222 protein-coding genes, 1 other RNA gene and 1 pseudogene (2 of these 224 cut by a window edge) are annotated in these 230,686 nt (G+C 51.8%); 113 read left to right on the top strand and 111 right to left on the bottom strand.

Translation table 11 applies throughout. From position 1 onward, the window contains the following. From kdsB to Hfont_RS05120, 6 genes are all read right to left on the bottom strand, one after another. Nucleotides 1-546, bottom strand: the 5' portion of a protein-coding gene (gene kdsB / locus Hfont_RS05145) for a 3-deoxy-manno-octulosonate cytidylyltransferase (RefSeq protein ID WP_112991194.1). It extends 207 nt beyond the left edge of the window; only the first 546 of its 753 coding nucleotides appear in the window; its start codon is at nt 544-546; its stop codon lies off the left edge, out of view. Nucleotides 547-575: 29 nt separating this feature from the next. Beyond that, nucleotides 576-758, bottom strand: coding sequence for a Trm112 family protein (locus Hfont_RS05140; RefSeq protein WP_112991192.1), 183 nt, complete (start codon nt 756-758; stop codon nt 576-578). Beyond that, nucleotides 739-1,803 (bottom strand): tetraacyldisaccharide 4'-kinase, encoded by a 1,065-nt coding sequence (gene lpxK / locus Hfont_RS05135; protein WP_112991190.1) that lies wholly within the window; start codon nt 1,801-1,803, stop codon nt 739-741. The genes Hfont_RS05140 and lpxK overlap by 20 nt, the downstream gene beginning before the upstream one ends. A gap of 85 nt (nt 1,804-1,888) precedes the next feature. Further along, complete coding sequence (locus Hfont_RS05130; RefSeq protein WP_112991189.1) at nt 1,889-2,323, bottom strand: ExbD/TolR family protein; 435 nt, start codon at nt 2,321-2,323, stop codon at nt 1,889-1,891. 28 nt (nt 2,324-2,351) lie between these two features. Next, entirely contained in the window at nt 2,352-2,963 is a 612-nt protein-coding gene (locus tag Hfont_RS05125) for a MotA/TolQ/ExbB proton channel family protein (RefSeq protein WP_112991187.1), read from the bottom strand. 364 nt (nt 2,964-3,327) lie between these two features. Continuing rightward, a complete protein-coding gene (locus tag Hfont_RS05120) occupies nt 3,328-4,953 on the bottom strand; it encodes an AAA family ATPase (RefSeq protein ID WP_112991185.1) in 1,626 nt (541 codons plus the stop codon). Between the two features lie 401 nt (nt 4,954-5,354). Between Hfont_RS05120 and rarD the strand changes: the two genes are divergently transcribed. After that, nucleotides 5,355-6,242, top strand: coding sequence for an EamA family transporter RarD (gene rarD / locus Hfont_RS05115; RefSeq protein ID WP_112991183.1), 888 nt, complete (start codon nt 5,355-5,357; stop codon nt 6,240-6,242). Nucleotides 6,243-6,357: 115 nt separating this feature from the next. On the opposite strand, the gene Hfont_RS05110 is transcribed toward rarD, so the two are convergent. Beyond that, complete coding sequence (locus tag Hfont_RS05110) at nt 6,358-8,061, bottom strand: methyl-accepting chemotaxis protein (RefSeq protein ID WP_112991181.1); 1,704 nt, start codon at nt 8,059-8,061, stop codon at nt 6,358-6,360. A gap of 280 nt (nt 8,062-8,341) precedes the next feature. Here Hfont_RS05110 and xseA point away from each other — a divergent pair, with 280 nt between their 5' ends. From xseA to Hfont_RS05075, 7 genes are all read left to right on the top strand, one after another. Then, nucleotides 8,342-9,703, top strand: coding sequence for an exodeoxyribonuclease VII large subunit (gene xseA / locus Hfont_RS05105; RefSeq protein ID WP_112991179.1), 1,362 nt, complete (start codon nt 8,342-8,344; stop codon nt 9,701-9,703). Nucleotides 9,704-9,929: 226 nt separating this feature from the next. Beyond that, on the top strand, nt 9,930-10,508 hold the full coding sequence (gene sodB, locus Hfont_RS05100) for a superoxide dismutase [Fe] (protein WP_112991178.1): 579 nt from the start codon (nt 9,930-9,932) through the stop codon (nt 10,506-10,508). 259 nt (nt 10,509-10,767) lie between these two features. Next, nucleotides 10,768-11,778 carry a thiosulfate ABC transporter substrate-binding protein CysP gene (gene cysP / locus Hfont_RS05095; protein WP_112991176.1) on the top strand — a complete coding sequence of 337 codons (1,011 nt, stop codon included), beginning with the start codon at nt 10,768-10,770 and terminating at the stop codon, nt 11,776-11,778. Between the two features lie 215 nt (nt 11,779-11,993). Next, a complete protein-coding gene (gene cysT, locus Hfont_RS05090) occupies nt 11,994-12,830 on the top strand; it encodes a sulfate ABC transporter permease subunit CysT (RefSeq protein ID WP_112991174.1) in 837 nt (278 codons plus the stop codon). Between the two features lie 10 nt (nt 12,831-12,840). Then, a complete protein-coding gene (cysW, locus tag Hfont_RS05085) occupies nt 12,841-13,692 on the top strand; it encodes a sulfate ABC transporter permease subunit CysW (protein ID WP_112991172.1) in 852 nt (283 codons plus the stop codon). 369 nt (nt 13,693-14,061) lie between these two features. Continuing rightward, nucleotides 14,062-14,256 (top strand): hypothetical protein, encoded by a 195-nt coding sequence (locus tag Hfont_RS05080; protein ID WP_133467267.1) that lies wholly within the window; start codon nt 14,062-14,064, stop codon nt 14,254-14,256. A 210-nt stretch (nt 14,257-14,466) separates the two neighbouring features. Beyond that, nucleotides 14,467-15,741 (top strand): FAD-dependent oxidoreductase, encoded by a 1,275-nt coding sequence (locus Hfont_RS05075; RefSeq protein ID WP_112991169.1) that lies wholly within the window; start codon nt 14,467-14,469, stop codon nt 15,739-15,741. Nucleotides 15,742-15,777: 36 nt separating this feature from the next. Here the strand turns inward: Hfont_RS05075 and Hfont_RS05070 are convergent, their stop codons facing one another. Then, nucleotides 15,778-16,536 (bottom strand): SDR family NAD(P)-dependent oxidoreductase, encoded by a 759-nt coding sequence (locus tag Hfont_RS05070; protein ID WP_112991167.1) that lies wholly within the window; start codon nt 16,534-16,536, stop codon nt 15,778-15,780. Between the two features lie 101 nt (nt 16,537-16,637). Here Hfont_RS05070 and Hfont_RS05065 point away from each other — a divergent pair, with 101 nt between their 5' ends. After that, complete coding sequence (locus Hfont_RS05065; protein WP_206604459.1) at nt 16,638-17,561, top strand: LysR family transcriptional regulator; 924 nt, start codon at nt 16,638-16,640, stop codon at nt 17,559-17,561. A 116-nt stretch (nt 17,562-17,677) separates the two neighbouring features. Here the strand turns inward: Hfont_RS05065 and nhaR are convergent, their stop codons facing one another. Then, a complete protein-coding gene (gene nhaR / locus Hfont_RS05060; protein WP_112991166.1) occupies nt 17,678-18,577 on the bottom strand; it encodes a transcriptional activator NhaR in 900 nt (299 codons plus the stop codon). A gap of 202 nt (nt 18,578-18,779) precedes the next feature. On the opposite strand from nhaR, the gene Hfont_RS05055 reads away from it, so the two are divergent. The 4 genes from Hfont_RS05055 to Hfont_RS05040 all read left to right on the top strand — a co-directional run bounded on the left by Hfont_RS05055 (nt 18,780) and on the right by Hfont_RS05040 (nt 21,568). Continuing rightward, entirely contained in the window at nt 18,780-19,463 is a 684-nt protein-coding gene (locus Hfont_RS05055) for a Bax inhibitor-1/YccA family protein (RefSeq protein WP_112991164.1), read from the top strand. 78 nt (nt 19,464-19,541) lie between these two features. Beyond that, nucleotides 19,542-19,805, top strand: a complete 264-nt coding sequence (locus Hfont_RS05050; RefSeq protein WP_112991162.1) for a TFIIB-type zinc ribbon-containing protein — start codon at nt 19,542-19,544, stop codon at nt 19,803-19,805. 325 nt (nt 19,806-20,130) lie between these two features. After that, nucleotides 20,131-20,757 carry a carbonic anhydrase gene (locus tag Hfont_RS05045; RefSeq protein ID WP_112991160.1) on the top strand — a complete coding sequence of 209 codons (627 nt, stop codon included), beginning with the start codon at nt 20,131-20,133 and terminating at the stop codon, nt 20,755-20,757. A 121-nt stretch (nt 20,758-20,878) separates the two neighbouring features. Beyond that, complete coding sequence (locus Hfont_RS05040; RefSeq protein WP_112991159.1) at nt 20,879-21,568, top strand: YbaY family lipoprotein; 690 nt, start codon at nt 20,879-20,881, stop codon at nt 21,566-21,568. 14 nt (nt 21,569-21,582) lie between these two features. On the opposite strand, the gene Hfont_RS05035 is transcribed toward Hfont_RS05040, so the two are convergent. Together Hfont_RS05035 and Hfont_RS05030 are read right to left on the bottom strand one after the other, a co-directional pair. Next, on the bottom strand, nt 21,583-22,188 hold the full coding sequence (locus tag Hfont_RS05035) for a DUF938 domain-containing protein (protein ID WP_112991719.1): 606 nt from the start codon (nt 22,186-22,188) through the stop codon (nt 21,583-21,585). Nucleotides 22,189-22,231: 43 nt separating this feature from the next. Then, nucleotides 22,232-22,522, bottom strand: a complete 291-nt coding sequence (locus Hfont_RS05030; RefSeq protein WP_112991157.1) for a GIY-YIG nuclease family protein — start codon at nt 22,520-22,522, stop codon at nt 22,232-22,234. Between the two features lie 98 nt (nt 22,523-22,620). Between Hfont_RS05030 and Hfont_RS05025 the strand changes: the two genes are divergently transcribed. Next, on the top strand, nt 22,621-23,496 hold the full coding sequence (locus tag Hfont_RS05025) for a c-type cytochrome (protein ID WP_206604458.1): 876 nt from the start codon (nt 22,621-22,623) through the stop codon (nt 23,494-23,496). Here Hfont_RS05025 and Hfont_RS05020 read toward each other — a convergent pair whose 3' ends face one another. Continuing rightward, on the bottom strand, nt 23,497-24,393 hold the full coding sequence (locus Hfont_RS05020) for a class I SAM-dependent methyltransferase (protein WP_112991155.1): 897 nt from the start codon (nt 24,391-24,393) through the stop codon (nt 23,497-23,499). 273 nt (nt 24,394-24,666) lie between these two features. Between Hfont_RS05020 and Hfont_RS05015 the strand changes: the two genes are divergently transcribed. The 8 genes from Hfont_RS05015 (at nt 24,667) to Hfont_RS04980 (ending at nt 37,013) form a co-directional block, all read left to right on the top strand. Beyond that, nucleotides 24,667-26,388 carry an autotransporter assembly complex protein TamA gene (locus Hfont_RS05015; protein WP_112991717.1) on the top strand — a complete coding sequence of 574 codons (1,722 nt, stop codon included), beginning with the start codon at nt 24,667-24,669 and terminating at the stop codon, nt 26,386-26,388. Next, on the top strand, nt 26,339-30,370 hold the full coding sequence (locus Hfont_RS05010; RefSeq protein ID WP_241523013.1) for a translocation/assembly module TamB domain-containing protein: 4,032 nt from the start codon (nt 26,339-26,341) through the stop codon (nt 30,368-30,370). The genes Hfont_RS05015 and Hfont_RS05010 overlap by 50 nt, the downstream gene beginning before the upstream one ends. Nucleotides 30,371-30,551: 181 nt before the next feature. Further along, on the top strand, nt 30,552-31,907 hold the full coding sequence (locus Hfont_RS05005) for an NAD(P)/FAD-dependent oxidoreductase (RefSeq protein ID WP_112991715.1): 1,356 nt from the start codon (nt 30,552-30,554) through the stop codon (nt 31,905-31,907). Nucleotides 31,908-32,247: 340 nt separating this feature from the next. Then, nucleotides 32,248-33,450 (top strand): cation:proton antiporter, encoded by a 1,203-nt coding sequence (locus tag Hfont_RS05000; protein ID WP_112991153.1) that lies wholly within the window; start codon nt 32,248-32,250, stop codon nt 33,448-33,450. A 14-nt stretch (nt 33,451-33,464) separates the two neighbouring features. Then, nucleotides 33,465-34,577: a YbdK family carboxylate-amine ligase gene (locus tag Hfont_RS04995; RefSeq protein WP_112991151.1), complete on the top strand. Its 1,113-nt coding sequence runs from the start codon at nt 33,465-33,467 to the stop codon at nt 34,575-34,577. Nucleotides 34,578-34,752: 175 nt separating this feature from the next. Next, nucleotides 34,753-35,856, top strand: a complete 1,104-nt coding sequence (locus tag Hfont_RS04990) for a sigma-54 interaction domain-containing protein (RefSeq protein WP_112991150.1) — start codon at nt 34,753-34,755, stop codon at nt 35,854-35,856. Nucleotides 35,857-35,883: 27 nt separating this feature from the next. Continuing rightward, nucleotides 35,884-36,516, top strand: a complete 633-nt coding sequence (locus Hfont_RS04985) for a response regulator (RefSeq protein ID WP_112991148.1) — start codon at nt 35,884-35,886, stop codon at nt 36,514-36,516. Between the two features lie 17 nt (nt 36,517-36,533). Continuing rightward, nucleotides 36,534-37,013 carry a response regulator gene (locus Hfont_RS04980; protein ID WP_338322768.1) on the top strand — a complete coding sequence of 160 codons (480 nt, stop codon included), beginning with the start codon at nt 36,534-36,536 and terminating at the stop codon, nt 37,011-37,013. 85 nt (nt 37,014-37,098) lie between these two features. On the opposite strand, the gene Hfont_RS04975 is transcribed toward Hfont_RS04980, so the two are convergent. Then, nucleotides 37,099-39,114 (bottom strand): PAS domain-containing sensor histidine kinase, encoded by a 2,016-nt coding sequence (locus Hfont_RS04975; RefSeq protein ID WP_112991146.1) that lies wholly within the window; start codon nt 39,112-39,114, stop codon nt 37,099-37,101. 601 nt (nt 39,115-39,715) lie between these two features. Here Hfont_RS04975 and Hfont_RS04970 point away from each other — a divergent pair. After that, complete coding sequence (locus Hfont_RS04970; protein WP_112991145.1) at nt 39,716-39,934, top strand: CsbD family protein; 219 nt, start codon at nt 39,716-39,718, stop codon at nt 39,932-39,934. A gap of 97 nt (nt 39,935-40,031) precedes the next feature. Further along, nucleotides 40,032-40,568: a hypothetical protein gene (locus Hfont_RS04965; protein WP_112991143.1), complete on the top strand. Its 537-nt coding sequence runs from the start codon at nt 40,032-40,034 to the stop codon at nt 40,566-40,568. Between the two features lie 166 nt (nt 40,569-40,734). Here the strand turns inward: Hfont_RS04965 and fumC are convergent, their stop codons facing one another. Then, on the bottom strand, nt 40,735-42,123 hold the full coding sequence (fumC, locus tag Hfont_RS04960; RefSeq protein WP_112991141.1) for a class II fumarate hydratase: 1,389 nt from the start codon (nt 42,121-42,123) through the stop codon (nt 40,735-40,737). A gap of 263 nt (nt 42,124-42,386) precedes the next feature. Between fumC and Hfont_RS04955 the strand changes: the two are divergent. Beyond that, nucleotides 42,387-42,530: pseudogene (locus Hfont_RS04955) on the top strand (acyl-CoA dehydrogenase family protein); the annotation flags it as partial. Nucleotides 42,531-42,545: 15 nt separating this feature from the next. Here the strand turns inward: Hfont_RS04955 and Hfont_RS04950 are convergent. After that, on the bottom strand, nt 42,546-43,442 hold the full coding sequence (locus Hfont_RS04950) for a LysR family transcriptional regulator (protein ID WP_112991140.1): 897 nt from the start codon (nt 43,440-43,442) through the stop codon (nt 42,546-42,548). 117 nt (nt 43,443-43,559) lie between these two features. Here Hfont_RS04950 and Hfont_RS04945 point away from each other — a divergent pair, with 117 nt between their 5' ends. Together Hfont_RS04945 and Hfont_RS04940 are read left to right on the top strand one after the other, a co-directional pair. Continuing rightward, nucleotides 43,560-44,180 carry a glutathione S-transferase gene (locus Hfont_RS04945; protein ID WP_112991138.1) on the top strand — a complete coding sequence of 207 codons (621 nt, stop codon included), beginning with the start codon at nt 43,560-43,562 and terminating at the stop codon, nt 44,178-44,180. Beyond that, nucleotides 44,177-45,118, top strand: coding sequence for a pyridoxamine 5'-phosphate oxidase family protein (locus Hfont_RS04940; RefSeq protein WP_241523012.1), 942 nt, complete (start codon nt 44,177-44,179; stop codon nt 45,116-45,118). The genes Hfont_RS04945 and Hfont_RS04940 overlap by 4 nt, the downstream gene beginning before the upstream one ends. 103 nt (nt 45,119-45,221) lie before the next feature. Here the strand turns inward: Hfont_RS04940 and Hfont_RS04935 are convergent, their stop codons facing one another. After that, nucleotides 45,222-45,626, bottom strand: coding sequence for a VOC family protein (locus tag Hfont_RS04935; protein ID WP_112991135.1), 405 nt, complete (start codon nt 45,624-45,626; stop codon nt 45,222-45,224). A gap of 17 nt (nt 45,627-45,643) precedes the next feature. After that, complete coding sequence (locus Hfont_RS04930) at nt 45,644-45,895, bottom strand: SDR family oxidoreductase (RefSeq protein ID WP_338322772.1); 252 nt, start codon at nt 45,893-45,895, stop codon at nt 45,644-45,646. A 271-nt stretch (nt 45,896-46,166) separates the two neighbouring features. Here Hfont_RS04930 and groES point away from each other — a divergent pair, with 271 nt between their 5' ends. From groES to Hfont_RS04910, 4 genes are all read left to right on the top strand, one after another. Beyond that, on the top strand, nt 46,167-46,457 hold the full coding sequence (gene groES, locus Hfont_RS04925; RefSeq protein ID WP_112991133.1) for a co-chaperone GroES: 291 nt from the start codon (nt 46,167-46,169) through the stop codon (nt 46,455-46,457). Nucleotides 46,458-46,567: 110 nt separating this feature from the next. Next, nucleotides 46,568-48,208, top strand: coding sequence for a chaperonin GroEL (gene groL, locus Hfont_RS04920; RefSeq protein ID WP_112991132.1), 1,641 nt, complete (start codon nt 46,568-46,570; stop codon nt 48,206-48,208). A 290-nt stretch (nt 48,209-48,498) separates the two neighbouring features. Next, nucleotides 48,499-49,413, top strand: a complete 915-nt coding sequence (locus Hfont_RS04915; RefSeq protein ID WP_112991130.1) for a sulfurtransferase — start codon at nt 48,499-48,501, stop codon at nt 49,411-49,413. Next, entirely contained in the window at nt 49,414-50,595 is a 1,182-nt protein-coding gene (locus tag Hfont_RS04910) for a YeeE/YedE family protein (RefSeq protein WP_112991128.1), read from the top strand. Between the two features lie 79 nt (nt 50,596-50,674). Here the strand turns inward: Hfont_RS04910 and ylqF are convergent, their stop codons facing one another. Then, a complete protein-coding gene (gene ylqF / locus Hfont_RS04905) occupies nt 50,675-51,622 on the bottom strand; it encodes a ribosome biogenesis GTPase YlqF (RefSeq protein WP_112991127.1) in 948 nt (315 codons plus the stop codon). A 326-nt stretch (nt 51,623-51,948) separates the two neighbouring features. Between ylqF and Hfont_RS04900 the strand changes: the two genes are divergently transcribed. The 5 genes from Hfont_RS04900 to mltB all read left to right on the top strand — a co-directional run bounded on the left by Hfont_RS04900 (nt 51,949) and on the right by mltB (nt 58,208). Continuing rightward, nucleotides 51,949-52,971 (top strand): transporter, encoded by a 1,023-nt coding sequence (locus tag Hfont_RS04900; RefSeq protein ID WP_181666414.1) that lies wholly within the window; start codon nt 51,949-51,951, stop codon nt 52,969-52,971. Nucleotides 52,972-53,147: 176 nt separating this feature from the next. Further along, nucleotides 53,148-54,068 carry an AAA family ATPase gene (locus tag Hfont_RS04895; protein ID WP_112991125.1) on the top strand — a complete coding sequence of 307 codons (921 nt, stop codon included), beginning with the start codon at nt 53,148-53,150 and terminating at the stop codon, nt 54,066-54,068. 23 nt (nt 54,069-54,091) lie between these two features. Continuing rightward, nucleotides 54,092-55,090, top strand: coding sequence for a DUF58 domain-containing protein (locus Hfont_RS04890; RefSeq protein WP_112991123.1), 999 nt, complete (start codon nt 54,092-54,094; stop codon nt 55,088-55,090). Further along, nucleotides 55,087-57,114: a transglutaminase TgpA family protein gene (locus Hfont_RS04885; protein ID WP_112991121.1), complete on the top strand. Its 2,028-nt coding sequence runs from the start codon at nt 55,087-55,089 to the stop codon at nt 57,112-57,114. Before Hfont_RS04890 ends, Hfont_RS04885 begins: the two co-directional genes overlap by 4 nt. Beyond that, nucleotides 57,111-58,208, top strand: a complete 1,098-nt coding sequence (gene mltB, locus Hfont_RS04880; RefSeq protein ID WP_162845862.1) for a lytic murein transglycosylase B — start codon at nt 57,111-57,113, stop codon at nt 58,206-58,208. Before Hfont_RS04885 ends, mltB begins: the two co-directional genes overlap by 4 nt. A gap of 29 nt (nt 58,209-58,237) precedes the next feature. Here the strand turns inward: mltB and Hfont_RS04875 are convergent, their stop codons facing one another. Beyond that, complete coding sequence (locus Hfont_RS04875) at nt 58,238-58,792, bottom strand: YaeQ family protein (protein ID WP_112991118.1); 555 nt, start codon at nt 58,790-58,792, stop codon at nt 58,238-58,240. 252 nt (nt 58,793-59,044) lie between these two features. Between Hfont_RS04875 and Hfont_RS04870 the strand changes: the two genes are divergently transcribed. Further along, complete coding sequence (locus Hfont_RS04870) at nt 59,045-59,617, top strand: DUF1415 domain-containing protein (protein ID WP_112991116.1); 573 nt, start codon at nt 59,045-59,047, stop codon at nt 59,615-59,617. A 414-nt stretch (nt 59,618-60,031) separates the two neighbouring features. Continuing rightward, nucleotides 60,032-60,343, top strand: coding sequence for a hypothetical protein (locus tag Hfont_RS04865; RefSeq protein ID WP_421800978.1), 312 nt, complete (start codon nt 60,032-60,034; stop codon nt 60,341-60,343). Nucleotides 60,344-60,376: 33 nt separating this feature from the next. On the opposite strand, the gene cysM is transcribed toward Hfont_RS04865, so the two are convergent. The 13 genes from cysM to gyrA form a co-directional block, all read right to left on the bottom strand. Further along, nucleotides 60,377-61,279 carry a cysteine synthase CysM gene (gene cysM / locus Hfont_RS04860; RefSeq protein WP_112991112.1) on the bottom strand — a complete coding sequence of 301 codons (903 nt, stop codon included), beginning with the start codon at nt 61,277-61,279 and terminating at the stop codon, nt 60,377-60,379. A 163-nt stretch (nt 61,280-61,442) separates the two neighbouring features. Next, nucleotides 61,443-61,808 (bottom strand): ComEA family DNA-binding protein, encoded by a 366-nt coding sequence (locus Hfont_RS04855; protein WP_112991110.1) that lies wholly within the window; start codon nt 61,806-61,808, stop codon nt 61,443-61,445. A gap of 201 nt (nt 61,809-62,009) precedes the next feature. Further along, nucleotides 62,010-63,185 (bottom strand): lipopolysaccharide assembly protein LapB, encoded by a 1,176-nt coding sequence (gene lapB, locus Hfont_RS04850; RefSeq protein ID WP_112991108.1) that lies wholly within the window; start codon nt 63,183-63,185, stop codon nt 62,010-62,012. 110 nt (nt 63,186-63,295) lie between these two features. Then, on the bottom strand, nt 63,296-63,610 hold the full coding sequence (locus Hfont_RS04845; protein WP_112991107.1) for a lipopolysaccharide assembly protein LapA domain-containing protein: 315 nt from the start codon (nt 63,608-63,610) through the stop codon (nt 63,296-63,298). A 134-nt stretch (nt 63,611-63,744) separates the two neighbouring features. Then, a complete protein-coding gene (locus Hfont_RS04840; protein ID WP_011871954.1) occupies nt 63,745-64,050 on the bottom strand; it encodes an integration host factor subunit beta in 306 nt (101 codons plus the stop codon). 10 nt (nt 64,051-64,060) lie between these two features. Then, entirely contained in the window at nt 64,061-65,746 is a 1,686-nt protein-coding gene (gene rpsA / locus Hfont_RS04835) for a 30S ribosomal protein S1 (protein WP_112991105.1), read from the bottom strand. Between the two features lie 201 nt (nt 65,747-65,947). Further along, on the bottom strand, nt 65,948-66,625 hold the full coding sequence (gene cmk / locus Hfont_RS04830; protein ID WP_112991104.1) for a (d)CMP kinase: 678 nt from the start codon (nt 66,623-66,625) through the stop codon (nt 65,948-65,950). 78 nt (nt 66,626-66,703) lie between these two features. Further along, nucleotides 66,704-68,029, bottom strand: a complete 1,326-nt coding sequence (gene aroA / locus Hfont_RS04825; RefSeq protein WP_112991102.1) for a 3-phosphoshikimate 1-carboxyvinyltransferase — start codon at nt 68,027-68,029, stop codon at nt 66,704-66,706. Continuing rightward, nucleotides 68,026-68,928 carry a prephenate dehydrogenase gene (locus Hfont_RS04820; RefSeq protein ID WP_112991100.1) on the bottom strand — a complete coding sequence of 301 codons (903 nt, stop codon included), beginning with the start codon at nt 68,926-68,928 and terminating at the stop codon, nt 68,026-68,028. Before Hfont_RS04820 ends, aroA begins: the two co-directional genes overlap by 4 nt. 65 nt (nt 68,929-68,993) lie before the next feature. Beyond that, nucleotides 68,994-70,100, bottom strand: a complete 1,107-nt coding sequence (gene hisC, locus Hfont_RS04815; RefSeq protein ID WP_112991098.1) for a histidinol-phosphate transaminase — start codon at nt 70,098-70,100, stop codon at nt 68,994-68,996. An 86-nt stretch (nt 70,101-70,186) separates the two neighbouring features. Next, complete coding sequence (gene pheA, locus Hfont_RS04810) at nt 70,187-71,263, bottom strand: prephenate dehydratase (protein WP_112991097.1); 1,077 nt, start codon at nt 71,261-71,263, stop codon at nt 70,187-70,189. Between the two features lie 40 nt (nt 71,264-71,303). Beyond that, nucleotides 71,304-72,395: a 3-phosphoserine/phosphohydroxythreonine transaminase gene (gene serC, locus Hfont_RS04805; protein WP_112991095.1), complete on the bottom strand. Its 1,092-nt coding sequence runs from the start codon at nt 72,393-72,395 to the stop codon at nt 71,304-71,306. Continuing rightward, nucleotides 72,395-75,007: a DNA gyrase subunit A gene (gyrA, locus tag Hfont_RS04800; RefSeq protein WP_112991093.1), complete on the bottom strand. Its 2,613-nt coding sequence runs from the start codon at nt 75,005-75,007 to the stop codon at nt 72,395-72,397. Before gyrA ends, serC begins: the two co-directional genes overlap by 1 nt. 280 nt (nt 75,008-75,287) lie before the next feature. Here gyrA and Hfont_RS04795 point away from each other — a divergent pair, with 280 nt between their 5' ends. From Hfont_RS04795 to ssrA, 5 genes are all read left to right on the top strand, one after another. Continuing rightward, nucleotides 75,288-75,953: an OmpA family protein gene (locus tag Hfont_RS04795; protein WP_112991091.1), complete on the top strand. Its 666-nt coding sequence runs from the start codon at nt 75,288-75,290 to the stop codon at nt 75,951-75,953. A gap of 316 nt (nt 75,954-76,269) precedes the next feature. After that, nucleotides 76,270-76,887, top strand: coding sequence for an outer membrane protein OmpA (gene ompA / locus Hfont_RS04790; protein ID WP_112991089.1), 618 nt, complete (start codon nt 76,270-76,272; stop codon nt 76,885-76,887). A gap of 121 nt (nt 76,888-77,008) precedes the next feature. Next, nucleotides 77,009-77,704: a bifunctional 2-polyprenyl-6-hydroxyphenol methylase/3-demethylubiquinol 3-O-methyltransferase UbiG gene (ubiG, locus tag Hfont_RS04785; RefSeq protein ID WP_112991087.1), complete on the top strand. Its 696-nt coding sequence runs from the start codon at nt 77,009-77,011 to the stop codon at nt 77,702-77,704. Between the two features lie 72 nt (nt 77,705-77,776). After that, nucleotides 77,777-78,442: an HAD family hydrolase gene (locus Hfont_RS04780; RefSeq protein WP_112991085.1), complete on the top strand. Its 666-nt coding sequence runs from the start codon at nt 77,777-77,779 to the stop codon at nt 78,440-78,442. An 87-nt stretch (nt 78,443-78,529) separates the two neighbouring features. Beyond that, nucleotides 78,530-78,890: a transfer-messenger RNA gene (gene ssrA / locus Hfont_RS04775) on the top strand. A 55-nt stretch (nt 78,891-78,945) separates the two neighbouring features. On the opposite strand, the gene Hfont_RS04770 is transcribed toward ssrA, so the two are convergent. The 3 genes from Hfont_RS04770 to Hfont_RS04760 are packed head-to-tail and all read right to left on the bottom strand — an operon-like array spanning nt 78,946 to nt 81,179. Then, nucleotides 78,946-79,737 (bottom strand): ChbG/HpnK family deacetylase, encoded by a 792-nt coding sequence (locus Hfont_RS04770; protein WP_112991712.1) that lies wholly within the window; start codon nt 79,735-79,737, stop codon nt 78,946-78,948. Nucleotides 79,738-79,750: 13 nt separating this feature from the next. Next, on the bottom strand, nt 79,751-80,158 hold the full coding sequence (locus Hfont_RS04765; RefSeq protein ID WP_112991083.1) for a GtrA family protein: 408 nt from the start codon (nt 80,156-80,158) through the stop codon (nt 79,751-79,753). Then, nucleotides 80,145-81,179 carry a glycosyltransferase family 2 protein gene (locus tag Hfont_RS04760; protein WP_241523011.1) on the bottom strand — a complete coding sequence of 345 codons (1,035 nt, stop codon included), beginning with the start codon at nt 81,177-81,179 and terminating at the stop codon, nt 80,145-80,147. Before Hfont_RS04760 ends, Hfont_RS04765 begins: the two co-directional genes overlap by 14 nt. Before the next feature lie 98 nt (nt 81,180-81,277). Between Hfont_RS04760 and Hfont_RS04755 the strand changes: the two genes are divergently transcribed. Then, complete coding sequence (locus tag Hfont_RS04755; protein WP_241523010.1) at nt 81,278-82,969, top strand: glycosyltransferase family 39 protein; 1,692 nt, start codon at nt 81,278-81,280, stop codon at nt 82,967-82,969. Nucleotides 82,970-83,043: 74 nt separating this feature from the next. Here Hfont_RS04755 and pdxH read toward each other — a convergent pair whose 3' ends face one another. Then, nucleotides 83,044-83,679 (bottom strand): pyridoxamine 5'-phosphate oxidase, encoded by a 636-nt coding sequence (gene pdxH, locus Hfont_RS04750; RefSeq protein ID WP_112991081.1) that lies wholly within the window; start codon nt 83,677-83,679, stop codon nt 83,044-83,046. A 297-nt stretch (nt 83,680-83,976) separates the two neighbouring features. Here pdxH and tcdA point away from each other — a divergent pair, with 297 nt between their 5' ends. After that, entirely contained in the window at nt 83,977-84,834 is an 858-nt protein-coding gene (tcdA, locus tag Hfont_RS04745) for a tRNA cyclic N6-threonylcarbamoyladenosine(37) synthase TcdA (protein WP_112991080.1), read from the top strand. A gap of 31 nt (nt 84,835-84,865) precedes the next feature. Here the strand turns inward: tcdA and Hfont_RS04740 are convergent, their stop codons facing one another. From Hfont_RS04740 to Hfont_RS04730, 3 genes are all read right to left on the bottom strand, one after another. Further along, nucleotides 84,866-85,918, bottom strand: a complete 1,053-nt coding sequence (locus tag Hfont_RS04740) for a GMP reductase (RefSeq protein ID WP_112991078.1) — start codon at nt 85,916-85,918, stop codon at nt 84,866-84,868. A 40-nt stretch (nt 85,919-85,958) separates the two neighbouring features. Next, nucleotides 85,959-86,498: a peptide-methionine (S)-S-oxide reductase MsrA gene (gene msrA, locus Hfont_RS04735; RefSeq protein ID WP_112991076.1), complete on the bottom strand. Its 540-nt coding sequence runs from the start codon at nt 86,496-86,498 to the stop codon at nt 85,959-85,961. Nucleotides 86,499-86,646: 148 nt separating this feature from the next. Continuing rightward, nucleotides 86,647-87,285, bottom strand: a complete 639-nt coding sequence (locus tag Hfont_RS04730) for an AMP-binding protein (RefSeq protein WP_112991075.1) — start codon at nt 87,283-87,285, stop codon at nt 86,647-86,649. A 112-nt stretch (nt 87,286-87,397) separates the two neighbouring features. Here Hfont_RS04730 and Hfont_RS04725 point away from each other — a divergent pair, with 112 nt between their 5' ends. Then, on the top strand, nt 87,398-87,898 hold the full coding sequence (locus Hfont_RS04725) for a flavin reductase family protein (protein WP_112991710.1): 501 nt from the start codon (nt 87,398-87,400) through the stop codon (nt 87,896-87,898). A 36-nt stretch (nt 87,899-87,934) separates the two neighbouring features. Here the strand turns inward: Hfont_RS04725 and Hfont_RS04720 are convergent, their stop codons facing one another. The 6 genes from Hfont_RS04720 to Hfont_RS04695 form a co-directional block, all read right to left on the bottom strand. Continuing rightward, nucleotides 87,935-88,954, bottom strand: a complete 1,020-nt coding sequence (locus tag Hfont_RS04720; RefSeq protein WP_112991073.1) for an L-threonylcarbamoyladenylate synthase — start codon at nt 88,952-88,954, stop codon at nt 87,935-87,937. 17 nt (nt 88,955-88,971) lie between these two features. Next, entirely contained in the window at nt 88,972-90,165 is a 1,194-nt protein-coding gene (locus Hfont_RS04715; RefSeq protein WP_112991072.1) for a 5-(carboxyamino)imidazole ribonucleotide synthase, read from the bottom strand. Then, complete coding sequence (gene purE, locus Hfont_RS04710; protein WP_112991070.1) at nt 90,162-90,662, bottom strand: 5-(carboxyamino)imidazole ribonucleotide mutase; 501 nt, start codon at nt 90,660-90,662, stop codon at nt 90,162-90,164. The genes Hfont_RS04715 and purE overlap by 4 nt, the downstream gene beginning before the upstream one ends. Before the next feature lies 1 nt (nt 90,663). Then, nucleotides 90,664-91,560 carry a phosphoribosylaminoimidazolesuccinocarboxamide synthase gene (locus Hfont_RS04705; protein ID WP_112991068.1) on the bottom strand — a complete coding sequence of 299 codons (897 nt, stop codon included), beginning with the start codon at nt 91,558-91,560 and terminating at the stop codon, nt 90,664-90,666. A gap of 108 nt (nt 91,561-91,668) precedes the next feature. Further along, complete coding sequence (fba, locus tag Hfont_RS04700; RefSeq protein WP_112991066.1) at nt 91,669-92,733, bottom strand: class II fructose-bisphosphate aldolase; 1,065 nt, start codon at nt 92,731-92,733, stop codon at nt 91,669-91,671. 190 nt (nt 92,734-92,923) lie between these two features. Next, entirely contained in the window at nt 92,924-94,117 is a 1,194-nt protein-coding gene (locus Hfont_RS04695; protein WP_112991064.1) for a phosphoglycerate kinase, read from the bottom strand. 387 nt (nt 94,118-94,504) lie between these two features. Between Hfont_RS04695 and Hfont_RS04685 the strand changes: the two genes are divergently transcribed. From Hfont_RS04685 to Hfont_RS04665, 5 genes are all read left to right on the top strand, one after another. Further along, complete coding sequence (locus tag Hfont_RS04685) at nt 94,505-95,425, top strand: branched-chain amino acid transaminase (RefSeq protein ID WP_112991060.1); 921 nt, start codon at nt 94,505-94,507, stop codon at nt 95,423-95,425. Between the two features lie 146 nt (nt 95,426-95,571). Beyond that, nucleotides 95,572-95,772, top strand: a complete 201-nt coding sequence (locus Hfont_RS04680; protein ID WP_112991059.1) for a zinc-finger domain-containing protein — start codon at nt 95,572-95,574, stop codon at nt 95,770-95,772. A gap of 9 nt (nt 95,773-95,781) precedes the next feature. Then, nucleotides 95,782-96,213, top strand: a complete 432-nt coding sequence (locus Hfont_RS04675; protein WP_112991057.1) for a YybH family protein — start codon at nt 95,782-95,784, stop codon at nt 96,211-96,213. Between the two features lie 135 nt (nt 96,214-96,348). Further along, entirely contained in the window at nt 96,349-97,302 is a 954-nt protein-coding gene (locus Hfont_RS04670; protein WP_112991056.1) for a YheT family hydrolase, read from the top strand. A gap of 14 nt (nt 97,303-97,316) precedes the next feature. Continuing rightward, nucleotides 97,317-97,916 carry a DUF2946 family protein gene (locus Hfont_RS04665; protein ID WP_112991054.1) on the top strand — a complete coding sequence of 200 codons (600 nt, stop codon included), beginning with the start codon at nt 97,317-97,319 and terminating at the stop codon, nt 97,914-97,916. Between the two features lie 27 nt (nt 97,917-97,943). Here the strand turns inward: Hfont_RS04665 and Hfont_RS04660 are convergent, their stop codons facing one another. Then, entirely contained in the window at nt 97,944-99,458 is a 1,515-nt protein-coding gene (locus tag Hfont_RS04660; protein ID WP_112991709.1) for a beta-barrel assembly-enhancing protease, read from the bottom strand. Nucleotides 99,459-99,559: 101 nt separating this feature from the next. On the opposite strand from Hfont_RS04660, the gene moaC reads away from it, so the two are divergent. Beyond that, the gene (gene moaC / locus Hfont_RS04655; protein WP_112991052.1) at nt 99,560-100,081 is read left to right on the top strand and encodes a cyclic pyranopterin monophosphate synthase MoaC; all 522 of its coding nucleotides are present in this window, start codon (nt 99,560-99,562) and stop codon (nt 100,079-100,081) included. 22 nt (nt 100,082-100,103) lie between these two features. Here moaC and Hfont_RS04650 read toward each other — a convergent pair whose 3' ends face one another. The 4 genes from Hfont_RS04650 to Hfont_RS04635 all read right to left on the bottom strand — a co-directional run bounded on the left by Hfont_RS04650 (nt 100,104) and on the right by Hfont_RS04635 (nt 104,354). Beyond that, nucleotides 100,104-101,789, bottom strand: a complete 1,686-nt coding sequence (locus Hfont_RS04650; protein WP_112991051.1) for a tetratricopeptide repeat protein — start codon at nt 101,787-101,789, stop codon at nt 100,104-100,106. A gap of 175 nt (nt 101,790-101,964) precedes the next feature. Continuing rightward, entirely contained in the window at nt 101,965-102,471 is a 507-nt protein-coding gene (locus tag Hfont_RS15255; protein ID WP_421800988.1) for a pilin, read from the bottom strand. A gap of 241 nt (nt 102,472-102,712) precedes the next feature. Next, nucleotides 102,713-103,378 (bottom strand): FHA domain-containing protein, encoded by a 666-nt coding sequence (locus Hfont_RS04640; protein ID WP_112991049.1) that lies wholly within the window; start codon nt 103,376-103,378, stop codon nt 102,713-102,715. A 151-nt stretch (nt 103,379-103,529) separates the two neighbouring features. Next, a complete protein-coding gene (locus Hfont_RS04635) occupies nt 103,530-104,354 on the bottom strand; it encodes a Stp1/IreP family PP2C-type Ser/Thr phosphatase (RefSeq protein WP_112991048.1) in 825 nt (274 codons plus the stop codon). A gap of 483 nt (nt 104,355-104,837) precedes the next feature. Between Hfont_RS04635 and Hfont_RS04630 the strand changes: the two genes are divergently transcribed. Further along, nucleotides 104,838-105,770, top strand: a complete 933-nt coding sequence (locus Hfont_RS04630) for a histone deacetylase family protein (protein WP_421800977.1) — start codon at nt 104,838-104,840, stop codon at nt 105,768-105,770. Between the two features lie 129 nt (nt 105,771-105,899). On the opposite strand, the gene recX is transcribed toward Hfont_RS04630, so the two are convergent. Both recX and recA read right to left on the bottom strand, forming a co-directional pair. Beyond that, nucleotides 105,900-106,361: a recombination regulator RecX gene (recX, locus tag Hfont_RS04625; RefSeq protein WP_112991046.1), complete on the bottom strand. Its 462-nt coding sequence runs from the start codon at nt 106,359-106,361 to the stop codon at nt 105,900-105,902. 82 nt (nt 106,362-106,443) lie between these two features. Next, the gene (recA, locus tag Hfont_RS04620) at nt 106,444-107,547 is read right to left on the bottom strand and encodes a recombinase RecA (protein ID WP_112991044.1); all 1,104 of its coding nucleotides are present in this window, start codon (nt 107,545-107,547) and stop codon (nt 106,444-106,446) included. Nucleotides 107,548-107,804: 257 nt separating this feature from the next. On the opposite strand from recA, the gene Hfont_RS04615 reads away from it, so the two are divergent. The 9 genes from Hfont_RS04615 to Hfont_RS04575 all read left to right on the top strand — a co-directional run bounded on the left by Hfont_RS04615 (nt 107,805) and on the right by Hfont_RS04575 (nt 117,509). Beyond that, nucleotides 107,805-108,458, top strand: coding sequence for a ribonuclease HI family protein (locus Hfont_RS04615; RefSeq protein ID WP_241523009.1), 654 nt, complete (start codon nt 107,805-107,807; stop codon nt 108,456-108,458). A 127-nt stretch (nt 108,459-108,585) separates the two neighbouring features. Continuing rightward, on the top strand, nt 108,586-109,299 hold the full coding sequence (locus Hfont_RS04610) for a response regulator (RefSeq protein ID WP_112991040.1): 714 nt from the start codon (nt 108,586-108,588) through the stop codon (nt 109,297-109,299). Between the two features lie 6 nt (nt 109,300-109,305). Beyond that, complete coding sequence (locus Hfont_RS04605) at nt 109,306-110,853, top strand: sensor histidine kinase (RefSeq protein WP_112991039.1); 1,548 nt, start codon at nt 109,306-109,308, stop codon at nt 110,851-110,853. A 1-nt stretch (nt 110,854) separates the two neighbouring features. Further along, nucleotides 110,855-111,163, top strand: coding sequence for a DUF4212 domain-containing protein (locus Hfont_RS04600; protein ID WP_112991037.1), 309 nt, complete (start codon nt 110,855-110,857; stop codon nt 111,161-111,163). Continuing rightward, a complete protein-coding gene (locus Hfont_RS04595) occupies nt 111,153-113,189 on the top strand; it encodes a sodium:solute symporter family protein (protein WP_421800976.1) in 2,037 nt (678 codons plus the stop codon). The genes Hfont_RS04600 and Hfont_RS04595 overlap by 11 nt, the downstream gene beginning before the upstream one ends. A 94-nt stretch (nt 113,190-113,283) precedes the next feature. After that, nucleotides 113,284-114,699: a circularly permuted type 2 ATP-grasp protein gene (locus Hfont_RS04590; protein WP_112991034.1), complete on the top strand. Its 1,416-nt coding sequence runs from the start codon at nt 113,284-113,286 to the stop codon at nt 114,697-114,699. A gap of 1 nt (nt 114,700) precedes the next feature. After that, nucleotides 114,701-115,663 (top strand): alpha-E domain-containing protein, encoded by a 963-nt coding sequence (locus Hfont_RS04585; protein WP_112991032.1) that lies wholly within the window; start codon nt 114,701-114,703, stop codon nt 115,661-115,663. Further along, nucleotides 115,664-116,467, top strand: coding sequence for a transglutaminase family protein (locus Hfont_RS04580; RefSeq protein ID WP_112991030.1), 804 nt, complete (start codon nt 115,664-115,666; stop codon nt 116,465-116,467). It abuts the gene before it with no gap. Nucleotides 116,468-116,630: 163 nt separating this feature from the next. Then, the gene (locus Hfont_RS04575; protein ID WP_112991028.1) at nt 116,631-117,509 is read left to right on the top strand and encodes a proteasome-type protease; all 879 of its coding nucleotides are present in this window, start codon (nt 116,631-116,633) and stop codon (nt 117,507-117,509) included. A gap of 124 nt (nt 117,510-117,633) precedes the next feature. On the opposite strand, the gene purM is transcribed toward Hfont_RS04575, so the two are convergent. Next, nucleotides 117,634-118,677 (bottom strand): phosphoribosylformylglycinamidine cyclo-ligase, encoded by a 1,044-nt coding sequence (purM, locus tag Hfont_RS04570; protein WP_112991026.1) that lies wholly within the window; start codon nt 118,675-118,677, stop codon nt 117,634-117,636. 311 nt (nt 118,678-118,988) lie between these two features. Between purM and hda the strand changes: the two genes are divergently transcribed. The 7 genes from hda (at nt 118,989) to panB (ending at nt 124,228) form a co-directional block, all read left to right on the top strand. After that, nucleotides 118,989-119,660: a DnaA regulatory inactivator Hda gene (gene hda / locus Hfont_RS04565; protein ID WP_112991024.1), complete on the top strand. Its 672-nt coding sequence runs from the start codon at nt 118,989-118,991 to the stop codon at nt 119,658-119,660. 90 nt (nt 119,661-119,750) lie between these two features. Next, nucleotides 119,751-120,422, top strand: coding sequence for a histidinol-phosphatase (locus Hfont_RS04560; RefSeq protein WP_112991023.1), 672 nt, complete (start codon nt 119,751-119,753; stop codon nt 120,420-120,422). Beyond that, nucleotides 120,415-121,767, top strand: a complete 1,353-nt coding sequence (pcnB, locus tag Hfont_RS04555) for a polynucleotide adenylyltransferase PcnB (RefSeq protein WP_112991021.1) — start codon at nt 120,415-120,417, stop codon at nt 121,765-121,767. Before Hfont_RS04560 ends, pcnB begins: the two co-directional genes overlap by 8 nt. After that, nucleotides 121,764-122,252: a 2-amino-4-hydroxy-6-hydroxymethyldihydropteridine diphosphokinase gene (gene folK, locus Hfont_RS04550; RefSeq protein WP_112991019.1), complete on the top strand. Its 489-nt coding sequence runs from the start codon at nt 121,764-121,766 to the stop codon at nt 122,250-122,252. The genes pcnB and folK overlap by 4 nt, the downstream gene beginning before the upstream one ends. Before the next feature lie 99 nt (nt 122,253-122,351). Next, nucleotides 122,352-122,699 (top strand): DMT family protein, encoded by a 348-nt coding sequence (locus Hfont_RS04545; RefSeq protein ID WP_112991018.1) that lies wholly within the window; start codon nt 122,352-122,354, stop codon nt 122,697-122,699. A 60-nt stretch (nt 122,700-122,759) separates the two neighbouring features. Next, nucleotides 122,760-123,401 carry a deoxynucleoside kinase gene (locus Hfont_RS04540; RefSeq protein ID WP_112991016.1) on the top strand — a complete coding sequence of 214 codons (642 nt, stop codon included), beginning with the start codon at nt 122,760-122,762 and terminating at the stop codon, nt 123,399-123,401. 2 nt (nt 123,402-123,403) lie between these two features. Further along, nucleotides 123,404-124,228, top strand: coding sequence for a 3-methyl-2-oxobutanoate hydroxymethyltransferase (panB, locus tag Hfont_RS04535; RefSeq protein ID WP_112991015.1), 825 nt, complete (start codon nt 123,404-123,406; stop codon nt 124,226-124,228). Between the two features lie 111 nt (nt 124,229-124,339). Here the strand turns inward: panB and Hfont_RS04530 are convergent, their stop codons facing one another. The 10 genes from Hfont_RS04530 to Hfont_RS04485 form a co-directional block, all read right to left on the bottom strand. Continuing rightward, a complete protein-coding gene (locus tag Hfont_RS04530; protein WP_112991013.1) occupies nt 124,340-124,633 on the bottom strand; it encodes a chorismate mutase in 294 nt (97 codons plus the stop codon). A 100-nt stretch (nt 124,634-124,733) separates the two neighbouring features. Then, complete coding sequence (gene ypfJ, locus Hfont_RS04525; protein WP_112991011.1) at nt 124,734-125,588, bottom strand: KPN_02809 family neutral zinc metallopeptidase; 855 nt, start codon at nt 125,586-125,588, stop codon at nt 124,734-124,736. A 46-nt stretch (nt 125,589-125,634) separates the two neighbouring features. Next, the gene (can, locus tag Hfont_RS04520; protein WP_112991010.1) at nt 125,635-126,327 is read right to left on the bottom strand and encodes a carbonate dehydratase; all 693 of its coding nucleotides are present in this window, start codon (nt 126,325-126,327) and stop codon (nt 125,635-125,637) included. Between the two features lie 210 nt (nt 126,328-126,537). Further along, the gene (locus Hfont_RS04515) at nt 126,538-127,125 is read right to left on the bottom strand and encodes a chalcone isomerase family protein (protein ID WP_241523008.1); all 588 of its coding nucleotides are present in this window, start codon (nt 127,123-127,125) and stop codon (nt 126,538-126,540) included. Nucleotides 127,126-127,237: 112 nt separating this feature from the next. Then, complete coding sequence (gene dnaJ / locus Hfont_RS04510) at nt 127,238-128,368, bottom strand: molecular chaperone DnaJ (RefSeq protein ID WP_112991007.1); 1,131 nt, start codon at nt 128,366-128,368, stop codon at nt 127,238-127,240. A 178-nt stretch (nt 128,369-128,546) separates the two neighbouring features. Next, on the bottom strand, nt 128,547-130,490 hold the full coding sequence (gene dnaK, locus Hfont_RS04505; protein WP_112991005.1) for a molecular chaperone DnaK: 1,944 nt from the start codon (nt 130,488-130,490) through the stop codon (nt 128,547-128,549). A 94-nt stretch (nt 130,491-130,584) separates the two neighbouring features. Then, on the bottom strand, nt 130,585-131,121 hold the full coding sequence (gene grpE, locus Hfont_RS04500; protein WP_112991004.1) for a nucleotide exchange factor GrpE: 537 nt from the start codon (nt 131,119-131,121) through the stop codon (nt 130,585-130,587). Nucleotides 131,122-131,626: 505 nt separating this feature from the next. Next, complete coding sequence (gene hemH / locus Hfont_RS04495; protein WP_112991003.1) at nt 131,627-132,733, bottom strand: ferrochelatase; 1,107 nt, start codon at nt 132,731-132,733, stop codon at nt 131,627-131,629. A 93-nt stretch (nt 132,734-132,826) separates the two neighbouring features. Continuing rightward, nucleotides 132,827-134,476 (bottom strand): DNA repair protein RecN, encoded by a 1,650-nt coding sequence (gene recN, locus Hfont_RS04490; RefSeq protein WP_112991001.1) that lies wholly within the window; start codon nt 134,474-134,476, stop codon nt 132,827-132,829. A gap of 162 nt (nt 134,477-134,638) precedes the next feature. After that, complete coding sequence (locus Hfont_RS04485; protein WP_112990999.1) at nt 134,639-135,577, bottom strand: NAD kinase; 939 nt, start codon at nt 135,575-135,577, stop codon at nt 134,639-134,641. A gap of 113 nt (nt 135,578-135,690) precedes the next feature. Here Hfont_RS04485 and Hfont_RS04480 point away from each other — a divergent pair, with 113 nt between their 5' ends. Then, nucleotides 135,691-136,383, top strand: coding sequence for an HAD family hydrolase (locus tag Hfont_RS04480; RefSeq protein WP_112990997.1), 693 nt, complete (start codon nt 135,691-135,693; stop codon nt 136,381-136,383). Between the two features lie 136 nt (nt 136,384-136,519). Beyond that, complete coding sequence (gene hrcA / locus Hfont_RS04475; RefSeq protein ID WP_112990995.1) at nt 136,520-137,548, top strand: heat-inducible transcriptional repressor HrcA; 1,029 nt, start codon at nt 136,520-136,522, stop codon at nt 137,546-137,548. A 76-nt stretch (nt 137,549-137,624) separates the two neighbouring features. On the opposite strand, the gene fur is transcribed toward hrcA, so the two are convergent. Then, complete coding sequence (gene fur / locus Hfont_RS04470; protein ID WP_112991706.1) at nt 137,625-138,050, bottom strand: ferric iron uptake transcriptional regulator; 426 nt, start codon at nt 138,048-138,050, stop codon at nt 137,625-137,627. Nucleotides 138,051-138,126: 76 nt separating this feature from the next. On the opposite strand from fur, the gene Hfont_RS04465 reads away from it, so the two are divergent. From Hfont_RS04465 to Hfont_RS04385, 17 genes are all read left to right on the top strand, one after another. After that, entirely contained in the window at nt 138,127-138,807 is a 681-nt protein-coding gene (locus Hfont_RS04465; protein ID WP_112990993.1) for an outer membrane protein assembly factor BamE, read from the top strand. A 30-nt stretch (nt 138,808-138,837) separates the two neighbouring features. Continuing rightward, a complete protein-coding gene (dapB, locus tag Hfont_RS04460; protein WP_112990991.1) occupies nt 138,838-139,644 on the top strand; it encodes a 4-hydroxy-tetrahydrodipicolinate reductase in 807 nt (268 codons plus the stop codon). Nucleotides 139,645-139,717: 73 nt separating this feature from the next. After that, the gene (locus tag Hfont_RS04455) at nt 139,718-140,407 is read left to right on the top strand and encodes a MotA/TolQ/ExbB proton channel family protein (protein ID WP_112990989.1); all 690 of its coding nucleotides are present in this window, start codon (nt 139,718-139,720) and stop codon (nt 140,405-140,407) included. A gap of 46 nt (nt 140,408-140,453) precedes the next feature. Continuing rightward, the gene (locus tag Hfont_RS04450) at nt 140,454-140,900 is read left to right on the top strand and encodes an ExbD/TolR family protein (RefSeq protein WP_112990988.1); all 447 of its coding nucleotides are present in this window, start codon (nt 140,454-140,456) and stop codon (nt 140,898-140,900) included. Between the two features lie 4 nt (nt 140,901-140,904). Then, the gene (locus Hfont_RS04445; RefSeq protein WP_112990986.1) at nt 140,905-141,231 is read left to right on the top strand and encodes a barstar family protein; all 327 of its coding nucleotides are present in this window, start codon (nt 140,905-140,907) and stop codon (nt 141,229-141,231) included. 115 nt (nt 141,232-141,346) lie between these two features. Further along, nucleotides 141,347-143,992: a leucine--tRNA ligase gene (gene leuS, locus Hfont_RS04440; RefSeq protein ID WP_112990985.1), complete on the top strand. Its 2,646-nt coding sequence runs from the start codon at nt 141,347-141,349 to the stop codon at nt 143,990-143,992. A gap of 79 nt (nt 143,993-144,071) precedes the next feature. Further along, nucleotides 144,072-144,608, top strand: a complete 537-nt coding sequence (locus Hfont_RS04435; RefSeq protein WP_112990984.1) for an LPS-assembly lipoprotein LptE — start codon at nt 144,072-144,074, stop codon at nt 144,606-144,608. Between the two features lie 11 nt (nt 144,609-144,619). Further along, entirely contained in the window at nt 144,620-145,636 is a 1,017-nt protein-coding gene (gene holA / locus Hfont_RS04430; RefSeq protein WP_112990983.1) for a DNA polymerase III subunit delta, read from the top strand. Nucleotides 145,637-145,828: 192 nt separating this feature from the next. After that, nucleotides 145,829-147,094 (top strand): glutamate-5-semialdehyde dehydrogenase, encoded by a 1,266-nt coding sequence (locus Hfont_RS04425; RefSeq protein WP_112990982.1) that lies wholly within the window; start codon nt 145,829-145,831, stop codon nt 147,092-147,094. Nucleotides 147,095-147,129: 35 nt separating this feature from the next. Then, nucleotides 147,130-147,549, top strand: coding sequence for a CopD family protein (locus tag Hfont_RS04420; RefSeq protein WP_112990981.1), 420 nt, complete (start codon nt 147,130-147,132; stop codon nt 147,547-147,549). Between the two features lie 14 nt (nt 147,550-147,563). Continuing rightward, entirely contained in the window at nt 147,564-148,169 is a 606-nt protein-coding gene (locus Hfont_RS04415) for a 2-hydroxychromene-2-carboxylate isomerase (protein WP_112990980.1), read from the top strand. Between the two features lie 152 nt (nt 148,170-148,321). Further along, on the top strand, nt 148,322-149,551 hold the full coding sequence (locus tag Hfont_RS04410) for a THUMP domain-containing class I SAM-dependent RNA methyltransferase (protein WP_112990979.1): 1,230 nt from the start codon (nt 148,322-148,324) through the stop codon (nt 149,549-149,551). 99 nt (nt 149,552-149,650) lie between these two features. Then, nucleotides 149,651-150,025, top strand: coding sequence for a VOC family protein (locus Hfont_RS04405; protein ID WP_112990978.1), 375 nt, complete (start codon nt 149,651-149,653; stop codon nt 150,023-150,025). A gap of 197 nt (nt 150,026-150,222) precedes the next feature. Next, nucleotides 150,223-150,912, top strand: a complete 690-nt coding sequence (locus Hfont_RS04400) for a helix-turn-helix transcriptional regulator (RefSeq protein WP_112991705.1) — start codon at nt 150,223-150,225, stop codon at nt 150,910-150,912. A gap of 225 nt (nt 150,913-151,137) precedes the next feature. Further along, entirely contained in the window at nt 151,138-151,701 is a 564-nt protein-coding gene (locus tag Hfont_RS04395; RefSeq protein WP_112991704.1) for a TetR/AcrR family transcriptional regulator, read from the top strand. A gap of 60 nt (nt 151,702-151,761) precedes the next feature. Beyond that, entirely contained in the window at nt 151,762-152,241 is a 480-nt protein-coding gene (locus Hfont_RS04390; protein ID WP_112990977.1) for a nuclear transport factor 2 family protein, read from the top strand. A gap of 261 nt (nt 152,242-152,502) precedes the next feature. Then, nucleotides 152,503-153,774, top strand: a complete 1,272-nt coding sequence (locus Hfont_RS04385; protein WP_112990976.1) for a multidrug effflux MFS transporter — start codon at nt 152,503-152,505, stop codon at nt 153,772-153,774. A gap of 48 nt (nt 153,775-153,822) precedes the next feature. On the opposite strand, the gene Hfont_RS04380 is transcribed toward Hfont_RS04385, so the two are convergent. Then, the gene (locus tag Hfont_RS04380) at nt 153,823-155,949 is read right to left on the bottom strand and encodes a diguanylate cyclase domain-containing protein (RefSeq protein ID WP_112990975.1); all 2,127 of its coding nucleotides are present in this window, start codon (nt 155,947-155,949) and stop codon (nt 153,823-153,825) included. 285 nt (nt 155,950-156,234) lie between these two features. On the opposite strand from Hfont_RS04380, the gene Hfont_RS04375 reads away from it, so the two are divergent. Next, nucleotides 156,235-156,450 (top strand): hypothetical protein, encoded by a 216-nt coding sequence (locus tag Hfont_RS04375; protein ID WP_112990974.1) that lies wholly within the window; start codon nt 156,235-156,237, stop codon nt 156,448-156,450. A 27-nt stretch (nt 156,451-156,477) separates the two neighbouring features. Here Hfont_RS04375 and Hfont_RS04370 read toward each other — a convergent pair whose 3' ends face one another. Next, nucleotides 156,478-158,253: an ATP-binding response regulator gene (locus Hfont_RS04370; protein ID WP_241523007.1), complete on the bottom strand. Its 1,776-nt coding sequence runs from the start codon at nt 158,251-158,253 to the stop codon at nt 156,478-156,480. Nucleotides 158,254-158,378: 125 nt separating this feature from the next. On the opposite strand from Hfont_RS04370, the gene Hfont_RS04365 reads away from it, so the two are divergent. Then, a complete protein-coding gene (locus Hfont_RS04365; protein WP_112990973.1) occupies nt 158,379-158,990 on the top strand; it encodes a response regulator in 612 nt (203 codons plus the stop codon). Between the two features lie 57 nt (nt 158,991-159,047). Here Hfont_RS04365 and Hfont_RS04360 read toward each other — a convergent pair whose 3' ends face one another. Next, nucleotides 159,048-160,424 carry a surface lipoprotein assembly modifier gene (locus Hfont_RS04360; RefSeq protein WP_112990972.1) on the bottom strand — a complete coding sequence of 459 codons (1,377 nt, stop codon included), beginning with the start codon at nt 160,422-160,424 and terminating at the stop codon, nt 159,048-159,050. Between the two features lie 37 nt (nt 160,425-160,461). Then, the gene (locus tag Hfont_RS04355; RefSeq protein ID WP_112990971.1) at nt 160,462-161,643 is read right to left on the bottom strand and encodes a hypothetical protein; all 1,182 of its coding nucleotides are present in this window, start codon (nt 161,641-161,643) and stop codon (nt 160,462-160,464) included. A gap of 305 nt (nt 161,644-161,948) precedes the next feature. On the opposite strand from Hfont_RS04355, the gene Hfont_RS04350 reads away from it, so the two are divergent. Next, entirely contained in the window at nt 161,949-162,173 is a 225-nt protein-coding gene (locus Hfont_RS04350) for a hypothetical protein (RefSeq protein ID WP_112990970.1), read from the top strand. Nucleotides 162,174-162,264: 91 nt separating this feature from the next. Here Hfont_RS04350 and ggt (Hfont_RS04345) read toward each other — a convergent pair whose 3' ends face one another. The 11 genes from ggt (Hfont_RS04345) to Hfont_RS04295 form a co-directional block, all read right to left on the bottom strand. Beyond that, nucleotides 162,265-163,959, bottom strand: coding sequence for a gamma-glutamyltransferase (gene ggt, locus Hfont_RS04345; protein WP_112990969.1), 1,695 nt, complete (start codon nt 163,957-163,959; stop codon nt 162,265-162,267). 133 nt (nt 163,960-164,092) lie between these two features. Next, nucleotides 164,093-164,644: a DUF1097 domain-containing protein gene (locus Hfont_RS04340; protein WP_112990968.1), complete on the bottom strand. Its 552-nt coding sequence runs from the start codon at nt 164,642-164,644 to the stop codon at nt 164,093-164,095. A 38-nt stretch (nt 164,645-164,682) separates the two neighbouring features. Then, nucleotides 164,683-165,993, bottom strand: coding sequence for an amidohydrolase family protein (locus Hfont_RS04335; protein WP_241523006.1), 1,311 nt, complete (start codon nt 165,991-165,993; stop codon nt 164,683-164,685). Between the two features lie 30 nt (nt 165,994-166,023). Next, a complete protein-coding gene (ggt, locus tag Hfont_RS04330) occupies nt 166,024-167,619 on the bottom strand; it encodes a gamma-glutamyltransferase (RefSeq protein ID WP_241523005.1) in 1,596 nt (531 codons plus the stop codon). 126 nt (nt 167,620-167,745) lie between these two features. After that, the gene (locus tag Hfont_RS04325) at nt 167,746-168,390 is read right to left on the bottom strand and encodes a response regulator (protein WP_112990965.1); all 645 of its coding nucleotides are present in this window, start codon (nt 168,388-168,390) and stop codon (nt 167,746-167,748) included. Continuing rightward, nucleotides 168,387-169,493, bottom strand: coding sequence for a PAS domain-containing sensor histidine kinase (locus Hfont_RS04320; protein WP_112990964.1), 1,107 nt, complete (start codon nt 169,491-169,493; stop codon nt 168,387-168,389). Before Hfont_RS04320 ends, Hfont_RS04325 begins: the two co-directional genes overlap by 4 nt. A 10-nt stretch (nt 169,494-169,503) precedes the next feature. Further along, nucleotides 169,504-170,961 carry a patatin-like phospholipase family protein gene (locus Hfont_RS04315; RefSeq protein WP_112990963.1) on the bottom strand — a complete coding sequence of 486 codons (1,458 nt, stop codon included), beginning with the start codon at nt 170,959-170,961 and terminating at the stop codon, nt 169,504-169,506. A 237-nt stretch (nt 170,962-171,198) separates the two neighbouring features. Beyond that, nucleotides 171,199-171,627, bottom strand: a complete 429-nt coding sequence (locus Hfont_RS04310) for a universal stress protein (protein ID WP_112990962.1) — start codon at nt 171,625-171,627, stop codon at nt 171,199-171,201. Nucleotides 171,628-171,683: 56 nt separating this feature from the next. Continuing rightward, nucleotides 171,684-172,376: a TerC family protein gene (locus Hfont_RS04305; protein ID WP_112990961.1), complete on the bottom strand. Its 693-nt coding sequence runs from the start codon at nt 172,374-172,376 to the stop codon at nt 171,684-171,686. A gap of 144 nt (nt 172,377-172,520) precedes the next feature. Then, on the bottom strand, nt 172,521-173,933 hold the full coding sequence (locus tag Hfont_RS04300) for a sensor histidine kinase (protein ID WP_162845861.1): 1,413 nt from the start codon (nt 173,931-173,933) through the stop codon (nt 172,521-172,523). Further along, nucleotides 173,914-174,603 carry a response regulator gene (locus tag Hfont_RS04295; protein WP_112990960.1) on the bottom strand — a complete coding sequence of 230 codons (690 nt, stop codon included), beginning with the start codon at nt 174,601-174,603 and terminating at the stop codon, nt 173,914-173,916. Before Hfont_RS04295 ends, Hfont_RS04300 begins: the two co-directional genes overlap by 20 nt. A gap of 179 nt (nt 174,604-174,782) precedes the next feature. Between Hfont_RS04295 and Hfont_RS04290 the strand changes: the two genes are divergently transcribed. Beyond that, nucleotides 174,783-175,259 (top strand): hypothetical protein, encoded by a 477-nt coding sequence (locus Hfont_RS04290; RefSeq protein ID WP_338322766.1) that lies wholly within the window; start codon nt 174,783-174,785, stop codon nt 175,257-175,259. Between the two features lie 250 nt (nt 175,260-175,509). Continuing rightward, the gene (locus Hfont_RS04285; RefSeq protein WP_112990958.1) at nt 175,510-176,451 is read left to right on the top strand and encodes a sensor domain-containing diguanylate cyclase; all 942 of its coding nucleotides are present in this window, start codon (nt 175,510-175,512) and stop codon (nt 176,449-176,451) included. Between the two features lie 15 nt (nt 176,452-176,466). Here the strand turns inward: Hfont_RS04285 and Hfont_RS04280 are convergent, their stop codons facing one another. Further along, nucleotides 176,467-177,195 (bottom strand): YceI family protein, encoded by a 729-nt coding sequence (locus Hfont_RS04280; RefSeq protein WP_112990957.1) that lies wholly within the window; start codon nt 177,193-177,195, stop codon nt 176,467-176,469. A gap of 151 nt (nt 177,196-177,346) precedes the next feature. Here Hfont_RS04280 and Hfont_RS04275 point away from each other — a divergent pair, with 151 nt between their 5' ends. After that, nucleotides 177,347-177,982, top strand: coding sequence for an SRPBCC family protein (locus Hfont_RS04275; protein ID WP_112990956.1), 636 nt, complete (start codon nt 177,347-177,349; stop codon nt 177,980-177,982). A gap of 121 nt (nt 177,983-178,103) precedes the next feature. Beyond that, on the top strand, nt 178,104-179,171 hold the full coding sequence (locus Hfont_RS04270) for a M29 family metallopeptidase (RefSeq protein ID WP_112990955.1): 1,068 nt from the start codon (nt 178,104-178,106) through the stop codon (nt 179,169-179,171). Nucleotides 179,172-179,266: 95 nt separating this feature from the next. Here the strand turns inward: Hfont_RS04270 and Hfont_RS04265 are convergent, their stop codons facing one another. Both Hfont_RS04265 and Hfont_RS04260 read right to left on the bottom strand, forming a co-directional pair. Next, nucleotides 179,267-179,692, bottom strand: coding sequence for an organic hydroperoxide resistance protein (locus Hfont_RS04265; RefSeq protein ID WP_112990954.1), 426 nt, complete (start codon nt 179,690-179,692; stop codon nt 179,267-179,269). Nucleotides 179,693-179,847: 155 nt separating this feature from the next. Continuing rightward, nucleotides 179,848-180,303 (bottom strand): MarR family winged helix-turn-helix transcriptional regulator, encoded by a 456-nt coding sequence (locus Hfont_RS04260; RefSeq protein WP_112990953.1) that lies wholly within the window; start codon nt 180,301-180,303, stop codon nt 179,848-179,850. 210 nt (nt 180,304-180,513) lie between these two features. Between Hfont_RS04260 and trmB the strand changes: the two genes are divergently transcribed. Next, nucleotides 180,514-181,230, top strand: a complete 717-nt coding sequence (trmB, locus tag Hfont_RS04255) for a tRNA (guanosine(46)-N7)-methyltransferase TrmB (RefSeq protein WP_112990952.1) — start codon at nt 180,514-180,516, stop codon at nt 181,228-181,230. A gap of 100 nt (nt 181,231-181,330) precedes the next feature. Here trmB and recQ read toward each other — a convergent pair whose 3' ends face one another. The 3 genes from recQ to Hfont_RS04240 all read right to left on the bottom strand — a co-directional run bounded on the left by recQ (nt 181,331) and on the right by Hfont_RS04240 (nt 184,529). Next, complete coding sequence (gene recQ / locus Hfont_RS04250) at nt 181,331-183,154, bottom strand: DNA helicase RecQ (protein ID WP_181666433.1); 1,824 nt, start codon at nt 183,152-183,154, stop codon at nt 181,331-181,333. A gap of 12 nt (nt 183,155-183,166) precedes the next feature. Further along, nucleotides 183,167-184,000, bottom strand: a complete 834-nt coding sequence (locus tag Hfont_RS04245) for an undecaprenyl-diphosphate phosphatase (protein ID WP_112990950.1) — start codon at nt 183,998-184,000, stop codon at nt 183,167-183,169. 265 nt (nt 184,001-184,265) lie between these two features. Beyond that, nucleotides 184,266-184,529: a YkgJ family cysteine cluster protein gene (locus Hfont_RS04240; RefSeq protein WP_112990949.1), complete on the bottom strand. Its 264-nt coding sequence runs from the start codon at nt 184,527-184,529 to the stop codon at nt 184,266-184,268. A 342-nt stretch (nt 184,530-184,871) separates the two neighbouring features. Between Hfont_RS04240 and Hfont_RS04235 the strand changes: the two genes are divergently transcribed. From Hfont_RS04235 to Hfont_RS04225, 3 genes are all read left to right on the top strand, one after another. After that, nucleotides 184,872-185,537, top strand: coding sequence for a protein-L-isoaspartate O-methyltransferase family protein (locus Hfont_RS04235; RefSeq protein WP_112990948.1), 666 nt, complete (start codon nt 184,872-184,874; stop codon nt 185,535-185,537). Between the two features lie 7 nt (nt 185,538-185,544). Next, nucleotides 185,545-185,868 (top strand): rhodanese-like domain-containing protein, encoded by a 324-nt coding sequence (locus tag Hfont_RS04230; RefSeq protein ID WP_112990947.1) that lies wholly within the window; start codon nt 185,545-185,547, stop codon nt 185,866-185,868. 64 nt (nt 185,869-185,932) lie between these two features. Next, nucleotides 185,933-187,240 (top strand): TolC family outer membrane protein, encoded by a 1,308-nt coding sequence (locus Hfont_RS04225; RefSeq protein ID WP_112990946.1) that lies wholly within the window; start codon nt 185,933-185,935, stop codon nt 187,238-187,240. Nucleotides 187,241-187,354: 114 nt separating this feature from the next. Here Hfont_RS04225 and Hfont_RS04220 read toward each other — a convergent pair whose 3' ends face one another. Next, nucleotides 187,355-188,005: a TetR family transcriptional regulator gene (locus tag Hfont_RS04220; RefSeq protein WP_112990945.1), complete on the bottom strand. Its 651-nt coding sequence runs from the start codon at nt 188,003-188,005 to the stop codon at nt 187,355-187,357. 250 nt (nt 188,006-188,255) lie between these two features. Here Hfont_RS04220 and Hfont_RS04215 point away from each other — a divergent pair, with 250 nt between their 5' ends. The 3 genes from Hfont_RS04215 to Hfont_RS04205 are packed head-to-tail and all read left to right on the top strand — an operon-like array spanning nt 188,256 to nt 194,077. Continuing rightward, nucleotides 188,256-189,494, top strand: coding sequence for an efflux RND transporter periplasmic adaptor subunit (locus tag Hfont_RS04215; protein ID WP_112990944.1), 1,239 nt, complete (start codon nt 188,256-188,258; stop codon nt 189,492-189,494). 12 nt (nt 189,495-189,506) lie between these two features. Beyond that, nucleotides 189,507-192,656 (top strand): efflux RND transporter permease subunit, encoded by a 3,150-nt coding sequence (locus tag Hfont_RS04210; RefSeq protein WP_112990943.1) that lies wholly within the window; start codon nt 189,507-189,509, stop codon nt 192,654-192,656. Further along, a complete protein-coding gene (locus Hfont_RS04205) occupies nt 192,653-194,077 on the top strand; it encodes an efflux transporter outer membrane subunit (RefSeq protein ID WP_112990942.1) in 1,425 nt (474 codons plus the stop codon). Before Hfont_RS04210 ends, Hfont_RS04205 begins: the two co-directional genes overlap by 4 nt. 109 nt (nt 194,078-194,186) lie before the next feature. On the opposite strand, the gene Hfont_RS04200 is transcribed toward Hfont_RS04205, so the two are convergent. Next, nucleotides 194,187-194,483, bottom strand: coding sequence for a hypothetical protein (locus tag Hfont_RS04200; protein ID WP_112990941.1), 297 nt, complete (start codon nt 194,481-194,483; stop codon nt 194,187-194,189). Between the two features lie 156 nt (nt 194,484-194,639). Here Hfont_RS04200 and Hfont_RS04195 point away from each other — a divergent pair, with 156 nt between their 5' ends. Further along, nucleotides 194,640-195,161 carry a DUF3617 domain-containing protein gene (locus Hfont_RS04195; RefSeq protein ID WP_112990940.1) on the top strand — a complete coding sequence of 174 codons (522 nt, stop codon included), beginning with the start codon at nt 194,640-194,642 and terminating at the stop codon, nt 195,159-195,161. A 124-nt stretch (nt 195,162-195,285) separates the two neighbouring features. Continuing rightward, entirely contained in the window at nt 195,286-195,600 is a 315-nt protein-coding gene (locus Hfont_RS04190; RefSeq protein ID WP_112990939.1) for a hypothetical protein, read from the top strand. A 12-nt stretch (nt 195,601-195,612) separates the two neighbouring features. Here Hfont_RS04190 and Hfont_RS04185 read toward each other — a convergent pair whose 3' ends face one another. From Hfont_RS04185 to Hfont_RS04170, 4 genes are all read right to left on the bottom strand, one after another. Then, on the bottom strand, nt 195,613-196,140 hold the full coding sequence (locus Hfont_RS04185) for a GNAT family N-acetyltransferase (RefSeq protein WP_112990938.1): 528 nt from the start codon (nt 196,138-196,140) through the stop codon (nt 195,613-195,615). Nucleotides 196,141-196,169: 29 nt separating this feature from the next. Next, entirely contained in the window at nt 196,170-196,373 is a 204-nt protein-coding gene (locus Hfont_RS04180) for a hypothetical protein (protein ID WP_133467266.1), read from the bottom strand. Nucleotides 196,374-196,406: 33 nt separating this feature from the next. Further along, nucleotides 196,407-197,675 (bottom strand): lipid IV(A) 3-deoxy-D-manno-octulosonic acid transferase, encoded by a 1,269-nt coding sequence (waaA, locus tag Hfont_RS04175; RefSeq protein WP_112990936.1) that lies wholly within the window; start codon nt 197,673-197,675, stop codon nt 196,407-196,409. 183 nt (nt 197,676-197,858) lie between these two features. Then, on the bottom strand, nt 197,859-199,235 hold the full coding sequence (locus tag Hfont_RS04170; protein ID WP_112990935.1) for a phosphomannomutase/phosphoglucomutase: 1,377 nt from the start codon (nt 199,233-199,235) through the stop codon (nt 197,859-197,861). 332 nt (nt 199,236-199,567) lie between these two features. On the opposite strand from Hfont_RS04170, the gene Hfont_RS04165 reads away from it, so the two are divergent. Beyond that, a complete protein-coding gene (locus Hfont_RS04165) occupies nt 199,568-200,395 on the top strand; it encodes a symmetrical bis(5'-nucleosyl)-tetraphosphatase (RefSeq protein ID WP_112990934.1) in 828 nt (275 codons plus the stop codon). Here Hfont_RS04165 and Hfont_RS04160 read toward each other — a convergent pair. From Hfont_RS04160 to Hfont_RS04135, 6 genes are all read right to left on the bottom strand, one after another. Beyond that, nucleotides 200,392-201,144: a lysophospholipid acyltransferase family protein gene (locus Hfont_RS04160; protein WP_112990933.1), complete on the bottom strand. Its 753-nt coding sequence runs from the start codon at nt 201,142-201,144 to the stop codon at nt 200,392-200,394. The genes Hfont_RS04165 and Hfont_RS04160 overlap by 4 nt on opposite strands. A gap of 63 nt (nt 201,145-201,207) precedes the next feature. After that, a complete protein-coding gene (locus Hfont_RS04155) occupies nt 201,208-202,494 on the bottom strand; it encodes a dihydroorotase (RefSeq protein ID WP_112990932.1) in 1,287 nt (428 codons plus the stop codon). A gap of 3 nt (nt 202,495-202,497) precedes the next feature. After that, complete coding sequence (locus Hfont_RS04150) at nt 202,498-203,457, bottom strand: aspartate carbamoyltransferase catalytic subunit (RefSeq protein ID WP_112990931.1); 960 nt, start codon at nt 203,455-203,457, stop codon at nt 202,498-202,500. Then, nucleotides 203,450-203,968: a bifunctional pyr operon transcriptional regulator/uracil phosphoribosyltransferase PyrR gene (gene pyrR / locus Hfont_RS04145; RefSeq protein WP_112990930.1), complete on the bottom strand. Its 519-nt coding sequence runs from the start codon at nt 203,966-203,968 to the stop codon at nt 203,450-203,452. Before pyrR ends, Hfont_RS04150 begins: the two co-directional genes overlap by 8 nt. Beyond that, entirely contained in the window at nt 203,943-204,338 is a 396-nt protein-coding gene (gene ruvX, locus Hfont_RS04140; protein ID WP_112990929.1) for a Holliday junction resolvase RuvX, read from the bottom strand. The genes pyrR and ruvX overlap by 26 nt, the downstream gene beginning before the upstream one ends. Nucleotides 204,339-204,362: 24 nt before the next feature. Continuing rightward, nucleotides 204,363-205,028 (bottom strand): YqgE/AlgH family protein, encoded by a 666-nt coding sequence (locus Hfont_RS04135; RefSeq protein ID WP_112990928.1) that lies wholly within the window; start codon nt 205,026-205,028, stop codon nt 204,363-204,365. 108 nt (nt 205,029-205,136) lie between these two features. Between Hfont_RS04135 and Hfont_RS04130 the strand changes: the two genes are divergently transcribed. Continuing rightward, a complete protein-coding gene (locus tag Hfont_RS04130) occupies nt 205,137-206,618 on the top strand; it encodes a cryptochrome/photolyase family protein (protein ID WP_112990927.1) in 1,482 nt (493 codons plus the stop codon). A 77-nt stretch (nt 206,619-206,695) separates the two neighbouring features. On the opposite strand, the gene Hfont_RS04125 is transcribed toward Hfont_RS04130, so the two are convergent. From Hfont_RS04125 to Hfont_RS04100, 6 genes are all read right to left on the bottom strand, one after another. Then, entirely contained in the window at nt 206,696-212,626 is a 5,931-nt protein-coding gene (locus Hfont_RS04125; protein ID WP_112990926.1) for a hybrid sensor histidine kinase/response regulator, read from the bottom strand. Between the two features lie 137 nt (nt 212,627-212,763). Next, nucleotides 212,764-215,034, bottom strand: a complete 2,271-nt coding sequence (locus Hfont_RS04120; protein WP_112990925.1) for a methyl-accepting chemotaxis protein — start codon at nt 215,032-215,034, stop codon at nt 212,764-212,766. A 54-nt stretch (nt 215,035-215,088) separates the two neighbouring features. Next, nucleotides 215,089-215,667, bottom strand: a complete 579-nt coding sequence (locus Hfont_RS04115; RefSeq protein ID WP_162845860.1) for a chemotaxis protein CheW — start codon at nt 215,665-215,667, stop codon at nt 215,089-215,091. A 10-nt stretch (nt 215,668-215,677) separates the two neighbouring features. Continuing rightward, on the bottom strand, nt 215,678-216,043 hold the full coding sequence (locus Hfont_RS04110; RefSeq protein WP_112990924.1) for a response regulator transcription factor: 366 nt from the start codon (nt 216,041-216,043) through the stop codon (nt 215,678-215,680). Between the two features lie 21 nt (nt 216,044-216,064). Further along, nucleotides 216,065-216,466 (bottom strand): response regulator, encoded by a 402-nt coding sequence (locus Hfont_RS04105; RefSeq protein WP_112990923.1) that lies wholly within the window; start codon nt 216,464-216,466, stop codon nt 216,065-216,067. Between the two features lie 147 nt (nt 216,467-216,613). Further along, nucleotides 216,614-216,766 carry a rubredoxin gene (locus tag Hfont_RS04100; protein ID WP_112990922.1) on the bottom strand — a complete coding sequence of 51 codons (153 nt, stop codon included), beginning with the start codon at nt 216,764-216,766 and terminating at the stop codon, nt 216,614-216,616. Nucleotides 216,767-216,864: 98 nt separating this feature from the next. Between Hfont_RS04100 and thiD the strand changes: the two genes are divergently transcribed. After that, on the top strand, nt 216,865-217,710 hold the full coding sequence (gene thiD, locus Hfont_RS04095; protein ID WP_112990921.1) for a bifunctional hydroxymethylpyrimidine kinase/phosphomethylpyrimidine kinase: 846 nt from the start codon (nt 216,865-216,867) through the stop codon (nt 217,708-217,710). Between the two features lie 39 nt (nt 217,711-217,749). After that, on the top strand, nt 217,750-219,030 hold the full coding sequence (gene hemL / locus Hfont_RS04090) for a glutamate-1-semialdehyde 2,1-aminomutase (RefSeq protein ID WP_112990920.1): 1,281 nt from the start codon (nt 217,750-217,752) through the stop codon (nt 219,028-219,030). Between the two features lie 84 nt (nt 219,031-219,114). Here the strand turns inward: hemL and corA are convergent, their stop codons facing one another. The 8 genes from corA to mpl form a co-directional block, all read right to left on the bottom strand. Next, nucleotides 219,115-220,086: a magnesium/cobalt transporter CorA gene (gene corA, locus Hfont_RS04085; RefSeq protein WP_112990919.1), complete on the bottom strand. Its 972-nt coding sequence runs from the start codon at nt 220,084-220,086 to the stop codon at nt 219,115-219,117. A gap of 451 nt (nt 220,087-220,537) precedes the next feature. Further along, the gene (gene mtgA, locus Hfont_RS04080) at nt 220,538-221,233 is read right to left on the bottom strand and encodes a monofunctional biosynthetic peptidoglycan transglycosylase (protein ID WP_112990918.1); all 696 of its coding nucleotides are present in this window, start codon (nt 221,231-221,233) and stop codon (nt 220,538-220,540) included. 60 nt (nt 221,234-221,293) lie between these two features. Next, nucleotides 221,294-222,136, bottom strand: coding sequence for a shikimate dehydrogenase (gene aroE, locus Hfont_RS04075; RefSeq protein WP_241523004.1), 843 nt, complete (start codon nt 222,134-222,136; stop codon nt 221,294-221,296). Then, a complete protein-coding gene (locus Hfont_RS04070) occupies nt 222,137-223,027 on the bottom strand; it encodes a TonB C-terminal domain-containing protein (protein ID WP_112991699.1) in 891 nt (296 codons plus the stop codon). 77 nt (nt 223,028-223,104) lie between these two features. Beyond that, nucleotides 223,105-225,198, bottom strand: coding sequence for a ribonuclease catalytic domain-containing protein (locus tag Hfont_RS04065; protein WP_112990917.1), 2,094 nt, complete (start codon nt 225,196-225,198; stop codon nt 223,105-223,107). Nucleotides 225,199-225,291: 93 nt separating this feature from the next. After that, entirely contained in the window at nt 225,292-225,894 is a 603-nt protein-coding gene (locus Hfont_RS04060; protein ID WP_277739831.1) for a chorismate--pyruvate lyase family protein, read from the bottom strand. Next, nucleotides 225,891-226,475, bottom strand: a complete 585-nt coding sequence (locus tag Hfont_RS04055) for a YqiA/YcfP family alpha/beta fold hydrolase (protein WP_112990916.1) — start codon at nt 226,473-226,475, stop codon at nt 225,891-225,893. Before Hfont_RS04055 ends, Hfont_RS04060 begins: the two co-directional genes overlap by 4 nt. Further along, a complete protein-coding gene (gene mpl, locus Hfont_RS04050) occupies nt 226,472-227,851 on the bottom strand; it encodes a UDP-N-acetylmuramate:L-alanyl-gamma-D-glutamyl-meso-diaminopimelate ligase (protein WP_112990915.1) in 1,380 nt (459 codons plus the stop codon). The genes Hfont_RS04055 and mpl overlap by 4 nt, the downstream gene beginning before the upstream one ends. Before the next feature lie 73 nt (nt 227,852-227,924). Between mpl and Hfont_RS04045 the strand changes: the two genes are divergently transcribed. The 5 genes from Hfont_RS04045 to accC all read left to right on the top strand — a co-directional run. Continuing rightward, nucleotides 227,925-228,542: a hypothetical protein gene (locus Hfont_RS04045; RefSeq protein WP_112990914.1), complete on the top strand. Its 618-nt coding sequence runs from the start codon at nt 227,925-227,927 to the stop codon at nt 228,540-228,542. Next, a complete protein-coding gene (locus tag Hfont_RS04040; RefSeq protein ID WP_112990913.1) occupies nt 228,539-229,060 on the top strand; it encodes a TlpA disulfide reductase family protein in 522 nt (173 codons plus the stop codon). The genes Hfont_RS04045 and Hfont_RS04040 overlap by 4 nt, the downstream gene beginning before the upstream one ends. A gap of 83 nt (nt 229,061-229,143) precedes the next feature. Beyond that, nucleotides 229,144-229,581, top strand: a complete 438-nt coding sequence (gene aroQ / locus Hfont_RS04035; RefSeq protein WP_112990912.1) for a type II 3-dehydroquinate dehydratase — start codon at nt 229,144-229,146, stop codon at nt 229,579-229,581. A 78-nt stretch (nt 229,582-229,659) separates the two neighbouring features. Next, nucleotides 229,660-230,121, top strand: coding sequence for an acetyl-CoA carboxylase biotin carboxyl carrier protein (gene accB / locus Hfont_RS04030; RefSeq protein WP_112990911.1), 462 nt, complete (start codon nt 229,660-229,662; stop codon nt 230,119-230,121). 94 nt (nt 230,122-230,215) lie between these two features. Then, nucleotides 230,216-230,686 carry the start of an acetyl-CoA carboxylase biotin carboxylase subunit gene (accC, locus tag Hfont_RS04025; RefSeq protein ID WP_112990910.1) on the top strand. It continues 894 nt past the right edge of the window, so 471 of the gene's 1,365 nt are visible here — the first part of the coding sequence; it begins with the start codon at nt 230,216-230,218; its stop codon lies beyond the right edge, outside the window.

The following is a 230,686-nucleotide window of genomic DNA, read 5'->3' as shown; positions in this document are numbered from 1 at the left end:
ATGACGTAACGGCGCGTAAGCAGCCGGCATAACTTCCTTGCTCTGCGCAAAACCATCGCGATGCCATGGAATCGTCGCCCGCGAAAAATAAAGTGCGCGCCCCGATTTATCCAACACTACTTTCACCACATTCGGATTAAATGCTTCAGCCATGTCGGCTATTGCATGCGCCGCAGTCGCCATCGGCACATCATGCGCAATCAAACGCGCAGTCGCTGCAATCAGCGATGGATCTATCAGTGGCTCATCGCCCTGTACATTGACCACCACCGTATCGTCAGACAAACCAAGTGCAGCTGCCACTTCCGCAATGCGGTCGGTACCGGACGGATGATCCGCACGTGTCATTTGCACCGCGATATTGTTGTGCGTACATGCCGCAAAAATATCGGCGTGATCGGTCGCCACAATGACTTGTGCGGCACCGGATTGCATCGCGCGCTCAGCCACGCGTACGATCATCGGCTTGCCGCCCAGATCCGCCAGCGGTTTATTCGGTAAGCGTGTGGAAGCGAGACGGGCAGGAATAATGACGGTGAAGGACATCAGCGGATTCCGGAATAGCGCAACCGGCCTTAGCCGGCTGAAGGTGCGGCTTGCAAATCGCGCGCTTGGTCAGCCCACATGATAGGGATGCCATCACGTATCGGGTAAGCGAGTTTATCGGCCTTGCAAATCAGTTCTTGCGCTTTTTTATCGTGCTCCAGCGGCCCTTTGCAAATCGGGCAAACCAGAATATCAAGCAGGCGAGTGTCCACGGAGTTTCTCCACAATTCTTTGGGCAAACGGGCGATCGAGATGCGCCGTTACGGGTACGACCCAGATACGCGGGTCGTTTCTTATTGCATCATTCTGCCGACATTTTACTGCATCCTTTTCCGTGATCAGGATCACGTCGGCAGCAGCATCGGCAAACGGGTTATCAAAGTAGTCGTAATGATCCGGCAAAGGCATCTCGTCGAACTGCAAGCCGGCATCGCTCAACTGCGTAAAAAATCGACCAGGATTACCTATCCCGGCTGCCGCCAGAATGCGCGCCGGAGAAAAACCGGTAGTCGTCGCCGAAAACGAACGCAGTGCACGCGACAAGGCGTGGCCTTCCTCGGTGCTGGACGACGCCAGTGGTTCGGCCATCACACCCGACAAATGCATTTGAAAAACTTCTTCCTGCATCGGCGTTTTTTCAGCAGAACCGTTCAGTACGGTGAAGTCACGACGGCGCGAGGCCGGTTCGCGCAAAGGGCCGGCCGGCAACAACCAGCCATTACCCACGCCACGCGCATCAAACAGGACGATCTCGATATCGCGCGCCAAACGGTAATGCTGCAAACCATCGTCGGAAACAATCACATCGACTTGCGGATGCGCAGCCAGCAAGGCAGTCGCAGCAGCGATGCGGTCACGCCCCACCACCACCGGGCACTGCGCTCTGTACATAATCAGCAAGGGTTCGTCGCCGACATCTTTTGCCAGCGACGAAGCCGTCACTTCCTGCGGCAATGAATTCTTGCCACCATAACCGCGCGAAATCACGCCTGGCGTATAACCAGCCTGCCGCAAGGTTTGTACCAGCCAGATCGTCAACGGTGTTTTACCGGTTCCGCCAACAAAGATATTGCCGACCACAATCACCGGCACAGGAATGCGCTGCGCTTTGAAAAAGCCAGCGCGATACGACCATCGGCGCAAACCAGCCAACGCGCCAAACAAGCCCGAGATAGGCAACAGCATGCGCGCAGACCAGCCGCGGTGCGTCCAAGTTCGCGTCAGGAAATCTTCTAGAGTGGAACGTTCCAGGGCCAAGGGCTAGTTTCCGTGTATGAAAGAAGTTGCAGGAAAAACGCTGCCGTCAAAGACTCAGCGCCGGGAATCTATTTTGGAATAAAACTTATTTTTTACCGCTGGTTTGTGCTGCGAATGTGACTTTGGAATAACCCGCAATACGTGCCGCTTCCAATACATTGATCACGGCTTGGTGCGTGGCGGTAGCTTCTGCTGCAATGATCACGACAGGATCAACATTGGCTTTACCTGAAGCTGCCGCGGCCGCAGTCAATTCGGCTGCCAGCGCTTCCGGGTTTTGTACTGCAACACGCGTGTTATTAACCGCGTAACGATTTTGTGCATCAACGATGACGCTGATTTCAAACGGCCGCTCCATCGCTTTTTCCGCATCGGCGGTAGGCAAGGTGATTTGCAGCGCGGTGAACTTGCTGTAGCTGGTCGAGACCATCAGAAAAATCAGGATCACCAACAAGACGTCGATGAAGGCGATCAGATTGATTTCGGGATCTTCGCGACCCTGCCCTTTGCGAAAATTCATGAGGCGTTTCTTTCAGGTCGTTATTTGCTTACTTGCGTGCGCTGTGCACGATGTCGACAAACTTCACAGCTTGCTGCTCCATATCGATGATGAAACTATCGACCAGCGCGCGGAAGTGTCTATAGAACACCAACGATGGCATCGCAATCGCCAGACCGAAACCTGTGTTGTACAGCGCAATCGAAATACCGTGCGCCAGTTGCGTAGGATTGGCACCAGTGCCGGTCGCATTTTGCGAACCGAAAATTTCAATCATGCCGACCACGGTGCCGAACAAACCCATCAACGGTGCCAGCGTGGCTATCGTACCGAGCGTAGTCAGGAAGCGCTCCAGTTCATGCGCCGTACCACGCCCTGCTTCTTCTATCGATTCCTTCATCACGTCACGCGGCGCATCGACGTTACGCAAGCCTGAAGCCAGCACGCGACCGAGTGGCGAATTCTGTTCCAGTGTCGCGACCACATTCGCATCGACTTTGCCGTTGTGATAAACGCGAACGACTTCATCCAGCAGCTTGGGCGGCAAAATACGGACGCGACGCAAGTAGATCGAACGTTCAATAATCAGGGTCAGGGCAATAACGGAAGCGATCAGCAACAGCCAGATCGGCCAGCCTGCTGCTTGAATAATGGCGAGCAAAGTAAGCTCCTTCTTTGGTTCAATGTGATGGATGGAGAATGTAACGGTTTGGCGCAGGGAGAGCAAGTTATAGCTAAACAAGCTTCAGCATCAGCCTAGCCTTCATGTTAACCGGCATCGGTTCAGCTCTCGCAAAATCTTTCGCCTATACGCAATGCGTGGCATGCAGCTTGTGCACATTTTCTGTGGATAACATTGTGCGCAACTTTGTTTAAGCGATCAAAGCGCTTGATTTCAAAGAAGTTTTTTGAACTGCCTCGAAATGAGGCGCTACGGATAAGTACGCTCGCCTTGTTATTCTTCAAACGAAATCAAGGCCAGGATCGCAACAGTCTTGCATCGGCCGGGCCGATGCAAGACATGTTCAATTAATGCCACGGAACATCGCGCACTGTCTGAAGGTTTCTTCAGAAAACGGGATCTTTTTGCTCTTGCAGAATTTTGAAGTGAGCTTCAGCAATTCCTTGATGTCACGACCGCTCGAGTTTGAATAAGTGTTGCTCAGTGAATCAATCAATTCATCGGACAGATCAATGTTGAATTGCGTTGCCAGTGATTTCCACAAGCGCATCGCATCTTCTTTCGATGGCGTCTCATACTGTATCGTCGCAATACAGCGCGACAGGATTGCATCGTCGACATCCTGAATACGGTTGGTCGTCATGAACAGCAAACCGTTGAAGTATTCCAGCGTACGCAGGAATTCAGCGACGATTGCATTGTGCTGCAAGTCGTTGTCGCGGCAACGGATGTAGACGTCGGCTTCATCCAGCAACAGGATCGCATCCCAGCGCGCAGCACGGCGCAAGATCTGCGACAGGTTTTGTTCCACCGATGCGGCAGTAATCCCTAGCTGACCTGAATGCACGCGATACAAGGGCTTGCCGACCACTTCCGAATACACTTCTGCCGTCAGCGTCTTGCCCAGACCAGGCGCACCCTTGCACAGAATCGTGGTGCCGCCGGACTTGCCTTCTACGATATCTTCCATCAAGACCGTCATATCGGCAGTCAGGATGTCGATCAGATCGCGATGATGGTCGGGCAGAATCAATTTGTCGCGCAGTTCAGGCTTGTATTGATATTCCGTCAGATTCTGTACGTGCACCCAGATGTCCTGATGCAGTTCCAGATGGAACATATACAGATAGCAGTGCAGCGGGATTTTCTCGAATCCGACTTCAAAACCGCTCTCGCGCCAGAATTCCGGATCGGCGCTCATTTCAAAACGTCTATCCAGATTTTCTTCGTCATTGACACATTTCGCAGTGACGCCATCCTTGAAGCGCATCAAATGGAAACGGGATTTTTCGTCATTGTAAAAAGCTGAATTGCGCGCAACAAACTGCGCGCCAAATTGCGCCTGATACTTGAGGAAGCGCTTGGATTGCTCTTCGTATTCCTGCTTGAACTCGGCGCACTCCTTGAAGTAGCCCTGATCGATCAGCAGTTCGGGAATCGTGCGATTGGCAATATCGTTGGCGTTGATGACGATCGCATTGGTCATGCCGGAGCGACGCATGCGGTGATCGGGCGACGCTTCCTTGCTGGCAGCCTGCATGGTGTTTGCCAGCAGATCGATGACGACATACGGCGCGCCTTGATCGGGCACGATGTGGCGCAGTCTATGTATCAGCCACGGCAATAACACGCCGTCTTTATTGCGTTTATAGAGCCAACCGTCGATTACATCACGCGAGAAATAGGCCGCCAGACCTGGCACCAGCTTATCCAGGCTAGGAATCTTGCGCGCTTGCGGCGCACCGCGAATATTGTCTTGCGCCAGCATCTGAAACATCAGCGCGCGCTCATCCTGCGCCTTGCACAAATCGTATAAGGTATTCAGGGCTGCAGCATCGAACAGGTGGCTGGGCACCACCATTTTGCCGTGACAAACGCCATGCTCATTGAGCCGTTTCGCCAGTGGCGAGTTGACTTCTATCATACCGAGCAATACGGTTACCAATGATTCAGGTATTTCAAAATCCATCACAACTCCATGCTAATTTCGTGCCGTCGCAAATGAAAACGGCCTCCATCTCTGGAAGCCGCATATCTATTGGTGACCACGGCCGGAATCGATACTTGGCGGCCAATTCCTACATGCATCTTCGTCAAAAACAGTTCTCCGCTTTTTGCCGAGATCGTCTCCTGGTTCTCCGGTCATCATAAAGCAATAGTCTGCTTATGTGAAGCCGAGGCCGGACCGTTACTCGGCCACCTTGCGCGCATATCCGGCCATGGATAGTGTAAATCCGGCCATCATCCCGAAATGCGCGTTTTTTACCATGTCTTTGCTGCTAGCTTGTAGTTGTTCTTGCTGAAAATCTCGCAATCGCAGAGAAGTCCTTATACTGGCCGCCACGCAAAATCATTCATGACGGAGTCACGGTGTCCAAAGGTGTTTTATTTTCAGTCTTCAGCTCCGTGCTGTTTGCGACCCTCTACTTCTATTCCACGCTGCTGTCGCCACTCAATGGCGAAGAGATATTCGGCTGGCGCACCTTGTTGACGATCCCCTTTCTGACGATATTCATTTGGCGCAGCGGCCAATGGACTCACATACAAGTGTGGGCGCAGAGAATGCGCCAACGCCCCTTATTGATAGCTGGTGCGCTAGCGACCTCGGCATTCCTCGGCATTCAGTTGTGGCTCTTCATGTGGGCACCTTTGCATGGCCGCGCATTGCAGGTTTCGCTAGGTTATTTTCTGCTGCCTTTGACCATGTTGCTGACCGGCCGCTTCGTTTACAAAGAACGTCTTTCGCGACTGCAAAATCTGGCCGCGATCTGTGCCGCAGTCGGCGTGGCTAACGAGCTGATTCAGGTCGGCAGCTTTTCATGGGAAACAATGGTGGTAGCTTTTGGCTACCCGGGATATTTCGTTTTGCGGCAAAAAATGAGCAGCAATAATCTGGGCGGACTGTGGTTCGACATGGCCTTGCTGTTGCCGGCAGGATTATGGTTTGTGCACGCAGGTGCGGTCGGCTTTGCTGGCATCGCTGACCATACTGCGCTGTATGTGCTGATCCCTTTGCTGGGCGTCCTCAGTGCGGCCGCCTTGATTTTCTACATGGTGGCGAGCCAGACGCTCAGCTTGAGTTTGTTTGGTTTGCTGGGATATGTGGAACCGGTATTACTGGTGTTCGTTGCGCTGCTGCTGGGCGAACAAATCAAGAGCCACGAATGGCTGACCTATATTCCCATCTGGATGGCAGTACTGTTGCTGATCATAGAAGGATCACTGTCTGTCTATTCCAGAACTGATCGCAGATCGTAAGGAGTTGCATCGCGCCACTAGTGAGCGATCTGTGACTTGCAAAAATAAGAGGCCGTACCCGTTTGCTCAAGCAATGATTCGATCCATCACTTGAACAAACCGGTACGGCTGAAACCTAGAACTGTTCCCACTCCGCTCCTACGTCTGCCTGTGCAACATTTTTTTCACTCGGCATCACTGGTTTGTTCGCCAATTGCTTGGTAGTGGACGACGCGAGTGCCGGCTTCTTGTCATTTGTTAATGCATTCGATGCAACACGCTGCAAGCTAGGCGCGCCATCGAGTTTGAATACGCTGACCACTTGCACCAGATTACGCGCTTGATCCTGCAGTGATTCGGCAGCGGCTGCGGCTTCTTCTACCAGCGCCGCATTTTGCTGTGTCACCTGATCCATCTGCATTACCGCTTGATGAATCTGTTCGATGCCGGCTGTTTGTTCATGGCCTGCAGCAGTGATTTCACCCATGATGTCGGTGACGCGACGCACGCTGGCTACCACTTCCTGCATAGTCGCACCGGCATCATCCACCAGACGCGCGCCGTCGTTGACCTTGCTGACTGAATCGCCAATCAGGTTCTTGATCTCCTTCGCTGCCGCAGCCGAACGTTGCGCCAACGTGCGCACCTCTGCCGCGACGACTGCAAAACCTCGACCCTGCTCACCGGCACGCGCCGCTTCGACAGCTGCGTTCAATGCGAGGATGTTGGTCTGGAATGCAATGCCATCGATCACGCCGATGATGTCTACAATCTTTTTCGACGATTCATTGATCGAGCCCATCGTCTCCACCACTTGCGTGACAACATTGCCACCTTTCATCGCCACTTCCGACGCAGTCAGCGCCAATTGATTGGCTTGGCGTGCGTTATCTGCATTTTGTTTTACCGTACTGCTCAACTCTTCCATCGACGACGCCGTTTCTTCCAGCGAACTGGCCTGCTCTTCGGTACGCGATGACAAATCCAGGTTGCCGCTGGCGATCTGCGTAGATGCGGTGGCGATTGCATCTGTACTGAAGCGCACTTCGCCGACGATGCGCACCAGACTCTTGTTCATGTCTTTTAATGCTTGCAGTAACTGACCGGTTTCATCTTTCGATTTGATATCAATAACGCTACTCAAGTCGCCACTGGCAACGGTTTGTGCAATCTTGACTGCCTCGTTCATCGGCTTGGTGATCGAACGCGTAATCCACCATGCAAAGCTGACGCCCAGAATAACTGCCGCAATACCCAGACCTATCATCATGGCTGTCGCGGAATCAATATGTGCCTTCGCAGCAGCGCCACTTTGTTCGACTATTTTCTTTTGCAGCGCCGCCAGTTCGGCGACAGTTTTTTGCACGTTATCCAGCGCAGGCAAGGTCTCATTCAACATGAGTTTGATTGCTTCTTCGCGTTCATTGGCGGCGACCAGTTTCCCAACTTTTCCAAACGAAACGACATATTTGCCGCGCACATCCTTGAACTCCACCATCAGGGCTTTGCCTGCATCGCTCTTGATCAATTGATCCAGCACCACGACCGCATCATCGATGATCTTTTTATTCTTTTTGATTTCTTCAAACAGGTTTGCCACTTTGGCTGGATCGCTTTCAATGAACAGTTCCATATTGCGACGTGCATTGGCGCGTATGGTTGCGCCTATGGTGGACACCGCTTCAGCCTTGACCCAATCGGTGTCTATCATTTCGCTATTGATCTTGCCGATTCCGGCAAAGCGTGCCAATGCCAGCACAATTAAAATCGCCATCAATACAAATACCAGTCCGAAACCGATACCAAGACGTGTGCCAATTTTTAGATTTTTGATATTCATTTTTATATTCCTCAACAAAATTCTGATGCTTTAATTCTGACGAAAGGCTTGATGTTATTTCTCTTAAGATTTCACCGAGCACTGCATTTCAAACCGCATTTCCATTACCATCTGTTCTTTGCCACTTGAATTACTGCGCACTCCTTGTGTGCAAGACAAAAGCCCTACGTTTAAATATCGGCAATACGCACCACTTTCTCGCATGCAACAAAGTGATTGCACTACTTTTGTACGACCCTTGTGCGCGCTTGCACCATTCACAGCTTCAGAAAACTTAACGATGCCCTCTGATCGCCCACTACCGAGTTCTTCATCTGCAACCACCGTGCTCAGCGTTTCGGCCTTGAATCAGGCGGTATCGCGCATGCTGGAGCGCAGCTTCCCCTTGTCCTGGATATCCGGTGAGATCTCCAACTTCACGCGTGCAGCCTCGGGACATTGGTACTTCACACTGAAAGATGATGCGGCCCAGGTACGCGCCGTAATGTTCCGTGGTCGTGCTCAATACGCAGATTTCATGCCACGCGAAGGTGACAAGGTAGAAGTGCGCGCATTGGTCACGCTGTACGCACCGCGCGGTGACTATCAGCTGAGTGTGGAAGCGATACGTCGCGCCGGCGTCGGCAATCTGTATGAAGCGTTTTTGCAATTGAAGGAAAAGCTTGCAGCCGAAGGTTTGTTCGATCCCGACCGTAAGCGCCCGCTACCAGCTTTTGTGCGCACGATCGGTATCGTCACCAGCCCGCAGGCAGCAGCCTTGCGTGACATTTTGACTACATTAAAACGACGCGCGCCGCATGTGCGCGTCATCCTGTATCCAACCCCGGTACAAGGCGAAGGTTCGGCGATGAAAATTGCGCAGGCAATTGCCACCGCATCGGCACGCGCCGAATGCGATGTGCTGCTGGTCTGCCGCGGTGGCGGCAGTATCGAAGATTTGTGGTCTTTCAATCATGAGCTGGTGGCACGCACGATAGTCGGTTGCGATATGCCGGTCATCGTCGGTGTCGGCCATGAAACCGATTTCACGATTGCCGATTTTGCGGCTGACTTGCGTGCGCCTACACCGACCGCTGCCGCAGAACTCGCAACCTTGCCGCGCGCAGACTGGCTATCACAACTGAATACGCAAGCTGAAGACATGCGGCGCGCGATGAAGCGCCAGTTATCCGATACGGCGCAGACGCTCGACTGGTTATCTCGCCGTTTGATCAGCCCGGCGGCGTATATCGCGCATGAAAGAATGAAATTGCAGGCGCTGCAAACCCGGCTTGGCCACGCCACGCGTATTCCATTGAGCAAGGCGCAATTTGCGCTCGCACATTTGCGCAATCGCTGGCTCACGCAATTGCCGGATACGCGCGTCCAGCGCTCCAACGTCGCCAATCATGCGCGTCGCCTGACAAATCAAATGAATACGCGCATCGCCACGCAACGTCAAAACCTGCATGCGCTTTCCGCGCAGCTGGAAATGCTGAATCCGCAACGCACGCTGGAACGCGGTTATGCCATCGTGACCAATGAAAAAGGTGAAATCGTGCGTGCGCCGCAAGAGTTGCATCCACGCCAGAATGTGACGATCAAGCTGGCCGAAGGTAGCGCACAAATTGGTATTGCGACTGTGCAGCAGACGCTGGATTAAACCAGCAAGCACTTTGCATCACCAGTAATAATGAGAATAATTCGTATTGAAATGGAATCAAGTAAATTATCGAAAGGCCCGTAAACACTCGCTCTCCGGCCTGTCATTAGTTTTGAATTTACGCGCACATAAATTGACCTGCGTCGTGTGCAATGATTGCTTAACCGCTTTACAATAGCCCCTTTCAAAAAGAACATCTTTATTTTTAACCCTACCAAGGACGACCATGGAACATACCCTGCCGGCACTGCCCTATGCGTTGGATGCACTTGCTCCACACATCTCCAAAGAGACTCTTGAATTCCATTACGGCAAGCATCACCAAACCTATGTGACGAATTTGAACAACCTGATCAAAGGTACAGAATTCGAAAACGCATCGCTCGAAGAAATCATCAAAAAATCTTCCGGTGGCGTTTTCAACAATGCAGCACAAGTCTGGAACCACACTTTCTACTGGAACGGCCTGAAACCAAACGGCGGCGGCGCACCAACTGGTGCAGTGGCTGACGCGATCAACGCCAAGTGGGGTTCGTTCGACAAGTTCAAGGAAGAATTCACCAAATCGTGCGTAACCAATTTCGGCTCAGGCTGGACATGGTTGGTTAAAAAAGCTGACGGCTCGCTCGATCTGGTTAACACATCGAATGCAGGCTGCCCATTGACCGGCACCGACAAACCATTGTTGACCTGCGACGTTTGGGAACACGCTTACTACATCGACTACCGCAATGCGCGTCCTAAGTATGTTGAGTCGTTCTGGGCGTTGGTGAACTGGGATTTCGTTGCGAAAAACCTGGCTTAATTTATTTTAAGCAGCACCAAGCACTCAATACAAAACGCCCCGGTTAATTCGGGGCGTTTTTATTTGCAGGAAGTGATATAAATTGCCATCCTGGCACTGAATGTTTACTTATTCGTTTTTTGCATGAATACATGTGAAAAGTATCGTTTGAACGCATAAGGAATTTTGATATATTCCTTTCCATTCGGTAAGTTGCTCAATTGCATGAGTCACGCACTGCGCCGTATCCTCGAATTTTTACGAAAACATGGAGTAGGTTATGTTTAAAAAAGTTGTATTACTCACAGCCGCTGCTGCCACCCTATTCTCAGGCGTCGCACAAGCACAAGACAAACCGATCCTGAATGCGTCCTACGACGTTGCGCGCGAAGTATTTGCTGCCATTAACCCGAAATTCCAGGCCAAATGGAAAGCTGAAACCGGTCAGGACTTGAAGATCGATCAATCGTTTGCCGGCACTTCGCGTCAGGCACAAGACATTATCCAGGGCAAAAAAGTTGATACCGTTACCTTCAATCAAGTGACCGACATCGACATCCTTGCGCAACGCGGTCTGGTGCGTAAAGATTGGCAAAAAGCCTTCCCTAACAATAGCTCGCCTTACTACAGCACCATCTCTTTCCTGGTACGTAAAGGCAATCCAAAGAACATCAAAACCTGGGATGACCTGGTACGTGACGACGTAAAAGTTGTGTTCCCGAATCCAAAAACATCGGGCAATGCACGCTACACCTACCTCGGCGCATGGTTGTATGCGAACGAAAAATTCAAGGGTGACCAAGTACAAACCAAGGCATTCGTCGGCAAACTGCTGCGTAATGTTGTGAACTTCCCTACCGGCGGTCGAGGTGCAACAGTTGCATTTGCCCAGAACAATCAAGGCGATGCATTACTGACCTTTGAATCCGAAGTCATCAACATTGCCAAGAGCGATGAATTCAAATCCGGCGCATATGAAATCGTTACTCCACCAGTTTCAGTATTGGCTGAGTTCCCGGTTGCTGTTGTCGATAAAGTGGTTGATGAAAAAGGCACACGCAAAGTCGCTACCGCTTATTTGAACTACGAATATTCACGCGAAATCCAATTGCTGCTGACCACCTTCAACTATCGTGTTCATCACCCAGATATCGCGAAAGTCGTAGCTGACCGTTATCCTAAAGTTCGTTTGATCGATCCAACCAAAGTACTCGGTACATGGGATCAGATTCAGGCTGCTCACTTTGCCAGCGGTGCGACACTGGATCAATTGCTGGGTCAACGCAACTAATCCAAAATTTAATCAGAACATCATCAGATAGCGTACAAAGTCTGCTGGCGATCCGGAATTTAGATTTCACCTTCACCAGCATCATCTTTGTCATTCTGTATGAGGGTGGTTTACAATGCCGCCATCCATGCGACCATCTGTAACTGGGTGGTCGTTTGCTTTTGTGGCATAACGTTTTGCAGTGACATCGCACTGCCCCTGAATCCGCACCTATTGTGAATCTGTCTCTCCGCTTCTTTCGCAGTACACCGATCCTGCCGGGCTTTTCATTAAGCTTCGGTTTTTCGACGCTGTACATCAGTCTGGTTATCCTGCTGCCGATTTCGGCCTTGCTGGTTTATGTCAGCGGCATGTCGTTTCAGCAGTACTGGTTTGCGATTACCGATGCGCGCGTGCTACAGAGTTACAAAGTGACGGCGATGGGTGCGTTTTATTCCACCGTCATCGTGACCTTCATCGGCTTTCTGCTGGCGTGGGTCATTACGCGTTACGACTTTCCTGGCCGTCGCCTGATTGATTCTCTGGTCGATCTGCCGTTTGCACTACCAACCTCGGTCGCCGGCGTAACCTTGTCCGTCTTGTTCATGCCAACCGGCTGGCTTGGTCAGTGGTTTGAAATTTTCGGTATCAAAATCTCTTATGCCTTCCCCGGCATAGTCGTGGCGATGATCTTTACCAGCCTGCCCTTCATCGTGCGTTCAGTACAACCTGTACTGGAAGACATGGAAAGCGAACTGGAAGAGGCGGCCCTGATGTTGGGTGCGAATAAATGGCAAATCTTCTGGCGCGTGATTTTGCCGACGTTGGTGCCTGCATTGATCACCGGCTCTTCACAAGCCTTCATTCGCAGCCTAGGGGAGTTCGGTGCAGTCATCATGATCGCCGGGAATATCCCGTTCCAGACGGAAGTTACATCACTGATGTTGTTCGTCCGCCTGCAGGAATATAACTACCCCGCCGCTGCCGCGATTGCATCTGTCGTTCTGCTGGCATCGCTGACGCTGCTGTTCCTGCTGCAAGTTGTGCAGAGCCGTTTCTTCAAGAAAGGCTGAGGACATCATCATGGCAAAAGCAGTCAAACGTCCTTCTCAAACCCATCAATGGATCTTGATCGGCCTCGGCATCGTGATGACGATACTGCTGCTGATTGTGCCGTTGGTTCTGATTTTTACGCAGGCATTCAGCGGTGGTTTGTCCCTGCTGTGGCAAAACCTGAATGAAGATTACATGAAGCATGCGTTCGGCCTGACGCTGCTGGCCGCGGTACTGACCGTGCCTATCAATCTGGTATTCGGCATCCTCCTCGCATGGTGCGTCACGCATTACGACTTCTTCGGACGACGTTTATTGGTGACATTGGTAGAAATTCCTTATGCCACCTCGCCTGTGGTTGCCGGCTTCTGCTATCTGGTCGTGTATGGACTCGAAGGAGCTATCGGCAAGTGGTTGTATGCGCATGACGTGCAACTGATGTTTGCATGGCCGGGCATCATCATGGTCACATTGTTTATAACCGCGCCGTATATCGCGCGCATCCTGATGCCCCTGATGCAAAAACAGGGCACAGAAGAAGAAATCGCAGCGCTGTCTTTAGGCGCGACCGGCTGGCAAATTTTCCGAGATGTGACATTACCGAATATCAAATGGGCATTGCTGTACGGTGCAGTCATTACCAACGCACGCGCAGTCGGCGAATTCGGCGCGGTGGCGGTAGTCTCAGGCACCATCATGAATCAAACCCTGACGCTGCCATTGCTGGTTGAACAACTGAATAACGATTACAAAACTGCTGCTGCATTCACTGCCGCAGCCTTGCTTGCCTGCATGGCCTTGCTGACCCTGATTCTGAAAACTGCGATGGAGTGGCGCCAGGAAAGGCGTGAAGCAGAATCAGAAGATAGTCGTATTAGTTAAGCAACTTTCAGGGTGTGCACAATTGCGAATTAATTTCGCACTGCCGCCCTTCCCCACCAAAAATCCACTATCATCGCGCTGCGCTGCAGAACAGCTTGCGGCCCAATTTCCGTTTGATCGAAACTCTCGGTTTCGACATCGTTCGCAAAACAGTCAACGCGTCCATTGCTATCGGTAGCAAAAAAATCATCAGAGAGTCAGTCGATTCCTACAAGGTTTTAGGATGATTTCTGATCGCCATTCCCGAATGGTTAATCTATTCTCGCAACTCAGGTCGCGAACAGCATTCACCAAAGAGTAGATACGCGAAATGCGATATCAACAAGCAGCTTGGCAATTTTGCAAGTTGCCTTCAATAAGGAAAACGATATGTACAGCAATCACGATGAGATCAACAATCCAAATTTCCTGACGCACGTTAGACGCATTCCAGATGCCAGCAAAATGCAGGCTGGCGAACAAGACAGTAACGATGATGTATCCACAGAGTTGGCAGAGGATGCCGATCCTGCGCATATCACTACCATTCCTTTCAGCACCACCAAGGTCGGTTCTTTCCAATAAAATTTTCTGAAGCTGGATCAGCTTTCTACGCGTGACAGCCTGGCTATAAAACTTGCTGCATCACCTAAAGCTGATCCTAACTCTGCAGTCTTCCATTCCCGCAATTCTGTTTTCCAGCGTTTTTTCGCATAGCTTCTATACTTATCCTTAGTTAGTCCATTTAGCACTACTCAACTCTTGTATTGGTCGTACCATTTCCTAGAGGAATGTATGCCTAACGAAATTCATACACGTTGTTGTATTGCAGGTGGTGGTCCAGCCGGCATGATGCTGGGCTTGCTGCTGGCGCGCGCCGGTGTCGATGTACTGGTGCTGGAAAAACATGGTGATTTCCTGCGCGATTTTCGCGGCGACACCGTCCATCCATCCACACTGGAATTGATGCAGGAACTCGGTTTGCTGCAAGCCTTTCTGCAAAGACCGCACGACAAGGCTTACCAAATAAGCATCAATGTGGCCGGTCAGGAATTGATGATTGCCGATTTCTCGCGCCTGCGTACAGCATGCAATTTCATCGCCTTGATGCCGCAATGGGATTTTCTGGATTTCCTGCGCGATGAGGCCATCACCTATCCCAATTTCCGTCTGATACAAAATGCCGAAGTCATCGGCTTGCTTGAATCCGATGAGCGCATAAACGGAGTCCGCACCAACACCAATGAAGGTTCATTAAACGTCTACGCAGATCTTGTCATAGGAGCCGATGGCCGTCATTCGACTGTACGCAAGGCGGCAGGGTTGACCGTGCGCGATTTGGGCGCGCCTATCGATGTGTTGTGGATGCGATTGCCGATTGCTGTCGGCGATCCGCCCACTACAGGAGCGCGCTTGAGAGCAGGGAAATTCTTTGTGATGCTCAATCGCGGAAGCTATTGGCAATGCGCGTATGTGATTGCCAAGGGCGGCATCGCGGCCATCCATGCACGCGGACTGAAGGCCTTTCATGCGGAATTAGCCGCAGCTGCACCACTCTTTGCGGACCGGGTTCAATCGCTGCAAAGCTGGGACGACATCAAATTATTGAGCGTCACGGTCGACCGTTTGGAGCGCTGGTGGAAACCAGGTTTGCTGTGCATAGGCGATGCCGCGCATGCGATGTCGCCTGTAGGCGGTGTTGGTATCAACCTGGCGATTCAGGATGCGGTCGCGACTGCCAATATTTTATCCAAATCACTTACCAATCCACACACGCAGGCACAGGCATTGACGCCATTGCTCAAGCAGGTTCAGAGCCGCCGCCTGTTTCCCGCAAGGATCACGCAAGCGGTACAAGTCGCGATCCAGAATCGCGTGCTGGTTCCAGTAATTAGCGCGCAGAACAGGCAGGCACTCACGATTCCATGGCCATTAAAACTATTGAATCGCTGGCCGGTATTACGCAAAATTCCAGCTTATGCAATCGGTATCGGTGTTCAGCCCGAACATATCCTGGATAGACCGGAACATGCCAAACTGCATGCGCCTGAATTACCAGTTTCAAAATAATATTTCGGCTGCCAGAACGGCAGCCGAAGACCTGCCTTAGATCAGCATCCCGCCGGAAACTTCTATGCGCTGTGCATTGACCCAACGGTTACCGTCAGACAGCAAGGCGGCAATTGCACCACCGATATCGTCAGGTTGACCGACACGCCCCAAGGCTGTCATCGACGCCACCATTTGGTTGAGTTCCGCGTTATCACGCACTGCACCGCCGCCGAAATCGGTTTCAATCGCGCCTGGTGCGATCGTATTGACGGTAATGCCGCGTGCGCCAAATTCTTTCGCCATGTAACGCGTCATCACTTCGATGCCGCCCTTCATCATTGCATATGCGGCATAACCGGGAAAACTGAAACGTGCGAGGCCACTCGATACATTGACGATGCGACCACCATCAACGATCGACGGCAACAGTTTCTGCGTCAGGAAGAACGGGCCTTTCAAATGCACAGACATCAATTCATCGAACTGCTGCTCTGTCATATCGGCAATGGCGGCATGTATGCCCATACCGGCATTATTGACCAGGTAATCGAGTTGATCTGCACCGAACTTGGCACGCAACAATTCTTTTACTGATTCCACAAACGCGATAAACGATGCGCTATCGCCGACGTCAAGTTGCAGCATGGCCGCGCTGCCGCCATCGCCTTCGATCTGCTGCACCAGCGCTGCGGCTTCCGCAGCGTTGCTGCGATAGGTGCCGATAATGGCAACGCCTTGCGCAGCCAGATGCAATGCAGTGTTTTTCCCCAAGCCACGGTTGGCGCCGGTAATCAATGCGATTTTGCGAGTCATGATGTACTCCTTGTTAAGTTGGCAAATTGCAGTATATTGTTCGGATATACCAAGATAAATATCAGTGATATGAATGCACTGTTCGGATAAAACAAACCAATATGTCAATCAATAAGCTCGACTTACTGCACACTTTCGTCCGTGTCGCCGAGGTTGGCAGCTTCACCAAAGCGGCCTCTGATCTAGGCCTGCAAAAAGCCAGCGTGTCTGAGCATGTGCGCTCGCTGGAAGATTTACTCGGTACGCGTCTGCTACATCGAACCACACGCAAGGTGCAACCGACGCACGATGGCACAGCGCTGCTGGAACGCTGCAAGGATTTGCTGTCCGATATGGACGAACTGGAAGGCATGTTCCGACAAGCCGGCGCAGATTTAAGTGGTCGGCTGCGGGTCGACATGCCGACATCGATTGCCCGCAACATCGTGATGCCGCGTCTTGGAGAATTTCTGGCGCAGTACCCGAATATTCATATCGAGGTCAGCAGCACTGATCGCTTCGTCGATGTCGTACGCGAAGGATTTGATTGCGTGCTGCGGGTTGGCAGCACGATTGACAACTCGCTGATCGCGCGTCGAATTGGTTTGCTCGAATTGGTGAACTGCGCGAGCGTCAGCTATCTCGAAAAATACGGCGTGCCGCAAACGCTGGAAGATTTATCCTCGCATTACCTGATCCATTATTCGACGGTGCTTGGCATGCGCAGTAGCGGATTCGAATATGCAGTTGATGGGAAAAACATGTCGTTGACTATGCAAGGCTTCGTCACCGTCAATAACGTCGATGCAGGCGAAGCTGCATATCTAGGTGGCCTGGGTATTGCGCAGGTACCGCTTGCAGGTGTGCAGCACCATGTTCATTCAGGTCGACTGGCGCTGCTGCTGCCGCAATATGTGCCAAATCCATTACCGTTTTCTTTGCTCTACGCGCATCGCAGACATTTGCCGCATCGTGTGCGCGTGTACATGGAATGGTTGACGAAAGTGTTGCAGGAAACGACCTGGCTCAATTTTCCGGCTGAATAATTTGAAAAGACAATACCAGACGTCATACGTAAATTTTTCCCGTGAACAGCACTGACAAAAATAAAAAAGGCGATGATGATCGCCTTTTTTATTTGTGTTTAATTTCGATACTGCGATCAGCGAATCAAACTTTCCCGCGCAGCCGAGCTGATTGCCACCACCGCAGGATGCGTCAACTGCCGCTCTACTGAGATTGCATAGAACTGCTCGGTCACCACATTTGTACGACCAATCTCAGTCACACCATATTGCTTCTTGATTTGCTCGGCAACCGCAGATGGCGCCGCGAAAATACCTTTACCGGCGGCACCGAATGCCTGCAGCAAAGCGCCATCGTCAAATTCGCCTATGATGCGCGGCCGCACTTTTTCTTTTTCAAACCAGCGTATCAGGCGCGGCCGAACTGCAGCATCTTCACCCGGCATCAGGAAGGGGGCGCCATCCAGACTTTTCGGAAAACCCTTCTCGTATTCTTTCGCCAGTTCATCGGTCGCAAAGAAGGTCACGCCGCACTCGCCCAGCAAATGGTTATAGCCGCGCACGTCGATATTCGCCGGCATCGGACTATCGGCGATCACGATATCCAGCCTGTGCACAGCCAGATCGGCCAGCAGGCTGGTCAACTTGCCTTCACGACAAACGATACGCAAGGATTCCGGCAACTCCATCGCCGGCTCCAGCAACAGATAGGCAATCGCCTTCGGCACCGCATCGGCGACGCCGACTCTGAATTGCAAAGGCCATCCGCCCGGACGGAAGCGCAAGACTTCCTGCAACTCTTCGCCCAGCGTAAAAATTTCATCCGCATAACCGAGTACTACACGCCCAGCATCATTGAGCTCAAGACGTCGGCCGACGCGGTTGAATAATTTGTAACCGAGCACATCTTCAAACAAGGTGATCTGGCCGCTGATGGTTTGCGGCGTCAAGTGCAGACGCTCGCTGGCGCGACCTATGCCGCCCGCTTTGGCGACGACCCAGAAATAATGCAAATGCTTGTAATTCATTGTGCTCATCGCGTCTCTATGCTCAGTTTTTACGAATCAAAAATTAATTATATTCGAATTTTCAATAGAATAAAAAGCGAGTAAATTTAGAGTGCTTCATACTGGAACGTATAAACAAAATCAAGCAAAGCAGAACTGCAGGCAGGAAAATGCGTCTTACTTTGCGTGACCAGCATGATGGAAGTACACACACACTTGAGGAGTAGCTAACATGAATCCAGTTGACCAACTGCGCAGTTCCCCACAGACGACGAGTTTCTCGACATCTGTCCTGTCGACCAACAAAGTCATCCGCAATACGTATTTATTGCTATCCATGACTTTGCTGTTCAGCGCGATCACCGCAGGCGCAACAATGGCTTTGAATTTGCCACGCCCTGGTCTGATCGTCACGATGGTCGGTTATTTCGGCTTGCTGTTCCTGACCAATAAATTCCGTAATCAAGGTCTGGGCATTGCCTTCGTATTCGCGCTGACCGGCTTCATGGGTTACACCATCGGACCTCTGCTGAACATGTACCTCGGCTTGCCGAACGGTGGACAAACCGTGATGATGGCGTTCGGTGCAACCGCTGCAATCTTTGTTGCACTGTCGGCTTACGCACTCACCAGTCGCAAGAATTTCAGCTACATGGGCGGCTTTTTGACAGCTGGTATTCTGGTGGCCTTCCTGGCTTCGCTAGGCGCTTACTTCTTTGAAATCCAGGCATTGTCGCTGGCAGTATCCGCAGCCTTCGTCTTGCTGATGTCAGGTCTGATCCTGTATGAAACCAGCGAGATCATTCACGGCGGCGAAACCAACTATGTGATGGCGACTGTCACCTTGTTCGTCGCGATCTTCAATCTGTTCATCAGCCTGTTGCAATTGCTTGGCTTCGTGAATAGCAACGACTAATCGTTTTCCTGTTTTTACGATGTTCTGAGCAAGCTGCGCGCCATCTACGGATGGCGCGTCTACATCAAAGGCATAAACATGAAATGTCCAATTTGCACTGATATGCAGCTGATCATGTCCGATCGGCATGGCATTGAAATCGATTACTGCCCGCAATGCCGCGGCGTATGGCTTGATCGCGGCGAACTCGACAAACTGATCGATCGTTCTGCAACAGCATTGGTAGGCGATATACCGCCTCGCCAGAGCGGCGAGCGCAAACAAAAACTACACGGCTACAGCAAGGAAGGTTACGGCCAGAAAAGTAAAAAAGACTTGATAGGCGAGCTATTTGATTTTTGATGAGCAGGTTTTGATACAAGAGTTCTCATGCAAGAAATGCAAGCCGGCCGCAATATTTATATATTGCGGCCGTTTCTTTTTCCTCCCGGTTTTTCATTTTCCCCTGCCTTCCACCCCGTTTTTTCACTCTGATTAATCCCCAAACCGCACTGAAAGACTCTGGATAACAGCTTGTTGCTCGGCTTACAGCACCGAATTGACTTGAAAACTTTAGAAAGCAAACACGGAGCGAATGCTTTAAAGTAGCGAACGTCTGGCCGCAAGTGCCGCTTGCTCTGCCTTGGAAAGGCAAGCAAAAAAAATGGAAAAGTAAGGAAAAAACAAAATGAATACTGCAAAAGATGCACTGGAACGTCTGCGCGAAGGGAACCGCCGTTTCGTCGCAGATATCCGTAACGACGACAATACATCGACACGCGCACGCCGCAAAGAAGTAGTGAATGGGCAAAACCCGTTTGCAATTATTCTCGGCTGCTCGGACTCACGAGTACCCGCCGAAATGGTGTTCGACCAAGGGCTGGGCGATTTATTCGTGATCCGCGTCGCTGGCAACATCGTGGCGCCTTCGCAAGTCGGCAGCGTCGAATTCGCGGCAGCGCTTTACAAGACAAAACTGGTAGTAGTACTCGGACATTCGCAATGTGGCGCGATTCTGGCAACGCTGGAAGAATTGAAGCGCCCGAATGAAAATCAGTCGCGCAATCTGAAGTCCATCGTCGACCGCATACGCCCTTCGGTAGAAACGTTGCTCGAAACAGATTTGAAACATGATCACGATGCGCTGGTACATCAATCGGTACGTGCCAATATCCGTGCGTCGGTCAATCATTTACGTCACGGTTCCGAGTTGCTCGAAAACCTGATTCAAAATGAAGGTTTGCTGGTGGTCGGTGCCGAGTATTCACTGGAGACCGGTGCAGTAGAATTTTTTGACGGCATCCCTAAGAACTGATGTAACAAGCTGGCCTTGATCAAGGTCAGCGCTTCATACCTGCTCTTTGCATTGCGATCACAATCCTGCCATTGGTAAACCACACGTTCAACCAGCCATCAATCATTTTCAGGATAGCCAGATGAAATCTCGTCATTCATTGATCGCACTGCTTGCTGTATGCGTACTCGCCAGCGGCTGTGCAAAAAAACTCAAGCCTGACAACTTGCCTGCCCTGTCCGGCAATGTCAGCGGCACCGTCGCCTATCGCGAACGGATAGCCTTGCCACCAGATGCAAAAGTCATTGTCAGCCTGGAAGACGTCACACGCACCGGCAAAAGCGGCAGCTTCATCGCCCAGCAAACTATACGGCCGACCACGCAAGTACCTATTCCATTCAACTTGCGCTACATTCCCGCAGCAATCGATCGCAGCCACCGCTATGCGGTCACTGCATCTATTCTGGATAGCCAGGACGGCGTGATATGGACATCGGAAGAAGCGACCGCGATCTCGTTCCATGAGCCGGAAAAACCGGTAGCTCTTCTGCTGCAACGTGCTCTTAATCCAAATGCGCTTGCTACACCATCTGCGAATACCGGCATGGCGTTCAAATGTGCCGATATCGAATTCATCGCGAAGTTCAGCGCCGACAAAGTACAGATTCTGCTGGCGGGTAGAACCCTGATATTGCCGCATGTAGTATCAGCTTCGGGCGCACGTTACAGCGATGGCAGCAATACATTCTGGAACAAGGGAAATGACGCGCTGCTGGAAATCAATGGCGTCAGCTACAAAGGCTGCAAAACCGATCCCTTGCCTGCAAAGTAAAATTTATAGATTGTTCATGTGCGCTGCCATACGAGCAAGCGATTATTCGCCGGCATCGCATGGTCAGCCTGCATGATAAATCCATGCGCGTTCGCCAATTCCTGCATTGCTTCGATGTCGCGTATCCCCATATGTGCAGCTTGTGTGCGCAGGCTTGCATCAAATTGCGCATTGCCCACACTCGTAAATTGTCCCTTGTAATTGAACGGCCCATACACGCATAGTTTGCCGCCGGCTTGCAAGACGTGCGCCGCACCGGCAAACATTTTCTCGACTTCACTCCACGCCATGATGTGACAGGTATTCGCTGTGAATACTGCGTCCATATCTTTATCAAGCAAATCAACGGCCCACTCTGCATTCGACATATCCAGAGCGATAGGCGGCAATACATTCTTCAATGCCGCTTCCTGCAACCAGGCTTGAATACTCGAATGGTTTTGCGGCAGGTCGCTGGTTTGCCAAATCAATTGCGGCAAACCAGCGCCAAAGAAGACGGCATGCTGACCGGTACCACTACCGATTTCGAGTACATGTTTCCGATCAGCGAATTCTTTATCCAAGATAGCGAGTATCGGTTCACGATTACGCTCGCATGCTGAGGAAAATTGTTTGTTCATTGCTGCATCCTTATCAGTTTGCTCGATTAGTTGCATCAGGTTTTTAACTATCTATCTCTGCATGCGACAAGCCTATTTGCCAAACGCCATTGCGCTGAAGACAAAAACTTCGCTTCTCGAATGCGCTCAAACGCTTCATTGCATACTCGGCTTTGGATGCAGTCGAGCGATCGGGATATTCAACGATGGCCAATAAGCGCCGTGGCGGACGCGAACGCGTATAGCGCGCGCCCTTGCCTTTTTGATGTGCGGCATAGCGCGCATGTACATCAACGGCAATGCCGGTATAGATGCTGCCGTCCTTGCATTCAATCAAATAAAGAAACCACGTCATGCTTAATCAACTTTCAGGCTGAAGCTTTTTCCTGCATTCATTCGAATACCAAGTTTCGCTATACTGCAGCGACATCAGCTTAACTGAATGCGCCGCATATGAAAAACTTGATAGCTTCCGATATCCGCAATAGTCATTCTGTCCGCGGGCTTTTCGCATGCGTCATCGTACTGATGCTGATTACTACCGGCAATCTCGCGACTGCGGCAGAACCTGTGCTTGAACTCGCATTCGCCAAACAACGCCAGAAGCTGGCACGCTCCGATCTGCTGCGACACCCTGACGTGCGCACCATCAGCATTCCTGCCGATGTCAGTTACAAACGAAAAATGGAATATCGTGCGCTGCCGCTGAAATCAATCTTGCGCACTCTGCATGGCATCAGCACCGTGCAATTCAAATCTGACGATGGCTTCGTCGCCAACATCCCGGCCGAACTCTTGTCGGGTGCATCTGAACCATGGCTGGCGATAGAAGCTGCCAACGCGCCATGGCCGGAATTGAAGCCAGGCGGTCGCAGTGCAGGCGCATTTTATCTGGTCTGGATCTCGCCGGAGAAAAGCAATATCACACCGGAATTCTGGCCATATCAAATTGCTGTCATCAGCGAAATTTCTGCGTTGACTGAGCGTTATCCGCAAATTCTGCCTGATGCATCCTTGAAAAAAGACAGTGCGGAATATCGCGGCATGCAAGCCTACATCACGCATTGTTCGAGTTGCCATCAGATCAATGGCGGTGGCGATGCGAAGTTGGGGCCGGACTTGAATCTGCCGTTCAATCCGACTGAATATTTTCAGGCAGATTTCTTGCGCAAGTACATGCGCGATCCGGCGGCCGTACGGAACTGGCCACAATTAACGATGCCAGGATTTTCGCCCAGCGTGATGAATGATGCACAGCTGGATGACTTGCTCGCGTATTTACATCACATGACGCAACGCAAGCAGTTACCGGCTGACGCGAAGAATTAATTAACTTGCTTCAGCCGATGTTGTTGACGACTCGTTAGTAAAGAAGCGCGATTGCATTTCTTCCAGCCCCAGCGTTTGCAATACTTCCTGCAAACGCTCGGTCGGGCGCTTGCGCGGCAGATCCTTGTAAGTGGCGATGATCAATTCATTCTTCATCGAATGTTCCCAACCCACCAGTTCCGTCACATTGACTTGATAGCCATGCGCTTCGAGTTGCAGGCAACGCAAGACGTTAGTCACTTGACTGCCAAACTCACGCGTATGCAAGGGATGACGCCAGATTTCTGTCAGCGCGTTCTTCGCCAGCGTCTTGCCCTTGTTCTTTTTCAAAACCGATGCCACTTCCGCCTGGCAACAAGGTACCAGTACGATGAACTTGGCCTGCTTCTCCAGCGCAAAATGAATCGCGTCGTCAGTTGCGGTATTGCAGGCGTGCAGCGCCGTGACAACGTCGATTTTCTTAGGCAACAGATCGGAGGTAATCGAATCGGCAACCGACAGATTCAAGAAGGTCATGCCGGGAAAATCCAGTTTTTTTGCGAGCGCTTCCGATTTTTGTACCAGCTCGTCGCGCGTTTCTATGCCGTAGATGCGTGACTGATCCTTGCGTTCCTTGAAAAACAAGTCGTACAGGATGAAGCCCAGATAGGATTTGCCGGCACCGTGATCGGCCAGCGTAATGTCAGGATGATCGTTTTGAATTTCCTGCAGCAAGGGTTCGATGAACTGATACAGGTGATAAACCTGCTTGAGCTTGCGGCGGCTATCCTGATTCAATTTGCCGTCGCGCGTCAGGATATGCAGTTCTTTCAACAACTCGATGGACTGCCCCGGACGTATCTCGTGCGCGTCCTTGGCTTCATTGCCGCTTTCCTTGCCTGCTTGCTTTTTACTCATCTGCTGCTTCCGTGATTCTGGGGTGCGCCCACTATAGGGATTTTGCCGCTAACCGGCAACCTCTGCTCCCTGCAAATTCTGCAATGCGGCCAAATAAAGCAGCGCATTGTTAAATCATTGGCAAATACTGATAAGCTTGCAACACTAATCAAGTGGTCGTCGATCTCGCGAAATCGCCGCGCTTACCTCGTCTTGCCGCCCTTGCAATCAATTCCTTCGCTTAACATTGTGCAGAAAAAAGTCATCTTTTTCAGGATCAATGCGTGGCGTCTCATGCTTTGTTCCATCCTGGTTTCATTGTGCCTGCCCTTTGGTGCACACGCTGCGCCGCTATACACCGTCTCTATCAGCGGTGCGGGTAGTCTTACCTCGCTACTTACCGAACACTTGGAAATAAACCGACGCCGTACCGCAGATGCAATGAGCGAAGATGAAATTCGCCGTTTGGTCGCCACTACGCCGAGCCAGATTCGCTCGCTGCTGGCAACCGAAGGATATTTCTCACCGACCGTCAGCAGCGATCTGGATCAGCAATCAACGCCATGGGTTGCGCGCTTCACCGTCACGCTGGGACCATCGACCAGGATCGAATCCGTCAATATCGAATTCACCGGCGACATCACGGAAAAACATCCGCAACGCATCACCGAACTGCGCAATGCATGGGAATTAAAAGTTGGTGACCCTTTTCAGCAAGGCAAGTGGGACAAGGCAAAAAACTCTTTACTTAAAGACTTGCTGAACCGTGACTACCCCGCAGCAAGCATCACGCAAAGCGAAGCACGCATAGAACCATCGACCAATAGTGCCGCGTTAACCGTCGTGGTCGATTCCGGTCCTGCCTTTACCTTCGGCGAAATGCAAATCGATGGCTTGAAACGCTATTCGCGCGACATGGTGGAAAAACTCAATCCGATCAAACCCGGTGAACCGTATTCGCAGGAAAAACTCAATGAGCTGCAGGCACGTGTGCAAGAGACCGGTTATTTCCGCTCCGCCTTTGCCACCATCGATGCCAATCCTGAACACCCGAACAATGTCGTGATCAAACTGGATCTGACGGAAAATGAACGCCGACGCTTGTCGCTGGGTATAGGCTTCTCAACCGATTCCGGTGCGCGCGGACAAATCAAATGGATGGACAGACATTTCCTCGGTCGCGACTGGCGCCTCGAATCAGAACTGCGCGGCGACCGCGATACGCGTGTCTTGGGCGGCGATGTATATTTCCCAACCCTGCGCAACGACTGGCGCCCTAGCGTAGGTGCACATTACGAATACACCGACAGCGCGGGCGAGATCAATAATAAATTCCGCACTGGTGTGCGCCTGAGCAGCCCCGACAAGAGCGATGAAAAAGTTTGGGCACTCGGCTTCCTCGCCGATCGCCAACGCATAGGCGAGGACTTTGCCAATGATCGCGAAGCATTCATTGCATCCTTCATTTATACCCGCAGACGCGTCGACAACCTGCTTACCCCGACGCGTGGACATTACGCTTCACTCGAAATTAACGGCGGCCCGGCCGGTATCATCAACAAGGAAAACTTCATCCGCGTAGTGGGTCGCGGCACCTGGTTGTCACCAACCTATAAACGCTTTCAGGCAGTACTGCGTGCTCAAGTCGGGCAAGTATTCGGTGCCAACTCCGATACGGTTCCGGGCGATTTATTATTCCGCACCGGTGGCGATCAAACGGTACGTGGCTATGCCTACAACACCCTCGGCGTGCCACTGGATGGCGCCATCGTCGGCGGCACCAACACGGCAGTTGTCAGCGCAGAATTGGTTTACAAGATCACACCGGAATGGGGTGCTGCCATTTTCACCGATGCAGGCAACGCGGCAAACTCTTGGGATGGCTTCCGCTTGAAGCAAGGTAGCGGTGTCGGTGCGCGCTGGCTCAGTCCGATAGGCGCGGTCAATCTGGACCTGGCATATGGCCATGAAACAAAAGAAACGCGTCTTCACTTCTCGGTTGGCTATGGCTTCTGATAATCAAGAAAATAAGCCTGCATCAAAATCAACGCAGAAACGAAAATGGCGTGCATTGGGATGGTTCGCCATCGCGCTGTGCATCACACTATTTGTCGGCAGCACATGGTTGTTGAATAGCGAACGCGGCGCACAGTTCGCTTTCTCTGCGGTCGGCAAACTATCGGCCGGTATGGTCGAGAGCAATGGCATCACAGGCCAATTGAGTGGCCCGCTGAATATCAAGCAACTCAAGATCAATCTGGAAAATCAAAACATCGTCGTCGACGATATCGCAGCCGACCTGCAACTCTCCGCACTTTTTGGCCGCAGCCTGCATGTGACATCGCTGCAGATAGGCAAGCTGAGCATCGTCAGCAAGATAGATCAAAGCAAAGAACCGTCGAAACTGCCAGACAGCATCGCGCTGCCCATCAAATTGAAAATCGACAAGGTCCAGGTTAACGCCGGCACGATTGCATGGGGGCCGGTAGATGTCGTCACGCTAGGTGCATTTGCTTTCAATCTGGATTTCGATGGCGCGCGCTATGCATTGAATCTGGATCAATTCAGCGCGCGTTCCACGTCAGGCGGCAATGCCTACAGTGGAAAATTCAAGGGACAAGCCACGCTGTCCACCGTGACACCCTATCCATTGCAGGCCACCGTTGCCAGCGATAGCGCAGCGGTATTCGATGATCGCAACATCGGTGCCACAGGCAATATCGTTCTGGATGGTTCGCTTGCCGATCTTAAAACGGCAATTGATCTGCGAATCAACAAAGCATCGTTGAAAGGGAATGCAGTACTGCGACCTTTTTCCGAAAAGATACTTGGCTCGGCCTATGTCTCGGCACAGGCCATCGATCTTGCCGAACTGTTTGCAGATTTACCTAAGACGAATTTGAATATCAAGCTGGATGCGGCAGAGGATGGCAAGGGCAAACTGGCGATCAGAAATGCAGCTGCTGACACTTACGATGAAAACCGTATCCCGCTTACCGACCTGAGCCTGAACTTTGCGCAACAGGACAAGCAATTCATTTTCAATCAGATAGTTGCCAAACTAGGCAGCGTAAAAAACCCTGCCGGCAGCATCAGCGGCAACGGTCGATATGCAGACGGCGCGCTGGCCTTGTCGCTGAAAACCGATGCCCTCGATTTGAAAAAGCTGGATCAACGCATGCGCAATACCAAGCTGATGGCAAGTCTGGATATTCGTCATGCATCGGGCAAACAGACTCTCACGCTTTCCGCAACAGAAGCGCTGAAACGCGGCAAGCTGCCGAATGGAAAAATCGCCGAAAGCAAGCTGACGCTGAACGCACATGCCGTCATTGCAGATGAAGCGATCACCGTCGACAAAGCAGAACTGCGCGTCGATGAAAGCGCAATCGATGCGACCGCGCACTTTGCCTTCAACAACAAACAGGAATTCAATGCAAAAGGCACGCTAAGCAAATTCAATCCGCGCGCGCTCGGCAATTTTTCGCAATTGCCAGCGATGCTCATCAACGCTGAATTTGCTGCCAAGGGAATGCGTCTACCGAGCTTGCAAGCTGATCTTTCCTTCCGCATGAGCAATAGCCAGCTCGCTGGCAATCCGCTAACCGGCGAAGGCCAGGCACGTCTGACTGCAAACTCCTTGCATGTACCGAAGCTGTTACTGGTAGCAGGAAAAAATCGGATCAACGCCGAAGGCAAACTGGAAAAAAGCGATGCCCGCATTAGCTTCGCGGTGCAAGCACCAGCGCTGGAACAACTCGGTTCAGGCTTTGCCGGCGTTCTGCAAATCAATGGCGAAATTCGTGGCGACGTGCAGCAACCGCGCATCGTCGCCAACTGGCAGGGCAATCGTCTGCGCATACCGGGTCAGACGATAATCAATGCTACACAAGGCAAGACCGACATCAGCCTCAATCGGAACAGCAATGCTTTCCTGATCAACAGTGTCACGTTCGCTGCGACAGCTCAGGGATTCAACACCAGTGCGCAGCAGATTGCCAAATTGAGTGCGCAGGCACAGTTCTCGTCGCAAGCGAATGCGCCGCTATCGCTAGTGGTCAGTGCCGATGGCATCGGCGGTAATCAATTGCGCGCAGATACATTCAATCTCGATGTCAGCGGCACCACCGCACAACACACATTAAACGCAACGCTGGCCGAGCGTGAACAGAACTGGAAGATTAGCGCAGCCGGTGGCTTGAAAGATTTGACACGCGCACCACGCTGGGAAGGTGCGATCAACGCTTTCGATGCTGTCGGCCATTTGAATGCCAGGTTGAATGCACCGGCCAAGCTGCTGATTTCGCAAAAACAGGTTCAGCTCGATCAATTCAAGGTGGCAGGTCCAAACGCGAGTATCGCAATTGAACAGTTTTTGCGTAATGAACGCGGCGTCACGACACGCGGAAAATTTGAGCACGTCAAAATCGGCGAACTAATGCAGTCGCTTAATCCTGCCGCACCGATAGGCGGCGATCTGGCACTCGCCGGCGAATGGAATCTAAGCCTGATCGACAAACTGGATGGCACCGTCAACGTGCGTCGCGAAAGCGGCGATGTCGTCATGCGCGGCAACGCATCCGCCGCTCTGGGCTTGAATACACTGAATGCCAGCGCGACTGCGACCAAAGGACGTCTGGCGCTTAATCTTCTCGCAGAAGGCAAACAAACCGGCCGCATCGATATCAATCTGAATACCACCATAGGTGGTGACAGCCGCTTTTCAATTTCGCCGAATGCACCGGTCTCCGGCAGTGCACGCATGAGTATCCCCACGCTGGGTTGGCTAGGCCCCTTGATTTCGCCGGCACTGATCATGGAAGGCAGTTTGCAAAGCAATGTCGCACTGAATGGCACCTTCGGCCAACCGCGTATGGTGGGCCCGGTAACGGCAGATGGATTGCGTTTGTTGTTCACCGATACGGGTGTCGATCTGAAGCAAGGCGTATTGCGCAGCGCTTTCGATGGCAATCAGCTTGTCATCAGCAATCTGAGTTTTCAAAACGAAGGCAGCCTCGTCATTTCCGGCCCGCTCAGTCTTGTACGCGAACAACTTGCACTGGAGCTGACACTCAAGGCAACACGTTACAAACTGATAGACAGATCGGATAGAAAGTTCGTGATTAGTGGCGATGCTTTAGTCGGCTGGCGCGATGCCAAGGCGACAGCCAAGGGACAGTTTGAAGTCGATTCCGGCTACTTCGATATCGGCACGACAGATACGCCCGAACTTTCCGACGACGTCGTCATTGTCGGCAAAAATGACAAGCCGGGAACCAAGGCCACCATCGCTCTGGATGTCGGCATCAGCCTGGGCGAAAAAGGCATTCATCTATACGGTCGTGGACTCGATGCAATGCTGGTTGGAAAAATTCAATTGCTCGCCAATGCCGGCGGTGCCTTGCGTGCGCTGGGTACTTTGCGCGTTGCATCCGGAACGTTCAAGGCATATCAACGTGAGCTTGCCATCGAACAGGGATCGGTGCGCTTCAGCGGCCCTTTAGATAATCCTGCCCTCGACATTCTGGCCATGCGTCGTGGTCAGGAAGTAGAAGCCGGTGTGTCGGTGCGCGGCACGGTACTGGCACCACGCATTACGCTGGTATCAGAGCCTACTGTTTCCGATGCTGAAAAATTATCGTGGCTGGTGCTCGGACGCGGTTTGGCTGGCGCTGGTGATAGCGAGCGCGATGTGCTGCAAAGTGCTGCTGGCTCACTGCTCGCCAGCGGCGGTGGCGCAGGATTGCAATCAAAAATCGCCGGTGCATTTGGCCTTGACGACGTCAGCATCGGCAAAGGCGGCACCGATTTGCAAGAACGTATCGTCAAGCTGGGCAAGCGGATTTCGTCGAAGCTGTATGTCGGTTTTCAACAAAGCATGGACAGCGCGAGCAGTGTTTTGCTGGTGCGCTACACGCTCACTTCGCGTATCACGCTGGAAGGCGAAGCCGGTACCAATAGTGCCATATCCTTATTCTACAATTTCGCCTTTGATTAAATTTGCAGCTGCATTTATTGTATGCAGCTCATGAGCTATTCCCTGGCCATATAGCGAACAAAGCTCGCAAACAACTACGGCATGCTGATAAGGCACTGCTAGAATGTAAAACTAAGGCGCATCGGTTCTATTCGCTTTTCAAACCGCCATAACAAGATTGGAGAAGCTCATGCCGATTCACATGAACAACCTTGATAACAAATCGTCTGCGTCATCTCCTAGCAAATCGCATCGCATCGTTGTAGTAGGTGGCGGTGCAGGCGGGCTGGAACTGGTGACAGCGCTCGGTAACAAACTAGGCAAAAACGGCAAGGTCAGCGTCACTCTGGTCGACCGCTCATCAACCCATATCTGGAAGCCTCTGCTGCATGAAGTCGCAGCCGGCAGCATGGATGCCAATACCCATCAGCTTGAATATGCAGCGCAGGCACGCTGGCATCGCTTCGTCTTTCAGCAAGGCGAACTGCGCGGCCTGGATCGCACGCGCAAAGTCATTACAGTTGCCAGCCTGCTGGACGATGATGGACTGGAGCTCTTGCCGCAACGCGAGATTGCCTACGACACCTTGATACTGGCTATAGGCAGTATTACTAATTTCTTTAATGTACCGGGCGCAGAACAAAACGCGATCGCGGTCGACACCTTGAGTCAGGCTGAACACTTCCGTCGGCGCATGATCGGTCTGTGCATGCGCGCCGAACACGCGATCGATACGCATGCAGATCAGTCTCATCCAAAACTCAATGTCGCGATCATCGGTGCCGGCGCGACCGGTGTCGAGTTATCCGCCGAATTGCGGAATACGGCCGAAGTGCTGGGTGCTTATGGATTGCATCACCTTGATCCATTGCGCGATATTCGCATCACCGTGATTGAAGCCGGGTCGCGCATCCTGTCGGGCTTGCCGGAACCTATATCGATCAAGACCACAGGTCTGTTGCATAAACTGGGCATAGATGTAATGACGGATGCGAAAGTATCCGAAGTGCAAGCGCATTCCGTCGTGTTCGCAAATGGCAACAGCATCCCGGCCGATCTGACCGTCTGGGCAGCAGGTATACGCGCACCAACAATTCTGGCCGAACTTGGCTTGCCGGTTAATCGTCTGGGACAGATCATTGTGCAGCGGACTTTGCAAACGGAAATCGATGCAAATATTTTTGCATTCGGCGATTGTGCTGCCTGCCCTTGGCCAGAGAAAAACAGCACGGTGCCACCGCGTGCGCAAGCAGCACATCAGCAGGCAAGTTTTCTATTCAATGCATTGAAGAAACGCCTTGATGGCCAGGCCTTGTCAGAATTTGAATATCGCGATCTGGGTTCGCTGGTATCACTGGGCCGCTTCGATGCCGTCGGTAATCTGATGGGGCCTTTGATAGGCAGCACACTCTTTATTGAAGGCATCATGGCGCGCCTGCTGTATGTATCGCTGTATCGCATGCATCTGGTCGCCTTGCACGGTTATATACGCACTGCTGCCGATACGCTGGGACATTGGCTGCAACGCAAGACTTCACCGCGTGTCAAACTTCATTGAAAATATTGCATGAAACAGTTTCAGAAAAAAGTGCGCGACTTTTTTCTGAAACTGCTGCTACACTTTCCCCAGTCAAATTTATAAAACGGTATCTCCGTTAAGTATCTTCTTTATTAGCAAAGTCTTTTCGCTGCAATGCTCTAATGCATCGAAACATTACAAAACCGGATAACACTTGCAATACGGCACGTGAATTGCCCGGAAAAATCCGCGAACGAAGTTGCTAGAACAATCCGGGCATCGTGCTGAAGTGTCGCCAAAAGTGGCCATACAGCCTGCATCAACAATATGCGTTCTCAATTTACTTGAAGCGCTTTATTTTTAAATTGCCGGAAACAATATGACATCACATAGTTTTTTTCCGAATATGCCGCACGCACTGAATGTGCTGACAGCAACCGGCCTGCTGCTGATAGCCGGTGTGTTGGGCGCACATTTGTTGCGCCGACTATTTCCACAAGTGCCTGCCATCACCGCATATGTACTGACCGGATTATTGATAGGTCCATCCGTATTTAATCTGATCGACGTCGCATTATTGAGTGAAATCAGCCTGCTGGTCGATCTCGCACTCGGACTCGTACTGTTTGAACTGGGACGGCGCGTCGATTACAAATGGTTGCTGCGTGAAAAAGGTTTGCTGATTACAGGTGTCGCACTGAGCACCCTGACTTTTCTTGCTCTCTTCATCCTGCTCACACAATTCGGCGTGAGCAAACTGGTTGCCAGCATGGTCGCGGCACTCGGCATGGCAACCTCGCCTGCAGTGATTTTGAATGTAGTGCGCGAGGTCAAGGCAGAAGGCCAGCTCACCGAACGCATGCTGAATATCGTCGTCATCGGCAACGCCCTCGCCTTCATCGTCTTCTCCATGGGTCTGGCAGCGGTACATGTCGAATACGAAGCCGGCTGGGAAAGTTACATCCTGCATCCTTTATATCTGTTGCTTGGTTCTGCAGTGCTGGGCTGGATCATCAGCCGCCTGCTGGTATGGATAGGTCAATGGCTGGGTCGTGATAGTCAGGCGCAGTTGATCCTCGTACTGGCACTGATTGCGAGCACAGTGGGTATCGCCGTCATGCTGAATCTGTCTGCGTTGATTGCACTGCTGGTATTCGGCATCGCCAGCCGCAGCTATGACGCGCGTCACGCGATTGTAGAACCCGACCTCAGCCAGTTCAGCGGCTTGTTCTACGTTGCCCTTTTTGTCTTCGCCGGTGCCAAACTCGAACTCTCACATTTAATGGATCTGTGGCCGGTCGTACTCGCCTTCATCGCATTGCGCCTGTTGATCGCTATCGGCATGACGACCGGACTGGCGCGCCTCAACGGCATTACGATGCGCAAAGGCGCATTGCTGGGCTTGGGCCTGGTACCGCTGTCCGGCTTCAACATCATCATGGTGCAACACGCGGTTGGCTACTATCCGCAATTCGGCGCGCAGCTCTCTGCACTCGTCGTTTCCATACTCGTGATTCTCGAATTGCTGGGCCCGATTTGCACACGCTATGCGCTGGTCGCATCCGGCGAAGCCAAGAACTGATTAAGGAAATTTTCATGCTGGAATTTAATAACTCAACACCGCTGACCATGGGTGTGGAACTCGAACTGCAGATCGTCAATCGACGCGACTACAATCTGACGCGCGGCTCCGACGACCTGCTGCAGATCATTAACAAGACCGAGCACGGCTACGACATCAAGCCGGAAATCACAGAAAGCATGATCGAGATCGCGACCTCGGTGCACATCGATCATCATGAAATGCTGACCGAGCTGACTGCGATGCGCAGCTTGCTGGTCGCTGCAGCCGACAAGCTCAACCTCGGCCTCGCCGGCGGTGGTGCACATCCATTCCAGCACTGGGAAGATCAACGCATTTATCCGACCGATAGATACCGTCTGGTGTCAGAGCTGTACGGTTATCTGGCCAAGCAATTTACTGTCTATGGTCAGCACATCCACATCGGCTGCCCGAGTGGCGATGAAGCGATCCGCCTTGCCCACCTGCTGGCGCGCACGATGCCGCACTTCATTACGCTGTCGGCGTCGTCACCTTTTTATCAAGGTGTGGACACCACCTTCCAGTCGTCGCGACTGACCAGCATCAATGCATTTCCATTGAGCGGCACCATGCCATTTGTCAGCGACTGGGATGAATTCAACGCCTACTTCATCAAGATGTCGAATCTGGGCATCGTTGCCAGCATGAAGGATTTTTACTGGGATATACGTCCCAAGCCGGAATACGGCACGGTCGAGATCCGCGTCTGCGATACGCCGCTGGCGATAGAAACAGCCGTGGCACTGGGAGCGTATGCGCAAACCCTGAGCAAGTATTTCTTCGCGCAGCGTGAATTGCAACCGACTGCAGATACGGCCTTGACCTATTCGTACAATCGCTTCCAGGCTTGCCGCTTCGGCTTGAACGGTGCCTTGATCAATCCACTGACAGGCACGCAATCGTCAATCAAGGACGACATCCTGCAAACTTTTGACATGCTGAAGGACGTCGCCGAAGAAATGGGCACAGACGATGCAATTGAGTTGCTGCGTCAGCGAGTGTTATCCGGCCAGTCTGATGCCGACTGGTTGCGCGTCTGTTACGAGAAAAGCGGCTCGCTAAGCGATGTCGTACGTCAGCAAAGCGCTGTGTGGATGGCGCGATAAACACTCTTTCAACTGAAACAACCCGTTTCCTGCCGTTCTTGCTAAACGGCTTCCCTGTCGTTTTGTAAGCGGATTCCCACAAGCGAATCGGACACTCACTGCTTCTGCAAAGTTTTCCCTTGCTGCACAATCGACTCTGTAAAACTTGCAAGATGTTTTCACAGAGGAGAAACCAATGTCAAACGGATTGAGTACAGACGGTAACGTGGTCGGGATGCCGGCACAAAATACAAAAGAATTCACCGTCATACCCACTGGTACACAAGAATTGGGCGCGTCCTGCAACACAGAGCATCGTTGCGGTGATCTGTACGGCGCATCGGAAAACATGCTGCATCTGTTCAATATGATAGGCAAGGTCGCACCGACCAACGCGAATGTATTGATCGTGGGCGAAAGCGGTACAGGTAAAGAACTGGTCGCCAGCGTCATCCATCAAAAAAGCAAGGAAAGCAATCAGCCTTTTATCGCATTGAATTGCGGTGCTGTATCGCCCCAACTGATAGAAGCAGAACTGTTCGGCTCCGAGCGCGGCAGTTTTACCGGTTCCGTCCGTATGCAAAAAGGCTGCTTTGAACGCGCCGACGGCGGCACCCTGTTTCTGGATGAAGTGACAGAAATGTCGCTAGACATGCAAGTCAAATTACTGCGCGTGCTGGAAACCAATCGCTTCTATCGGATAGGCGCAGACGAAGAAACTGAAGTCAAAGTGCGCGTCGTTGCCGCCACCAATCGCGATCCGCTGGAAGCAGTTGCAAACGGCACCTTGCGCAACGATCTCTTCTATCGTCTGGCTGTCTTCCCTATTCATGTGCCGACGCTGCGTGAGCGCGGTGAAGACATACACTTGCTTGCCAACCTCTTCCTCGCACAATTGAATGAAGAAGAGGGCAATAACAAACATTTTTCAAAAGCCTCTTATCGCCTTTTGAATGAGTACAGCTGGCCGGGCAATGTGCGTGAACTGAAAAATATTGTGCACCGCAGCTATATCCTGGCGGATCAGGAACTCAACATCAAACTGAGCATCAACCCTGTCAAAACAAACGCCAGTATTCAGGCGGAAGATTGCGTCACCGTACAGCTCGGGAGCAAGCTGGCTGACGCTGAACAAAGACTGATTTGTGCGACGCTGGGCCACTGTGGCGGAAATAAAACCCTGACCGCAGAGGTGCTAGGTGTGAGTCTTAAAACACTTTACAATCGTCTCAATGAATACCAAACAAAGCTGTTTTTACCTGATGCCATCAAGCACTACGGTATGCAGGCGCGCAACTAGCACTCAATTGAAAAACGCATATTTATTATGGTAAAAATTCTGGTAGTTGACGATCATGCAGTGGTACGCGCAGGCGTACAGTATTTCATTGCACAAGTGCCGGAGATGAGTATCGAAGGCGAGGCAGCCACTGCTCAGGAAGCCATACGCCTGGTGCGTGCTCAGGATTGGGACATCGTTTTACTCGACATCAATATGCCGGATAAAAGCGGCGTTGAAGTATTGAAGCAGATCAAACGTGAGAAACCGGAACTGCCGGTGCTGATTCTAAGCATGCATCCGGAAAGCCGTTATGCCGTACAGATTCTGCGTAGCGGTGCCAGCGGTTATGTACAGAAAGAAGCGCTGGCCGAAGAACTGGTCGCCGCTATTCAAACAATTTTGCGCGGCCACAAATACATCAGCCATACAGTCGCAGAACTACTGACGACAGAAGTCGATAGCAATGCGGAAAAGCCGCTGCACGAAACCTTGTCGAAACGCGAATACGAAATTTTCTACAAACTATGCCAGGGTCATGGCGTCACCAAGATTGCTGACGAACTTTGCTTGAGTGTAAAAACAGTGAGTACTTATCGGGCGCGTGTTTTGCAGAAAATGAATATGGAAAACAACGCCGGCATTATTTATTACGCCATCAAGCAAAATTTGATCGATTAATACAGATTTAGAACGACATGTCTTTCGATACCGTAATTAACAGTAGTGAATGCGATTCCGATATGAATGAAGCGAAAAATACTGCCGGCAATGGCACTTTCCCACCATTGCGCATATTCCTGATCGAGGATTCTATCGACGTACGCGATCTGATGATAGAAAATCTCGCGATGATCCCTGGTGTAGTGGTTGCCGGCGTATCCGAATCAGAGGCCGATGCATTGCATCAGTTGAATACCCTGGACATCGATATTTTGATCGTCGACATTCAACTCAAAAAAGGAAATGGCATCAATCTGCTGCGTCAAATATTAGGAAAACAGGATTACGATCCGCTGAAAATCATTTGCAGCAATAATGCGACCGAAGTATTCCGGCGTGTTGGACGCCAATATGGCGTCCATCACTTTTTCGACAAGACTTCAGAATTTCCGCAGTTATTTGAATTGGTGAAAGAGTTGGGCCACACTCACATAGGCTGCCTCAGTCGAGGCTGAGCTTTTAAAAAACTTTATTGCCCAACTTCGTAGTTGATCTGAAAATCGAAACTCATCAGCAATAAGCTCCAACCCACTTATCGCATCAACCGTTTTCTTCCATCGCATTATCATCCGACACTGCCGTATTTTCCGGTGTTTTTGGAATCGTAATTACTATCGCCGTCCCCTTGCCTTCTGCACCGCTTACTCTGACAGTACCGCCAAGATAAGCTACCCGTTCACGCATGCCGCGCAAACCATGGGTAGTCATGCCACCAGGATTGACAGCAGGAATACCGATACCGTTATCGCGTACGGTCAAGACGATTTCATCATCGATGTCATCCAACACGATATCAACATGCGTCGCTTTTGCATGCTTGGCGATATTGTTCAAGGCTTCCTGCACAATACGGAACAAGGCAATATCCACGCGTGGCGCATAGCATAATTGGTCATCAGGCAGATTGACGTTGCAAACGACGCCGGTGTATTTCTCAAACTCTGCCGCCTGCTCGGCGATTGCGATCTTGACGCCGAACACATCCAGCTTGTCCGGCCGCAAGCCATTTTGAATTCGGCGGGTCGCATCGGTAATGGAACTGAGCAAGGCCTTGATCTTGACCGAACGTTCAGTAAATTTCGGTTCCGGTGGCATCTGCTGAAAGATCAACGACAGATGCATGTTCAGTGCAGTCAAGGCCGCACCCAGATCGTCATGTAATTCTCTTGCGATAGAACGCTTCTCTTCTTCGCGAGTAGTTTCCAGATGGCCGATCAACTCACTGACTTCAAAGGTACGCGCAGCAACCAATGCTTCCAGTTGTGTTTCATGTGCCTTCAACGCGTCTTCCATACGTTTGCGTTCTGTGATGTCGGTACTGATACCAACCAAACCCACCACCTGTCCCTTGGCATCCAGCCACGGCGCTTTGGTCGAATGCATGGTGCGTGTACCGTGCGCATATCGAGTAGTGGTTTCAAAAGTCTTGGGCTTGCCGCCCAAAATCACACTTTGATCTTCTTCCTTCACGCGCGCCGCATCCTCTTTTTCCAGATACAACTCTTCGCTCCGCAAGCCGATCACCTGTTCTCGTTTTTTTCCCAGCAAACGCAACTTGGCAGGGTTGGCAAAAATCATCCGTCCATTGCGATCTTTTACAAAAATTGCATCCGGCGTGTTATCACTGACCGCACGCAACAGTGCATTGCTTTCAGCCAAGGCGGCCTCACCGATCTGACGCCCTTCGTACTCCCGATTCAAAAGTGCCGCCGTACGACAGAACATGATGAACAACAGCGTACCGCTAAGCATGATCAATAGAGGCGATGCCTTGTCTGCATCGTAGAAGCGATTTTGTACGCCCCACTTGATCGCGAAATCCAGAATAATCAGCATCAGCAGGCTATTCGGTAACAGCCTGCGCAGAATCGGCCCACCCGGCGACTGACTGTTCCAGAGACGCATCAGGCGATGCGAAGGACGTGCAGCCAGGATGCCGAGCCCAAGTATCAAGAAGGTCAGCGACATGAAAGGCAGCATGGTACGAGCCGCATCGACGACACCAACCGACATCACGTTGTACAGATGGCCCACAAGCGGGATGCCCATCATGCCGATCAGGATGAAGGCTATATATTCAGACGGGTAATGACCACCTGACGTACGATAATCCAGTAGCAGAAGACAGAAACCCACCAGCACAAAACCCAGTGCTGTAAGTGGTGATTCGTACAGCCAGAATTTGCCCTGCACCCCTAGCTTTACAAACAGAGTTTCAAGACCCAGCTCGATACCGAAGAAATATCGCAGCAATGCCGACGCACCAGCCACAAGAACACATAAGGCAAACACCGACGCCAGTGCTTTCGCAATCGTTCTGCTTATCGCATGCGCAATATGAAATGAGTGGAACGCGAGAGCCAATGCGGCCAGGATAAAAACGGTACCAGTCTTGGTCCTGATCGGCGCGATATCTTCCAGCCGATAACCCAGCACCCAGAAGTCTTGCGATACGTTGTAAATGGCAACAATACCGACAGTCAGAATGAACGTCGCCGCAATGAGAGGTGCAAGCAGAAAAGTAAAGGATTTGCGATGTCCCGCTGATTGAAACATGGGCTAGCTCCGCTACAAATAGAAAAACCGGATGAGGCTGGAAATTACATTCCTGCTCCGAATAACAAATGCGCCGAACTGTATTTATTCAGCCCCGGCGACTTTTTGACGATTGTTCTTGAGGAATTTTTTGCGGCTTCTGAATACTGCAATCTGCAGATCTTTCAGAACAAATCTATACAAGCTGCTCTGAAATATTGTTGCCTTTTTAGAGAAGCATAGCAGCATCCTTCCCGACTGCAAACGCCTTCTCAGATATTAATTCAGTGAAATAGTTCCTGCTCGGCCATGGCTGTATGCAGCGCAAATAATCAAACACCACCAAGGTCTGTTTCTTGATTATACGAAACGCTCAAAAACAAGCAGCACTTCTCGCTTCCATTTTCTATCGTTTTCTTTCTCTGTCCTTCGTGTTGGCCTGCAAGCTCTTCCTCGTTTCTCACATGTAGGCTTTGCAACTTACCCTGCGCCATTTACACATTAGCGATAACGATTTTTATAAGCGCTTGATTTTTATAAGTAAAAAATCTGGCCCACGTTTTGCGTAGTGATGTGCAGGCACTGTCGCCGTAACGTATGAAATTCGTTTAAGGAGAATGTTATGAATTGGGACGTTATCGAAGGTAACTGGAAGCAACTCAAGGGCAATGTCAAAGAACAGTGGGGGAAACTTACCGACGATCATCTGGACACGATTGCAGGTAAGCGCGATCAACTCTCCGGCAAGCTTCAAGAAGCTTATGGCGTGAGCAAAGATGAAGCTGAAAAGCAAATCAAGGCGTTCGAGGAACGTAACCGCAACGACAAACGTTTTCTGTAAGAGCGGAAGGCAAGAAAGCGTGGGCTGGAAGCTATCGATTGCAATCCACGCCTGATTGCCTGCTACTACATCAATTAAAAAACAAAAAGGACACATCATGAAAAAAACACTCTCAATGATCGTACTCGCAAGCGCCAGCTTTGGCTTTATCGCGGCTTCACATGCTGCACCAACTGAAGCAAAAGCCTCTTACGATGCAACCAAGAAAAAAGCGGATGCTGATTACAAATCTGCAAAAGAAGCGTGTGACAGCCACAAAGGTAACGCCAAGGATATCTGCGTAAAAGAAGCGAAAGCTGCTCAGGTAAAAACCACGGCAGAAGCTGAAGCAGCTTACAAAGGAACAGACGCTGCGCGCAAAAAAGCACGCACAGACATCGCTGATGCCAACTATGAACTCGCAAAAGAAAAATGCGATGACATGACTGGCAACAACAAGGATGTATGTGTGAAGGAAGCGAAAGCTGCAAAAACTGCAGAAGTAGCTGATGCCAAAGCAGGCAAGGAAGTTTCTGAAGCGCGCAAAGATGCAAGTGCTGACAAACACGATGCAAACGTCGCTGTGCAAAAAGAAAAGTGTGATGCTTTGACCGGCGCTGAAAAATCGCGTTGTATTGCTGCCACTAATAAATAAGCACGCAACACCAGCCTTCTCCGCCTGTCACCATGTTTGACCGATAGATGGGCTAATAAAAAGGTCTCGCCAACCAAGTTGGCGAGACCTTTTTTCATTCAATATCATTCAACCGGCAGTATCGATTTGCAGCAAGACTATACAAAAGCCAAACATATACGACTTATCATTTTGGATAAATCATGTCTTGTGGTTGCACCCAAAGATCGAACTCATCGCTACTCACAAAGCCCAATGCGAGCGCCGTTTCCTTCAGGGTCGTGCCATCGTGATGCGCCTGTTTGGCAATCTGCGCCGCCTTGTCGTAACCGATATGCGGTGCCAAGGCAGTTACCAACATCAGTGACCGTCCCATCAACTCCTCTATTCGATCACGATTTGCTTTTATGCCGTGGGCGCAGTGTTCATCGAAACTATTGATACCGTCGGCCAGCAGACGCACGCTTTGCAAAAAATTATGTGCAAGCAGCGGCTTGAAGACGTTCAGTTCAAAGTTACCGGATGCACCTCCAAAATTGATTGCGACATCATTGCCGAATACCTGGCAACACAACATCGTGATTGCCTCGCTCTGTGTAGGATTCACCTTGCCCGGCATGATGGAACTACCCGGTTCGTTCTCTGGAATGCTGAGCTCGCCCAGGCCGGAGCGTGGCCCGGAAGCCAGCCAGCGCACATCGTTGGCGATTTTCATCATGCTGGCAGCCAGCGTTTTCAAGCCGCCGTGCACGCTGACCAGCGCATCGTGCGCTGCCAGCGCCGCAAACTTGTTGGCCGCGCTTTTGAAATGCACACCGCTGCGCTGCGCCAGCTCGGTTGCAACGCGTACGCCGAATTCCGGATGCGTGTTCAAACCGGTACCAACCGCCGTACCGCCGACCGCCAGTTCGTGCAAGGGTGGCAGCAACACTACAATCCCGAATTCGGCATGATGCAACTGTGCGACGTAACCGGAAAATTCCTGCCCCAGGGTCAACGGCGTCGCATCCTGCAAATGCGTGCGTCCGATTTTGACGATATCGGTAAACTCTTCCGCCTTGCGTTGCAGCGTCACGCGCAAGGCATGTATCGCCGGCAGCAATTTCTGCGCGATGCTGACACTAGCCGCTACATACATCGCAGTGGGAAAAATATCGTTGGATGATTGGCCGAGATTAACGTCGTCATTCGGATGTACCAGACGTTGTTCGCCGCGTTCGCCACCAAGCAATTCCGAAGCGCGATTGGCCAGCACCTCATTCATGTTCATATTGGTTTGCGTACCGGAACCGGTCTGCCATACTGCAAGCGGGAATTCGCCCGGATGCTCGCCGGCGATCACCTCTTCTGCCGCACTGACTATCGCATCCGCTTTTTGCTGATCCAGCTTGCCCAGATCGCAATTGACAATAGCTGCCGCGCGTTTGACTTCGGCAAGCGCCACGATCACTTCCTGCGGCATGCGCTCAGTCGATATCTTGAAATGCTCAAGCGAGCGCTGCGTTTGTGCGCCCCACAAGCGTTCACTGTCTACCTCGATCACGCCAAAGGTATCGCGTTCCATTCTTGTTTTCATGATTTGTCCTTTAAGCATGTGCAGAGCGTGTATTTCTGACGGCTCCATCATGCACCAAAAACATTTCAAAGATATTCAAACTCTGACTTGAATATGCCGGCAGATCCCGATAACAGTCATCTTATTTCTTCTACACGATATCAGACAGCGCAAATCGCCACTCACATTCAGCATATCCATATGCGGAAAAATTCGACTGATTCCAATTTTAATTACCTTAAAATCTTATTGCATTACATCAACATTAATTGCTCCGGCCTTGTGCGACGGCGGCCAAATATGGCTTCGATCGCTTCTGGCGCAATGTACGCGTGCATACCTTGCATGACTCGCTCGATTACAAACTGAAAGATATTGGACTGTGGGTATTGACGGGCGAAGTACCTGCACCATCTATTTATTCGTAAGGCTGGCCAACAGCATTACTTCTGAATCACGCGTAATTCACTAAACCTTGCAACTGCATGATCTATGAATGCGCGTGACTTCGGTGCCATCAGACGCGCACTTGGAAGTACCAGGTGCACTGGAAGAACTGCTGTTTCCATTTTTGGAAAAATTCTTACCAACGTCCCATTCGCCAGCTCGTCAGCTACCTGATACGACAACAGGCGTGCCACACCCCGCCCTGCTTTTGCGGAAAGCAACACCGCATCGATTTCATTCACCGTCAAACGCGGTGTCAACGGCACCACCTGGTCGCGGCCATTTACCCTGAAGCGCCACTCCGACGTACTACTGAATCCCGAATTAAAAATGACGTCGTGCGAAGACAGGTCTGCCAGTGTGCGTGGCTTGCCGCGACGCTTGATGTAATCCGGACTGGCAACCAGAACTGAGTGCACTTGCCCGACGCGTCGTGCCACCAGGCTGGTATCCGCCAAAGCCCCGATGCGCACTGCAATGTCTATCCCTTGATCGATCAAATCGATGTTGCGATCATTGATCACCAGCTCGACCCGCATTTCCGGATACAGATCGAGATAGCTATTCACAATCGGCGCCACGTGACGTCGACCGAATACCACCGGCGCCGTCACGCGCAAGGTGCCGCGCATGGGTGCGGATGGATCTTCCTGTACCGCCTGTTCATATTCACTCAACACTTGCCGCGCATGTTGCAGCAATCGTGTACCAGCTTCGGTAGCCGCCAGATGTCGCGTCGTGCGTTCAAACAGGCGTGTGCCTATGCGTTGCTCTAGCGAACCAAGCAGGCGCGTGATCGCAGGCGCAGAGCGGCGCAACTTTCGACTGGCACCGATCAGGCTACCGGTATCCATAATCGCAATGAAGACTTCAAGCTCGTCTAATCTGTCCATCAAATACTCCCGCCGTATTATTTTAATATTTGAAATAGTAAATTGCAATTTTAGGTAATTTACACTATTTATCGCAATGACTAAGATGAAGCCTCAATCAACTCAAAGGGCCTCATCATGACTACCATCAAACTTTACGGAACCCCGCTATCTGGACATAGCCATCGTGTTGAAGTGCTGCTGCGGATGTTGGGTATTCCACACGAATACATAGAATCGGCATCGCAGCGTATGACCGAAGAATTCGGCAAGCTCAATCCCTTGCGCCAGATTCCGGTATTGGTAGATGGCGACCTGGTGCTAGCTGATAGCAATGCCATCATGGTTTATCTGGTCAAGCGTTATGGCGCAAAAACCTCGTGGCTGTCAGACGATGCGGTGGAAGCCGCACAGATACAACGCTGGTTGTCGATTGCTGCTGGTGAAGTAAGACATGGCCCGGCCAGCGCACGGATGTCAACCTTATGGAACATGAAAGGCGAAATCGATCCGGTACGCGCACATGAAATCGCAGAGAAATTATTGACTATGATGGAGGCTCATCTTGCCGGGCGCGATTACCTTGCCACATCCAATCCCACCATCGCAGACCTCGCTTGTTATTCCTACATAGCGCATGCTCCGGAAGGCCGTATTTCATTGGCGCCGTATCCGGCAGTAAGGCTATGGCTGACGCGGATCGAAGCCTTACCCAACTTCCATCCGATGCCACAATCGCTTGTTCCGGTGGCAGCATGAACCCGCCTCTCAACCCGCGCCCTTTCCATGAAGGAGAACTGCGCGCGCATGTTGCGGCTGGTACCAGTACACCCGGTTCCGCGATACGCGAATTGATGCCGGATCAACATAGGCAATTTTTTTCTTCACTTCGTTTTGCGATGCTCGCGACTACCGATAATGAAGGCTGGCCAGTTGCAACGATAGTCACCGGTCCACAAGGCTTTATCAGCAGCGACGATCCGGGCAGTTTAAGAATAGACACCACTGCGCACTGGCAGGAATCATTCACGCCTCTACTTGCCACTGACAAGGCGATCGGCATGCTCGGCATTGAATTCAGTACGCGCAGGCGCAATCGTGCGAATGGCTACGTCACAGCGTTCAGTGACGATGGCTTGCATGTACATGTCGAACAATCATTTGGCAACTGTCCGAAATACATACAGGCGCGCGATGTCAGCAACGAAAACAATGATGGACACGTATCTTCCCGAGAGTTTTTTACCGACCTGAATGATGAAGCCAAAAAGATCATCAGCAATGCCGATACTTTTTTTGTCGCCACTGCATCAGGCAATGAAACGACGAACGGCAGCGGCGTCGACATCTCGCACCGCGGTGGCATGCCGGGATTCATACGCATTGATGGCAATACGCTGACCATCCCCGACTTCGTCGGCAATCGCTATTTCAATACGCTGGGGAATATGCTGGTGGAACCGCGCGCGGCCCTGTTGTTCATCGATTTCATCAGCGGCGATTTACTGCATCTGCAAGGCACGACAGAAGTGTTGTGGCAATCGGATGAAACCGGCCATCTTGCCGGAGCCGAACGCCTATGGCGTTTTCACATCGCATCCGGCTGGAAGAAATCGCATGCGATTTCCTTGCAATGGACCTTGAGAGAAGTCGCACCTACAACCGAAGCGACCGGCATCTGGGACAAAGAGGATTAGACATGTTTGCTCTAATGATCATCTCGCAGCTATAAAGCCGGATCGCTCAGCTCGTGAGCGCTCACGGAAATTGAAATACGGCGTTTTAGTTGAACGTCGTGATTCAATCCCGAGGATGCTGCCAACTTTTGTAGACAATCTCGATGCTGTAACCGTCGGGATCCAGGAAATTAGCAGCGTAGTAACGAGGGTCGTAATACAGTCGTGCACTCGGCGCACCTTTGTCGGTAGCGCCGGCAGCAATGGCTGCGTTGTAAGCTGCATCGACCTCGTCTGCATTTTTCGCAACAATGCCGACGTGCGCCGCTCTTCCTTCAACCGTGCCTTCTCGCAGCCAAAAAAAGATGCGACCGTCTGCACCAAATCCTTTGAGATCGGGATGACCCGGTGGTCCATCTTTGCCGTCATAGTCAACGCGATTGACTATCCTCAGGGGCTTGAATACCTCGGTGTAAAACGCAATGGAGCGATTGAGATCGCTAACTGCAATGAAAACGTGATCCAGCATCGTTATTCCTCTTTCGTTTAAATGTTGTAGCCGCCGCCGGCTTCAATCGTCTGCGCATTCACCCAGCCGTTGTCTTCTGACAGGAGGCTGGCGATGACACGACCTACATCGTCGGCTTCGCCGATTCTGCCAAGTGCAGTTTGGCCGGCAAGCATGGTGGCGAACTCGGGACTTTGATCGAACGCTTCGCTCGTCATATCGGTGCGGATGTCGCCTGTGCAGAAGGCCGTGCAAGAAGCAGCTAGAGAACGATGATCATTGCCGGGTATACACCTCTCATCTTATGAACTGTCGTCAGTTTGAAGAACCTAACAGTTGCAAGACATCTTTCCGAATTTGCATTTCTTTTTTCCACGGACACGCTCATCACTTGAAATATCAGACAACCGTCCTTATACTTAGCACTCGCCGGAAGAGAGTGCTAACAGCTTTCCCCCGACCGACCAACTTTCTGGTGCGGCACGTATGCACTGTTAAGCATGCTTTGCAGCAGCAGTGCCGCAAAAATTATCCTAACTTATTGAAAACTAAGGAGTTTGTATGAACCTTCGTCCTTTGCACGATCGCGTCATCGTCAAGCGCCTCGACCAGGAAACAAAAACTGCGTCCGGCCTCATCATTCCTGAAGCAGCTGCTGAAAAGCCTGATCAAGGTGAAGTTCTGGCTATCGGCAACGGCAAAATCCTCGACGACGGCAAAGTTCGCCCACTCGACGTTAAAGTCGGTGACCGCGTTTTGTTCGGCAAATATGCTGGCCAAGCAGTCAAGGTCGACGGCAACGAAGTCCTCGTGATGCGCGAAGAAGACATCATGGCAATCGTACAAAAGTGATGCCGATTTTTCGAAGCGCGGCCATGCTGCAGCGATCGAAACCGGTTTCATCCCACAGTGATCAAACTCGCTCAACGCGAATCACTTAACGAATATCAGGAGCATTAAACATGGCAGCTAAAGAAGTTATTTTCGGCGACGCAGCCCGTGCAAAGATGGTCGAAGGCGTCAACGTCTTGGCCAACGCAGTTAAAGTTACCTTGGGCCCTAAAGGCCGTAACGTGGTGTTGGAACGCTCGTTCGGCGCGCCTACCGTTACCAAGGATGGTGTTTCGGTTGCGAAAGAAATCGAACTCAAAGACAAATTGCAAAACATGGGCGCACAGCTCGTGAAAGAAGTGGCTTCCCGCACCAGCGATAACGCAGGCGACGGCACCACTACTGCAACCGTTTTGGCACAAGCGATCGTTCGCGAAGGCATGAAATACGTTGCAGCCGGCATGAACCCTATGGATCTGAAACGCGGTATCGACAAAGCTGTTGCAGCTACTGTTGAACAACTGGCATTGATCTCAAAACCTTGTACAACGACCAAAGAAATCGCTCAAGTCGGTTCGATCTCGGCTAACAGCGATGCATCGATCGGCGAGCGTATCGCTGAAGCGATGGAAAAAGTCGGCAAGGAAGGCGTCATCACTGTTGAAGACGGCAAATCCCTGAACGACGAACTCGACATCGTTGAAGGTATGCAGTTCGACCGCGGCTACCTGTCGCCATACTTCATCAACAGCCCGGAAAAGCAAACTGCAATCCTGGAAAATCCGTTCATCCTGTTGTGCGACAAAAAAATCTCCAACATCCGTGATCTGCTCCCGGTACTGGAACAAGTCGCTAAAGCCGGTCGTCCACTGCTGATCATCGCAGAAGACATCGAAGGCGAAGCACTGGCAACTCTGGTTGTGAACAACATCCGCGGCATTCTGAAAACTTGCGCAGTTAAAGCGCCAGGCTTCGGTGATCGTCGTAAAGCAATGCTGGAAGACATCGCTATCTTGAGCGGCGGCCAAGTCGTTGCTGAAGAAGTCGGTCTGACACTGGAAAAAATCACGCTGGAAGAATTGGGCCAGGCTAAACGTATCGAAATCGGCAAAGAAAACACCACGCTGATCGACGGTAACGGCCAAGCTATCAACATCGAAGCACGCGTCAAACAAATCCGCGCGCAAATCGAAGAAGCAACATCGGACTACGACCGTGAAAAACTGCAAGAACGCGTTGCCAAATTGGCAGGCGGCGTTGCAGTCATCAAAGTCGGTGCAGCTACCGAAGTTGAAATGAAAGAGAAAAAAGCACGCGTTGAAGATGCATTGCACGCTACTCGCGCTGCAGTCGAAGAAGGCATTGTTCCTGGCGGCGGCGTTGCATTGTTGCGCGCACGTGCCAACATCAACATCAAAGGCGACAACTCGGATCAAGAAGCTGGCATCCGTATCGTTCTGCGTGCGATGGAAGAACCACTGCGCATGATCGTGCAAAACGCCGGTGAAGAAGCATCCGTCGTTGTGGCTAAAGTACTCGAAGGCAAAGGTAACTTCGGTTACAACGCAGCCAACGGTACCTATGGCGACATGGTTGAAATGGGTGTTCTCGATCCAGCTAAAGTAACTCGTTCGGCATTGCAAAATGCTGCTTCGATCGCTGCACTGTTGTTGACCACTGACTGCATGGTTGCTGAAATCGCTGAAGACAAACCAGCTGGCGGCGACATGGGTGGTATGGGCGGCATGGGTGGTATGGGCGGCATGATGTAATTGCTGTTCTGCATCGGCATCGTGCAAACGATGTCGATGCACATGCACTTTTCAGTAATGGAAAACGCATATTAAAAAGCCTGCAAGGTTCACGCCTTGCAGGCTTTTTTGTTTTTCTCATCAGCAATACATGCCATTTCCACCATACATTTTAAGAATATCGATATAGAAAATACTTCGTTGTTCATCGGTAATACCTTCGGTAATGTGATTACTTAACAGTTTTTTAACAGCAGATTTCATCCACAAAATCTGTCATAGCGAATCACTTAACCACCGGAGGAGAGCAAATGAAAATCATCAAGTCCCTGCTGATCGCAGGCAGTTTATTACTGGGAACAGTACATGCTGCGCCTAACGATTTCCTCGTTAGCACAGACTGGCTGGAAAAAAACATCAGCAACCCAAAAGTAAAACTGATTGAAGTCAGCGTCAATCCGGGTGTATTCGAACGCGCGCATATTCCAGGCGCAATCAATTTTGAATGGCACACCGATCTGGTCGACACCGTACGTCGCGACATCGTCAGCCAACAGAATTTTGAAACTTTGCTACGCAAAGCCGGCATCAACAATGACAGCACCATCATCCTGTACGGCGACACCAACAACTGGTTCGCAGCGTGGGGCGCATGGGTATTCGACATCTATGGCGTGAAAGACGTCAAGCTGCTGGATGGCGGCCGCAAAAAATGGGAAACAGAAAATCGCCCCTTAGTCGCTGTCACCAAAATCCCTAACGTCGGCAACATCAAAGTCAGCGTAGCCAACACTGCCCTGCGCGCGCGTCTGTCGGACGTGGTTGCAGTCGCAGAGAAGAAAAGCAATATCGCATTGGTCGACATCCGCTCTGCTGATGAATACAGCGGCAAAGTCTTCGCACCTGCCGGCGTACAAGAATTGGCAGTGCGTGCCGGTCACGTACCAGGCGCCACCAATGTCCCTTGGGGCCAAGCAGTTGCCGCTGACGGCACATTCAAATCAGTCGATGAACTGAAAAAAATCTACGCCGCAGCTGGCGTCGATGGCAGTAAACCAGTCATCACTTACTGCCGCATTGGCGAACGTTCCAGCCACACATGGTTCGCACTGAAAAAATTGCTGGGCTATGACGTTCGCAACTACGACGGTTCGTGGACGGAATACGGTAACGCAGTTGGCGTGCCAGTTTCCAACCCGGCCGGTACGGTGTGGGGCGGAAAATAATTGGCTGAACTTGCATTGCCGCCAGCACGGCGGCTGGTGCCTGCTGCAATCGTTATTGCAGCGGCACTATTGTTTGTCCACACCCTAGGCGGCATCGCCGAGGGTGGTCGCGAGCTGGCCCTTTCTGCATTGATCGGGCTGGCTTTCGGCATTGTGTTGCAGCGTTCGCGCTTCTGCTTTTTCTGCGTGAGTCGCGACTTCATTGAACGACGCGATGCACGCGGTTTGCTCGGCATACTGGTTGCACTGGCGGTCGGGCTGATCGGCTATCACATTGTGTTTGGGGCGTTCATGCCGGTACCAACTATCGGTCGTTTGCCACCGCAAGCGCATATCGGTCCCTTAAGTTGGGTATTGGCGGCGGGTGCGTTCAGCTTCGGCATCGGCACGGCAATCTCCGGCTCATGCATCAGCGCGCATCTGTATCGCTTGGGCGAAGGCGCTACCGCTTCACCATTTGCATTGCTGGGCGTGCTGTTCGGTTTTGGACTTGGTTTCTTGAGCTGGAATTATTTGTACTTGTCCGGCATCCAGGAAGCGCCTGTCGTCTGGTTGCCGCATCATCTTGGTTATGCAGGATCGCTGGCCTTGCAGTTAGCTGCATTGGCATTGATCGCTGTTCTACTTTGGCGCGGTCATCGTTCACAACTACCGTCAGACCTTTCTACGGAAAATACCGGCAGTATCTGGACCCGTCGTTGGCCCGTATATGCCGGTGGCTTGCTGATTGCCTTCATCGCGGTGTTGTCCTATTTCCGTATCGGGCCTTTGGGTGTGACGGCGGAACTGGGGAGCGTCGCGCGTACCAGCGGTAATGCACTCGGCTGGTTGCCAACACGTCTCGAAGGGCTGGATACGTTTTCTGGTTGCGCCACTGCGATCAAGGAAACACTATGGTCGCAAAACGGCGTGTTTGTCGTCAGCCTGATTTTGGGATCGCTGGCGGCAGCTTTGTCGGCAGGTGACTTCAAACCGCGCGTGCCACGCCTGCAAGAAGTTGTCCGCGCCTTCTTTGGCGGCATCTTGATGGGTTGGGGCTCTATGGTCGCACTAGGTTGCACAGTCGGTACCCTGCTGTCGGGCATCATGGCTGGCGCAGCATCGGGTTGGGTGTTTGCCTTGTTCCTGGCGGGCGGGCTGTATCTGGGCTGGCGCGTGCGGACACGATTCAACTGGTTTTGATCGACGCTTAATTTGAATCAGTCAAAGCATTCGTGAAGCAGAAACAAAAAAGGAATCGATTTTTCGATTCCTTTTTTTATTAGCGGCGTCGACCAAATGGTTCGTCGGGACTCTCTTCTTCCACTTCCTCAGGCTCACCTTCCACATCACTCAAGGATGGCGGCGGCTGGAAAGTCGCCAGCAACTCGACACGACTTTCCGGCGTCTCCAGGCTGATACGCCCGAGCAGGCCGGTACGATAATCCTGCAAGAAAATATGCGCAGCTTTTTCCAGATCGAGGTCGCCGCCCTTGATGCGCAGGCCGCGACGTACTGCCACGCCTTCGATCACGCTGACGCCGTCAATACCTTCGACGTTCATACCGTAACGTGCGGCCACCAGCGCCGGATAACGCGCCAGAATGATATCGGCCAGAAAGGTTGCGACTTCTTCTTCAATCAATGCATTGCTACCGATTGCATGGCTGGCCGCCAGCATCAAGCCATCGCTCGGATACGCGATCTTTGGCCACATCATGCCCGGCGTGTCTGTCAGCACAATGTTATTGCCGAGATACAGACGCTGCTGCATCTTGGTCACCGCAGGTTCATCACCCACCTTGGCGACGCGCTTCTTCAGCAACGCATTCATCAAAGTCGATTTACCGACGTTGGGAATACCCATGATCATGATGCGCAAAGGCTTCAAGGCCGTACCGCGATGCGGCGCGATCTTCATGCTGAGCGCAGGAATCTTGGCGACGTCGGATGGCTTCTTGCAACTGAGCGCGACCGCATGCACGTTCTTTTGCTTGTTGTAAAAATCCAGCCACTGCTGGGTCGCAGCAGGATCGGCCAGATCACTCTTGTTGAGTATCTTGAGGCAAGGCCGCTGACGGAAAGTACGCAATTCTTCGATCATCGGATTGCAACTGGCCTGCGGCACGCGCGCGTCCAGTACTTCGATGATCATATCGACCTTTTCCATGGCTTCCGCCGCCTTTTTGCGGGCGGCGTTCATGTGGCCTGGGTACCATTGTATGGACATGCGTAACTTTATCTGTGGGAAGCAAGGCGCTATTTTACCCGCTCACGGCCCTGCCAGAGACAGCCGATTGCGTTATCACCCTGATTTTGCTGTCAATTCCTCCACTTTGTCACACGCGCGTCATATCCCGGGCGCAGCATTTGCATCCAGCGCCATCGGGGCCTGGCGCGAAAACGGCCCCGACCAATTTTTATGCGGCTTTTTGATTCCATGAAAGCCGTAGTTCAAGCAAACTTGTCTATCGTGCATCGTCCTCACCTCATTTTCTCTTCCTGCACATACCATTCTCTGAATGGGCCAACGCTTGCACACTTACGGCTCACGCAATGATCGCGTCATCCAATCTTAGCTATGGCTCCGATCAATCCGGCCTGATCTGGGGTTTTATATTTGGTCGTGATGAGCGTGCGACCTTGATCAATTCTGCCGAAGCCTTGGCATGGCTGAAAAATCACGAGCAACAGTCTGCGCATGCGTTCATTTGGTTGCATTTCAATCTGAGTAATACCGCCAGTGAAAAATGGATTACTGAACACGCTGGCGTCGCTGACGAATTCAATGAAGCCTTGCATGACGGCTCACGTTCAACGCGCATCGAGCTGGCCGACAACACCTTGATCGCTGTGGTGAATGATGTGCTGCACAACTTTTCACTGGATTCGGCCGATATCGCGACTTTGTGGCTCAGCGTGACAAAGCGCGTCGTCATCAGCGCACGACGCACACCTTTGAAATCGATCGAACGCCTGCGACAAGCGGTAGAGCACGGCGATCCCATACGCTCATCGGTGGAATTATTGGTTCATCTATTACGCGATCAGGCAGACGTATTGGTGAAGATCGTGCGCGATGCGGTGGCGCGCGTCGATAAAGTAGAAGACAACTTGCTCGCCGGCCGTCTGAATCGGCAGCGCGGTGATTTGGGCGCATTACGACGCATACTGGTTCGCTTGCAGCGCTTGCTCGCGCCGGAGCCTGCAGCACTATTCCGCCTGCTGCAAAAACCGCCGGTCTGGGTCGCAGAACTGGATACGCAAGAGTTGCGACAATCGACAGAAGAATTCTCCGTGGTGCTCAGCGACATGAGCTCGCTGCAGGAACGCATCAAACTGTTGCAGGAAGAAATCGCCGCACAGGTCAATGAAGAAAATAGTCGCAGCCTGTACGTGCTGACCATCGTCACGGTACTGGCGCTACCAATCAACATCATCGCCGGCCTGCTTGGCATGAATGTAGGCGGCGTGCCACTGGCAGATCATGCATACGGCTTCTGGATAGTTGCCGGCATTGTTGCCACCTTCACTGTCGTGGCGGGATGGTTTGTCGTGCGCAAGCAGAATCAGGACTGACGCCCGACTAAACGTCTTTCATCTGCACCCATGGCGCATGACAAATTGCTCACCTTCGCTGCAAGACAAAGCACATTCTCCGATGCAAGCTAATCTCGCTTAGAATCTGACTCGAAGTCAAAATTCTGAACGTGCATGAATCGCGCGTTGTCACTCCCTCTTCCACGGAAAATAGAATGTTCGCTAAAGTGCATGCAGTCGCGAAACAAGTCAGTGAAATCGTTGTTGGCAAGGATCTGCAAATACGTCAGGCGCTGGTTTGCCTTCTGGCCGGCGGTCATCTATTGATTGAAGATGTACCCGGCGTCGGTAAAACCACCTTGGCGCATGCACTCGCCATTTCGCTCGGACTGCAATTCAATCGTCAGCAATTCACCAGCGATTTGCTACCGGCAGACGTGGTCGGTATTTCGATTTTCGATAGAGAAAAAAACGGTTTTGTATTTCATCCTGGCCCTATTTTTACGCAAGTCTTGCTCGCGGATGAAATCAATCGCGCGACACCGAAGGCACAATCCGCTTTACTGGAAGCGATGGAAGAACGTCAGGTCACATCCGACGGCGTAACGCGCAGTTTGCCGCAACCCTTCTTTGTCATCGCCACACAAAACCCTACGCATCAAATCGGTACCTTCCCTCTGCCTGAATCGCAGATGGATAGGTTCCTGATGTGCCTGTCGCTGGGTTATCCGGATGCAGCTTCCGAACGCGCACTATTGATGGGTGAAGATCGACGTATTTTATTAAAGTCGATGAAGATGGCGATGCAACCAGCTGATCTGATCGCAGCGCAAGCAGAGTTGAAAAAAATCCATGTCTCGGCGACCTTGATCGATTACATCCAGGCGCTAGCGCTAGCATCACGCCAGAACGGCATGTTCGCAGAAGGCTTGAGCCCGCGCGCCACTATCGCCTTGCTGCAAGCGGCACGCGCATGGGCCGCAATGGAAGGACGTAACCACGTCATTCCGGAAGATGTGCAAGCGGTATTGGTGCCAGTTGCTGCGCATCGTTTGCGCGCCTTGAAGTCGATCGCCGGCAGTGCCTTGAGCAGTCGCGATATGGTCCTGCAATTGATGAAATCGGTCAGCGTTTAAAGCAAGGCCAGCGTCTGCGCGCCATGAGACATTCCTTGCGAACGATATTTCATCAGTGGACAGGCCGCTGGCTGTTCAGGCTGCGCGATGCGGAAGTCGGCGAAGTGTTCTTGAATCAGCGTCGCGTTTTCATCTTGCCAACCCGTGCCGGCCTCACTTTCGGTGTAATGCTGATCGTACTCTTTCTCTGCTCGGTAAACTACAGCCTCAGCCTCGGTTTTGCATTGACGTTCTTGCTGGGTGGATGTGCAGTGATAGACATGCATTTGACCTTCCGCAATCTGGCACATCTGCATTTACGACCAGGGAATACGCAAGCCGTGTTCGCCGGCGAAGATGCACAATTCGAACTGCATTTGAGCAATCGCCGCAAGCATGATCGCTATGCAATCTGGCTAAATTTCATCAGCGACAACGTGACTGCAGTTGAACATGTGACAGATATCGCGGCAGACAGCAGTCGTAGCGTCACGCTCAGTACGCTAACAAAGGAACGCGGCTGGTGTAGCGCTCCACGCATACGATTACAGACGCGTTTTCCACTCGGCTTATTGCGCGCATGGAGCTATTGGCAACCGGCGATGCAGGTGCTGGTCTATCCGCAACCGGAAGAAAACGGTCCACCGCTGCCCATGCATGCAGGAGAAAAAGCCGATAGCCACGGCCAGGCAGGTCACGACGATTTCGCCGGCATACGCGCCTATCAGGCGGGCGATTCGATACGTCAACTGGCATGGCGACAAATCGCGCGCATTGATGACGGCGCACTGGTGACCAAACAATTTGAAGGCGGCGCCAGTGGCGAACTCTCCATCGATTTTGACCGACTTCCACGTGCAATGAATACCGAATTAAAGCTGTCGCGCATGACGCACTGGGTGCTGGCAGCAGAAATACGCGGCCTGCCTTATGCGTTCCATCTCGGTCATACACATTTCACACCGGCGGTCGGACCAGAGCACCAAGCTGCCTGTCTGAGTGCGCTCGCCCTCTTCGAACGAACCTCCGAGCGTGCCGCGTGAGTTTCTTGCATAAGCTATGGCCGGCGATGGCAACGCCGTCCACACGTCCGATGTCACGGGCCAAAGCCGACACTTTGCTTTTATTGTTTGCCTGCGGATTGGTATTGGCACCGCATGCATTACACCTGCCACTGTGGATCACAGGCATCTGCCTCGCGTTGATGGTGTGGCGCGGCTGGATCACGTTTCGCGGTAATCGCATGCCGCCGCGCTGGCTGCTGTTACCGATTGCCGTTTTGGCGATGGGCGGCGTGTACCTCACGTTCAAAACTTTTTTCGGACAAGAAGCTGGCGTGGCGATGCTGGTGTTGCTACTTACGTTTAAATTACTGGAAATGCATGCCGCTCGCGATTTGTTTGTAGTTGTGTTCCTGAGCTTTTTTATGTTGCTCACGACATTTTTCTACTCGCAGACCATTGCCACTGCGCTGTTGATGATAGCCGCCGTGATTGCCATGCTGACAGCGCAACTGTCTTTTCAATACGTCGATACTGCACCGCCTTTGCGTAAGCGTCTGCGATTGGGTGCAAGCATTTTTGCACTGGCGGTTCCGCTAACCGTCGTTCTGTTTGTATTATTTCCGCGAATACAAGGCCCGTTGTGGGGCATGCCTGCCGATGCAAATGCAGCTCGTAGCGGTTTGTCTGACAATATGACGCCGGGGAATATTTCCAAACTGGCGTTGTCGGGGGACGTTGCATTTCGTGTCAAGTTCATCGATCCGGCACCACCAAGTTCTAAACTCTATTGGCGCGCCATCGTACTGGATCGTTACGATGGCCGTACCTGGAGCAAGTATCCGCGACAGCCTGCCAAGGACTCCGGCACATTGCTGTTCAGCGGCAATCCCTTGCGATATCAAATCACGCAAGAGCCAACATCCAAACCATGGCTGTTCGCGCTTGAATTTCCAACGACGGACCCGCAGCTTGCTGGAAAATACGTCATCGGTTCGCCCGACAAGGAGTTGCTTGTAACTCGCCCCATTACCGAGCGTATCCGTTACGACGTGACGTCGCATCTGGATTTCAATTTTCTGCAGAATGTGGACAAAACGACGATGAGCCAATGGCTGTCCTTACCATCGGGTTTCAACCCACAAACTATCGTCTTTGCCGATAGCATGCGCAGCAAATCGAACGATGACTTGACTGTCGTCAACAATGTATTGAACTTCTTCCGCACCGAAAAATTCAGCTACACCTTGCAACCTCCGCTACTGGGTCGCAACGGCGTGGATGAATTTCTCTTTTCGACACGTGCAGGTTTTTGCGAACATTACGCAGGTGCTTTTGTTGTGATGATGCGCGCAATGAATATCCCCGCACGCGTAGTGACCGGTTATCAAGGCGGGCAAATGAATCCTGTCGATGGCTTCATGACGGTGAAACAATCCGATGCACATGCATGGGCAGAAGTCTGGATAGAAAACCGTGGCTGGATACGTGTTGATCCGACAGCTGCCGTCGCACCAGAGCGCATAGAACGTAATAACACTTCAGCGACCACACCTGCATTCGGTGGCTTGATCAATATGAATATTGGTGCAGATTCATGGTTGAGAAAAATCCGATTTAGTTGGGATGCCGTTAACAACGGCTGGAATCAATGGGTATTGAATTACACGCCGGACAGACAAAAAAGTTTGCTACAGTCGCTGGGCTTCGGTAACATCGACTGGCGCACAATGACGGCATTGATGTTTGCAATCGGTGGCGCGTTGACGCTGCTGATCACTCTTCCATTACTTGCGAATCGCAAGAAAATAGATCCTCTCGATGCCGCTTATGCCAAGCTCAGCAAGCAAATGGCGCAACACGGATATCCGCGCCAAGCGCATGAAGGGCCGCGCTCCTATTCCGTACGATTGCTGACTTCTGCTTCCGGGCTTACCCAGGAACAGAAGCGCGCAATCAAGAATTTCCTGATTATTTATGAAGCAGCACGCTATCGTCCGCTTGAAAAATCCGCACTGCCCGACGTGCTGTCAAAACTCACATCATTATTAAAAAAATCTCGATGAAATCTTTCTCCAAACGTGTATCCCTCGTTGCACTCTCCTCCGTATTGGCTCTGACTGGTTGCGCTTTTGCAAATGACAACGGCAAGAAAACCACCACGCATGTAAAAGCAAAGAAGGTCGTCCAACCAGTACAAGGCAATGAATTCGCCAACTTCAATCAATGGAGCGATGTCGCTGCCTTTATCGACCAGATGGCGGAAAAGAACGGCTTCGACAAGAAAGAGCTGCAAGCCACATTGAATAAAACGCACTATGTCGATAGCGCAATCCAGTTGATGAAACCTGCACCTCCCGGCAAGCCGAAGAACTGGGCGGCTTATCGCAGCCGCTTCGTCGAACCTGTGCGTATCGACGCCGGCGTTGCCTTCTGGAATACCTATGCCGATGCCTTGGCCCGCGCCGAAGCGCAATATGGCGTACCGGCAGAAATCATCGTCGCCATCATAGGCGTGGAAACCGTGTACGGCCGCAACACCGGCAACTTCCGCGTGATGGACGCCATCACAACCTTGGCCTTTGCCTATCCCGACACGCCGAATCGCACTGCGCGCATGAACTACTTCCGCGGCGAACTGGAAAACACTTTATTGTTTGCACGCGATGAGCGCATCGATCCATTCTCATTGCTGGGTTCGTATGCCGGCGCAATCGGCTGGCCACAATTCATGCCTGGCAGCATACGCAAATTCGCCGTCGATTTCGACGGTAATGGCCATATCGATTTACGCAATTCACCGGTAGATGCAATCGGCAGCGTCGCCAGCTTTTTGGTTCAGCATGGCTGGCGCAAAGGCGAGCCGACTGTATTCCCGACCAAAGTAGACATGACAGAAAACTGGCAACGCTTTATCGGCCAAGGTCTGGAAGCAAAATACTCTTTAGCTGAAATGAAGGCGGCAGGTGTCACTCCCGTGATAGAACCACCTGAGAATATGTTGTTCGGTCTGGTTGATTTACAGAATGGTGCAGAAGCCAGCGAGTATTGGCTGGGCGCGCCAAACTTCTTTGCGATCACTCAGTACAATCGCAGCTTCTTCTATGCGATGTCTGTAATCGATCTAAGCCGCGCCGTACGGGCTTCGCGTAATTATTAAGTGAACGATGCTGGCACAATCGGCCAATATTATTTAGCCGCAGTTGCCGGCACTTTCAATGTCTGCAAATCGATCTGCAATGATTCCCCATCACCATTGATCCAGACTTGTCCATCCTGAATCGTGCATTGCAATTGCATATTGCGTTGCGCGAGTTTGGCGAGCGATTGGCTGGTCGCTGCAGGCAGATTGAACACACTCAGATTCTTCGCCCTATCCACCTTGTTCGCGATCTGATTCCACCAGATATTACTCATGCTGCTGTAGCTGTAAATGATGACATGGTTTGAACGACCGCAGGCTTTCAAAATACGTTTTTCATCAGGCTGGCCGACTTCTATCCACAGATCGATCGCACCGGTTAAGTCCTTCAGCCACACATCAGGCTCGTCATCGGCGCTGATGCCTTTACCAAATGTCAGCGCCTCACTGGCGTGCAAGACAAACGCCAATATCCTGACCATCATGCGCTCATCGGTTTCGGACGGATGCCGCGCAATGGTCAGCATATGTCCGTCGTAATACTGCCTGTCCATGTCGGCAATTTGCAGATCTGCTTTGAAGATGGTGGATTTGAGGGCCATGAATATACTTGCGTAGAAAACGTGTGAATTAATTAAAAAGCTCGAATAGAGATTCGATTGGCGATGAGGTAATGCTTCAGTCGCAGTTCGGTAGCGAGCGCGCTCGCAAGAATAGCCGATTCGCCAGCATGACGATGATTTTTTTACACGTGCATCATCAATTCGTAGCAAGCACACTGATCAATAGCTAGCGTTCAAAAATCATACATGTATGCAAACGTTTAAAATGAGCGCTTACAGAGAACAAAACGCATGCAAACTTCTTCCTCCAGCACTACCGATCATTCGATTATTGCAGCGACACAGGCATGGATAGAAAAAGCCGTCATCGGCCTCAATCTGTGCCCCTTCGCCAAAGCAGTGTATGTCAAACAACAAATTCGTTATGTGGTCAGCGCGGCCCAAGAAGTCGAAGCACTGGTGACAGAGCTGGAAGCAGAATTGCTGGCTTTACAAGCTGCCGATCCGGTAAAGACAGACACGACGCTGATCATCATTCCCGATGCGTTGAACGACTTCCTCGATTACAACGACTTTTTGACAGTGGCCGACAATCTACTCGAAGAGCTGGAACTGGATGGCGAAATCCAGATTGCGAGCTTTCATCCGGACTATCAGTTTGCAGACACTGCAGCGGACGATATTGAAAACTACACCAACCGCTCGCCGTATCCGATACTGCATTTGCTACGCGAAGCGAGTATTGAGCGCGCAGTAGACGCATTCCCGGAAGCTGAAATGATCTTTGAGAAAAATATGCAAACCTTGCGCAAGCTCGGTCATGAAGGATGGCAAAAACTGGATGTGACGCCGAAGCAAAGATAATTCGCGGCACCTATCCCAGCAATTCTGGCCAAAAAATATTCGAGTTATCTCTTTCGCAATCCAAATCCATCCCTATATAAGAAGCTCATGTTTTACCAGATGCATGGATCAATTTATTTCCTTTTTGAAATTTTTTAAAAAGAAAGCTTGTTTTGAGGAACTCTATGCATTCTCTGTGGCCGAATAAGGTATAAAAAGTACATTGTTTTCCAATTGCTTTTTTGGAATTTTTTGCTATATTGGTTGCCTATGGTTAATTTTTTCATATGGAAGATTGTAAAGAATCATTGTCTTTTGCAACTTTACCAATGTGGCAACACTCCAAGAAGTAGCTGATGAATTTGCATATTGTGCATTTCCCATTCCACCTTTGACTTTTGAATCGAAGATATTATGACTACTCAGGATAGCCCAATGACTAGTAACCGACTCGCAGATCAAGTTGCTTATGATCCTAATCACTTGCTGGACTCACTGATTGAAAAACTGCACCTGAAAAACGATGCAGCTCTTTCACGCGCGCTGGAAGTTGCACCGCCGGTGATCAGCAAAATCCGCCATCGCCGTTTGCCGGTAGGTGCTTCGTTGCTGATCCGCATGCACGAAGTCAGCGACTTGAGCATTCGCGATCTGCGCATTCTGATGGGTGATCGTCGCGATAAATTCCGTATCAGCGACAAGCAATTCAAACCTAAAGACGGCGTAACTGTCGATCAGGCCGAATAAAACAGCCGGCTATTCTCGGCTGAGTCGAAAGACTTATGCCGGGAATACACCTGTTGAAAGATAACGGTCACCTCGGTCACACACGATAAATACTATCGTTGCATTTTCTGTTGTTTGAGAAATTCGCAAGGCAATTTCGCATGCACCAGCCGCTGAAATCCCGCAAAAAATCCCCTCCTCAATCGCTAAACGTCGTGCAGTTTGTTCTGCAACGGCTTGGCTGACATATTCCAACTGATCGACCTTGCTGGCGTCATAGATCTTCGGCAGATAAGCTTCCGGCCATTTGCGGATGCCAGGAATCTGCGAACCTTCCTCAGGTTGCACGCCGATGATTTTGATGTCGGGATTTTGCTCTTTGAGATATTGCGATACGCCGATGATGGTACCCGTCGTCCCCATCGCGCTGATGAAATGCGTAATCTTGCCGCCAGTGTCGCGCCAGATTTCAGGACCAGTACCCTCGTAGTGCGCACGTGGATTATCCGGATTTGCAAACTGATCAAGAATCAGGCCTTCACCGTTTTTCTGCATCTGCTCTGCCAGATCGCGTGCATATTCCATACCGCCCGTTTTAGGCGTTAACACAATTTTCGCGCCATAAGCGGCCATTGCCTGGCGGCGTTCTTCGCTTAAATTTTCAGGCATCAACAAGATCATCTTGTAGCCGCGCATCGCAGCCACCATCGCCAATGCGATGCCGGTATTGCCACTAGTTGCCTCAATCAGCGTATCGCCCGGCTTGATCGTGCCGCGCGCTTCTGCATGCTTGATCATCGACAATGCTGGCCTGTCCTTCACCGAGCCGGCCGGATTGTTACCTTCCAGCTTGCCGAGAATGATGTTGTTACGACGCGCAGTGTCTTCACCATCCAGTCGCTTGATTTGCACCAGAGGGGTATTGCCGATGGTGTCTTCGATAGTCAAATAGTGCATAGGGATTGAATTATTTCCTGAGGAACGTCATTTTAATCGACAGCGCCGGAGCGCGTGCAAACCTGATTGTAAACCTTGCGGACAAAAAAAAGCCTCGGCGATTTTCATCGTCAAGGCTTTGGCAATCATACGTCTGGTTCAGACCTGCCATTTATTCAAGCCATCAAGGCTTTGCAGGCTTTTTGACTTCTGCCGTTTTGTCAGTGGCTGCGACCTTCGCTTTATCTGCTTTCGCAGCTGCAGGTTTTTCTCCCCCCGGTTTGGCCTTGCCATTCACGGTCAAACCTGCTTGCGAAAATTTATCCGAACTCTTTTCACCGACACCTTTGACACGCGTTTGCAGATCGTTCCAGTCCTTAAAATTTCCACCTTTTTTACGTGCGTCCAGAATTGCCTTCGATGTTGTCGGCCCTATGCCTTTGATACCATCAAGCGCGGCTTGATCGGCTTGATTGACTTCAACATTTGCAAACGCAAAACCGATAGAAGCAATCAGTGCAGCTAAAGCCAACAATAATTTTCTCAACATGGGATGTCTCCAGTGTATTGGTGAAAAAGCTCAGAACAGCAGACCATAAAGTCTGGACTTATTGCGTTATTAACAATAAATCTGTTTGAACTTTAGCAGCAATAAGATGGGATGACATTCCCATAAACAGGTGAGTTTTCATCGCTCTCGCGATGAAAATCATGGTTGAAGGTGATTAAGTGCTTGATGCGCTCCAAACACTCAATTCATTACATTTAATTCTTCGGTACGACGTGGCGGATAGCTTTCCCATTTACTGCAGCCAGGACATTGCCAGTAGTACTGCCGCGCCTTGAAGCCGCAATTGCTGCACTGATAGCGCGCGAGCTTCTGCGTGTAGCCATGCACCAGGTTCTTCACCATTGACAGTTCGGAACGCATCTCTGGCGGCGCATCCAATAAACGCGCTTCGAGCAATTTATCCAAACCTAACAGGGTTGGTGTGCGGCGCAATTCATCGCTGACCATTTGCGTCGCAGCATCTACACCTTCCAATTCCAGTACGGCTTGAAAGACGACTTCCAGCAAATCGATGGAAGAAGCTTCGGTCAAATAAAACTTCAACAGGTTCACGCCCTCTTGCGCGCGCCCCACAGCGCGATAACCATCCATCAAACGTTGTGCAACCAAGGCCACATGCGGCACGCTCTGATGCTCAACACGACGCCATGCAAGCAAGGCGGCTTCGGTGTCACCTTGCGCCAGGAAGGCATCGCCCATCAACATCGTTGCACGCACGTTTTTACGATCTGCGGCCAGTGCTTTTTCCAGCAAGGTAATTGCAGCATCCGGATGGGTGTGTACCAGCTCGTCCTGCGCCAACTCGCAATAAAATTGTGCGACTTCTTTTTGACGTCCACCGGCACCTGAGTCTTGCAGCGCCTCTGCAGCTTCGATGGCGCGTTCCCATTCTTTTTCGCGCTGATAAATTTCCAGCAAGGCACGACGTGCCTGTGCGCTGTATTGCGTGTCAATCAAAAGATTGAAGGTTTCTTCCGCTCTATCCAGCAAGCCGGCATTCAGATAATCCTGACCCAGCTCAAATTGCGCATGCACCTTGTGTTCTTGAGGCAAATCGGGACGTGCCAGCAAATTTTGATGTACGCGAATCGCACGCTCAGTCTCGCCGCGGCGGCGAAATAGATTACCGAGAGCGAAATGCAGTTCGACTGTTTCCGGGTCCAGTTTAACGATTTCGATGAAGGCATCGATCGCCTTGTCCGGTTGCTCGTTAAGCAGAAAATTCAAACCTTTGAAATAGCCGCGCGGCAAGCTGCGCGACTCGGAAACCAGTTGTTTGATATCTACGCGCGCAGCAATCCAGCCCAGAGTAAAAAAAGCGGGAACAGCGAGCAACCACCAAGTTTCAAATTCCATGCAATGCCGTATTTATTATTAGTTGATCAAATGGCTGAGTTTGCCGTTTAAAGATGTGAGGCTAACAGCGTTTAAAAATGTAATTATCGCTGCAGGTTTTATAGCTACAGTTATAGCTGAGAAACAGCATCCGGTTGCGGCGGTTGCGATTTAGCCAACAACTGCGCCTGCGCCTCGTTCTGTATCGTCAGGAGTGCTTTCTTGTTCTTTGCCACATCCCTGCGCGAGCGGAACACCATAGGCAGCATTGCCAACACACCCAACACTGCACCAGCGACAAAAAAGCCCAGCAACAATAAAACCAGCGGTCCTTGTATGACGTAACCCAGGAAAAACCGCAATGTCACTTCGTCCGTATTTTTCAAGGCAAAGCCGAAAAATATGATGAAAAATATGGCAGCAAGAATTCTGAACAGGATCTTCATGATGCTGATTCCTTTATTTAGGCGGGATGGATGGCCTTTACGCCGACCAAATCGGTGCAACTCTTAACTAATGAAATTGTACGTGAAAAAAAAACGGCATCCGAAGATGCCGTTCATATTTCAATGCAAACAACTCAGTCTTCAATGATTGGTTGTCCAACCATCGCATCCACACGCTCGCGCAACTGTTTGCCAGGCTTGAAATGCGGCACACGTTTTTCGGGAACCATCACTTTGTCACCCGACTTCGGATTGCGACCGATGCGCGGTGGACGGCTGTTAAGCGCAAAGCTGCCAAAACCACGGATCTCAATGCGCTGTCCGGTTGCCAAGGCATCGGACATCGCATCGAGGATGGTTTTGACCGCGTAATCCGCATCCTTGGCTACCAGTTGCGGATAACGCTCAGCCAGACGGGCAATCAGCTCCGACTTTGTCATTGATGCTTACTTAGTTCTTGCTGTTGTCGAGTTTGGCTTTCAGCAATGCACCGAGGCTGGTCGTACCCGACGCAGCGTTCGAATCTGTCGATGTCGACATTTTTTGCATTGCTTCTTGCGTTTCAACATTGTCTTTCGCTTTGATCGACAGTTGAATACCGCGTGCTTTGCGATCAACGTTGATGACCATAGCTTCGACTGTGTCGCCGACTTTCAGGTGCGTACCGGCATCTTCCACGCGATCGCGGGAGATTTCGGAAGCACGCAAGTAGCCTTCAACTTCTTCGGACAATTGGATCACTGCACCTTTAGGCTCAACCGATTTAACGGTACCAGTAACCAATGCGCCTTTGTCGTTCATGGCAGCGAAGTTGTTGAATGGGTCGCCTTCGAGTTGTTTGACGCCAAGGGAAACGCGTTCACGTTCGACGTCGATAGCCAACACGATTGCTTCCAGCTCATCACCTTTTTTGAAGCGACGAACCGCTTCTTCGCCGGTTTCTGTCCAGGACAGATCGGACAAGTGAACCAGACCGTCGATGTTGCCAGCCAGACCGATGAACACGCCGAAGTCGGTGATCGATTTGATCGCGCCGCGGACTTTGTCACCTTTCTTGTGGGTGACTGCGAAGTCGTCCCAAGGATTGGCTTTGCACTGTTTCATGCCGAGGCTGATACGACGACGTTCTTCGTCGATTTCCAGAACCATGACTTCAACTTCGTCGCCCAATTGGACAACTTTGTTTGGCGCCACGTTTTTGTTGGTCCAGTCCATTTCGGAAACGTGAACCAGGCCTTCGATGCCTTGTTCAACTTCAACGAACGAGCCGTAGTCGGTCAGGTTGGTGACTTTACCGAACAGGCGTGTGCCTTGTGGGTAACGACGTGACAGACCGGTCCATGGATCGTCGCCCAATTGTTTGACGCCCAGCGAAACACGGTTTTTCTCTTGATCGTATTTCAGTACTTTTGCGGTGATTTCTTGACCGACAGTCAGTACTTCCGATGGGTGACGCACACGACGCCATGCCAGATCGGTGATGTGCAACAGGCCGTCGATACCGCCCAGATCCACGAACGCGCCGTAGTCGGTGATATTTTTGACGACGCCGGTTACTACCGTGCCTTCTTTGAGTGTTTCCATCAATTTTTGACGCTCTTCGCCCATCGATGCTTCGATGACAGCGCGACGTGACAACACAACGTTGTTACGTTTGCGATCAAGTTTGATGACTTTGAATTCGAGAGTTTTACCTTCGAATGGGGTCGTGTCCTTGACAGGACGTGTATCGACCAGCGAACCCGGCAAGAATGCGCGGATGCCATTGGTCAAAACGGTCAGACCGCCTTTGACTTTACCGTTAACGGTACCGATAACGATTTCACCAGACTCCATCGCTTTTTCGAGCGAGAGCCACGACGCCAGGCGTTTAGCCTTGTCGCGCGACAAGATCGTGTCGCCAAAACCGTTTTCGAGGGATTCGATTGCGACGGAAATAAAATCGCCAACGTTGACTTCGAGTTCGCCATTGTCGTTTTTGAATTCTTCGATTGGAATAAATGCTTCCGACTTCAAGCCAGCGTTCACGATCACGAAGTTGTGGTCGAGGCGAACGACTTCAGCCGAAATCACTTCACCGGAACGCATGTCCTGACGTGACAACGATTCTTCAAAAAGAGCGGCAAAACTTTCCATGCCAACAGGTGTATCTGAGGTAGAGGTGACAACAGTAGTCATAAGAGATATTTAAGCAGGTTGACCAGAATTCGTATTTTTTCGCTTCACTGCAAACTGAACTGCACAGTCAAGACGAACGAATAATGGGTTAGGTTTTTCAAAGCCCTCCAGACTTTGCGTCTGAACGGACAACGGGTACAACAATTTAAGACAGATAATTTATACGGCTTGCTTTGTTACTGCATACCAGCCAAGCACCTTTTCCACCGCCTGATTCACGGTCAAATCCGAGGTATCCAGCAAATACGCGCCTTCTGCCGGTTTGAGCGGAGCAACTGCGCGATTTGCATCACGGGCATCACGTTCGTTCAAATCTTTCAGGAGGTCTTGCATGTTAGCAGAAAATCCCTTGTCAATCAATTGCTTATAACGTCTTTCGGCGCGCGCCTCTGCACTGGCGGTCAGGAAGACTTTCAACTCCGCGTCTGGGAAAATCACGGTCCCCATATCGCGACCATCGGCAATCAGGCCTGGAGCTTCACGGAAACGCAGTTGCAAATCAACTAAAGCCTTGCGAACGGCTGGCAAGGCGGCAATTTTTGATGCCGTATTACCAACTTCTTCTGCCCGTATCGACATGGTGACGTTTTCACGATCAAGGAAGATGTCGCCATCCTTGAAGCCGCAATTCAGGCTTTCTACCGATTTTGCCAACGCTTGCTCATCATCCAGAGCGATGCCGCGATACAAGGCAGACAAGGCCGTCAGCCGATACAAGGCGCCAGAATCAAGGTAATGAAAACCCAATTCAGTCGCGACTAATTGTGCAACAGTGCCTTTGCCCGATGCAGTCGGACCGTCTATCGTGATAACGGGAATATGTGAAGATGTGGTCATTTTAAAAAAATCAGTTAAGTTCAAGCAACAACGATGGTGGCTTTGTTGCTCGGGAAAGCGAGTACTAACTTGCTCTATTTAGAACAAAGTATCTTCAGTCACTTTGGCAAAAGCATCAAAGTAATCCGGGAAAGTTTTAGCGACGCATTGCGGATCGTTAATACGCACTTTATTACCGCGACGTGCCGCGCCATCGAGTGTCGCCAGTGAGAAACACATAGCCATACGGTGATCATCGTAGGTATCGATTGCTGCGGTCTGAATCTCTTTCGGTGGCGTCACACGCAGATAATCTGCGCCCTCTTCCACTATCGCACCTAGCTTGCGCAGTTCAATCGCCATTGCACTGATGCGGTCGGTTTCCTTCACGCGCCAGCTAGCAATATTGCGCAAGGTGCTCGGGCCATCCGCGTACAAGGCAGCAACAGCGATCGTCATCGCCGCATCAGGGATATGGTTGAAGTCGGCATCGATCGCACGCAACACGCCATTCGATTCAGCTTCTATCCAGTTGTCGCCCATGCGAATAGTCGCGCCCATTTGTTCGAGCGCCTCGACAAAACGTACGTCACCCTGAATACTGTCCTTGCCTACACCTTCCACGCGTACCGGGCCGCCCGCAATTGCGCCAGCCGCAAGAAAGTAGGAAGCCGACGACGCATCGCCTTCCACATGGATAGTGCCTGGGCTGACATAGCGCTGGCCGGCAGCAATCGTGAACGACTGCCAACCGTCGCGTTGTACGGTAACGCCGAAGCGTCGAATCAGATTCAGCGTAATTTCTATATACGGTTTGGAAATCAATTCGCCGATCACATCAATCTGCACATCCTGTTCGCGCGCCATCAACGGTGCCGCCATTAACAATGCAGTCAGGAACTGACTGGAAACATTGCCGCGCACCTGCATGCGCTGCGCATGTATGCGACCGCGCTGAATATGCAATGGCGGATAACCCGCCTCGCCGGTGTATTCGATATGCGTACCAACGGCATTCAATGCCTCGACCAGATCGGCAATCGGACGTTCATGCATGCGCGACACGCCATGCAAGGTGTAATCGCCACCGGTGACTGCCAGCGCAGCAGTCAATGGGCGTATCGCCGTGCCGGCATTCCCCATGAATAAATCTGTCTGATGCACAGGAAACGAGCCGTTCACGCCATGCACAATGTAATCTTGCGACTCGCCGATTTGCTCCCACTTCACGCCGAGTTTTTGCAGAGCCATCAACATCACATGCGTGTCGTCAGATGCCAGCAAGTCCTTGATGTGCGTCGTGCCATCGGCCAAAGCTGCGAGCAGCAAAGTGCGATTGGAAATACTTTTTGAACCGGGAAGACGCACTACGCCTTTGGCGTGCATCGCCGGTTGCAGGTCAAGATAATGCGGATAGTGTTTCATTTATCGCTGTCTTGTTTAGGCTGAATTTCCGCCGTTTCTATACTGCGCTGCCAATTCTGGCGCGCACGCTGTGCATTGGAAAACATTGCATACATTGCGTCGCCGTCACCCGCCGCCAACTGCGCACGAAAGCGCGTCAACTGGGCGATGTACGCATCCAACTCCGCCAATATTGCAGTTTGATTAGTCAGGCTGATATCGCGCCACATTTCCGGCGAAGAAGCAGCGATCCGCGTGAAATCACGAAAGCCACTTGCTGCGTACTGAAACAGCAAATCGGCATTTGGTTTATTTGCAATGTCGTCAACCAAAGCGTAGGCCAGCAAATGCGGTAGGTGGCTGACTGCGGCAAAAACCGCATCGTGATTTTCTGGCGTCAATTCATGGACAATGGCACCACACTGTTGCCATGCTTGCGCTACTACCGCGATCTGCTCAACGGAGTTTTCTGGCAAGGCAGTCAACACGACTTTTTTAGCCACATACAAACTGGCGATCGCCGCATCAGGACCGGTAGCCTCCAATCCTGCGATCGGATGTCCTGGTACAAACTGTCCGATTTTTTCACCCAGTGCGCGGCGTGCTGCAAGCACGACTTCGCCTTTGATACTGCCGGCATCGGTCACTACCGTTTGCTTTTGCAGATAAGGTTTGATCGCAGCAAGCATGGCTTCGGTCTGCGCTACCGGCACTGCCAGCAACACCAGATCGGCATTCTTCAAAGATTCTTCGATAGACGTGCTGATGACGTCAATGATGCCGAGTTCTTTGGCCCGCAACAATGAAGTCTGGGTTCGACCGACACCGACGATCTGTTCTACTGCATTGGCTTTTCGCAAGGCAAGTGCAAACGAACTGCCTATCAAACCTACACCGAAGATGACGATTTTTTTTAGCACGTGAGGAAAAGGAAAGTAGTTGATCGGTTCAGTTAAAAATCGAACGATGGCTGTGCATTACAAACTCAAGCCAAGGCCTTTTTCAATGCAGCGATACAGATCGCGTTTTCTTCTGGCAAGCCGATTGAAATACGCAACCATTGAGGCAAACCATAATTACCAACCGGGCGCACGATCACGCCTTGTTTCAGCAATGCCAAATTGACGCGAGCACCAGCACTGTCGTCAGTACCGACTTTGACCAATACGAAGTTGCCGCTGGACGGCACATATGCAAGCTTCAATTCGTCAAAAGCTTGTGTAAGTTGACGATAACCTGCGGCATTCAGTTGTGCACTCTTTTCGACAAAGGCTTTGTCATTCAATGCAGCAATCGCAGCGGCTTGCGCCAGCGAATTGACGTTGAAGGGCTGGCGTATGCGATTCAGCAAATCGGTAATGCCAGGCTGCGCAATGCCATAACCAATCCGCAAACCCGCCAAACCGTAAACCTTGGACATCGAACGCGACACCAGCAGATTCGGATATTGGCTCACCCATGCGATGGAATCGTATTGCAATTCCGGCGCGAGAAATTCTGTGTAAGCCTCATCCAGCACGACGACGACGTTCGGTGGCACGCGTTTAAGAAATGCTTCGATCTCATGTCCGGGAATAAATGTCCCGGTTGGATTGTTTGGATTGGCGACGAAGATCAAACGTGTATCGGCTTCAATCGCATCCACCATCGCATCCAGATCATGACCAAAATCTTTTGCCGCAATAACCAGCGAACGACCACCGACTGCCTGCGTCGCCAACGGATAAACCGCAAACGAATACTGCGCATAGATCACCGATTGTCCCGGCTGCACAAATGCATGTGCCGACAATTCCAGAATATCGTTACTGCCATTGCCGAGCGTAATCCACTCTGCAGGCACGCCGTATTTTGCGGTGATGGCAGCCTTTAAATCGAAGCCATTACCGTCCGGATAACGGCCGGCATCTGCCATGGCCAGCTCCATCGCCTTCTTTGCCGACTCGGGCATGCCCAGCGGATTTTCATTGGAGGCAAGTTTGACGATTTTCGCTTCGTCGAGACCGAACTCACGCGCAACTTCCGCAATCGGTCTACCTCCTTGATAAGGCGCAATCGCACGAACGTAATCAGGGCCGAACTGAATTGACATAAAGGATTCCAGAACAAGAATGACTATTGCCAGAATGGCGTCGCTGCGTTTGCAACCAGGCGCTCAGGAGCAACAGACAAATCAAATTACAAACTGAATGGATACGAACCGAGTACTTTGAAAAATGCGGAGTTATCTTTCAACTCCTTCAATGCATCTGCCACTTTGCTGTCTTTCAAATGGCCTTCCACATCGACGTAGAAATAATATTCCCAGGTACCCATGCGTGCCGGACGGGATTCAAAACGCGTCATCGACACGCCATGCTTCGCCAGCGGTGCCAGCAAATTGTAGACAGCGCCCGCCTTGTTCGGCACCGACAACACCAGCGATGTTTGATCCTTGCCGCTAGGTGCAGTATGCAAACGGCCGATCACCGCGAAGCGCGTGCGATTGTGCGGATCATCCTGGATATGGGCTTTGACGACTTGCAGACTGTAATTTTTACCGGCGATCTCGCTGGCGATAGCGGCAACCGTTGGATCTTCACCTGCCAGACGAGCCGCTTCACCGTTGGACGCAACGGCGCGACGTTCGATGTTGGGATAGTTCTGGTTGAGCCACAACTGGCATTGCGCCAACGCTTGCGAATGTGCGCATATGCTTTTGATGTCGTTCATGTTGCCGGAACGCGTCATCAAACTGTGATTAACCTGTATCGATACTTCGCCGCTCAGAGTCAAAGTCGTTTGCAACAACAAATCGAGTGTGCGATTGATTACGCCTTCGGAAGAATTTTCAATCGGCACGACGCCAAAATCTGCAGTGCCGGCTTCCGTTGCACGGAACACTTCATCGATGGATGCGCATGGCATACCTTCCACCGCGCGGCCGAATTGCTGATACACCGCTTGTTCGCTGAAGGTTCCTGCCGGGCCTAGATACGCAACCGTCACGCGTTTTTCCAGCGCACGACAAGCCGACATCACTTCACGAAAAACGGTTTGAATATCCGTATCTAAAAGTGGACCTGGATTACGTTCCGCCACGCTGCGCAAAATCTGCGCTTCACGCTCAGGGCGAAAAACCGGCGCATTGGTTTCTGCCTTGACGTGGCCGACTTGCTGCGCGACGCGTGCGCGCTGATTCAGCAAATCAAGGATTTGCGCATCGATTGCGTCGATTTGTACACGCAGCGGTTTGAGCTTGTCGTCCATCGTCATCTTATTCAAACACGTTAAATCTTTTTGATTCGAACGAGAATCAAGCGTATTTTTTCTCGAAGTCCTTCATGAAGGCAACCAGTGCCTGCACACCTTCAATTGGCATTGCATTGTAAATCGATGCACGCATGCCGCCGGCTGAACTATGACCTTTGAGTTGCACCAGATCGTTTTGCTCGGCCTCAGCGATGAACTTGCCGTTCAGCGATTCGTCTTTCAGGAAAAACGGTACGTTCATGCGCGAACGGTTCGCTGCCGGCACTTTATTGATATAGAAATCTGTCGAATTCAGATAGTCGTATATCAATTTCGCTTTAGCGATATTGTTTTTCTCCATTGCCGCAACACCACCATGGCGCTTCATCCATTGGAAGGTCAGGCCGGCAATATAGATAGGATACGTTGGTGGCGTATTGAACATGGAGTCATGTTCATCAACCATCTTCCAGTCAAATGCCGACGGGCAAATTGGCAATGCATGCCCCAGCATGTCGTCACGCACGATGACAATCGTCAGGCCAGCAGGGCCGATATTCTTTTGTGCTCCGGCATAAATCACGGCGTACTTGGAAACATCGATTTCGCGCGACAGAATATTCGACGACATATCCGCCACCAAAGGCACATTGCCTACGTCCGGAGTGAAATCGAACTCGACACCACCGATGGTTTCGTTCGTGCAGATATGCACGTAAGCAGCATCCGGCGTCAGCATCCATGTATCGCGTGCAGGCACGTGATTGAAGCCTGAATCTTCCGACGATGCGGCAATGTTCACCTTCGCATACTTGTGCGCTTCTTCTATACTCTTGACTGACCAGTGGCCGGTATTGACGAAATCGATCGTGGCAGGTTGCGATTTCTTGCCTATCAGATTCAAAGGGATGATCGCATTTTCAGCGATGGCACCGCCTTGCATGAACAGAATTTTATAATTGTCCGGAATCGCCATCAACTCGCGCAAATCGTTTTTTGCGGTTGCCAGGATTTCCGTGAATTCGCGCCCGCGATGACTCATCTCCATGACTGACAAACCGCAACCTCTCCAGTTTGTCATTTCATCCGCAGCTTGCTGAATTACTTCTTGTGCAATAGCAGCAGGACCCGGTGAAAAGTTATACACGCGCTTCATTATTCTTCTTCCTCCGTACCGGATTGATCTTCTTCAATATCTGATTCAAGTATGCGTTGCAGTCCGCTCAACTTGGTGCCGTCTTCGACCGCGATCAAGGTCACGCCTTGAGTCGCACGACCCATTTCGCGAATTTCTGCAACACGGGTGCGAATCAATACACCGCCGGTTGTAATCAACATGATTTCGTCAGCTGCGTCCACCAGAGTGGCCGCTACGACTTTGCCATTACGCTCGCTGGTCTGGATTGCGATCATGCCTTTGGTGCCACGACCGTGACGTGTGTACTCGGTAATCGGCGTACGTTTGCCGAAACCGTTTTCTGTCGCGGTCAGCACCGATTGTTGTTCGTTCTCGGCCACCAGCAAGGCGATGACTTGTTGCCCGTCTTCCAGATTCATGCCGCGTACGCCACGCGCTGTACGGCCCATAGGACGCACATCATTTTCGTCAAAGCGCACTGCCTTGCCGGAATCGGAGAACAACATCACATCATGTTTGCCGTCTGTCAGCGCAGCGCCAATCAGGAAATCGCCGTCATCCAGATCGACCGCAATAATGCCGGCCTTGCGTGGATTGCTGAAATCGCTGAGCGAGGTTTTCTTCACGGTACCGAGGCTGGTCGACATGAAGATATAGCGATCTTCAGGGAAGGTACGATTCTCGCCAGAGACTGGCAGGATCACCGTAATTTTTTCACCATCCTGCAACGGGAACATGTTGACGATAGGCTTGCCGCGCGAGTTGCGCGAACCTTGCGGCACTTCCCATACTTTCAGCCAGTACATGCGACCGCGATTACTGAAGCACAAAATGTAATCGTGGGTATTGGCGATGAACAGTTGATCGATCCAGTCGTCTTCCTTGGTCGCCATCGCCTGCTTGCCGCGACCACCACGTTTTTGCGCGCGGTACTCGGTAATTGGCTGCGACTTCATGTAACCGGTATGCGACAGGGTCACGACCATATCCTGCGGGGTGATCAAATCTTCGGTGCCCAAGTCAGTTGCGTTCAGTTCGATCGTCGAACGGCGCTCATCCTTGTTGCCGATACCATATTCATTTTTCACTGCAGTCAGTTCGTCGGTGATGATGATGGTGACGCGTTCAGGCTTGGACAGAATATCGAGCAGATCGGCGATCTGATCCATGACTTCTTTGTACTCATTGACGATCTTGTCTTGTTCCAGACCAGTCAGGCGCTGCAGACGCATCTGCAAAATTTCCTGCGCTTGATCGTCAGACAGTTTGTACAAGCCGTCAGGCTGAATACCATATTGCTTAGGTAAATTTTCCGGGCGGAAGGCATCGATGCCACCGAGTCCTTCGCCAGTACGCGCCAGCATCTCACGCACAACAGACGAATCCCAGGCACGCGCCATCAAGTCAACTTTCGCTACCGGCGGAGTCGGAGCCGCTTTGATGATGGCGATAAAGTTATCGATGTTTGCCAAGGCAACTGCCAGGCCTTCCAACACGTGGCCGCGTTCACGCGCCTTGCGCAACTCGAATATCGTGCGGCGCGTAACGACTTCACGACGGTGCGACAGGAAGCATTCCAGCATCTGCTTCAGGTTCAGCAACTTCGGCTGGTTGTCGACCAATGCCACCATATTCATGCCGAAGGTGTCTTGCAACTGAGTCTGTTTGTACAGATTGTTCAGCACGACTTCCGGCACTTCATTACGTTTCAATTCGATCACGACACGCATACCCGACTTATCGGACTCGTCGCGAATATCGGAAATGCCGTCGAGCTTTTTGTCGCGCACTAACTCTGCAATGCGTTCCAGCAGCGACTTCTTATTAACCTGATACGGCAGCTCGTCGACGATGATCGCAGCACGGTTTTCCTTGCCGTATTCTTCGAAATGCGTTTTCGCGCGCATGACGACACGGCCGCGGCCAGTGCGATAGCCATCGCGTACGCCGGACACACCGTAAATAATACCGCCAGTAGGGAAATCCGGTGCCGGAATGATCTCGATCAGTTCATCAACAGTCACGTCGGCATTGCGTAATACATGCAATGCGCCGTCGATGATTTCAGTGATGTTATGCGGCGGAATATTGGTCGCCATACCGACTGCAATACCGGACGAGCCGTTGATCAGCAGATTCGGAATCTTGGTCGGCAGTACCGACGGTTCACGTTCCTTGCCGTCATAGTTCGGCACGAAGTCGACAGTATCTTTATCGATATCGGCCAGAATCTCGTTCGCCAACTTATCCAGGCGACACTCTGTGTAACGCATCGCCGCAGCGTTGTCGCCATCGACCGAACCGAAGTTGCCCTGCCCGTCAACCAGCATATAGCGCAGCGAAAATGGCTGTGCCATGCGCACCAGCGTGTCGTAGATCGACTGATCGCCGTGCGGATGGTATTTACCCATCGTTTCACCGACCACGCGCGCGCATTTTACGTACGGGCGATTCCAGACATTGTTCATTTCATGCATCGCAAACAGAACTCGGCGATGTACCGGCTTCAAGCCGTCGCGTACGTCCGGTAATGCACGCCCTACAATCACGCTCATCGCGTAATCGAGGTAACTTTTGCGCATCTCTTCTTCAAGCGAAATCGGAATTGTTTCTTTAGCGAATTGATCCATTGGCGGTTCGTCTGGTCTTTGGCTAGGGTTTGATAATGAAGAATCGACAGCTTAAGTTACTAAATCAGGCAAATACTGACTTGCCTAATAAGCAAATACGCGAGCGATCCGGCAAATCGTAGATTTTAACACGGCAGACGACTCTTCTTGCCGCTTTTGGCATCCAGGGAACTTTGTAAGCAATGATCAATGTCAGGGCTGAATCCCAGAAAAATATGTTTAAATGCGAGCTGCTGAAAAGATGCCCTCATTTCCAGAACACCCGCCTTCAAGAGAAAACATGATCAACAAACTGGCCTTAGTCGTATTGGTCGGCGCAACGTCGCCTTATGTCACAGCACAAACTAACGCGGACATTTCAGCGCCGTCGAGTCATTCCTATAATCAAAACAGTAGCGGCGTTATCACTCGCAGCGCATTTGGTCTCTGCTGGAGATCCGGCTCATGGACTGAGAATGACGCGATCGCAGGTTGCGATGGAGCTCTCGCATCGCCTATCCCAAACCCAACTGCTCCCGATCTGGTTTTGAACAAAGCGACACCAGCAGTGGCTGCCAAACCATGCGATTTCACATTCGCATTAGGCAGTGACCAAACCTTTGCATTTAATAAAGCTGAATTAAATAACGCTGCTAAACGCCGTATAGAACGCGACGTCTTACCCCGATTAGCGGAATGCAAGAATGTTAAAAGCATCACCATTACCGGCCACACTGACAATCTGGGCTCGACCCACGCCAATCAAATTCTTTCAGAAAAACGTGCGAAAGCTGTCGCCGATTATCTGAAGTCAAAAGGAGCCCTCGTCACAATGAATGTAATCGGCGTAGGCTCAACCCAGGCACTTAAATCGTGCAACGAGAAATTAACGCACTCAAAATTGATTAGCTGCCTGGCACCAAATCGGCGCGTTTTGATTGAAGTGATAAATTCCGAAAAACAGTAAAACTGCAAGAAATTACTAAAAATTAACTCGGAATATGAACCTTTTTTAATGTCCAAAGGTCAATGTTTTGCTAGAAGAAACATTGAACAGCTTCGCGTTGTGCGATTACAACAGTTATAGAAAAACGATAATCTGTGTATTTAACAAGGACCGCTGAATCAATAGGCTATGGCAGAATAGTAAGAAGTTAAATTATTGCATGTGAACAATTTGTTTCATGCGGTTTTTGAAGCGCGTGTTATCATCGACATCCGATGTCATTTACGTAATTTACGCAGTTTATCTGCGGATATCTCACTCGAGAGGAGAAAGAAATATGAATAAATTAGCAAAACTCGTCTTCGCTGCATCCGCGGTCGTTGCGTTCTCGGCACAAGCCCAAACCGACATCAAAGCAAGCACACCAAAAAGCGCTTACGCTCAAGCTTCGAACGGCACTATCGTTCGTAGTGGTACTGGTCTTTGCTGGCACACTGGCTACTGGACTCCAGCTGACTCCGTTGCAGGTTGCGACGGTGCATTGGTAGCTGCAGCAGCTCCAGCTGGCGCAGCTCCAGCTGGCGCAGCTCCAGTTCCAACAGCAGAAAAAGTTACGTTTGCAGCTGATGCATTCTTTGACTTCGATAAAGCAACTCTGAAGCCAGAAGGCAAAGCCAAGCTTGACGACCTGGCTTCCAAGCTCAACAGCTTGAACCTGGAAGTTATCATCGCAGTTGGCCATACTGACTCCGTTGGTTCCGATGCTTACAACCAAAAACTGTCGATCCGCCGCGCTGAAGCTGTTAAAGGCTACCTCGTGAACAAAGGTGTTGATGCAAAACGCGTCTACACTGAAGGCAAAGGCGAAAAACAACCAGTTGCTACCAATAAAACAGCAGCTGGCCGCGCACAAAACCGTCGCGTAGAAATCGAAGTTGTTGGTACACGTAAATAATTCGTTTCATACGAATTAAAAAACCCCGCTACGGCGGGGTTTTTTTTCGCACATAATTTGTGCATCTAATTTCCAATTGACGAAATCCCGCTCTCTGCACTTTCCAGTTATCATTTAGCCCATGAATGCTGATCCATTAGAACTGAAAAAATTTAGCGACTTGGCCCACCAATGGTGGGATCCCACATCGGAATTTCGCCCTTTGCATGAAATCAATCCATTACGACTTGAATGGATTAATAGTCGAGCACCTTTAGCAGGCAAAACCGTCATCGACATCGGTTGCGGCGGCGGCATCCTTACTGAATCGATGGCAAAAAAAGGCGCGAATGTCACCGGAATAGATCTATCCGAAAAAGCCCTCAAGGTTGCCGACCTGCACAGCCTCGAATCCGGCGTGCAAGTACGCTATGAATTAATCGCAGCAGAAAGCATGGCAGAACGCGAAGCCGGCAAGTTCGATATAGTGACCTGCATGGAAATGCTGGAACACGTACCCGATCCCTCAGCCATCGTCGCAGCCTGTGCAAAACTTGCGAAACCTGGTGGCAAGATATTTTTCTCCACCATCAATCGCAATCCAAAAGCGTATTTGCACGCAGTCATAGGCGCTGAATATCTGCTGAGATTGCTACCCAAAGGTACGCACGATTACGCCAAATTCATCACGCCTGCGGAGTTATCACGCTTTGCGCGCGATGCCGGATTGACGATAGACATGCTCAAAGGCATGGGCTTCAATCCCCTGACGCAAATCTACTCACTGCATCAAGACACAAGCGTCAATTATTTAATCGCTTGCACCAAGCCAGCCTGATTTTCAATTTAAGCTAATACTTTTTCGCACGTGCGATAAAGCATTAGCTTGATCTGACCTTACTGAGTTCGCATGACATTACCTATACCCCAAGCCATCCTGTTTGACCTAGACGGCACACTCGCGGACACAGCCCCCGACTTGGCTGGCGCAGTGAATCAATTGCGTATTTCTCGCGGGCTGGCACCAACCGATTACGAATTGCTTCGCCCTGTCGCTTCCGCAGGTGCACGTGGCTTGATAGGCGTCGCATTCGGCATCACGCCGCAAGATGTTGGCTACATAGAACTGCGCGATGAATTCCTGCAAAACTATGAAGCTGCAATCGCAGTAAAAAGTCGGCTGTTTGAGGGCGTAACAGAACTGTTATTCGGCTTGCAGGAAAAAGGTATCGCATGGGGCATCGTCACCAACAAGATTGCCTATCTGACTGATCAACTGGTGCCAAAGATCGGCCTGCATCACGCTGCCTGCGTTATCTCAGGCGATACGACTTCCCACTCAAAACCGCATCCTGCGCCACTGTATGAAGCCGCCAAACGTATCAATGTTCAAGCAGAACACTGCTGGTATGTCGGCGACGATCTGCGGGATATCCAGGCGGGACAAGCTGCCGGCATGACAACGATTGCAGCAGCATGGGGATATTGCGGGGAAGTTGCACCGGCGACATGGAATGCCAATGCTTTAGTCGACTCGCCGCAGCAACTTCTGGCATTGCTCGGCCAGCAACGATAAAGCATTTTCCCTATTCAAGAGCCACTACACCGCGCCCTTGAATCAGGCATGAAGCACCCCATCTAATGCGTTACAATGGCGATGCTTGGGGGCGACCTGGTTTCGACGGGGGTTGCAAAGCAGCGCAGGGCATACCGAGGGCGGGCTACCTCGTAAATACAACCTGAAAAAACTTAACTGCAAACGATAACTCGTACGCACTAGCAGCTTAATCGCTGTTAGCTCTACAACACCTCGTCCCTGGGGTGGGCCCTTAAAAGCTGTAGAGTCATTTACAGGGACTCGTGTAATGTCGGGTTACTTGGCATCGCACTAAATAATAGGTAACTCGCTTGTACACAGCGTGCACGTCCGCGTTGTACCGGTTAAATTAAATGGCAGTGCTAAGTATGTAGAACTGTCTGTAGAGTACTTTCGGACGCGGGTTCGATTCCCGCCGCCTCCACCACGAATACGCCAAGCCGCTGAGTAATCAGCGGCTTTGTCGTTTCTGCCACATGTATTTACGTTACTAGATGCGACAAGCGCACTAGCCTAGTCTGCATCGCAGCAAGCATCTGTTCGAATTTTTCCGATTGAAAGAAGCGATATTCAAGCACACGCTGTTGTGCAATCTCATCATCCGGATAGGCTTGGGTTGCCGGGTGACACATGATCAGCATGCCTGTTTGCGCCGCATCCAGCCAAACCTTGAAACAAGCGGCGTAGTCTTCCTGATCAAAACCGTACACACCTGCAAATCCCTTATTGCTTGCAACGCGAGCACTCTGCAAATCTTTAGCAAGCGACTGACCGCCAAGATATTTTAAAATTTGCGGCTTGCCACCCCATGCTGGATTCGCTGGCACCGTATTACGTACCCAGATCAGATGTTTGGCATAACGGCGCTTGATCACTTTCAAAAGAATTTGACGAACACCCGCGAATTGATGCACGTGCTGATGGCCATCGATAAAGTCCGGCACTTGTCCGAATCCGTCTTCAAATGCATCGAGCTGGCGCTCCAGTTCTTGCTCGACTTTTTGCGGATTCAGGCTGTGCAGCAGGCTGCGCAAAATAACGGCATTCAAACTAGGCGCATCGGCACCAAAACCCTCGGTCAAATTAAAATGCAAGCCGATATCGGCTTGCTCACGATAAGCGCGCAAGGCGGGAGCTGATATCGATTGCCAGTTTGGCGCAGTGCTGAAACAACTGACCGCGGTGAGACGACCTAGAGAAAGCAACTCCAGAATACCGGCATCGATACCGGGGTTCTGTGCATAGTCATCAGAACAAAGCGCAATCGGTGTCATGGCATTCTTCATATCAATGTGATGCGTGGCGGAAAGCCCATACGCGACTCAGAACATAGGTCATAGCGGCGACGGTAAACACCACCACCGCTAACGCGAGGTAATACGGCCAGCCGGCATAACGTAACAATAAATAAAACATCAATTGGTTCATGCCAAAGCCCAGCAGCGCAACCAGCAAAAACCGCAGGAAAGATGAATGCGTGCCATCCGTATGCGAAGCGACTGCATCGGAGAAGGTCCAGTGTCTATGACCGAAATAACTGACCCAGAATGCAGCGACAAAGCCGCCGACATTCGCTTGCAGCGGTGCGATATGCAATAGTTCAACCAGCGCAATCACCACCCAGTAGTGCACAGCAGCAGCCGTCAAGCCAACAATACCGAAGCGCGCAATCCGCAACAGTTCAATCAGGCGCATGTGCTTCTTTTTCTTCAGTATTCAACGAGATCTTATCGGCAGTTTTATTTTCAAAAGCACCATTATCTATATCGTGCGCCACAACATAGAGCGGCCGCTTTTTGACTTCGTCATACACGCGTCCGACATACTCACCAAGCACGCCTATCGAAATCAACTGTACCCCGGAAAAGAACATCAAGCCGGCGGCTAATGTAGACCAGCCAGGCACATCATTGCCAAACAGGATGGCTTCGCCGGCAATCCAGAATGCATACAGAATCGCAATGATGGAAATCACCACGCCTACCGCGCTCCATATCCGCAATGGCAGCGTGGTAAATGCCGTGACGCCGGCCAATGCCAGACGACTCAGACTGCGATAACTAAAGCTGGACACGCCGGTCGCGCGATCGTTCGGCACGAAAGGCAAGGCAATGCTGCTGAAGCCAACCCATGCATACAAACCCTTCATGAAGCGATTACGCTCCGGCAATTGACGCAAGGCGTTAACGACCTTGCGATCCATCAAACGGAAATCGCCGGCATTGCGCGGAATCGTGATCGGCGCACCGGACTCCATCAAGTGATAAAACATCCCCGTGCCCCAGCGCTTGAGGAGCGATTCATTACTACGATCACTGATCACGCCGTACACCATGTCGATGCCACTGACCCACAATCTCACCATTTCCGACAGCAATTCCAATGGATGCTGGTAATCGCCATCCAGCAAAATAACGGCATCACCTTTTGCTGCATCGATACCGGCCGACAACGCCGCTTCCTTGCCAAAATTTCTGGAAAAACTGATATAGCGCAAACCCGCATCTGCCAGCAAAGGTGCCATCACTTCATTGGTATTGTCTTTGCTGCCATCGTTGACAACGATGATTTCATAACGGGGGGCGAAGGTCTCCAGGGTTTTCCGCAGGTCCCGCAAGAACGCGGCCAGATGGGCAGCCTCGTTGTATGCCGGAATCACGCAGGAAATCAACGCATCGGCCGGACGATGTTGCGGCAGTGCGGTCAATGTCACCATGAGAATAACCTTTCTGGATCAAGCGGCCAGACAGCGCACAAGCCTTGAAACATAAGGAATTCAGGCCGGCTGTCGGGTAAAAAATTTAGCGGAGCATTATGGCCAACGATTATAATTCACCGCCACTGTATGCGATTGCCAAACTGAAATTGTTTCCGGATTTCTACGCACATAACTTACCCTTACCGATGATGCCAACCCAGTCACGCCAGCCAGTTTCCCCGTCCAATAAGTTCGCCCGGCTGTTTTCGCCGAGTGCAGACGATATCGCGCCGCTGGTCATCCTGCTGCTCTTGCTGCATCTGCTTGTATGGAGCCTCTTCACGGGCCTCAGCCATCGTTCGCCCGACTGGGACAATATGGAAGAGCTGGTCTGGGCCAGCGGGCTGGAATGGGGATACTACAAACATCCGCCACTACCTTCATGGATTTTGTATGGATTGGTTTCCATCTTCGGCCGCCCAGTCTGGCTGACTTTCTTCACCGGCCAGTTGAGCGTGATCCTGTCCTTGTGGATGGTCTGGAAGCTTGGTTGCGAAATAACCTCGCAACGTCGTGCCTTGATCGCTACTTTGCTGGTTTCCGTCGTTGCTTACTTCACGGTACGCGGCGTAATGAACAATCACAACACGATGCAATTGTGGTCAGTCGCCGGCGCGATCTGGATGCTTTATCGTGCGACGCGCACTGATAGCATGCGCGCCTGGGCAATGCTCGGCTTCTTTTGCGGCTGTGCCTTCCTGACAAAATACAGCGCGCTGATTCAATTTGCAGCATTCGCCCTGTACTTGCTGTTCACCGGCCATCTGCGCCGCGCACAAACCTGGAAAGGCATCGCATTATCAACCGCAGTTCTGATCGCAATGGTGACGCCGCATTTACTGTGGCTCAAGCAACAAGCGGCCGGTCCCGTTGCTTATGCTGGTAGTGAAATGGAGCCACTCGCGACTTATCTGCTTGAACTTCAGGACTTGTTCAGCTTTACTCTGACGAATCTGGGACGCATCGCCGCACTGTTGCTGGCATTGGCCATTGTTGCAATCTGGGCATCGCGTCAGTACAAGTTAGTGCCAAAATCTGCGCGTCCGGCTACCATCGCCAGCCAGTTGGCAGCTTCGGATCGTTTCTTCCTGTTGGTAATTGGTATTGCGCCGTTGCTTCTGACGATGCTGATTGCAGGTGCAATGAAGATTCCATTGGCCGCGCATTGGGCCACCACTTTCTTTATCCTGTTTGGCTTTTTCTCATTCTGGATTTTGCGCAGCGGCGACGATGTCTCGCTCTTGCGCAAGACGATCGTCATTATTGTAATCATGCAGGTACTCGGCGCAGCCGGTTACGGTCTGGCACGCGGACCACTGGCTGATAAATCGGGACGTCCTAGCCGTGCCACCTTCCCCGGTGCAGAAGTGTCACGTCAAGTGCACGCTGCATGGCAAGCCAATATGCAAACGCCTTTGAGGCTCGTCGCGTCTGACACATGGTTGGGTGGCAATATCGCGATCCATATCGGTCCGCAAGTACAGGTTTTGATTGATGGTGATTTTGGTAAATCGCCGTGGGTGGATGAAGACAAGGCGGACAAATGCGGAATGCTGGTTGCGATCAACCGTAGCAAAGACAATCCGCCTGAAATCGACAATGAAGTGATCGCCTTGATGGCGCAAAGCACGCAGCATGGCACGCTGGATATTCCATGGACCAAAAAGCCTGACGGTCCAAGAGTAGAAATAGAATGGGGCATCATCCCACCGCAAGCCGAGTGCAGCGAAAAGCCCGCCTCCCTCTGATTTTTTCTGTAATTCCTCTATTTTTCTCGTCAGCATATTCGTAACACTCGATCCGCTGACGAGAATATCCCGCCTTAAGGTTGCAGGCGTTGCCTCTTCCACTGCCCGTCCTTCTCCAGCGTATACGCAATACGATCATGCAGGCGTGACCTGCGACCTTGCCAAAACTCTACGTAATCCGGCTGCAGGCGATAACCGCCCCAATGTTCAGGACGCGGCGTCTGATCGCCATATTGCGCTTCCGCATTTGCGTATTGCGCTTCCAGCGCCGCGCGATCTGCGATCAGCGTGCTTTGTGCAGAAGCAATCGCACTCAAGCGACTCTTGACCGGACGACTTTGAAAATACTGTTCACTCTCTTCCGCCGACACTTTCTCGACGCGCCCTTCGATACGGACTTCACGCTCCAATGCAATCCAGTGGAACAACAACGCTGCATACGGATTTTTATCCAGCTCAATGCCCTTGCGGCTGCCGTAATTGGTAAACCACGTAAAGCCGCGTTGATCGAAATCCTTGATCAGCAAGATACGTGACGAAGGCCGCCCATTCTCACCGACAGTAGACACGCCCATCGCATTCGGTTCCGGCACTTCAGCGCGCAAGGCTTCAGCAAACCATTTTGAAAACTGCACGATAGGATCAGCATCTGTGTCCGTCTCGGACAAATCAGCTTGTGTGTAATCGGTACGGATATCTGCAATCGACATGAATTTTCTTTCTATACATTGATGGCACGCTGCATCGCTATTCTGTCACGCAATGTCTGAGCATTTGAATAAACCGAATCCGGTTCGGCATGGAATTCCCAATCGAGTCTTATCTCTTTGGCATCTTGAGATTAAAGGACGTGATACATGCCGGAATTGATCCATCTCAATCTATTCTGAGAATACCGTAAATAATTTGGCAACGTGTGAGTCCCCATACAAAGGAAAGACCATTTTTTCAGCAAAAGAAAATCCATGCAACCGAGCTTTGCTCCCGCGGTCCGTTAAAATGGCGATATGACTTCTTTTTCTGCTGCCACCGTCCCCTCCCCTGATCACGAGATCGATTTTGACCGCCGTTTTGGCGGAATTGCACGACTGTATGGACAAGCGGGGCTAAGCCGTTTCCGCGCAGCGCATGTCTGCGTGGTTGGCGTCGGTGGTGTCGGCTCCTGGGTAGTGGAAGCTCTGGCGCGTAGCGCTATTGGTCATATCACCATGATCGATCTGGATAACCTCGCAGAGTCCAACGTCAATCGACAAATTCATGCGTTGACTGATACCCTGGGCCAAGCCAAGGTAACGGCTTTGGCCGAACGCATCGCGCAAATCAATCCGTATTGCGTCGTGACAGAAATCGAGGATTTTCTTACTGCAGATAATCTGGACGAGATGATAGGCGCGCGCAACTACGACTACATCATCGATGCCATCGACAACGTCCGTGCAAAAACCGCGTTGATTGCATATTGCCGCAAGCATGGCTTGAAACTCGTGACCATAGGTAGCGCAGGCGGACAAATCGATCCGACAAAAATCGCCGTACTCGATCTGTGCCGTACCGAACAGGAACCGTTACTGGCAAAAGTACGCAAACGCTTGCGCGCCGAACACGGCTTTCCACGCGGGACGAAAAACAAGTTCGGTATTGATGCAGTGTTTTCTACCGAACCCTTACGTTTCCCGGAAAGCGAAGAAGTATGTGCCATCGATAGCGACGCACAATCCGGCATCACTGGTCTCAATTGTGCAGGCTTCGGTTCTGCAATGGTCGTCACCGCATCCTTCGGACTGGTCGCTGCGGCTCATGTATTACGCAAGTTTGCGGCTGAAGCTGGTGTTGCAAATTCAGTAGATCAAGTCCAGCCGGATTAGTGTGGTATCTAATCGGGCATCGCTTCCCGTCTCAGGATTTCCCAAAAGATTCATTCAATTGCTGCGTCACACGGATGAAAGTCGTGCGCTTGGTCAGTTCCTTCAACTTGTGCGCGCCCACATAAGTACACGCAGAACGCACGCCGCCTAGTATCTCCTGCAAGGTATTGACGACCGGGCCGCGATACTCGACCAACACCTCCTTGCCTTCTGCTGCGCGGTATTCGGCCACACCACCTGCGTATTTTTCCATGGCGGCGCGACTGCTCATGCCGTAAAAGCGTTTGAATTTTTTACCGTCACGCTCCACCACGTCGCCAGCGCATTCATCGTGACCCGCCAACATGCCGCCCAACATGATGAAATCTGCGCCGCCACCGAATGCCTTGGCCAGATCGCCCGGCACGACACATCCACCATCAGCACAAATCTGCCCACCCAAGCCATGCGCAGCATCGGCGCACTCGATCACTGCGGACAATTGCGGATAACCGACACCGGTCATCTTGCGCGTAGTGCAAACCGATCCTGGGCCTATGCCAACTTTGACGATATCGGCACCAGCCAGAATCAGTTCTTCGGTGATGTCACCTGTCACGACATTGCCGGCCATGATGGTCAGATGCGGAAATGCCTTACGCACCTTCTTGACAAAATTGATGAAGCCTTCGGTATAACCGTTTGCTACGTCTATGCATACATATTCGATCGCATTGTTCAGCCGCGCCATCACCGCTGTAAATTTTTCGTAATCGGATGCACTGATGCCCATCGAATAAAACGCACTGGAGGTGGCAGCAACGCCATTACCCAACGATAGAAAAAACTGTTCCAGCTCATCTACCGAATAATGCTTGTGCAAGGCAACCGACAGATGATGTGCAGCGAGTGCGCGCGCCATTTCCATGGTGCCCGTGCTATCCATATTGGATGCAATGATGGGAATGCCGCGATAGGTTTTGCGGGAATGATGAAAAATGAATTCGCGCCGGATATCAACTTCCAGACGCGATGTCAGCGTCGACCGTTTGGGGCGTATCAGTACATCCTTGAAGTCCAGTTTGACCGATTCTTCGATATGCATGACACCTCCTTGACGGCGTATCCGACGTCAGAATACAAACTCAGGACAGATCAGTCTTGAGCTTGTCTCTAAAGGTTTGACGGAACTTGGAAACCTTGGGCGCAACGATAAAAGCGCAATAACCCTGCAGCGGATTCTGCCGAAAATAATTCTGATGATAAGCCTCGGCCTTGTAATACGTTTCAGCCGGACTGAGCTCGGTCACGATAGGTGCGTCCCACACATTCGCCATTTCGCAAATGACATGCTTGGCCGTTTCTTTCTGCTCCGGTGTTTGATAATAAATCACCGAGCGATATTGCGTGCCGACGTCATTACCCTGACGGTTCAAGGTCGTAGGATCGTGGATAGTAAAAAATACTTCAAGGATTTCTCGGAAGCTGACGACTGCAGGATCAAACGTCAGACGCACTACTTCAGCATGACCGGTAGTGCCTTCACAAATTTGCTCGTAACTTGGGTTTGGGATTTGACCACCGGTGTAGCCGGATTCGACGTTGATGATACCTTTCAGCTGTTGATAAACAGCTTCGGTACACCAAAAACAGCCGCCGCCCAAAGTTGCGATTTCCGTTGCCATACATTTACTCCGTTTTGAATAAGACCATTAAATACCGTGACTGGATGTCATGACTGTAGCGCAAAGCGATAAGCGTGCATAGGAATCGGATTGCGATTAGCGCTTCCACAACAGTGTTTGCACACGTGGGCCATGCTGGAAATTAAAGTCAACGAAAAATGATAGTGCCGCCGCTGGCAAGTACTGGCAAAACATGAGGCGTAAAGATATCGGTATCAAACAAGGCTTCTGCAATCCTGAATTCCTGTGCAATGTTCGACTCAATATATGGCGTCGCATTTTCCATCAATTGCTGCAAACTTTGCTCGCTCGCCTGCAAGCTGCCGTCTTCCAACGCTAGCAAGGAAATCAGGCTGGGCTGAGTAATATCCTCACTTACAGGCGGTGTATGGTGACAGCGGATCGCAATCAGTGACGATAAATTCGCGATGACTGGCGCTGCAGGCGGCACTTCGAATATCGTCTCATCATCATGCAACAATAAGACTGCCGGAATGTTCTTCAGTATCGCGATACTTTCCTGATGCAATGGTGCGTGCTCTAGGGGCAGCAGCTTCGCACCGCAACGCGCGACCGCGATATAAAACATCAATGCATCCTGATGACCTTGGCCCCAGTACACAACTGTATCGCCAGCCTTTACATGCCATTCGCTTTTCAGACGTGCGGTAGCCCGCTCGATACGCGACCAGAATTTTCTGTACGTGACTACACGACGACTCGAACGCGATGCAATGGCATTCGGTTGAGTCGCAACATGGTGACGCAAGATAGTAAAAAGATTCATGTTCAAATTTCTCCAGAGCCTAGATTCTACGGAAAAACCCCATAAGCCATGCGGCGTTTAACCATGAGCACACATTTTTTCGGCATAATGAATGAAATTTCCTGGATCACCGATGTCTATTACTTCTTCACCCAAAGCCGCAGCTGTTGTTGATGCACGCCATTTCCGCGATGCGCTGTCTCAATTCGCGACTGGCGTTACCGTCATCACCACGCGCTTGCCTGATGACAGCTTTCTCGGCATAACGGCAAGCTCATTCAATTCAGTTTCGCTGAATCCGCCATTGGTCTTGTGGAGTCTGGCGCAGAGCGCGAACAGCCTGCCGGTCTTTACCGGCAATTCGCACTACGTCATCAATATTCTGGCGGCCGATCAGGCCGCATTGGCGAATCAGTTTGCACGTCCCAGCAAGAATCGTTTTGAAGGCGTTGAATTCACGCTGTCGCCAACCGGCTTGCCGATTCTATCCGGCGTTGCAGCATGGTTTGAATGCCATAATCGCAGTCGCTATCCGGAAGGCGATCACGTTATTTTTGTTGGGGAAGTTGAGTGTTGCGATGTGTCGCCGCAAGAACCGCTGATCTTTCACGGCGGTCGATTCTTATCTGAGTAAAACAAGAAAAATGAAGCCGACGCGAATGTTCTTGTCTTAGTCCTGCAGCAAGCGCGACAAGATACCGGATGAATCATGTGCTGCACGGCGCAACCTATCGTTAATGCCGTTCCACGCTTCATCAGTCGGTGGCGTCTGCACCACGATGACATCAGCATTCGCATTATCCATAGCCCGCAAGGCGGCATACAAGGCATAAGCAAATCCTGCAGGATCTACCGGCAGAGAAATGCGTGCCAAAACCGGTACATGCACATCGGCATCGTGTTGCATCAACGCGACTCGTCGACCGTGTTCATGCAGTTTTTGCAGTACCTCATTCAACCGCTCACCATCGACCAATACGACTGGGGTATGTGGCGCGTAATGCGATTCCAAGGTACCGGAAGCGCGTGGTGCAGTATGATCCGGCAAAGCAGGCCAACTACCCAACACATCTGCAATTTGCGTCGCAGTGATATGACCAGGGCGCAATAGCACGACGTGACCGCGCGATACATCCACTATCGTCGATTCAATGCCGACTTCGCTTTGTCCACCGTCGAGCACACAGGTCAGCAAGCCACCCATGTCATCGCCGAACTCATCCCGCACGTGTTGAGCAGTGGTCGGACTAACCTGACCAAACTTGTTGGCTGATGGTGCTGCCACACCGCCCTTGCCATGCTTGAACGCACGCAACAAGGCTTGTGCTACCGGATGCGATGGGCAACGCAAACCTATCGAATCCTGGCCACCGGCAACCGTATCGGGAATATGTTCGGCACGCTTGACGATCAAGGTCAGCGGCCCCGGCCAAAAGGCGGCGATCAATTTACGCGCATCAGGTGAAACAGATTGCGCCCAGTAAGCAAGGTCTGCTTCCGGTGCCAGATGCACGATAACGGGATGATTCGAGGGACGGCCTTTGGCTTGATAAATCTTGGCGACCGCGATTGGATTTTCGGCATCCGCACCGAGTCCATAAACGGTCTCGGTAGGGAACGCGATCAGCTCACCGCGTTCCAAACGGCGCGCGGCATCTTCAATCGCTAACAAATCCACTGATTCAGGCATCGCTTACTTCTCAAAGATCAGGGCGCGATGCCGAGAATGTCACAGGCTTTACGCAGATTGGCTTGCGCTTCTTCCAACGTCGCCGCGACAAAGGTGATGTGACCCATCTTGCGTGCACGACGTGCGGTATCTTTGCCGTACAGATGCAGATTTGCACCCGGCAAGGCCAAGACTTTGTCCCATGCAGGTTCACGCGCCTCATCCGATTTTCCTTCAAACCAGATGTCGCCCAAAATATTCAGCATCGCTGCCGGCGAATGCTGACGCACATCGCCCAAAGGCATGCGCGCCATCGCACGCGCCTGCTGCGCGAACTGGCTGGTCACACATGCATCGATCGTGTAGTGACCGCTGTTATGCGGACGTGGTGCCATTTCATTGACGACCAGCGAGCCATCGGTGAGCACAAAAAATTCTATGCACAGCACGCCGACATAACCCAGTTGTTCAATCACGGCCAGTGTTGCGGCTTGCGCTTTTTCGGCAGATTCTTTGCTGATGTTCGGACCCGGCACGGTAGTCGTGAACAGAATGCCGTCTCTATGTACGTTTTCTGCAATTGGATAAACGACTGCTCTGCCATCGGCACCGCGCGCGGCCAGTACGGAAATTTCGTAGGCCAGCGGCAGCATTTTTTCCAGTACGCAAGCAACACCATTCATATTGGCGTAGGCATTGTGCAATTCAGCACGCGTCTTGACGCGAACCTGGCCTTTGCCGTCATAACCCATGCGTACTGTTTTCAGGATGCCTGGCAATAAATCATCAGACACAGCATCCACGTCAGCATCAGAATTGATCTCTTTATGCGATGCAGGAAATACACCGGAAGTCGTTGCACACTCAATGAAGAAGCGCTTCTCTGCCATACGATCCTGTGCAATTGAAACGCACGAAGACGATGGTGCAACGAAAGTACGCTCAGCTAAAAACGCCAGACTCTTGGCCGAGACATTTTCAAACTCTGTCGTCACTGCCACACATTGCGCAGCCAACTTGGCCAAGGCATCGACATCGGTATAGTCAGCGCTATGCAACTGATCGGCTGCGTGACTCGCAGGACAATCAAGTGCAGGCTCTAACACTGCGACTTTGAAACCCATTTGTTGTGCCGCATGCGCAAACATACGACCCAGTTGTCCGCCGCCCATCACGCCCAGCCAGGTAGCCGGTGCTGCGGATGGATTCAAAGGTGTTAATTGTTTCGTCATTTCGGCAAGGTCATTTCTATGGCGATTTGCGTTTGTCTGGCGCGGAATTCTTCCAGGCTTGCGGCGAGTTTGTCGTCGGTGGTAGCAAGAATTGCAATCGCGGCCAGCGCCGCATTCGCAGCACCCGCTTCACCAATCGCAAACGTAGAAACAGGAATCCCTTTTGGCATCTGCGCGATCGACAACAAGGAATCTTCACCGCGCAAATATTTGGATGGCACTGGCACGCCGAGTACCGGCACGATGGTTTTCGCTGCGATCATGCCTGGCAAATGCGCAGCACCGCCGGCACCGGCGATGATCGCGCGCAACCCGCGGGTGCGGGCCGACTCAGCGTAAGCGAACATCTGATCCGGCATGCGATGTGCAGAGATCACCTGCGCTTCATGCGCAATACCGAACTCCTTCAGGATCGCGACCGCGTGTTGCATCACATCCCAGTCGGACGAAGATCCCATTACCACACCTATCAAAGGCTTAGTCGTTGTGTCTGCCATATCAGCCTTTCAGTTCTTCACCGGTCAAGCGCGTCAGTGCTTCACGGTATTTCGCACCAGTTTTTGCTATCACGTCTGCCGGCAAGGCCGGTGCGGGCGCGGTCTTTTTCCACTCGGTCAAGGTTTCCAGATAATCGCGCACAAACTGCTTGTCGAACGATGGTGGCGAGATGCCGGTCGCGTACGAATCAGCAGGCCAGAAACGCGAGGAATCGGCAGTCAATACTTCATCCATCAAATGCAGTGTGCCATCCTTGTCGAGACCGAACTCGAACTTGGTGTCAGCGATGATGATGCCGCGTGTCGCAGCGTAATCGGCTGCCGTCTTGTACAGCTTGATGCTGACGTCGCGAATCTTGTTGGCCAGTTCTTTACCGATACGTTGTTCCATCTCGGCGAAGGTGATGTTCTCGTCGTGCTCGCCCATTTCCGCTTTGGCGGCTGGCGTGAAAATTGGCTCTGCCAGTTTCTCTGCCTGCTTCAATCCTGCCGGCAATTGCACGCCGCAGACTGCGCCGGTTTTCTGGTAATCGCTCCAGCCGGAGCCAATGATGTAACCACGCACAACTGCTTCCACCAAAATCGGTTGCAGGCGCTTGGCGACCACCGCGCGATTCTTCACCTGCGGCACTTCGTCTGCAGCCACGACTGATTCAGGCGCGATACCGGTCAGATGATTCGGCACGATGTCTTTCAGTTTTTCAAACCAGAAATCAGACATCTGGTTCAGCACCTGTCCTTTTTGCGGAATAGGCTCATTCATCACGACGTCGAATGCAGACAACCTGTCACTGGTGACGATCAAAATCTTGTCGTCGCCGACCGCATAGTTTTCGCGAACTTTGCCGCGGCCGAGTAAAGGCAATGAAGTAATGGTGGACTGATACAAACTGGTCATGACGTTTCCATAAATCTGAAACGGCGATTCCTGGAATCGCCGATACGTGGTTGCACTACTGAATATGTTTGCCGGTCTGTTTTGCAGACCAGCCTACTAAACGATTTGTTATTGAACGACTTGCGACAACTCGCCTTTTTTATATTTCTCGGCCATTTTATCCAGCGGAAGCGGTTTGATTTTTGCAGCCTGACCTTCACAACCAAATGCGAGGAAACGCGCTTTGCAAACCTGCTTGGCTGCTTCTTTTGCCGGCTTCAGATAATCGCGCGGATCGAACTTGGATGGATTTTCCATCAAGTAGCGACGGATCGCGCCGGTCATCGCCAAACGGATATCGGTATCGATATTGATCTTGCGCACGCCGTTCTTGATGCCCTCTTGAATCTCTTCAACTGGCACGCCGTAGGTTTCCTTCATGTCACCGCCGAACTCGCGAATTTCTGCCAGCAATTCCTGCGGTACCGATGAAGAACCGTGCATCACCAAATGTGTGTTTGGAATACGCACGTGAATTTCACGTATGCGTTCGATCGCGAGAATATCGCCCGTAGGTTTTTTCGTGAATTTGTATGCGCCATGCGAAGTGCCAATTGCAATTGCCAATGCATCGCACTGGGTTTGCTTGACGAAGTCGGCTGCCTGCTCGACGTCGGTCAGCAACTGTTCGCGCGTCATCTTGCCATCGGCGCCGTGACCGTCTTCCTTGTCGCCCATCATGGTTTCCAGCGAACCGAGCACACCGAGTTCTGCTTCAACCGTGACACCAATTGCGTGCGAAAACTCAACTACTTTGCGCGACACTTCGACATTGTATTCATAGCTGGCAACCGACTTGCCATCTGCATTCAGGGAGCCATCCATCATCACCGATGAAAAGCCGGAGCGTATCGCTGCCATGCAAATCGCCGGTGTTTGACCGTGATCTTGATGCATGACGACAGGGATGTGCGGGTACGCTTCAATCGCCGCTTCAATCAGATGGCGCAGGAATGGCTCGCCAGCATATTTACGGGCGCCAGCCGAAGCTTGCATGATTACCGGCGCGCCGACTTCATCTGCCGCTTCCATAATAGCCGTCACCTGTTCCAGGTTGTTGACGTTGAACGCAGGCAGGCCGTAGTCATTTTCGGCTGCGTGGTCGAGCAATTGACGCATGGATACGAGTGGCATGGTAATTCTCCAAAACAGTAAATTAAGGTTTGCCGAACAGATGATTTTTTTGCCACGCGCTTGATCCGCAGCGGCGTTCAATCATCTTCACAACAAATTAGTTTTCAAAACATCTGCACTACATTTCGCGTGCCTGCATGACGATGACAACATCGCATGCATCACACTGATTCATCGCCGCACTAAAACATTACTTGCTGGCGCGTTGTTCCAGAATTTCTACCGCAGGCAAGGTTTTACCTTCCAGGAATTCCAGGAAAGCACCACCGCCAGTCGAGATATAACCGATCTTGTCTGCAATATCGTACTTGGCTATCGCTGCCAAGGTATCGCCGCCGCCAGCCACGGAAAAACCCTTGGATTCTGCAATCGCTTGCGCCAAAGTTTTGGTGCCGTTGGCAAACTGATCGAACTCGAATACACCGACCGGACCGTTCCAGACGATGGTGCCGGCTTGCGCAATTTGTTTTGCCAGTATGTCTGCTGTCTTCGGTCCGATGTCCAGAATCATATCGTCGTCGGCTACGTCTTTTACATCCTTGACTGTCGCTACGGCAGTCGGTGAAAACTCTTTCGCGCACACCACATCAACGGGGATCGGCACTGACGCACCACGTTTCGCCATCATGTCTATGATGACTTTGGCATCACCAACCAAATCCGCTTCTGCCAGCGATTTGCCGATTTTCAAACCCGCCGCCAGCATGAAAGTATTCGCGATACCACCACCGACGATCAGATTATCCACCTTGTCGGCCAGCGTTTTCAAAATGGTCAACTTGGTCGACACCTTGGAGCCGGCAACAATCGCCACCAATGGGCTGGCCGGTTCGCATAAAGCCTTGCCCAAGGCATCCAGTTCCGCAGCAAGCAAAGGGCCAGCACAGGCTACAGTCGCATATTTTGCAATGCCGTGCGTAGTTGCTTCGGCTCTATGCGCGGTGCCGAATGCATCGTTCACATAGACATCGCACAGTGCGGCAATTTTCTTCGCCAGCGCGTCGTCGTTCTTTTTCTCGCCCTTGTTGACTCGGCAGTTTTCCAGCAAGACGACTTGACCAGGTGCGACTTCGACACCGTCGACCCAGTTCTGTTTTAATTCAACTGCTTGACCGAGCAGTTCGCTCAAGCGCTGCGCGATCGGTGCCAGCGTATCTTCCAGTTTGAATTCGCCCTCGACCGGACGACCAAGATGCGACGTCACCATCACGGCAGCGCCCGCTTTCAAGGCTTGTTGAATTGCCGGCACCGAGGCGCGTATGCGTGTGTCTTCGGCAATATTGCCTTGGCTGTCTTGCGGTACGTTGAGATCGGCACGGATAAATACGCGCTTGCCCTTGAGTTCATTACGCGCGATCAAATCGCTCAATCTTTTGAATTGCATGGAGTTATTCGTTAACAGGTTTGACGAAAGACCGCTATTTTACCGCACCGGAAGGCGCAAAAACCTTGGTTTCATGCCAATGTTCTATGCAGAAATAGCGGGAAGAGGGGAAATTGCCGGCTCATTTATAAATTTGAGCCAAATCGCAAAGCCCCCGGTTAGAAGGCTGCTCACGAAATAGATTCATTTTTAACACTAAAAATTATCTTTTAATTATTATTACTTGGATGCTAAGCAGCAAATCGTGAGCGCCACAGATGCCCCAATAAACGAACCAATACCCAGCAATAATATTTGTCGATGTCATTCTGCGATGCTGTTGCTGCCTCATTTTTCCTGCCGGAATCCGTTAAAATCGAGATCTTGTAAATTACAGCGAGGCTCAAAATGTCGATGTCTGATCGCGACGGAAAAATTTGGAAAGACGGCCAATTAATAGACTGGCGCGATGCCAACATACACATTCTGACTCACTCGCTGCACTACGGCATGGCCGTGTTTGAAGGCGTACGCGCCTATAAAACCGACAAAGGCACGGCAATCTTCCGCCTGCGCGAACATACGGAACGCCTGTTCAATTCCGCCAAAATTTTCCAGATGAACATTCCCTTCGATCTGGAAACCGTGATGCAGGCGCAGTTGCAAGTCGTCCGTGAGAACAAGCTCGAAACCTGCTATCTGCGTCCATTAGTCTGGATCGGCGATGAAAAACTCGGCATCTCCGCCAAAGGCAACAAGATACACGTCGCCGTCGCAGCCTGGCCATGGGGTGCATATCTGGGCGAAGATGGCCTCAACAAAGGCATACGCGTCAAAACCTCATCCTTCAGCCGGCACCATGTAAATGTATCGATGGTTCGCGCCAAGGCATCCGGCTATTACATCAACTCCATCCTCGCCAATCAGGAAGCGCTGGCTGACGGCTACGATGAAGCGCTGTTGCTGGACACCGACGGCTATGTGTCGGAAGGTTCAGGCGAAAATGTATTTATCGTCAAGAAAGGCAAAATTTACACACCGGATCTCGCTTCTTGCCTGGACGGTATCACGCGCGATTCGCTCGTAACGATTGCACGCGATCTGGGGATAGAAGTGATCGAAAAACGCATTACCCGCGATGAAGTGTATTGTGCAGATGAGGCATTTTTTACCGGGACGGCAGCCGAAGTCACGCCGATACGCGAGTTGGATAACCGCGCCATCGGCGACGGCAAGCGCGGTGCTATCACCGAAAAACTGCAAAACGTGTTTTTCGACGCGGTTGCCGGCCGTACGCCGCAATACAGCCATTGGCTGACGATCGTCTGATCGACAGCTTGGAAGTGCGGATTATTTGCTATACGATAGCCCCGCTTCACTTTACTATCTACGACATGCAGTAACCGTTGAATGTATCAACAGCATGCATCAGCGGCGCGACTAAGCAATTATTAATAAGCAATTCGGAGAATCACATGACACAAGCAGCGCACACAGCGTCCGCAATCGAACTCGACAGCAAAGATTTGCCAGCCTATTGCCCAAATCCGGCAATGCCGGTCTGGAGCTCGCATCCACGCGTATTTCTCGAAATGTCGCATGGCGGCGAAGCAAAATGTCCATACTGCGGCACCGTCTATCGCATGAAACCTGGCGCAGTCGTACACGGTCACTGATAGACGATCATGCCAAAAACACGCAAACAGTTCGGCTCGGCAGACGATATCGAAATCGCCTTGTACGATGCCATCGGCCGTGCCGATCTGGAAGCGTTGATGGCATTGTGGGCCGACGATGAAGAGATCGTCTGCATCCATCCAGATGGCACACGCCTGATCGGTTATGCCGCAATCCGCGCATCGTGGGAAGAAATCTTCTCGCGCGGTGGCGTACACATACTCCCGCTGCAATTGCACGCGTCGCAGAACCTGATGAGTGCAGTACATAATCTGATCGAAGCTGTGTACACGCAAGAAGGTACACAACGCGACGTACATATATTGGCCACCAACGTCTATGTTAAAACAGCGGCTGGCTGGCGCATCGTCTTGCATCATGCATCGACCGCACCCGGTAAAGCCAAAACAGAGCTCGCTGCAAACAATGTGTTGCATTGATTGTTAGCTGCCCGTTCTCTTCGTGACAAACCTGCTTTACACGTGTTGAACGACGTACGTTCATTTGACGCGCCTGATCGTATAACGCGCATTAGCTAATACTCTGTTTTATCCAACGGATTGATTATTACCTCGATGACCTACCCCGCTCCATCCTGGCTGCCCGGCGGCCATCTGCAAACCATCTATCCAGCAAAATTCATCGCCAAACCGGCAGTCGTCTATAGACGCGAACGATGGGATACGCCAGACAATGATTTCATCGATCTGGATTTTATCGATGGCAAAACGGGGCAACCGTTCCTCATCATGTTTCATGGTCTGGAAGGTTCATCCAACAGCCATTACGCCCGTGCACTGATGGCACATATTGCAAGACTGGGTTGGTCGGGGGCCGTCGTGCATTTCCGCGGCTGCTCGGGCGAACTGAATCGTGCGCCGCGCTTTTATCATTCCGGCGATGCCAAGGAAATAGACTGGATTCTGCGCAGGTTGGCACCTTACGCACGTGAACGTGGTGCCAGCAAATTCTATGCGAGCGGCGTTTCTTTAGGAGGAAATGCACTGTTGCGCTGGCTGGGTGAATCACAACATCAAGCCGAGATCGTCGATGCTGCCTGTGCGATTTCCGCACCACTCGACCTGGCTGGCGGCGGTGCAGCGTTATCGCGTGGCTTCAATATGCTTTACACGCGCATCTTTCTGGAAACACTCAAGCCTAAATGTCTGGAAAAACTGAAGCAATTTCCCGGTCTGTTTGATCGCGACACGATGATGAATGCGCGCGACCTGTATGCATTCGATAATGTCGTCACCGCACCTTTGCACGGCTATCTGAGCACTGACGATTACTGGCATCGCGCCAGTGCCAAATACGTGCTCAACGACATCACCGTACCTACGCTGGTACTCAATGCGCAGAATGATCCGTTTCTACCGAAAGAATATTTACCGCAAACTGCAAGTGCCAAGATCAAACTTGAACAACCTGCACACGGCGGACATGTAGGTTTTACTGTCGGCCCGTTTGCCGGAAAATTAAACTGGCTACCGCAGCGTATGATCAGTTTTCTTGAGAGCGCTCAATAGCAAAAGGATGTCCGGTGGATGCAATCGTCGAGCAAGCATTAACAAAATGGCCGAACGTACCGCACTGCTACGGTTGGCTGGCACTCGACGCACGTGGCAACTGGCGCATGCGCAACGAACACGCACAAGCGCATGATCTGCCTGGCGATAAAATCACTCAGCCAGCTTTGCGCAGTTTCATCAACCGCAACTACACCTGCGATCAGCAAGGCCGATGGTATTTTCAAAACGGTCCGCAACGAGTGTATGTCGATCTTGAAGTTACACCCTACATTGCGCACACCGAACCGGCGTATGGATTCGTTCTACAAACAGGTGTGCATTTATCAGGGATAGACGCTGCCTGGCTCAGCGATCAGGGACGATTATTTTTGCAAGGCGACGGAAAATTCGCCATGCTGGACGATAGAGATCTAGCGCAATGCATGACTGATCTGTTGCTGAATGACGAGCATGTCGCTGACGAAAAATTGATGGTGTGGCTGGAACAGCATGGAGCAAGCGGCGCATTATCGTTGTCGCACGACAGCAAGAAAATATCCGTCAATTACATTAAAGAAGCTGCCATCAGCGAAGAATTCAAATTCATGCGCGTGCCACGCACTTCCATCTGATTACACCCAAGACCCAGCCATTTCCGCTCAGCCTTCCTTCTCCAAGCGTATTTCTTCCAGGCGTTGCGCCTTCATTTCGCGTTCACGTGCATCAATAATCGATAGCTCGTAAAACGATGCATCCGGTGCTTTGCGCGCAATCGATAACTGATCAAGCGCAGCCGGCAAACTACCCTTCAAGGCATAGGATTCTGCCAGCGCCAGATGCTGTTGTGCCTGTTTGTTCAATGCGGCATACGCTTTGGCCAGACGATCATAAAGTTTAGGCTCGCTCCGATACAGTTGCGCTTGATCGCGCAAAAACGTCACGGCATCTTCATAACGTCCTGCAGCAAAAAGTGCATCGGCATACTGATGTGCAATACCTCGCGACAAGGGAAACTGATTGCGCGCAAGATCCGCTTCTTCCAGCGCTTCCTTAGGCTGGCGTGCAGCCAGCTTGATATCAATAGCCAAGCTACTCAGCACCACATTTCTGGCAGAGGGCGAACCATTCTTCAGAGCGACACGCGCATCATCAAGCATGCTTTGCGCCTTCTTCATATTGCCTTGTTTAAATGCAACAAAAGCCAAGCCATATTTACCGGCAATAATCGAAGTACGTGTTTTCTGCTGCAATTGCCGCTCAAAAGCGGCAGTAGCCTCAATCAATCCCTGCTGCGACGGATCTTGCAGAATTTTTACCCGCGCTTGAATCAATGGAAAATCCAGGCTATCCGCATGTTGCCGATAACGCTGATCACGGGTGCGTGCCTCGATATCAGCAATCCGTTCCGTCGTCATCGGATGTGAGCGCAAATATGGCGGCGCATTATCGGTGTAGTTGCGGCTGGCCTGCTGCAAACGACCGAAGAAATTGATCATGCCGGAAGTTTCAAAGCCAGCTTCGCGCATGATGTCCAAACCGACGCGATCCGCTTCGCGTTCGGCATCACGACTGAAGTTGAGTTGACGCTGTATCGCAAGGCCCTGCCCACCCATCATCATCGCCATGCCGGCATCCGGACTGGAGCTTAATGCCAATGCGCCCAGCAACATCCCGGCAAGCGGGATCAACATATCCTGTTTCTGCTTGCCCAGCATGCGCGCAATGTGGCGTTGTGCCACGTGGCCGATTTCATGTGCCATTACGGAAGCAAGCTCAGATTCATTCTGCGCTGCAAGTACGAGCGCCGAATGCACGCCGATAAAACCGCCTGGCAAAGCAAACGCATTCAGCATCGGATCGCGCACTGCGAAAAAGAAAAAATCATACTTTGTTTCGCCGCGCGCTTCCGGCCGCACCGCAAGCAGGCTATTGCCCAAATTTTCTAAATATTCCTGCAAGGGTTCATCATCCAGATAATCGCGGTTACGTCGAATCTCCTTCATGATCTGTTCACCCAGCTTGCGCTCCATCAAGGGCGACAATTCTTCCCGCTCGGTATCGCCAAGGCTGGGCAAGGTTTGCGCTATGGCGGAGGCAGGAGTAATCGCAGGCGGCAAGGCACCCGTGAGCAATACGCTCGCCAATGCAACAGCGCGCAGAGGGAATCGCGGCATAAAATTAGCAGTTTGCAAAATGGATTTCAGTTTCACGATGCTATGATACCCGCTCATTACAATCGTTCCACTCTTCCAGCCACAACTGCTTTCTTGCCATCATGACTTCAAAAAAAGACCACGACCAAACCTCTGCTGCCAACGATGGCCTGACTCATTTCGATGCCACCGGCCAGGCACACATGGTCGATGTCGGCAGCAAGAATGAAACTCACCGCATCGCAGTCGCCAGCGGCATCATCCGCATGAAACCGGAAACGCTGGCAATCATAGAATCCGGCACCGCAAAAAAAGGCGACGTACTAGGCATCGCCCGCATCGCCGCCATCATGGGTGCCAAGCGCACCAGCGATCTGATTCCACTATGCCATCCGCTGGCGCTGACGCGCGTCACGGTGGATTTCGCGTTGAATAACCCGCAATCCAGCATCAGCTGTACCGCGCAGGTGGAAACGTTTGGTAAAACCGGAGTGGAAATGGAAGCCCTTACCGCCGTACAAATCGGATTGCTGACGATTTACGATATGTGCAAGGCGGTGGATAGGGGAATGACAATGATGGATATCAAAGTGCTGGAGAAGCATGGTGGGAAATCCGGGGATTGGTTATTGGCAGCCCTCTAATTTAAAAATCCACACAAACATCTCAAGCAGGACATTTCATGTCGCTCGACAAATATATTTCCTTCCTCGGTGTCTTTTGCGCCAAGGAATCAAGTTTAAGTTGAGCCATTTTATTACCAAGCGCCAAGCTCGTAGAGTAAGCAACAACAGCCGCGTCGGCGCATCCATTCTGTTCCAACACCAAACCACGAACATACTGAATCAAATTGTCTTTTTGATTCAACAACGCAGCACGATCAAGATCTTGTAATGCTGCAGCGTTTTGTTTAAGCGCATAAGAAGCTAAGGCTCGATTGTAATACGCTTGATAAACCTTGGGACTCATTTGAATCGTACGTGAAAAATCGTCAATTGCTTCCACATATCTTTTCTCTTGCAAATACGCCCGCCCACGATTGTAGTAAATACGATCACTACCGATAAGAGATGCTGATTCTAGTTTACTTGCTGCATCTTTCCAGACAATGGCCTCGGTCGCAAAACTAGTTAGACGATCACGCGCCAACAAAAAACAAACAACGAACACTGGAATTGCGGTTATCACCAGCCAACGAATTGACACGCGAGCACATAAGGCCACAAACATCATCACATAACCGGGAGCCCACAAATAACTCCGATATAAAACAAAAGGCTCCTGAAATCGCACAGAGGAAAGTTCGGTTAAAAAAAGAAACCAGCAATACAAAAAACCACCACAAAAGAGCGCCACCACCCCCTTCTGGCGTAAAAAATAGATGACAAGAATTGGAGACAAAAGAAAAAAGATCACCTTCGGAAATGCATGCCAGGAAAACCAGATATGGGAAAAATCGAATCGCATATCGACAGAGAGTACGCGCACGTCTGGCACAATCCAAAACGTAATGTAGTCAAAAAAGAAACCTGCCTGCATGACCATGCTGACAACCCACTGCCCCCATGGTTTGCTCATGATGGCAATGTCGAATAATTGCGGAATTATGTTAGCGGCATCCGGCTCATAACTGGTCGAGACGATATGCTTCTTCGACAAAAAAACAGTCACAGCTACGGGGAGACAAAGTAGAAGGTAAAGCGCAATTCGTTTGAAATGAGATCGAAAGCTGCCTTCATAAAGCGACGCCAATGCTACTGCGGCTAACGGCAGCATGATCGCGTGCTCCTTCGAAAATAGGGCCATCGCGTAAAACAGTGCTGCAGTAATCACATCCGCAGCTCTGTTCTCTGCGAACGCACGACGAAAAAACCAAAGAGAAAGTAATGAAAAAAGCGTTGCGAAAAGAATCGTCCGCTGTGCAAGGTAACCGGCACCATAAACAGCAATAGGATGAATTGCGAACCAAGTCGCGCCTAGAAAAGCAAAGATAGTTGCGCGCCGACACGTTTGCTTTGCATCTTCATTTGGCCGAGATATATTCAACGCCTGAGTCAACAAAGCTCTTAGCAAAAGATACAGTACCCACGCGCACAAAATATGTAACGCAAGGCTAACGACACGATTCCCCTCAATCGTGCCACCGACTACACTAGCAAACCCTAACGTGAAGTAAGGAAAAGTACGTGGCCGGAAATCAAAAGGGGTTTGTGCATAATCATAAATTACCCCACTACTGAACAAACCTTGATCATCGAAAATTAGTCCATTATGCAAGAATGGCAAGTAGAGGAAACTAGCCAGTATTACTAGGGCGAGCATCGCAATAAGGGAATATCGATAAGGTGCCATGCTTTGTTTCTCTAAGTAATGTCATCAACCACTACGCTTTAGGCTATATTTTTGAGCGCTCTAAATCGAGATAAACCAGTAAAAATTTGAATCTGAAGATACGACATCAATAAAAAAAACCATGCCCAATTATTTGGGCATGGTTTTCGGGAAACTCTAACTCAAGAACTGAATATTATGGGCAACCAAATATTTTCTTCATGTTCGCATTACCCGCAGTGCTGGAACATGCTGTTGTACTCCAGCTTATCGCCGAAGTGCCAACCGCAGGTGTAATTGTCACTGTTTGTCCATCATAAACCGTGTTACCGGTACCACCAACTGTCAAGGTGACAACACCAGTTCCAGCCGCCACTGCAATGCCCGTTGCCTCAGGTGTAACAGTAGGAAATGAAGCACTGCCGTCAGCCGGATTAGTAAAGCCAAGCGAAGTCCAACCAGCACCTGCCGTACCTGAGACACCAGCTGGCAAGGTTGCGAAGCTACCTGCATTATTTTGCGCAAATTCAGCTAATGCCGTCTTAACTGGATCAAGAGCAACAATCGCTTTGGATAATTTTGCTCTAATGATGTAATCCTGATACTGCGGAATCGCAACTGCAGCCAAAATACCAATAATTGCAACCACGATCATCAATTCGATCAGCGTAAAACCTGCTTGTGCTTTCTTAATCATTTTCATCGATTTCATTTGTTTCTCCTGTTTGGGTAGAGGGCAGGTTTCTGCCACACTTACCATTGAGCAATCCGTGTGCCAGCTTAGAATGGTGTAAATAAGGAATGTTTCCAGGGGAAAAGACACAAAAAGTAACAAATTTGGTTATTGAGCGCCAATTTTTGTCACATTCAGCGGAAATTTTTGGCGGTGTGAAACAGATTTTATTGCGCCAAGAACCGAGAAGCGACCATAAAACTGCAATGCATTAGCACAAGAGCATCATTTCAGTTCCCGACAAATCGATCACATCCCCACTCTTTAATAGCTGCGTCTTCAAACCTATCGTCACGCCATTGACGAGTGGATGAATGCTGCCTTCTACATGCGTAATGCTGTAGCCATTCGGCGCGCTTGTTAGCACTGCGACTTGTACGCCTGGACGGCCTATCGTTGTCAGGGTTTTGGTGAGCGGGATTTTCTTATCTTTACCAGCACCATTCAAGACCTTGATGATTGCAGGTGAGGATGGGTTTGTTTCAAAGGCGGAATCGATGTTTACTGAATCATTGATTCTCTGATCTGTATCTTGATTTTCACTCGTCGTACTGGGGAAAGCCGGGCCGGCTACCACTTCATACACACTTTCATTCGCACAGTATTGAATCGTATGCGTAGCGAGTTCGATCACATCGCGACCTTGTAAAACATGCTTTTTCACCGGCTGACCATTCAGGCGGCTGCCGTTCGTGCTACCCAGATCTTCAAAATAAGATTCGGTTGGGGTGGTAATGATTACCGCGTGTTCTGCGCTGATGCCGGGGGCGTCGATGACGATATCGTTGTAGGTTCTGCGTCCTATAGTGATACGCGTTTTCAAAAGCGTGAGCTCTTGCAGTGGGATCCCGTCTTTTGCCAAAATAATCGTGGCCATTTATTTCTTCAACTTTCGTTTTACTTCAGATGGTCGTAAATGAACGTGTTTGCACCCAAGGATCGACACTCGCTTACGGTATTAAGTCAAGCAACGAGGAGTCGAGTCAAAGACATACAAGATGTATGCCACCTACCTTATTCAGCGTAGGCTAGGATCGGCGAAACCATGAGGTCAATCGGGTACGGAAGCTATTTTTGATCACGTGGCTTGATTGCACTTTTATCAAGATGACTGAAATATTGTCGCGGCCACCGTTGTTGTTTGCCGCATCCACCAAGGCTATGCATAATAAATCAAGATCGGAATAATTGCGTTTGATCAGGGCGATCATCTGTTCATTTGACAGCATGTCCGACAAGCCATCGGAACATAGCAGGTAAATGTCATCTGGCTCCATGAGATGCACATCTGTATCTACATCGACGCTGGATGCAACACCCAGCGCGCGCGTGATCAGGTTTTTATTCGGAGCAAAACGTGCCCATTCCGGACTGACCAGACCAGCATCGATCTGTTCTTGCAACTGCGAATGATCACGCGTCAGTTGCAGCAACGCTCCTTGCCGGAATCGATAAGCGCGCGAATCTCCTATATGCGCCAATACAATTCGGTCGTGATGAAATAAAGCGGCAACCAGTGTTGTCCCCATCCCACTGAATTGCGGCTGCTGGCGTGCTGCTTCAAGAATTTGCGTATTCGCCAATGAAACCGACTCGCTCATCAAACCCTGCAAAAACTTGCTGCCTAGCGGTCGCCGCTTTTCTGCCCTCTGCTGCAAACGCTGTTCAAGCGTTACGGTAAACACATTGGCCGCAATACCGCTTGCAACTTCACCAGCGTTGTAACCGCCCATACCATCTGCCAGCACTGCAATTTTATAGTCGGCGTTAATCTCGATCGCATCTTCATTATGCGCACGCACCAATCCCGTATCGGTTTTGGATGCGAACTGAAGAACAAGCGTAGGCGTCATAGACGTGTAAGGTTAACGGCCAGATCAAGCGACGTTGGAAACAAAAATTTAGCAAGAACAGAACAATAAGGCCGGGCAACCAAAAATATTCCCTTCTTGATATCAGATGATATCTGCTTTCGCTATGGAAACTATGCGTTTGATAAGGAATAACAAGGATTCTCGCCTGCCAAAGCCAGATTTTCACAAAAATTGGAATAGCTTCAAAACAAGAGCAGCGTTTCAATCAGTATTGGCAATCTATTGAACGACTATTTCTTCAATACAGATGGAAATCCTTCGAGCAGAAACTACTCATTGATGTGAAAATTTTGCGCTGTCTCGCGCTTGTTTTTGAAATGTAAATCCCAAGGTTCTCCAAGCGCAGCTAGCGGCACTTATAATGGGAAAGATTCACTTGCCGGGCCGCCCACGTTGCGCCCCTCCAACCGCCTTTTACAAAATGGAGCAGATGCCGGATTGCTTTCGGCATCGATAATTATTATGACAACACTGATCTATACCCACGACGCTTGCCTTGAACACAAACCTGGCCCTAGTCATCCAGAATCTCCAGAACGTTTGAAAGCCGTTTTACGCGTATTGCGCACACCAGAATTCGATGCAGTCGAATGGCGTGAAGCGCCTATGGGCACACGCGAACAAGTGTTGATGATCCATACCGAAGGATTCGTTGAAGACGTAGAAGATGCATCGCCGAATCACGGCTACATGCCGCTCGATGGTGGCGATACCGTCATGTCGCCAGGTTCACTGGAAGCTGTCATGCGTTGCGTAGGTGCCGCTTGCGCCGGCGTCGATGCGGTGATGGGCAAGGAAGCACACAATGTTTTCTGTGCGACCCGCCCTTGCGGCCACCATGCAGAACCGAACAAGGCGATGGGCTTTTGCATTTACAACCAGGCGGCGATCGCTGCAGCCTACGCATACGACGTGCATAAACTGGAACGCGTGGCAGTCGTCGATTTCGACGTTCATCATGGCAATGGTACGCAAGCGGCGTTTTACGACAGGCCTGAACTGTTTTATGCATCGAGCCACCAATCGCATTTTTATCCAGGCACTGGCTCGGAAGCAGAAACTGGCGTATCGCACAATATCGTGAACGTACCACTGCCACGCGGTTGCGATTCTGCGATGTTCCGCGAACAAATTGCGGCAAAAATGCTGCCGGCAATTCGTGCATTCAATCCTGAACTTCTGATTATTTCTGCCGGCTTTGATGCGCATCATCTCGACCCACTGGCAGGTTTGAATCTGCAAGATGATGACTTCGACTGGGTAACACGTGAGTTGACTAAAATTGCTGATGAAACCTGCGAAGGCCGCGTAGTTTCCATCCTTGAAGGTGGTTACAGCCTGGAAGGTTTGGCCTCCGCTACTGCAGTTCACGTCAAGGCATTGATGGATCACTGATCGTGCTTTAACTTATGATCTATTCATGACTTGGGGTCTATGTACATTAGTTTGTACATAGACCCCAAGTTTTTGATACTGCATTTTTATTCGTCAACTTGCGAAACAAGCGATGAGCGCTTATCTACTCTAAGCATCATCTTCATTTTCGTCCTTCGCTCGCATCGCCGCTTGTATCGCGCGATGAGAAAACCCCCGCTGCAACAAAAACCGCATCTGCTTTGCCCGTCCATTTGCATCAGTTGCCACTGCACCGAATTTCCTCAACCAGACTTCACGTGCACGCGCAACTTCATCTTGTGCAAGTCCCGCCTTGATTTCGGTCAGTGAGTCAGGATCAATATTATGGCTTTTCAGTTCTGACAAAATCCGGCTATTACCAAAACGTGCCGCTCGCCGATTGATCAACGATTCCGAGAATCGCGTTTCCGACATGAAGTTAGCCTCGGTCAGCGTATCGAGCAAGGCTTCTATATCGTCGCCTTCTTGCGCGTAACGCGCCAGCTTGCGTGCCAATTCCTGACGACTGTGTTCGCGCGCCGACAAATAACGAAGCGCCCGGGCTTTCAGACTCACTTGCAGTTTTGCCATATGAGTCCTTCAGCGCGGACGCTTGTTGATAATGCAGCTAAATAAATCGTGAATATCGAATGCTATCGGCTAGCCGATATTCTTATTCAACTTCTTTCAGTTCTTTTGCTTCTTCGTTTTTCTTGGAAGAAGCTTTCTTCGCAGCCGGTTCATCCGACTTGATGACGTCGAGTTCAGGCACACCTAAAGAAACGCGCACCTTGTTTTCGATTTCACGCGCCAGATCTGGACGTTCTTTCAAATAATTGCGTGCATTGTCTTTGCCCTGGCCGATACGTTCGCCGTTATAGCTGTACCAGGCACCGGATTTTTCGACAATCTTGGCATCCGAGCCCAGATCCAGAATTTCGCCTTCACGTGATGTGCCTGCGCCGTACAAAATATCAAAATGCGCTTCGCGGAATGGCGGAGCAATCTTGTTTTTGACGACTTTGACTTTGGTTTCATTACCGATGACTTCATCACCGGATTTGATTGAACCGGTACGACGGATATCAAGACGTACGGATGCGTAGAATTTCAACGCATTACCACCGGTCGTGGTTTCCGGATTGCCGAACATCACGCCAATCTTCATACGTATCTGGTTAATGAAAATCACCAGCGTATTGGTACGGTTAATGCTGCCTGTCAGTTTGCGCAATGCTTGCGACATCAAACGTGCTTGCAAACCCGGCAGAGAATCACCCATATCGCCTTCGATCTCGGCACGCGGCGTCAAGGCGGCGACCGAGTCGATCACGATCAAATCGACACCACCGGAACGGACCAGCGCATCGCAAATTTCCAGCGCTTGTTCGCCGGTATCCGGTTGCGAGATCAGTAACTCGGACAGATTGATGCCGAGCTTTTGCGCATAAGTCACGTCGAGTGCATGTTCCGCATCGATGAACGCGCAAGTGCCGCCCAGCTTTTGCATTTCTGCGATGGTTTGCAGCGTCAGCGTGGTTTTACCCGACGATTCTGGACCGTAGATTTCAACCACACGACCGCGTGGCAAACCGCCGACGCCCAGTGCGATATCCAGACCGAGTGAACCGGTGGATACGACTTGCACCTCTTCGACGACTGCGCCGTCTTCCATGCGCATGACCGAGCCTTTACCGAATTGCTTTTCGATTTGCGCCAGTGCAGCGGCAAGTGCCTTGCTTTTGTCTGAGCTCGGTGCTGTTTTTTTATCGTCCATGAGGATTCTTTCGACGGTTGGGTGTTGAAACAAAATGGCTAGAAAGCTGTTTTTGCTTTCAGAAACCGTACTGTATAAAAAAACAGTGCTTTGCGCAAGCGCCTTCTGAATATTTTCTTTTACATGAACTAAAAAGCAACTTTAACGAGCATACCCTCACTCAAACTACACTTCGTAAATCCACGTAGAATCCTGACACCGCCAGGCCAGCCAACCTTTAACGCGACTTTTCCAATATGCCGACCTTCTCTGACCTCATGAAAGTCGCCTATAAAAAAGAGCGCGTGCACAGCCGCCGACTGGCAAAGCAACTAAGCATTTCAGAAAAAGACGCGTTAAAAAAAGTCATGGAAATCGCGGCCGGCAATCAGTCCTTGAACACTTTAGTCAACGCACGTCGTCAGGAAGCAGATCATGCGCTGGCAAAAACGATCGCTGCCAAACAGGCAAAGGCAGATGCCCGTGCCAAGAAAAATACGGAAAACATGCCAGATCCAAGCGCATGGCTAGCCTGGTTTGACGGCGCGACCCACCCCAATCCCGGCAAAATGGGCATAGGTGGCTTGCTTAAAAATCCGGATGGCGACGTAATAACCAGCATCAGTTACGCGGCTGGCCAGGGCGATAGCAGCGTAGCGGAATATCTGGCGCTATTCGCCGTCCTGCAGGCGGCAGTCAACGCCCGCTCGAAAAAACTCATCATCTACGGCGACAGTCGGGTGGTTCTTGACGACGTACAAACCAAAACAGCAGGCGCGCCTATACTGGGTAGTCATCGAACACGCGCCAGAGAATTGATAGCGCAATTGAACGACGTCACCTTTATCTGGATTCCACGCAGAAAAAACAGCATGGCTGATGCGCTGTCGCAGCAAGCGATCAAACTGCCCTCTACGTATATGCCAGCATGATTGGCTACATAAAAAAATGTACTGTTTTAGTAACAAGCAACGACAATTGACAAGACATGAACACTTGTCTTGCCGCTGCTGACGAAACCCAATAGACTACAAACCAACTTTCCAACCCCCTCCTCCTATGCGAATTTTGCTTGCCGAAGACGACAGTGTGCTGGCCGATGGCCTGACACGATCCTTGCGCCAGTCCGGTTATGTCACCGATTGCGTCAAGAATGGTTTGGAAGCGGACTCAGCCTTGTCTACCCAAGACTTTGATTTGCTGATACTCGATCTCGGCTTGCCCAAAATGTCCGGCCTTGAAGTATTACAACGTCTGCGCGCACGCAATTCGCGTTTGCCGGTATTGATTTTGACCGCTGGCGATTCGATCGAACAGCGCGTCAAGGGACTCGATCTGGGCGCAGACGATTTCATGGCCAAGCCCTTTGCATTATCCGAGCTCGAAGCGCGTGTACGCGCGCTAACACGGCGTGGTGCTGGCGGCGGCCCAACCGTCATCAAACACGGACCACTGTCCTACGATCAAGTCGGTCGCATCGCCTACATCAACGAGCAGATGCTCGATTTATCAGCGCGCGAACTCGGCTTGCTGGAAGTACTTCTGCAACGCAGCGGTCGCCTGGTCTCGAAGGAGCAGCTGGTTGATCATCTGTGCGAATGGAGCGAAGAAGTCAGCAATAACGCGATTGAAGTCTATGTCCATCGCCTGCGCAAAAAGATAGAAATCGGCGGCCTGCGCATTGCCACCGTACGCGGACTCGGCTACTGCCTCGAAAAGTTTGCCGAACCGGCCAATCCCGTAGCGCCGAACACGATCACGCCATCACGTTAACGTGCGATGCCCGACGCCCACCGACTGAATACGCCAGCCACCGACGTGATCACGTCGGATGCAACGGCTGCAGAGGGGGTCGCTCAGGCAGAAGAACGCACCCATCGCTCCCTGTTTGGTGAAATTCTCGACTGGATGCTGGTACCACTTTTATTACTGTGGCCGCTCAGCATAGCGATCACTTATATGGTCGCCAAATCGATTGCGAATGAGCCTTTTGATCGCGCACTCGAAGACAAGGTTACGGTCGTTGCGCAACAGGTCAAGGAAGTAAACGGCAGAGTCATTACACGCCTGACCGGCCCCGCTACCGACATCCTGCATGCCGACGATGTCGACAATATCTATTATCAAATCCTGGATTCGCGCGGCATCATGGTCGAAGGCGATCCAGAAATGCCGTTGCCGACCGAAGCCGATCCGCCACAACCGTGGGCGACCAAATTCCGTTATGACTTCGTACACAACACCGAAGTGCGCATCGCTTACATCTATGTCGATCTGCACAAGACTCAGGTTGAGCCGCAACTGAGCATAGAACCGCGGCTGGCCCTGGTGCAAGTGGGCGAAACGCTGGAGAAGCGTTCGCAACTGGTCAATCAAATCATCAAGGGCGTGATCGTGCCAGAGTTCATTATTCTGCCGGTGGCGTTGATCCTTGTATGGTTTGCGTTGACGCGCGGCCTGCGTCCGTTGGCCGAATTGCAGCAGCGCATACGCGCACGCCGACCGGATGATTTGAGTCCTATCGATTCCGGTTATGTACCGGAAGAAATCCTGCCTTTGGTCGGTTCGCTGAATGACATGCTGGAACGCCTGTCGCAAAGTATCAAGATACAAAAACGTTTTATCGCCGATGCCGCGCATCAAATGAAAACGCCGCTGGCCGGCATGCGCATGCAATCCGAACTTGCCTTGCGCCAAACCGATCAATCAGAAATTCACAAGTCGCTGGAACAACTGGCGAAGAGCTCGTCATCCGCGACACGCATGGTGAATCAGTTGCTGGCACTGGCACGCGCCGAAAATCAAACGCCCGCCACCAAACCGATGCAGTTGCTGGAATTATCGGAGCTGGCGCGCGACAGCTTGCAAAACTGGGTGCAAACATCGTTCAACAAGAAAATCGATCTCGGCTTCGAACAAGCAGACTATTCGGTTTTGGTGAAAGGCGATGCCACCATGCTGCAGGAGTTATTGAATAACCTGATCGACAATGCGCTCAATTACACGCCCGCAGGTGGTTACGCGACCGTCCGAGTACTCGCCGATGAAGGAAGGCAACTCGCGTTTCTGGAAATCGAAGACAACGGTCCCGGCATCGCAATACATGAACGCGAACATATCTTCGAACGCTTTTATCGCATCCTCGGCAGCAATGTCGAAGGCAGCGGATTAGGCTTGGCGATCGTGCGCGAAATCGCACAGCAACACAATGCAGAAATCGAGATCCTGAATAATCCACATTGCAAGGAAAAAAAATCACCGGGTTGTCTGGTGCGCATCACCTTGCATCTGGAGCCGAACACCGTCCCGCTTGACTACATCAATTGATATGTCAAAAAAAATAGAACTATCGGACGCCGCCAGAACATATTGGCAAAACACCCGTCGCATGACTTTTTGGTTATTGCTGATCTGGTTTGTCATCACCTTCGCCGCGATTTTTTTTGCACGTCCCTTGTCCACCTACACCTTGCTGGGTTGGCCGATTTCATTCTTCATGGCGGCACAAGGCAGCATTCTGATCTATGTAGTCCTCATCGCCATTTACGCGTTGCGCATGCATAAACTCGATCAGCGTTATCACGCGTCACAACGCAAGCAGAACAATAAGAACAGCAATAACGATCATGAACAATAAATCATTCTTCCGTCGTCTGATGCGCTATTACGTGCTATTCACGATCGGCTTTGTGCTGTTCCTGTTTGCCCTGGCCATCCTCGAGCACGAAGGCTTTCCGCGTGTATGGATAGGCTATGTGTTCATGTTTTGCACGATCGTGATGTACGCAATCATCGGCGTCATCAGCCGCACATCGAACATGCTGGAATACTACGTGGCGGGGCGTCGCGTACCGGCATTTTTCAATGGCATGGCAACCGCTGCCGACTGGATTTCTGCGGCGAGTTTTATCAGCCTGGCAGGTGGTTTGTACTTGTGGGGATTTGACGGACTCGCGTATCTGATGGGCTGGACCGGCGGCTTTGTATTGCTGGCAGTATTGATCGCCCCTTTTCTGCGCAAGTTCGGCCAATACACGATTCCGGATTATCTCAGCGCGCGTTACACCGGCAGGTACAGCGACAACGTCGTCCGCATCATCGCGGTAGCCGCCACCATCATCGTGTCTTTCACTTATGTCGTCGCGCAGATTTATGGCGTAGGCCTGATCACTTCGCGTTTTACCGGCGTCGATTTTTCAGTCGGCATTTTTCTCGGACTCGCCAGCATACTGGTTTGCTCTTTCCTGGGCGGCATGCGTGCTGTGACGTGGACACAGGTTGCGCAATACATCATCTTGATCATTGCGTACATGATCCCGGTGGTGTGGCTGTCGATCAAACATACCAACATCCCGATACCGCCTATTGCCTATGGTTCGGCGATCGCCAAATTGAGCGATCGCGAAAATATTTTGATCGACGATCCAAAAGAAAAAGAAGTACGCGCCATTTTCAATCTGTACGCGGATGACCTGAATGACAAGCTGCAAATGCTGCCGGAATCATGGGAAAACGGTAGAGCCGAAATTCAGCACAATCTGGAAGCACTCAAACTCGGCAATGCGCCGTTACTGGAAATCAAGCAGACCGGGCGTGAACTCGCGACTTATCCCAAGGATGCGGAAGAAGCCGAACGCAAATGGATAGAAGATCGCGCCGCCAATCGTGAGCGGGCAAAACCGCCGACGCGACATACCGAGCCATTCCCTGGCGAGGATGAAGCAGCATCGGATATCAAGCGCAATAATTTCATGGCTCTGGTGTTTTGCCTGATGCTGGGCACTGCAGCTTTGCCGCACGTATTGGTCCGTTATTACACGACACCGTCAGTCAAGGAAGCTCGCGATTCGGTGTTCTGGACCATATTTTTCATCATGGCTTTGTACATCACGATTCCTGCGCTGGCGGTGCTGGTCAAGTACGACATCTACAGCTCATTGGTCGGCAGCGATTTTTCAAAGTTGCCTGAATGGGTTTCGTATTGGGCCAACATCGACAAGATACATCCACTGGTCGCTATCAACGATGTCAATCGCGATGGCATCGTGCAACTGGCCGAAATCGTGATGGATGTCGATATGGTCGTACTGGCCACGCCGGAAATCGCCGGCCTGCCCTACGTTATCTCCGGCCTGATCGCAGCGGGTGGTTTGGCGGCCGCCTTGTCTACCGCCGATGGTTTGCTGCTGACCATTTCCAATGCGCTATCGCACGATGTCTATTTCAAAACGGTTGATCCTCATGCGACGACGCAAAAGCGCGTGACCGTTTCCAAACTCTTGTTATTGATGGTGGCGCTGATCGCGGCTTACATCGCATCGCTGAAACCCGGCGATATTCTGTCGCTGGTCGGTGCCGCCTTTTCACTGGCGGGATCAGCCTTGTTCCCGGCGCTGGTGCTGGGCGCGATGTGGAAACGGGCAAATCAGGAAGGGGCAATCGCCGGCATGCTGATCGGCTTCGGCGTGTGCGCGTTCTACATGTTGCACACACATCCAACCCTGGGCGGCTCACACGCGGCACAATGGTTCCATATCGCCCCGATTTCGGCAGGCGTATTCGGCGTGCCAGCCGGCATGCTCGCTATCGTCATCGTCAGCCTGCTTACACCCGCGCCCGACCTTAGAACCGAATCCCTGATCAAGGATCTACGCACGCCCTGAACGCTGAGTGCTGGCGGTCTGGCATATTTCTTGATAGGGTTAAAGGCAGCATCTCCCCTGACAACGATGACAGAGCGCAAGGACAGGCCAGACGATGCCCAATTTTTTCGATGAGATGTATGCAGATGGCGCGAAAAATGTTCGTGACCATTACCTTGAATTCGAAGCCTGGTTAGCCACGCAATCGGCCGCCACGGTTGCCCGCAAGCGCGCTGAAGCCGACTTGATTTTTCGTCGCGTCGGCATCACGTTTGCGGTCTATGGCAACGAAGCCGGCACTGAACGCGTCATTCCATTCGACATCATTCCCCGCATGATCACAGCCAAGGAATGGGCGCACATGGAGGCTGGGCTGATTCAGCGCGTACGCACGCTGAACATGTTCATCCACGATATTTATCACGACCAGAACATCGTCAAGGCCGGCATCATCCCGCCTGAGCAAATTTTCCGTAACGCCCAATACCGTCCGGAAATGCAGGGCATTTCAGTTGCGTCTGACATTTACGCGCACATCGCCGGCGTCGATATCGTGCGCGCCGGACAAGGCGAATTTTACGTGCTCGAAGATAATTTACGTGTACCGTCTGGCGTGTCTTATATGCTGGAAGACCGCAAGATGATGATGCGGCTTTTTCCCGAACTGTTCGCGCGTCATCAAGTTGCTCCGGTCGAACATTATCCGGACATGTTGCTAGACAACCTGCGCTCGGTCGCACCGATAGGCGTCAATGATCCGACCGTGGTCGTGATGACGCCGGGCATGTACAACTCGGCCTACTTCGAACACGCCTTCCTCGCCCAGCAAATGGGCGTGGAACTGGTCGAAGGCCAGGATCTGTTCGTCAACGACAATGCCGTCTATATGCGCACCACACGCGGCCCTAAACGCGTGGATGTCATTTATCGCCGCATCGACGATGACTATATGGATCCGCTTGCCTTCCGTGCCGACTCGACCTTGGGTGTACCGGGATTGTTGTCGGTCTACCGCTCCGGCCGCGTCACGCTGGCAAACGCGATCGGCACCGGTGTCGCCGATGACAAATCGATTTATCCATTTGTGCCGGACATGATTCGCTTCTATCTGTCGGAAGAACCTATCCTGAATAACGTCCCTACGTATCAATGTCGCAAAAAAAGCGACCTGTCTTACGTACTCGCGAATTTGCCGGAACTGGTCGTCAAGGAAGTACACGGCGCAGGCGGCTACGGCATGCTGGTCGGGCCGGCATCGAGCAAGGCCGAGATCGAAGATTTCCGCCAGCGCATCATCGCGCGCCCCGATGGCTATATCGCACAGCCGACGCTGGCCTTGTCGGCCTGCCCTACTTTTGTCGACTCAGGTATCGCTCCGCGCCACATTGATTTGCGACCTTTTGTACTGTCTGGAAAAACCATTTCCATGGTGCCTGGCGGCTTGACGCGCGTCGCGCTCAAGGAAGGTTCGCTAGTGGTGAATTCGTCGCAAGGCGGCGGCACCAAAGACACCTGGATACTGGAGAACTAAGATGCTCAGCCGCACCGCCGATCACCTGTTCTGGATGGCGCGTTACACGGAACGCGCCGAAAATACCGCGCGCATGCTGGACGTCAATGTACAGACTGCGTTGCTGCCGCAATCTGCCAAGGCTGCTGAACAAAGCTGGCGCGCCACGCTAGGCATCTCCGAGTTGCAGGAAGCGTTTGATGAAAAATATGCCAAGCTTACGTCGAAAGACGTGCTGCACTTCATGGTGCGTGATACCTCGCATCCGGCATCTATCTCTTCCTATCTGCGTGCCGCACGCGAAAATGCGCGCGCCGTGCGCGGTACCTTAACGACGGAAGTCTGGGAAACCCACAACACGACGTGGCTGGAATTGCCCAATCAACTGCAGGAAAGCGAATTCGAACAAGATCCCAGCCAGTTTTTTGAATGGGTCAAACATCGCTCGCACTTGTCGCGCGGCGTCACCTTCGGCACCATGCTGTCGGATGAAGCCTTGTACTTTATTCGACTCGGCACCTTTCTTGAGCGCGCCGACAATACGGCACGCATACTCGACGTAAAATTTCACGGTGCCAGCACCGCTACGCAATCCGGCGAAAAACTCGGCAGTGAAAATCAGCGAGATTTTTATTACTGGGCGGCTATCTTGCGCTCAGTTTCTGCGTTTGAAATCTATCGCAAGGTCTATCGCGACGCGATCACACCGGCGCGCGTGGCCGATCTGCTGATGCTGAATGCAGACATGCCACGCTCACTATTGGCCAGCCTGACGGAAGTCTTGCGTAACCTGCGTTATGTCAGCAACGATCTATCCAGCGATACCTTGCGCTTCGCAGGAAAACTGCATGCCGACCTGAAATTCGCCCGGATTGAGGATATTCTGGAAGAAGGTTTGCACGATTACCTGACAGAATTCCTTGAAAATATATTTGAACTTGGCAATCGCGTCAGCCGCGACTTCCTGGTACCACTGGTAGCCTAAATGCGACTCGCCATTCGTCACGAAACGCTCTACCGTTATACGTCGCCGCTGGCGTATACGATCCAGCAACTGCGCCTGACACCACGTATAGAAACGCATCAACACATGGTGGCATGGCATCTGGAATCATCCGGCAACCGCCACGCCTTTACCGATGCCTACGGCAATCTGTGCCATATGCTGACCATCACCGGCACGCATGACGAAGTGCGTATAGTTGTCAGCGGAGAAATCGACGTACTGCCACTGGATAGAGGTCGTTTGCACGAAAACGGCACACTCTCGCCACTGGTCTTTACCGTCACCACACGCTTGACCGAACCCAGCGATTTCATACGGGCCTTTGCAGCGCAAAATCTGCGCGGCAATCAAAGCGAAGACCTGGTGCAACTCGCCACCGCAATTTGCGGTGCAGTCGCGTACCAAAGCGGTGCAACTGGCGTGACAACGACCGCCAACGATGCATTGCTGTTGGGACAAGGCGTGTGCCAGGATCATGCGCACTTATTCATCGCCTGTTGCCACACGCGCAATATCCCGGCACGTTATGTGTCCGGCTATATCGATTCCGGCAGCACCGGTCACGCAGAAAGCCACGCCTGGGTCGATGTCTGGGTCGAAGAAAAAGATTTCACAGGTTGGGTCAGCATTGATGTGACGCATGCTGGTTACGCCAGCGATGCACATTGCCGGCTGGCAGTAGCACGCGATTACGATTCGGCGGCGCCTGTCAGCGGCGTGCGGCGTGGCGGCGGTGAAGAGTCGCTGGACGTACGGGTCAATGTCACGCCCCTGTCTCAATAAAAATGATCATGAGCGCCGAGGATCTTTCCAAATCGTCTACCTCGGATCCAGCCATCAATTTGCATTCCTTGTGTAAACGATCACATCGTTGTTTTGTCCTCGAGCATCAACAAGGGCCTGGTGAATCCTGTAAAATTCGCGTTTTGCTTTTTCCCTCTCTGTCATGACTTATTGTGTTGCGATGCGTCTGGATGCAGGATTGGTTTTCCTCTCCGATTCACGAACGAATGCTGGTGTCGACCATATCGGCACCTTTAGAAAAATGACGGTTTTCGAGACGCCGGGCGATCGCATGATGGTCTTGATGACCGCCGGTAATTTATCCATTTCGCAATCGGTGCGTCAGATCGTCGCCGAACACGTCACATCCAATGGCAAAAGCATCTGGAACGCCGCGACGATGTATGAAGCCGCGCAAATCGTCGGCGAAGTGATCCGCCTGGTGCGCGAGCGTGATGCAGATTCACTGGAACAGTTCGGCATCGACTTCAATGTCAGCATGATTTTTGGTGGTCAGATCAAGGGCGAACGTTGCCGCTTGTTTCAGATGTATTCAGCCGGCAATTTCATTGAATCGCACGACGAAAACACTTACTTCCAGATCGGCGAATCTAAGTACGGCAAACCGATCATCGATCGCGTGGTAACGCTGGCGACTCCTTTGGATGAAGCGGCGAAGTGCGCGTTGATTTCTATGGATTCAACCTTGCGTTCGAACATCTCGGTCGGCCTGCCGCTCGACTTGCTGATTTATGAAAGCAACACGCTGGCCGTGACGCGCTTTGTCACTATCGACGAAGGCAATCAATACTTCCAGATGATTCGCCAGACCTGGGGCAAACAGTTGAAAGCCGTGTTTGAAAGCATCAACGATCCGGTCTGGAATGCTGCACCTGACGCCCACAGCAATGTCCTGTCTAGCGTTTCCAGCAAGAGCCAGCCGGTACGCATTGCGCCACCGCCTACCTTCGGCATCGATGCAACACCACCCGGGCCATTACAAACTTTGGCGCAGGATGATGCGAACGGCAAACAGCATTGATGTGTACTCAGTAAATTAGTGCTTACAACGGACTTCAGTCTCAACTGATCAACAAACGTGATGCACAAACAAAAAGGGCGGTAGATGCAATTGCATCTACCGCCCTTTTTGATGACTAAGACTTTTACCGCACGATGGTCTGTGCCTGACCTTCTTGGCGCGCGCGGATTTCACCAATGCGCATCACGGTTTCGCCAGCTGCCTTCAATTGCGCGATGGCTGCATCTGCATTTTCTTTTGCAACGATGACTGTCATGCCGATACCGCAGTTGAAGACACGATGCATTTCCGCATCGGCCACGCCACCGTGTTGTTGCAACCATTTGAACAATGGCGGCATGTCCCAAGCACTACTTTCCAGTACAGCGGTCAGATGCGGCTGCAGCACGCGCGGGATGTTTTCTACCAAACCGCCGCCAGTAATGTGCACCATGCCTTTGACTTCCATAGCCGCCATCAAAGCCAGCAAAGGCTTGACGTAAATACGGGTAGGTTCCATCAACACGTCAGCCAGTTTGCGTCCGTGGAAATCAGCGTTCAAGTCAGGTTGAGCCACCGAGATGATCTTGCGTACCAGTGAATAACCGTTGGAATGTGCACCCGACGAAGCCAGACCCAGGACGACGTCGCCCGGGGCAATCTTGGTGCCGTCGATGATTTTCGATTTTTCCACTGCGCCGACTGCAAAACCGGCCAGATCGTATTCACCGGCTGGGTACATGCTAGGCATTTCAGCGGTTTCGCCGCCTATCAATGCGCAACCGGCCTGCTCGCAACCTTTGGCCACGCCTTTGATGACGTCGGTGGCGATCGCCACATCGAGCTTGCCGCAAGCGAAGTAATCGAGGAAGAACAAAGGCTCTGCGCCTTGTACCAGAATGTCGTTGACGCTCATCGCGACCAGATCGATGCCGACCGTGTCGTGACGATTCAATTCAAAAGCCAGCTTCAGCTTGGTGCCGACGCCGTCGGTGCCGGATACCAGAACAGGTTCCTTGTACTTTTTGCTGATTTCAAACATGGCGCCGAAACCACCGAGGCCGCCCATCACGCCTTCGCGCATCGTACGTTTGGCAAAAGGCTTGATCGCTTCGACCAGAGCATCGCCTGCATCGATATCAACGCCGGCGTCGCGGTAGGAAAGTGAAATATTGGAAGTGGAACTCATGATGTAATAGTCAGCAGAGGCAGTAAAATGACGGTTGTGGCCGGATGGCTAGCCAGATGATCCGATACCAGTTATCAATAAGCGGCAGAATCCGCACTTTCGAAACTGGATCAATCAGGCTCTATAATTCAAAATTCGTTCGAGCAAGCGTTCGGGCAAAGCGGTATTTTATCAAATCGCTCCCGCTCCTCCCGCATTTGATGAGACTTTCTTTGCCAAAGCGGCAAAATAGCTAGCGATCTGCAGGTGAATTGCAGAAAACTGCAGAAACAAACTGTATTTTTTAACAATAACAATATGATGAACCACGTATGAGGCAGTTGTTACTCGATTTACCTGCCGAAAAACCGCAAACCCTCGCGTCGTTTGTGATCGGCGCCAATGCAGAGCTATGTGAGCTGTTGCAGCGTCAGGAACAAAGAAATCCGGCCGGGCTGGACGAACGTTTCGTTTATCTGTGGGGCGATGCCGGTGCCGGCAAAACCCATCTTTTGCGCGCGCTGGCAGCATCTGAAGCCACTCTTTACATAGCTGGCGACGCTGCGGCAGCTGCCTTTGTCTATAGCCCATCGGCCACGCTGTACCTGATCGACGATAGCCACAAACTGACGCCGGAAGCGCAAATCGCTGCATTCGCACTGTTTAATCAAGTCCGCGAACAAGGCGGCTGCCTGCTGGCAGCCGGCAACGTTGCACCAGCAACATTGGCCGTACGCGAAGACTTACGCACCCGCTTCGGCTGGGGCCTGATCTATCAGGTACACGGTTTGAGCGACGACGAAAAGATTGCAGCCCTGACGCACGCGGCCACTGCACGCGGCCTGGCACTGTCGCCCGGCGTGTTACCCTATCTGCTCAATCATTTTGCCCGCGATATGCGCTCTTTATCGGCGATGCTGGACGCGCTGGATGAATATTCGCTGGAAACAAAACGTGCAATTACGCTGCCCCTGTTGCGCGAATTATTGCAACGAAATGATTAAGCCTGCGATTGAGTTTATGAATGCGCTTTCAAATAAATCCGCAAACAAACTCTCGACGAATTTAGCCCGAAATGTAGCCTGACACCACGCATGAACCTTGCTCTCTTTGATTTAGACCACACACTTCTGCCCATCGATTCCGATCACGAATGGGGCGAATTCCTGACACGCATCGGTGCGGTTGAACCTGTCGCCTTCAATGCCCGCAACAACGCTTTTTACGAACAGTACAAAGCGGGAACGCTGGACTCTGTCGAATACCTGGAATTTGCGCTGGGTACGCTGGCGCAGTTCTCGCGCCAGCAAATCGACGACTGGCATCTGGCCTATATGCGTGAAGTCATTGAGCCGGTGATCTTGCCCGCCGCGCGCAATCTGGTGAAAAAACATCAAGATGCCGGCGACCTGGTCGCCATCGTCACCGCCACCAATCGTTTCGTCACCGCACCAATTGCGCGTGCACTTGATGTTGAACACCTGATCGCCGCCGAACCGGAATTCAGCGAAGATGGCTCAGTTACCGGAAAATTGCTAGGCGTACCGACCTCCGGTGCGGGTAAAATCACGCATACCAATGCATGGCTGGCTGCTCGCGGTCTGAGCTTGAACGATTTCACACGCAGTTATTTTTACAGCGATTCGCAAAACGATATTCCATTGCTATCCATCGTCACCGACCCGATTGCCACCAACCCCAACGCCTTGCTGACTGCGCACGCTCAAGCGCACGGCTGGCCGATCATCAAGCTATTCAATGATTAAAAAGTTCATCCGTCGCATCCTCGGCACCAAACAGAAAACAGGCGACCACACGCAGCCTGTCATCCTGACTGCGAAAGAACACGGCATTGATCCGAAGCTGGTTTCATCGAATGCGATCCGAGTTACCAGCAGCCTGCAAGATGCCGGATTCAAGGCATTCCTGGTCGGTGGTGCGGTGCGTGATTTGCTGCTGGGCGTCAAACCCAAGGATTTCGATATCGCGACCAACGCGACACCGGAACAGGTCAAACGCCTGTTCCGCCGCGCCTTCATCATCGGCAAGCGTTTTCAAATCGTGCATGTGATGTTTGGCCAGGATTTGCTGGAAGTCACCACCTTCCGAGGCTCTTCATCGGACGGTGCGCCAAAAGATGAACACGGTCGCGTCTTGCGCGACAACACCTTCGGCGAGCAGCACGAAGATGCATTGCGCCGCGATTTCACCATCAATGCGATGTACTACGATCCTGCTTCGCAGATCGTGCTGGATTATCACGGTGGCATCGCCGACATCCGCAACAAGACTTTGCGCATCATCGGTGTGCCGGAAGAACGCTATCGCGAAGATCCGGTACGACTGCTGCGCGTAGTCCGCTTCGCAGCCAGACTCAATTTCACGATCGCACCAGACACACGTGCCCCTATCGCCGTGATGGCGCCGTTGATCAACAACGTACCGGCAGCACGCGTGTTCGATGAAATGCTCAAGCTGTTGATGAGCGGCCACGCGCTTGCCTGCCTGCAGCAATTGCGCAAGGAAGGTTTGCATCACGGCTTGCTGCCTTTGCTCGACGTCGTACTGGAACAACCGCTGGGTGAAAAATTTGTCCGTCTGGCATTGGCCAGCACCGACGAACGCGTCAGAGAAGGCAAACCGGTTTCGCCAGGTTTTCTGTTCGCGTCGCTGTTGTGGCATCAGGTTGTCGAAAAATGGAATGCCTATCAAGCGGCCGGCGAATATCCGATTCCAGCCCTGCATCTGGCGGCTGACGACGTATTGAATACGCAAACTGACAAACTCGCCCTGCAACGCAAGATCGCTTCCGACATGCGCGACATCTGGGCCATGCAACCACGCTTCGACAGACGCGTCGGCAAAACACCGTATAAATTGCTTGAACATCTGCGCCTGCGTGCCGGCTACGACTTCCTGCTGCTGCGTTGTGCCTCCGGCGAGATCGATAGCGAAATCGGCGAATGGTGGACTGCGTTCATCGCTGGTGATGGTGCCGAACGCGAAGAACTGCTGACCAAAAAACCCGTCGCCACCAATGAAGGCCCGGCAAAAAAACGTCCACGGCGCCGTCGCAAACCTGCCACTGCGGCAGTCGGAAAACCTGAATGACAGACAGGCAGATTGTCGCCTGCATAGGAATAGGCTCGAATCTGGGCGACGCCGCAGGCAATGTACGCAATGCGCTGCTGGCGCTAGCCAAGCTGCCTGCAACCCGCGTGACAGGACAATCATCCTTGTTCCGCACCGCGCCCATCGATGCGGACGGTGATGACTACGTCAATGCCGTCGCTCGCATCAGCACCAGTTTATCCGCCGAAGAATTACTGCAAGCCTTGCTGCAACTGGAACAAGACTTTGGTCGCGAGCGCTCTTACTTGAATGCGCCGCGCACGCTGGATCTGGATATTTTGCTGTACGGCGACCAAATCATTGCAACTCCGACATTGACAGTGCCGCATCCGCGCATGACCACCCGTGCCTTCGTTTTGATTCCGCTATTGCAGATCGATCCATTCATCCAGATTCCCGGACTGGGTGCCGCACATCTATTCGTGCCGGACGTAGCAACACAAGCCATTCAAAAAATTGCTTGAAAAATTCCCCTGAAGACTAAAGCAAAGCTGAAAATCAGGAATGGAATCATGACTTCTACTCAAATCCTATGATCACGTCATAACTGTCATTGAAACGCCATGCAAATTCCCGTCATCGTCCAAACCGTCGGCTTACTGACTTTATCCAATGTCTTCATGACCATCGCCTGGTATGGACATTTGAAAGGGCTATCTTCGAAACCATGGTGGATCGCCGCGCTGATCAGCTGGGGCATTGCACTGTTTGAATACTTGTTGCAGGTACCGGCCAACCGCATCGGCTATACGCAGTTCAGTCTGGCGCAACTGAAAATTATGCAGGAAGCGATTACACTCACGGTGTTCGTCCCGTTCGCAATCATTTTCATGGATCAACCGTTCAAACTTGATTATGTATGGGCAGCGTTCTGCCTGGTGGGCGCGGTTTATTTTATTTTCCGCGCGTGAATCTGAAAATTTCGATACGCCGCCGCATCAACGCGGCTAACCAACGCTAGATAGATCATTATGGATTTTGAAAAATACAAATACGTTGTTGTCGAAGGCGCCATCGGTGCCGGCAAGACGACACTCGCCAGCAAACTTGCTGCGCAATTAGGCGCGCAAACCCTGCTGGAATTGCCGGAAGAAAATCCATTTCTGGAAAAATTCTATCGCGATGCCAGCCGCTACGCCTTGCCGACACAAATGTTTTTCCTGTTCCAGCGCATGAATCAATTGCACGAACTGGCCCAGCCGGATTTGTTTGATGCACGCATCGTGTCGGATTTCCTGCTGGATAAAGATCCAATTTTTGCCCGCCTGACTTTAGGTGACGATGAGCTGGCGCTGTATCAACAACTGTACGATCACCTGCGTCCGCAAGCGCCCTTGCCTGATCTCGTGATCTATCTGCAAGCTGAGCCAGAGACACTAATCGATCGCATCAGGAAACGCGGCGTCTCTATGGAGGCCGGCATTTCCGAACCATATATGCACAGGCTATGCGAAAGTTATAGCCGCTTCTTCTACGATTACGATGCAGCACCTTTATTGATCATCAATACCGAAAATCTGAACCCTATCGATAATGACGAAGACTTTGCACTCTTGCTGACACGCATTGCCAATATGCGCGGCAAACGTGAATTTTTTAGCCGTGGAGAATGAACATGAGTAGTTATCTGCAAGAAACAGAACAACGCACCAAGGCCGTCACCGTTCCCTCGCTGATCGCAATGAAAGAGCGCGGCGAGAAGATCACCATGCTGACCGCCTACGACGCCAGCTTTGCTTCGCTGATGGATATGTGCGGCGTGGAAATGCTGCTGATAGGCGATTCGCTAGGCATGGTTTGCCAGGGACACAATTCGACGCTGCCGGTAACTATCGAGGACGTGGCTTATCACACGGCTTGCGTGGCACGTGGCTCCAAGACTGCATTCGTGATGTCCGATATGCCGTTTGGTTCGTATGCGACACCTGAACTGGCATTTGCCAACGCAGTGAAGCTGGTGCAAGCCGGCGCGCAGATGGTCAAGATCGAGGGCGGCGCATGGCTGGCCGATACCGTGCGCTTCTTAACTGATCGCGCCATCCCGGTCATGATACATCTGGGCTTGACGCCGCAATTCGTACACCAGTTTGGTGGCTATAAAGTGCAGGGCAAGACGACAGAAGCCGCTGAACAACTGAAAAAAGATGCGCTGATTCTGCAGGCTGCTGGTGCATCCATGCTATTGCTGGAAGCAATTCCAGCATCTTTAGGCAAGGAAGTCAGCGAGTTGGTTGCCATGCCGACCATAGGCATAGGCGCCGGTCCGGATTGCTCAGGTCAGGTCCTCGTGATGCACGACTTCATCAATGTTTTCCCTGGCAAGAAGGCGCGCTTCGTGAAGAATTTCATGGAAGGCCAGACCAGCATAGAAGGTGCAACGCGCGCCTATATTCGCGAAGTCAAAGAAGGCACCTTCCCGGCGCCGGAACATTGCTTCTGAAACGATAAGGTCTGATGAGATCGTTGCAGTCCTTGCCATCAAAGGCTGCAACGATCAATGAATTACCGATGTGACTTTATGCAGTAACGACTCTTAATCGTTGCTGCATTTTTATTGGAACGCCGTTTGCACGGCAATCGCGCGGTGATTGATGACGACTTCGTCGATGATGCTGCGAAACAAATTCTGCACCACTTGCGGCTTCACGCCGAATTCATTTGCCAGCTCGGTATAGCGTTGCGCCTGCCGTGCTTCGCGCTCCGGATCAATTGCACTCAATTTCTTCTGCGCCTTCAGCACACCAACCTGATTGGTAATGTTGAAGCGCTGCGCTAACAGTTCAACGATGTGTGCATCGATCTTGTCGATCTCGACGCGCAGTGCAGCCAATTCGGAATCATCCATTTATTCTCTCCTGCCCAATCCACACGACCTGCTACTCAACTCTGCAAGCGCGCGAGTGTAATCAAATATCGTAATTAAGTATTGTAATTAACTACCGTAATCAAAGCTGTCTGGCGGCAAAGGTATTGCAGCTATTCAAATCACCGCCTTGAATCCCGCGCTGGAACCAGTTCACACGCTGTGCCGATGTGCCATGTGTAAATGAATCCGGCACGACATGTCCTTGAGCCTGCTTCTGCAAGGTATCGTCGCCAATTGCGCTGGCGGCCTTCAAGGCACTTTCGACGTCACCTTCTTCCAAAATGCTGCGCGCCTGATTGGCGTGATAGGCCCACACGCCAGCGAAGCAATCCGCCTGCAGTTCCACCTTGACCGACAAGGCATTCGCCTGCTTTTGCGATCCGCCGCGCTTTGCCTGTTCTACCTTGTCCATGATGCCGCTGATGTGCTGCACATGATGGCCAACTTCATGCGCAATCACATAAGCCTGTGCAAAGTTGCTGGATACACGGAAGCGATCGCGCATGGTTTGGAAAAATTCCAGATCGATATACACCTTCTGGTCGCCGGGGCAATAAAAAGGTCCTGCCGCAGTATCGCCGGTGCCGCAGGCTGTGGGCGTCTGACCGGAAAACAGTACCAGTTTTGGCCTCACGTAAGTCGCACCACTCTCGCGAAAAATCGGTCCCCAGGTATCTTCCGTATCGGCCAGTACCGTTGCAACAAACTTCGCAGTTTGATCATCGGCTGGCGGACGTTGTGCTTCCTGTTGCGTGATTTGGCCACCACCGCCACTCAATAAATTAATAATCGTGGTCGGACTGACGCCAAAAAAATACGAGCCCAGCAATGCGATGACGATGGTACCAATACCTATCGAACGCCCGCCAAAACCGCCACCACTGCCACGCCTGTCCTCAACGTTGTCGCTTTCGCGATTACCTTCCCATTTCATGGCGTCTCCAGCCCGGTTGTATCACCGGAAATGATCGTGAATAAAATCAGGTAGCAGAATGTGTAAGGACTTCAACTTCGTAGCGTGCAAAACTGCTTTTCAATTTCTCATCGGCCGCATCCGGGCAATCGATGGTCACGCCCAGATCGCTCAACAAGCCATCCTTCAAGCCATAAACCCAGCCGTGTATCGTCAATTCCTGACCACGTTCCCATGCATCCTGCACGATGGTCGTACGACACACATTGGCAACCTGTTCGATCACATTCAATTCGCACAAACGATCATGCTGCGCTTGCGTAGGCAAGGTATCGCCAAGATAACGACCATACTTTTGATGCACATCCTGCACATGGCGCAACCAGTTGTCCGCCAAACCTACGCGTCGACGCGTCATCGCGGCATGCACGCCGGAACAGCCATAGTGACCACATACAATCACATGCTTGACGCCGAGCACATCCACCGCGAACTGCAGTACCGATAAACAATTCAAATCGGAATGCGCCACCACATTGGCGATATTCCTGTGAACGAATAATTCACCTGGCGCCAGATCGACAATTTCATTCGCCGGCACACGGCTGTCAGAGCAACCTATCCACAAATATTCAGGCGATTGTTGTGCCGCAAGCTTGACGAAAAAGTTTGGATCCTCCGCTACCTTTTCCGCTGCCCAATCACGATTTTTCTGGAACAACTGTTCCAGTTCGAGTACTTCTTTCTTTTTATCTGTCATTTCAATCAATCAGGCTACTGGCTCGATACGCAAGCGGCGTATCTGCAATGGTTGCCATTTTATCCGGAAATATCGCGAATGGATGGGCGGCATGAGCTTCGCCATCATTTCATAGACGAAAAAAATCGCCGGTAAAATTAACCGACGATTTTTAAAAACATTCTGCTTGATGCAACGCTGGCCACAAGAGCAATTGCACCAAAATATAGCTTACTGCTCTCCCAGCAATTGGCGCTTCAGTTTATCGTCGACCGGTTTTGCCCCCAGCCAGATGCGCAATACTGCGTTGTAAAACGTCGGATCGGCAATCGGCTCAAGTATTTTCTTGCCATTCAGAAGCACTACCATGCCGCTACCAGGCACCCAATCCAGGTTCAGTACATCGCCCTGCTTCAGCTCGGCAACAGAAGCAAACATCGCATTGAACTTTGCCATCGGTGCAGTCAGTGCAGCGCGCTCGGCAGCATCGGTATTTTGTTCAATACCGCTGCTAAAAGCTTTGCCGAATTCGTCGCTACCGACATCGCGCAACATCGCCAGCGTGACGCGCCGCGCACCCGGAGCTGCCATGACATCAGCCGTAGTCGTTTTCTTGTCTGTCAGATACAAGCCGATCGCATATACCTTGAAAATCACTTTGGTCCGTATGCCGGCCCCATTCAATCTAAGATCCTGCCCAGCCAACTTGATGCTGTCGTCCAGCTTTACACCCGCTACTTCCACCGCAGTTGCTGCGTGAGCAAAGAACAGAGCGCAACATACGGCCAGCATGCCGCCGATTGCTTTAAACGGTTTCATGGCGTCTCCTTTGATTGTTGTAAGAGCAGCATAGAACCTTGTCGCAAAGCGATCAACAAAAAAAATGCCGGTCGAAAAATCGACCGGCATTTTTTGGAACAGATGCAAAAACTTATTCGAAAAATTCCTTGACCTTGTCTTTCCAGGACTTGGTTTGCGGACTGTGTTTCGAGCCGCCTTCAATCGTCAACTCTTCAAACTCGCGCAGCAATTCCTTTTGGCGTTCGGTCAGTGTGACTGGCGTTTCCACCACAACGTGGCAAAACAAGTCGCCGGCATAACCGGAGCGCACGCCTTTGATACCCTTGCTGCGCAGACGGAAAGTCTTGCCCGACTGCGTGCCTTCAGGAATAGTGAACGATGCCTTGCCGCTCAAGGTAGGCACTTCGATTTCGCCGCCCAAGGCCGCTTTTGCAAACGAGATTGGAATTTCGCAATGCAGATCATCGCCTTCACGCTGGAACATCGCGTGTTGCTTGATGCGAATTTCCACATACAGATCGCCAGGTGGACCACCATTCATGCCAGGCTCGCCATTACCGGATGAACGTATACGCATGCCGTCATCGATCCCGGACGGGATTTTGACTTCCAGCGTTTTGTTGCGCTTGATCTTGCCGGCGCCGCTACATGCATTACATGGCGAAGGATTGATCTTGCCGCTGCCATGGCATTTCGGGCAGGTTTGCAACACGCTGAAGAAGCCTTGCTGCATCCTGACCTGGCCATGGCCACCGCAAGTCGTACACGTGACTGGCGCGGTGCCTGGTTTGGCGCCGCTGCCGTCGCAGGTGTCGCAACTATCCCACGAAGGTACACGAATCGTGGTGTCGTAACCGTGCGCTGCTTGTTCCAGCGTGATTTCCAAGTTGTAGCGCAAGTCGGCACCGCGATAAACCTGCGGGCCACCACGACCACCGCGACCACCACCGGCCTGACCAAAAATGTCACCGAATATGTCGCCGAAGGCATCGGCAAAACCGCCACCGCCAGCTCCGCCGCCGCCACCCATATTCGGGTCTACGCCGGCATGACCGTAGCGGTCATAGGCATCACGCTTCTGCGGATCAGACAACATCTCGTAGGCTTCTTTTGCCTCCTTGAATTTATCTTCAGCACCTTTGCTGTCCGGATTGCGATCCGGATGGTGTTTCATTGCCAGCTTGCGATAGGCTTTCTTGATTTCTTCATTGGAAGAATTCTTTGCCAAACCAAGAATTTCGTAAAAATCACGCTTTGCCATCTGTAGGCACCCTGTTTCTTTCTGTACTTATTTATGCAAAACGCCGAGTCGAGGTTTTTCAACCTTGAACCCGGCGAGTCTTACGACATCAGACGATTAACAAATCAAAGCACTTCGTACAATCAATCGAAGCGCCAGACAGCTTTGCCATTCACATCCAGGCCGCTTGACCAATCAATTATTTGTCTTTTACTTCTTTGAAGTCAGCATCGACGACATCATCCTGTTGTGCCTTGGATTCTGCATGGCCAGCATCGGCACCTGCATCACCCGTCGCTGCGCCGGCAGCTTGTTGTGCTTGCATATCGGCGTACATCTTCTCGCCGAGTTTTTGCGCAGCGGCCGACAAGGCTGCGGATTTTTCATCGATGGCAGCTTTGTCGCTACCCTTCAATGCTTCTTCCAGATCCTTGATTGCTGCTTCGATTTTTTCCTTCTCGCCGGCTTCCAGCTTGTCACCGTATTCAGCCAGCGATTTGCGGGTCGAATGCACCAGCGCGTCGCCCTGGTTGTGCGCTTCCGCGACTTCTTTCAAGCGTTTATCTTCTTCAGCATTGGCTTCGGCGTCCTGCACCATTTTTTGAATTTCTTCTTCGGTCAAACCAGAGTTTGCCTTGATGGTGATTTTGTTTTCCTTGCCGGTTGCCTTGTCTTTCGCCCCTACATGCAAAATGCCGTTGGCGTCGATGTCGAAGGTAACTTCAATTTGTGGCGTACCACGTGCCGATGGTGGAATACCTTCCAGATTGAATTCACCCAGGCCTTTGTTGCCAACTGCCATTTCACGCTCGCCTTGGTAAACCTTGATAGTTACCGCAGGTTGATTGTCATCAGCGGTCGAAAACACTTGGCTGAACTTGGTCGGGATCGTGGTGTTTTTCTGAATCATCTTCGTCATCACGCCACCCAGGGTTTCGATACCGAGTGACAGTGGTGTAACGTCGAGCAACAACAGATCTTTACGATCGCCGGACAGGACCGAACCTTGAATTGCTGCGCCGACTGCAACCGCTTCATCAGGGTTGACGTCTTTGCGTGGTTCTTTGCCGAAGAATTCTTTAACCTTCTCTTGCACCTTAGGCATACGGGTCATACCACCGACCAGAATGATGTCGTCGATGTCAGATACTTTGACGCCTGCATCCTTGATTGCCATTTTGCATGGCTCGATGGTTTTCGCGATCAGTTCTTCAACCAGCGATTCCAGTTTTGCACGTGTGATCTTCATGTTCAAATGGACAGGTGCGCCGTTCGCCATAGCGATATACGGTTCGTTGATTTCAGTTTGTTGCGACGACGACAGTTCGATCTTCGCGCGTTCTGCCGAAGCCTTGATACGTTGCAGCGCAATCGCGTCCTTGCTCAGGTCGAGGCCGTTGATCTTCTTGAATTCGTCGATGATGTAATCGATGATGCGTTGATCGAAATCTTCACCGCCGAGGAAGGTGTCGCCGTTGGTCGACAACACTTCGAATTGCATTTCGCCATCGACGTCAGCAATTTCGATGATCGAGATATCGAAGGTACCGCCGCCCAAGTCATACACAGCGATCTTACGGTCGCCCTTGCCACCTTTGTCGAGGCCAAAGGCCAGCGCAGCTGCAGTTGGTTCGTTGATGATGCGCTTGACGTCCAGACCGGCGATACGGCCAGCGTCTTTGGTTGCCTGACGTTGTGCGTCGTTGAAGTAGGCAGGAACAGTGATGACCGCTTCGGTCACTTCTTCGCCGAGGTAATCTTCAGCGGTTTTTTTCATTTTGCGCAGAATTTCTGCGGAGATTTGCTGTGCTGCCAGCTTTTTGTCGCGCACCGAGATCCATGCATCGCCGTTGTCGGCTTTGACGATTTGATACGGCATCATGCCGATATCTTTCTGTACTTCTTTTTCATCGAACTTGCGGCCGATCAAACGCTTGACTGCGTACAGCGTGTTCTTTGGATTGGTGACAGCCTGGCGTTTGGCAGGTGCGCCAACCAGAATTTCACCGTCTTCCTGATAGGCGATAACGGATGGCGTAGTACGTGCGCCTTCCGAGTTTTCGATGACTTTAGGCTTGCCGCCTTCCATGATTGCTACGCATGAATTGGTCGTGCCTAAATCGATACCGATGATTTTGCCCATGATGGTCTTTCCCTTAATGTCTGTAATACGGAATATTGGTTAAATACGAAATTTGATATGTTTTTAATATGCGGTGCGACTGCGCGCTTTCAAGCTATTTTTCTTGCGCGACGGTCACCAAGGCCGGTCGCAACAGACGATCTGCGATCAAATAGCCTTTTTGCAGCGTACTGACGATCGTGTTGGCTTCCTGCTCGGCCGGCACCATCGAAATCGCCTGATGCTTCATAGGATCCAGTTTGTCGCCTTGCTGTGGCTTGATCTCCAGCAAACGATTTTTCTCGAAAGCAGCATTCAACTGCTTCAAGGTCATCTCTACGCCTTCTTTCATGGATTCGATAGATGGCGCTTCTACTTGCAAAGCCATTTCCAGACTGTCTTTTACCGGAACCATTGCTTCGGCAAAACCTTCGATCGCAAACTTGTGCGCACGGGTGATGTCTTCCTGAGCGCGACGACGGAAGTTCTCGACTTCAGCCTTGGCACGCAAGAAGGAATCCTGCAATTCCTGCACCAGCTGCTGCGAAGCGGCGAGCTGCTCTTCCAGAGTTTGCTCAAGTGCCGCGGCTTCGGTCGCGGCCGACTGGTCGATCGAGGCGGCTTGTTCCGCGTATTTATCCTGGTCTTGCATGAAAAATCTCCAACAATCAATGAGTTATGGCAAAAAATACCAATGCGAAACAGCAAATGGGGCTATCCCTTACTATTTCAAGGGGTATTCCTGTGAAATTTGCATGGAGTCGCAAAACCGGGATGATATCCCGCTTGAAAGCCCGTTACGAGTGTCTTGTTACAAAAATCACTTGTTCATGGGATGGTATTTTCCCCCGCGCGAACTAGGCTATAGTTTGAGATGGTTCTTTTTTGATGCCATCGTCGCCCAAGGAGCGCATCGTGAAACTGCCTGTTATATCCGTCTCGATTGTGGCTTATACCGCTATCGCGGTTACAGTCATTTGCTATGCCAACCTGTAGCAACAGCATAGCCAATCAGATGCAGTATGAGAGCAAAAAATACACTCTGAGACGCTATTTCCCCTCGGAATTAGCGCTTTAGTATCGCTTTATCAAAATCACCGCGGCCGCTTTCCACGCATCCCGCCAGCAGGTTTCCAACATCGACACCAAAGTCGCACTTAACTTGAAGCGCCCAGCCGTTTAGCCTCTTCCTGCGAAAGCTGCGCCTGCGCATCGCGTTCTTCCCGCATGCTGGGCGACAAAATAGTCGGCCAGCCTATCATGTGCAATTCCGCAATTTGCGCCAGGGCCTTGATCCACGCATCGTCTTCGTTCAGGCAAGCAATGTAGTTAAAGTCTTGGCCACCTGCTTGCATAAAATCGTGGCGCACTTCCATCGCGATTTCTTCCAGCGTTTCCAGGCAATCGCTGGTAAAGCCGGGACAAATCACATCTATGCGTTTGACACCTTCCTGCGCGAGCTTTTTGACGGTAGGTGCGGTGTACGGTTGCAGCCATTCCGCCTTGCCAAAACGCGACTGGAAAGTCACCAGATACTGATCCTCGGTCAAACCCAGTTCCCTTGCCAGAAAACGTGCCGTCTTGTGGCATTCGCAATGATAGGGATCGCCGAGCAGCAAGGTGCGCTTCGGTACGCCATGAAAACTCATGATCAGCTTGTCCGGACGACCAGACATGTCCCAGTGAGCAAGCACTGACTTTTGCAACGCACTGATATAGGCGTCGTGGTCATGGTAATGCTTGATGAAACGCAGTTCAGGCACATTACGCTCTTGCGCGTAATGCTTGAACACCGCGTCGAATATCGATGCCGTCGTCGTAGCCGAATACTGTGGGTAGGCAGGCAATACCAGAATGCGGTCGCAACCTTCCGCCTTCAACTGACGCAATACTTCCGGTATCGATGGGCTGCCGTAACGCATCGCGTACTCCACCCTGACCTCATGGCCGCGCGCGCCCAAATAACCTCTCAGCAGCTTGGCCTGTTTCTGGGTATACACTTTCAGCGGTGACCCATCATCAGTCCAGATCGACTCATATTTTTTCGCCGACTTACCGGAGCGGAACGGCAGAATAATCAGATTCAAAATCAACCACCAGATCGCGCGCGGGATTTCCACCACACGCGGGTCGGATAGGAATTCTCTCAAATAAGCTCGCACTGCCGACGAGGTCGGCGCGTTCGGCGTACCGAGATTGATCAGTACGACGGCCGTTTTTGGCACGCTGCCGTGGGTGTACGGCGGTTCGGTTCTAAAGGGCATGGCGATTCAAATGTGGTGAGTGCTGCAAAGGAGCAAGTAAATAAGAGTCCAAGTGAGCGCACAAAAACGCGATGTGCGAAGCAATCGACTTACTCAAGTTGCCAACAGTTCGCGTGCATGCGAGCGCGTAGTCGCGGTGATTTCCAGCCCGCCCAGCATGCGGGCAATTTCTTCCACCCGTGCATGATCGTCGAGTGCATCGATGGATGACAAGGTTTTGCCCATATTGCTTTGCTTGCTGACTTGAAAATGCTGATTGGCCTGGCTGGCGACTTGCGGCAAATGCGTAACGCACAAGACTTGCCTATCCTGCCCAAGCTTGCGCAACAGGCGACCAACGACTTCGGCCACGCCGCCACCGATACCGCTATCGACTTCATCGAAAATCAGGGTCGGTGTCGCGGTTGCACTCGATGTGATGACAGAAATCGCCAATGCTATCCGTGCCAGTTCGCCACCCGACGCTACTTTAGCCAGCGGTCGCGGCGTGGTGCCGGCATGCGCGGCAACCATGAATTCGATCTGCTCCATGCCATAGGAAGCGGGTTCGCAAGCTTGCAAGGCAATCGCAAACTTTCCGCCTGTCATGCTGAGTTCCTGCATGGCCGCAGTCACCGCATCGCTCAAGGCTTTCGCGGCCTTGGTACGTGCCTTCGATAATTTTTGCGCCGCAGTCGTGTAAGCGGCTTTCAATTTTTCCTCCTGCGCGCGCAAGGCATCGAGATCGCTGGCGTCGGCCAGCTGTTTCAATTGCGCGGACAGGGTTTCCAGTTCTTGCGGCAAGTCATCCGCCGCCACATGGAATTTACGCGAAGCGGAATGGATATTTTCCAGACGCGTTTCCACTTCACGCAAGCGCGCAGGGTCCAGTTCGACGCGGCTTAAATAATCATTCAGCGCATAGACCGCTTCCTGCAATTGAATCCGTGCAGGTTCCAGTGCATCCAGTACCGGCTGCAAACCAGCGTCCAGATCGACCAGTTTGCCGATGCGGATATTCAGCGAAGACAGTTGCGACAACATAGGTGCGGTATCCGATTCGGATATCAGCGTCAACGCATCTTGCGCACCTTCGATCAGGCTGGCCGCATGCGACAGACGGCTGTGTTCGTTGCTGATGTCGGACCATTCGCCAGGCTTGACTGATAATTTCTCCAGTTCGCCGACTTGCCATTCCAGACGTTCGCGCTCCAGCAAAACGTTCTTGGCATTGGTTTCGAATTCTTCGCGTTGCTTGGCGAGTGCGCGCCATGTTTTATATGCGACGGAAACCGCTTTCACCTCATCCTGCAAACCGGCCTGGTTATCCAGCAATACGCGTTGCGCATCCTGTTTCAGCAAAGATTGATGCGCATGCTGGCCATGAATGTCGACCAATTTTTCACCAAGTTCACGCAGTTGCGTAGCCGTCGCGGCGATACCATTGATGAAGGCCTTGGAGCGACCGGCGTTATCGATAACACGGCGCAGCAAAGCGCCGCCTTCTTCATTGGTGAATTCATTTTCTGCCAGCCAGCCATTGAGTTCAGCGCTTGCGGAAAACTCTGCCGTGATATCTGCCTTGGCCGCGCCTTCGCGCACTACGCTGGCGTCGCCACGGCCGCCCAGAGCCAATGCCAATGCATCGATCAGTATCGATTTTCCCGCGCCGGTTTCGCCGGTAAATACCGAGAAGCCGGATGAGAACTCAAGTTCGATAGCTTCGACGATCACGAAATCGCGGATAGAAAGCGTGCGCAACATGTGGATAAATATCTTCCCGGGTGGTTCGACCTTGCTGCAGCAAGTACAAAATATGGTGCAGCAAGCGACAAATTAGCTTTGAATCGATGTGGCTGAATTAAAACTCAAACGATGCTGCAAATAACGATGACTGCAATACAAACCTGCGCATCATCACCAGAATTATTTTAACCGCCCTTGTACCGACGGATATTCGTTCCAGTGCAATTTCTCGCGCAGCGTATCGTAGTAACTCCAGCCTTCAGGATGCAGGAAGGTAATCGTATGTTCCGAGCTTTTCACAATGATGCGATCACCTTGCTGCAGGCGCGCAACGGATTGCATATCGAAGTTGACGTTACTGTCACGACCGCCGACGACTTCGATCACGATTTCACTTGATTCAGGCACCACGATAGGACGATTCGACAATGCATGCGGAGCAATCGGCACCAGCACAATGCCGGACAAACTTGGATGCAGCAAAGGGCCGCCGGCAGACAATGAATAAGCCGTCGAGCCGGTCGGCGTCGCGACGATCAAGCCGTCGGAACGCTGGTTATACATATAGTGACCGTCGACATGCACGCACAATTCGACCATGCCGGAACCCGATCCGCGCGACAGCACGACATCGTTGAAAGCCAGCGTGTGATGCATCACGGAACCATCCCGCTCCAGGGTTCCTTGCAGCAGACTGCGCTTTTCGGACGAAACCTTGCCGCTCAACATTTCTTGCAGCAAAGGCATCATGTCATCGAGCGAGATATCGGTTATGAAACCGAGCCTGCCCTGATTGATCCCGATCAACGGCACGTTATACGGCGCCAATTGACGCGCAATCCCGAGCATGGTGCCATCGCCGCCGACCACAATCGCCACATCGGCAAGCTCACCAATATCGGCCAAATCCATGGATTCATAATGATCGAGGTGGAAGCGATCCGCGGTTTGCGTACCGAAAACTACACGGCGGCCGGTTTCTTTTAGAAAATCGGCGATTTGCGTTAAAGAGTGGGCAATATCGTCTGCTGAATGCGCAGTCTCGCTAGGCTTTTGCTTGGCGAAAATCGCAATCGTTTGAAAAGACGAGGGGGTGTAGGAATGTGAGGTAGGCAACATGCTGCAGATTAGACCATAATTCCCCTTTCTCTTGCACTATGCGATGCAGCATGGGCTGGAATAATTTTTGAATAGCCTGGCAAATTCATTTGCAGAATCGGATCTTTCACCGCATGAAGTCTTCCCCCGTCAAAGCCGTTTTATTCGATCTGGACGATACCTTATGGCCGCTGGTACCAACACTGGTCAAGGCCGAGGCCGTGCTCTACGACTGGCTGACTCTGCATATTCCGGGCGTTGTTCAGCGCTTCAGCAATGAGGAACTGCGCGAACTGCGTATGAAGCTGTTACCGACCAAACCCGAATATCAATTCAATGTGTGGGCCTTGCGCCACGCCGCCTTGACGCAAGCCTGCCACCTCACCAGCGAAAACAAGGAACTGGTCGATCAGGCGATGGCGGTATTTTCAGAGGCACGCAATAACGTTGTGCTATTCGACGATGTGGTACCGGCTCTGACGAGTTTGAACGAGCGATATAAGCTCGGTTCGATTTCGAACGGTTTTGCTGATCTGGCTGCAATTGGCATCTCCGAACATTTCCAAACTTCGATCGCAGCGCATCAATTCGGCAGCGCAAAACCCCATCCGGAAATCTTTCTTGCTGCGTGCGACGCCCTCGCCATTGCGCCGCATGAAGCGGTATACGTCGGCGACGACCCCTTGCTGGACATTCAAGGCGCGCAAAACGCCGGCTTGCAAGCAGTGTGGATGAACCGTTTTCAGCGTGTTTTGCCGGATCATATTGTGCCTACAGCCACCTGCACTACGCTGCACGAACTCGATGCCTGGCTTAAACGCGCATAATCAACAGAATGAAAGTTGGACAGCCCGACTTTCAGCGACAAATTGCCGGCATAGATAAGCCAGCAATAAAACGTGTACATCGTGTAGGCTGCACCTCTTGCCGTCCCGCATTGCTACTCATTACAATACGACCATCATGCAACTCGATATCCGCGCACAAACACTACTGAAAGCCTTGGTCGAACGCTATATAGCGGACGGCCAGCCTGTCGGTTCGCGCGAGCTTTCCAAGATTTCCGGACTCGATCTGTCGCCGGCGACGATACGTAACATCATGGCCGACCTGGAAGAAATGGGCTTCGTCGCCAGCCCGCATACTTCCGCCGGACGTGTCCCAACACCGCGCGGCTATCGCGTCTTTGTCGATACCTTGCTGACGGTACAAACGATCGATGAAAGCGGACTAGAATCCAAATTGCAGAGCACGCTGCAAACCGGCTCTTCGCAAAAAATCATTTCGAATGCAGCGCAAATCCTGTCTTCGCTATCCGAGTTCGCCGGCATCGTATTAACGCCACGGCGCGAATCGGTATTTCAGCAAATCGATTTTTTACGTCTGTCGGAAAAACGCATCTTGCTGGTCATTGTCGGCCCCACCGGCGATGTGCAAAACCGGCTGCTGCTAACCGATGTCGACTATTCGCCATCACAATTGATACAAGCCGCCAACTACATCAATCAGAATTACGGCGGTCTGAGTTTTGACGAAGTAAGAATCCGTTTGCAAAGTGAGTTGAAAGCTTTGCAAGATGACATGACGCGTCTGATGCAAGCTGCGGTAGAAGCCGGCAGCGATGCCATGAATGACAGTAGCGACGATGTGGTTATTTCCGGTGAACGCAATCTGCTCAGCGTGAGCGACCTGTCATCGAATATGGTGTCGCTACGAAAATTGTTCGATATGTTTGAACAAAAAACCAGCCTGATGCAATTGCTGGACGTTTCCAGCAAGGCCACCGGCGTACAAATTTTCATCGGCGGCGAATCAAATCTGGTCGCGATGGATCAGATGAGTGTGGTGACCTCGCCTTACACGGTCAATGGCAAGGTAGTTGGTACATTGGGCGTGATCGGACCGACCCGCATGGCCTACGAACGCGTGATTCCGATTGTCGATATCACGGCCAAACTGTTATCGAACGCACTCAGCCACATACACACTTAATCAAACTAGCTCCATTAAATAAAAAAGCCACGCGATCCGATAAAGATGCGTGGCTTTTTCTACAAATGGCCGAAACTTATTTTTTCGGTTTGCGGCAATCCTTGCAGTGACCGTACAGCGCCAATGCGTGATCAGCGATCTCAAACCCATGCTCATTCGCAATCTTGACTTGGCGCTTTTCGATCTCCGCATCGAAGAATTCTTCTACCTTGCCACAATCCAGGCACACAAGATGATCATGATGCGAACCTTCATTCAATTCAAACACCGCTTTGCCGGTTTCAAAATGATTGCGTTGCAGCAAGCCAGCTTGCTCGAATTGCGTCAGAACACGATAGACGGTTGCCAGACCGACATCGAGGTTGTCTGCCAGCAGCATCTTGTAGACGTCTTCGGCGCTCAGATGGCGTACTTCGGCATTCTGAAAAATATCGAGGATTTTCAGGCGTGGCAGCGTCGCTTTCAGACCGCTAGCTTTTAATTCGGATGGATTGTTGGACATGTTCTTGTTCAGATTGAGGATATCTGCCTTATCATATAGCGTTTTCGTACAATTGCTCAATCCCTTGAGATTCATTATGCAAATGCTGCTCCCTAATTTTAATCGTGCCCCGGCTCTCGCTGGTACGTTTTGCTTGTTGCTGGCAACTGCCCTGACGGGTTGCGCATCGAAAAATCCTTTGATGGAAGAACCTGCGCCCGTCGCGGCAAAAGCCAAACCGGCTGCGCCGCCTGCAGTACAGGTACAAGCCTCTGCTCCAGCACCTATCGCTGAAGCAAAAGTGACGCCTGCGCCAACCGCTGACGCCACACCGAACGCAACTCCTGTTGCTGCCCAAGCATCGACAGAAGCTCCGGTTGCAGCCACAACCGTTATCGCCACTCCAGTCGCAACACAGGCAAACACATCAACTGGCGTGCAAACCAAACAGGAAAAACGCTTCCTCGGTATTTTCCGTCCTTATCGCCCTGACATTCAGCAAGGTAACTTCGTTTCGCAAGAAATGGTCGCCCAGTTGAAACCAGGCATGACGCAAGATCAGGTGATCTTCCTGCTCGGCACACCTTTACTGACCGATGTATTTCACGCTGACCGCTGGGATTACGCTTTCCGTCTGCAAAAAGGCAATGGCGAAATTACCACCAGCCGCGTGACGGTTTTCTTCAAGGACAAGCTGGTATCGACTTTTGAAGGCGGTGATCTGCCTACCGAAAAAGACTATCTGAACCGCATTGCCGACAAAGCAAAAGTCAAATAATTCCTTGAACACACTGAACACCATTTACGCATGAATCAAATGAAAATCGCAGTTGCTGGCGCGTCCGGCCGCATGGGCCACATGCTTGTCGAAGCCATCGTCAATGCTGACGATGCCACCTTGTCGGGCGCACTGGATATCGCCGCTTCGCCGGCAATCGGCACAGACGCTGCCGCATTTCTCGGTAAACCATCGGGCGTTCTGATCGAATCGGACTTCGCCAAAGGTTTGGCAAATGCCGACTTCCTGATCGATTTCACCCGTCCCGAAGGCACGCTTGAACACCTGAAATACTGCGCGGCACACGGCATCAAGATGATCATAGGCACGACCGGTTTCGATGCAGCAGGCAAGGCAGCGATTGCCGCCGCCGCAGAAAAAACCGCGATCATGTTTGCGCCGAATATGAGTGTGGGCGTCAACGTGACAATGAAATTATTGGAAATGGCCGCGAAGAATTTTTCCGAAGGCTATGACATCGAAATTATCGAAGCACATCACCGCAACAAGGTCGATGCACCGTCCGGCACCGCGATCAAGATGGGTGAAGTGATTGCCGGCGCATTGGGCAAGGAATTGAACGATGTCGCAGTCTGGGCGCGCGAAGGCGTGACCGGCGCGCGCGATCCATCGTCTATCGGCTTTGCCACTGTGCGCGGCGGCGATATCATCGGCGACCACACCGTACTATTTGCCGGCGACGGTGAACGCATCGAGATTTCGCACAAATCGTCGAGCCGCGTATCGTATGCGCACGGCAGTCTGCGTGCGGCACGCTTCCTGGCCGACAAGAAAACCGGTTTGTACGACATGCAGGACGTATTGGGCCTGCGTTGAATCGTCGATAGCAATCAGTAGAACAAGCAACGCAAGCGGCAACCTATCAATCCAGCCTATTCAGATAAACAACATGAACTCCACTGCAGAACAAGGATTGGGTCTGGTGCATTACTGGGCACAAGGCGACGCGGTGTCGCACGCCGTCGCTTATGCGCTGTTGATCATGTCGATACTCAGCTGGTATTACATCCTGTCAAAAGGCTGGAGTTCATGGCGCATACGCCGCAGCGCCGCAGCGCTGGAAGGTTTCTGGCAAGCGCCCACGCTGTCCGATGCAATTGCCACCATCAAACTGGCCGACAGTGAAAACGTCTACACGCCTTTGGCCGCGCAAAGTGCCGAAGCAGCGAACATCAAACCGCACGCCAACTCACTGAATGCCAATACGGATCTGAGTGAATTGATCACGCGTACTCTGCGGCAGGAAATCAATCGCGTCTCGGCACGCCTCGAAAACGGCCTTACGCTGTTGGCATCGGTCGGCTCCACCGCACCTTTCATCGGCTTGTTCGGTACCGTATGGGGTATTTATCACGCGCTGATAGCGGTCTCCACTTCCGGCACCGTGCAAATCGACAAGGTTGCCGGCCCGGTTGGCGAAGCATTGATCATGACAGCGCTTGGTCTCGCTGTAGCAATTCCCGCCGTACTGGCTTATAACGCATTTACCCGCGTCAATCGCGTCACACTCGCCGAACTTGATGCGTTTGCGCATGACTTGCATGCTTATCTGACCACAGGCGCACGCGTCGGCAAATGACGTCGTCTTCCCGATGAAAATTGGTAAAAAGGCGTAGGAGCAAAACATGGCATTCGGCGGATTCAACGACAACAAGCAACCGGCTCCGATGGCGGATATCAATGTCACGCCTATGGTGGATGTGATGCTGGTGTTGCTGGTGATTTTCATCATCACCGCGCCGCTTTTCACGCATGCAATCAAGCTCGACTTGCCGGCTGCGCAATCTGCACCTGCACCTACCGAACCAAGCACGATTTCCCTTTCCATCAATGGTGAAGGTGCGATCTTCTGGAACAACGATCCGATCACACAAGACGCGCTTAACAGCAGGTTGATCGTCGCAGCCAAGCAGCAGCCACAACCGCAATTACAGTTACGCGCCGATAAAGGCACGCGCTACGAAGTCATCGCGCAAGTCATGGCCGCAGCACAAACCAATGGCTTGACCAAGCTGGGCTTCGTTACCGACATACCGACCTCAGCGCCACCAACATCGTCACAAGCAAAGTAAATCCATGGCTGTAGTACATTTGAATGGCGAAACCATCGCCGACTGGAATGCCTTTCACGCTGCTTGCAAGACTGCATTCGGCTTTCCCGATTTCTACGGCTGCAGTATGGACGCTTGGGTCGATTGCCTCAGTTATCTGCGCGATGAAGAGAACATGACGAAATTCCTTCTGAAGCCGAATGAAAAACTGCAAATCGTCGTCGATCACGCAGAAATTTTGCGTAAAAATGCCCCCGACCTCCTCGAAGAAGTCGCCTACTGCATAGCAGGCATCAACGAACGCTACGCCGATTATGGCGAAAATCCGGCGCTGGAACTCAAGCTAGCTTGAGTTCACCCCGGGCAAGCTCGCAATTGCCCGGCTACCGACACGCCATCCGGGTGGGTGAACCAGTATAATCACTGGTTCGTATCTACATTCACCCTTACTTTTGGCTCCATCCGTCATGCAAGATAAATACAGCCCCGCCGACGTAGAAAAATCGGCGCACGACCATTGGCAGGCAATCGACGCGTACAAAGCGGTCGAACACGCCAAAGATAAAAACGGCAAAGACAAGAAAAAATTCTACGCATGCTCGATGCTGCCTTATCCATCCGGCAAGCTGCACATGGGTCACGTGCGCAATTACACGATCAACGACGTGATGTATCGCTATCTGCGCATGAACGGCTACAACGTGCTGATGCCTATGGGCTGGGATGCGTTCGGCATGCCGGCAGAAAATGCAGCAATGGCCAACAACGTGCCACCGGCGCAATGGACTTACGCCAACATCGAATACATGAAGACGCAAATGGCGTCCATGGGCCTGGCGATCGACTGGTCGCGCGAAATGACAGCGTGCAAGCCCGAGTACTACAAATGGAACCAGTGGATGTTCCTGAAGATGCTCGAAAAAGGCATCATCTACAAAAAAACCGGTACCGTGAACTGGGACCCAGTCGATCAAACCGTGCTCGCGAATGAACAAGTCATCGACGGTCGCGGCTGGCGCTCCGGGGCTCTGATCGAGAAGCGCGAAATTCCGATGTATTACGCGCGCATCACCGATTACGCTGAAGAATTGCTGGATCACGTCGACAATAAATTGCCGGGCTGGCCAGAACGCGTACGCATCATGCAATCCAACTGGATAGGCAAATCGACAGGCGTACGTTTTGCATTCACGCACGACATCAAGGAAGACGACAAACTGATCAACGATGGCAAGCTGTGGGTCTTCACCACGCGCGCCGACACGATCAAGGGTGTGACCTTCTGCGCCGTTGCACCGGAACACGCACTCGCAACTTTCGCTGCAAAATCAAATCCAGAACTCGCCGCTTTCATCGCCGAATGCAAACTCGGCAGCGTCATCGAAGCCGATATGGCAACGATGGAAAAGAAAGGCATGCCAACCGGCTTGTTCGTCAAACATCCCTTGACCGGTTCGCTGGTCGAAGTATGGGTAGGCAATTACGTATTGATTACTTACGGCGATGGCGCCGTGATGGGCGTGCCGGCACATGACGAGCGCGACTTTGCATTCGCGAAAAAATACGTGTTGCCGATTCATCAGGTGATAACCGTTGAAGACAAAACCTTTTCCGAGGTGACCTGGCACGACTGGTATGCCGACAAGGAAAATGGTCGTTGCATCAACTCCGGCAAGTACGATGGCTTGAATTATCAGCAGGCAGTCGATGCGATTGCTGCCGATCTGGAAGAGTTGGGTCTGGGCGAAAAGAAAATCACCTATCGCCTGCGTGACTGGGGCATTTCTCGCCAGCGCTACTGGGGTACCCCGATCCCCATGATCAACTGCGCCGATTGCGGCGCGGTACCGGTGCCGGAAAAAGATTTGCCAGTAGTGTTGCCGGAAGATTGCGTGCCGGATGGCAGCGGCAATCCGCTGAACAAGCACGAAGCCTTCCTAAAGTGTGACTGCCCGAAATGCGGCAAACCTGCGCGTCGCGAAACCGACACGATGGATACCTTCGTCGATTCGTCGTGGTACTACATGCGCTATTGCTCGCCTAACAGCAGCGATGCAATGGTCGACAGCCGCAACGATTACTGGATGCCTATGGACCAGTACATCGGTGGCATCGAACATGCAGTCTTGCATTTGTTGTATGCGCGCTTCTGGACCAAGGTCATGCGCGACTTCGGCTTGATCAAGTTCGACGAACCTTTCACCAATCTGCTGACGCAGGGTATGGTGCTGAACGAAACCTACTATCGTGAAGAAGCCAACGGTAAAAAGACCTGGTACAACCCGGCCGATGTACAACTCGATCTGGATGAAAAAGGTCGCCCGGTTTCCGCCACGCTGATTACCGATCGCCAACCGGTTGCCATCGGCGGCACGGAAAAAATGTCGAAATCTAAGAACAACGGCATAGACCCGCAAGCGCAAATCGATCAATACGGCGCAGATACCGCGCGCCTGTTCACGATGTTTGCATCGCCACCGGAGCAAACCCTGGAATGGTCGGGTGCCGGCGTCGAAGGTGCAAATCGTTTCCTGCGTCGTGTGTGGGCTTATTCGTACAATCAATCCGCCCGCATTGCCGCAGTAACGACAACGGATTTCAGCAAACTGACCGAAACGCAAAAAACCTTGCGTCGCGAACTACACAAAATCCTGCAACAAGCCGACAGCGATTTCAAGCGGATTCAATACAACACCGTCGTATCGGCCAGCATGAAAATGTTGAATACGCTGGAAGCTGCCAAGCTGGATGATTCTGCCGCATCGAACGCCGTGATCAGCGAAGGCTTGTCTATCTTCCTGCGCATACTCAATCCGATCGCACCGCATATTACGCACGTCTTGTGGCAGGAACTCGGCTTTGCAAAAGTGCATGGCGATATACTCGACGCGTCATGGCCGCAAGTAGACAGCGCCGCGCTGGAACAGGCGGAGATCGAAATGATGATTCAAGTGAATGGCAAACTGCGCGGCAGCATCATCGTCGCAAAAGATGCGGACAAAGCCAGCATCGAAGCAGCAGCACTGGCGAATGAAACCGTACAGAAGTTCATTGAAGGCACACCGAAGAAAATCATCGTGGTGCCGGGCAAGCTGGTCAATATCGTGGCCTGATTTAACTAGTTTGCCGGAATCGTTTTGAAGTATTAGTTGCAGTACTCATTTTTGAAGTGCTCATCACGCAGGATTATTCATGCTAAAAAATCGTCGTCTTCTTTGTATCGCTTTGGCTTCAACCGTCATGCTATCTGCATGCGGTTTCAAGCTGCGCGGATCTATCCTCGGCAATAATCTCCCGTTCAAATCGATTTACCTCGCAGTACCGGAAACCTCCGCGCTGGGTATAGAGTTGCGCCGCTATATTCGCGGCAGCGGCGAACTGGAGATCAAGGATAGACAGGAAGACGCGGAAGCAACGCTGGATATCACCAACGAAATTCGTGACAAGGTCATTTTGTCATTGAACAGCCAGGGCCGCGTACGTGAATACGTGCTGTACTACCGCGTCACCATACGCGTGCGTGACAACAAGAATGTAGAACTACTGGCACCAACGCAAATCGTGTTGAAGCGCGACATCAGCTATAACGAAAACCAAGTACTGGCAAAAGAAACTGAAGAAGCGATGCTGTATCGCGACATGCAAACCGATCTGGTGCAACAGATTTTGCGTCGCATGGCCGCCATCAAACCAGTGGATACAAGCGCGGCTCCGCAGGCTACCAAGTAAGGCGCACGCTCATGCAACTGCGCTTCGATGCTATGGATACGCATTTAACCAAGCCGCTGGCCGGCTTGTACGTCATCACGAGCGACGAGCATCTACTGGCACTGGAAGCTGCCGACAAGATACGCAAGACGGCGCGTGCGCAAGGTTTTTCCGAACGCGAAGTACTGGTCGTAGATCGCAGCTTCAAGTGGGGAGAATTGCTGGCGGCCAATCAATCGCAATCATTATTCGGCGACAAGAAGCTGATAGAGCTGCGCATCCCCACCGGCAAACCCGGCAAGGATGGCGGCAAGGCCTTGCAGGATTATTCAGCCTCTTTAAGTCCCGATAACGTGACGCTGATTACCCTGCCAAAACTGGACTGGGCGACGCAAAAAGCCGCGTGGGTCGCCAGCTTGCAGCAAGCCAGCGTATTCATCGATATTCCTTTGGTCGAACGCGCACAATTACCCGCGTGGCTGGGCGTGAGATTGGCAGCACAGCGCCAAAGCGCAAACCGGGAATGCCTGGATTTCATCGCTGAACGGGTAGAAGGCAATCTGCTCGCCGCGCACCAAGAGATCCAAAAACTGGCGCTGCTCTATCCGGAAGGTCCGCTGAGCTTCGAGCAGATACACGATGCGGTGCTGAATGTGGCACGCTATGACGTATTCAAGCTGAATGAAGCAATGTTGAGCGGCGATACCGCAAGACTGGTCCGCATGCTGGAAGGTTTGCAAGGCGAAGGCGAAGCGTTACCGCTGGTGTTATGGGCAGTCGCTGAAGAAATTCGTACTTTATTGAAATTAAAATCAGGCGTCGCACAAGGCCGACCATTAAGCCAGTTGACGAAAGAGCATCGTATCTGGGGCCCGCGCGAACGACTGATAGAACCCGCATTACGCAGGCTGAAATTAGCTACGCTGGAAAGCGCACTGCAGGAAGCGGCACAAATCGATAAGATGGTGAAAGGCTTGCGCGCCAAGAAGTTTTCGGGCGATGCCTGGGATGCAATGCTGCAACTGGGATTGAAAATCGCCCGCGGCTGATAGCTGAAGTTACAGTGCAGATTACAGTGCACTTGCGATAAAGCTTAGCGCAGCCATATATGGCTAACACCAAGCGGCGATAGCAAGCCCTAGCAGTAGCAAAGAATTCGTTTCAAGCAGTTGCAGCTTGTATTTCGCTGTAATTCCGCTGTATTTATTAATCAATCGCAGTACCAACCATTCCTGAACAAAATGGACATCAAGCAATACATGAAAGAAGTCGGTCAACGTGCACGCAAGGCTTCGCGTGCCATGGCCAAGGCTGATACCGCTGCCAAGAACAAGGCTCTGTCGCTGATCGCCGCTGCGATTCATCGCGATGCAGATTTGTTGCGCGCGGCAAATCAAAAGGATCTGGACGCCGCACGTGCCAACGGTTTGGCACCGGCCTTGCTCGATCGTCTGACCTTGTCCGATAAAGCGATCGCCACCATGGCAGAAGGCCTAGAGCAAATTGTTGCGCTGTCCGACCCTATCGGCGAAATCTCGAATATGAAATACCGTCCAACCGGCATCCAGGTGGGCCAGATGCGCGTACCTCTCGGTGTGATCGGCATCATTTATGAAGCACGTCCAAACGTCACTGTCGATGCTGCCGGTTTGTGCATCAAGAGCGGCAATGCGACCATTTTGCGTGGTGGCTCGGAAGCGATTCACTGCAATCAGGCGCTGGCAAAAATCGTCAGCGAAGGTTTGGCCGGTGCTGGCCTGCCAGCCGATGCAGTACAAATTGTGGAAACCACGGATAGAGCCGCAGTCGGTGAATTGATTACGATGCCTGAGTATGTAGACGTCATCGTGCCACGCGGCGGCAAAGGCTTGATCGAACGCTTGATGAAGGAATCCAAGGTTCCGATGATCAAGCACCTGGATGGCATTTGCCACGTCTACATCGACAGCAATGCGGATTTGAAAAAGGCGCTGGATATTTCTTTCAATGCAAAATGCCATCGTTACGGCACCTGCAACACGATGGAAACCTTGTTGGTGGCGCGCTCAATCGCACCTGCGGTTTTGCCTGAACTGGCCAAGTTGTATGCAACGCAGGAAGTGGAATTGCGTGCAGACGATGAAGCACGCGCGATTCTGCAAGGCTATCCGCATTTGACCGCAGTAACCGAGCAGGATTGGAGCGAAGAGTATCTGGCACCTATCCTCGCGGTCAAAATCGTTGAGAACATGGATGAAGCGATAGAGCACATCAACAATTATTCGTCACAGCACACTGACAGCATCGTGACGGAAGACTACACGCGTGCGATGCGCTTCTTGCGTGAAGTCGACTCGGCCTCTGTAATGATCAATGCATCGACACGCTTTGCCGACGGTTTTGAATACGGCCTGGGTGCAGAAATCGGCATCTCGAATGACAAGTTGCATGCACGCGGACCGGTTGGTCTGGATGGATTGACGTCATTGAAATATGTAGTCTTCGGTCACGGTGAAGTCCGCGCCTGATTTGCGAGCATCCATTTCTTCATTTGGGAAACGCCATGCTTTGGATTAAAGCGCTGCATATCTTGTTTGTGATGTCTTGGTTTGCCGGCTTGTTTTATCTGCCGCGCATCTTCGTCAATCTGGCGATGGAAACCGATACCACCGCGACCACGCGTTTGCTGTTGATGGCACGCAAGCTGTACCGCTTCACGACGATACTCGCGGTCCCTGCCCTGGTTTTTGGTGGCGCATTGCTGATGTATGGTTTTGGACAAGGGCCGGGAAATGGCTGGTTGCATGCCAAACTGGTTTTGGTCTTGCTGGTGATCGGTTATCACCATGCTTGCGGTTCGCTATTGAAAAAATTTGAACGCGGTGCCAACCGGCGCAGCCATAAATGGTATCGCTGGTTCAATGAAGTGCCGGTCGTTCTGTTGCTGCTGATAGTCATTCTGGTCGTTGTCAAACCGTTTTAAATTGGGGAGCCTCCATGGCCAAGGTTTGTGAATATTATTTTGCACCGCAATCACCCTGGTCCTATTTCGGCCATGAACGCCTGCTCGCATTAGCGCAGCAATACGATGTGCAGATCGATATGAAGCCTGTCGATCTGTCGAAGATTTTCAGTGTCTCCGGCGGTCTGCCTTTGGCTAAACGTCCACCGCAACGTCAGGCTTATCGTCTGATCGAATTGAAGCGCTGGAGCGAGCATCTTGGTTTGCCTCTGAATCCGCAGCCGAAATTTTTCCCGGTATCCGGCGATCCTTCTGCGAAGTTGATCATTGCGACCAAGTTTGCGCACGGCACCGATGCAGCGCTTGCATTGACTAGCGCAGTGATGCGCGCCTTGTGGGCAGAAGACAAGAACATCATGGATGCGGATACGCTGATCGCCTTGGCGAACGCTGCCGGCCATGATGGTCAGGCACTGTTGAAATCGTCGGAAACGGCTGCCGTGCAAAACGAATACGAGCAATTCACCAACGATGCGATGGCGGCCAGCGTATTCGGTGCGCCTTGGTATGTTGTCGATGGCGTCGCGTTCTGGGGCCAGGATAGACTGGACTTCGTTGAACGCGCCTTTCAAGGCGCTTAACGAAATTAGCTACATAAGTTTGATTGAACAAGTTTGTTTGAACAACTTTTACTCATTAAGTTTTAAAGCAGTACTGCAACACCCAGTTCGCGCGGCGCATCCTCAAGATGCGGTCGCGCGTCTATTTTCATAACGGATAAAAGGTCCCCCTCATGTCAGCACCACATTCCTATTTTTGTCCCTGCCCGCGCGGTTTGGAAATCGCTCTCGCCGAAGAACTCAACGAGATCGCAGCATTACACGGCAGCGGCAACACGCTCAAGGTACATTTGCAAGTTCCCGGCGGCGTGCATTGCTCGGGCACACTGCAAGATGCGTATCGCATTAACTTGCATTCGCGCATTGCATCACGCGTCCTGATGCGCATGGCGCACGCCAGTTACACGACTGAAAACGATATTTACGATTTGACACTGGCACAACCGTGGGAAGACTGGTTCGCCGTGCATCACACGATACGTATCGACGTCACAGCGATCAAATCGCCGTTGCGTAGTCTGGAATTCACCACGCTGAAAATCAAGGATGCGATCTGCGATCGTTTCCGCGACATCTACAATGAACGTCCATCCGTTGATACCAAAATGCCGGACATGCGTATTGTCGGTTTCCTGGACGCACGCAACTTTACGGTCTACCTCGACACCTCGGGCGAAGCCCTTTTCAAGCGCGGCTGGCGCATGGAAACCGGTGACGCGCCCTTGCGTGAAAATCTGGCTGCGGGCTTGCTTCGTACATCAGGCTGGAAGCCAGGCATGACTCTGTTCGACCCTATGTGCGGCTCCGGTACCATCCTGGCTGAAGCAGCACAAATGCTGGCTGGCATTCCACCCGGTTTGCACCGCGATTTCGCGTTCGAAAAATTCGCCGGCTTCAGCAAAGAAGAATGGATAGCAATCAAGAGCAGCGTCAAACCAAATGCCTTGCCGACGGAACCAACGATTTTCGGCAGCGATATTTCCGGCGATATGGTGTCGATGACACGCAACAATCTGAACAAGGCTGGCATTCGCTTCGAGGTCCCGTTGAAGCAGATCGAAGCGCAAGAAGTGAAAGCGCCTAGCGAAGTGCCAGGCATATTGCTGACAAATCCGCCATATGGCGAACGTATCGGCATCCGTGGCGACAGCACCGTTGAAGCTGACGATATGGCAAAAGAATTTTTCAGCGCCTTGGGTACCACACTCAAACAACGCTTCGCTGGCTGGCAGGTATTTTTGTTTACCGCTGATCTCGGCTTGCCGAAATTATTGCGCTTGAAAGAAGCGCGTAAAACACCCTTCTTCAACGGTGCGCTGGAATGTCGTCTGTTCCGCTTCGATATGGTGGCCGGCTTCAATCGCCGCGAACAGGCAAAACCCAAAACCGACGCCGCCGAATAATTTCCGTAATCACGGAATACTGAAGTCTCCTGACACTATGCTGTCAGGAGCACTTCCGCATGATGCGTACTGCCATTTGGCATTTCACGCGAGAACATCATGCATACAAAAATAAACTGGTTCGAAATCCCATCCACCGACTTCGGTCGCGCCATCCGTTTCTATGAAACGCTGTTCGACACTACCCTTCGCCGCGAAAAACCAGATTCTGACTCACTCGACATGGCCTTGTTCAGCGATACCGGCGGCATCCCTTGCGGCTGCGTGACGCATGGTGAAGGCTATTCTCCAAGCAGCAGCGGCACATTGATCTATCTGGATGCAAGTCCCTCCATCGATGCCGTACTCGCACGCATAGAACCAGCAGGCGGAGAAATTCGTTTGCAAAAAATGGAGTTGCCCAACGATATCGGCTACATCGCACACTTCATCGATACCGAAGGCAATCTGCTGGCACTGCATTCACAGCATTGAGCCAGAAATTTATGGAGCAGCCGTTCAGCAGGCGTCGCTGGACGGTAAGGCATGCATTTGTCAGAATGAGGCGACGCTTCATTCTGACGCTGCCTAACTAACGATCGAACACAATATGATCTATCAATTTTCATCGCTTCGCAGTTGCGTCCCACTTGCCAGCAATGAATGCGGCACTGGCACTCATTGCAAACATCATGCGACGCGCTGAACGCCTGTTCCAGATCGCCCAGTATTTGCGCGGTCGCCGACTGACGACGGCACATCAATTATCAGAATGGCTGGCGGTATCCGAGCGTACGATTTATCGCGATATACGCGACCTGTCTACATCGGGCATGCCTATCGAAGGTGAAGCGGGTGTCGGCTATCGCGTCAGAGCCGGCTTCGATTTACAACCCTTGATGTTTTCTACGGACGAGATAGAAGCAATGGTCGCCGGCATGCGCATGGTGCAGGCATGGGGCGGCCCACAACTCGCAGCATCCAGCGTCGCGGCATTAGCCAAAATCACACTCGCTCTGCCACGCGAGAAACGCGACTTCGTCGAAGCGACGCCACTGTTCGCGCCCGACTTTCACATCGATCCCAGCCATGGCAAGCGACTCGAATGCATACGCCAGGCCATCGGCAAACAACACAAACTACAACTCGATTACATCGACGCCAAACAACAAGCCACGCAGCGCGTTATCTGGCCTTTAGCCTTGTATTACTGGGGCAGCGGCTGGTCAATTGCCGCATGGTGTGAAACACGTAGCGACTTCCGCTCTTTCCGCCTGGATCGTGTGCAGTTACTGACGCCGGGCAATCGCTATGACAGCGTCACCGATAGGCGACTGGCCGATTTTGTACGGGCGATGAAGCGGGATAATTCCTGTAACTGAGCTCCTGCCCCTAAGTCTCGCTCACAGGTCTTGCGCGCTTACGCCCGCTCTGAGCTTGCATCCCTGGATTTTTCCATTCACACACAACACCCGCCTGGCAATTGCTACCGGCATGCCGCATCGACAGTTGTAGCGAGGAATCCTCTGCAATTACGGTTTTTAGGCTTTTGCACAAATCCAGAAAAAACTTGACGCATGTAGAATGATCGTTCTACCATGCTTTACATGGATGATATTTCAAACACAGAAACGATGGACAAGCTGTTGGCCGCAACAGAACGTCTGATCTATGCCGGCGGTATTTGTGCGACCGGCATGGATGCGATCGTCAAATCGTCAGGCGTCGCCAGAAAAACCATCTACCGCTATTTCCGTACCAAGGATGACTTGGTTGCCGAAGCGTTGAGCAAGCGCGATGAACGCTGGATGCGCTGGTTTATCACGACCAGCAACAAGGCGGATACCCCAGCCGAAAGATTGCTGGCGACTTTCGATGCACTGGAAGAATGGTTTTTCACGCCAGATTTTCGCGGTTGTGCATTCATCAATGCCGCAGGAGAAATCGGCGATGCGAGTACGCCTATCCGTGCAGTCGCAAAAGAACACAAGGTCAAGTTACGCAACTTTTTACGCGAACTGGCAAAAGAATATGGCGCAGATGATCCGGATGAACTGGCAAGGCAATTTCTCATTCTGATCGATGGCGCGATTACAGTTGCTTTGGTGATGGATAACAAGGAAGCGGCACGCGATGCGAAAAAACTCGCCCGCAAATTACTGCGCCCTTGAATCTCTGCCCATAGCCCGAGCTGAATGCAATGCAGTTCCACTCATCCACTGGAGATCCTGATGTCAGTCAATCCTAATGTTCGTCCACCGCTGCCTCCCTTCACCCGTGAAACCGCGATGCAAAAAATTCGCGGCGCAGAAGATGGCTGGAATAGCCGCAATGCCGAGAAAGTTTCGCTCGCGTACAGCGTCGACACCAAGTGGCGCAATCGCGCAGAGTTCGTCAACAATCGCCAGGAAGCGCAAGCCTTCCTCGAACGCAAATGGAACAAGGAACTCGATTACCGCTTGATCAAGGAATTGTGGGCCTTCACTGATAATCGCATCGCAGTGCGCTATGCCTATGAATGGCATGACGACGCAGGCAACTGGTTCCGCTCTTATGGCAACGAAAATTGGGAATTCAATGCAGACGGTTTGATGGCACATCGCCACGCCTGCATCAACGATATGCCGATCAAGGAAGCTGACCGCAAGTTCCACTGGCCTTTGGGTCGTCGTCCTGACGATCATCCTGGTTTGTCGGATCTTGGTTTGTAAAAATCAAGGCAATCTGTACATCTGGTTTTTTCAAAAATACCTGCCCGACGTATCGCGTCCAGATATCACGTTGAAACAAAGTGATAAAGCGATCGTCGGATAGCGTTTGCATCGCCCCCACTCCCGCTTTTTCACACCGCAAACCCGTATTCACAGAAAAGCGCATACTTTGCCTTCTTCTGTATCGCTGGCACTGCCGATATTCCGGTAGCAGGATGCCGGCATCAAAATTTATACGCATCCAGTAAAGAAAGTAGCCCGATGTCTCCTGAAGAAACACGCCCTCCGTCCGTCACAAGAAAAACGGTCGTCATCAGCAATAGTGCACTCGCCATCATGCTGGCTGCATTGTCCATGCTCGGGCCTTTTTCCATCGATACGTATCTGCCGGCATTTCCAAATATTCAGGCCTCGCTGGGTGCCAGCGCGATTGAAGTGCAGCAAACGCTGACCGCCTACATGTTTTCATTTGCCGTGATGATTCTGTGGCATGGCGCATTGTCGGATGCATTCGGGCGACGCAACATCATCCTGGTTGCATTGGCTGTCTTTGCGGTTGCTACCTTGGGTTGTGCGTCAGCGCACAGCATTGAATACCTGTGGGCGTTCCGCATGTTGCAAGGTGTGGCGGCAGGTGCAGGTGTAGTCATCGGCCGCGCGATTATTCGCGATCTGTATGCAGGTTCAGAGGCAGAGAAATTATTGTCGCTGGTGACGATGATTTTTTCGATTGCACCGGCAATCGCACCGATACTCGGCGGCTGGGTCGTCAAGCATATGGATTGGCGTGCAATCTTCCTTGGATTGTTTATCTATGCGGTGTTGTTGCTGATTTATTGCTACAAACGCTTGCCTGAATCATTGCCGCCTGAAAAACGCCAACCCTTCAACCCTGAATTTTTATATCAAAGCTATAAGCGGGTTTTCCGTTCGCCACTATTTCATTTGAAGTCAGGTGCCATTGCGTTTAATTTCGCCGGTATGTTTTTGTATGTCGCGGCTGCACCTGTCTTTCTGGTTGAACATCTGGGGCTGGGGCCGGATCAATTCGGCTGGCAGTTTATTCCAACCGTGGGTGGCATTTTTTGCGGTGCGTTGACCGCCAATCGACTGGCCGGCAATATTCCTTTAGCTCGACAAGTGTTGATAGGATTTTCTTTGCTGATAGGCGCAGGCACATTCAATCTGATCTATCACGCAATTTTCCCACCTATGCTGCCATGGTCGGTCGCACCATTATTTTTTTATACCTTCGGTATGTCGATGGTAGCGCCTGGCGTCACGCTGCTGGTGCTGGATCTGTTTCCGAATATTCGCGGCATCGTCGCTTCCTGCCAATCATTTACCCTGACCATGCTGGGTGCATTGGTTGCAGGCGTAATCGCTCCGGTTTTATCGCATTCGCCAGTAGCATTGGCGTTCGGGCAATTAGGCTTCATCTTGATCGCCCTAAGCTTATGGCTGTGCGGCCATCGTTATAGACGTCTGCTGGATATGCGCAAGGAACCGAATGCGTGGGAAACGCTTGAATAGACCTTCAATGGCTCATCCGCAGGTATTCGCTGGCAGTAGTCACTGAGATCAAACAACGACTGCCCGGTTCTTCCCCATTTTTTTTGCGGCGTACATCGCACCATCGGCCAGCGTAATCAGTTGATCTGCAGTCGTCATATCTTCCGGCCAATACATCGTGATACCGATACTGCCCGACAGGGTGACCGTTGCCGCTGTCAGCGCAAACGGTTGTTGAATCGCCTGCAGTATTTTTTCTGCAACCTCGATTGCATCTGCATTGCCATTCAACATTTCCAGCACTACTACAAACTCATCGCCGGCCAATCGCACTACAGTATCGGTAGCCCGTACCACACCGACAATACGTTGTGCCAAGGTACGCAATAGTTCGTCACCGGCTTCGTGTCCATAGCCATCGTTGACGCCCTTGAATCCATCAAGATCGAGGAAGAATACTGCCAGCGGCTTGCCTATACGTTTAGTGCGCGCCATCGATTCCGGCAACCTCTGCATCAAGGCGCGACGATTCGGCAAATCAGTCAGCGCATCCTTCAAGGCCATCGCTTTCAACGATGCCTGTTGCATCTGTCTTTCGGTGATGTCATGTAAAAATGCGATGAAGCGATAACCTTGCTGCACCGGCACTGCTGCCAGCGCCAATTCAACCGGAAATTCAACACCATCGCGCCGCACTGCATTGATTTCAATACGACGATTAATCACATTGCTTTCACCGGTATTCAGGAAGCGATGCATGCCCCTGTGAAAACCATCCAGCAACCCTGATGGAATCATCAGCTCCGAGACCTTCTGCCCGATTGCTTCATGCCGCGTCCAACCCAGCAAACGCTCTGCCTGATCGTTCCAGTCGACGATGACGCCCTGCTGATCCATCGCAATAAAAGCATCATTCGCGTTTTGCAAGGTTGCACGCAATTCGGCTTCGCTATCTTGCAAGCGCTGCTGGATAATGATTTGCTGTGCAAGCGAGTCCTCCAGTGCTTTGGCTTTTTGTTCGATTTCGCTAGTGCGTTCCTGCACCAGATGCTCCAAATTTTCATTCAAGGACCGCAGGTGAATGACGTGCAGTCTTTCGCGCTCCACCATTTTTGCCAGCGTCATCGACAGCAGATGCACCTCATGGTAGCCATCAAGAATAGGAATCGTGTCTATCGTGCCGTCTTCGCTCTGACGCATGATGGCTGTACTCAGATCGTCCAGCGGCTTGGCCAGATGACGCGTCAAACCTATCGCCACGATGGCGAGTAGCAAACCGATTCCGCCGCCCACCATAAGAATCTGTTGCTGCAAATCGTGGAAAGTGGCGAGTGCCACTTCTTCCGGCTGGCGTATCAGCACTGACCATTTTAGTGAAGAGTCGGTGGAGTTGACGCCGGTTTGTGAATAGCCAGTCAAGTAACGTCTGCCATCCGGCCATTTTTCAGAGATTGCACCGGCTTTACCTGAACGCGCCAAGTTAAGGCTGGACGTACTGATCTTGGTTTCTTGCAGATAATCCGGCCCCAATATGATCATGCCGTCTTCGCGCACCACGATGACTTCGACCATGTATTGTCTGTCTGCAGGAATCAGCAAGGCATCAGCAACACCATGCGCCCACTCCCAGCTCAGGTGCACACCCAGCACACCGCGATATTCGCCGTTACTACGTCTGACTGGCAGCGATACATCGACAAAGCGCCAGTTTCCTTCTATCTCAGGCAGCTTTTTCTCCAGTAAAAGCGCCGGATGATAATCGCCGGTAAACAACTGTTGCTGTCCATTCCTGAACCAGGGACGTTGGCTGACATCGACACCTTCCAGCAAGCTGCCAGTCGAAGCAAACACGACACCAGAGGCATCCGTCAGACCTATCCATGCGTAGTTGGTAAATTTATTTTGCAGATTGTCGAAGATCTGGCGAATATCTTCGGGATTGTTTGCATTGCGCACGGTATTCAGATCTGCCACCACACGCGTCTGATCAATCACGCGGGTGATGCCGCGATCGAGAGAGTCGCGCATCTGCCAGGACAATTGCTGCAAACGTTCATACGCTTGCTGCTTGGCATAATCCTTTGCGAAATGATCAACCAGAATCAGCAGTGCCAGCATCGTGACAACAACAGTTGCACACACACCTATCGTCACTAGTGTGGCAAGTCGCAATCTATCTGCTTTTTTTAATCGCATCAGCGCGTCCCATGGCTATTGCCTTGGCGGCAGGCATCCTTCTTCAATAAGGCGTATTGATTGGATTTAGCACTTAATCACATCCAATACGTTCATGTTCGCCTAAACAGTGACTCTGTGCAAGCTACAAGCTAGTGCAAACTTTCCCTGCTGTATACAGCCTCTTCAGTGTGAATATATTTAATAGCGTGGATACGCATGCCGCCCGGCCCAAGTTGCACAACAAGTACTAGAAAGCAGCGGCATTGAAGGTGTGCAACGGGGCTCTACGGTTGGCTGGACTGGATGGGGCTGATCGATGCTGGCGCACCTTCAAAACTGGATAGATACATAGGCTATTACGAATCGTATGCGGCAAGCCACGAGACGCCGGATCACGATCACGCGATGCAGGAAGAAGTAAAGGATATCGCCAATGCAGTAGCGATGGCAGTAGTCGAACTGAGGGGGAATCGCTTATCGGTTCCCGATAAAAATCTTCAGCAACCCTGCCCTAAATAAAAAGTGCAAAGCGAATAGTCAGCGCATTCAAGACAATTCGCGCAACACGTTTTGCAGCACATCCGCATCCAGAGGTTTGTGCAGAATTTTCAGACGACTCGCAACGATTTGATTGATGCTTTCAGTCGACGTATCGCCGGTGATAATCACGGCAGGAATCTCGCTACCGCATACCTGGCGTACCGCACGTACCACATCAATGCCACTGGTATTTTCCGCCAGACGAAAGTCACTCAGAATCATATCGAATGCCGGGCCATTCTTTACATGATGCTGCGCCAGCATCAAGGCTTCATCCAGACCACCGGCGGCAATCACCTGATGCCCCCACGCGGATAAAAGCGCACGCATGCTATCAAGTACATCTACATCATCATCGACGACCAATACGGTTTTCGATCCAGCCATGCTGGTGACATTCAACACAGCGTTCGCTGGCTTTGCCGACGCACCAACGATAGGAAGACAGACTGAGAACACTGAACCGCGTTGCGGAACCGAGTGCATCAAGACACGCACGCCGAGCAAATCAGCGGTGCGTTTGACGATCGCCAGACCCAATCCCAAACCATGTTCACGTCGTCGCGCAACGTTACCGATTTGATAGAACTCGCGGAAAATCAAATCGGAATGTTCCTGGGCAATACCGATCCCGGTATCCAGCACTTGAATCTCGACAAAGTCGCCGCGATGTCGCACACCAACCAGAATTTTTCCATGTTCGGTATACCGCAGGGCATTCGAAATAAAGTTGGCGAGTATGCTGTGCAGCAGCGAACGATCGGTGTGAACCAATACCGAAGAAGGTCGCACGGTAAAACGCAGCTTCTGTTCAATCGCTACGGCAGCAAATTGCTGATCCAGCGTTTCCAGTACTTCCTGTACATCAAATATTTCCTGCTTCACCTTCACCACACCGGCATCCAGCTTGGAAATATCCAGCAATTGCACCAAGCCTTTCAATGCATTCTGCAATTTGTTCGCTACACCACCCACTTCATCAGCACGTACCGTAGGCGCACTACACAGCGAGCGCAAGGTTGCAATATAAAGACCGAGAGCATGCGTAGGTTGCCGCAAATCGTGACTGGCGGCGGCAAGGAATTGTGATTTGGAGCGACTGGCCGATTCGGCGCGTTCCTTCTCTTGTCGCAATTGTGCAATCAGCTCTGTGTTCTCGAATCGCAAGGCTACCGATTCCCGCACCGTACGCTGCAGATTGCGGCTATAGGCCAGATTCACACCCAGCAAAAACAGGGATAGCACGCCAAGAATGGAGAAAAGCGCGTCGCCATGCGCAAACGAACGCAACGCAAACGGCAAGACCGTAGGCAGCGAGAATGCATAATAAGAAGGAAGAAACGAAGACTGCGATGCGACTGAACCACCCGTCATGCCTGCCAGCACAATACAGATGAATACCGTTACAACCGTATTATCCGGCGAGAAGAACAGGATGCCGATAGAGCCCCACAAGCATCCGGACAAGCCGGCCAGCATCGCGTATTTCCGCCCGCGTCGCGTCGCCTGTTCAACTGCATGGCTGGTCGCCAGATCGCGCTTGACTACAATCATGCGTATCGCAGTCAACGCAAAAATTGCACCTGCCCACATCAGAAGCAAACTGCGATCCAACTGATCCCACAGTAAATAAACCGACAACACTGCAACCGCAATATTCCCAAAGAAAATGGGATTGGCCTGCCGATACAGGATATTGATCAGTTCGTCGAATATACGGGCATTGGCCTGATAGGCATTTTTACTTGATGGCATGGCATGCTTGTCCAAAGAAACGCGCATAAAAATTCGTATAGAAGTCCGCCAAAATGAGGAGAAAACCCATCGCAGTGTACTATTTGGCTGTTATTTCCATAAAACAAGCTTGCATTTGTTCAACCATTTAGCTTGTAGACCGAAAACTGCCAATGACGACCCGACTTGCCATCGCTGAAGATCATGCCTTGATACGGGAGGGATTAAAGTCCTTGCTGGCGCATGTGCCTGATCTCGAAATCGTCGCTGATACCGGCGATGGTGCCAAGGTCGAACAACTACTCGCGCAAACACAAGCCGATTTACTGCTACTCGACCTCGATCTGCCCGGCTGCCACGGCATCGCACTCGCCGCTCGCATCAAGCAACAACATCCGGCGATCAAGATTCTGATACTCACAGGTTCTACCGATCATGCCAGCGTCATCCAGGCTTTTGCCGCAGGTGCCGACGGTTATCTGCTGAAGCACGAAGACAGCAGTGAATTGCTGGAAGCCATCCCCGCCGTCCTCAAGAACACACGCTACATCAGCAAACTGCTCGGACCTATCGACAACTTCCAGGAATGCAGCGAACAGGTCACGCCACGCGAACAACAAATCTTGAAACTGATCGCGGCAGGACAATCCACTCAGCAAATTGCCGACACGCTTGAGGTCAGCATACTCACGGTACGCAAGCACCGACAAAATCTGATGCAAAAGCTGGCATTGCATAACGCGGTGGAACTGACCCGCTACGCGCTACGTCCCGGCACTGAATAGTTTTCTGCTATCCCCAACGCATCCCATGCATCGCCCAAGCAGTAACAGAAACCGCGGTCAGAACTGCGTCTGCACACCCATGCTGAATATATTGCGCGTGTAATTGCTGTAACCGATATTCGAAGGATTATCGATCCGCGTATATTGTGCACGCACGACCATATTGCGACCTGCCAACTGACTGATATCCCACAGACCGGTCAGACTGGCAGTCTTTTGCGTATCTTCGCGTGCGGGGAACACAAAGAGACCGGATGTGCCCTCGTCATACTTCACGTTTGAATAGCTATAGTTGCCGACTACCGTCCATTGCGGATTGATGCGATAGGCAGCAAACACGCTAGGGCCTTGCAAGCGCCGGGAATACACATTGTCATCGGCATGTTCGCGCTGCCAATTGTAATCACCGCCTACTTGCAGATTCGGCTGTACTTGTGCGACCAGACCGATACTGCCGAGTACCCCGCCTGCATTGCGATAATGATCCAGATGCACGGTACGGTCTATGTATCCAGCAGAGCCGGTCAAGGACAATGTCTGCGTAAGCTTGCGCGAGAAGCGTGCAATCACGCCAGGTGTGGTTTCATTCATCCGATTTGCCTGCCGCGAAAAACCTATATTCGGCTGAATGCTCGCACTCCACTCTTTATCGCGATAGATGAAAGCTGCCGATAGCGACATGTACTCATTGTTGTAATCGGATGTATCGAAATAACCGTTGCCCAGCAATACGCCTTGAAACAATACCGACCAATGTTCATTCAGGGGCACGACATAGCTACCCGTCATACTCCCGGTAGCGCCCCATGAAGACCTGGGCATCGCACCAGGATCTAAAACAAAGTTACCGGGAAATCCACCCACCATCGCCGGCACGATATTCGACACCGGGCCACCATTGATATTGTTGTCATGCACGATGCCGGCAAAGAATTCGATAGACCAGGGCTTGCCGGAAGCCTGCCGTGCAAACGCGGCAGGATCATCCTTCCCCAACTGTTCAATCAGATTGCTCATCTGGGTCGAGACCTGTCCTGCTGGTAGCAAAGGCAGGGTTTCCTTGTATTGCTGTGCCGCTTCTTCCCTGCGATCGACTGCCACCAGGATTGCTGCCAACTCAACGCGAGGATTGGGAGCCTGCGGCGTCAACACAATCACCCGCCGGTAGTTGGCAATCGCTGCATCAATGCGCTGCAAAGAAGCATTACAACGAGCCAGCACATACAAACGATCCGCATCTACGCTATCCGCCGAGGTATCAGCCAGCAAGGCGCAAGCCACGTCGGGCCTGCCGTTTTCCTGCATCAGGCGTGCCACCACCAACTCACTGCGACTGCTTGCAGCATCTGTAGCGGCAGCAGCAAACCCGTGTGTCAAAGGCAAAACAAATAAAACAGGAAGCGCTACTGCAACAGAGCGGAAGAAATTATTCATGAGGAAGAAGGAGGTGAGGGTTATTAAAATTGTGATTTCAGCGATTGGCCACAAACGTACCGCCACCACTCACACTACTGGTCGACATATCCCAACTCCCCTTGAGCGCTTCGGCTGCAGGTCCGTAAAACTGTCCATTTCTGATGAACCCCGTCATTGCCTGCCCGTTATAAGTGCCGTTCATCCCGCCACCGACAAACCCGTTGAATTGCACGAGATTCAAACTCGCACTGCCCTTGCCGTTATCAAACAGAACGCTACCGGGAATGGCTCCGGCACTGCGGATAGTCGCGAAATTAACATTCATTGTCAGATTGCCACCCACAGCTGAACTATCGCTCAGTGCTCCGCTCAAGCGCCCGTTATAGGTCGCATTCAGATTGGCAGGCCAGTTGGAAAGAGGCGTGACAGTATAGTTAGCACCCCGCTTCGCAGCATTCGCCAGCGCAATCTCATTCGCAGAGCTTGAAGTTGCCACGGCAACGGTGGTAGCCAAGGTGAGTGCAAGGCTCGCCAAGCTTCCAGCAGACACACCCGCGACACCTGCTGTCGTGGCTGCGCCATCTGGTGCAGAATTTATTATGTTGGCCGCCGCATTATTCGCAGCACGAATTGCATCATCATTTGTAGCTGTCGATGTTTTTTGCGACTCGCCTGTCTTTGCCGTTCCATCGCCCCCCATACCCACTTTCACCAGCAATTGATCCAGCTCAACCTGACTCAAGGTGCCGGATTTACTCAAGGCAGTAAATAATTCGGCCAAAGTAGCAGCCGATTTTTTATCGTCGGCGGATTGAGTGCCGGAAGAAACACCTTCGATTACCCCCAGCTGGGCTGCTACCGAAGCACTCGAGAATGCCGGATTAATATCGGCAAACTGTGTACTTCCAGTCTTGGTTTCAAGAGACTGAATTTTTGCAGCAATCGCTGCAAACTGGGCGCGCGTCAAATCTGCATCCAATGTGGACGAGGATGTACCACTGCTGGCAGAGAAAATTCCTGCATCAATAAGCTTTTGGTACTTATCCTGAGCAATGCTGGTCAGATCCTGCTGGACGATCGGCTGTATTTCCACTCCGGTGGTACCGGTTACCGGCTGAGCTTGTGTCGATGCGTGAGGCAAAGAAAGCAGTGCCAGCAAGACAGCCGACGCGCAGCTTAAAGCCAGCTTTTCCTGCATTACACCTGACGATTTGTACGGATAAATAAACGAGCGCATGATGTTCTCCCTTTAGGCCTGCCGCATATATGGCAGCGGCTAGTGGCGGGAAGAATATCAACGTGCAAAACACAAGTAAATACTACAAATGTAGTAGATGAATCAGATAAGCAGACTTCAAGTGCCGAAAAAATCCTCATGGATTCTTAACGAAATCTTCACGTAAAACATCGATTTTCTCCTATGAAAACTGATGAAAAATAATTCGCAAAAATCGTCAACCGACACCTTCGACTGGCGTTATGTACATACGAACTGAAAAACAGTTCGCACTATTTTCCCTACTTAATTAAGAGAGCATACAAATGAATAAATTAATCGCTGCCCTGGTTGCCGGTCTGTTTGCTTCCACCGTTTTCGCACAAGCTGCTGCCCCAGCACCTGCTGCTGCACCTGCTCCAGTAGCTGCAAAAACTGAAGCAAAAGCCGCTGTTAAAGCACCAAAAGCTCACGCTAAAAAACACAAAAAAGCTAGCAAGAAAAAAGCTGCAGCTGCTCCAGCAGCAGCCCCAGCTCCAGCTACCAAGTAATTCGCAGTAAATAAAAAAGACAGGCACTGCCTGTCTTTTTTATTGCCCGGCCAGACCGGATACTGGCCGGGCAAACTTTTGCTTATCGAAACTACGCTCCCAACGCTCGCCCATCACTACGTGGATCGTGCGCACCTGAAAATACCCCACTCTTCTGATCAATCACGATCGCTCCCGGATGACCTGACAATGGGCTTTGTGCAGAAATAACGCTCATTTCATGACCGCGTCTTGCCAGCTCCTGAAACACCTGTTCACCCGCATCCTTTTCCAGCTTCAATGAATCGCGTGTGTCGGAAAATGTTTTACCCAACAAGAAGCGCGGCTTCGACAATGCCGTCAACGGATCCATGCCGTAATCGATCATGCGCGTCAGTATCGTCGTCAAAGTTTGCGGCTGACCATCGGCGCCCTGCGTGCCGTACAGAATGTGCGGCTTGTCATTCTTCAGATACATGCCGGGATTGAGTGTATGGAAAGGCCGCTTGCCGGCTTGCAGCACATTGGGATGATCAGGCTTCAAGCTGAATGAGGCACCGCGGTTGTGCCACAGGATGCCGGTGTCGCCCGCCATCACGCCGCTACCCCAATCGAAGTAAACCGTTTGCAGCATAGAGACTGAATTGCCTTGCGCATCGGTAGCGCCGATATAAACCGTATCGCCGGTTTTGAAAACATGCGGCCAGGCCAGTGCATGCTCCATCCGAATACTGCCGGCACGCTGATCCAGATTCGCTTTCGAAAGCAATTTCGACGAAGGCACATTCACGAATTCCGGATCGGCTACATAGTTGTTGCGGTCTATGAATGCGCGCTTCACCGCCTCTACCAACAGGTGGTAATAATCGGCACTGCCTTCAGGAATTTTTTTCAGATCGAAACGATCGAGTATGCCCATGATTTCCAGCGTGGTAATGCCTTGCGTAGGCGGCTGATTTGCCAACAGAACGCCATCGCGATAAGCGACGCGCAGTGGCGGCTCTATGCGCGCTTGCGTCGCGGCCAGATCAGCGGCAGTCAAAGGCGAACCTGCACTCTTCAATCCTTGGGCGATGCGTTCTGCCAGTTTGCCATCATAAAAATCGCGATAACCGCGTACGGCCAGCATCTCCAATGTGTCGGCCAGTTGCGGCTGCTTGAACAGTTGACCGACCTCCGGCGCCTTGCCGTCGATCATGAAGTTTTGCGCAACACCCGGCAGTTCATTCATTTCCTTCTGGCGGAAATCCATCCAGAAACGTTCGGATGGAGAAACCGGGAAACCATTCCGTGCAAAGCCGATTGCCGGCTTCAATAATTCTGCCCAGCTCTTTGTTCCTGCGAGTTCATTGCGGCTGATGTCAAAGGCCTTGCCCAAGGTATCGACATTCGCCGCAGTAGTCAGCATCGATTGCGGACCGCGCACTGGAATCGCGCCACTGTATTTCGGCAATACAGCAGGTGCCTGGCCGATACCGGACAGCGTTCTGACCTTGCCGTTGCGATCACTGATGATCATGAAGGCATCGCCGCCGAATCCGGAAAAATGTGGATAGGTGACATTCAAGCACGATGCAATTGCAATCGCCGCTTCAAGCGCATTACCACCTGATTTCAATACATCCAGACCGGCGTTGGTTGCCAATTCATGCGGACTGGTCACCATGCCCTTGCTGGACGTGGCCAACATGTTTTTAGATTTGGCTTCAAGTGCCATCGACAAAGGCGACATGCTGCCCAGCGCCATCGCGCCAGATGCTGACAGGAAATCTCTTCGATTCATATTGGGTAAAAATTTATTCCTCATATGTTCTCCGTATCAATGAGGGAGACCAGCCGCGCACAAGTACTCCTGTGCGGGCGCTCACAAGTTTGTGCAATTTTTTGCAGAAAAAAACCGCCATGAAGCGCTGAGGCTTGATGGCGGTTTGGAGCACTTCTTAAACTTTATTATGTGCGTGACCGTGTGCAGACGATTTCGGGAAGGTGTTTTCCAGCGGTACGTGACGATGCGAGAAATTGGCCGTAATCCATGCATAGAGCGGACCGATTGCATTCATGATGATCACGATATACAGCGCAGAGAACGGGTCTTTTGCCACTGGCCCAAAGCCGCCAAACATCGTTGCAAAAAAGGATGCAAAACCGAAGAACATGCCCGGGATAAAACTGAACATCGGTATCCGTGCAAACAACATCATGCCGGAATTCAAACAAAACAGAATCACACATTCTGCGATGATCAATTCGGTGCCCGAAAATTGTTTCTTGGCCATGCCGAAACCGCTGACGACCAAAAAGCCGGCAATCGATCCGATCGGCAATGTCGGCCAGATGCGTTTAAGGTTGGCTGGTGATGGCCCACCCATTGCAAAGGTCCCGGCCCAACTAATGAAGATCGCCCAGACTGGCAGATGCCAAGGCAACTGAACCATGAGAACGGTGGTAACCGCGAGTAGTGATGCAACAACTTCGTGTGGTGGCTTTTTCATGCTTGTCTCCTGATGGTTTAATTAAGTATGTATTTCTATTATTTGGCGCCAGCTGTTTCGCACACATGGTTCTTTTCACCATGATCGTGTGCGCCACAGCAACCGTGACGATGAATCTTGCATTTGTGTTCGGTGACCACGGTTATTTTTCCGCGTTTAATCACCCATGAACGTGCAGGAATATCTAGTAAGGCATCAGCGACCTGATAGGTATCCAGAATCACCAGATCGGCTTGCTTGCCGACCGCCAGGCCGTAGTTGTCGCCAATACCGATGGAACGTGCGGCATTGATGGTGCCCATGTCCAGAATCGCCGCCTGATGTACGGGCGTACCAAAGGAAATGGCGTGTGCCAGCATATTGCCGATGACCAGCATGTCCGCTTTGCCGAATGGCGTGAAGGCATTGCGGATATTGTTGGATGAGTAGGCGACATTGACACCGGCCTCGTACAAGGAACGCACCGGAGTCAGGCCACGACGACGATTCTTTGCGTCGTTGCGACCACCCAGATACAGATCGGTCGCAGGCAGGGTCACGATGCTGATATCGGCCTTGCGCAGCAATTCGATCACCGGCTTCAACTCATCCGGATCGAGCGAACCGAGACTGGTGACATGGCCAAGCGAGACTCTGCCCTGATAACCGGTATCGATGGTTTTTTGCGCAACGTAAGCTGCCGAAGCAAAGCGTTGATCACTCGCCTCATCGGAAAAGTCCGCATGCAGATCGATGGGCGCATCATACTTTTGCGCCATCTCGAACACGATGTCGATATGACGTTTGGTATCGTCCCATGTCAGCTCGTTGTATGGACAGCCGCCGACCACATCGGCACCCATGTTCATCGACTTTTCCATCAGGTCGGTGGTGCCGGGTGATTTGATAATGCCTTCCTGCGGGAAGGCAACGATCTGAATATCCATCAGATCCTTGTATTCATCGCGCAGCTCGAGCACGGTTTCCACACCAATCAGGCCTTGAATCAAATCAACGTCGGGATGCGCACGCAATGCAACCGTACCGTTCTTGACTGCCATATCGAGCACCTGGCGTGAGCGATCCAGTACGTCATTACGTTCCTGTTTGCTTTTCAGGATGCCGGTAACGCGGATCGCTTCTTCCAGCGTGCCCAGCACAGGCGGCAAACGTCTGTGCAGGAAGGCTTTTTCCAAATGCAAATGCGGTTCGACCAGGCCTGGAATAACGGCACGGCCTTCTGCATCGATTGCATCTGTCGCCGAGGCTTGAATGCCTTCTTCTATTGCGACAATTTTCCCATTCTTGATACCAATGTCCATCAGTGGTTTGTCATCCCACACGCGAACATTGTGTATTAACAAGTCCATCTCCATAACCATCTCCTCTGGATGAAACAACTAAAAACCTAATGCAATCCCTTCGCCACGCGGATCTGCGCCGCCTTCAAAAAATGGTGACCACGGTCCGCGCAAGCGTATCGCCTGTGCAGTACCCATACGCGGGAACGGCCACTGCGCCGCTTCCACCGGATGCCCTTGTTCACGCAAGGCATCAAACGCTGCATCCGGCGCTGCCGACTCCAGCAACAACTTGTTCGAGGTATCGCCCCATGAGCGGCCGTACAGCACGCGTGGCGCATCGATGGCTTGCTGCACATTCAGACCGAAATCGACCACCCGCGTCGCGACCAAAGTCTGCGTCTGCGGTTGTACTTCGCCGCCTTGCGTACCGTAGACCAAGTAAGGTTTGCCATCCTTGAACAGCATGCCGGACATCAGCGTCGATGCGCTTTGCTTTCCTGCCTTCAGTACGTTCGGATGATCCGGTTGTAACGAGAAGAAGCTGCCACGGTTTTGCATCAACACACCTGATACAGGATCCGTCACGCATGCACCAAAGTCGAAGTACAGGCTTTGCACCAGGCCGACTGCATTGCCGTATTTGTCGGCAATGCTGATGAAAGTGGTGTCGCTACCGCCAGGACGATTTTCATGAGTGCGTTTGGTATCGGCCAGCCACTCCGCACGCTCGGCATTTGCCAGCTTGGGATCAAGCAATTCATCAATCGGGATATCGGAAAACTCAGGATCGGTCAGATACTGATCGCGTTTATTGAACGCCCATTTGATCGCTTGTATCATCGCGTTGTAATACTCGGGCGAATTCTCATCCAGCCCACTCAAATCGATGCCGTTCAGGAAATTCAGAATCATCAAGCCGGCTATGCCTTGCGACGGTGGCGGCACCTGAAACGCTTGAAAACCGCGATAAGTCGTCGAGATCGGCTGCACCCACTTGGCGTGGTATTGATGGAAATCGTCCAGCGTCAGCAAGCCACCCTGACTCTTCAGATAATTCACGATGGAATGTGCGGTGTGCTCGTAAAAATGACGTGTGCCGTTTTTCGCGATGCCTTCCAGCGTGTCGGCCAATGCAGTTTGCTGCAGGCGCTCACCTGGTTGATAAGCGTTACCATTTTTCAGAAAAATGCCAGCCGAACCAGGATCCTGACGGAATACTTCGGCATCATCGCTAATCCAGCGGCTGATATCCTGCGTTACCGCCACGCCTTCTCTTGCATAGCGAATAGCCGGTTCCAGCAAACGAGATAAAGGCAGCGTGCCGAAACGTGCGTGGGCCAGACCCCAGCTATCCACCGCGCCAGGCACAGTAATCGCAGCACGCGGACCGCGATGCGGGATCGCATCCAGACCTTGATAATCATTGAGGGAAATATTCTTGCCGCAAGTGCCGCTGCCGTTCAGTGAAGTCAGCGTATTCGACTTGGCATCGTGGATCATCCAGAATGCGTCGCCACCTATGCCTATCATGTGCGGCAATACGACACTCATGGTGGCCGCAGCACAGATTGCTGCATCGACTGCGGTGCCACCTTCTTTCAACACGTCCAGCGCTGCGCCGGTCGCAAGATAGTGCGCGGTGGCGACCATGCCATTTTCGGCGTAACTGACTGGGCGGGTGGTTCTCATCATTTCTCCAGGAATCGGGTTCATGGAAGATGAGCATAGGCAGGTTTGGCTCAGGCGGGAATCGGGATTGCCTGATTCGCATCTAGGGATTTTCCTAGATGCCGGATACTGTGCGCACAGCTCACAGTATCAATCGTAACCCTCATTGATCAAGCCGTGTTTCATCGCGTAATAAACCAGATTCGCAGTGGTGGACGCCTCCATCTTTTGCAGAACTGCGGCCTTGTGCGTGCTGATGGTTTTGTTGCTGAGCGACAGGATGTTGGCAATATCGTTGACTGAATGGCCTTCGACCAGCATGTTGAAAATCTGAAACTCGCGCGCCGTCAGCTTGGTATGGGGCAATTCCGTTTCCGGCTTGTGCATCTGCTTGATCAGCTTGTCGGAAATCCCTGGCGAAACGAAAGTGCCGCCTTCCGCCACCTTGCGTATGCCGTCTATCAACTGACTGGATGCGGTGTTCTTCGTGATGTAGCCGGACGCACCGGCACGCATCGCCTGCACTGCATACTGACTTTCCTGATGCATGCTCAAGACGAGGATAGGCAACTCCGGTTTGACTGCAGTAATTTGCTGAATCAAGGCGATGCCGCTTTTGCCCGGCATGGACATATCCAGCACCAGTACATCGACTTTCAAGCTTCTGATTTTTTGCAGCACTTCTTCGCCATCGCCGGCTTCACCGACGACTTCCATATTCGGCACGAAGGAAATGATCTGCTTCAAGCCGTCGCGAATAATCGCGTGGTCATCGGCGATCAATACCTGAATCATTTTTGTTCTCCCGGCAGCGCTGCTTTAGCTTCGACTGCAATAGATGTTTTTGGTGCTTTGGGTATCCGCACTTCTATGCTGGTACCGGCACCGGCACGACTCTGGATTTTCAATTTTCCGCCCAGCATGATGGCACGCTCACGCATGCCGACCAGACCCAGACCGTTTTCACGCGACCCGCGTTTCAAATTCATTCCCACAGGTATGCCCTGCCCATTATCGGTAATTTTCAGCGTAATAAAATCCTTGGTTTCCTTCAGATCCACCACGACCAAGGTCGCGTGACTGTGACGACTGACGTTGGTCAATGCTTCCTGCACGATACGAAAGATCGCTGTGCTGATGTCACGCGTGAAAGCCAGAGTCGATGGCGGCAGGATCAGTTCATACACGACCTTGCTGCGCTCGGAAAAAGATTCCAGCAACCAGTCTATCGCTGAGGGCAAACCCAGCTCATCCAGGATAGACGGCCGCAAATCAGCGGCGATGCGTTGCACGGATTCCACCGTCGAATCGGCGATCTGCTTCAGTCCCTGCAGATTATTCAGCCAATCTTTATCCTGCAACTCATGTTGAGTTTCCAGAACGTCTAGGCCGATACGAATTGCGGTCAACGATTGCCCCAGCTCATCATGCAACTCACGTGAAATACGGGTTCGCTCTTCTTCGCGTACCGTTTGCAGATAGGCAGACAATTCACGCAATTGCGTGCGCGACGCAAGCAATTCCTGCTCGGCCAGTTTGCGATCAGTGATATCGCGCGAAATGCCGGTGGTGCCGATGACTTCACCAGCATCATTGCGTATCGGCGTCTTGATCGTGTCATACCAACGCAGTGAGCCGTCTTCTGCATGTCGTTGTTCTTCATAGCGCAATCGCTCACCCTGCTCCATCACGCGTCTGTCGGTATCGAGATACTCATGCCCCCACTCTGCCGGCCATACATCTACCGGTGTCTTGCCTATGATTTTATTTTCAGGAAGACGGCAGGCGGCCATGAAAGCATCGTTGACCAGAATGTAGCGCGAATCCCTATCCTTCAACCATGCCTGATCGGGGATGTTGTTGAGGATTGCCTTCTGCAGTTCATCGGCCTTGCTCATGGCGTACTTTCTATTGCGTGCTTGGCGCAATTACAGGCTTGACTACCGGTGGTGGCAAGCTTGCATCATCAATGCGTCTTGCGTGCAAATCTTTCAGCAAGCGCTGAAAGTCAGGCGACTCCTGCATCAACTTTGCTGCCGCACCTCTTAAATCTGCAACCGTCCTTTTAGGAAGATACAAGGAAGTCTGTACATTCAGCAACTCATTGCGTTTTTCTTCATCTGCCAGATTTTTCAAGCCGATATTAATGTAGTACATATCCGGTGGCTGGCGATGCTCTTTTTGTGCTTCGGCCTTCGCGGTTTCCTGCCATCTTTCCAGCGTCGCCTGCATCGCACGCTCGGATTCTTGCGTATAACGCGCAATCGGAATATCGCTAACTGCACGCGCCACATCTCGGAAACCCGGCACGTCGCCACTCTGATCTATCGTGTGGTCCATGCTGTTTTGTGCATTCACCACGATCAATACCAGCTTGGTCATTTCATCCAGACGGAAATCACGACGCACCGCTTCACTTCCTATCAGTGTTTCTAAATCCAGTATGCCGCGAATACTCAAATTGTCTGACAGGCCGCCATCCAGCAAATGAATGAATGGACGTTTTTCCCTATCGAGATAGCTCAACAATTCACGCGTGCGGGAACGAGCCGCGGCAGCAGACCAGCCACCACCTTTGCTCTTCTCCAATGCCAGCAAGGATGTTGGCGCATCGAATCCGCAACTGCCAGCGTAATTCCATAGCGTAACAGGCGAGAACACCAGAGGCACTGCACTCGACGCTGCGACTGCACGCGAGATCGGAAATTTGCCAAGATCCGAACAAATGAAATCGAAGGTCTCCTGCATGAAATCGAAGCGTCCGCCCGACGACATATCCGTCGCGCTGATGATGACGAACGGCCCTTTGCGTTTGGTGATCAAATCATTGAAGGTTGCCTTGTTAAACAAGGCTTCATCCAGCTGCTCTTCCAGCAGATCGGAACGGCCAAAACGCGGCGAGGAAAGTCGCCACTGATTCGAGATCGATATCACGCGACTGACAACCTTGTCCTGAAAATCCAGATTGAGAAACTTGTCGTTGAATTCCTTCAGCACGCCTTCGCCGTGCAAACCGTAGTAGGCCGCCAGAATCGAACCGCCGGATACGCCATAGACCAGGTCGACTTCATCGAACAGACGTTCCGACTTGCCTTCCCATTCAAACTTGTTACGCGCCAACTCTTCCAGCACGCCGTAGCCTAGTGCCGCCGAACGCGCACCGCCGCCGGAAAACATCACGACCACAAACATCTTGCTGGCACCCGGCGCGAGGTTAACCGATTGCACGCGATAACCGCGATCCGGCGTATAGACCGCATTTTGTTCGTTGATGTGGTAATGCATCAGACTGCAACCGCTGAGCAACAAGGCGACGGCCATCAACGATGCGGTACGCAAAAGGTGTGAGTAGCTTGTGGAGATCATTTTCCGGAAAATGTGACGAAGATTCAGTCGCAGCTCAAAGTGTGCGTCGAATCAAGTTTTGTCGGCATTATATCGATGCCGGACAAATCACAGAACATGCATGGTTTCAAGATAAAAAAAGGCCCGGTATAAACCGGGCCGAAGAGACTCAGCTTGAGGACTGAGCCTGATACACACTTGCTTCCTGCACGATTCCATATCGAACACTCGATACAGCGAAGCAAGACTGATTCTTTGCTAGTACACCTCGCTGATATCGCAACTGCCTTCTGCACCAATCAACTGACGCAACTGGCTGCCGACAGAACCGAGGCCCAGGTTTTCAAACATGCCTTTATGCTTGGGCACCACGATTTGATCGCAGTGGTGTTCACGCGCAAAGCGGACTATGCTTTCTGCCTTGTGACCAACCAGGATTTTTTCCTGATGCGGCACGCCAGCGGCATCCAGCTTGTCTATCATCGGTTGCAAGATATGCATGCCGTTTTCCTGATGGAATTCTTCTACCTGTCTTTTACTGACGAAGCGCGTGACGAACTTTGAAATCGGCATTTGCACGTTCAGCAAAAACAGCGTGACCGGTTGCGTGCGATAGCGCTCGATGACATGTTTGAGCGCGCATTCAACATCACTACTATCGTTAATTGGTACCAATACGTTGGTCATGATCTATCTCCTTGATGGTCCGCTATCTGATTGATATGTCTGCTACCTGCAAAGCATCAGCCTTCGGTAGGTATGGCCATTGTTTGACGGGAACCGAGCAGTTTTCCCATGCCAATCACGATCAATACACCGAGGATAGGCAAGGCGATTTCCAGATAATGCGCATTCGCGATAAAGCCTTTGAGCGCAGGATCTTCTACTGCCATTTCGCCGGCAACGTAACCGAGCAAACCAGCACCCAAGGTGACGATGATAGGAAAGCGCTCCATCAAGCGCATCAACATTGCGCTACCGAACAGGATCAGTGGAATCGTGATGACCATGCCGACGAACAGCAAGCCCATATGGCCGTTAGCCGCGCCAGCCATGCCCAACACGTTATCGAGACTCATGACGATGTCGGCGATGATGATGGTTTTGACTGCGCCCCAGAAATTGTCGCTGGAACTGATGTCGCTGTTTTCTTCTTCAGGCAATAGCAGTTTGATACCTATCCACAGCAACAGGATCGCACCAACTACTTCGACGTAAGGAATGGTCATCAGGTAGGCAGCGAAGGCGGTAAGTACTGTCATCAAAATGACGATGGCGACGGTACCGATCAGGAATGCGTTTCTTTGTTGCTTGGGTTCGAGGTTGCGGCACGCAAGTGCAATGATGACGGCGTTATCACCGCTCAGCAGGATATTGATGATGACGATTTGGAACAGCGCCACCCACAAGGTTGAATCGCTTAGTGATGCAAACATTTCTGTCTCCTTCTATGGTTATTGTGAAAGCCAGTCCATAGTAGAGGTCAGCACTTACGCTGTTCTTTCGCGAAAATTACATTCTGCTTTCGCGAATATTACAAAATCCTTACAGTCGAGATGATGCGCAGCTCAGGAAAATTACTAGATCGGTGCGTGCGTGATCGGGAACGACACCGTAAACGTATTACCGACGCCATCCACATCATCTTCCAGCGTGATGCTTGCATTATGCAAGGTGGCGATTTCATGCACGATAGCCAGGCCGAGACCGCTACCTTCTTCATGCGATCCCAGCAAACGGTGAAAGCGTTCGAAGATGCGCTTGCGCTCTTCCACCGGAATACGCGTACCGTCATCGCTGACCACCAGATGCGCGTTTTCATCCATCCGCACGTGCACGGTGACGCGTCCACCGGGAGGTGTATAGCGAATCGCATTGTCGACCAGATTATTAATCATCTCGGTCACGCGCGCCGCCTCGCCGTTCAACATGACCGGCTGCTCTGCCGCATCGAAACCCAGGTCGATCTGCTTCTTGTAAGCCAGCGGCACCCATTCCTGCGCAGTGCGCAAGGCAAGCTGATTCAAATCGAAAGAAGCGAAATTTGCCGTCACATTATTCGGCTCATTGCGCGCCAGAGAAAGTAGTTGCGACACCAGGCGCGACAAGCGCTCTGCACTTGTATACAGATGACCGAGCGCGCGCTTGATTTGCACAGGATCGCTCTCACGCAGTGCAAGTTCTATGTGCGCCTTCAAGCCGGCCACTGGCGTACGAAGTTGATGCGCCGTATCGGCAATGAAGCGCCCCTGAAAACCAAGCACCGCATCCACACGTGTCATCAAATCGTTGACCGCGACTACCAGCGGCTCGACTTCACCAGGTACGTTATCCGCTGCAATCGGACTCAGATCCAGATGCGAGCGCATGCCGACTTCCTGCTGCAAGTTACGCAAAGGTGCCAAGCCTTGCGCCACACCGCGCCAGATCAAAATGCCTGCAATCACGATCAACAACACTTGCGGCAGAATCAGCTGTATCAATAAAGCGCGCTCGTGGCGATCACGCTTGATCTGTGTTTCAGCCACTTGAATCATCACCGGCTCAGTCGATGGATGTAATAGCGGCTGACCACGAAACAGTGCAACCCGTACGGATTGATCACCCAACACACCGTCGTAATAAGCCGTATCCTTGCCGCTCTTGATAACCTTCTGCACCGGCAAAGTCGGATCACCCGCAATCAAATTTCCATCCAGCGTGCGTATCGCGTAATAGACTTGATCTTCCTTGTCGAGCAAGAGCGTGCGCTCCGCATCCGGCGATAGATCGAAGCCCATGCCATCGCTGGTACGCGTTACATGCAGCAGCATTTCACGCGCGATCTCGTTCAGTTCAACGTCATACACATCGTTGGCGACGTGGCGCACGACAAAGTAACTGCCTACGATGTCGATCAACAAGATTAGTGAAAGAGGAACCAGCACCAGTCGCAGCAATCTGCTGCGCAAGCTTGGATTACTAGACTTGACCTTAGATTTCGGTACGTTCATTTTCACTGGATTTTTCAAGCAGATATCCCATACCGCGTACGGTACGGATATTAATATTGTAGGGTTCGAGTTTTTTGCGCATGCGATGCACATACACTTCAATCGCATTGCTGCCACCATCATCACCCCAACCGAACAGCCTATCCACCATCTGTTCTTTGGTGACGACCTGGCCCTGGCGCGACATCAATACTTCCAGCACTGCCAGTTCGCGTACCGACAATTCAACCGGTACATCGTTATGAAACAGCCGATGCGCTTCCAGATCAAAACGCAAGCTACCGTGCGTCAAACTTTTTCCAGCATCAAACTGGCCACGACGTATCAATGCGCGCACACGCGCTTCGAATTCCGGCAAATCGAAAGGCTTGGTCATGTAATCGTCGGCACCGAGATCGAGCCCAACGACGCGATCATCCAGCGTATCGCGCGCAGTAAGAATCAGCACCGGCACACGCGATTTTCGTTCACGCAGACGACGCAACACGGCAAGTCCATCCATCTTGGGCAATGCAATGTCCAGCAACACCAGCGCATAAGCATCGTTACTCAATGCCTTATGCGCATCTTCACCGTTATCAACGTAATCGACTGCATAACCGGCCTGACTGAGCGCACGCGTTAGAGCAGCAGCCAGTACAGCATCATCTTCAACAATCAGAATACGCATGGAAATTATCCGTTCAGTGGTACAGATTTGTTCGCGCTTCTATTTATAAGCTCGCGCTAGTAACAGGCCTCGCAAACATTACAGCGCATTTTTTATTTGCTTAAAAAAATCAGCATATGCATTTTTACTTGCACGACAGCATAAGCACACAAAAGCAGGATGTCTACCGAATCACCCAGATGAAACAAAGTGTAACAACACAAATTATCGTCAACCACATCTTCAGGCTGGCGTTAAAGGTAGTACGGATTACGAACGATCCGCACTTTTTTAAGTACTATAGAGAGAGCACAACAATGAACAAATTAATCGCTACCCTGGTTGCTGGTCTGTTTGCCTCCGTCGCTTTTGCACAAGCGCCTGCTCCAGTTACAAGCCCTGCACCTGCTGCTGTAAAAGCTGAGGTCAAAGCCTCTGCACCTGCCACTGTAAAAGCTGAAGTCAAGGCTGAAAAATCAGTAGCAAAAGCTGAAAAATCAGAAACCAAAGTTGATGCAAAAGCAGATGCATCCGCAGCCAAGGTCGATGCAAAAGCAGACGCATCGAAAGAAAAAGCACACGCTAAAGCAGAACATAAAAAAGCAAAAGCACATGCCAACACCACAGAGAAAAAAGCAGAAGCCGCTGCTGATGTAAAAGCATCGACTGCAAAATAATCTGACGTAATCGACAGGTTGATCCTGTCTTTTATCAGCATGCTGCTCTGTTAGTTATTCAGGCTGCTGCAATTTCGCCCGCACTACCTTATTGGTATGCGGGCGTTTTCCATTCCTGATGTCAATCTTCTCTCGACAAAGAAAGGAAAAAACTGCACCCACATGATAAAGTTGCTGATAAGCACAAACTACTCAAGCAAAAGTAGATATTGCCGCGCTGTTTCCAACACCAGATTTGAAGCTACACAAGATGACCGACATTGCAAAAAAATTGGCAACCGACAGCGCCGTTTACAAAACGCTGCTGGAATCAACGAGAGCCATTCCGTGGAAGATAGACTGGAAAAGCATGACCTTCGCCTATATCGGTCCGCAAATTGAAGGCTTGCTGGGCTGGACGCCGGAAAGTTGGGTCAGTGCGCAGGATTGGGCAGAAAGAATGCACCCGGAAGACCGCGAATGGGTAGTTAATTTTTGCGTGTCGCAATCCAAGGCCGGCACCGATCACGAAGCGGATTATCGTGCACTAACCAAAGATGGCAATTATGTATGGATACGGGATGTCGTCCATGTCGTCCGCGATCAGGACGGCGAAGTCGAAGCGCTAATCGGATTCATGTTCGATATCAGCGAGCGTAAAAAAACCGAAGCTAAATTAATAGACCTGCAAAAAGAACTCGAAGCGCTTTCCTTCAAGGATGGTTTGACCGGCGTCGCCAATAGACGCATGTTCGATTCCATCATGGCAGCGGAATGGGCCAATGCCAAACTCAATCATCAGCCGCTTTCCGTCATCTTGCTGGATATTGATTACTTCAAACAATACAACGACCACTATGGCCATATTCAAGGCGACGATTGCCTGAAACGTGTGGCGAATATTTTGAGTTCGGCAACCCGACAATCGCGTGATTTTTTTGCCCGTTTTGGCGGTGAAGAATTCATACTGGTGTTGCCCGAAACTGATGAACTGAATGCGATCAATATTGCCGAGCGATGCCGCACATTGATTTGCAAGGAAAGAATTCCGCATGAAAAATCAGAGGTGATTCCCATGGTCACCGTCAGCCTCGGCGTCGGCACCATCATTCCAACGGATAAAGACGATCCAATCAGATTCATCGAAGAAGTCGACAAGCGCTTGTATCAAGCCAAGCAGCGCGGCAGAAATTGTATTGCCAACGGCAACTAAGGCTCCTTCTCAAACTTATTTCTCAAACTTATTCTTAAACTTGTCGGCAACAATACGAAAGCGCAAGTCCAGCCTGTCCTGCACCTGGATTGCGCCATTCAAGATCGCAAACGGCACTATGCCAAAATCGGATTGGTTAAAGTGCATTTTTCCGCTGACAAGCAAACTCTCATCTGTTGCCTGCATCTCGACAGGAACATCAAACGAGCGGCTAATACCGTGCAAGTTGATCGTTACAGCCAACGCACTTTCTGTACTCTTGCGCTCAATATGAATCAGCGCAAGCGGAAACTGCGCTGCGTCCAGCACCTTGTTCAGCATATTACGTCGCGTGCCCTCGATATCATCCTGAGTAGGCTGCGTCGTAAATCCAGCCTCAGCGCGTAAAGCAGCTTCATCAATAACGAGTTTTTCCAGCGGCACCGACAGGTCTGCCCTGCCATCATCCAGCGACACGAAGCCAGTTACATCATGGCTGGCTACCACGTGATCGTGGCCGAATCGCGCAAATGCGCCGGCACGGCGAACCTCAAGCACTAGCAAGGATTGCTGCGAATTGACGCGGAATATCTTTTTTCCCTGCGCTTCCGCCTGCAAGTAATCACCCTCAGCAAAGGCCGCAACAGGCTCCGTGCTTTTTTCAGGCTTATGCAAGCGCGCCTGCGGTGCGCACGAGACAAGCAAAGTTGCGCATATAGCGAGCAAGCCAACAGTATAAGCCTGTTGAAATTTGCTTTTTTTCATTTTCTTTCCAGTCAGCACTTTGTCTACACAACAATGTCTTCAACATCGATACGCATTGCACCAGCTTGCTCCCGCCATCTTTTATACCTTGACGTAATATAGCCGAATACATTTTTTGCCATTCCGCCCTCCTTTAGCTAAAGATGAATATATGACGGACGGTAAACCACATCTTGTAGCAGCCTGGATTTTATCCATCCTTCTGCTGGCACATATGGGCACAGCAAGCTATGCGCATGCGGCCAACGAAACCAATGCAAGAAGTCAATTTTCTGTTGAAGCCACGCGATATGGGGATGCCGTACAAGTCAGCGTACGCACCACGGTCAAGGCACCGCTGGCTCTGATATGGAATACCTTGACTGATTACAACCACTTGGAGCAATTCATCCCCGGCATGAACAAAAGCCGGCTGATAGAACGGCAAGGCAAGGTCGCTGTTGTCGAACAATCAGGCTACGCACATCTGTGGTTTTTTCATTTTCCGATAGACGTTACGGTAGAGGTGACTGAACATCCTTTCTCCACCATTCAGGCTCGCCTGCTGAAAGGCAATCTCAAACGGCTGGAAGGTCACTATGAAATCGAAAAGATAGCTGACGATCACTACGCATTGCGCTGGTCTGGAACGATAGAGCCAGGTGTGGCCGTACCGGGTTTTCTTGCTACCGATCTGATGCGCAAGAATATTTCGGAACAGTTTCTGGGCATGGTGGATGAAATCGAACGACGCGCTGCGTTGGCGACTCCCACTTCGCCGCTGGATCAAGAAACGATTCTTCACTGATTTCCATGCAGGCAGTTTCATCTCCATCATCGTTTAAAATGCTGCTTCAGTAGCACACTGTACGATCGTGAAGACTTCGTCTTGTACCGTGGCAGAGGCTACTTCTCAATACCTGAACTTGATGACTTCCCTCATACCACAAGAAATACCCGCAGCACTCATTCTCAGCGCAATCCATGAGGATGCCATAGTCGCAGCAGAAAACCATCTGCGCGACGTTCTTGCACTGGCCATCGAATACCAAGCGCCACACGCGGCAATCATCGTATTCGATACCCGCTGCGAACTAGCACTTGCATTGACTGAAGCGTATAAACGTTGTCTGCCGACGGCGACCTTCATCGATTTCGATACGGTATCGGCTGACGCGATACTCGCCGCCTTTGCCGAGCTAGCTGCGAATGATCTGGTGGTGCTGATTCAATCGACAAACTTCCGCCTTGAGGCTTTTCGGATACGGATAGAACTCTTCAAACGTTCGCTCAAGGTAATAGAACATCCGCATTTATCCCGCATGACAGGATCGCAAGCGCTGCATTACATAGCATCGCTGGCCTACGACCCGACCTACTATCGCGGCGTTGGCCGTGCGCTGAAAGCGCGCATTGATAGTGCGCGCTTTGGCGTAGTCGACAGCGGTGGTGAACGCCTGGTGTTTGGCTCACCGTTTGAATCCGCAAAATTGAATATCGGCGACTACAGCGAGATGACAAATGTAGGCGGACAATTCCCGATAGGGGAAGTCTTCACTGAAGCGCAAGACCTGGAAGCAGTGAACGGTCGCGTACGTATCTTTGTTTTTGGCGACACCGCATTTCAAGTCAATCAACCAGAAAAACCGATCACCCTGGTAATCGAAAAAGGACGCGTGACGGATGTCATCGATTCCACTCCTGAATTCGATCAAGTGATCGCTAATATTCGTGCTGACGAAGGCGAAGTCTGGTTACGCGAACTTGGTTTTGGCATGAACCGCGCTTTTTCGCAGACACGGACGGTTTGCGATATCGGTACTTACGAACGCATGTGCGGTATCCATCTTTCGCTCGGCGCCAAACACGGCGTCTACAACAAACCCCAAATCAAACGCGCGACTGCGCGCTATCACGTTGACGTCTTTGCGGTCACCGAAGCCGTTTATCTCGACGATGATCTTGTCTACAGCAACGGTGCCTGGCAAGTCGGATAAACAAGTAGGCATGCGTAAAGATCATTACGCAAAGCCCATAAAAAAAAAGCGAACCTGCATCCGCAAATTCGCTTTTTTATTTGCTGCTTAACTGATCAGACCAAAGTCAAAGTGACATCGATATTGCCGCGTGTCGCATTCGAGTATGGGCAAACGATGTGCGCTTTTTCTATCAACGCCTCGGCTGCTGCACGATCAAGGCCAGGCAGAGAAATTTTCAATTCGACTTCGATGCCAAAGCCGGTTGGAATTTGACCGATGCCGACATTGCCCTGCACATTTGCATCTTGCGGAAAGGCGATTTTTTCGCGAGCCGATACAAATTTCATCGCACCCAAAAAGCAGGCTGAATAACCTGCAGCAAACAATTGCTCAGGATTGGTGACTGCGCCACCGGCACCGCCCAGTTCTTTAGGTGTACCGAGTTTGACATCTAGTACGCCATCGGATGACACAGCACGGCCGTCACGACCACCAGTTGCAGTTGCTTGAGCGCGGTAAAGGACTTTTTCGATCGACATGGTAATTCTCCTGAAGGTTGATTCATTTAAAAATTCAGCGATTTGATTTGACCGGCTCGCCGCCTTACCGGATTAATATAGACAACTATTAAATAGCGCACTACTTAAATGCAATTTCCAAAAATAATTATTACACCCTACCACCAACAAATCATTTATGCGTTGTTTGCCAGCTTGCTACGCAAGGCAATCAACTGCTCTTTCATTGCTATCACTTCATCCAGATTGCATTCAGTCGCGCAAAACACTTCATTTTGCAATTCCGCTGCCTTGACTCTCAAAGCATCGCCACTTTTGGTCAGCGTAATAATGACCTGACGCTCATCGTTGACTGCACGTACACGCGTAATCAGTTCAGCCGCTTCCATCCGTTTAAGCAATGGCGTCAAGGTTGCAGAATCCAGAAACAGACGCTCGCCAATATCCGACACCGTCAACTCGTTCTGCTCCCACAGCACCATCATCACCAGATACTGCGAATAGGTAAGCCCCAGTTTCGGCAGCAACTTGCGATACACCTTGCTCATTGCCAGCGATGTCGAATACAGCGCAAAACAAAGCTGGTTATCCAGCCGCGGAGCAAGGTCGGTTTTGCTTGGTTTCGATTTCATGGAAAGAATAATATATAGCGCACTATTTAATTGCAAGCTATTTTTAAAATAATTTTAGCTTCAAGTGTTTTGCCCTCTCCAAGTGCCCGGCAATGCGCTTGGATTGCATGTCGCGCGGTACAATACGCCCGCAAGCGCTATTCACCAGGACTCTCCTTTTGCATTCTTGGCAATACCCGCATTTAATCTCCAGCATATAAGACATTCAGCATGACCGATCACGCATCCGACGACGCCAAAAAACCTCTTTTTTACGATCCGACCGACCATCGCATACGCAGTTTTGTTACGCGCGCCGGCCGTCTGTCGACCGCGCAAGGTCGTGCAATTGAAGAGCTGGGGCCAAAGTTTTTTATCCCCTACGAAAAGTCACAGCTGGATATCGATCAGGCATTTGAGCGTAGCGCACCGACAATTTTTGAAATCGGTTTTGGCATGGGCGAAACAACGGCGAAAATTGCCGCCGGCATGCCTGAAAAAAACTTCATCGGCGTAGAAGTCCATAATCCGGGCGTCGGTAGTTTGCTCAAACAGATAGGAGAACAGGACTTAAAAAATCTGCGCGTCATCCAGCACGATGCATTTGAAGTGCTGACCAATATGATTGCGCCAGAAGCACTGGCAGGCGTGCACGTATTTTTTCCCGATCCGTGGCACAAGGCGCGTCACAACAAGCGTCGCCTGATTCAATCACCATTGGTTTCCCTGCTTTCATCTCGCATCAAAAAAGGCGGCTATATTCACTGCGCCACCGACTGGCAGGAATATGCAGAGCAAATGCTGGAAGTGTTAGGTGCGGAATCGACCTTGCGCAATACGGCTGATGGCTATGCGCCACGCCCTGATTATCGGCCGGTTACAAAGTTTGAGAATCGCGGTTTGAAACTGGGCCACGGTGTGTGGGATCTGGTATTCGAAAAAATCTAGAATCAAATACTGAATGTGAAGGATGCACAGCGCCTGCCGCGCATCCTGATTGAAAATTTATTTATGGCGCTGCACCGATGCGTTCATATCGATACTAGTGTTAATCCAGCTCTGCAATCAGCGCGACGATCGCCGCGCCATAGGTTTCCAGCTTTTTCTCGCCTACACCGCTGACACCACGCAAATCATCCAGTGACGCAGGTTGCGCCTTGGCGATATCGCGCATCGTTGCATCATGGAAAATGACGTAGGCCGGCACATTGTGCGTGCGTGCTGTTTCCATACGCCACCAGCGCAGCTTCTCGAAAATTGCCTGTTCTTCCGTCGACAAATCAGTTTCAACAAAACCTTTCGGCTTGCTGGTCGAGCGTTTCGATTTGACTGGTTTTTGATACTCGCGCAATTGTACTTTCTCACCACCCTTCAACACCGGGCGCGCAGCATCGGTCAGTTTCAGTGCGCTATATGCTTCATGGTCGACAGTCACCAAACCCAGAGCGATTGATTGCCGCAAGATCGCACGCCATTCCGCTTCGCTACGATCCGAGCCGATGCCGAAAGTGGAAACCTGTTCGTGCCCCCATTGCTTGATCTTGTCGGAATCGACTCCGCGCAATACGTCCAGCACATGCATCGCGCCAAAGCGTTGATCAACACGATAAATTGTCGATAACAATTTCTGCACGGCGACCGTCGCATCGAAAGAACGTGGCGGATTAAGACAGGTGTCGCAATTGCCACAAGGCGCTGACGGCTGGCCGAAATACGTCAACAATCGCTGACGACGGCAATACAGGGTTTCGCACAAACCCAGCATCGCATCGAGCTTGACACCCTGCACACGCTTGAAGGTTTCGTCGGCTTCCGATTCGTCTATCATGCGGCGCTGTTGCACCACATCCTGCAAACCATAAGCCATCCATGCATTGGCGGCGCCACCATCACGGCCGGCCCTACCGGTTTCCTGGTAATAGCCTTCTATGCTTTTCGGTAAATCCAGATGCGCGACAAAACGCACGTCCGGTTTATCGATACCCATGCCGAACGCTATGGTCGCGACCATCACTATGCTTTCTTCCCGCAGGAAGCGCGCCTGATTTTTGCTGCGTATCGCGAAGTCCATCCCGGCGTGATACGGCAGGGCATTGATACCGTTTTCACACAAAAATTCTGCAGTCTCTTCAACCTTCTTGCGCGACAGGCAATAGACGATACCGGCATCGCCCGCATGTTCACTTTCGATAAAATCCAGCACCTGCTTGCGGCCGTTGGCTTTCTCGACTATCTGGTAACGAATGTTAGGCCTGTCGAAGGACGAAACGAACATCCGCGCATCATCGAGCTGCAAACGGTGCGCAATTTCTTCACGGGTCTGATGATCCGCAGTTGCGGTCAGCGCAATGCGCGGTACGTTGGGAAAACGCTCGTGCAGCACCGACAGCCGGATATATTCGGGACGGAAATCATGGCCCCATTGCGACACGCAATGCGCCTCATCAATCGCGAACAAGGCGATCTTGCTTGCCTCCAGCATATCCAGGCAACGCGGCGTCATCAAGCGTTCAGGCGCGACATACACCAGATCGAGATCGCCGCTACGCAAGCGACGCTCAATACGCGAGGACTCTTCAAAGGTCTGGGTGGAATTCAGGAAAGCCGCGCGTACGCCAATTTCAGCCAATGCATCAACCTGATCCTGCATCAAGGCGATCAACGGTGAAATGACGACACCAACGCCATCACGCAACAGGGAAGGAATTTGATAACACAACGACTTGCCGCCGCCGGTAGGCATCAGGACCAGCGCATCGCCACCGCGCGACACCAGATCGACGATCTCGGCCTGCTCGCCGCGAAACGACGAGTAACCAAAAACAGATTCCAGTACGTGCAGCGCCTGCGCGCCCAGATCATCCTGCGGCATCATGAATTCAACTTAATCTGCCCACACAACCCAGCCGTAATGCGCACTCAGCAAAACGAACAGGCCGAACACGATGCGGTAGTATGCAAAGTAAGTGAAATCATGCGTGCTGATATAACGCAGCAACCAGCGCATGCACAGGAAGGCAGAAACAAAAGCTGCAAAGCCACCCAAACCAAACAGCGGGATATCAGCCATCGACAGCAAGGCACGATCTTTGTAGACGGAATAAACCGTCGCACCCATCAAGGTTGGAATCGCCAGAAAGAATGAAAACTCTGTCGCTGCCTTGCGCGACAAGCCAAAGAACATGCCGCCTATGATGCTGGCGCCCGAACGACTGGTACCCGGGATCAAGGCAAACGCCTGTGCACATCCAACCTTGAATGCATCCAGCAAACTCATATCGTCCACCGTTTGCACACGTTCCGCGACTGCGCTATTTCGATTGCGACGTTCTATCCACAGAATAATGAAGCCGCCAATAATAAATGCCATCGCGACCGGCACCGGTGCGAACAATTTTTCCTTGATCGCCTTGGCGAATACCAGGCCCAACAGTGCAGCCGGTAAAAATGCCACGACAATATTCAATGTAAATTTCTGCGAGCGGCGATCGCTAGAAAGTCCGCTTAATACTGCAGCGATCCTGACGCGATATTCCCAACACACAGCCAGCATGGCGCCGGTTTGAATCGCGATCTCAAACACCTTGACCTTGGGTCCGGTGAAATCCAGCAAACTGCCGGCGAGTATCAAATGTCCAGTGGATGAAATAGGCAGGAATTCCGTCAAACCTTCGACGATGCCCATGATGATGGCTTTGAGCGCGAGAACTGGATCCATGGAATATATAAACTAGAAAAGGGTAATAAAAAACCCGCCGGTTATGACGCCGTACGGGTTACAACGTAGTCGACAGTTCTATCGGTTCTGGTGCATCTGCATAGCGGCCCTAAAACTCGCGCGCACCTTGCGGCGATTACTTCAAGCAGCATTTTGCAAGGATCAAAGGTTACCACGACGAGGCTCGTTGCTGTTTCGATTTTGCCGGAACTGGCAGCTACTTCCGCAGTGAAATCCAATCGTATGCATGCGACATTGTTACGACTTAAGCAGCGGTTAATCGTTCCAAAGTCATCAAATAAATCATCGCATCATTGCGCGTCGCGCCGCACATTTCCAGTTGTGGCCGCAAACTGCTGCAGACTGCCGGACGTTCCGGTTGGCCGAATATGCGGCAACGATAATCGTCCGCCAATTGCACGCAACGAACGCCCGCCGGCTTGCCATGCGGCATACCGGGAATCGCCGATGAAATCGACGGCGCAGTGCAACAAGCACCGCAATCTGAGCGGCAATTCAAGTCAGACATGCTTTAACTGAGCTTTCGATCGGCATTGATCATTAGTTATCCATCCTGCAATTCGTTCAACATATCAAGGAACTGTAGCGCGGTTTGCCACGTACTTCCGTCAAAGGCGCGATTTTACAGGTGATTGCACCGCACAGCGCTTGACGCTGCGCAGGTGGACGCTTACATTACGAAAGCCGCAAAACTACGTTTTTGCCGGCAAATCAAACAGATTCGCGTCGTGACATCACCCTCCCCGGAATGGTTTTTGCCCGATTCAGCCCGGCTGTGCTTTTGCGCGGCACAGTGCCTATCATTTGATAAAATGCTGGTTTTCTTATTTAGCTACCTAGAGTCGACAAAATGAACATTGAAAAAGCCCGTTTCCTCATGATCGAGCAGCAAATTCGCCCTTGGGATGTGCTCGATCTGGACGTCCTCGAATTGCTGGTCATCGTGAAGCGTGAAGCATTTGTACCGCTCGCCTACCGCGCGCTGGCCTTTGCCGATAGCGAAATCCCGCTGCCGCACGGCGAAAACATGCTGACACCAAAACTGGAAGCGCGCATTTTGCAGGAACTGGCTGTCAAGAAGCATGAAAACGTTTTGGAGATCGGCGCCGGCTCCGGCTATATGGCAGCACTGCTGGCTTACAAGGCACGTCACGTCACGACCGTCGAGATCGAGCCTGAACTGAAAGCACTGGCAGAAAAAAATCTGGCCGACTACGGCGTCAGCAACGTCGACGTCGTACAAGGCGATGCAGCACAAGGCTTTAATGGCGCAAATCAAGCCAACTCGCCTTACGACGTCATCGTCGTATCGGGCTCCCTGCCTGTTGTGCCTGACGCATTGCTGGCACAGATCAAAGTCGGCGGTCGCATGTTCGTCATCACCGGCAATTCACCGGTCATGACTGCACAAATCATCACCCGCACATCCGACATCAGCTACAGCACGGTCAACCTGTTTGAAACGATAGTCAAACCATTGCGTAATGCAGTGGCACCATCGCACTTCAAATTCTAAGGAAATCATGCAACACTTGACCGCACCCGAACTGGCAACGCTGCTTGCAGAATCCCCAGGTAAAATGCCCGTTCTGCTGGACGTGCGTGAACCTTGGGAATATCAGACTTGCCAGATCAACGGTTCGGTCTCTATGCCGATGAATACGATTCCTGCCCAGCTGGAACAGTTAGACAGGAACGCCGCCATCGTTTGCATTTGCCATCACGGCGCACGTAGTATGCGCGTCGCCAGTTTTTTGGAAAGCAATGGTTTCGGCCAGGTGACGAATTTGACCGGTGGCATCCACGCTTGGGCGCAGCAAGTCGATCCCGCGATGCCGACTTATTAATTTCCCAGTATTCTCCACTCGCACCAACCTCCAGAACCATAGACTTCATCTGCCCGGGAATGCAATGCGCAATGCCAAGCTAGTCACGTTGATCACCGGTGCTTTTCTAACGCTGCAAGTACATGCAGTAAACCTGCTGCAGGTTTATCAGGATGCCCTTGCCAACGACGCGGTTTATGCCAGTGCACGTGCCAATCTGAGCGCGGGACAGGAAGCTTCGGTACAAGGGCGCGCCAATCTATTGCCTCTGATAGGTTTGAGCGGCTCGAAGCAAAAAATCACGCGCGAAGATCTTCCGGATACGACCTCGCATGGCTACACGCTGTCCTTGTCACAACCATTGTTCGACATCGCGGCATGGCAAACCTACGAACAAAGCAAGTTATCAGTTGCCGCCAGTGAAGCCGCATTTGCAAGCGTGCAGCAGGATTTGATTCTGCGCGTGGCGCAAGCCTACTTCGATGTATTGACAGCGCAAGATGCGCTGACTGCATTACAGGCGCAAAAAGTCGCGATCAGTGAACAACTGGCATCGGCCAAACGTAATTTTGAAGTCGGCACCGCAACCATCACCGATACGCATGAAGCGCAATCGCGTTACGACTTGGTCGTCGCACAGGAATTTGCCGCGCAAAATGATATCGACATCAAGCGCACCGCTCTGCAGCAAATCATAGGCAAGCCGCCTGAGAATCTGGCGATCTTGCGTAAAGACGTTGATTTGAAACAGCCGGAGCCGGCACAGATCGCACCATGGGTCAGTAGCGCAGAAGAACAGAATTACGATGTCATCAGCAAACAGCTCGCGCTGGAAATCGCCAAGCGTGACATCACGCGCAATCGCGCCGGACATTATCCAACCGTCGATCTGGTGGCAAGTCGCAGCAATACCAATCAGCGCAATACCGTGCTTGGACAAACCAGCACCGGCACCACCAATACGGTCGGCGTGCAATGGGCGATTCCACTTTTCAGCGGCTTCGCAGTGACCAGTCAGGTGCGGCAATCGATCGCACTGGAAGACAAGGCCCGCTCCGATCTGGAATCGTCACGCCGTACCGCCGCACTAAATGCACGACAATCGTATCTCGGTGTAAATAGTGGATTGGCGCAGGTGAAGGCCTTGAAAGCCGCCGAGATATCGAGTCTGTCATCGCTGGAATCGAATCGCCTCGGCTATCAAGTCGGCGTACGCATCAACATCGATGTGTTGAATGCGCAGCAACAGTTGTATCAGACGCAGCGCGATCTGGCGAAAACACGTTATGACACCGTCATGAACAGCCTGCGCCTCAAATCTGCTGCCGGCAGTTTGCAGGAAAAAGATCTGGTGCAGATCAACACGATATTGGTGGAACCAGCGCAGCCTTGATTTTTTCTTCAGAGTTGACGGCAGAAAAATACGACTTCAGCATTTCAATGCGAGTACTGCCGCAAGCGCTGCATAAAAAAGCTTTAGTTCAAAAGCTACCTTCAAAGTCTGGCTTCAAACTCCCTGCTCTTTCTTTATCCTCAAGGCCGGCGCATAGCGCAAACTATCCAGACAGGTATCGATCAATGGTTCAGCCACTGCAGCCAAGTCAAAGCTGCTTGGTGAAAACAACCAATTGCTGAGCAAGCCAACTACATGACTATGCAAGGTAATCGCTGCGAGTCGAGTATCAAGATCTTCAGGCAACTGCCTAAGATGAATCGCCTCAGTCAGAATGCGCTCCATATTCGCCAGGCCATCCAGATAGCATTGGTGCTGACGCATCCAGATTGGCTCGTTACGATCAACCAGTTCGCACTTCAGAAAAATAATATCCAGAATCCGGCGTGAGCGAATATTGCTGCTTGCGTCCCGCAACAGATAAATCCATGAGTTGCGCAGATGCCCTAAAGGATCACCGGCAAATTTTTCTGTCGGAATCGCCAACAAGGTTTCCATAGGCAAGCGTACGCGCTCGCACATCGCATCGAACAAATCACTTTTGTTCTTGAAGTGCCAGTAAATTGCGCCGCGCGTCACATCTGCAGCGACTGCAACATCAGCCAATGAAGTCTGCGCCAAACCACGCGTAAAAAATACTTCTTCTGCAGCATCAAGGATGCGGCTGCGGGTTTCCTGCGCCTCTTCTTTCGTCGAGCGAGCCATAAAATCATCGTCCTGTAACAATTTTCGAATATTTAGATATGCTAAGAGCTTAGTTGCCCCACATACATACATTCGCGAATGTATGTATAATACCTCACCCGCAGCATCAGCATCAAACAAAAGCGCAAGAGTAGCCATTCAACAACGAATGCTTTTGCGCTTTCGGCGTCACTTTTTTTTGCATTAGCTTTTTTGATTATCGGACTGTCGATTTTTTTGGCAGCGCATTCACTCACCGTGCGAGATGTATATGAGTTCACTCCCCCGTTTGACCACCCTTGGCGCCGCCATCTTTGTTTTATTTGCAGTCACCGCTTGCGGCAAGTCCGATACACAATCATCCGCACCTCCCCCTACTGAAGTATCTGTCGTTACCGTCAAACCGGGATCATTGAGCGTAACAAATGAATTACCGGGTCGTCTTGAGTCGACCCGCATTGCAGAAATCCGCGCGCGCGTACCAGGCGTTGTATTGAAACGTACTTTCCGTGAGGGCAGCGATGTCAAAGCCGGCGCTACTTTATTCCTGATCGACCCAGCTCAATTCAAAGCGACCTATAACAGCGCCAATGCTGCGGTTGCACGCGCAGAAGCGACCTTGTTGCAAGCGGAATTGAAAGAAAAACGTTACAAGCCGCTGGTCGCAACCAATGCAATCAGCAAACAGGAATACGACGATGTCACTGCGACGTTGAAACAAGCCGAGGCAGATCTGGCCTCAAGCAAAGCTGCACGTGAAACCGCACGCCTGTCACTCGATTATGCAACCGTGACATCGCCAATCTCCGGCCGCATCGGTCGCGCACTCGTCACTGAAGGTGCACTGGTCGGTCAGAACGAAGCCACGCCGCTGGCAACCGTGCAACAGATCGATCCTATCTACGTCAACATGACGCAGTCCAGCACTGAAATCCTTCAACTGCAACGTGCCATGGCCAATGGCAAATTGAAGAGCGCAGGCAAGGGGCAAGTCAAAGTGACGCTGATCACCGAAGATGGCCAGGAATATGCACAGCCGGGAAAACTGCTGTTCTCCGATCTGACCGTTGATGAAAGTTCGGGCGCAGTCACCTTGCGCGCAGAGTTCCCAAATCCTGATCGTCAATTATTGCCAGGCATGTACGTACGTGCCCGCGTTGAACAAGCTATCAATGAAAACGCGATCACCGTACCGCAACAAGCAATCACACGCACACCGGATGGTTCGGCAGTGATGGTGGTCAGCGCAGAAAACAAAGTTGTTTCGCGTTCAGTTAAAACCGGCGCTGCCAGCGGCGATTCATGGGTCATCAATGACGGCTTGAAAGAAGGCGATCAAGTCATCGTCGAAGGTCTGCAAAAAGTCCAGCCAGGTGCAACAGTCAAGGCGGTGCAATGGAAAAAAGCCGCGCCAGCTGATGCTACCGCTCCCGCAGCAGATGCAGCCAAACCAGTTGCAGCAGCATCCGCACCTGCAGCCAAGACCGCAGAACAACCGAAGTCGAAGTAAGGGAGCACCGTAATGGGTAAATTTTTTATTGACCGCCCGGTTTTTGCCTGGGTACTAGCCATCTTCATCATGCTGGCCGGTGCCTTGGCGATTACCAGTTTGCCGGTCGCGCAATATCCGAATATCGCCCCACCGACAATTGTCGTTACCGCGAACTATCCGGGTGCTACCGCACAAACGCTGGACGATAGTGTTACCAGTTTGATCGAACAGGAAATGAACGGTGCCGATGGTTTGCAATACATCGAATCGCAAAGCCAGGCCAATGGCCAGGTTCAAATCACTGTTACGTTTTCACCAGAAACCAATCCGGATTTGGCCGCAGTTGACGTTTCCAACCGCTTGAAGCGCGTGGAATCACGCTTGCCTGCAGCAGTCACACAGCAAGGCGTGCAAGTTACCAAATCCCGCAGCAACTTCCTGATGTTCATCGGCCTGTCCTCGTCCGATGGCAGACTCGACCCTGTCGCACTGGGCGATTATTTATCACGCAACGTACTCAATGAAATCAAGCGGGTACCAGGTGTCGGTCAGGCACAGTTGTTCGGTACCGAACGCGCGATGCGTATCTGGGTTGATCCGAATAAACTGGTCGGCTTGAATCTGACACCGGCTGACATCACCAGTGCCATCCGCGCGCAAAATGCACTGGTTGCCGGCGGCACGCTCGGCGATTTGCCTAGCCCGGTTTCGCAACAGATCACCGCAACCATCGTCGTGAACGGCCAAATGAGCAGCCCGGATGAATTCGGCAAGATCATTTTGCGGGCAAACAAGGATGGTTCGTCCGTGCGTCTGCGCGATGTCGCCCGCATCGAAGTCGGTGGTCAATCGTATGCAACCGCCGGTCGTCTCGATGGCAAGCCAACGTCTTTCATTGGTGTGCAATTGTCACCCACTGCGAACGCGCTGGGTACGGCAACGGCCGTCCACAAAAAAATGGAAGATCTGTCCAAGTACTTCCCGGCTGGCGTGACATACACGGTACCTTATGACACGTCCAAGTTCGTTCAGATATCGATCGAGGAAGTCGTCAAAACCCTGATCGAAGCGATTATCCTGGTATTCCTGGTGATGTATCTGTTCTTGCAGAACATCCGCTACACCCTGATCCCAACCATCGTCGTGCCGGTTGCGCTGATGGGCACGTTTGCCACCTTGCTGGTGTTCGGCTTCTCGATCAACGTGCTGACGATGTTCGGTATGGTGCTGGCGATCGGTATCCTCGTCGATGATGCGATCGTGGTGGTGGAAAACGTCGAACGCATCATGAGCGAAGAAGGTTTGTCGCCGCGCGATGCAACCCGCAAGGCGATGGGCCAGATTACCGGCGCACTGATAGGTATCACGCTGGTGCTGATTGCGGTATTCATTCCGATGGCATTCTTCGGCGGTGCGGTTGGCGCGATTTATCGCCAGTTCTCGATCTCGATGGTGGCATCGATGGTGTTCTCGGTGTTGATGGCTTTCACGCTGACACCCGCACTCTGCGCGACCATTTTGAAACCGGTTGAAGCTGGCCATCATCACGAAAAACGCGGTTTCTTTGGCTGGTTCAATCGTGTCTTCCACAAGACCTCTGTGCGCTACCAGAGTTTTATCGGCAAGATGCTGACTAAAACCATGCGTTACATGATTGTGTACGGACTCATCGTCGCTTGCGTCGGCTTGCTGTATGTGCGCTTGCCGGCATCCTTTCTGCCGAGTGAAGATCAGGGTTACATCATCACCAACGTTCAGTTGCCGTCAGGTGCCAGCACCGGCCGCACGCTGGAAGTGCTGAAAGAAATCGAAGCGTATTACATGAAGCAACCCGCGGTCGAGCACGTGATCTCGATCTCCGGCTTCAGCTTCTCCGGCAATGGACAAAATGCCGGACTGGTGTTTACACCGTTCAAGGACTGGAGCGAACGCGGCAAGGAAGATAGCGCCGATGCGATTGCAGGTCGTGCCTTCGGTGCACTCTCAAGCATCAAGGATGCCATCGTATTTCCGTTGAATCCGCCGCCGATTCGCGAACTGGGTAACGCCACGGGCTTTACCTTCCGTCTGCAAGATCGTGCCGGTCTCGGCCATGACGCATTGGTCGCGGCACGTAACCAGATGCTCGGCATGGCAGCGCAAAGCAAAATCCTCGCAGGCGTCCGTCCTGAAGGCCTGGAAGATGCACCGCAGCTGCAACTCGACATCAACCGCGACAAGGCAAATGCATTGGGCGTGACATTCGAAAGCATCAACAGCGTCATGTCGACATTGTTGGGCTCGTCTTACGTCAATGACTTCCCGAACCTGGGACGTCAACAACGTGTGATCGTGCAAGCCGATGCGCCACGCCGCTTGCAACCGGAAGATCTGGACAAGTTGTATGCACGTAGCGCGACTGGTGCAATGGTTCCGTTCTCGTCATTCACAACGTCGAAGTGGATCAGTGGTCCAGTACAGTTAATTCGTTACAACGGCTATCCGGCGATGAAAATTTCCGGCGGTGCAAAACCTGGTTACAGCACAGGTGACGCCATGGCGGAAATGCAGGCATTGGTAGAAAAACTGCCCGTCGGTTTCGGCTTTGAATGGACCGGCCAGTCACTGGAAGAAAAAACATCGGGATCGCAAGCGCCAGCCTTGTATGCACTGTCGCTGATCGCCGTATTCCTGGTGCTGGCTGCTCTGTATGAAAGCACGTCGATTCCATTATCAGTAATGCTGGTGGTGCCGCTGGGCATTCTGGGTGCGCTGCTCGGCGTCACCTTGCGTGGCATGCCGAATGACGTGTACTTCAAAGTGGGGATGATCGCCGTGGTCGGTCTGTCTGCGAAGAACGCGATTCTGATTATCGAGTTTGCGAAAGACTTGCAGGCACAAGGCAAAGGATTGATAGAAGCAACACTGGAAGCAGTCCATCTGCGCTTCCGCCCTATCATCATGACCTCGCTGGCGTTCATCCTCGGCGTGCTGCCGCTGGTAATCGCTTCTGGTGCCGGTTCGGCCAGCCAACGCGCAATCGGTACCGGCGTGATGGGCGGCATGATCACGGCAACGGTGCTGGCGGTGTTCCTGGTCCCGGTATTTTTTGTGGTGGTGCGCACCTTCTTCAAGGATAGCGAACGTCAACGTCGCAAGTATGCGGCGAACAAGCCACGTGATGAGGATGAAGAATTATGATCAAACAACTTACATTGACCGTACTCGCAGCAAGCGTGTTGAGCGCTTGCTCGATGGCACCCAAGTACACACGTCCTGATGTACCTGTCGCGGAAAATTACGAAACGTCATCGGCGAACGCCAGCAATGCACAACGTGCATCTGACATGGGCTGGCGCGCACTGTTCAACGATCAACGCCTGCAAGCCTTGATCAGCACCGCGCTGGTGAACAACCGTGACCTTCGCGTCGCCGCATTGCGCATCGAAGAAGCGCGCTCGCTGTACAACATTCAGTCCGCCGATCTCTTGCCGAATCTGAATGGTGTTGCGACCGGCGCGCGCGCCCGAACACCGGCGTCACTGACTACCAGCAATAGCAGCGTCGTCACCAGTAATTATCAGGTCGGCCTGAGTCTCGCATCGTTCGAACTGGATTTCTTCGGTCGTGTACGCAGCCTGAACGATGCCGCACTGGCAACCTATCTGTCGACGGAAGAAGCCCAGCGTTCTGCACACATCACGCTGGTTTCGGAAGTCGCCAAAGCCTATCTGGCAGAACGCGCATTTGCAGAACAACAGGAACTGGCACAGCAGACTTATGAGAGCCGCGCAGCTGCGTACAACTTGTCCAAGCAACGTTTCGAAGTCGGCGCATCATCCGCACTGGATTTGCGCCAGGATGAAGCGCTGACGCAAAATGCGAAAGTTGCCGAATTGACGCTACGACGTCAACGCGCACAGGCCATGAATGCATTAACGCTGCTGGTCGGTCAGCCACTGACTGATTTGCCGCCGGCACAACCATTGTCGGCACAAACCATACGTACCGACTTGTTTATCGGCATGCCTTCCGATCTGCTGGAACAACGTCCCGACATACGCAGCGCGGAGCAAACCCTGTTGGCGGCCAATGCCAATATCGGCGCGGCACGTGCAGCGTTCTTCCCGCGTATTTCACTGACGGCGGGCGTCGGTACCGCGAGCAACGAACTGTCCGGCTTGTTTGAAAGCGGTTCGCGTGCCTGGTCGTTTGCGCCGCAATTGGTACTGCCTATTTTTGAAGGCGGCCGCAACATTGCCAATCTCAATCTGACAGAAGTACGCAAGAACATCGCGGTTGCCAGTTACGAGAAAAGCATACAGGTAGCATTCCGCGAAGTTGCAGATGCCCTGGTTGCACGTGATTTGCTCGACGAACAAATCGAAGCGCAACGGCTGGCAACAGTCGCTCAGGAAGAACGCCTGAAACTGGCCGATCAACGCTTCCAGAACGGTATTTCGAGTTCGCTCGACGTGCTGGATGCACAGCGTGAATTGTTCTCGGCTCAGCTGACACTGGTGCAAGCACGCTTGCTGCGTTTGACGAATGCGGTTGATCTGTATCGTTCACTCGGTGGTGGTTTGCAGGAAACGACGGTGGCTACGGCACCCGCCAAGTAAGCATCAAGAAACACAGCAACAATTAAAAAGGGGAGCCCGTATAAACGGGCTCCCCTTTTCTTTTTTCTGCACGCATCAATGACGTTTACGTGAGCCTCATTCTTGAATGCTAGGCTGCAGCGGACGATTTGTTGTTTGAGGCCGTTTTCGGGAAATTGATCGTCAACTGGATTTGTTCCGCCAGAGTTCTGGCCAAAGGCTCAAACACGGCACGCCGCTGCTCGGTCATCTGATCGCCAGGCTGGCCATGCACCAGGCAGGTGACATTACATTTGCCAGAGATACAGGCACTCAACATGATTTGTCCCAACCGTCCCAGTTCACTATGATGCAGCACGTATTCGTAAGCAGTGGCCGAGATCGGTTTGCGCTGCGCGGTGATATTCAGGGGTAATTGAAATGACATTGTATGGACTCCGTTTCGCACATCATTTTGCGATATTTACGGAGCTTTTCGTATCCCATCTATATGGGAGTTGAGCTCATTTCAAATGGAATCACTTGAACCTCCCGCATCATTCTGCACTCAGAAGAACATGCAATTCACATCCAAGAGCAAATCATGTACAAGAAATTTCTGTTCCTGCCTTTAATATCGGCATGTGCATTCAATGCACACGCGCTTGAAAACAATATGCGCCCCGGGCTGTGGGAAATCACCACCACCTCCGGTTTGCTGACTTTGGCCGAACAGATTCCACCGGACCAGATGCAAAATCTGGCCAAGCTAGCCAAACAATATGGTTTTGATATGCCAGCGATAAAGAATGGCGCGGCCAGCTCCAAAGCTTGCATCACCAGGGAAATGGCAGAGCAGAAAATCCCTCCTTATCTTCATGATCGCCAATCAGGTTGCGAAGCAAGAAATGCCATGCGCGTTGAAAATCGTTACAGCGCCGACCTTGTCTGCGCCAGTGATCAAATCAATGGCCAGGGCAAAACGGAAGCAATATTAACGACGCCCGAGAGTTTTACCGGACAAACTCAGTTCAAAGGTTCGGTAAGAGGTGTTGCCGTCGATGAACGTGCCAATTCCAGCGGTCGTTGGATATCTGACAACTGCGGCACTGCGAGTATGCGATAAGTATTATGCAAGAGGAAACGTATCCCTCGTGCTCTGATACAAGTCGTAACAATCCTTACGATTCCAGTCTAGTTCTTGATCCGACACTGGTATTTAATAGAGTCATCAATCAAGGAGATGAACCATGAATAAATCCATGACTATTTCAGCAGGCGTTCTGGCAGCAGCCGTACTGATGTTTTCAGCAGCACCTGCAATGGCACGTGTTGACGTCGGCGTGAATATTGGCATTCCTGGTCCAGTGTATTACGCTCCGGAACCTGTATATGTACAGCCGCAACCTGTCTACGTTCAGCCGCGCCCTGTCTATTACGCTCCACAGCCTTATTACGGTGATCGCCACTACCATAAACATCATCGCCATTATCGCCACGACAATGATCGCGATGGCGTTCCTGATCGCTACGATCGTCGCCCGAATAATCCATATCGTTACTAATTCTCGTAACGATCAGCTTGCGGCAATATTCTTTAACAGGAATCTTGCCGCAAAATCGTAGCTATTCATTTTTTCCGGCAATACAGGATCGTCGATAGCGACGAAGCCATGACGTGCCCAGAAGTCGTGTGAATTATTGACAGCGGTTAAAGACATCGTACTCAAACCGTGAGCCTGCGCGGCAGTCAATAGATTAGCCAAAAGTTGCTCTACTGCCCCTAGCCCGCGCGCAGCGGGCAATAGCGCAACATCATGAATGTAGTAGGTGGAAGGACAAGTCGGCAGTGCTTGCAATAGTGAGTTCAATGCTGGTGCTTGTCTATCCAGCCACGGATGGCTGATCGCATACCCAACTGCATTGCAATTCACTTCCAGTATCAGGCAACCGTTTGGATAAAGTGCCAGACGTTCGGTATAAATCTGCTCGTCTTCTGGATAAGTGGGATGAAGCCGGGCTGCAATCGCTATGACCGTTGCCAGATCATCTTCCCGCATGCTGCGCCAGCAGAATTGCTGATTGCTGGTATCACGACTCTGCATGATTTCCCGTACCGATTTATTCGTTGTAATTATTCGCTATATGGTCCACAGCAAGCGCAAGGGCCATGCCCGTGTTGCACGCGACGAAAATCCACAGGCTGCGCATTCTCTTCAGCATCTGCAGCCGACAAAACACGCTTGTATTGAAGCGTCTCTTCGATATCTACCTGAACATCCGTTTGAACCTGTTCGGACGATGGCTTAGTTTGCTCAATATTTTCTGTGTTCATCATGGTTTCATTTGCTTGTGTAAATATTGGTGCAGCTTATTTGATCAGCGGCATTAACAATGCCATGGTACGCGCAGTCGCACCACCATGCTGTTGTGCAAAATGCCGCGCATTTTCGCCCATCGTTGCACGTGCTTCTGCATCATCCAGCAAGCGTATCGCCTGCTGCCACATCTCCGCTGCATTGGTCACACGTTGCGCACCACCGGCCGCGATTGCATTTTCAGCGGCATCTGCGAAGTTGAAGGTATGAGGCCCCACCAACACCGGTTTTCCGACCGCGCTGGCTTCAATCAGATTGTGTCCGCCCAGCGCTATTAAACTGCCGCCAACAAATGCGACGTCGCAGGCGGCATAGTAGGCGAACATTTCACCCATACTGTCACCCAGGAAAACGCGTACGTCGCTACCGATTTCCGTATCGTCACTCGTCGAACGGCGTACCAATGACAAAGATCGTGCGCTGATCATTTGCGCGACGTCGTTGAATCGTTGCGGATGACGCGGCACCAGCATCAATAAAATGTCCGGACGATTCTGCTGCAACAAGGCATCCAGAATCAGCACTTCTTCACCATCACGTGTATTGGCGCAGACGAGAACTGGACGCGAGCCAAGCCGCTGGCGCAAGATCGCGCCACGCTGCAGCATTTCCGGTGGCGGCGTCACATCGAACTTGATGCTGCCGGTGACGTGTACCGCAGGTGCGCCCAGCTGGCGTATGCGCACCGCATCGCCTTCCGTTTGCGCAGCGACGCAAGACATCGCAGCTGCAGCTTCGACAAACAAACCCGGCAAGCGCAAGGCCTTGTTCAAGGAACGCTCGGATAAACGCGCGTTCACCAAAGCGACCGGCACATCATATTTGACGCATTGAGCCATCACATTTGGCCAGACTTCGGTTTCCATCAAAACGCACAGCTTGGGTTTGAAGTGACGCAAGAAATGCCCGACCATCCAGCCCGTGTCATACGGCAGATAACTCTGTACCACGCGCGCCTGCTTTCCAAACAGGTCTTTGCCGGTGGCACGACCAGTCGGTGTCATGTGCGTCAACAACAAGGTATGCGCGGGATACGCGGCAAGCAGAGCATCGATCAAAGGTTGCGCGGCGCGTGTTTCACCTACCGATACCGCATGCACCCACAGCACAGGCGATGTGCGATCACGGGCAACGCTGCCATAAAACCCCAGACGCTCCGCTATGTGCTGCCGGTAGCCCGCTTCTTTACGACCGCGCACGAAGAGTCGCAACAACACCAGCGGCAACGCAAACCACCACGCAATGGAGTAAATCAGGCGCATGAGACTGCTCCGTGCTGAGTACGCGCGCTGGCCGTTGTAGTGTACGAAAAATGGGAGAGTAATTGCATGAGCCGTATTATGCCGCTTCGGCTCGGCCGCTGCCTAATTGCAGTGAAATTGTGACGCTGTGGGGAAGTTAGAAAAACCGCAACCGGCATTGCACCGATTGCGGCCATAAGGATATCAGTACGGCATCACCGCATCCGCTTTGGCTGCAGTAATGACGCGTTTGAATTCCGCCTGGATATGCTGCAATGCCTGTTTCGATTCTGCCTCGAAGCGCATTACGATCACCGGCGTGGTATTCGATGAACGCGCCAAGCCGAAACCGTCAGGATACTCAACGCGCAAACCGTCGATGGTGATGATCTGATCTGAACCCGGAAACTGCGCTTCGCGTTGCAACTTGGCGATCAGCGGAAAGCTTTCGCCCTCCTTCAATTTCAATTGCAGTTCAGGCGTACTGACCGATTGCGGCAAGGCATTCAATACGGCAGAAGGATCTTGCTCGCGACTTAAAAGCTCCAGCATGCGCGCACCGGCATACATGCCGTCGTCAAAACCGTACCATCTATCCTTGAAGAAAATGTGGCCGCTCATCTCGCCACCCAAGGGTGCACCGGTTTCACGCATTTTTGCCTTGACCAGCGAATGGCCGGTTTTCCACATCAGCGGCTTGCCGTCACGCTCGGTAATCCAAGGTGCAAGGTGGCGCGTGCATTTGACGTCATACAGAATCTGCTCGCCAGGATGACGCGTCAACACATCCTGTGCAAACAACATCAGTTGTCTATCCGGATAAATGATCTGGCCATCTTTGGTAACCAGGCCAAGTCTATCGCCGTCACCGTCGAATGCCAGGCCGATTTCAGCATCCGTTTCTTGCAGGCAGCGGATTAAATCCTGCAGGTTTTCCGGATGCGCTGGGTCAGGATGGTGGTTAGGAAAAGTACCATCGACTTCGCAAAACAGTTCTATCACTTCGCAACCCAGCGCACGATACAAGTCGCCGGCAAATGCGCCTGCTACTCCGTTACCGCAATCAATCGCAATCTTCATCGGACGCGCCAGTTTGACGTCGCCACTGATGCGCTGTTGATAGGCCGCAGCAATATCGTAAGTGCGATAGCCGCCAGCACCGTCAGTAAAATTCTTGTCGACGATCGCCTGATACAAAGCCTGGATCGTATCGCCATAAATCGCTTCGCCCGCCAAGACCATCTTGAAACCGTTGTAATCAGGTGGATTATGACTGCCTGTGACCATGATGCCGGACTGCGCATCCAGTACATGTGTACCGAGATAGAGCATAGGCGTGGCGACCACACCAAGGTCGACAACATCGACACCCGCCGCTTGCAAACCTTCCGCCAGCGCAGCCGCCAACTCGGGACCGGACAAACGTCCATCTCGGCCAATCACAACTACCTGCTCACCTTTGGCACGTACTGCGCTACCGAAAGCACGACCGATGCTGCGCGCCACATCCGCATCCAGCGTCGTATCGATGATGCCGCGAATGTCGTAAGCCTTGAAAATACTTTGCGAGAGAGTCAGCATGTTGAGGCTTATCCTTAAATATAGTGTTAATGCGAAAGTGGGAATCCGAGCGAAGGCCGACCATCACCGACCGCAAGCAGCAGCCGATATGATAACCCGCATGCTCGACAGAGGCGGAGTTGACGCGAGTTCGACAAGCTAGATGTCTTCAAGTTTCAATTTTCTTCAAGCATCAGCCCGCCAGCAGCAGCCATCAGCGAAGTTGAACCTGCATCCATAATTCCGGTATGCTGAGTCCCGACGCCGAGCTCGCTGTGCACGAGAAAATACCGCTGACCTTGGCATAGCTATTCGTTCAATTTGCAAACATCTACTCTGCCACTTATTCCTTCATGACTACTTACGCCATTGGCGATCTGCAAGGTTGCCACACGCAACTAATCGCATTGCTGGAAAAAATCGATGCAATCACGCCCAACGCGCAGCTCGTTTTCGTCGGGGATATCGTCAATCGAGGCCCAAAATCTCTGGCGACTCTGCGACAAATTTATGCGTTAAGAAAACGTGCACGCATCGTGCTGGGCAATCATGATTTGAATTTACTGGCGGTCGCTTGCGGACTGCGCAAGCCACACAACTCAGATACGCTGGATGACGTTCTGGCAGCCGACGACAGGGAAGAATTGCTGACCTGGTTACGTCATCAACCGCTCGCGATCGAAGACAACGGCTATCTATACGTGCACGCAGGCGTACTGCCGCAATGGAGCGCACAACAAACCTTAGCCTTGTCGCGCGAGGTAGAAGCTGTACTGCAAGGCGATGACTGGCCAGAGTTTTTGAAAAAAATGTATGGCAATGAACCGGCATTGTGGGATGACAAACTGCAAGGCGCTGACCGCTTGCGCTGCATCGTCAATGCCTTGACCCGCATTCGTTTTTGCACACCGGATGGCAGCATGAATCTTAAAGCGATAGAAGGCGCGGATCATGCGCCAGAAGGTTTGCTACCGTGGTTCGACTTACCGAATCGAAAAACAGAAGACTGTACTGTCGTGTTCGGTCATTGGTCTACTTTAGGCTTGCTGGTACGTCTCAATGTATTGGGACTGGATACCGGCTGCGTGTGGGGTGGGAAATTGACTGCTATCAACCTGCAGGATAGGTCGACCATACAAGTCGATTGCCCGCAGCATCAAAAGCCTGGCAAGAAAAACTAGGCAGCCTGTTCAGCACTTTCTGTATAACCGAGCGTCTGTGCAATCGTTGCACGCGTCTGTTGTGCCAGTTCCCGTCTATGTGCTCCGGACGTTGTCATGCTCGGCAGCATGATCAATTGCGCAGTCATTTTGCGCGTCTTCATTATCAGCAACATGCTGTCGACAAAAGTCATGTCGCCAATGAAATCAGCGGCGCGATGCAATTCGCCTTGTTCGTCGATATAGCGAATTGCATATGGCTGCACCGGCACCCGCGCTTCGATCGCCGCTTCAAACAGATTCGGATGAAATGGCAATACTGCGCCCTGCGCTGCCGTTGTACCTTCGGGGAAAAAAGCGATGCGTTCGCCGGCTTCTATGCTGCTTACCAGACCTTCATAGACGCGGCGCACTTCGCGCTGCTTGCCACGTGCGATAAAGATCGTGCCGCCTTGCGCGCACAACCAGCCCAATGCAGGCCAGCTGCGTATATCAGCCTTGGCTACAAAGCGGCACGGGTTTTGCGAATTGATGACAAAAATATCCAGCCATGACACATGATTGGCAACGATCAGTGCCCGCTGTACTGGTGCAGCACCGGCTTGCACTTGCAACTCCACCTTGATGTGCAGAATAGCCAGTAATGCACTCGACCATTTCTTGATGCAGCGGTTGCGACTTGCGGAATTAATCCATGGAAAAATCACTGCAGCCGTCAACAAACCCTGCAGCAAATGCAGCATCACGCGCAAAAACGACACGGCGATCATGCACTCACCTGCAAGGATTCGAGAACAGCTGCATCATGAAGAAACACAGGGGCTAAAGAAGGATTAACGCTGGAATGCGATATGACCCGCAACGATAGTGGTCTTCACTTGGCCGCTCAATTCATAGCCTAGGAAAGGTGTGTGCTTGCCTTGGCTCGCCAATGCTTTTGCCGCAACCGTCCAACGCACTGCCGGATCGAACAGGCAAATATCCGCAACGCTACCGACTGCCAACTGGCCTGACGGCAAACCAACAATCCGCGCTGCATCGGCAGTGATTTTTGTAATGGCTTGCACCAATGGTTGCTTGTTCTGATCGACGCAATCTTCTGCCCATTTCAAAGCCAGCGACAGCAGCAACTCCAGACCGGTTGCACCAGGCGATGCTTCGCCGAAAGGCAGTAACTTCTCATCGTCATCCACCGGTGTGTGATCCGAGCAAATTGCGTCAATAGTGCCGTCCAGCAGGCCACGACAGATTGCATCGCGATCACGCTGGCTACGTAATGGTGGCGTCAGGCGCGCATTCGAATCGAAGAAGCCGATATCGTTTTCAGTCAAATGAATATGGTGCGCACCGACGTCACAGCTAATCGGCAAGCCTTCTTTCTTCGCTGCGCGTACCAACTCCAGACCTGCGCCAGTCGACATGCGACACAGATGCACGCGTGCACCGGTGACGCGTACCAATTCCAGTATCGTATGCAAGGCAATGGTTTCTGCCATGACAGGCACGCCTGATAAGCCTAGGCGCGACGCCACAGGCCCGCTATGCGCAACGCCATTACGACCCAGATGTGGATCTTGCGGACGCAGCCAGACTGTGTAGTCAAATGTTTTCGCATACTGCATCGCGCGCAATAAAACTGTGGTGTCGAGGATAGGGTGATCAGCCTGCGAAAAACCTATGCAACCGGCGTCGGTCAACTCGGCCATTTCGGTCAGAGCTTCACCTTTCAAACTCATCGTCAATGCACCTAGCGGATAGACGTTGGCCTGATTCAAGGACTTAGCTCTATGCTTGAGCATCTCGACCAGGCCAGGTTCGTCCAATACCGGATCTGTATCCGGCGGGCAGACCAGACTGGTGACACCACCCTGCATTGCCGCCTGCATTTCCGATTCCAGCGTCGCCTTGTATTCATATCCTGGCTCGCGCAAGCGCGCGCTTAGATCAACGAAGCCGGGTGAGACAACCAGACCGCTGGCGTCTATCACCTTGGCGGCGACAAAACCTTCCGGTGCTTGTCCTATGCCGGCAATTTTTCCTGCCGCGATATAGATGTCTTGTTTTGCATCGATACCATTCGCTGGATCGATCAGATGGCCATTCTTGATGTGGATTTTCATCTCTTAATTTCCCGCCAAAATACTCATCACTGCCATCCGCACCGCAATGCCGAATGTCACTTGCGGCAGAATTACTGCCTGCTTGCCATCGGCCACTGCCGATTCGATTTCCACGCCGCGATTCATCGGGCCTGGATGCATGACGATGGCGTCTGGCTTAGCCAGCGCGAGACGCTCGGTCGTCAAACCGTAGCTCTTGAAAAATTCTTGTGCCGAAGGCAAGAGCGCGCCGCTCATGCGCTCATTCTGCAAACGCAGCATGATGATGACGTCGACGTCTTTCAAACCTTTGTTGATGTCAGTGAAGACACGCACACCCATTTGCTCCAAGCCGCTAGGTAACAAAGTGCGTGGGCCGATCGCACGTACTTCCGGCACGCCCAGTGTCGTCAATGCATGAATATCGGAGCGCGCCACGCGGCTGTGCAAAATGTCGCCGACGATGGCAACCGTCAGATTCGTGAAATCTTTCTTGTAGTGACGGATCGTGTACATATCCAGCAAACCCTGCGTGGGGTGTGCATGACGGCCATCACCTGCATTGACGACGTGCACGTGCGATTGCCCGGTGTCGCTCAAATGCTTGGAGATCAGATATGGTGCGCCGGATTCTGCATGACGCACAACGAACATGTCGGCGTGCATTGCAGACAGGTTGTCTATCGTATCGAGCAGTGATTCGCCCTTGCTGGAGCTGGACGCAGCGATGTTCAGATTGATGACATCCGCCGACAAACGCTTGGATGCGATCTCGAATGTAGTGCGAGTACGAGTCGAATTTTCAAAGAACAGATTGAACACGCTCTTGCCGCGCATCAGCGGCACTTTTTTTACTTCCCTATCACCAATACTGACAAATGATGATGCCGTATCGAGGATGTGAATGATGTTTGACTTTGGCAGTCCTTCTATCGTGAGCAAATGTTGCAGCTCACCGTTTTTATTCAGTTGCGGATTATGCATGATCCACCGTCAGGGAAAAGCGGCCGTCATCGGCCCGTTGAAGTACCAGCGATTGCTGATCTGGAATGGAAATAGTTTGTGCCACAAAATCGGCGGCAATCGGTAATTCGCGACCGCCGCGATCGGCCAGCGCGGCCAACATGATGCGAGCCGGACGACCGTAGTCGAATAATTCATTGATCGCTGCGCGCGTGGTGCGACCAGTGTATAACACGTCGTCCACCAGCAAGATGGTTGCGCCATCTACATCGAATGGGATTTGCGTTGGTTTGACATCGGGCCGCAAACCTTTTTCCGCAAAATCATCGCGATAAAAAGACACGTCGATAAAACCCAGACGTTCATTCAATTGCAAATCGGCGGCGAGACGTTCTGCCAGCCATGCGCCACCGGAATAAATGCCGACGATGGCGACGTTCTCGGCTTTTGCGAGGCCGATTTTTACTTGTTTCGCCAGCACTTGATACAAGGCTTCAGCGTCTAACTCAGGATTCGGATTCGGTATGGTCATCGAAGTATTGTTGCAAGATGATTGCAGCTGCCTGATCGTCGATCAGATCGCCGCGTTGATGAGAAATCACTGCGGATGAATAACGCTCATCCACCAGCACCGTTGCCACGTCAAAACGTCCATGCAATTGATTCGCGAAGCGGCGGCAGCGCACAGTCATTTCATGCTCTGCTCCGTCAGGATGGCGCGGCAAGCCGACAATGCACAAACCGGGCTGCCATTGGCTGATCAGCTCGGCAATCGCTGCGAATTTTGCTTCATTGGTAGCGGCGCTGATAATCGTCAGCGGCTGCGCCTGCTTTATTAATGTATTGCCTACTGCAACGCCTATGCGCTTCAAGCCGAAGTCAAAACCAAGTACGGTTTCCACTAGCGCACAATTCCCATATCAACGTCACGCATGGCCGGCCTCGCCGCTCAACATCATCGGATCGATGCCCAATAATTTGATCGCGGCAAAAAAGCGCTGTTCCAGCGGCAGATCAAACATGATGTTCGGATCGGCACGCACCGTCAGCCAGCCATTCCGCACAATTTCGTCTTCCAGCTGACCAGCGCCCCAACCGGAGCAACCGAGACTGACCAGCATTTTTTGCGGTCCGTTACCGAGCGCGACGGCTTCCAGTATGTCTTTCGATGTCGTCAATGCGATCTCAGCAGTAACCGGCATCGTCGATGAAAAATCGCCACGCGGTGCATGCAGCACAAAACCGCGATCGGCTTGCACCGGGCCACCGTACATCACCGGCGTTTTTTCAACCGGTGCCAGATCGAGGGCTATTTCCAGCTTAAGATCGATACGATTGAGCAAAACGTCGACCGTCATATCGGTCGCTTTGTTGATGATGACGCCCAATGCGCCATTCGCATTGTGCTCACACAGATAAACAACCGTGCCACCGAAAATCGGATCCAGCATGGACGGCATCGCAATCAAAAAATGATCGGCGAGATTCAATTCGTCACGTGCCGGATTGTCAGGCGTTGCGGAAAAAGCTGGGGATTCCCAGGGTGAGCCGGGTTTAGGAGGAGATTTGCTGGTCTTACGTTGCTTCGACATGGTCGTTATTTTAGCATTTTTACCCGGATTTTCTGCGCCAAACCTCGCTTCCTATCGATTTTTCCTGCATTCTCTGGCTATTACTCTATAGCCCAATATTGATTGCTCATGCCCCAATTTGAAAAGACACTGGTCTGGTTTCGCCGCGATTTACGCAGTTTTGACCACGCCGCACTTCATCATGCATTAACGCAAAGCAAGCAGGTTTATTGCGCTTTTATTTTTGATACCGCAATTCTGGAAGCCTTGCCCAAAGCTGACCGTCGCGTCGAATTCATCCATGCCAGCCTGCTGGAACTCGCCTCAGCCTTGCGCACGCTGGGTGGCGGCCTGATCGTCAAACATGCTTGGGCGGAGACAGCGATCCCAGAACTCGCGACCGAGCTGGGCATCGATGCCGTCTTCACCAATCATGACTATGAACCGCAGGCAATTACACGCGATGCGCAAGTCGCCAAGGCGCTCAAGGCTGCCGGACGCAGCCTGCATACCTTCAAGGATCAGGTGATCTTTGAAAAGAATGAAGTACTGACCTTGGCGGAGAAGCCTTTTTCAGTTTTTACACCGTATAAAAATGCCTGGCTGAAAAAGCTGCATGCAGAATCTGATGCGGCCGTCCTGCATCCGTATGAGATCGATGCGTATGCAGACCGGTTTGTGGCTCTGCCGGAAAGCAAGTGCCCGATTCCATCGCTGGCAGATCTTAGCTTTGAGAAAACCAATCTGTCGGACCTCAATATTCCAACCGGCATGCAAGGCGGTCAGGACTTGCTGGATGATTTTGCGGATCGCATGCAACGCTATGATCAAACACGCGATTTCCCGGCGGTCAAAGGGCCGTCTTATCTATCAGTGCATTTGCGCTTCGGTACGGTGTCTATACGTGCATTGGTGCGACGTGCGCTGGATGCTATGCGCTCAGGCACCGGCGGTAGCGGAGCAGCGGTCTGGTTGTCGGAACTGATATGGCGCGATTTTTACTTCATGATTCTGTTTCAGCATCCGCGCGTAGTAACTCATGCCTTCAAGCCGGATTACGATGCCATCGTCTGGGAAAGCGGTGATCATGCACAAGCACTATTTCAAGCCTGGTGCGATGGCAAAACCGGCTATCCCTTGGTCGATGCCGCCATGCTGCAATTGAATCAAACCGGCTATATGCACAATCGCTTGCGCATGGTCACGGCATCCTTCCTGATCAAGGATCTGGGCATAGACTGGCGTTGGGGTGAACATTACTTTGCCGAGAAACTGAATGACTTTGACCTGTCCGCCAACAACGGTGGCTGGCAATGGGCATCGTCTTCAGGTTGTGATGCACAGCCTTACTTCCGCATCTTCAATCCGATCACGCAATCGGAAAAATTCGATGCGGATGGAAAATTCATACGTCGCTATTTGCCGCAATTAAGCAAACTCTCGAGCAAGCATATTCATGCGCCGTGGCGTGTACCGGCTATGGAATTGAAAATGGCCGGCATCGAACTCGGCAACAACTATCCTGAACCGCTGGTACAGCATGACGAAGCGCGCGCCCTCACCCTGCAACGCTATGCCGTCGTCAAAAAGGTAGCGGAGTATGTAGATTGAAGCGCTTGATCGAAAAAAACTAAACGCAAGGCAAAAAAAATCCCGCATGCATGCGGGATTTTTTATAGGTCCAAAGATTAATTGACCGGGACTTCTTTCTTGATGAAGCCGGCAATCAGTTTCACCAAAGCTTCTTCCTGATACGGCTTGCCCAGATATTCATTCACGCCCAGTTCCATCGCATAGTTGCGATGCTTGCTGGCGGTACGCGATGTAATCATGATGATAGGAATATCACGAGTCCGTTCATCACCACGAATATTGCGGGTCAAATCGAAGCCATCCATACGCGGCATTTCGATATCGACCAACATCACGTCCGGTGTAATCGATTGCAAGTGCTGTAACGCATCGACGCCATCCTTGGCCAGCACGACTTGATAACCTTCGCGTGTCAGCAAGCGCTGCGTTACACGACGCACGGTCAGCGAATCATCGACCACCATCACGATATGTTGAGTACGCAGCCCCTGCACCGGTTCGACGTTGCGCGCAGCAGGTTCAAAGGTCGCCATCTCCGCCACTGCCCCCATATCGTTCGGCACATCCGATGGCGTCAAACGGGGCGCACGAATATTTTCGTGCGCGGCGCGTTGTGCCAGCGGCACCGGATTCAAGATCAAAACGATTTCACCAGAACCCAAAACGGTCGCGCCGGCGATCCCTATCATCCGTGACAACTGCGGACCGATATTCTTGACCACGACTTCTCGATTACCGAGAATTTCATCAACGTGCAAGGCCACCCTGTCGTTACCGCTCTTCAGTATCAGCAACGGTGAATACTGTTGCGTTACCGGTGCTGCATCCGTATCACCCAGCAAAGTCGACAGATAATGCATAGGCACGCGTTGCGACTGCCACATCACGGCACCTTCGTTATACGCAATCGCCAGCGGGCCATTTTTCAATTGCTGAACCTGCTCGACCAATACTGATGGCAGTGCGTAGGTCTTGCCGCCAGTCGACAGAATCACGACCTGTGTAACAGCCAGCGTCAATGGTAAATGAATCGTGAAGTAAGCACCCTTGCCTGCTTCTGATGCTATTGCCACACGACCACCGAGCGATGCCGCTTCGGAGCGCACCACATCCATACCGATGCCGCGCCCGGCCAGCTCGGTGACTTCTTCTGCCGTCGAGAAACCAGGGTGAAAAATCAGATCGGTGATTTCTGCATCGGACAGCTTGTCATCATCCGTCACCAAGCCGTTTTCCAGCGCCTTCTTGCGGATGTTATTCAGGTTCAAGCCCTGGCCGTCATCGGAGAAATGAATAACGACTTCATTACCTTCCTGACGAATCTCCACACGCAGTTCACCGGTTTCATTCTTGCCGGCGGCCTTGCGTTTTTCACGAGACTCGATACCGTGCACAATCGCATTACGCAGCAAATGCTCAAACGGCCCGACCATTTTTTCCAGCACGCCCCTATCGACTTCAACTGCACTACCGCGAATATCGAGATTGACGCGCTTATCCACTTCCTTCGCGGCCTGACGTGTGACGCGATATAAACGTTCCGAGATACTGGCAAATTGCACCATGCGCACACGCATCAAATCCTGTTGCAAATCACGCGTCAAACGCGCCTGATTCGTCAGATCGCTACTGGCGCTATCGATAGTGCGACTCAAGTTTTGCTGAACCGAACCAACGTCATTCACGCTTTCGGCCATCATCCGCGTCAATTCCTGCAGGCGGGTAAAACGATCGAATTCGAGTGGATCGAATTCGCGATCTGCGGAGACGCCCATATGCGACGTGATCTGTGATTCCGCCTGCATTTCAATTTCGCGCAACTGCTCACGCAAACGTGAAACGTTTTCAGACAATTCGCCCATGGACATGCGCAGAGTGCCGACTTCCGTTTCCAGCTTGGAGCGCGAGATCGAAACCTCACCGGCCTGATTGACCAGACGATCGAGAATATCGGCACGCACACGCACCAGTGAAACCGGAGCGGCAGATGCTACTGTACGCGATACAGGCGAAACGCCAGGAATCATCGCTGTTGCAGGACGACTATCCGTAACCGGCATCAAACTTTGAATGACAGGGAGCTCTTCCTCCGCGATATTTTCTTTGTCAAGATTCGCTGCCTCGAAGGATTGCTGCTTAGGCGCATCCGGATTTTGCAACTGTTCAAACAGCTGCAAACCGTGATCATGCCGCGCCAGCAAATCTTCCACTGCGGCAGCAGATGGATAACCGGCATGCGTAATATTTTCGATGCGCGTTTCCATCTCGTGCATATGCTGGCCCAGCAACATCGCACCGGCCATACGCGCACTGCCTTTGATTGTATGCAAAATCCTCAAGATGGATTGCGGTAATGCTGTATCACCCAGAGCTTGTTGCCACGCGCGTAATGCCTGCCCCATCTGCGGCAACATGTCTGTGCCTTCTTCAATGAAAACAGGCAGCAGATCAGCATCGATCTCATCCTTGATGATCAAGGCAGGATCGGTCAGCTCTTCACTATTTTGCGGATAGCTCGGCTCTTCAAATGGCGCAGGATCTATTTCCGAAATGGCTGGTAGCGGCTCTACCGCAGGCCTGACTTCCAGAACGGGAGCAGGGTCGACGATATTGTTTTGCTCGAATGCGGGCAAAGGCTCAGTCTCAAATACAGATGCATCTGCGACTTCAGACTGGTTTTCATTCAAGGCTGCTGTATCGAATACAGACTGACCGTGCTTGGAGCTGATGCGAAACTCAAAATCTTCCGGCATGCGTTCAAGAATTTCCGCCTGCTCAGGTTCGAAATCAGGCATCTCGCCCAAAGCGAACATCTGCAGCATGAAACGAATGCGCGAAATCGCATGATCCAGCGTGTCGTATTCCGATATCAACAGCTTGACCGGTTTCCGTGCCAGATACTGAAGTACGGCTTCCAGCGCATAGGCAATCTGCTGCAAAGGTTTGAAACCGACGGTGGCAGAACTACCTGCCAGCGAATGCGCCGCATGTACTGTTGGAATGTTGACGTGGCGATCCGGCTCATGCCGCCATTCAGCGATATCTTGCGACAGCATACGCACCAACTCGTCGGTTTCAGCCAGATAAATATTATGCAAAGGCAAACTGATTTCCAGATTACCTATGTATTTGACGTTGTCGTCCGACTTGTGCGCGGCAGGAGGATTACCCGGAAAGTCGAGCACGGCAGCAACTTGCAATGGCGCTGCTTCGCTCACGACATCGATCTTTAAATGATCGAGTTCGCCAACAACCGACTCAAGCATTGTTGGTTCGGCTACGACTTCGGCAACCTCATCTGCAGTCGCATTGAATTTCTGGAACTGTGCGAGTTCTTCATCGCTCAACTCCAGCTCTTCTGCTTCTGTTGCCGCGACTGCATCCTCGCTACCAAAGTCTGCTGTGCTTGCGGCAATGCTCTCTGCACCGGTATTGCTTGCTGTTTCAGTAAAGGCTTCTTCAATGGGCGAAACTAACTGAGTTTCTTCCATTTCATCGTAATGAAAACCCTCACCGTCTTTGACACGTTCAGCAGCATCAATCAACGCACGGCCATTACGGTCGGAACGACCTTGCATCTGCAAGTCGCCCACCCATGCGTCCAGAACTTGCACCGCCTTTTCAAGTAATGCATACAGATCTGCATCGCCGCCGCGCGTGTCCGACAGACGCAAATTCAGTACTTGTTCGACACTCCACGCAGCCTCGCCAAAGGTAACCAGGCCAACCATGCGGCCGCTACCCTTCAAGGTATGAAACGAACGGCGCAGGGTTGTCAGGAACTCTTGATTGTGCGGCGCGTTGCGCGAATCAGGGGCAGTCTCCTTGACGCTATCCAGTACTTCAACCGCCTCGGATAGGAAAATTTCCAGCAACTCCGCATCGATAGCCTCGTCAGTTGCAGGTGCCACTAAAGGTGCTATTTCTTTCACATGGGAAGCCTTGGCCGGCGCTGTCGCCAACGCAATATCGTCCATTGCATCTTGCGAAGCAACGAAATCCGGATGCTCCAGCATATCGATGACGGCGCGTGCCCTCTCGTTTGCCTCAGGATTGTCGACCAGCCTTGCGTCCAGACGCACTTGCTCCAGCGATTCCTTCAATTGCTCTTGCAGAAAGGGATTGGTCGGTTCTGCGGCGAGTGAAATCGCCAGTTCTTCCGATTGCTTCTGGTGAAAAGCGAGCTCCGATTCTACTGTAGGCAAATCCGGAACCTGGATTTCAGGCATCTCGGAAATCGTGTTTTCGACTGTCGACATCGGAATCACGACGACATCCAATGCTGCATGCGACGGGCCATTTTTTTCAGTCAGATTCGCACGAAAAATGCCCGCCTGATCATCAAAAGAAAAACGTTTGTTGACGCCATCCGGGTGCAATTGCAAAGTCTCGATGAAGAAACTCAAAGCGCCTACGTTTTGCGCAACTTGCTGGAACTCTTGCAGCTCCGGTGTTTCTTCTGCATCGATAAAGCAGCGTACGGCAGCTTGCGTATGTTGTACGGCACGCATTGCATCTTCATGACCAAGTACGGCAAGCGCACCGCTGATTTGATACAGAACGGAATCAATATCCGACAAACCTGCACGCTGCTCGGGATCGCGGAAATACTCGTCCAGCATTTTCTCGACTTGACGCAAACTGGATTGCATTTCACCAGCGAGTGCCGTCATGGTTTGACGTTCTTGCGCCTCGCGCGACATGTCATCCAGCCATTGTGCAGAATGTGTCAGCGTCTCGCCGGAAACTGCAGAGAGCAGGCGCGTCGTCACCGCATCGGCACGCTCGGCAAAATCATCAGCCAGATGACCAATCTGCTGCAATGCATTTTCAACAAACAACAAGCTGGTTGCGATTTCCAGACTCAGACTGTCGCCCGGCCGCGAATGTGCTGCATGGCGTGCGATCCCACTGAGTTCGCGCAACAGTTTTGCCAATGCCGGCGCATTCAAATGATTGCCGGCTTCTGCCAGACCCGTCATTTCCTGTTCGAAGGATGCCGCTACAGTGGCATCACCGCTGGCAACCCGGTTCCATAAATTCTTGGCTTGCGATAAACGTTCCTTCGCTGCAGCCAATGCCTGCGCATCGATCTGGCCGTAGCGTTTTTTCTCGTAATCGTTAGGTACTACACCATCAAGTTGATACGCGCTGCGAATTTGCTGAGCGGCAGCAGAAGGATGTGCTACGCGCGCAATGAAGAACAGCGCATCGCGCAACAGTCTTTCCGTAATGCTGGACGAGCCTTCGCCCAAGCGGCGAATTTGCAAGTTGATACGTGCAAACAATTGTTTGACATACAACTCGTTCGGCACCTGGCCGGCAGAAACCGCATCGGCAAAACCGTGCATGACCCACCAGAAACTGCGTGCCTGCTGTGTGCTTTGTGCCTGCTCAACACGCAAGACGATGTCGCGCATAGTCCTTGCACTTGCCAGGCCGGTCTCGCTATCGACCTCTTTCAGAAATATCAACAGCGCACGTTCAAAACGCTTGCGCAAGCCGACGTAATCGTCAGCACTCAATGTAATCGATGCGGCTGGAAATTGTGGGCGGATTGCCAGATTAGGGAAGAACAGATCGGCTGGATGAATGCGCTCAGCCCCACGTACTTGCAGCAGTGAACGGTAATAAGGGAACAAACGTACCGGCTGATGCGGCATCCCTGCCAGCAATTCCTCCAGATATTCCAGCAGTGCCTGATAGGCATGTGCAATTGCATGTACGCTGTCATCGGTCAGAGTTAGCTGGCCGGATTCAAAGCGATCAAACAAATCTTCGACAGTTTCGGTAATGATGGCAACGCCATCGACATCGACTATTTGCAAGGCGCCATGCGCCTGATGCAAATAGGTTTTTGCATGACGCAAAGTGGTCGATTGGGTTTCCGGATCCTGTGTCAGCGCTTCGCCTAAAGCGACTTTGGAACGCGTTAGTGCTTCGCCGATTTCAGCTATGACCCACGACAAGGGGCCGGTATCGAAGCTGTCTTTACCTTGCGGCAAAGAGGAGGAAGGGGTATTCATGACTGCCTCGCGGGTGCGGGGTGATCAAGCAAGAGATGAGCTGATCACCGCAATTGCTGTTGGGCCTCAAACCAATGCGTGCCTGTAACAAATCGCGTCAGAGACGCGCCGTTAAAGACACGCACAAGATAAATAAATCAAGCCGTTACACGGAACCGTGATACCGAGTTTTTGAGTTCTTCGGCCAGCTTCGACAATTCGCGAATCGAATGCGCAGTTTGCTGCGTACCTTCTTGCGTCTGTTCCGTAACGGTCAGAATGCCTTGAATATTTTGTGCCACGCCGTTTGCCGATGTTGCCTGCTGTTCGGTAGCTGACGAGATTCCTTGAATCAGTTCCGCCAGACGGTTGGAAACGCGTCGAATATCAGACAGCGCCGCACCGGCAGCATCGGACAGTTTTGCCCCCTCGACCACACCCTGCGTCGATTTTTCCATAGCGGCAACCGCATCGTGGGTATCTGTTTGAATGGTACGAACCAGCGCACCGATCTGCTTGGTCGCTTCACCGGAACGTTCCGCCAGACGCTGAACCTCTTCCGCAACCACCGAGAAACCGCGACCTGCTTCACCGGCCGATGCCGCCTGAATTGCCGCATTCAACGCCAACACGTTGGTCTGTTCGGTAATGTCGGAAATCAGTTCTGTGATCTCACCAATCTCTTGCGAGGATTCACCCAGACGCTTGATTCGTTTCGAAGTTTCCTGAATCTGTTCGCGAATCTCGGTCATGCCCTTGATCGCATTTTCCACCGCACGTGAACCTTGTTCTGCCGCCGTCACTGACTGACGCGCAACTTCTGCCGACTCACTGGCGGATTTGGAAACATCGGTAATCTGTACCGCCATTTCCAGTACGGCCTGACCGGTTTCCTGAATGTTGCGCGATTGCTTGTGTGACGCTTCCAGCAATTCAGTGGAAATATTTTGCGCAGTGTTGGATGCCAACGTAACCTGTTCCGCTGTGTTCGTTACGCGTCCAACCAGACCGCGCAATTCTTCCACCGTATAGTTAACCGAATCGGCGATCGCGCCGGTAATGTCTTCGGTCACCGTCGCTTGCACAGTCAAATCGCCATCCGCAACTTCCTGCAATTCATTCATCAGGCGCAAAATAGCGGCCTGATTCTGATCGTTTGCGTGTTTCGCTTCTTCTTCTTTTTGCTGCGCTTCCAGACGCTGTCCATCAGCTTCTTCACGACGGGCATCCGCTTCATTCGTTCTGTTACGACTATCCTGCAACAGAACCAGCGCAATACCTGCAGCGGAGACCAGCGCGGCGAATACACTCAACAGCATCAACCAGAAAGGCCAGGTCACCGAATCCTGTTCGGTACGATAAGTTTGTTGCAATTCGTTCAGACGCTGTTTCAAGGCTTCGTTTTCCTTGAAGATCAGTTCCTGTGCCTGTTTCGCGGCGATAAAGTTTTGCAGGTTACCCAGAATCAGCGCGATCGATTTTTGATAGTCAGCAAATGCGGCTTGCAACTCAACCAATTTTTCGCGTGTATCCGGCTCAGTGGTTTTGCTCAAACGCAGAACTTCACTACCGTTCAAGAAACCTTCGGTAATATCGCGGAAAGTATTGGTATCTTTGCCCAGCAAGAAAGCGGTTTCCGGATTCACACCTTCCGAACTCAAAAATTCATTCGCACTACGCGCCAGACGTTGCGTCAGCATCACGAGCTGCCCCGCTGCCGCAACTTCGCGCGGCGAGGCACCACTTTGCGATTTGAGGGTTGATATCTGTTCGGTCAATTCCAACAAGTTAGGTGTAATCCCGTTCAAGACTTCCAGCGTTGTACCAAAGCCTGTCAGCGGAGCTTCAAGTTTGATAATCGTGGCAGCTGCCTTGTCGGAACCTGCCCACAATTTCTGAACTTCCTGCAAGGCACTTTCCATTTTTGCGTCAGGCGCACCGATGTCACGCCCCTGATAAACGCCGCCCTTGGACAGAACATTCAAATCGTTGTTGAATTCTTTGCGGCTATCGGCCAATTGCTTGAATGCTTCCTTGTTACCTTGAATCGCATTCGGTGTCGCCTTACCAACCCGCTGCGAGTGCATCAGTGCATCGCCGGCGATCTGCGTTTGGGTCGAGGTCAAGGCAGAATAATCTGCGTTCAACCACACGAATACGGCACCCAGAACCAGCGAGGAGCCGAGTGCAATCAGAAGAATACGAACCTGCTCCTGCAGTGGCAGTTTACCGATCAGTGGCAGACGGATATCACCACTTTTTTGCAGAACGTCGCCGATGTAAGTCGCATTAGGATTGACGTTGGCGCGTGCTGCGCGCACTACGCTCGGATCGATAGGCGTCGTTGTAACCGGTGCATCACCATGTGTATCCGCTCCCTGTGCGGCCGCCTCTTTTTTATTTTTGGAAAGCGGTAATTTAAACGCCATTCTGATTCTCCTGATTCTGTTTATACTGCGCCCGGATCATCGCTCCCGGATCGCTCATAGACCGACGTGCAAAAATTGAGGGTTTTGTATTACTAAAGAAAGATCAAGCTCGCTCCAGATGTGCGATTCGCGATCCAGATAACGCTTGCTTACCCAAGGCGCAGATTCATCCTGCACATCGGCTTGCGCTTCCATTTCAGCGACGTTATGCAAGCCGAGCACACGCGACACCAACAAGCTACTATTGAATGAGAGACTGGGAGCAAACGCAACAATGCGACTGTCCTTGTCGATCGGTGTAGGTGCATGACCTTGAAATTGTGCGAAATCGATCACGCTGATCAAATTGCCGCGAATATTCGTCAGACCAAGAAACCAGGGCTGCGTCAAAGGCACTTCGGTAACAGTGCCTACCGAAACAATTTCGCCCGCCGTCTGCAAATTCAACAAACAACGGCTGCCACCTATCATCACGCCCAACTGATTGACACGCGTATCTTCGCCGCTGCGCGCGGTCTGCATGCGCTCGACCAATTGCGCCTGAAATTCGCGCAAACGCGTGCGGCGTGTAGTGATATCCGTTTTGGCGAATACCTTTCCCGCTTGCAAATCCGATGTGGGCAGCTGGCTCATCAGAGATTACTTATCCGAGTGCTGCAATTTTTGCGAGGAGCTCAGTCGGATCAACCGGTTTGACGATGTAATCCCGTGCACCCTGGCGCAAACCCCAGATACGGTCGGTTTCCTGACCTTTGCTGGTGCAGATGATGACAGGCACGTCTTGTGTTTCCGGATCGCGAGTAATGGCGCGTGTGATTTGAAAGCCGTTTTGGCCGGGCATCACGATATCCATCAAGATCAATTGCGGCTTGTCTGCCTTGATCTTCAGTAATGCTTCTTCGCCATTTTCTGCTGTAGAAACGGAAAAACCTTTTTTTACCAGGATATCGGTCAGAAAATAACGCTCGGTCGGAGAGTCATCGACGATGAGGATTTTTTGGATGGCCATCTGAAACCTTTAAATCAAAATTTATTTTGCGACTGCTTCTGCCGTGTACTCGCGCACGGTTTTGAGCAGACTATCTTTAGTGAATGGCTTGGTGAGGTAGGCATCGGAGCCGACCATCGCGCCGCGCGCACGATCAAACAAGCCATCCTTGGACGACAACATGATCACGGGCGTGGAATGAAATTTGGCACTTTTCTTGATCAGTGCACAGGTTTGGTAGCCGTCGAGACGCGGCATCAAGATATCGCAGAAGATAAGTGCAGGCTTGTGGTCGTTCATTTTTGCGAGCGCATCAAAGCCGTCGTCCGCCAGCACGACCTTGTAACCTGCCTGACCGAGGAATATCTCTGCCGACCGACGAATCGTACTGCTATCGTCGATCACCATGATTTTCATGTCGGCATTATCCAGTGATATTGTCATGAGTCATCTCGTTAAACTGTGTCCACAATATACGGCTCAACAGTAACAAAAAGCAAGATTCTTTAGGTCAAGCACCACCGCGCAAATCAATGCCCGTGGTTTTTCAACAAAAATACCAAAGTCACAACACCGCTTGACGATTATCGATTAGATCGCCACCATTTCGAAGTCTTCCTTGCGCGCGCCGCATTCCGGGCAAGTCCAGTTCATAGGCACGTCGGCCCAACGAGTTCCGGCAGCGATGCCTTCTTCCGGCAAACCGGCAGCTTCGTCGTAAATCCAGCCACAGATCAGGCACATCCAAGTTTGGAACGGTTCGTTCGATGTTGTTTCGTTAATGCTCACGGCAGACAGCCCTTCAAGTAAAATGCATAATCAGCTATCTTAATATACCCGCCGTGCAAAACCAAACTTCTCCGCTTATATTGACCTTTGGCCCAACAGATCCGGTAGGCGCTGTCGGCATTCAAGCTGACTTGGCCTCTTTTGCCGCCATGGGCTGTCACGGCTTATCCGTCGTCACCGCACTTTTCATCGGCGATACGGCACGCATAGAAGATATGCAAGTGATCGATCCTGACTGGGTTTCCGATCAGGCGCGCGTCGTGCTGGAAGACATGCCGGTCGCCGCCTTCAAAGTTGGCGCTGTCGGCAGCATAGAAAACGTTTCGGCGATTGCCGAAATCGTTTCCGACTACCCTGACATTCCGCTGATCTTCGACCCTTTTCTCTCGTCCCTGCCCGATCAAGGACCGGACGCTGAAGACATGTTGATGGCAACCCGCGAACTATTGATTCCGCAAACCACGGTATTGGTTATTTCGACTGTCGAATTGGTGCGCATGGCTGAAACCTGGCGCGAACCGTCGGAAGAAGACCTGATGGCAGTCGATGCGATGCGTCTGATCGAAATGGGCTGCGAATACGTCTTCGTCACCGGCACGCCATCCGGCCTGACTGACGTCGCCAATACCCTGTTCGATGAAGGCGGCGTAATCCGTCACGACAATTGGCAACGTATTTCCGGCTCATACAACGGTGCCGGCGGCACGCTCGCGGCCACCATTGCGGCATTACTGGCAAACGGACTGGATATTCCCGAAGCCGTATTTGAGGCGCAGGAATTCACGATTGCGTCTATCGCCAATGCGCAACGTCTGGGTATGGGCAAGCTGGTTCCCGATCGTTATTTCTGGGCGCGCGAATCGGATGAAGAGACCGACCTCACGCCGCCACTTCAGTAATCAGCTCGAACATTTACCTTTTCTTTTTAAGTACATCGCATGACATCCAATAACGATATTCTTTTCGCTCGCGCACAAAAAAGCACACCGGGCGGCGTTAACTCGCCGGTGCGTGCCTTCCGCTCGGTTGGCGGCACACCGCGTTTTATTACTCGCGCTGAAGGTCCTTATTTTTGGGATGCCGACGACCGCCGCTATATTGACTACATAGGCTCATGGGGTCCGGCGATTGTCGGCCACGCACATCCGGACGTCGTCAAGGCAGTGCAGGATGCGGCCGTGCGCGGCTTGAGTTTCGGCGCGCCGACTGAAGGCGAAATCCAGATGGCGGAATTAATCTGCCAACTGGTGCCATCGATAGAACAGGTGCGTCTGGTTTCCAGCGGCACAGAAGCGGCGATGAGTGCCTTGCGTCTGGCACGTGGTGCAACCGGCCGCGACAAGATCATCAAGTTTGAAGGTTGTTATCACGGCCATGCTGATTCATTGTTGGTCAAAGCCGGTAGCGGTTTGCTGACCTTCGGTAATCCGACTTCGGCTGGCGTACCGGAAGATTTCGCCAAACATACATTGGTGCTCGACTATAACAATCCGCAACAATTAGTAGACACCTTCAAGGAAATCGGTGACCAGATTGCCTGCGTGATCGTCGAGCCGGTGGCCGGCAATATGAATCTCCTACCTGCCACACCTGAGTTCCTGCAAACCATGCGTCGCGTCTGCACGCAATATGGTGCGGTATTGATTTTCGATGAAGTGATGTCGGGCTTCCGCGTTGCGCTTGGCGGCGCACAATCGATTTACGATATCCAACCAGATCTGACCGTGTTGGGCAAAGTCATAGGTGGCGGTTTGCCAGTGGCCGCATTCGGTGGTCACCCCGATCTGATGCAGCATCTTGCTCCATTGGGCGGCGTGTATCAGGCCGGCACTTTGTCGGGCAATCCAGTTACTGTTGCGGCAGGTTTGGCAACATTGAAATTGATTCAGGCACCAGGCTTTTACACATCGCTGACAGCACAAACGACAAAACTGGTGACAGGTTTTACCGAAGCAGCGCGCGCGGCCAATATCGCATTCTCCGCCAATTCTGTGGGCGGCATGTTTGGCATATACTTCGCCGCAGAGAAACCGCTGTCTTATACAGAAATGATGAAGTGCGATACCGCGAAGTTCAATACCTTCTTCCACGCAATGCTGGATGCAGATGTATATCTGGCGCCGTCGGCATTCGAGGCTGGTTTCGTTTCAGCGCAACACAGTGACGATGTGATCAATGCAACGATAGCTGCGGCAACTGCAGCTTTCGCAAAACTGTAAAACGAACAGTCAGTATTAGCTGAACCACTCAATAAAAAAGCGCCTTGATCGGCGCTTTTTTATTTTCGAAATTACAGCTCACGATTAACGTAACCAGCCACGTTTGCGGAAATACAGCATAGGCACGACCGCACTCGCCGCCATCAAAATCACTGTGTATAAATAGCCGTAATTACCGAAGAACTCCAGCTCCGGGAAGTACTTCATGTTCATGCCGTAAATACTCGCGATCAGCGTCGGCGGCAGTAAAGCCACGCTGGCAACCGAGAAGATTTTGATGATTTTGTTCTGGTTAATGTTAATGAAACCGACGGTCGCATCCATCAAAAAGTTGATCTTGTCGAACAGGAAAGCCGTGTGTCCGTCTAGCGATTCGATATCACGCATGATCTGACGCGCTTCCTCAAACTGCTCCGAACTCAGCAAACGACCGCGCATCAGAAAACTGACTGCGCGTCGCGTATCCATCATGTTGCGACGTATGCGTCCGTTCAAATCTTCTTCATGCGCCATCGCATTCAGTGCGGTTGCTGCATCCTGATCGGTGATTTCCTTTTGCAATACGCTTTTACTGACAGCTTCAAGACTTTGGTAAATGCCTTCCAACGCATCCGCAGAATACTCGGCATCCGTCGCATACAAATCCAGCAACACGTCTTTGTAATCATTAATTGATCCAGGTCGCGAACGCGCACGCATACGCACCAGGCGGAAAATCGGCAAGTCATCCGCATGGACAGAAAACAGCATGTCTCTGGCCAGGATAAAAGCCACCGTCACCACGCTCGATGGAGCGTCGTCTTCTCCCAGCAGGAAATCGGTACGCAAATGCAAGTCGCCATTTTCCGCTTCGTAATAACGTGCGGATGCTTCGATATCCTTGACTTCATCTTCGCCCGGCAAGGTTACGCCGTAAATGCCCTTGACCCAATCGCGCTCTGCATCATTCGGGTCGGTCAGATCGACCCATACTGGCGTGATGTTTTCCAGATCGGCGCGGCTGTCGATGTTGACTTGGCTCAGGCGACCATTCTGCAATACAAATACGTTAATCATAAGCTCTCCCAGTCGCGTCAGAAACACCAACCATCGCTGATGAAACACACAACTCATCCTACAGAGCAGACTCTGCAGTGGATTTAATTTTGAGGGAACGCGGCCATTAAACAAACTAAACAGGCCAGGACGCGACCACCCACCGAATCGGCGAGAGGCGCTATGGAGCGTGAGCGTTAAGCGCTATCTCGCAGATTGACCGTCAAAAACGGCGAACAACTTAAATAAGGACTACCCAAGACGGGTCTCCGGAAACGAAAACAGCGCAAGTGTACTGATAAGTCGAAAGGCTAGCAAGCCAGTCAACACGGTTTTTATCATCGAGTTATGCATTGAATCGGTCGCCTGCCGGATATGAACGTCATATCAGCGATATCGTTGACAATCGCTTAATGAATCACGGATAACATCAATTGAAACTTCTCTCGTACTTGATGAATGCGCAAGAAGATCAAGGTAAAGCGGCACCGTTCATGCGACGCAAAATCAGGTCCGTGCGACGGCCCAGATAACCGGTGCCGCGATGCGCATCGTAATAACGCGGATTAGGCAACATGACAGCGAGGCGCGCCGCCTGCTCCGAACTCAATTGCGCGGCTGATATACCGTAATAATGTTGAGCTGCAGCTTCGGCACCAAAAATCCCTACGCCCCATTCGACGACATTCAAATAGATTTCAAAGATGCGCTCCTTGTCCATCCAGAATTCGAGCATATAGGTAATGACCAACTCCTGGCCCTTGCGAACATAACTGCGATCGCCGGACAGGAAAAGATTTTTTGCCAGTTGCTGCGTAATGGTTGAACCGCCTGCGACAACCTTGCCTTTTTTGATATTTTTTTCGTAGGCTTTTTCCAGCGCTTCCCAGTCTATGCCTTCATGACCGGAAAAATTGGAATCTTCCGACGCGATGATCGCGCGCTTCAAGTTATTCGAAATGCGTTTGTACGGCACCCATTTGTGCTTGAGTTGTGCCTTCGGATTCTTGTCTTGAAGTGTTGAGAGTTGCTCGCGCATGAAGCTGGTCGAATCAGGATTGTGATTCACCCACCAGCCAATTTGCAAAAAGAAATACAACTGCACCAGCAGAACCAACAGCACGGGTACGAGGATCAGCCAAAACAACAGCTTGCGCATTATTTTCATTTTTATACGTTCAAATCGAAGCGCTTAGTGCGTTGCGTTGAAAAATACTGCATCCAAAAATTAGAGCCGCTCGCGCAATTCTGCAAACACGTCACTGGTTTCAGGTCGCACTCCACGCCATAGATAAAATGATTCAGCCGCCTGCTCAACCAACATGCCAAGGCCGTCACGCACGATGGCCCCATGCTGCTTGGCAAAGCGCATGAAAGCAGTCGGCTCCTTGCCGTACATCATGTCATAAGCCAGGGTATGCGCACCAAATACACGCGGCGAAATAGGTGGCACTTCCGATGCGAGACTCGCTGCCGTTGCATTGATCACGATATCGAAGGTATCTTCCACTTCGGCAAACTCACAAACCTTGAGCCGTGGTTGATTCGAAAACCGGTGCGCCAGATCCAGCGCCTTGGCATGAGTACGATTCGCCAATACCAATCTTGCCGGTTGTTCGCTCAACAAAGGCAGGATCACACCGCGTGCAGCACCACCTGCGCCCAGCAGCAGCACTGATTTGTTGGCGACAGCAATACCGGCATTACGCACAATGTCCGTTACCAAACCAATACCATCGGTGTTATCGCCCAGCATTTCAGTGCCGTCGAACTTCAAGGTATTGACCGCACCAGCAGCACGCGCTCGTTCAGTTAAAGTCGTCGCCAAGGCATACGCTTCCAGCTTGAATGGCACCGTCACATTCAAACCTTTGCCACCATTGCGGATGAAACTTTGCACGCTCGCAAGAAAGCCATCCAGCGGCGCCAACAGGCGATCGTATTGCAAGTCCTGCTGCGTTTGCGCGGCGAAGCGCGCATGAATATCTGGGGATTTGCTGTGTGCGATGGGATTGCCAATCACTGCATAGTGATCAACTTTAGCCTTTGCAGTACTCAAAGTCGCGCTCACTTATTGGCCTCGTGTTTCTGTTTGCAACGCATCGTCACGGGTAAAGCTGAAACGCGTGATGATTTCCCACACATCGTCTTTACCGGTCGAACGCATATTATCGGGGAATTTACCGAACGGCACCGAGCGTCGCACGATATTCAACGCAGCCTGATCCAGCGCAGCGTCACCGGACGATCGCTCAATGCGAGGCCCGCCATCCTTCATGTATATCGTACCGTCCTGAAAAATCGGAATATAAAGCACCAGATTGCCATATAACTTCTTGCCGTCTTTTTGCGGGAAGTTGAGCGTGCCGTATTTTTCGATTCGATCCTGAAACGCCTTGTAATACGCGGCATAACCAACTTCGCGCGTACTCGGCGTTACCTGGGTTTTCTTCGGACGCTTGTTGTAATCCTCGATATTGCGCGAAATTTCTGCTTCTCTGCGCAACAGCGCTTTCGCGCTATCCAGCATATCCATCGCATTACGTTGCGGCAGCACATCCTTGACCGGTTCTACATCGGTGACTTGCGGTGTACGGAAAGGTGTTTTCTTTTCCAGTTGCGCCAACAATTTTTGTTGCTGACGCTCCAGCTCTTCTACCTTGCGGCGTGATGCCTTGGCGCTTTCGCCATCTTCGCTTTTACGCAAATCCGGCAAAGGCGATTTGGCGCGACCTGCATCAGCATTGCCGCCACCATCCAGATTGGCTTGCGCCAGCGCATCGGCTTTCAAGGGTTGCTTGGCGTGCTTGGCGTTCACCAAAATTACCTCAAGACCAGGATCGGTAGGCTTGAACTTGAACGCTTCTGGCGCGGTGAAATGCACAGCCAGCAATGCCGCATGCGCCAGCACGGAAAACGTGACGGCGATGGCGAGTATGCGATTCTGGAAAAGTGACTTCACGCGTGCGATGGCTGACAATAATTGAAGGGATGAATTCTACGACAAAGCGCAGCCGAATTTAATGAACTTTCCATCCCCTATTCCGGCGCAACCGTAGCTGCGATTGCTGACGGCTCTTCCGTCGCTGCTGCAACTGCCTGTTCATCCGGCACCGGTTCGGCATCGCCTTCCAACAAATCTTCAGTCAGGTCGTCACCTAATTCTTCGTCCAACTCTGCATCCAGTTCGGCTGCGTTCGCACTTGCATCCTGCGTAATGTCTAGCAAGCGCGCTTCTATCGTCAGATCTACCTCATCCCAACGCAGCAAATCCAGTTTGACTTGCGAACCACGCGCGACTTGCGGCATGCCAGGCAATTTGATCACAAGTGGAATGTCGATCAGGCGCAGGATTTCCTCCTTCAAGACCGTCGCTTCGATTTTCAGATTGTCTTCCTGCGTTTGTACTTTAGCCTTTTCCTGACTCAACCAGCGCAGGCACCAGTAGCGTTCCATATCGGACTGGAATGCTGCATATGCACTATAAGCAGCATCGAACGCAGACACGATCGCAAACAAATCCGCATCGCGTTGCTTGAACGGCGCAACCAGCGGCGCTGTCACGCCATGCTCTATACATGCCAGAATCTGCCATTGATTGACCAAATCGGTATAACGACGCAAAGGCGATGTGCTCCACGCATATTGATCGACGCCCAGCCCCTGATGTGGCGCGGCATGCGTTTGCATGCGCACCTGCATCTTCGCTGCCCAACCATTGCCGGAACCGCCGCCCTGCGCCCTATAGATACCCGGCACGCCGTGCTCGTGCAGCAATTTACCCCAGCTACTGTTGGTAAGAATCGCCAGCTCGGCCACAATCTTGTCCAGCGGCGCACCGCGTTTGCGTCTTTGTATCGATACGATGTCATCTTCCACATAGAAGTTGAAATCGACGCGATTGTTTTGCTCCGGACGCAAGCCAAAACTTTCTCGTTTCGCCATGCGACCCTGTTCCAGAAACTGCGCCCACTTCCATAACAGCGCGATATCTTCCTTGTAGGGATAATCGCCCGCGTCTTTCGCAAGATTGTCTTCTGTTACATAGGCATCGAGATCGTTATGCCGCAGATTGGCAGCAATCGGCACGCGTTCAGCCCGCGTTTCACTGGCAATCACAGACCAGTCGGCCGGGTCCAACGTCACATACAGCGACAACGCGGGACACACTCGGCCTTCAGCCAGTGTGAACGCCTCGACCAATGCATCCGGCAACATGGTGATCTTGTCGCCCGGCATATACACGGTGGATAAACGTTGGCGCGCAATCGTGTCCAATGCATCATCGCGTTTGATACCCAGAGCAGGTGCAGCGATATGGATACCGACCTTGACCTTGCCGTCTGTCAGACGTGTGACCGACATCGCATCATCGATTTCCGTTGTAGTCACATCATCGATGGAAAATGCCTGCACATCGGCGAGCGGTAATTCAGGCAATGCTGGAATCGTGATTTCCGGAAAGCCTATGCCTTTAGGGAAAGAATCAAACAGGAATTTCGAGAAGTGCAAATCCTTGGCCGACTTGATACCACCCACAGCCAGCATCAAACGCTGTGGCGCAATCTGCATTTCACTGCATGCCGTATCCAGCGCCTTGTATTCGATGGAATTTTTGTCTGGCTTGAACAGCAATTGCAAAACCAGCGGACGCATCGCATCCGGCAATTTATGTGCTTTCAACTCTTCCACATACTGCGCTTGCACCAAACCTTGCAGGCGTTTCTTTTCCATTCCGGCCAAGGCGGCTTTCAACGACGCTTCCGGTGCTGCCTTGTAACGGCCTTTTCCTTTTTTATAGAAATAAACAGGTGCGGCGTGCAGACGCAAGATCAAACCGGCCGCTTCATGCGGCTTGGGCGCATGACCAAAATATTCGGTACCCAATTCGGCAAAACCGAATTCATCCTGACCCGCAACTTCCCACAAAAAATCCAAATCGATCTCTGCTGCAATCGCTTGCGCATCCGTCATGAACTCGCTTGGTGACGGCGCAGAAAATTGCAACAACACATCTTTAGCGCGGACCTTGGTGCGCTTACCCGAAGGCATTTCAACCTGATATGCCTCGCCTTGCTGCGACATAGCGACGCCGGCCTTGAAATCACCGGATTCATCAAAAAATAGATTCATTCAATACTTTGCTTATTAATGTGTTCTTGGAACAGGTTCACTTGCTGATCGATCTCACTGCCGAGTCGATTACTTAATTTGTTGAGCGCATTTTCAATTGCGCTGACTTTGCCGAATATTCTTTATCTCAGGCAAAAATACTTCTGTTACGAGCAACAAGCCATTGCCACGTTTGTATAAACAACGGCGCGCAAACAAGGGACCGTGCAAAACGACGCCTAAAGCCGCCGCCGCACGCAACACCAGTGGGTGTTGCGCATGCAAGCGTGCATATTGCAGTTCACCGCGTACTACACGCGGGTCACCGAATAAAGTGGTGCCCAGCGAGCGTTCACCCAGTCGGCCGAAAAACGGCCAGTCGGATGCCGTAGCAGAAAGCGGCACTATCGTATGCGCATACACGATCGCTTTTTCATCGCAACGTAATAGCACTTCGCGCTCCTGAACTTGCGTGCGGCGTGGCAAAGCAACTTCTGCAAATTCATCTGCCAGCACCAGCGCATGCTGCTGCGCCAAACGCTGTACACGAAAACGTTCGCAACGCGCGATCAACTTTTTCGTCAATGACATGGAATCAGTCAACCATGCGCGCATTTGCGGCGAAGCGTGCACGCCATTCACATGCGAAAACCACTGCGCCTGCAACAAAGAACGAGAGGCGCAACGACTCTTCACACGATGAATCAATCGACTCACTGAACAGCTCCGGCATCGACACCGCAGAACGCCAACACCTCACCCGCGTATTCAGAAAAATCGGAAATGCCGTGATCGCTGCCTTCAATAATATGCTGTCTGGCGTTGGCGAACTGCGCCACCATTTCTCGATAATCCAGCAACTCATCACCAGTCGCGGCGATTAAATAATAGCGTTCCGGATGCGTGATGCGTTCGACTGCCAGCGCCTTCAATTCGTCAATATACGCGGCCTTGAATTCAAATGGCTCATTCGTGTGATATTGCGTTTTGACACCAACTTGCGTCGCCAGATCGCGCGCTGCAAATACTGCAGGATTGAGCAAAACGGCACGGCATCCCAATTTTTCTGCCAGCCATGTTGCGTAATATCCGCCCAGCGATGAGCCAATCAGCGTCAGTTCTGATGGGTCAACTTTGCTGGCAATATCCAGTGCCAGTTCCACCGCTGCGCGCGGCGATGCCGGCAATTGCGGGCAAAGGTATTCATCGCCGCGACCAAGCGCCTGCATCTGCGCAGCCAGCAAACTGGTTTTAGATGATTGCGGGGACGAACGAAAGCCATGCAGATACAAAATCATGGCGCGAGTGCATCCAGAATTTTTTGATGTACACCACCAAAGCCACCGTTGCTCATGACCAGGATCTGGTCGCCGGCTTGCGCACTTTTTGCGATGCTTGCTACCAGCGCATTCAAATCATTGAAAGCCTGGCCTTTGTCGCCCAAAGGCGCGAGCGCTTCGCCCAAATCCCAGCCAAGAGCGTCCTTGCCGTTACCGCTGGCACCGTAACCGAAGACCAGATCAGCATCGACCAGACTACCGGGCAAAGCTTCTTTCATCGTGCCCAGCTTCATAGTATTCGAACGTGGCTCCAACACGGCCAGGATGCGCGACTTGCCGACTTTTTTGCGCAAACCGGCAACCGTGGTTGCAATCGCAGTCGGATGATGCGCGAAGTCGTCATAGACCGCGATATCGTTCACCACGCCGCGCAATTCCATGCGACGTTTGACGTTTTCAAACTGACCTAAAGACGCAATCGCCTGCGCCGGCACCACGCCGACGTGGCGCGCAGCGGCAATCGCTGCCAATGCATTCATGCGATTGTGTTCGCCTGTCAAAGCCCAGTTCACCGTGCCTTGTTTTTCACCATTGAAGAAGACATCGAAATTACCGTCGTCATGCGTCGTGATGGCCCAGTCGCTTTTTTCTTCAGTGCCAAACCATTCGGTTTCACTCCAGCAACCGCGCTTGATGACGCGCTGAAGAGATTCTTCGCGCGCATTGGCGACCACGCGACCAACGCCGGGCACTGTACGCACCAAGTGATGAAATTGCGTTTCGATCGCAGCCAGATCAGGGAAGATATCGGCGTGATCGAATTCCAGATTATTCAAAATTGCAGTTTTTGCGCGGTAGTGAACGAACTTGCTACGCTTGTCGAAAAACGCCGTGTCATATTCATCCGCCTCAATGACGAAGAATGACGATTCCTTGCCGCTGCCGGACAAGCGTGCCGAAATGCCGAAGTTCATAGGCACACCGCCGATCAGGAAACCGGGATCGTAACCGGCATCTTCCAGTATCCACGCCAGCATCGACGAAGTCGTCGTTTTACCATGCGTACCGGCGACGGCGAGCACCCACTTACCTTGCAAAATGTGTTCACCTATCCATTGCGGGCCAGATGTGTAAGGCAGACCGCGATTGAGGATTTCTTCCATCAAGGGATTGCCGCGCGAGACGACGTTGCCGATCACGTATAAGTCTGGGTTCAGGTTGATTTGTTCGGGACCAAAACCTTCAATCAGCTTGATGCCCTGCGCTTCGAGCTGCGTACTCATGGGCGGATAGACATTGGCGTCACAACCGGTAACCGTGTGACCTGCGGCTTTTGCCAGCACTGCCAAACCACCCATGAAGGTGCCGCAAACGCCAAGTATGTGAATATGCATTGTACAATTTCGGATTGGAATAACGAGATTTTACCCGACGATGGGCTGCTGCCGGCGGGAGTATCATTCACGCATGTCAACTCACTCCCTGTCCAACACCGAATTGCTGCGCGCCGAAATCGCCGCAGCCGCAGCCCGCATGATTGCCGAAGATGGCGTCGACTACGGCACGGCCAAGCGCAAGGCCGCCAAACAGATACTAGGCAACAACAAAGTTCGTGGCGACGTCTTGCCCGACAATGCGATGCTGGAAGAAGAAGTACGTCTATATAACGAATTATTCTTTGGCGACACGCAACCGGCGCGACTTTTGCATTTGCGCAATCTGGCCGTGCGCCTCATGGCTGAGTTGATGCCGTTCCAGCCACATTTGACTGGTGCAGTGTTGAACGGTACGGCTGGTGAACATTCCGATATCCACCTTCAGTTATTTTCTGAGAGTCCGAAAGACGTCGAAATCTACCTGCTGAATAAAGGCATCGACTTCGAAGTATCCGAATCCAGCCACTTCAAAGGCCGCAGCGAGCCGGTGGAAACCCTCAGCTTCATGTGGCAGCAGGAAGGCGTACACCTTGCACTCTATGAAACCGACGACCTGCGCGGCGCGGTCAAAAAATCTGCCTCCGGACGGCAAGAACGCGCGGATATCGAGTTTGTACGTGCACTTATATTAGAAAGCGAACAGAAATGAAGCGAAATGTCCTGTTAGTTGGCGCCATTGCCCTGATTTTTGCCAGCATCGGCTTGTATTTCGGCTCTCGGCATCACATGCCAGCGGAGCCGGAATCCGCTGCTGTTGCTTCCTTTTTGGCGCAGGAAATGACGGATGCCGACGGCAAGACACACAAGCTCGCGCAATGGCAGGGCAAAACGCTGATTGTTAATTTTTGGGCAACCTGGTGCGCGCCCTGCGTGGAAGAAATGCCGGAACTGACTGCACTGCAAACCGAACTGGCGCCAAAAGGTATTCAGATCCTGGGCATAGGCATAGATTCGCCCAGCAATATTCGCGAGTTTGCTGCCAAATATAAAATCACTTACCCCTTATATATGGCCGGAATGACCGGCACCGATCTATCTAGGCAGTTCGGCAATCAAACCGGCGGCCTGCCATTTACCGTGATCATCGGACCTAAAGGCGATGTCAAAAAGACATACTTGGGACGATTGAAAATGGATCAGTTGCGCGCAGATATACACGCTCTTTAGCACGAGCGCAGGATTTGTCCTTGCCAAGGATAGTCATTTAGCGGCAAAATGCGGCCATCGTCGTCAAACGGAGTTGCATCTCCATGGCAAAAAACATTCTTTTATTGAACGGCCCCAACCTGAATCTATTAGGTTCGCGCGAGCCTGAGGTCTATGGATCTACCACTTTGGCAGATGTCGAGCGCGCGGCGCTTGAGCAAGCCAGTCTAGGCGGCGCCAAGCTTACAGCGTTTCAAAGCAACCATGAAGGTGCACTGATAGATCGCATACAGGCTGCAAAAAAAGAAGGCATTGATGCGATTGTCATCAATCCGGGCGGATTAACGCATAGCAGCGTATCATTGCGCGACGCATTGACTGGGGTCGCGATCCCCTTTGTTGAAGTACACATATCGAATATTCATCAGCGCGAGAATTTTCGCCACCATTCCTATCTGTCCGGCATCGCCGTCGGCGTGATCTGCGGATTGGGTGTTGACGGCTACACAGCCGCCATCGCATTCGCACTCAAAAAGCTCTAATTTCTTCCATTTTCTGGCAAATGCCTTATAATTGCCGGCATCTTTAATCATAAAAATTAAATCTCCAAGGAATTTCACATGGATTTACGCAAGCTCAAGACCCTGATTGATTTGGTCGCAGAATCGGATATAGCAGAACTGGAAGTCACCGAAGGCGAAAGCAAAGTTCGCATCGTCAAGTCGTCGCCAGTACCGCAAAACCAGGTTGTCATGATGCAGCCGCAAGGTGGCCAGCAGTACGCCCCGGCAGCCGCACCAGTTGCAGCGCCGGTCGCTGCCGCAGCACCAGTTGCCGCAGTGCCAGCAGGTCATGTCGTCAAATCGCCTATGGTCGGCAGCTTCTATCGCTCCTCCGCTCCAGGTTCGCCGTCATTCGTCGAAGTCGGCTCGGTAGTGAAAGAAGGCGACACCCTGTGCATTATTGAAGCAATGAAACTGTTGAATGAAATCGATGCGGACGCTTCCGGCGTCATCAAGGAAATTCTGGTCGAAAACGGTCAGCCAGTTGAGTTCGGTCAACCGTTATTCATCATCGGCTGAGATTGAAATCAGGGAGCTTAGGCATAGATGCCGCTCCCGCTTTCAAGCCGGTTGATTTGATTCCATCCTTATAACGACGAGTCCCGTTCCCACTATGTTTGAAAAAATTCTCATTGCCAATCGCGGTGAAATCGCGCTCCGTATCCAGCGCGCTTGCCGAGAAATGGGCATCAAAACCGTGGTCGTCCATTCCGAGGCGGACCGCGACGCCAAATACGTCAAGCTGGCCGACGAATCTGTCTGCATCGGCCCTGCCCCATCTACACTCAGCTATCTGAACATGCCTGCGATCATCAGCGCGGCAGAAGTCACCGATGCCGAAGCGATCCATCCTGGTTACGGTTTCCTGTCTGAAAACGCTGACTTTGCAGAACGCGTAGAACAATCCGGTTTTGTCTTCATCGGCCCACGTTCCGAATCTATCCGCATGATGGGCGACAAAGTATCGGCCAAACAAGCGATGATCAAGGCTGGCGTACCATGTGTACCAGGCTCGGAAGGCGCATTGCCGGAAGATACCAAAGCGATCATTCAGACTGCACGCCAGATAGGCTATCCAGTCATC

Source organism: Herminiimonas fonticola (assembly GCF_003293745.1).
Classification (GTDB): domain Bacteria; phylum Pseudomonadota; class Gammaproteobacteria; order Burkholderiales; family Burkholderiaceae_D; genus Oxalicibacterium; species Oxalicibacterium fonticola.
The sequence above is the reverse complement of the archived record's forward strand: the minus strand, read 5'-3'. Positions and strand labels throughout refer to the sequence as shown.

What these genes read in the sequence shown, in the direction of transcription:
- Hfont_RS05130 (WP_112991189.1), bottom strand. Translation starts at nt 2,323, where the DNA reads ATGAATTTTCGCAAAGGGCAGGGTCGCGAAGATCCCGAAATCAATCTG.
- Hfont_RS05120 (WP_112991185.1), bottom strand. Translation starts at nt 4,953, where the DNA reads ATGGATTTTGAAATACCTGAATCATTGGTAACCGTATTGCTCGGTATG.
- Hfont_RS05110 (WP_112991181.1), bottom strand. Translation starts at nt 8,061, where the DNA reads ATGAATATCAAAAATCTAAAAATTGGCACACGTCTTGGTATCGGTTTC.
- xseA (WP_112991179.1), top strand. Translation starts at nt 8,342, where the DNA reads ATGCCCTCTGATCGCCCACTACCGAGTTCTTCATCTGCAACCACCGTG.
- sodB (WP_112991178.1), top strand. Translation starts at nt 9,930, where the DNA reads ATGGAACATACCCTGCCGGCACTGCCCTATGCGTTGGATGCACTTGCT.
- cysP (WP_112991176.1), top strand. Translation starts at nt 10,768, where the DNA reads ATGTTTAAAAAAGTTGTATTACTCACAGCCGCTGCTGCCACCCTATTC.
- cysW (WP_112991172.1), top strand. Translation starts at nt 12,841, where the DNA reads ATGGCAAAAGCAGTCAAACGTCCTTCTCAAACCCATCAATGGATCTTG.
- Hfont_RS05080 (WP_133467267.1), top strand. Translation starts at nt 14,062, where the DNA reads ATGTACAGCAATCACGATGAGATCAACAATCCAAATTTCCTGACGCAC.
- Hfont_RS05075 (WP_112991169.1), top strand. Translation starts at nt 14,467, where the DNA reads ATGCCTAACGAAATTCATACACGTTGTTGTATTGCAGGTGGTGGTCCA.
- Hfont_RS05070 (WP_112991167.1), bottom strand. Translation starts at nt 16,536, where the DNA reads ATGACTCGCAAAATCGCATTGATTACCGGCGCCAACCGTGGCTTGGGG.
- Hfont_RS05065 (WP_206604459.1), top strand. Translation starts at nt 16,638, where the DNA reads ATGTCAATCAATAAGCTCGACTTACTGCACACTTTCGTCCGTGTCGCC.
- nhaR (WP_112991166.1), bottom strand. Translation starts at nt 18,577, where the DNA reads ATGAGCACAATGAATTACAAGCATTTGCATTATTTCTGGGTCGTCGCC.
- Hfont_RS05055 (WP_112991164.1), top strand. Translation starts at nt 18,780, where the DNA reads ATGAATCCAGTTGACCAACTGCGCAGTTCCCCACAGACGACGAGTTTC.
- Hfont_RS05050 (WP_112991162.1), top strand. Translation starts at nt 19,542, where the DNA reads ATGAAATGTCCAATTTGCACTGATATGCAGCTGATCATGTCCGATCGG.
- Hfont_RS05045 (WP_112991160.1), top strand. Translation starts at nt 20,131, where the DNA reads ATGAATACTGCAAAAGATGCACTGGAACGTCTGCGCGAAGGGAACCGC.
- Hfont_RS05040 (WP_112991159.1), top strand. Translation starts at nt 20,879, where the DNA reads ATGAAATCTCGTCATTCATTGATCGCACTGCTTGCTGTATGCGTACTC.
- Hfont_RS05035 (WP_112991719.1), bottom strand. Translation starts at nt 22,188, where the DNA reads ATGAACAAACAATTTTCCTCAGCATGCGAGCGTAATCGTGAACCGATA.
- Hfont_RS05030 (WP_112991157.1), bottom strand. Translation starts at nt 22,522, where the DNA reads ATGACGTGGTTTCTTTATTTGATTGAATGCAAGGACGGCAGCATCTAT.
- Hfont_RS05025 (WP_206604458.1), top strand. Translation starts at nt 22,621, where the DNA reads ATGAAAAACTTGATAGCTTCCGATATCCGCAATAGTCATTCTGTCCGC.
- Hfont_RS05020 (WP_112991155.1), bottom strand. Translation starts at nt 24,393, where the DNA reads ATGAGTAAAAAGCAAGCAGGCAAGGAAAGCGGCAATGAAGCCAAGGAC.
- Hfont_RS05015 (WP_112991717.1), top strand. Translation starts at nt 24,667, where the DNA reads ATGCTTTGTTCCATCCTGGTTTCATTGTGCCTGCCCTTTGGTGCACAC.
- Hfont_RS05010 (WP_241523013.1), top strand. Translation starts at nt 26,339, where the DNA reads ATGAAACAAAAGAAACGCGTCTTCACTTCTCGGTTGGCTATGGCTTCT.
- Hfont_RS05005 (WP_112991715.1), top strand. Translation starts at nt 30,552, where the DNA reads ATGAACAACCTTGATAACAAATCGTCTGCGTCATCTCCTAGCAAATCG.
- Hfont_RS05000 (WP_112991153.1), top strand. Translation starts at nt 32,248, where the DNA reads ATGACATCACATAGTTTTTTTCCGAATATGCCGCACGCACTGAATGTG.
- Hfont_RS04995 (WP_112991151.1), top strand. Translation starts at nt 33,465, where the DNA reads ATGCTGGAATTTAATAACTCAACACCGCTGACCATGGGTGTGGAACTC.
- Hfont_RS04990 (WP_112991150.1), top strand. Translation starts at nt 34,753, where the DNA reads ATGTCAAACGGATTGAGTACAGACGGTAACGTGGTCGGGATGCCGGCA.
- Hfont_RS04985 (WP_112991148.1), top strand. Translation starts at nt 35,884, where the DNA reads ATGGTAAAAATTCTGGTAGTTGACGATCATGCAGTGGTACGCGCAGGC.
- Hfont_RS04980 (WP_338322768.1), top strand. Translation starts at nt 36,534, where the DNA reads ATGTCTTTCGATACCGTAATTAACAGTAGTGAATGCGATTCCGATATG.
- Hfont_RS04975 (WP_112991146.1), bottom strand. Translation starts at nt 39,114, where the DNA reads ATGTTTCAATCAGCGGGACATCGCAAATCCTTTACTTTTCTGCTTGCA.
- Hfont_RS04970 (WP_112991145.1), top strand. Translation starts at nt 39,716, where the DNA reads ATGAATTGGGACGTTATCGAAGGTAACTGGAAGCAACTCAAGGGCAAT.
- Hfont_RS04965 (WP_112991143.1), top strand. Translation starts at nt 40,032, where the DNA reads ATGAAAAAAACACTCTCAATGATCGTACTCGCAAGCGCCAGCTTTGGC.
- fumC (WP_112991141.1), bottom strand. Translation starts at nt 42,123, where the DNA reads ATGAAAACAAGAATGGAACGCGATACCTTTGGCGTGATCGAGGTAGAC.
- Hfont_RS04950 (WP_112991140.1), bottom strand. Translation starts at nt 43,442, where the DNA reads ATGGACAGATTAGACGAGCTTGAAGTCTTCATTGCGATTATGGATACC.
- Hfont_RS04945 (WP_112991138.1), top strand. Translation starts at nt 43,560, where the DNA reads ATGACTACCATCAAACTTTACGGAACCCCGCTATCTGGACATAGCCAT.
- Hfont_RS04940 (WP_241523012.1), top strand. Translation starts at nt 44,177, where the DNA reads ATGAACCCGCCTCTCAACCCGCGCCCTTTCCATGAAGGAGAACTGCGC.
- Hfont_RS04935 (WP_112991135.1), bottom strand. Translation starts at nt 45,626, where the DNA reads ATGCTGGATCACGTTTTCATTGCAGTTAGCGATCTCAATCGCTCCATT.
- groES (WP_112991133.1), top strand. Translation starts at nt 46,167, where the DNA reads ATGAACCTTCGTCCTTTGCACGATCGCGTCATCGTCAAGCGCCTCGAC.
- groL (WP_112991132.1), top strand. Translation starts at nt 46,568, where the DNA reads ATGGCAGCTAAAGAAGTTATTTTCGGCGACGCAGCCCGTGCAAAGATG.
- Hfont_RS04915 (WP_112991130.1), top strand. Translation starts at nt 48,499, where the DNA reads ATGAAAATCATCAAGTCCCTGCTGATCGCAGGCAGTTTATTACTGGGA.
- ylqF (WP_112991127.1), bottom strand. Translation starts at nt 51,622, where the DNA reads ATGTCCATACAATGGTACCCAGGCCACATGAACGCCGCCCGCAAAAAG.
- Hfont_RS04900 (WP_181666414.1), top strand. Translation starts at nt 51,949, where the DNA reads ATGATCGCGTCATCCAATCTTAGCTATGGCTCCGATCAATCCGGCCTG.
- Hfont_RS04895 (WP_112991125.1), top strand. Translation starts at nt 53,148, where the DNA reads ATGTTCGCTAAAGTGCATGCAGTCGCGAAACAAGTCAGTGAAATCGTT.
- Hfont_RS04890 (WP_112991123.1), top strand. Translation starts at nt 54,092, where the DNA reads ATGAGACATTCCTTGCGAACGATATTTCATCAGTGGACAGGCCGCTGG.
- mltB (WP_162845862.1), top strand. Translation starts at nt 57,111, where the DNA reads ATGAAATCTTTCTCCAAACGTGTATCCCTCGTTGCACTCTCCTCCGTA.
- Hfont_RS04875 (WP_112991118.1), bottom strand. Translation starts at nt 58,792, where the DNA reads ATGGCCCTCAAATCCACCATCTTCAAAGCAGATCTGCAAATTGCCGAC.
- Hfont_RS04870 (WP_112991116.1), top strand. Translation starts at nt 59,045, where the DNA reads ATGCAAACTTCTTCCTCCAGCACTACCGATCATTCGATTATTGCAGCG.
- Hfont_RS04865 (WP_421800978.1), top strand. Translation starts at nt 60,032, where the DNA reads ATGACTAGTAACCGACTCGCAGATCAAGTTGCTTATGATCCTAATCAC.
- cysM (WP_112991112.1), bottom strand. Translation starts at nt 61,279, where the DNA reads ATGCACTATTTGACTATCGAAGACACCATCGGCAATACCCCTCTGGTG.
- Hfont_RS04855 (WP_112991110.1), bottom strand. Translation starts at nt 61,808, where the DNA reads ATGTTGAGAAAATTATTGTTGGCTTTAGCTGCACTGATTGCTTCTATC.
- lapB (WP_112991108.1), bottom strand. Translation starts at nt 63,185, where the DNA reads ATGGAATTTGAAACTTGGTGGTTGCTCGCTGTTCCCGCTTTTTTTACT.
- Hfont_RS04845 (WP_112991107.1), bottom strand. Translation starts at nt 63,610, where the DNA reads ATGAAGATCCTGTTCAGAATTCTTGCTGCCATATTTTTCATCATATTT.
- Hfont_RS04840 (WP_011871954.1), bottom strand. Translation starts at nt 64,050, where the DNA reads ATGACAAAGTCGGAGCTGATTGCCCGTCTGGCTGAGCGTTATCCGCAA.
- rpsA (WP_112991105.1), bottom strand. Translation starts at nt 65,746, where the DNA reads ATGGAAAGTTTTGCCGCTCTTTTTGAAGAATCGTTGTCACGTCAGGAC.
- cmk (WP_112991104.1), bottom strand. Translation starts at nt 66,625, where the DNA reads ATGACCACATCTTCACATATTCCCGTTATCACGATAGACGGTCCGACT.
- aroA (WP_112991102.1), bottom strand. Translation starts at nt 68,029, where the DNA reads ATGAAACACTATCCGCATTATCTTGACCTGCAACCGGCGATGCACGCC.
- hisC (WP_112991098.1), bottom strand. Translation starts at nt 70,100, where the DNA reads ATGTCAATTCAGTTCGGCCCTGATTACGTTCGTGCGATTGCGCCTTAT.
- pheA (WP_112991097.1), bottom strand. Translation starts at nt 71,263, where the DNA reads ATGACGATGGACGACAAGCTCAAACCGCTGCGTGTACAAATCGACGCA.
- serC (WP_112991095.1), bottom strand. Translation starts at nt 72,395, where the DNA reads ATGAAGCGCGTGTATAACTTTTCACCGGGTCCTGCTGCTATTGCACAA.
- gyrA (WP_112991093.1), bottom strand. Translation starts at nt 75,007, where the DNA reads ATGGATCAATTCGCTAAAGAAACAATTCCGATTTCGCTTGAAGAAGAG.
- Hfont_RS04795 (WP_112991091.1), top strand. Translation starts at nt 75,288, where the DNA reads ATGATCAACAAACTGGCCTTAGTCGTATTGGTCGGCGCAACGTCGCCT.
- ompA (WP_112991089.1), top strand. Translation starts at nt 76,270, where the DNA reads ATGAATAAATTAGCAAAACTCGTCTTCGCTGCATCCGCGGTCGTTGCG.
- ubiG (WP_112991087.1), top strand. Translation starts at nt 77,009, where the DNA reads ATGAATGCTGATCCATTAGAACTGAAAAAATTTAGCGACTTGGCCCAC.
- Hfont_RS04780 (WP_112991085.1), top strand. Translation starts at nt 77,777, where the DNA reads ATGACATTACCTATACCCCAAGCCATCCTGTTTGACCTAGACGGCACA.
- Hfont_RS04770 (WP_112991712.1), bottom strand. Translation starts at nt 79,737, where the DNA reads ATGACACCGATTGCGCTTTGTTCTGATGACTATGCACAGAACCCCGGT.
- Hfont_RS04765 (WP_112991083.1), bottom strand. Translation starts at nt 80,158, where the DNA reads ATGCGCCTGATTGAACTGTTGCGGATTGCGCGCTTCGGTATTGTTGGC.
- Hfont_RS04760 (WP_241523011.1), bottom strand. Translation starts at nt 81,179, where the DNA reads ATGGTGACATTGACCGCACTGCCGCAACATCGTCCGGCCGATGCGTTG.
- Hfont_RS04755 (WP_241523010.1), top strand. Translation starts at nt 81,278, where the DNA reads ATGGCCAACGATTATAATTCACCGCCACTGTATGCGATTGCCAAACTG.
- pdxH (WP_112991081.1), bottom strand. Translation starts at nt 83,679, where the DNA reads ATGTCGATTGCAGATATCCGTACCGATTACACACAAGCTGATTTGTCC.
- tcdA (WP_112991080.1), top strand. Translation starts at nt 83,977, where the DNA reads ATGACTTCTTTTTCTGCTGCCACCGTCCCCTCCCCTGATCACGAGATC.
- Hfont_RS04740 (WP_112991078.1), bottom strand. Translation starts at nt 85,918, where the DNA reads ATGCATATCGAAGAATCGGTCAAACTGGACTTCAAGGATGTACTGATA.
- msrA (WP_112991076.1), bottom strand. Translation starts at nt 86,498, where the DNA reads ATGGCAACGGAAATCGCAACTTTGGGCGGCGGCTGTTTTTGGTGTACC.
- Hfont_RS04730 (WP_112991075.1), bottom strand. Translation starts at nt 87,285, where the DNA reads ATGAATCTTTTTACTATCTTGCGTCACCATGTTGCGACTCAACCGAAT.
- Hfont_RS04725 (WP_112991710.1), top strand. Translation starts at nt 87,398, where the DNA reads ATGTCTATTACTTCTTCACCCAAAGCCGCAGCTGTTGTTGATGCACGC.
- Hfont_RS04720 (WP_112991073.1), bottom strand. Translation starts at nt 88,954, where the DNA reads ATGCCTGAATCAGTGGATTTGTTAGCGATTGAAGATGCCGCGCGCCGT.
- Hfont_RS04715 (WP_112991072.1), bottom strand. Translation starts at nt 90,165, where the DNA reads ATGACGAAACAATTAACACCTTTGAATCCATCCGCAGCACCGGCTACC.
- purE (WP_112991070.1), bottom strand. Translation starts at nt 90,662, where the DNA reads ATGGCAGACACAACGACTAAGCCTTTGATAGGTGTGGTAATGGGATCT.
- Hfont_RS04705 (WP_112991068.1), bottom strand. Translation starts at nt 91,560, where the DNA reads ATGACCAGTTTGTATCAGTCCACCATTACTTCATTGCCTTTACTCGGC.
- fba (WP_112991066.1), bottom strand. Translation starts at nt 92,733, where the DNA reads ATGCCACTCGTATCCATGCGTCAATTGCTCGACCACGCAGCCGAAAAT.
- Hfont_RS04695 (WP_112991064.1), bottom strand. Translation starts at nt 94,117, where the DNA reads ATGCAATTCAAAAGATTGAGCGATTTGATCGCGCGTAATGAACTCAAG.
- Hfont_RS04685 (WP_112991060.1), top strand. Translation starts at nt 94,505, where the DNA reads ATGTCGATGTCTGATCGCGACGGAAAAATTTGGAAAGACGGCCAATTA.
- Hfont_RS04680 (WP_112991059.1), top strand. Translation starts at nt 95,572, where the DNA reads ATGACACAAGCAGCGCACACAGCGTCCGCAATCGAACTCGACAGCAAA.
- Hfont_RS04675 (WP_112991057.1), top strand. Translation starts at nt 95,782, where the DNA reads ATGCCAAAAACACGCAAACAGTTCGGCTCGGCAGACGATATCGAAATC.
- Hfont_RS04670 (WP_112991056.1), top strand. Translation starts at nt 96,349, where the DNA reads ATGACCTACCCCGCTCCATCCTGGCTGCCCGGCGGCCATCTGCAAACC.
- Hfont_RS04660 (WP_112991709.1), bottom strand. Translation starts at nt 99,458, where the DNA reads ATGCCGCGATTCCCTCTGCGCGCTGTTGCATTGGCGAGCGTATTGCTC.
- moaC (WP_112991052.1), top strand. Translation starts at nt 99,560, where the DNA reads ATGACTTCAAAAAAAGACCACGACCAAACCTCTGCTGCCAACGATGGC.
- Hfont_RS04650 (WP_112991051.1), bottom strand. Translation starts at nt 101,789, where the DNA reads ATGGCACCTTATCGATATTCCCTTATTGCGATGCTCGCCCTAGTAATA.
- Hfont_RS15255 (WP_421800988.1), bottom strand. Translation starts at nt 102,471, where the DNA reads ATGAAAATGATTAAGAAAGCACAAGCAGGTTTTACGCTGATCGAATTG.
- Hfont_RS04640 (WP_112991049.1), bottom strand. Translation starts at nt 103,378, where the DNA reads ATGGCCACGATTATTTTGGCAAAAGACGGGATCCCACTGCAAGAGCTC.
- Hfont_RS04635 (WP_112991048.1), bottom strand. Translation starts at nt 104,354, where the DNA reads ATGACGCCTACGCTTGTTCTTCAGTTCGCATCCAAAACCGATACGGGA.
- Hfont_RS04630 (WP_421800977.1), top strand. Translation starts at nt 104,838, where the DNA reads ATGACAACACTGATCTATACCCACGACGCTTGCCTTGAACACAAACCT.
- recX (WP_112991046.1), bottom strand. Translation starts at nt 106,361, where the DNA reads ATGGCAAAACTGCAAGTGAGTCTGAAAGCCCGGGCGCTTCGTTATTTG.
- recA (WP_112991044.1), bottom strand. Translation starts at nt 107,547, where the DNA reads ATGGACGATAAAAAAACAGCACCGAGCTCAGACAAAAGCAAGGCACTT.
- Hfont_RS04615 (WP_241523009.1), top strand. Translation starts at nt 107,805, where the DNA reads ATGAAAGTCGCCTATAAAAAAGAGCGCGTGCACAGCCGCCGACTGGCA.
- Hfont_RS04610 (WP_112991040.1), top strand. Translation starts at nt 108,586, where the DNA reads ATGCGAATTTTGCTTGCCGAAGACGACAGTGTGCTGGCCGATGGCCTG.
- Hfont_RS04605 (WP_112991039.1), top strand. Translation starts at nt 109,306, where the DNA reads ATGCCCGACGCCCACCGACTGAATACGCCAGCCACCGACGTGATCACG.
- Hfont_RS04600 (WP_112991037.1), top strand. Translation starts at nt 110,855, where the DNA reads ATGTCAAAAAAAATAGAACTATCGGACGCCGCCAGAACATATTGGCAA.
- Hfont_RS04595 (WP_421800976.1), top strand. Translation starts at nt 111,153, where the DNA reads ATGAACAATAAATCATTCTTCCGTCGTCTGATGCGCTATTACGTGCTA.
- Hfont_RS04590 (WP_112991034.1), top strand. Translation starts at nt 113,284, where the DNA reads ATGCCCAATTTTTTCGATGAGATGTATGCAGATGGCGCGAAAAATGTT.
- Hfont_RS04585 (WP_112991032.1), top strand. Translation starts at nt 114,701, where the DNA reads ATGCTCAGCCGCACCGCCGATCACCTGTTCTGGATGGCGCGTTACACG.
- Hfont_RS04580 (WP_112991030.1), top strand. Translation starts at nt 115,664, where the DNA reads ATGCGACTCGCCATTCGTCACGAAACGCTCTACCGTTATACGTCGCCG.
- Hfont_RS04575 (WP_112991028.1), top strand. Translation starts at nt 116,631, where the DNA reads ATGACTTATTGTGTTGCGATGCGTCTGGATGCAGGATTGGTTTTCCTC.
- purM (WP_112991026.1), bottom strand. Translation starts at nt 118,677, where the DNA reads ATGAGTTCCACTTCCAATATTTCACTTTCCTACCGCGACGCCGGCGTT.
- hda (WP_112991024.1), top strand. Translation starts at nt 118,989, where the DNA reads ATGAGGCAGTTGTTACTCGATTTACCTGCCGAAAAACCGCAAACCCTC.
- Hfont_RS04560 (WP_112991023.1), top strand. Translation starts at nt 119,751, where the DNA reads ATGAACCTTGCTCTCTTTGATTTAGACCACACACTTCTGCCCATCGAT.
- pcnB (WP_112991021.1), top strand. Translation starts at nt 120,415, where the DNA reads ATGATTAAAAAGTTCATCCGTCGCATCCTCGGCACCAAACAGAAAACA.
- folK (WP_112991019.1), top strand. Translation starts at nt 121,764, where the DNA reads ATGACAGACAGGCAGATTGTCGCCTGCATAGGAATAGGCTCGAATCTG.
- Hfont_RS04545 (WP_112991018.1), top strand. Translation starts at nt 122,352, where the DNA reads ATGCAAATTCCCGTCATCGTCCAAACCGTCGGCTTACTGACTTTATCC.
- Hfont_RS04540 (WP_112991016.1), top strand. Translation starts at nt 122,760, where the DNA reads ATGGATTTTGAAAAATACAAATACGTTGTTGTCGAAGGCGCCATCGGT.
- panB (WP_112991015.1), top strand. Translation starts at nt 123,404, where the DNA reads ATGAGTAGTTATCTGCAAGAAACAGAACAACGCACCAAGGCCGTCACC.
- Hfont_RS04530 (WP_112991013.1), bottom strand. Translation starts at nt 124,633, where the DNA reads ATGGATGATTCCGAATTGGCTGCACTGCGCGTCGAGATCGACAAGATC.
- ypfJ (WP_112991011.1), bottom strand. Translation starts at nt 125,588, where the DNA reads ATGAAATGGGAAGGTAATCGCGAAAGCGACAACGTTGAGGACAGGCGT.
- can (WP_112991010.1), bottom strand. Translation starts at nt 126,327, where the DNA reads ATGACAGATAAAAAGAAAGAAGTACTCGAACTGGAACAGTTGTTCCAG.
- Hfont_RS04515 (WP_241523008.1), bottom strand. Translation starts at nt 127,125, where the DNA reads ATGAAACCGTTTAAAGCAATCGGCGGCATGCTGGCCGTATGTTGCGCT.
- dnaJ (WP_112991007.1), bottom strand. Translation starts at nt 128,368, where the DNA reads ATGGCAAAGCGTGATTTTTACGAAATTCTTGGTTTGGCAAAGAATTCT.
- dnaK (WP_112991005.1), bottom strand. Translation starts at nt 130,490, where the DNA reads ATGGGCAAAATCATCGGTATCGATTTAGGCACGACCAATTCATGCGTA.
- grpE (WP_112991004.1), bottom strand. Translation starts at nt 131,121, where the DNA reads ATGCAAGACCAGGATAAATACGCGGAACAAGCCGCCTCGATCGACCAG.
- hemH (WP_112991003.1), bottom strand. Translation starts at nt 132,733, where the DNA reads ATGCCCTTTAGAACCGAACCGCCGTACACCCACGGCAGCGTGCCAAAA.
- recN (WP_112991001.1), bottom strand. Translation starts at nt 134,476, where the DNA reads ATGTTGCGCACGCTTTCTATCCGCGATTTCGTGATCGTCGAAGCTATC.
- Hfont_RS04485 (WP_112990999.1), bottom strand. Translation starts at nt 135,577, where the DNA reads ATGTTGCCTACCTCACATTCCTACACCCCCTCGTCTTTTCAAACGATT.
- Hfont_RS04480 (WP_112990997.1), top strand. Translation starts at nt 135,691, where the DNA reads ATGAAGTCTTCCCCCGTCAAAGCCGTTTTATTCGATCTGGACGATACC.
- hrcA (WP_112990995.1), top strand. Translation starts at nt 136,520, where the DNA reads ATGCAACTCGATATCCGCGCACAAACACTACTGAAAGCCTTGGTCGAA.
- fur (WP_112991706.1), bottom strand. Translation starts at nt 138,050, where the DNA reads ATGTCCAACAATCCATCCGAATTAAAAGCTAGCGGTCTGAAAGCGACG.
- Hfont_RS04465 (WP_112990993.1), top strand. Translation starts at nt 138,127, where the DNA reads ATGCAAATGCTGCTCCCTAATTTTAATCGTGCCCCGGCTCTCGCTGGT.
- dapB (WP_112990991.1), top strand. Translation starts at nt 138,838, where the DNA reads ATGAATCAAATGAAAATCGCAGTTGCTGGCGCGTCCGGCCGCATGGGC.
- Hfont_RS04455 (WP_112990989.1), top strand. Translation starts at nt 139,718, where the DNA reads ATGAACTCCACTGCAGAACAAGGATTGGGTCTGGTGCATTACTGGGCA.
- Hfont_RS04450 (WP_112990988.1), top strand. Translation starts at nt 140,454, where the DNA reads ATGGCATTCGGCGGATTCAACGACAACAAGCAACCGGCTCCGATGGCG.
- Hfont_RS04445 (WP_112990986.1), top strand. Translation starts at nt 140,905, where the DNA reads ATGGCTGTAGTACATTTGAATGGCGAAACCATCGCCGACTGGAATGCC.
- leuS (WP_112990985.1), top strand. Translation starts at nt 141,347, where the DNA reads ATGCAAGATAAATACAGCCCCGCCGACGTAGAAAAATCGGCGCACGAC.
- Hfont_RS04435 (WP_112990984.1), top strand. Translation starts at nt 144,072, where the DNA reads ATGCTAAAAAATCGTCGTCTTCTTTGTATCGCTTTGGCTTCAACCGTC.
- holA (WP_112990983.1), top strand. Translation starts at nt 144,620, where the DNA reads ATGCAACTGCGCTTCGATGCTATGGATACGCATTTAACCAAGCCGCTG.
- Hfont_RS04425 (WP_112990982.1), top strand. Translation starts at nt 145,829, where the DNA reads ATGGACATCAAGCAATACATGAAAGAAGTCGGTCAACGTGCACGCAAG.
- Hfont_RS04420 (WP_112990981.1), top strand. Translation starts at nt 147,130, where the DNA reads ATGCTTTGGATTAAAGCGCTGCATATCTTGTTTGTGATGTCTTGGTTT.
- Hfont_RS04415 (WP_112990980.1), top strand. Translation starts at nt 147,564, where the DNA reads ATGGCCAAGGTTTGTGAATATTATTTTGCACCGCAATCACCCTGGTCC.
- Hfont_RS04410 (WP_112990979.1), top strand. Translation starts at nt 148,322, where the DNA reads ATGTCAGCACCACATTCCTATTTTTGTCCCTGCCCGCGCGGTTTGGAA.
- Hfont_RS04405 (WP_112990978.1), top strand. Translation starts at nt 149,651, where the DNA reads ATGCATACAAAAATAAACTGGTTCGAAATCCCATCCACCGACTTCGGT.
- Hfont_RS04400 (WP_112991705.1), top strand. Translation starts at nt 150,223, where the DNA reads ATGCGACGCGCTGAACGCCTGTTCCAGATCGCCCAGTATTTGCGCGGT.
- Hfont_RS04395 (WP_112991704.1), top strand. Translation starts at nt 151,138, where the DNA reads ATGGATGATATTTCAAACACAGAAACGATGGACAAGCTGTTGGCCGCA.
- Hfont_RS04390 (WP_112990977.1), top strand. Translation starts at nt 151,762, where the DNA reads ATGTCAGTCAATCCTAATGTTCGTCCACCGCTGCCTCCCTTCACCCGT.
- Hfont_RS04385 (WP_112990976.1), top strand. Translation starts at nt 152,503, where the DNA reads ATGTCTCCTGAAGAAACACGCCCTCCGTCCGTCACAAGAAAAACGGTC.
- Hfont_RS04380 (WP_112990975.1), bottom strand. Translation starts at nt 155,949, where the DNA reads ATGCGATTAAAAAAAGCAGATAGATTGCGACTTGCCACACTAGTGACG.
- Hfont_RS04375 (WP_112990974.1), top strand. Translation starts at nt 156,235, where the DNA reads ATGGGGCTGATCGATGCTGGCGCACCTTCAAAACTGGATAGATACATA.
- Hfont_RS04370 (WP_241523007.1), bottom strand. Translation starts at nt 158,253, where the DNA reads ATGCGCGTTTCTTTGGACAAGCATGCCATGCCATCAAGTAAAAATGCC.
- Hfont_RS04365 (WP_112990973.1), top strand. Translation starts at nt 158,379, where the DNA reads ATGACGACCCGACTTGCCATCGCTGAAGATCATGCCTTGATACGGGAG.
- Hfont_RS04360 (WP_112990972.1), bottom strand. Translation starts at nt 160,424, where the DNA reads ATGAATAATTTCTTCCGCTCTGTTGCAGTAGCGCTTCCTGTTTTATTT.
- Hfont_RS04355 (WP_112990971.1), bottom strand. Translation starts at nt 161,643, where the DNA reads ATGCGCTCGTTTATTTATCCGTACAAATCGTCAGGTGTAATGCAGGAA.
- Hfont_RS04350 (WP_112990970.1), top strand. Translation starts at nt 161,949, where the DNA reads ATGAATAAATTAATCGCTGCCCTGGTTGCCGGTCTGTTTGCTTCCACC.
- ggt (WP_112990969.1), bottom strand. Translation starts at nt 163,959, where the DNA reads ATGAGGAATAAATTTTTACCCAATATGAATCGAAGAGATTTCCTGTCA.
- Hfont_RS04340 (WP_112990968.1), bottom strand. Translation starts at nt 164,644, where the DNA reads ATGAAAAAGCCACCACACGAAGTTGTTGCATCACTACTCGCGGTTACC.
- Hfont_RS04335 (WP_241523006.1), bottom strand. Translation starts at nt 165,993, where the DNA reads ATGGACTTGTTAATACACAATGTTCGCGTGTGGGATGACAAACCACTG.
- ggt (WP_241523005.1), bottom strand. Translation starts at nt 167,619, where the DNA reads ATGATGAGAACCACCCGCCCAGTCAGTTACGCCGAAAATGGCATGGTC.
- Hfont_RS04325 (WP_112990965.1), bottom strand. Translation starts at nt 168,390, where the DNA reads ATGATTCAGGTATTGATCGCCGATGACCACGCGATTATTCGCGACGGC.
- Hfont_RS04320 (WP_112990964.1), bottom strand. Translation starts at nt 169,493, where the DNA reads ATGAGCAAGGCCGATGAACTGCAGAAGGCAATCCTCAACAACATCCCC.
- Hfont_RS04315 (WP_112990963.1), bottom strand. Translation starts at nt 170,961, where the DNA reads ATGATCTCCACAAGCTACTCACACCTTTTGCGTACCGCATCGTTGATG.
- Hfont_RS04310 (WP_112990962.1), bottom strand. Translation starts at nt 171,627, where the DNA reads ATGACCAACGTATTGGTACCAATTAACGATAGTAGTGATGTTGAATGC.
- Hfont_RS04305 (WP_112990961.1), bottom strand. Translation starts at nt 172,376, where the DNA reads ATGTTTGCATCACTAAGCGATTCAACCTTGTGGGTGGCGCTGTTCCAA.
- Hfont_RS04300 (WP_162845861.1), bottom strand. Translation starts at nt 173,933, where the DNA reads ATGAACGTACCGAAATCTAAGGTCAAGTCTAGTAATCCAAGCTTGCGC.
- Hfont_RS04295 (WP_112990960.1), bottom strand. Translation starts at nt 174,603, where the DNA reads ATGCGTATTCTGATTGTTGAAGATGATGCTGTACTGGCTGCTGCTCTA.
- Hfont_RS04290 (WP_338322766.1), top strand. Translation starts at nt 174,783, where the DNA reads ATGAAACAAAGTGTAACAACACAAATTATCGTCAACCACATCTTCAGG.
- Hfont_RS04285 (WP_112990958.1), top strand. Translation starts at nt 175,510, where the DNA reads ATGACCGACATTGCAAAAAAATTGGCAACCGACAGCGCCGTTTACAAA.
- Hfont_RS04280 (WP_112990957.1), bottom strand. Translation starts at nt 177,195, where the DNA reads ATGAAAAAAAGCAAATTTCAACAGGCTTATACTGTTGGCTTGCTCGCT.
- Hfont_RS04275 (WP_112990956.1), top strand. Translation starts at nt 177,347, where the DNA reads ATGACGGACGGTAAACCACATCTTGTAGCAGCCTGGATTTTATCCATC.
- Hfont_RS04270 (WP_112990955.1), top strand. Translation starts at nt 178,104, where the DNA reads ATGACTTCCCTCATACCACAAGAAATACCCGCAGCACTCATTCTCAGC.
- Hfont_RS04265 (WP_112990954.1), bottom strand. Translation starts at nt 179,692, where the DNA reads ATGTCGATCGAAAAAGTCCTTTACCGCGCTCAAGCAACTGCAACTGGT.
- Hfont_RS04260 (WP_112990953.1), bottom strand. Translation starts at nt 180,303, where the DNA reads ATGAAATCGAAACCAAGCAAAACCGACCTTGCTCCGCGGCTGGATAAC.
- trmB (WP_112990952.1), top strand. Translation starts at nt 180,514, where the DNA reads ATGACCGATCACGCATCCGACGACGCCAAAAAACCTCTTTTTTACGAT.
- recQ (WP_181666433.1), bottom strand. Translation starts at nt 183,154, where the DNA reads ATGCCGCAGGATGATCTGGGCGCGCAGGCGCTGCACGTACTGGAATCT.
- Hfont_RS04245 (WP_112990950.1), bottom strand. Translation starts at nt 184,000, where the DNA reads ATGGATCCAGTTCTCGCGCTCAAAGCCATCATCATGGGCATCGTCGAA.
- Hfont_RS04240 (WP_112990949.1), bottom strand. Translation starts at nt 184,529, where the DNA reads ATGTCTGACTTGAATTGCCGCTCAGATTGCGGTGCTTGTTGCACTGCG.
- Hfont_RS04235 (WP_112990948.1), top strand. Translation starts at nt 184,872, where the DNA reads ATGAACATTGAAAAAGCCCGTTTCCTCATGATCGAGCAGCAAATTCGC.
- Hfont_RS04230 (WP_112990947.1), top strand. Translation starts at nt 185,545, where the DNA reads ATGCAACACTTGACCGCACCCGAACTGGCAACGCTGCTTGCAGAATCC.
- Hfont_RS04225 (WP_112990946.1), top strand. Translation starts at nt 185,933, where the DNA reads ATGCGCAATGCCAAGCTAGTCACGTTGATCACCGGTGCTTTTCTAACG.
- Hfont_RS04220 (WP_112990945.1), bottom strand. Translation starts at nt 188,005, where the DNA reads ATGGCTCGCTCGACGAAAGAAGAGGCGCAGGAAACCCGCAGCCGCATC.
- Hfont_RS04215 (WP_112990944.1), top strand. Translation starts at nt 188,256, where the DNA reads ATGAGTTCACTCCCCCGTTTGACCACCCTTGGCGCCGCCATCTTTGTT.
- Hfont_RS04210 (WP_112990943.1), top strand. Translation starts at nt 189,507, where the DNA reads ATGGGTAAATTTTTTATTGACCGCCCGGTTTTTGCCTGGGTACTAGCC.
- Hfont_RS04205 (WP_112990942.1), top strand. Translation starts at nt 192,653, where the DNA reads ATGATCAAACAACTTACATTGACCGTACTCGCAGCAAGCGTGTTGAGC.
- Hfont_RS04200 (WP_112990941.1), bottom strand. Translation starts at nt 194,483, where the DNA reads ATGTCATTTCAATTACCCCTGAATATCACCGCGCAGCGCAAACCGATC.
- Hfont_RS04195 (WP_112990940.1), top strand. Translation starts at nt 194,640, where the DNA reads ATGTACAAGAAATTTCTGTTCCTGCCTTTAATATCGGCATGTGCATTC.
- Hfont_RS04190 (WP_112990939.1), top strand. Translation starts at nt 195,286, where the DNA reads ATGAATAAATCCATGACTATTTCAGCAGGCGTTCTGGCAGCAGCCGTA.
- Hfont_RS04185 (WP_112990938.1), bottom strand. Translation starts at nt 196,140, where the DNA reads ATGCAGAGTCGTGATACCAGCAATCAGCAATTCTGCTGGCGCAGCATG.
- Hfont_RS04180 (WP_133467266.1), bottom strand. Translation starts at nt 196,373, where the DNA reads ATGATGAACACAGAAAATATTGAGCAAACTAAGCCATCGTCCGAACAG.
- waaA (WP_112990936.1), bottom strand. Translation starts at nt 197,675, where the DNA reads ATGCGCCTGATTTACTCCATTGCGTGGTGGTTTGCGTTGCCGCTGGTG.
- Hfont_RS04170 (WP_112990935.1), bottom strand. Translation starts at nt 199,235, where the DNA reads ATGCTGACTCTCTCGCAAAGTATTTTCAAGGCTTACGACATTCGCGGC.
- Hfont_RS04165 (WP_112990934.1), top strand. Translation starts at nt 199,568, where the DNA reads ATGACTACTTACGCCATTGGCGATCTGCAAGGTTGCCACACGCAACTA.
- Hfont_RS04160 (WP_112990933.1), bottom strand. Translation starts at nt 201,144, where the DNA reads ATGATCGCCGTGTCGTTTTTGCGCGTGATGCTGCATTTGCTGCAGGGT.
- Hfont_RS04155 (WP_112990932.1), bottom strand. Translation starts at nt 202,494, where the DNA reads ATGAAAATCCACATCAAGAATGGCCATCTGATCGATCCAGCGAATGGT.
- Hfont_RS04150 (WP_112990931.1), bottom strand. Translation starts at nt 203,457, where the DNA reads ATGCATAATCCGCAACTGAATAAAAACGGTGAGCTGCAACATTTGCTC.
- pyrR (WP_112990930.1), bottom strand. Translation starts at nt 203,968, where the DNA reads ATGACCATACCGAATCCGAATCCTGAGTTAGACGCTGAAGCCTTGTAT.
- Hfont_RS04135 (WP_112990928.1), bottom strand. Translation starts at nt 205,028, where the DNA reads ATGTCGAAGCAACGTAAGACCAGCAAATCTCCTCCTAAACCCGGCTCA.
- Hfont_RS04130 (WP_112990927.1), top strand. Translation starts at nt 205,137, where the DNA reads ATGCCCCAATTTGAAAAGACACTGGTCTGGTTTCGCCGCGATTTACGC.
- Hfont_RS04125 (WP_112990926.1), bottom strand. Translation starts at nt 212,626, where the DNA reads ATGAATACCCCTTCCTCCTCTTTGCCGCAAGGTAAAGACAGCTTCGAT.
- Hfont_RS04120 (WP_112990925.1), bottom strand. Translation starts at nt 215,034, where the DNA reads ATGGCGTTTAAATTACCGCTTTCCAAAAATAAAAAAGAGGCGGCCGCA.
- Hfont_RS04115 (WP_162845860.1), bottom strand. Translation starts at nt 215,667, where the DNA reads ATGAGCCAGCTGCCCACATCGGATTTGCAAGCGGGAAAGGTATTCGCC.
- Hfont_RS04110 (WP_112990924.1), bottom strand. Translation starts at nt 216,043, where the DNA reads ATGGCCATCCAAAAAATCCTCATCGTCGATGACTCTCCGACCGAGCGT.
- Hfont_RS04105 (WP_112990923.1), bottom strand. Translation starts at nt 216,466, where the DNA reads ATGACAATATCACTGGATAATGCCGACATGAAAATCATGGTGATCGAC.
- Hfont_RS04100 (WP_112990922.1), bottom strand. Translation starts at nt 216,766, where the DNA reads ATGTGCCTGATCTGTGGCTGGATTTACGACGAAGCTGCCGGTTTGCCG.
- hemL (WP_112990920.1), top strand. Translation starts at nt 217,750, where the DNA reads ATGACATCCAATAACGATATTCTTTTCGCTCGCGCACAAAAAAGCACA.
- corA (WP_112990919.1), bottom strand. Translation starts at nt 220,086, where the DNA reads ATGATTAACGTATTTGTATTGCAGAATGGTCGCCTGAGCCAAGTCAAC.
- mtgA (WP_112990918.1), bottom strand. Translation starts at nt 221,233, where the DNA reads ATGAAAATAATGCGCAAGCTGTTGTTTTGGCTGATCCTCGTACCCGTG.
- Hfont_RS04065 (WP_112990917.1), bottom strand. Translation starts at nt 225,198, where the DNA reads ATGAATCTATTTTTTGATGAATCCGGTGATTTCAAGGCCGGCGTCGCT.
- Hfont_RS04055 (WP_112990916.1), bottom strand. Translation starts at nt 226,475, where the DNA reads ATGATTTTGTATCTGCATGGCTTTCGTTCGTCCCCGCAATCATCTAAA.
- mpl (WP_112990915.1), bottom strand. Translation starts at nt 227,851, where the DNA reads ATGCATATTCACATACTTGGCGTTTGCGGCACCTTCATGGGTGGTTTG.
- Hfont_RS04045 (WP_112990914.1), top strand. Translation starts at nt 227,925, where the DNA reads ATGTCAACTCACTCCCTGTCCAACACCGAATTGCTGCGCGCCGAAATC.
- Hfont_RS04040 (WP_112990913.1), top strand. Translation starts at nt 228,539, where the DNA reads ATGAAGCGAAATGTCCTGTTAGTTGGCGCCATTGCCCTGATTTTTGCC.
- aroQ (WP_112990912.1), top strand. Translation starts at nt 229,144, where the DNA reads ATGGCAAAAAACATTCTTTTATTGAACGGCCCCAACCTGAATCTATTA.
- accB (WP_112990911.1), top strand. Translation starts at nt 229,660, where the DNA reads ATGGATTTACGCAAGCTCAAGACCCTGATTGATTTGGTCGCAGAATCG.